The organism is Algoriphagus yeomjeoni (assembly GCF_049821175.1).
Taxonomy (GTDB): domain Bacteria; phylum Bacteroidota; class Bacteroidia; order Cytophagales; family Cyclobacteriaceae; genus Algoriphagus; species Algoriphagus yeomjeoni_A.
Window position 1 is genome coordinate 3,127,844 of sequence record NZ_CP187512.1, and the last position, 230,686, is coordinate 3,358,529.

175 protein-coding genes and 1 tRNA gene (2 of these 176 cut by a window edge) are annotated in these 230,686 nt (G+C 41.5%); 84 read left to right on the top strand and 92 right to left on the bottom strand.

The window, feature by feature from the left end; all coding sequences use genetic code 11:
• A protein-coding gene (locus ACPUEN_RS12625) for an outer membrane beta-barrel protein (protein WP_425636274.1) crosses the window boundary here: on the bottom strand, nucleotides 1-430 show its 5' portion. 377 nt of this gene lie to the left of the window's left edge; the window shows 430 of its 807 coding nt (coding positions 1-430); the start codon lies at nucleotides 428-430; the stop codon falls past the left edge of the window.
• Nucleotides 379-1,101: a bifunctional demethylmenaquinone methyltransferase/2-methoxy-6-polyprenyl-1,4-benzoquinol methylase UbiE gene (ubiE, locus tag ACPUEN_RS12630; RefSeq protein ID WP_425640196.1), complete on the bottom strand. Its 723-nt coding sequence runs from the start codon at nucleotides 1,099-1,101 to the stop codon at nucleotides 379-381. Before ubiE ends, ACPUEN_RS12625 begins: the two co-directional genes overlap by 52 nt.
• Before the next feature lie 123 nt (nucleotides 1,102-1,224).
• Here ubiE and yihA point away from each other — a divergent pair, with 123 nt between their 5' ends.
• The 5 genes from yihA (at nucleotide 1,225) to ACPUEN_RS12655 (ending at nucleotide 4,628) form a co-directional block, all read left to right on the top strand.
• Nucleotides 1,225-1,827, top strand: coding sequence for a ribosome biogenesis GTP-binding protein YihA/YsxC (yihA, locus tag ACPUEN_RS12635; RefSeq protein WP_111612466.1), 603 nt, complete (start codon nucleotides 1,225-1,227; stop codon nucleotides 1,825-1,827).
• Nucleotides 1,828-1,876: 49 nt separating this feature from the next.
• Nucleotides 1,877-2,368 carry a DUF5606 domain-containing protein gene (locus ACPUEN_RS12640; RefSeq protein WP_425636275.1) on the top strand — a complete coding sequence of 164 codons (492 nt, stop codon included), beginning with the start codon at nucleotides 1,877-1,879 and terminating at the stop codon, nucleotides 2,366-2,368.
• A 42-nt stretch (nucleotides 2,369-2,410) separates the two neighbouring features.
• A complete protein-coding gene (locus tag ACPUEN_RS12645; protein WP_425636276.1) occupies nucleotides 2,411-2,719 on the top strand; it encodes a hypothetical protein in 309 nt (102 codons plus the stop codon).
• 213 nt (nucleotides 2,720-2,932) lie between these two features.
• Nucleotides 2,933-3,406, top strand: a complete 474-nt coding sequence (locus ACPUEN_RS12650; protein ID WP_425636277.1) for a hypothetical protein — start codon at nucleotides 2,933-2,935, stop codon at nucleotides 3,404-3,406.
• Nucleotides 3,407-3,506: 100 nt separating this feature from the next.
• Complete coding sequence (locus ACPUEN_RS12655; RefSeq protein ID WP_425636278.1) at nucleotides 3,507-4,628, top strand: sugar phosphate isomerase/epimerase family protein; 1,122 nt, start codon at nucleotides 3,507-3,509, stop codon at nucleotides 4,626-4,628.
• 41 nt (nucleotides 4,629-4,669) lie between these two features.
• On the opposite strand, the gene rnhA is transcribed toward ACPUEN_RS12655, so the two are convergent.
• The 5 genes from rnhA to aroQ all read right to left on the bottom strand — a co-directional run bounded on the left by rnhA (nucleotide 4,670) and on the right by aroQ (nucleotide 8,091).
• Nucleotides 4,670-5,125 (bottom strand): ribonuclease HI, encoded by a 456-nt coding sequence (gene rnhA, locus ACPUEN_RS12660; protein WP_425636279.1) that lies wholly within the window; start codon nucleotides 5,123-5,125, stop codon nucleotides 4,670-4,672.
• A gap of 36 nt (nucleotides 5,126-5,161) precedes the next feature.
• Nucleotides 5,162-5,752, bottom strand: coding sequence for a MarC family protein (locus ACPUEN_RS12665; protein WP_425636280.1), 591 nt, complete (start codon nucleotides 5,750-5,752; stop codon nucleotides 5,162-5,164).
• Nucleotides 5,753-5,886: 134 nt separating this feature from the next.
• A complete protein-coding gene (locus ACPUEN_RS12670) occupies nucleotides 5,887-6,459 on the bottom strand; it encodes a transposase (protein ID WP_425636281.1) in 573 nt (190 codons plus the stop codon).
• A 151-nt stretch (nucleotides 6,460-6,610) separates the two neighbouring features.
• A complete protein-coding gene (locus tag ACPUEN_RS12675) occupies nucleotides 6,611-7,666 on the bottom strand; it encodes an aminotransferase class V-fold PLP-dependent enzyme (protein ID WP_425636282.1) in 1,056 nt (351 codons plus the stop codon).
• Nucleotides 7,667-7,677: 11 nt separating this feature from the next.
• Entirely contained in the window at nucleotides 7,678-8,091 is a 414-nt protein-coding gene (gene aroQ, locus ACPUEN_RS12680; protein WP_425636283.1) for a type II 3-dehydroquinate dehydratase, read from the bottom strand.
• A 141-nt stretch (nucleotides 8,092-8,232) separates the two neighbouring features.
• Here aroQ and xerD point away from each other — a divergent pair, with 141 nt between their 5' ends.
• The 3 genes from xerD to ACPUEN_RS12695 all read left to right on the top strand — a co-directional run bounded on the left by xerD (nucleotide 8,233) and on the right by ACPUEN_RS12695 (nucleotide 10,138).
• Complete coding sequence (gene xerD / locus ACPUEN_RS12685) at nucleotides 8,233-9,138, top strand: site-specific tyrosine recombinase XerD (protein WP_425636284.1); 906 nt, start codon at nucleotides 8,233-8,235, stop codon at nucleotides 9,136-9,138.
• 102 nt (nucleotides 9,139-9,240) lie between these two features.
• Nucleotides 9,241-9,477, top strand: coding sequence for a hypothetical protein (locus ACPUEN_RS12690; RefSeq protein WP_425636285.1), 237 nt, complete (start codon nucleotides 9,241-9,243; stop codon nucleotides 9,475-9,477).
• Entirely contained in the window at nucleotides 9,467-10,138 is a 672-nt protein-coding gene (locus tag ACPUEN_RS12695; RefSeq protein WP_425636286.1) for a hypothetical protein, read from the top strand. Before ACPUEN_RS12690 ends, ACPUEN_RS12695 begins: the two co-directional genes overlap by 11 nt.
• Before the next feature lie 59 nt (nucleotides 10,139-10,197).
• Here the strand turns inward: ACPUEN_RS12695 and ACPUEN_RS12700 are convergent, their stop codons facing one another.
• Entirely contained in the window at nucleotides 10,198-11,766 is a 1,569-nt protein-coding gene (locus ACPUEN_RS12700; protein ID WP_425636287.1) for a phage tail sheath family protein, read from the bottom strand.
• A gap of 287 nt (nucleotides 11,767-12,053) precedes the next feature.
• Between ACPUEN_RS12700 and ACPUEN_RS12705 the strand changes: the two genes are divergently transcribed.
• Nucleotides 12,054-12,935: a glycoside hydrolase family 16 protein gene (locus tag ACPUEN_RS12705; protein ID WP_425636288.1), complete on the top strand. Its 882-nt coding sequence runs from the start codon at nucleotides 12,054-12,056 to the stop codon at nucleotides 12,933-12,935.
• Between the two features lie 132 nt (nucleotides 12,936-13,067).
• On the top strand, nucleotides 13,068-14,339 hold the full coding sequence (locus tag ACPUEN_RS12710) for an alpha/beta fold hydrolase (RefSeq protein ID WP_425636289.1): 1,272 nt from the start codon (nucleotides 13,068-13,070) through the stop codon (nucleotides 14,337-14,339).
• Between the two features lie 23 nt (nucleotides 14,340-14,362).
• Here ACPUEN_RS12710 and ACPUEN_RS12715 read toward each other — a convergent pair whose 3' ends face one another.
• Together ACPUEN_RS12715 and ACPUEN_RS12720 are read right to left on the bottom strand one after the other, a co-directional pair.
• Nucleotides 14,363-15,001 (bottom strand): hypothetical protein, encoded by a 639-nt coding sequence (locus tag ACPUEN_RS12715; RefSeq protein WP_425636290.1) that lies wholly within the window; start codon nucleotides 14,999-15,001, stop codon nucleotides 14,363-14,365.
• A gap of 21 nt (nucleotides 15,002-15,022) precedes the next feature.
• Complete coding sequence (locus ACPUEN_RS12720) at nucleotides 15,023-17,368, bottom strand: TonB-dependent receptor (RefSeq protein ID WP_425636291.1); 2,346 nt, start codon at nucleotides 17,366-17,368, stop codon at nucleotides 15,023-15,025.
• Nucleotides 17,369-17,647: 279 nt separating this feature from the next.
• Between ACPUEN_RS12720 and ACPUEN_RS12725 the strand changes: the two genes are divergently transcribed.
• Entirely contained in the window at nucleotides 17,648-19,207 is a 1,560-nt protein-coding gene (locus ACPUEN_RS12725; protein WP_425636292.1) for an SDR family NAD(P)-dependent oxidoreductase, read from the top strand.
• Between the two features lie 393 nt (nucleotides 19,208-19,600).
• On the opposite strand, the gene ACPUEN_RS12730 is transcribed toward ACPUEN_RS12725, so the two are convergent.
• Nucleotides 19,601-20,422 carry a purine-nucleoside phosphorylase gene (locus ACPUEN_RS12730; protein ID WP_425636293.1) on the bottom strand — a complete coding sequence of 274 codons (822 nt, stop codon included), beginning with the start codon at nucleotides 20,420-20,422 and terminating at the stop codon, nucleotides 19,601-19,603.
• Nucleotides 20,423-20,516: 94 nt separating this feature from the next.
• Here ACPUEN_RS12730 and ACPUEN_RS12735 point away from each other — a divergent pair, with 94 nt between their 5' ends.
• On the top strand, nucleotides 20,517-21,041 hold the full coding sequence (locus tag ACPUEN_RS12735) for an NADPH-dependent FMN reductase (RefSeq protein WP_425636294.1): 525 nt from the start codon (nucleotides 20,517-20,519) through the stop codon (nucleotides 21,039-21,041).
• Nucleotides 21,042-21,044: 3 nt separating this feature from the next.
• On the opposite strand, the gene ftsZ is transcribed toward ACPUEN_RS12735, so the two are convergent.
• The 14 genes from ftsZ to ACPUEN_RS12805 form a co-directional block, all read right to left on the bottom strand.
• On the bottom strand, nucleotides 21,045-22,736 hold the full coding sequence (ftsZ, locus tag ACPUEN_RS12740; RefSeq protein WP_425636295.1) for a cell division protein FtsZ: 1,692 nt from the start codon (nucleotides 22,734-22,736) through the stop codon (nucleotides 21,045-21,047).
• A 95-nt stretch (nucleotides 22,737-22,831) separates the two neighbouring features.
• Nucleotides 22,832-24,142, bottom strand: coding sequence for a cell division protein FtsA (ftsA, locus tag ACPUEN_RS12745; protein WP_425636296.1), 1,311 nt, complete (start codon nucleotides 24,140-24,142; stop codon nucleotides 22,832-22,834).
• Between the two features lie 10 nt (nucleotides 24,143-24,152).
• Nucleotides 24,153-24,911 (bottom strand): cell division protein FtsQ/DivIB, encoded by a 759-nt coding sequence (locus tag ACPUEN_RS12750; RefSeq protein WP_425636297.1) that lies wholly within the window; start codon nucleotides 24,909-24,911, stop codon nucleotides 24,153-24,155.
• Nucleotides 24,908-26,320 (bottom strand): UDP-N-acetylmuramate--L-alanine ligase, encoded by a 1,413-nt coding sequence (gene murC / locus ACPUEN_RS12755; RefSeq protein ID WP_425636298.1) that lies wholly within the window; start codon nucleotides 26,318-26,320, stop codon nucleotides 24,908-24,910. The genes ACPUEN_RS12750 and murC overlap by 4 nt, the downstream gene beginning before the upstream one ends.
• Nucleotides 26,317-27,399, bottom strand: a complete 1,083-nt coding sequence (murG, locus tag ACPUEN_RS12760; RefSeq protein ID WP_425636299.1) for an undecaprenyldiphospho-muramoylpentapeptide beta-N-acetylglucosaminyltransferase — start codon at nucleotides 27,397-27,399, stop codon at nucleotides 26,317-26,319. The genes murC and murG overlap by 4 nt, the downstream gene beginning before the upstream one ends.
• Before the next feature lie 29 nt (nucleotides 27,400-27,428).
• Nucleotides 27,429-28,595 carry an FtsW/RodA/SpoVE family cell cycle protein gene (locus ACPUEN_RS12765; RefSeq protein WP_425636300.1) on the bottom strand — a complete coding sequence of 389 codons (1,167 nt, stop codon included), beginning with the start codon at nucleotides 28,593-28,595 and terminating at the stop codon, nucleotides 27,429-27,431.
• Complete coding sequence (gene murD / locus ACPUEN_RS12770; RefSeq protein ID WP_425636301.1) at nucleotides 28,592-29,944, bottom strand: UDP-N-acetylmuramoyl-L-alanine--D-glutamate ligase; 1,353 nt, start codon at nucleotides 29,942-29,944, stop codon at nucleotides 28,592-28,594. Before murD ends, ACPUEN_RS12765 begins: the two co-directional genes overlap by 4 nt.
• A 5-nt stretch (nucleotides 29,945-29,949) precedes the next feature.
• Entirely contained in the window at nucleotides 29,950-31,161 is a 1,212-nt protein-coding gene (gene mraY, locus ACPUEN_RS12775) for a phospho-N-acetylmuramoyl-pentapeptide-transferase (protein ID WP_425636302.1), read from the bottom strand.
• Between the two features lies 1 nt (nucleotide 31,162).
• Complete coding sequence (locus ACPUEN_RS12780) at nucleotides 31,163-32,626, bottom strand: UDP-N-acetylmuramoyl-L-alanyl-D-glutamate--2,6-diaminopimelate ligase (RefSeq protein ID WP_425636303.1); 1,464 nt, start codon at nucleotides 32,624-32,626, stop codon at nucleotides 31,163-31,165.
• Nucleotides 32,627-34,735 carry a penicillin-binding protein gene (locus ACPUEN_RS12785; protein WP_425636304.1) on the bottom strand — a complete coding sequence of 703 codons (2,109 nt, stop codon included), beginning with the start codon at nucleotides 34,733-34,735 and terminating at the stop codon, nucleotides 32,627-32,629.
• Nucleotides 34,735-35,115: an FtsL-like putative cell division protein gene (locus ACPUEN_RS12790; protein WP_111612440.1), complete on the bottom strand. Its 381-nt coding sequence runs from the start codon at nucleotides 35,113-35,115 to the stop codon at nucleotides 34,735-34,737. Before ACPUEN_RS12790 ends, ACPUEN_RS12785 begins: the two co-directional genes overlap by 1 nt.
• Complete coding sequence (gene rsmH / locus ACPUEN_RS12795) at nucleotides 35,112-36,023, bottom strand: 16S rRNA (cytosine(1402)-N(4))-methyltransferase RsmH (RefSeq protein WP_425636305.1); 912 nt, start codon at nucleotides 36,021-36,023, stop codon at nucleotides 35,112-35,114. The genes ACPUEN_RS12790 and rsmH overlap by 4 nt, the downstream gene beginning before the upstream one ends.
• 4 nt (nucleotides 36,024-36,027) lie before the next feature.
• Nucleotides 36,028-36,462: a division/cell wall cluster transcriptional repressor MraZ gene (gene mraZ, locus ACPUEN_RS12800; protein WP_111612438.1), complete on the bottom strand. Its 435-nt coding sequence runs from the start codon at nucleotides 36,460-36,462 to the stop codon at nucleotides 36,028-36,030.
• A 534-nt stretch (nucleotides 36,463-36,996) separates the two neighbouring features.
• Nucleotides 36,997-37,188 carry a CsbD family protein gene (locus tag ACPUEN_RS12805; RefSeq protein WP_111612437.1) on the bottom strand — a complete coding sequence of 64 codons (192 nt, stop codon included), beginning with the start codon at nucleotides 37,186-37,188 and terminating at the stop codon, nucleotides 36,997-36,999.
• Nucleotides 37,189-37,556: 368 nt separating this feature from the next.
• On the opposite strand from ACPUEN_RS12805, the gene ACPUEN_RS12810 reads away from it, so the two are divergent.
• On the top strand, nucleotides 37,557-38,582 hold the full coding sequence (locus ACPUEN_RS12810) for a ligase-associated DNA damage response exonuclease (protein ID WP_425636306.1): 1,026 nt from the start codon (nucleotides 37,557-37,559) through the stop codon (nucleotides 38,580-38,582).
• Nucleotides 38,579-40,177 (top strand): ATP-dependent DNA ligase, encoded by a 1,599-nt coding sequence (locus ACPUEN_RS12815; protein ID WP_425636307.1) that lies wholly within the window; start codon nucleotides 38,579-38,581, stop codon nucleotides 40,175-40,177. The genes ACPUEN_RS12810 and ACPUEN_RS12815 overlap by 4 nt, the downstream gene beginning before the upstream one ends.
• 97 nt (nucleotides 40,178-40,274) lie before the next feature.
• On the opposite strand, the gene ACPUEN_RS12820 is transcribed toward ACPUEN_RS12815, so the two are convergent.
• Together ACPUEN_RS12820 and ACPUEN_RS12825 are read right to left on the bottom strand one after the other, a co-directional pair.
• A complete protein-coding gene (locus tag ACPUEN_RS12820) occupies nucleotides 40,275-42,404 on the bottom strand; it encodes a M56 family metallopeptidase (RefSeq protein ID WP_425636308.1) in 2,130 nt (709 codons plus the stop codon).
• Nucleotides 42,404-42,775 carry a BlaI/MecI/CopY family transcriptional regulator gene (locus ACPUEN_RS12825; RefSeq protein WP_425636309.1) on the bottom strand — a complete coding sequence of 124 codons (372 nt, stop codon included), beginning with the start codon at nucleotides 42,773-42,775 and terminating at the stop codon, nucleotides 42,404-42,406. The genes ACPUEN_RS12820 and ACPUEN_RS12825 overlap by 1 nt, the downstream gene beginning before the upstream one ends.
• Before the next feature lie 354 nt (nucleotides 42,776-43,129).
• Here ACPUEN_RS12825 and ACPUEN_RS12830 point away from each other — a divergent pair, with 354 nt between their 5' ends.
• The 3 genes from ACPUEN_RS12830 to ACPUEN_RS12840 are packed head-to-tail and all read left to right on the top strand — an operon-like array spanning nucleotide 43,130 to nucleotide 46,048.
• On the top strand, nucleotides 43,130-44,242 hold the full coding sequence (locus ACPUEN_RS12830) for an alkene reductase (RefSeq protein WP_425636310.1): 1,113 nt from the start codon (nucleotides 43,130-43,132) through the stop codon (nucleotides 44,240-44,242).
• A 45-nt stretch (nucleotides 44,243-44,287) separates the two neighbouring features.
• A complete protein-coding gene (locus ACPUEN_RS12835) occupies nucleotides 44,288-45,052 on the top strand; it encodes an NRDE family protein (RefSeq protein WP_425636311.1) in 765 nt (254 codons plus the stop codon).
• 6 nt (nucleotides 45,053-45,058) lie between these two features.
• A complete protein-coding gene (locus ACPUEN_RS12840) occupies nucleotides 45,059-46,048 on the top strand; it encodes a YpdA family putative bacillithiol disulfide reductase (RefSeq protein ID WP_425636312.1) in 990 nt (329 codons plus the stop codon).
• A 137-nt stretch (nucleotides 46,049-46,185) separates the two neighbouring features.
• Here the strand turns inward: ACPUEN_RS12840 and ACPUEN_RS12845 are convergent, their stop codons facing one another.
• The 4 genes from ACPUEN_RS12845 to ACPUEN_RS12860 all read right to left on the bottom strand — a co-directional run bounded on the left by ACPUEN_RS12845 (nucleotide 46,186) and on the right by ACPUEN_RS12860 (nucleotide 51,112).
• Complete coding sequence (locus ACPUEN_RS12845; RefSeq protein ID WP_425636313.1) at nucleotides 46,186-48,117, bottom strand: OmpA family protein; 1,932 nt, start codon at nucleotides 48,115-48,117, stop codon at nucleotides 46,186-46,188.
• A gap of 156 nt (nucleotides 48,118-48,273) precedes the next feature.
• Nucleotides 48,274-48,762 carry a hypothetical protein gene (locus ACPUEN_RS12850; RefSeq protein WP_425636314.1) on the bottom strand — a complete coding sequence of 163 codons (489 nt, stop codon included), beginning with the start codon at nucleotides 48,760-48,762 and terminating at the stop codon, nucleotides 48,274-48,276.
• A 78-nt stretch (nucleotides 48,763-48,840) separates the two neighbouring features.
• Nucleotides 48,841-49,632 carry a (Fe-S)-binding protein gene (locus tag ACPUEN_RS12855; RefSeq protein WP_425636315.1) on the bottom strand — a complete coding sequence of 264 codons (792 nt, stop codon included), beginning with the start codon at nucleotides 49,630-49,632 and terminating at the stop codon, nucleotides 48,841-48,843.
• A gap of 145 nt (nucleotides 49,633-49,777) precedes the next feature.
• The gene (locus tag ACPUEN_RS12860; protein WP_425636316.1) at nucleotides 49,778-51,112 is read right to left on the bottom strand and encodes a 4Fe-4S dicluster domain-containing protein; all 1,335 of its coding nucleotides are present in this window, start codon (nucleotides 51,110-51,112) and stop codon (nucleotides 49,778-49,780) included.
• 102 nt (nucleotides 51,113-51,214) lie between these two features.
• On the opposite strand from ACPUEN_RS12860, the gene ACPUEN_RS12865 reads away from it, so the two are divergent.
• From ACPUEN_RS12865 to ACPUEN_RS12890, 6 genes are all read left to right on the top strand, one after another.
• Nucleotides 51,215-51,287 (top strand) — tRNA-Phe (locus ACPUEN_RS12865).
• A gap of 372 nt (nucleotides 51,288-51,659) precedes the next feature.
• Nucleotides 51,660-52,151, top strand: coding sequence for an RNA polymerase sigma factor (locus ACPUEN_RS12870; protein WP_425636317.1), 492 nt, complete (start codon nucleotides 51,660-51,662; stop codon nucleotides 52,149-52,151).
• On the top strand, nucleotides 52,148-52,579 hold the full coding sequence (locus ACPUEN_RS12875; protein ID WP_425636318.1) for a hypothetical protein: 432 nt from the start codon (nucleotides 52,148-52,150) through the stop codon (nucleotides 52,577-52,579). Before ACPUEN_RS12870 ends, ACPUEN_RS12875 begins: the two co-directional genes overlap by 4 nt.
• A 3-nt stretch (nucleotides 52,580-52,582) precedes the next feature.
• Nucleotides 52,583-53,137, top strand: coding sequence for a DUF4252 domain-containing protein (locus ACPUEN_RS12880; RefSeq protein ID WP_425636319.1), 555 nt, complete (start codon nucleotides 52,583-52,585; stop codon nucleotides 53,135-53,137).
• A 136-nt stretch (nucleotides 53,138-53,273) separates the two neighbouring features.
• Nucleotides 53,274-53,762 (top strand): DUF4252 domain-containing protein, encoded by a 489-nt coding sequence (locus ACPUEN_RS12885; protein ID WP_425636320.1) that lies wholly within the window; start codon nucleotides 53,274-53,276, stop codon nucleotides 53,760-53,762.
• Between the two features lie 586 nt (nucleotides 53,763-54,348).
• On the top strand, nucleotides 54,349-54,915 hold the full coding sequence (locus ACPUEN_RS12890; RefSeq protein ID WP_425636321.1) for a hypothetical protein: 567 nt from the start codon (nucleotides 54,349-54,351) through the stop codon (nucleotides 54,913-54,915).
• Between the two features lie 385 nt (nucleotides 54,916-55,300).
• On the opposite strand, the gene ACPUEN_RS12895 is transcribed toward ACPUEN_RS12890, so the two are convergent.
• Both ACPUEN_RS12895 and ACPUEN_RS12900 read right to left on the bottom strand, forming a co-directional pair.
• Nucleotides 55,301-57,043: a M14 family metallopeptidase gene (locus ACPUEN_RS12895; RefSeq protein WP_425636322.1), complete on the bottom strand. Its 1,743-nt coding sequence runs from the start codon at nucleotides 57,041-57,043 to the stop codon at nucleotides 55,301-55,303.
• Nucleotides 57,044-57,046: 3 nt separating this feature from the next.
• Nucleotides 57,047-58,654 carry a M14 family metallopeptidase gene (locus ACPUEN_RS12900; RefSeq protein WP_425636323.1) on the bottom strand — a complete coding sequence of 536 codons (1,608 nt, stop codon included), beginning with the start codon at nucleotides 58,652-58,654 and terminating at the stop codon, nucleotides 57,047-57,049.
• A 120-nt stretch (nucleotides 58,655-58,774) separates the two neighbouring features.
• On the opposite strand from ACPUEN_RS12900, the gene ACPUEN_RS12905 reads away from it, so the two are divergent.
• The 7 genes from ACPUEN_RS12905 to ACPUEN_RS12935 all read left to right on the top strand — a co-directional run bounded on the left by ACPUEN_RS12905 (nucleotide 58,775) and on the right by ACPUEN_RS12935 (nucleotide 66,356).
• Nucleotides 58,775-59,695: a universal stress protein gene (locus tag ACPUEN_RS12905; RefSeq protein WP_425636324.1), complete on the top strand. Its 921-nt coding sequence runs from the start codon at nucleotides 58,775-58,777 to the stop codon at nucleotides 59,693-59,695.
• 6 nt (nucleotides 59,696-59,701) lie between these two features.
• Nucleotides 59,702-60,937, top strand: coding sequence for a cation:proton antiporter (locus ACPUEN_RS12910; protein ID WP_111612419.1), 1,236 nt, complete (start codon nucleotides 59,702-59,704; stop codon nucleotides 60,935-60,937).
• A 100-nt stretch (nucleotides 60,938-61,037) separates the two neighbouring features.
• A complete protein-coding gene (gene hemH, locus ACPUEN_RS12915) occupies nucleotides 61,038-62,066 on the top strand; it encodes a ferrochelatase (protein WP_425636325.1) in 1,029 nt (342 codons plus the stop codon).
• Between the two features lie 353 nt (nucleotides 62,067-62,419).
• The gene (locus ACPUEN_RS12920; RefSeq protein ID WP_425636326.1) at nucleotides 62,420-63,583 is read left to right on the top strand and encodes an AIR synthase related protein; all 1,164 of its coding nucleotides are present in this window, start codon (nucleotides 62,420-62,422) and stop codon (nucleotides 63,581-63,583) included.
• Nucleotides 63,584-63,589: 6 nt separating this feature from the next.
• Nucleotides 63,590-64,939, top strand: a complete 1,350-nt coding sequence (locus tag ACPUEN_RS12925; protein WP_425636327.1) for a neutral/alkaline non-lysosomal ceramidase N-terminal domain-containing protein — start codon at nucleotides 63,590-63,592, stop codon at nucleotides 64,937-64,939.
• 83 nt (nucleotides 64,940-65,022) lie between these two features.
• Nucleotides 65,023-65,409 carry a DUF983 domain-containing protein gene (locus ACPUEN_RS12930; protein WP_425636328.1) on the top strand — a complete coding sequence of 129 codons (387 nt, stop codon included), beginning with the start codon at nucleotides 65,023-65,025 and terminating at the stop codon, nucleotides 65,407-65,409.
• A 59-nt stretch (nucleotides 65,410-65,468) separates the two neighbouring features.
• The gene (locus tag ACPUEN_RS12935) at nucleotides 65,469-66,356 is read left to right on the top strand and encodes an AraC family transcriptional regulator (protein WP_425636329.1); all 888 of its coding nucleotides are present in this window, start codon (nucleotides 65,469-65,471) and stop codon (nucleotides 66,354-66,356) included.
• On the opposite strand, the gene ACPUEN_RS12940 is transcribed toward ACPUEN_RS12935, so the two are convergent.
• Entirely contained in the window at nucleotides 66,339-66,947 is a 609-nt protein-coding gene (locus tag ACPUEN_RS12940) for a class I SAM-dependent methyltransferase (RefSeq protein ID WP_425636330.1), read from the bottom strand. The genes ACPUEN_RS12935 and ACPUEN_RS12940 overlap by 18 nt on opposite strands.
• Before the next feature lie 39 nt (nucleotides 66,948-66,986).
• Between ACPUEN_RS12940 and ACPUEN_RS12945 the strand changes: the two genes are divergently transcribed.
• The gene (locus ACPUEN_RS12945; RefSeq protein WP_425636331.1) at nucleotides 66,987-68,345 is read left to right on the top strand and encodes an acyl-CoA dehydrogenase family protein; all 1,359 of its coding nucleotides are present in this window, start codon (nucleotides 66,987-66,989) and stop codon (nucleotides 68,343-68,345) included.
• On the opposite strand, the gene ACPUEN_RS12950 is transcribed toward ACPUEN_RS12945, so the two are convergent.
• Nucleotides 68,342-69,181, bottom strand: a complete 840-nt coding sequence (locus tag ACPUEN_RS12950; protein ID WP_425636332.1) for a hypothetical protein — start codon at nucleotides 69,179-69,181, stop codon at nucleotides 68,342-68,344. The two genes, ACPUEN_RS12945 and ACPUEN_RS12950, sit on opposite strands and share 4 nt — an antisense overlap.
• Nucleotides 69,182-69,298: 117 nt before the next feature.
• On the opposite strand from ACPUEN_RS12950, the gene ACPUEN_RS12955 reads away from it, so the two are divergent.
• The 4 genes from ACPUEN_RS12955 (at nucleotide 69,299) to ACPUEN_RS12970 (ending at nucleotide 72,959) form a co-directional block, all read left to right on the top strand.
• The gene (locus ACPUEN_RS12955) at nucleotides 69,299-69,937 is read left to right on the top strand and encodes a GDSL-type esterase/lipase family protein (RefSeq protein WP_091695819.1); all 639 of its coding nucleotides are present in this window, start codon (nucleotides 69,299-69,301) and stop codon (nucleotides 69,935-69,937) included.
• Nucleotides 69,938-70,104: 167 nt separating this feature from the next.
• A complete protein-coding gene (locus tag ACPUEN_RS12960) occupies nucleotides 70,105-70,305 on the top strand; it encodes a hypothetical protein (protein WP_425636333.1) in 201 nt (66 codons plus the stop codon).
• Nucleotides 70,302-70,799: a hypothetical protein gene (locus ACPUEN_RS12965; RefSeq protein WP_425636334.1), complete on the top strand. Its 498-nt coding sequence runs from the start codon at nucleotides 70,302-70,304 to the stop codon at nucleotides 70,797-70,799. Before ACPUEN_RS12960 ends, ACPUEN_RS12965 begins: the two co-directional genes overlap by 4 nt.
• 795 nt (nucleotides 70,800-71,594) lie before the next feature.
• Nucleotides 71,595-72,959: an ATP-binding protein gene (locus ACPUEN_RS12970; RefSeq protein WP_425636335.1), complete on the top strand. Its 1,365-nt coding sequence runs from the start codon at nucleotides 71,595-71,597 to the stop codon at nucleotides 72,957-72,959.
• Between the two features lie 8 nt (nucleotides 72,960-72,967).
• On the opposite strand, the gene ACPUEN_RS12975 is transcribed toward ACPUEN_RS12970, so the two are convergent.
• The 9 genes from ACPUEN_RS12975 to ACPUEN_RS13015 all read right to left on the bottom strand — a co-directional run bounded on the left by ACPUEN_RS12975 (nucleotide 72,968) and on the right by ACPUEN_RS13015 (nucleotide 80,773).
• Nucleotides 72,968-74,533 carry a sulfatase family protein gene (locus tag ACPUEN_RS12975; protein WP_425636336.1) on the bottom strand — a complete coding sequence of 522 codons (1,566 nt, stop codon included), beginning with the start codon at nucleotides 74,531-74,533 and terminating at the stop codon, nucleotides 72,968-72,970.
• Between the two features lie 557 nt (nucleotides 74,534-75,090).
• On the bottom strand, nucleotides 75,091-75,966 hold the full coding sequence (gene atpG, locus ACPUEN_RS12980) for an ATP synthase F1 subunit gamma (RefSeq protein WP_425636337.1): 876 nt from the start codon (nucleotides 75,964-75,966) through the stop codon (nucleotides 75,091-75,093).
• Nucleotides 75,967-76,031: 65 nt separating this feature from the next.
• Entirely contained in the window at nucleotides 76,032-77,609 is a 1,578-nt protein-coding gene (gene atpA, locus ACPUEN_RS12985; RefSeq protein WP_425636338.1) for a F0F1 ATP synthase subunit alpha, read from the bottom strand.
• 23 nt (nucleotides 77,610-77,632) lie between these two features.
• Nucleotides 77,633-78,193 (bottom strand): ATP synthase F1 subunit delta, encoded by a 561-nt coding sequence (gene atpH, locus ACPUEN_RS12990; protein WP_425636339.1) that lies wholly within the window; start codon nucleotides 78,191-78,193, stop codon nucleotides 77,633-77,635.
• 9 nt (nucleotides 78,194-78,202) lie between these two features.
• Nucleotides 78,203-78,697, bottom strand: a complete 495-nt coding sequence (gene atpF / locus ACPUEN_RS12995; RefSeq protein WP_425636340.1) for a F0F1 ATP synthase subunit B — start codon at nucleotides 78,695-78,697, stop codon at nucleotides 78,203-78,205.
• A 77-nt stretch (nucleotides 78,698-78,774) separates the two neighbouring features.
• The gene (gene atpE, locus ACPUEN_RS13000) at nucleotides 78,775-79,032 is read right to left on the bottom strand and encodes an ATP synthase F0 subunit C (protein ID WP_111318661.1); all 258 of its coding nucleotides are present in this window, start codon (nucleotides 79,030-79,032) and stop codon (nucleotides 78,775-78,777) included.
• Nucleotides 79,033-79,069: 37 nt separating this feature from the next.
• Nucleotides 79,070-80,095 (bottom strand): F0F1 ATP synthase subunit A, encoded by a 1,026-nt coding sequence (gene atpB, locus ACPUEN_RS13005; protein ID WP_425636341.1) that lies wholly within the window; start codon nucleotides 80,093-80,095, stop codon nucleotides 79,070-79,072.
• Nucleotides 80,096-80,114: 19 nt separating this feature from the next.
• Nucleotides 80,115-80,480, bottom strand: a complete 366-nt coding sequence (locus tag ACPUEN_RS13010; RefSeq protein ID WP_425636342.1) for a hypothetical protein — start codon at nucleotides 80,478-80,480, stop codon at nucleotides 80,115-80,117.
• A gap of 62 nt (nucleotides 80,481-80,542) precedes the next feature.
• On the bottom strand, nucleotides 80,543-80,773 hold the full coding sequence (locus tag ACPUEN_RS13015; RefSeq protein WP_425636343.1) for an AtpZ/AtpI family protein: 231 nt from the start codon (nucleotides 80,771-80,773) through the stop codon (nucleotides 80,543-80,545).
• 144 nt (nucleotides 80,774-80,917) lie between these two features.
• Here ACPUEN_RS13015 and ACPUEN_RS13020 point away from each other — a divergent pair, with 144 nt between their 5' ends.
• The 3 genes from ACPUEN_RS13020 to uvrC all read left to right on the top strand — a co-directional run bounded on the left by ACPUEN_RS13020 (nucleotide 80,918) and on the right by uvrC (nucleotide 87,719).
• Entirely contained in the window at nucleotides 80,918-83,539 is a 2,622-nt protein-coding gene (locus ACPUEN_RS13020; RefSeq protein WP_425636344.1) for a tetratricopeptide repeat protein, read from the top strand.
• Between the two features lie 3 nt (nucleotides 83,540-83,542).
• Nucleotides 83,543-85,849, top strand: coding sequence for a penicillin-binding protein 1A (locus ACPUEN_RS13025; protein WP_425636345.1), 2,307 nt, complete (start codon nucleotides 83,543-83,545; stop codon nucleotides 85,847-85,849).
• Between the two features lie 64 nt (nucleotides 85,850-85,913).
• The gene (uvrC, locus tag ACPUEN_RS13030; protein WP_425636346.1) at nucleotides 85,914-87,719 is read left to right on the top strand and encodes an excinuclease ABC subunit UvrC; all 1,806 of its coding nucleotides are present in this window, start codon (nucleotides 85,914-85,916) and stop codon (nucleotides 87,717-87,719) included.
• Between the two features lie 15 nt (nucleotides 87,720-87,734).
• Here uvrC and gldN read toward each other — a convergent pair whose 3' ends face one another.
• The 8 genes from gldN to ACPUEN_RS13070 all read right to left on the bottom strand — a co-directional run bounded on the left by gldN (nucleotide 87,735) and on the right by ACPUEN_RS13070 (nucleotide 97,037).
• Nucleotides 87,735-88,553, bottom strand: coding sequence for a gliding motility protein GldN (gene gldN / locus ACPUEN_RS13035; RefSeq protein ID WP_425636347.1), 819 nt, complete (start codon nucleotides 88,551-88,553; stop codon nucleotides 87,735-87,737).
• Nucleotides 88,554-88,585: 32 nt separating this feature from the next.
• A complete protein-coding gene (gene gldM / locus ACPUEN_RS13040) occupies nucleotides 88,586-90,199 on the bottom strand; it encodes a gliding motility protein GldM (protein WP_425636348.1) in 1,614 nt (537 codons plus the stop codon).
• A gap of 40 nt (nucleotides 90,200-90,239) precedes the next feature.
• A complete protein-coding gene (gene gldL, locus ACPUEN_RS13045) occupies nucleotides 90,240-91,043 on the bottom strand; it encodes a gliding motility protein GldL (RefSeq protein WP_425636349.1) in 804 nt (267 codons plus the stop codon).
• Between the two features lie 55 nt (nucleotides 91,044-91,098).
• The gene (gene gldK / locus ACPUEN_RS13050; protein WP_425636350.1) at nucleotides 91,099-92,193 is read right to left on the bottom strand and encodes a gliding motility lipoprotein GldK; all 1,095 of its coding nucleotides are present in this window, start codon (nucleotides 92,191-92,193) and stop codon (nucleotides 91,099-91,101) included.
• Nucleotides 92,194-92,361: 168 nt separating this feature from the next.
• A complete protein-coding gene (locus tag ACPUEN_RS13055) occupies nucleotides 92,362-93,342 on the bottom strand; it encodes a PorP/SprF family type IX secretion system membrane protein (RefSeq protein ID WP_425636351.1) in 981 nt (326 codons plus the stop codon).
• A gap of 76 nt (nucleotides 93,343-93,418) precedes the next feature.
• A complete protein-coding gene (locus tag ACPUEN_RS13060) occupies nucleotides 93,419-94,192 on the bottom strand; it encodes a uroporphyrinogen-III synthase (RefSeq protein WP_111612390.1) in 774 nt (257 codons plus the stop codon).
• Between the two features lie 32 nt (nucleotides 94,193-94,224).
• A complete protein-coding gene (locus ACPUEN_RS13065; protein ID WP_425636352.1) occupies nucleotides 94,225-95,346 on the bottom strand; it encodes a DUF4271 domain-containing protein in 1,122 nt (373 codons plus the stop codon).
• A 2-nt stretch (nucleotides 95,347-95,348) separates the two neighbouring features.
• Nucleotides 95,349-97,037, bottom strand: coding sequence for a BamA/TamA family outer membrane protein (locus ACPUEN_RS13070; protein ID WP_425636353.1), 1,689 nt, complete (start codon nucleotides 97,035-97,037; stop codon nucleotides 95,349-95,351).
• On the opposite strand from ACPUEN_RS13070, the gene hemW reads away from it, so the two are divergent.
• From hemW to ACPUEN_RS13105, 7 genes are all read left to right on the top strand, one after another.
• Nucleotides 97,015-98,220 carry a radical SAM family heme chaperone HemW gene (gene hemW, locus ACPUEN_RS13075; protein WP_425636354.1) on the top strand — a complete coding sequence of 402 codons (1,206 nt, stop codon included), beginning with the start codon at nucleotides 97,015-97,017 and terminating at the stop codon, nucleotides 98,218-98,220. The genes ACPUEN_RS13070 and hemW overlap by 23 nt on opposite strands.
• A gap of 13 nt (nucleotides 98,221-98,233) precedes the next feature.
• A complete protein-coding gene (locus ACPUEN_RS13080) occupies nucleotides 98,234-98,545 on the top strand; it encodes a DUF721 domain-containing protein (protein ID WP_425636355.1) in 312 nt (103 codons plus the stop codon).
• Nucleotides 98,542-100,749, top strand: a complete 2,208-nt coding sequence (locus ACPUEN_RS13085) for a GAF domain-containing SpoIIE family protein phosphatase (RefSeq protein ID WP_425636356.1) — start codon at nucleotides 98,542-98,544, stop codon at nucleotides 100,747-100,749. Before ACPUEN_RS13080 ends, ACPUEN_RS13085 begins: the two co-directional genes overlap by 4 nt.
• A 3-nt stretch (nucleotides 100,750-100,752) precedes the next feature.
• On the top strand, nucleotides 100,753-101,085 hold the full coding sequence (locus ACPUEN_RS13090) for an STAS domain-containing protein (protein WP_425636357.1): 333 nt from the start codon (nucleotides 100,753-100,755) through the stop codon (nucleotides 101,083-101,085).
• A 13-nt stretch (nucleotides 101,086-101,098) separates the two neighbouring features.
• Nucleotides 101,099-101,500, top strand: a complete 402-nt coding sequence (locus ACPUEN_RS13095; protein ID WP_425636358.1) for an ATP-binding protein — start codon at nucleotides 101,099-101,101, stop codon at nucleotides 101,498-101,500.
• Between the two features lie 87 nt (nucleotides 101,501-101,587).
• Nucleotides 101,588-103,588 carry a peptidylprolyl isomerase gene (locus ACPUEN_RS13100; RefSeq protein WP_425636359.1) on the top strand — a complete coding sequence of 667 codons (2,001 nt, stop codon included), beginning with the start codon at nucleotides 101,588-101,590 and terminating at the stop codon, nucleotides 103,586-103,588.
• 52 nt (nucleotides 103,589-103,640) lie between these two features.
• Nucleotides 103,641-105,008 carry a peptidylprolyl isomerase gene (locus ACPUEN_RS13105; RefSeq protein ID WP_425636360.1) on the top strand — a complete coding sequence of 456 codons (1,368 nt, stop codon included), beginning with the start codon at nucleotides 103,641-103,643 and terminating at the stop codon, nucleotides 105,006-105,008.
• Nucleotides 105,009-105,059: 51 nt separating this feature from the next.
• Here ACPUEN_RS13105 and ACPUEN_RS13110 read toward each other — a convergent pair whose 3' ends face one another.
• A complete protein-coding gene (locus ACPUEN_RS13110; RefSeq protein WP_425636361.1) occupies nucleotides 105,060-105,383 on the bottom strand; it encodes a hypothetical protein in 324 nt (107 codons plus the stop codon).
• 91 nt (nucleotides 105,384-105,474) lie between these two features.
• Entirely contained in the window at nucleotides 105,475-107,265 is a 1,791-nt protein-coding gene (locus ACPUEN_RS13115; RefSeq protein ID WP_425636362.1) for an ABC transporter ATP-binding protein, read from the bottom strand.
• A 145-nt stretch (nucleotides 107,266-107,410) separates the two neighbouring features.
• Here ACPUEN_RS13115 and ACPUEN_RS13120 point away from each other — a divergent pair, with 145 nt between their 5' ends.
• The 10 genes from ACPUEN_RS13120 (at nucleotide 107,411) to ACPUEN_RS13165 (ending at nucleotide 114,808) form a co-directional block, all read left to right on the top strand.
• Entirely contained in the window at nucleotides 107,411-108,511 is a 1,101-nt protein-coding gene (locus ACPUEN_RS13120; RefSeq protein ID WP_425636363.1) for a Glu/Leu/Phe/Val dehydrogenase dimerization domain-containing protein, read from the top strand.
• A 115-nt stretch (nucleotides 108,512-108,626) separates the two neighbouring features.
• Nucleotides 108,627-109,811 carry a transcription antitermination factor NusB gene (gene nusB, locus ACPUEN_RS13125; protein WP_111612378.1) on the top strand — a complete coding sequence of 395 codons (1,185 nt, stop codon included), beginning with the start codon at nucleotides 108,627-108,629 and terminating at the stop codon, nucleotides 109,809-109,811.
• 7 nt (nucleotides 109,812-109,818) lie between these two features.
• Nucleotides 109,819-110,121 (top strand): YtxH domain-containing protein, encoded by a 303-nt coding sequence (locus ACPUEN_RS13130; RefSeq protein WP_111612377.1) that lies wholly within the window; start codon nucleotides 109,819-109,821, stop codon nucleotides 110,119-110,121.
• 94 nt (nucleotides 110,122-110,215) lie between these two features.
• Nucleotides 110,216-110,758: a DUF1573 domain-containing protein gene (locus ACPUEN_RS13135; protein WP_425636364.1), complete on the top strand. Its 543-nt coding sequence runs from the start codon at nucleotides 110,216-110,218 to the stop codon at nucleotides 110,756-110,758.
• Nucleotides 110,759-110,760: 2 nt separating this feature from the next.
• Complete coding sequence (yajC, locus tag ACPUEN_RS13140) at nucleotides 110,761-111,078, top strand: preprotein translocase subunit YajC (protein WP_425636365.1); 318 nt, start codon at nucleotides 110,761-110,763, stop codon at nucleotides 111,076-111,078.
• A gap of 8 nt (nucleotides 111,079-111,086) precedes the next feature.
• Complete coding sequence (locus tag ACPUEN_RS13145; RefSeq protein ID WP_425636366.1) at nucleotides 111,087-112,049, top strand: YbbR-like domain-containing protein; 963 nt, start codon at nucleotides 111,087-111,089, stop codon at nucleotides 112,047-112,049.
• Nucleotides 112,042-112,647 carry a dephospho-CoA kinase gene (gene coaE, locus ACPUEN_RS13150; protein ID WP_425636367.1) on the top strand — a complete coding sequence of 202 codons (606 nt, stop codon included), beginning with the start codon at nucleotides 112,042-112,044 and terminating at the stop codon, nucleotides 112,645-112,647. Before ACPUEN_RS13145 ends, coaE begins: the two co-directional genes overlap by 8 nt.
• Before the next feature lie 75 nt (nucleotides 112,648-112,722).
• The gene (locus ACPUEN_RS13155; RefSeq protein WP_425636368.1) at nucleotides 112,723-113,604 is read left to right on the top strand and encodes a bestrophin family protein; all 882 of its coding nucleotides are present in this window, start codon (nucleotides 112,723-112,725) and stop codon (nucleotides 113,602-113,604) included.
• A gap of 48 nt (nucleotides 113,605-113,652) precedes the next feature.
• Nucleotides 113,653-114,447: a HipA family kinase gene (locus tag ACPUEN_RS13160; protein WP_425636369.1), complete on the top strand. Its 795-nt coding sequence runs from the start codon at nucleotides 113,653-113,655 to the stop codon at nucleotides 114,445-114,447.
• The gene (locus ACPUEN_RS13165) at nucleotides 114,425-114,808 is read left to right on the top strand and encodes a DUF3037 domain-containing protein (RefSeq protein WP_425636370.1); all 384 of its coding nucleotides are present in this window, start codon (nucleotides 114,425-114,427) and stop codon (nucleotides 114,806-114,808) included. Before ACPUEN_RS13160 ends, ACPUEN_RS13165 begins: the two co-directional genes overlap by 23 nt.
• A 70-nt stretch (nucleotides 114,809-114,878) precedes the next feature.
• Here the strand turns inward: ACPUEN_RS13165 and serS are convergent, their stop codons facing one another.
• Nucleotides 114,879-116,153, bottom strand: a complete 1,275-nt coding sequence (serS, locus tag ACPUEN_RS13170) for a serine--tRNA ligase (RefSeq protein WP_425636371.1) — start codon at nucleotides 116,151-116,153, stop codon at nucleotides 114,879-114,881.
• 39 nt (nucleotides 116,154-116,192) lie between these two features.
• Nucleotides 116,193-116,960 (bottom strand): hypothetical protein, encoded by a 768-nt coding sequence (locus ACPUEN_RS13175; protein WP_425636372.1) that lies wholly within the window; start codon nucleotides 116,958-116,960, stop codon nucleotides 116,193-116,195.
• Nucleotides 116,961-117,034: 74 nt separating this feature from the next.
• Between ACPUEN_RS13175 and ACPUEN_RS13180 the strand changes: the two genes are divergently transcribed.
• From ACPUEN_RS13180 to trxA, 10 genes are all read left to right on the top strand, one after another.
• The gene (locus ACPUEN_RS13180) at nucleotides 117,035-118,012 is read left to right on the top strand and encodes an isopenicillin N synthase family dioxygenase (RefSeq protein WP_425636373.1); all 978 of its coding nucleotides are present in this window, start codon (nucleotides 117,035-117,037) and stop codon (nucleotides 118,010-118,012) included.
• A 3-nt stretch (nucleotides 118,013-118,015) separates the two neighbouring features.
• Nucleotides 118,016-119,215 (top strand): chromate efflux transporter, encoded by a 1,200-nt coding sequence (gene chrA, locus ACPUEN_RS13185; RefSeq protein ID WP_425636374.1) that lies wholly within the window; start codon nucleotides 118,016-118,018, stop codon nucleotides 119,213-119,215.
• Nucleotides 119,216-119,307: 92 nt separating this feature from the next.
• A complete protein-coding gene (locus ACPUEN_RS13190) occupies nucleotides 119,308-119,973 on the top strand; it encodes a CBS domain-containing protein (RefSeq protein WP_425636375.1) in 666 nt (221 codons plus the stop codon).
• A 3-nt stretch (nucleotides 119,974-119,976) separates the two neighbouring features.
• Nucleotides 119,977-120,852 (top strand): NAD kinase, encoded by an 876-nt coding sequence (locus ACPUEN_RS13195; RefSeq protein ID WP_111613424.1) that lies wholly within the window; start codon nucleotides 119,977-119,979, stop codon nucleotides 120,850-120,852.
• A 104-nt stretch (nucleotides 120,853-120,956) separates the two neighbouring features.
• On the top strand, nucleotides 120,957-121,706 hold the full coding sequence (locus ACPUEN_RS13200; protein WP_425636376.1) for a DUF6089 family protein: 750 nt from the start codon (nucleotides 120,957-120,959) through the stop codon (nucleotides 121,704-121,706).
• 35 nt (nucleotides 121,707-121,741) lie between these two features.
• Entirely contained in the window at nucleotides 121,742-122,527 is a 786-nt protein-coding gene (locus tag ACPUEN_RS13205) for an isoprenyl transferase (protein ID WP_111613422.1), read from the top strand.
• A 7-nt stretch (nucleotides 122,528-122,534) separates the two neighbouring features.
• Entirely contained in the window at nucleotides 122,535-125,231 is a 2,697-nt protein-coding gene (locus ACPUEN_RS13210; RefSeq protein WP_425636377.1) for a BamA/OMP85 family outer membrane protein, read from the top strand.
• 92 nt (nucleotides 125,232-125,323) lie between these two features.
• Complete coding sequence (locus tag ACPUEN_RS13215; RefSeq protein ID WP_425636378.1) at nucleotides 125,324-125,854, top strand: OmpH family outer membrane protein; 531 nt, start codon at nucleotides 125,324-125,326, stop codon at nucleotides 125,852-125,854.
• 14 nt (nucleotides 125,855-125,868) lie between these two features.
• Nucleotides 125,869-126,414, top strand: a complete 546-nt coding sequence (locus tag ACPUEN_RS13220; RefSeq protein ID WP_111613419.1) for an OmpH family outer membrane protein — start codon at nucleotides 125,869-125,871, stop codon at nucleotides 126,412-126,414.
• Nucleotides 126,415-126,480: 66 nt separating this feature from the next.
• Nucleotides 126,481-126,786, top strand: a complete 306-nt coding sequence (trxA, locus tag ACPUEN_RS13225) for a thioredoxin (RefSeq protein WP_425636379.1) — start codon at nucleotides 126,481-126,483, stop codon at nucleotides 126,784-126,786.
• A gap of 141 nt (nucleotides 126,787-126,927) precedes the next feature.
• On the opposite strand, the gene ACPUEN_RS13230 is transcribed toward trxA, so the two are convergent.
• The 7 genes from ACPUEN_RS13230 to accD all read right to left on the bottom strand — a co-directional run bounded on the left by ACPUEN_RS13230 (nucleotide 126,928) and on the right by accD (nucleotide 133,852).
• Nucleotides 126,928-128,256 carry a pseudouridine synthase gene (locus tag ACPUEN_RS13230; protein WP_425636380.1) on the bottom strand — a complete coding sequence of 443 codons (1,329 nt, stop codon included), beginning with the start codon at nucleotides 128,254-128,256 and terminating at the stop codon, nucleotides 126,928-126,930.
• A gap of 156 nt (nucleotides 128,257-128,412) precedes the next feature.
• Nucleotides 128,413-129,225, bottom strand: coding sequence for an N-acetylmuramic acid 6-phosphate etherase (murQ, locus tag ACPUEN_RS13235; RefSeq protein ID WP_425636381.1), 813 nt, complete (start codon nucleotides 129,223-129,225; stop codon nucleotides 128,413-128,415).
• 45 nt (nucleotides 129,226-129,270) lie between these two features.
• A complete protein-coding gene (locus ACPUEN_RS13240; RefSeq protein ID WP_425636382.1) occupies nucleotides 129,271-130,113 on the bottom strand; it encodes an N-acetylglucosamine kinase in 843 nt (280 codons plus the stop codon).
• Nucleotides 130,114-130,341, bottom strand: a complete 228-nt coding sequence (locus ACPUEN_RS13245; protein ID WP_425636383.1) for a cytochrome b5 domain-containing protein — start codon at nucleotides 130,339-130,341, stop codon at nucleotides 130,114-130,116.
• On the bottom strand, nucleotides 130,341-131,492 hold the full coding sequence (locus ACPUEN_RS13250; RefSeq protein WP_425636384.1) for a formimidoylglutamase: 1,152 nt from the start codon (nucleotides 131,490-131,492) through the stop codon (nucleotides 130,341-130,343). The genes ACPUEN_RS13245 and ACPUEN_RS13250 overlap by 1 nt, the downstream gene beginning before the upstream one ends.
• A gap of 83 nt (nucleotides 131,493-131,575) precedes the next feature.
• Nucleotides 131,576-132,877, bottom strand: coding sequence for an NADH:ubiquinone reductase (Na(+)-transporting) subunit F (gene nqrF / locus ACPUEN_RS13255; RefSeq protein WP_111613412.1), 1,302 nt, complete (start codon nucleotides 132,875-132,877; stop codon nucleotides 131,576-131,578).
• Nucleotides 132,878-133,009: 132 nt separating this feature from the next.
• Nucleotides 133,010-133,852 (bottom strand): acetyl-CoA carboxylase, carboxyltransferase subunit beta, encoded by an 843-nt coding sequence (accD, locus tag ACPUEN_RS13260; protein ID WP_111613411.1) that lies wholly within the window; start codon nucleotides 133,850-133,852, stop codon nucleotides 133,010-133,012.
• A 224-nt stretch (nucleotides 133,853-134,076) separates the two neighbouring features.
• Between accD and ACPUEN_RS13265 the strand changes: the two genes are divergently transcribed.
• Nucleotides 134,077-135,711 carry a carbon starvation CstA family protein gene (locus ACPUEN_RS13265; RefSeq protein ID WP_425636385.1) on the top strand — a complete coding sequence of 545 codons (1,635 nt, stop codon included), beginning with the start codon at nucleotides 134,077-134,079 and terminating at the stop codon, nucleotides 135,709-135,711.
• A gap of 10 nt (nucleotides 135,712-135,721) precedes the next feature.
• Here ACPUEN_RS13265 and ACPUEN_RS13270 read toward each other — a convergent pair whose 3' ends face one another.
• From ACPUEN_RS13270 to rimP, 5 genes are all read right to left on the bottom strand, one after another.
• The gene (locus ACPUEN_RS13270; protein ID WP_425636386.1) at nucleotides 135,722-136,828 is read right to left on the bottom strand and encodes a hypothetical protein; all 1,107 of its coding nucleotides are present in this window, start codon (nucleotides 136,826-136,828) and stop codon (nucleotides 135,722-135,724) included.
• A gap of 144 nt (nucleotides 136,829-136,972) precedes the next feature.
• A complete protein-coding gene (locus ACPUEN_RS13275; RefSeq protein ID WP_425636387.1) occupies nucleotides 136,973-137,518 on the bottom strand; it encodes a hypothetical protein in 546 nt (181 codons plus the stop codon).
• A gap of 387 nt (nucleotides 137,519-137,905) precedes the next feature.
• Nucleotides 137,906-140,788, bottom strand: a complete 2,883-nt coding sequence (gene infB / locus ACPUEN_RS13280) for a translation initiation factor IF-2 (RefSeq protein WP_425636388.1) — start codon at nucleotides 140,786-140,788, stop codon at nucleotides 137,906-137,908.
• Nucleotides 140,789-140,850: 62 nt separating this feature from the next.
• Nucleotides 140,851-142,095: a transcription termination factor NusA gene (nusA, locus tag ACPUEN_RS13285; RefSeq protein ID WP_425636389.1), complete on the bottom strand. Its 1,245-nt coding sequence runs from the start codon at nucleotides 142,093-142,095 to the stop codon at nucleotides 140,851-140,853.
• Between the two features lie 5 nt (nucleotides 142,096-142,100).
• Nucleotides 142,101-142,577 (bottom strand): ribosome maturation factor RimP, encoded by a 477-nt coding sequence (rimP, locus tag ACPUEN_RS13290; protein ID WP_111613404.1) that lies wholly within the window; start codon nucleotides 142,575-142,577, stop codon nucleotides 142,101-142,103.
• Nucleotides 142,578-142,895: 318 nt separating this feature from the next.
• Between rimP and ACPUEN_RS13295 the strand changes: the two genes are divergently transcribed.
• Genes ACPUEN_RS13295 through rodA form a run of 5 tightly spaced genes read left to right on the top strand, consistent with a single transcriptional unit; the run spans nucleotide 142,896 to nucleotide 148,355 of the window.
• On the top strand, nucleotides 142,896-143,924 hold the full coding sequence (locus tag ACPUEN_RS13295) for a rod shape-determining protein (RefSeq protein WP_057939075.1): 1,029 nt from the start codon (nucleotides 142,896-142,898) through the stop codon (nucleotides 143,922-143,924).
• A 7-nt stretch (nucleotides 143,925-143,931) separates the two neighbouring features.
• Nucleotides 143,932-144,768, top strand: coding sequence for a rod shape-determining protein MreC (gene mreC / locus ACPUEN_RS13300; protein WP_425636390.1), 837 nt, complete (start codon nucleotides 143,932-143,934; stop codon nucleotides 144,766-144,768).
• A complete protein-coding gene (locus tag ACPUEN_RS13305) occupies nucleotides 144,758-145,279 on the top strand; it encodes a rod shape-determining protein MreD (RefSeq protein WP_425636391.1) in 522 nt (173 codons plus the stop codon). The genes mreC and ACPUEN_RS13305 overlap by 11 nt, the downstream gene beginning before the upstream one ends.
• Nucleotides 145,279-147,081, top strand: a complete 1,803-nt coding sequence (mrdA, locus tag ACPUEN_RS13310) for a penicillin-binding protein 2 (RefSeq protein ID WP_425636392.1) — start codon at nucleotides 145,279-145,281, stop codon at nucleotides 147,079-147,081. Before ACPUEN_RS13305 ends, mrdA begins: the two co-directional genes overlap by 1 nt.
• Nucleotides 147,081-148,355: a rod shape-determining protein RodA gene (gene rodA, locus ACPUEN_RS13315; RefSeq protein WP_425636393.1), complete on the top strand. Its 1,275-nt coding sequence runs from the start codon at nucleotides 147,081-147,083 to the stop codon at nucleotides 148,353-148,355. Before mrdA ends, rodA begins: the two co-directional genes overlap by 1 nt.
• Here the strand turns inward: rodA and ACPUEN_RS13320 are convergent.
• The 3 genes from ACPUEN_RS13320 to ACPUEN_RS13330 all read right to left on the bottom strand — a co-directional run bounded on the left by ACPUEN_RS13320 (nucleotide 148,352) and on the right by ACPUEN_RS13330 (nucleotide 150,778).
• The gene (locus ACPUEN_RS13320) at nucleotides 148,352-148,927 is read right to left on the bottom strand and encodes an HD domain-containing protein (protein WP_425636394.1); all 576 of its coding nucleotides are present in this window, start codon (nucleotides 148,925-148,927) and stop codon (nucleotides 148,352-148,354) included. The two genes, rodA and ACPUEN_RS13320, sit on opposite strands and share 4 nt — an antisense overlap.
• A gap of 20 nt (nucleotides 148,928-148,947) precedes the next feature.
• Nucleotides 148,948-149,508, bottom strand: coding sequence for a Pycsar system effector family protein (locus ACPUEN_RS13325; RefSeq protein WP_425636395.1), 561 nt, complete (start codon nucleotides 149,506-149,508; stop codon nucleotides 148,948-148,950).
• Between the two features lie 151 nt (nucleotides 149,509-149,659).
• On the bottom strand, nucleotides 149,660-150,778 hold the full coding sequence (locus ACPUEN_RS13330; protein WP_425636396.1) for a hypothetical protein: 1,119 nt from the start codon (nucleotides 150,776-150,778) through the stop codon (nucleotides 149,660-149,662).
• A 33-nt stretch (nucleotides 150,779-150,811) separates the two neighbouring features.
• Between ACPUEN_RS13330 and ACPUEN_RS13335 the strand changes: the two genes are divergently transcribed.
• The 6 genes from ACPUEN_RS13335 (at nucleotide 150,812) to ACPUEN_RS13360 (ending at nucleotide 165,566) form a co-directional block, all read left to right on the top strand.
• Entirely contained in the window at nucleotides 150,812-151,138 is a 327-nt protein-coding gene (locus tag ACPUEN_RS13335; protein ID WP_425636397.1) for a 2Fe-2S iron-sulfur cluster-binding protein, read from the top strand.
• An 8-nt stretch (nucleotides 151,139-151,146) separates the two neighbouring features.
• Complete coding sequence (locus ACPUEN_RS13340; protein WP_111613395.1) at nucleotides 151,147-151,731, top strand: thymidine kinase; 585 nt, start codon at nucleotides 151,147-151,149, stop codon at nucleotides 151,729-151,731.
• A gap of 154 nt (nucleotides 151,732-151,885) precedes the next feature.
• Nucleotides 151,886-152,575, top strand: a complete 690-nt coding sequence (recO, locus tag ACPUEN_RS13345) for a DNA repair protein RecO (protein WP_425636398.1) — start codon at nucleotides 151,886-151,888, stop codon at nucleotides 152,573-152,575.
• A gap of 395 nt (nucleotides 152,576-152,970) precedes the next feature.
• The gene (rho, locus tag ACPUEN_RS13350; protein WP_425640198.1) at nucleotides 152,971-154,764 is read left to right on the top strand and encodes a transcription termination factor Rho; all 1,794 of its coding nucleotides are present in this window, start codon (nucleotides 152,971-152,973) and stop codon (nucleotides 154,762-154,764) included.
• Nucleotides 154,765-155,273: 509 nt separating this feature from the next.
• Nucleotides 155,274-156,902 carry a hypothetical protein gene (locus ACPUEN_RS13355; protein WP_425636399.1) on the top strand — a complete coding sequence of 543 codons (1,629 nt, stop codon included), beginning with the start codon at nucleotides 155,274-155,276 and terminating at the stop codon, nucleotides 156,900-156,902.
• Nucleotides 156,903-157,145: 243 nt separating this feature from the next.
• Entirely contained in the window at nucleotides 157,146-165,566 is an 8,421-nt protein-coding gene (locus tag ACPUEN_RS13360) for a beta strand repeat-containing protein (protein ID WP_425636400.1), read from the top strand.
• Nucleotides 165,567-165,827: 261 nt separating this feature from the next.
• Here the strand turns inward: ACPUEN_RS13360 and ACPUEN_RS13365 are convergent, their stop codons facing one another.
• Both ACPUEN_RS13365 and ACPUEN_RS13370 read right to left on the bottom strand, forming a co-directional pair.
• Nucleotides 165,828-170,207, bottom strand: coding sequence for a hypothetical protein (locus ACPUEN_RS13365; RefSeq protein WP_425636401.1), 4,380 nt, complete (start codon nucleotides 170,205-170,207; stop codon nucleotides 165,828-165,830).
• Between the two features lie 1,081 nt (nucleotides 170,208-171,288).
• Nucleotides 171,289-172,323, bottom strand: coding sequence for an RluA family pseudouridine synthase (locus tag ACPUEN_RS13370; protein WP_425636402.1), 1,035 nt, complete (start codon nucleotides 172,321-172,323; stop codon nucleotides 171,289-171,291).
• Between the two features lie 58 nt (nucleotides 172,324-172,381).
• On the opposite strand from ACPUEN_RS13370, the gene ACPUEN_RS13375 reads away from it, so the two are divergent.
• Nucleotides 172,382-173,305 carry a 1-aminocyclopropane-1-carboxylate deaminase/D-cysteine desulfhydrase gene (locus ACPUEN_RS13375; RefSeq protein WP_425636403.1) on the top strand — a complete coding sequence of 308 codons (924 nt, stop codon included), beginning with the start codon at nucleotides 172,382-172,384 and terminating at the stop codon, nucleotides 173,303-173,305.
• Here the strand turns inward: ACPUEN_RS13375 and ACPUEN_RS13380 are convergent.
• The 3 genes from ACPUEN_RS13380 to ACPUEN_RS13390 form a co-directional block, all read right to left on the bottom strand.
• On the bottom strand, nucleotides 173,289-173,924 hold the full coding sequence (locus tag ACPUEN_RS13380) for a helix-turn-helix domain-containing protein (RefSeq protein ID WP_425636404.1): 636 nt from the start codon (nucleotides 173,922-173,924) through the stop codon (nucleotides 173,289-173,291). The genes ACPUEN_RS13375 and ACPUEN_RS13380 overlap by 17 nt on opposite strands.
• 27 nt (nucleotides 173,925-173,951) lie before the next feature.
• Nucleotides 173,952-175,994 (bottom strand): excinuclease ABC subunit UvrB, encoded by a 2,043-nt coding sequence (gene uvrB / locus ACPUEN_RS13385; RefSeq protein ID WP_425636405.1) that lies wholly within the window; start codon nucleotides 175,992-175,994, stop codon nucleotides 173,952-173,954.
• Nucleotides 175,995-176,156: 162 nt separating this feature from the next.
• Nucleotides 176,157-177,344, bottom strand: coding sequence for a DUF4105 domain-containing protein (locus ACPUEN_RS13390; RefSeq protein WP_425636406.1), 1,188 nt, complete (start codon nucleotides 177,342-177,344; stop codon nucleotides 176,157-176,159).
• 41 nt (nucleotides 177,345-177,385) lie between these two features.
• Here ACPUEN_RS13390 and ACPUEN_RS13395 point away from each other — a divergent pair, with 41 nt between their 5' ends.
• The 3 genes from ACPUEN_RS13395 to ACPUEN_RS13405 all read left to right on the top strand — a co-directional run bounded on the left by ACPUEN_RS13395 (nucleotide 177,386) and on the right by ACPUEN_RS13405 (nucleotide 181,673).
• On the top strand, nucleotides 177,386-179,698 hold the full coding sequence (locus tag ACPUEN_RS13395; protein WP_425636407.1) for a T9SS type A sorting domain-containing protein: 2,313 nt from the start codon (nucleotides 177,386-177,388) through the stop codon (nucleotides 179,696-179,698).
• 167 nt (nucleotides 179,699-179,865) lie between these two features.
• On the top strand, nucleotides 179,866-181,179 hold the full coding sequence (locus ACPUEN_RS13400) for a gluconate:H+ symporter (protein WP_425636408.1): 1,314 nt from the start codon (nucleotides 179,866-179,868) through the stop codon (nucleotides 181,177-181,179).
• 20 nt (nucleotides 181,180-181,199) lie between these two features.
• Complete coding sequence (locus ACPUEN_RS13405) at nucleotides 181,200-181,673, top strand: RidA family protein (RefSeq protein WP_425636409.1); 474 nt, start codon at nucleotides 181,200-181,202, stop codon at nucleotides 181,671-181,673.
• Here ACPUEN_RS13405 and ACPUEN_RS13410 read toward each other — a convergent pair.
• The 6 genes from ACPUEN_RS13410 to ACPUEN_RS13435 form a co-directional block, all read right to left on the bottom strand.
• Nucleotides 181,670-183,064, bottom strand: coding sequence for a transglycosylase SLT domain-containing protein (locus ACPUEN_RS13410; protein ID WP_425636410.1), 1,395 nt, complete (start codon nucleotides 183,062-183,064; stop codon nucleotides 181,670-181,672). The genes ACPUEN_RS13405 and ACPUEN_RS13410 overlap by 4 nt on opposite strands.
• Nucleotides 183,065-183,198: 134 nt before the next feature.
• Nucleotides 183,199-184,545 carry a TolC family protein gene (locus tag ACPUEN_RS13415; RefSeq protein WP_425636411.1) on the bottom strand — a complete coding sequence of 449 codons (1,347 nt, stop codon included), beginning with the start codon at nucleotides 184,543-184,545 and terminating at the stop codon, nucleotides 183,199-183,201.
• Nucleotides 184,545-187,607: an efflux RND transporter permease subunit gene (locus ACPUEN_RS13420; protein WP_425636412.1), complete on the bottom strand. Its 3,063-nt coding sequence runs from the start codon at nucleotides 187,605-187,607 to the stop codon at nucleotides 184,545-184,547. The genes ACPUEN_RS13415 and ACPUEN_RS13420 overlap by 1 nt, the downstream gene beginning before the upstream one ends.
• A 1-nt stretch (nucleotide 187,608) precedes the next feature.
• Complete coding sequence (locus tag ACPUEN_RS13425) at nucleotides 187,609-188,691, bottom strand: efflux RND transporter periplasmic adaptor subunit (RefSeq protein ID WP_425636413.1); 1,083 nt, start codon at nucleotides 188,689-188,691, stop codon at nucleotides 187,609-187,611.
• Nucleotides 188,692-188,708: 17 nt separating this feature from the next.
• Nucleotides 188,709-189,494: an alpha/beta fold hydrolase gene (locus ACPUEN_RS13430; protein ID WP_425636414.1), complete on the bottom strand. Its 786-nt coding sequence runs from the start codon at nucleotides 189,492-189,494 to the stop codon at nucleotides 188,709-188,711.
• 489 nt (nucleotides 189,495-189,983) lie between these two features.
• Nucleotides 189,984-193,325 (bottom strand): carboxypeptidase regulatory-like domain-containing protein, encoded by a 3,342-nt coding sequence (locus ACPUEN_RS13435; protein WP_425636415.1) that lies wholly within the window; start codon nucleotides 193,323-193,325, stop codon nucleotides 189,984-189,986.
• A 345-nt stretch (nucleotides 193,326-193,670) separates the two neighbouring features.
• On the opposite strand from ACPUEN_RS13435, the gene ACPUEN_RS13440 reads away from it, so the two are divergent.
• The gene (locus tag ACPUEN_RS13440) at nucleotides 193,671-194,366 is read left to right on the top strand and encodes a lysoplasmalogenase (protein WP_425636416.1); all 696 of its coding nucleotides are present in this window, start codon (nucleotides 193,671-193,673) and stop codon (nucleotides 194,364-194,366) included.
• 238 nt (nucleotides 194,367-194,604) lie between these two features.
• On the opposite strand, the gene ACPUEN_RS13445 is transcribed toward ACPUEN_RS13440, so the two are convergent.
• The 3 genes from ACPUEN_RS13445 to aspS form a co-directional block, all read right to left on the bottom strand.
• Nucleotides 194,605-196,128 carry an amidase gene (locus tag ACPUEN_RS13445; protein WP_425636417.1) on the bottom strand — a complete coding sequence of 508 codons (1,524 nt, stop codon included), beginning with the start codon at nucleotides 196,126-196,128 and terminating at the stop codon, nucleotides 194,605-194,607.
• A gap of 264 nt (nucleotides 196,129-196,392) precedes the next feature.
• Nucleotides 196,393-197,202 carry a DUF4349 domain-containing protein gene (locus tag ACPUEN_RS13450; protein WP_425636418.1) on the bottom strand — a complete coding sequence of 270 codons (810 nt, stop codon included), beginning with the start codon at nucleotides 197,200-197,202 and terminating at the stop codon, nucleotides 196,393-196,395.
• Nucleotides 197,203-197,610: 408 nt separating this feature from the next.
• Nucleotides 197,611-199,365 (bottom strand): aspartate--tRNA ligase, encoded by a 1,755-nt coding sequence (gene aspS, locus ACPUEN_RS13455; protein ID WP_425636419.1) that lies wholly within the window; start codon nucleotides 199,363-199,365, stop codon nucleotides 197,611-197,613.
• 477 nt (nucleotides 199,366-199,842) lie between these two features.
• Between aspS and ACPUEN_RS13460 the strand changes: the two genes are divergently transcribed.
• Together ACPUEN_RS13460 and rluF are read left to right on the top strand one after the other, a co-directional pair.
• Entirely contained in the window at nucleotides 199,843-201,150 is a 1,308-nt protein-coding gene (locus tag ACPUEN_RS13460) for a peptidoglycan DD-metalloendopeptidase family protein (RefSeq protein WP_425636420.1), read from the top strand.
• Nucleotides 201,151-201,362: 212 nt separating this feature from the next.
• Nucleotides 201,363-202,094, top strand: a complete 732-nt coding sequence (rluF, locus tag ACPUEN_RS13465) for a 23S rRNA pseudouridine(2604) synthase RluF (RefSeq protein ID WP_425636421.1) — start codon at nucleotides 201,363-201,365, stop codon at nucleotides 202,092-202,094.
• A 283-nt stretch (nucleotides 202,095-202,377) separates the two neighbouring features.
• Here the strand turns inward: rluF and ACPUEN_RS13470 are convergent, their stop codons facing one another.
• From ACPUEN_RS13470 to ACPUEN_RS13500, 7 genes are all read right to left on the bottom strand, one after another.
• Complete coding sequence (locus tag ACPUEN_RS13470) at nucleotides 202,378-203,229, bottom strand: glycoside hydrolase family 16 protein (protein ID WP_425636422.1); 852 nt, start codon at nucleotides 203,227-203,229, stop codon at nucleotides 202,378-202,380.
• A 265-nt stretch (nucleotides 203,230-203,494) separates the two neighbouring features.
• Entirely contained in the window at nucleotides 203,495-205,900 is a 2,406-nt protein-coding gene (locus ACPUEN_RS13475) for an OmpA family protein (protein WP_425636423.1), read from the bottom strand.
• Between the two features lie 2 nt (nucleotides 205,901-205,902).
• Nucleotides 205,903-206,877: a PorP/SprF family type IX secretion system membrane protein gene (locus tag ACPUEN_RS13480; RefSeq protein WP_425636424.1), complete on the bottom strand. Its 975-nt coding sequence runs from the start codon at nucleotides 206,875-206,877 to the stop codon at nucleotides 205,903-205,905.
• A 36-nt stretch (nucleotides 206,878-206,913) separates the two neighbouring features.
• Entirely contained in the window at nucleotides 206,914-213,897 is a 6,984-nt protein-coding gene (locus ACPUEN_RS13485) for a DUF7507 domain-containing protein (RefSeq protein ID WP_425636426.1), read from the bottom strand.
• A 504-nt stretch (nucleotides 213,898-214,401) separates the two neighbouring features.
• Nucleotides 214,402-216,807 (bottom strand): OmpA family protein, encoded by a 2,406-nt coding sequence (locus tag ACPUEN_RS13490; RefSeq protein WP_425636423.1) that lies wholly within the window; start codon nucleotides 216,805-216,807, stop codon nucleotides 214,402-214,404.
• Between the two features lie 2 nt (nucleotides 216,808-216,809).
• On the bottom strand, nucleotides 216,810-217,784 hold the full coding sequence (locus ACPUEN_RS13495) for a PorP/SprF family type IX secretion system membrane protein (RefSeq protein ID WP_425636424.1): 975 nt from the start codon (nucleotides 217,782-217,784) through the stop codon (nucleotides 216,810-216,812).
• A 36-nt stretch (nucleotides 217,785-217,820) separates the two neighbouring features.
• Nucleotides 217,821-230,686, bottom strand: the 3' portion of a protein-coding gene (locus ACPUEN_RS13500; RefSeq protein WP_425636428.1) for a DUF7507 domain-containing protein. 2,575 nt of this gene lie beyond the right edge of the window; the window shows 12,866 of its 15,441 coding nt (coding positions 2,576-15,441); its start codon lies beyond the right edge, outside the window; it ends in the stop codon at nucleotides 217,821-217,823.

The window sequence follows — 230,686 nt, forward strand, 5'->3', positions numbered from 1 at the left end:
TGATTATCACATCGCCTCCTATTAATTCTGTATCGATTTGGTCTGTAAAATAGGTAACCTCAGTCTTATACTCATAAAATCCCACCTTGGGCGTAAAAATCAGTGACACCTGATCATGAAATCTCAGAATCCCGATAAACCCTAAGGAAAACCCGGCAGAAAATAATGGCTGAATACTTCTAACATTGTCAAACTCATTCGCAGAGGTAGAATTAAGAAAAGCATCCGTATATTTTATGCGAAGCGTGCTATTGTGGCCGGCCAAAAAGAAGCCGTAGGAAAGCGGTTTGTTGTCTGAGGCTGATGCTGAGGTCAAGCCAAACATACCTTGCCCAAACGTCGGAATCGCCGCAAAGAAAAACACTACACCTACTAGGACTATTTTGTTCCTACGTAGATTGAGCTTATTCCAAATGTGAGTGGTTTGCATAGGTTACTTGTGAATCCGACATTATTCATAATTCTCAGAAAATCCATTCCGTCTGGAAAGGCCTGTACTGACTCAGGAAGATAAGTATAAGCAGAATTGTCTTTCGATACAATTTTGCCAATCTGTGGAAGAATAGCTTTGGAGTAAAAAGCATATGCCTGCTTCATTGGAGCTTTGGTAGGCTTGCTAAACTCCAATATCACCACTTTGCCTCCAGGCTTGAGCACACGATACATATCTGCCAACCCCTTCTCCAGATTCTCAAAGTTCCTAACTCCAAAAGAAACGATGACCGCATCAAACTTATTATCTTCAAAAAGTAGTCCTTCAGAATCTCCGAGCTGAAGCTCGATTTTATCCTCAAGACCTTTTTTCTTCATTTTCTTTCGGCCTTCTTCCAGCATGCCTTCGGAAATATCCACTCCGATGATCTTATCTGGGTTCAATGCAAGTGCTTCAATCGCAAAATCTCCGGTGCCAGTAGCAATATCTAAGATCAATTTGGGCTGATCATCTTTCAGATATTTAATTGCTTTTTTTCTCCAAGTAATATCAATTCCCATGCTGAGCACGTGATTGAGCAAATCATATTTGCCGGAAATGTTATTGAACATCTCAGCTACCTGATCTTTTTTGGAATCTTGCTTGTCTTTATAAGGTACTACGGCCATCTGAATTCTATCTTTGAAAGGACAATAATAGGCAAGAAACACGAGGAAAGGAAAATTGTTCCGCTTCGCTTTCATCCTGCCCTTTTCGGATAATGTCGTACTTTTGCAAACAAACACCAGCAGATGATCCAGAAAGCCACCTTTGTAATCAGTAATTCGAACCCAGGAAATTGTCCTAAGCCAGACCGAGCTGAGATTGCTTTTATTGGTAGATCTAACGTTGGAAAAAGCTCTTTGATCAATATGCTGGTCAATCAAAAGGGATTGGCTAAGACCTCTCAAAAACCTGGTAAAACTCAGTTGATCAACCACTTCATGATTAATGACAAGTGGTACCTTGTCGATCTCCCGGGTTACGGCTTCGCCAAAGTAAACCTGAAAGTAAAGCAAGGCTGGGAAAGCATGATAACTACTTATCTCACAAAACGAGAAAATCTTTGCGGTGTATTTGTATTGATCGATAGCCGGCTACCACCACAGCAGATAGATTTGGAGTTTTTGCTTTGGTGCGGGACACAGGAAGTCCCTACAGCTTTGGTTTTCACTAAAGCGGACAAACAGTCCAAATCAAAAACCGACCAGAACATTCAGAAGTTTTTGAAGAAAACCAGAGAGATGTTCGGAGAGAATCCAGACTACTTTGTCACCAGTGCAGAAGCTAGTACCGGAAAAGAAGAACTGACTAAGTTTATGGAAGAACTAGTAACAGAATATAATGCTAGATGAATCATTTAATTGATAATCCTATATTTGCAGCCTCGAAAAAATAAACCAAATGAATTTTAAAGATCTTGCCACCGTAGCCGGTAAACCCGGTTTGTTCAAAGTTTTGAAGCCTTCTCGCACAGGAGTAATCTTGGAAAGCATGGATGCGAAGAAAACTAAACTCGTTGCCGGCATGTCCCAGCGTGTGTCTATTCTTAGCGATATTTCTATCTACACCTTGACTGAAGAGGGCGCAGAGCCATTAGAGTCCGTGATGCAAAAAATTGAAGCTGAATTCCAGGGTGATCTTGGTTTGGATGCCAATCCTGATGAGGCTGAGCTAAGAGCATTCATGAAGCATATCCTTCCAGAGGTCGATGAAGCTAGAGTTTACACTTCAGACATCAAAAAGTTGATCACTTGGTATAAATTAATCCGTGAGCAGGCACCTGAGGTCCTTCAAAAATCTGAAGAAAAAAAGCCAGAGGAGGTAAAGCCTGCTAAGGAAAAAGAACCAAAAACTGCAAAAGAAACTAAGTCTGGTAAAAAATCAGAAAAATAAAACTAAAGCCCCGGTTCAACTCGGGGCTTTTTTGATACTATCATGAGTGAATCCCTTTCTGAAGAAACTTTTCTACTCCTGCGAAGAGATTTTGACCTACCTGAAAAAGCAGAGGGATTTGACGAAGACCAAGCTATCTCCGTACTTTCCAAAGTCATTGCTTTTATGTTGGATCGGGAATTTGAGCGCTTGCTACAGATTTGCTACCGCATCGACCTGGGAGAGGAAAAGCTGAAAAAAATCCTTCACGAATCTGAACCAGACCAAGTTGCCGTAGACTTAGCAAAAGCTCTTTGGAGTAGGCAAAAGCAAAAAGTGGAAATCAGAAAACGATATACAGCAAATGAATAACCACTTCAATTCTAATTAAACAGAGGTTTCAGTCTATTTTTCCTATTTTAGATTTTCTAAACCATAATATTTTTCCCTATGAAATCGAGCCTGAGTGACGGTAGGCAGACATGACACAAGCGACACACAATGGGATGATTAGTCATTCTGCGAGATTCCATAGCCTGCCCCGACTATTCTGGGCGGCCACTTAAAAAATCAAACTATAAACACATGAAAACTTTTCAAAAACTCTCCTTTCTGCTTTCCATTCTCTGTATCGTTTCCTTCAGCTCCTGTCATCAAGATTTGGACAAAGATCCAGTTAAGTCAGATGCGGAAATTATAGGTTCTGGAATTGCCTGGAAGCTGAGTACTGCCAAAGTTGGTATCTTCAACGTAATCTCTGAAATAGATGACTGTCTTCAAGACAACGTAGTGACTTTTAATTACAGCCCAAGCGTTAAGCTCGGAGTGTTGGATTCAGGGCCTACTAAGTGTAGTTCAACTGAGTCGCAGACTGTTAATTTTATATGGGATTATAACGAATCCACCAAAATCCTGCTTGTCGATACTGATATCATTGAAGTGCCTGGTGCCGAAGGAAATATGATAGTAGAAAGCGTATCGAATAATGAGCTCGTGATTTCACAAAACGTTTCTGTTTCAGGAATTACTCAAAAATTAGTGGTAACCTTTGTTCACTAATAACTTAAAATTCAAGTCAAACTGAATCTATGGAAATTGCCTAGCCCTGTATTAAGGCTTCGGCTATTTCCTTTTTTTATATCATCTAAATACTCCCAAAATGGCGAACCCAATCTGGATCATGACTTCTGCTTTCGACCAACTCAACTTGGATCAAACAGTAGAAAAAGCATTGGAAATTGGCGTACAAGGACTTGACCTTTGCGTTTTCAGGAAGGATGGGACACGTGATGATTTCGTCGCAACACATCTGGATTATGAAAATTTTGGTCCAGACAAAGCAAAGAAACTCATAGCCAAATTCAATGGTAAACAGCTTCGCCTTTCCATTGGAGCTTTTGATAATCTAATCGGTGGAGATCCTGTCGAGCGGATCAAGAATCAAAATCACCTCCTAAAATTGATTCGAATGGCTCACCTACTAGGAGGCGATGAGAATGATGTAAAGGTCGGAACATTCGTTGGCTACAATCATGAATTGGGAAATCAGGAAGGCGGATTTGAGAAAAACCTACTGGAATATCAAAGAATCTTTGGGCCGATTATCCGCTACGCGAATAGCCTTGGAGTGACTGTTCTCTATGAAAACTGCCCAATGGAAGGATGGAGAAGTTCTGGTCATTTTGGAACGTTTAATAACCTGACGGGAGTTTTGGCAGCTAGAAAAATCATGTATGATCTAATCCCAGAAGCCAATCACGGAGAAATCTACGATCCCTCGCATGATGTTTGGCAACGCACTGATCCAGTGGAAGTAATCAAAAACACAGACATGAATCGACTGAAAAGAATTCATGTTAAATCCACTCGAAACAATCCCGATCCTTTTTGGGGAAATATGTATCCCATGCAAGAAGTAAAGTCAGAATGGGCAAAAAAAGCCGGCATTCCTTCCAGCACCAACCCTTGGGACAGACATCACTACGAAGCTACGTTACCTGGTTTTGGGCTTGGAGACTCCATGGATTGGCGAGCCTTTATGACTATTCTCAAAGAGCGCAATTTCGCCGGGCCTTTTGAAATTGAAAATGAAGCAGTTCTCTCTAAGCAAACGGGCAATATGGGAGCAATCGTCCAAGGCTGTAAAGCTGCTGTGCAAAACCTTGCTCCTTTGCTTTATGAATTAGGAGAAAATGGCTGGCAATATCCTGAATCACAGTACAAACCACTTTCGGAAGTCAATCGTGAGGATATTCCGTTGATGACGATGGAGAGATTGTGAAGTCTGAAGTCTGAAAAAAGTACTATCAGACTTCCGATCTTTTATTTCTGGCTTTCCTCGTATCCCGTATCTGCCTTCAGATCAAATCCCTCTGCGGCCTGCACCGCCAGCACATCACATCGTTCATTTTCAATGTTTCCGGCATGACCTTTTACCCAGATGAATTTGGGTTTGTATTTCAAATGAAGAGGAATATATCGTAACCAGAGATCTGGATTCTTTTTGTCTTTGAAGCCTTTTTTCTGCCAGCCCCAAATCCAGCCTTTCTCTACAGAATCAACTACATACTTGCTATCAGAATAAATCTGAACAGGAAATTCTGTTGTATTGATAGCTTGTAATGCGCGGATTACAGCCAGCAATTCCATGCGATTGTTGGTAGTAAGACGGAAGCCTTCGGAAAGTTCTTTTCGGTGTTTGCCGAATTTCAGAACGGCACCATAGCCTCCCGGACCGGGATTGCCTTTGGCAGCGCCATCAGTGTAAATGGTAATCATGAAACAAAGTAAATAAAAATCTAACCGAGAATTGGGTTAAATGCCCGATTCCACTCCTATAGGAAAGGCATTAGTTTTGAAAATCTTGACAGCGATGGAAAGAAGAATAATCCCAAAAATCCTTCTCAGGACGTCCAGACCAGTCTTTCCGATTTTTCGCTCCAGCCAACCAGTGCTTTTCAACACGATATAAACCAAGATCAGATTCAGAAGAATCCCGATTCCAATATTGATTTGAGCAAACTCAGCTTTCAGTGTCAGAATAGTAGTCAAGGTGCCTGCTCCTGCTATCAAAGGAAAAGCAATCGGAACAATAGAAGCACTATCGGTAGCATCTGGATCAGATTTGAATAGCTCAATGCCCAAGATCATCTCTGCGCCAATCGCAAAAATGATCAGCGCACCTGCAATGGCAAAATCCTCCACTCCAATGCCAAACAGACTCAATATAGCTTTGCCTGCTAAAAGAAACAGAATCATCAAAATACCAGCAGCCAGAGTAGCTTTCTCGGATTGGATGTGACCGACTTTCTGTCTCAGATTTACTATAATCGGGATAGAACCAAGGATATCAATCACAGAAAAAAGGATCAAGGAAACCGATAAAATTTCTTTCAAATCAAACATTCCGCGAAAGTAGGGAATTTAACCTTTGAGGTCTATAAGACCTCGAAGGTTTTTGGATTAAAATAAAGAGAAGAAAAAAGGCGTCTAACCATTGAGGTCTTACAGACCTCGATGGTTTTGTTAGAACAAAAATCCTATCCTTCTAAAGAATATTCATCAAGTAAATATTCATCCATCAAACTATCATGGATTTTTAAAAACTCGTGAATACCACCAAACCATACCAAACCCAATTCTTTAGATACTTTGGAAGTTTTGTTTGTGCAATAAGATTCAAATGAAGAATACTTCCACTCATTTACCTTTTTCACTAAACCATGCTTAATGGGGTTTAAGTGAATGTAAAGGATGATGCGACTTAGGTAATTTTCATTATCAATTACTTTACGTTTGAATTTTCTCTGAAAAAGCCCTCCATTCCTATCAATTGATTTATTGAAAGCTTTTGCATAACCATTAAGAAAATTGGAAAATGCCTTTACTATTGCCAAATCTTGCTGGTTTTCTCGAATCCTAACCAAGAAATGAAAATGATTTGGAATAAGGCAATAAGCAATCGTCTCAAAAAAGTCATCACAATAAAGAGAATACCTGCTCAAGAAAAACTTATAATTCTCATCCCTCAGAAACAATTCTTGATTACCAATCGACCTGGAGTAGAGGTGATAGATTTTACCAGATTCAAAAGTCTCAGATGAGTTTTTCATAGCTGATTAAAAAGTAATCTAAAATAAAAAATTCTTTGGGTTTTATTAGTCTCTACGATTACATAAAAACAAAACCTCCAAAGTCATTAAAAGACTTCGGAGGTTTGTAAACCTAAGACCTTCGGGGTTTTATAAACCCCAAAGGTCAAAATCAATACCTTCCCAAAAACCCAATCAACTTATCCATTTCGGCATTGGTGATTGCAGGGAAATTAGCGATTCGGAAGCTGGTTGGTTTATGAGGCCCATAGCCTGAACCCAACTGCATACCTTCTTTTTCAGCGTCTTTTTTCACAGAAGCTATCAAATCTTCAGGTCCCGTCACTGCCAAAACTGTGGTACTTCTTGTCTCAGCATTATCCACCAGCATTCTAAGCGACTTTGATTGAGCAACAGCATTTTCGAGTTTTTGCATACGCTCACGAAGATTCGCATCGATGTGTTGGATTTCTTCCAAATCTTTCAAAACTCTGTTTAACAGATAAATTCCCAGAACATTCGGAGTATAATGCGTCTGATATCCGGCAGCATTTTCCAACATAAAACTTAAACTGTTGTAAAGCCCTTTTTCTCCCTTGTCCTCACACTTTTCTATGGCTTTTGGAGACAAAATCAAAATCCCCAGACCTGCAGGAAGTCCGAAGCATTTCTGCACAGAACCATACCAGATATCTGCTAAGCTAAAATCAAATTCAATCCCAGCCATAGAAGAAGTAGTATCCACCGCGATCGTTTTCTCAGGATATTTATCCTTGATTGCCTCAATCACGGACATCGGAACCTGCGTAGCATTGGCAGTTTCATTTTGCGTGAGCGCGATCACATCAAAGTCCTCGCTGATTTCTAGACTCGCCACATCGAGTGCTTGATTTGCTTCGATTTTCAGGCCGTCAGTAGCAGGATTGATATGCTTGGCAAAGCCTATCCACTTTTTGCCAAAGGAACCTGAGTAAATATGAAAACTCGCCTGCTGCACAATGGACTGAGTGATAATTTCCCAGTTTTCGGTAGCGCTGGAAGTGAAAAGCAACTTGTAATCATCCGGCATGTGCAGCTTTTCACGCATCAATTGCTCAGTTTCCTGATACAAATGCATAAACGCATTGCTGCGGTGATTGGCACTTAGGATACCTGCAGTGTAGGCATCTTGCAAATAAGTGGGAAGGGCATCGTAAACTTTAGATGGCCCGGGTGCAAAAGTGAGCATAGAATAATAGGTTATTGAAAATAGAGAATTCCTAAAGCGTATCCTTTCAGGCCAAGTCCAGAGATCATGCCGACGCAGGATTTGGAAATAATGCTTTTGTGGCGGAATTCCTCTCGCTTGTAAATATTGGAAATATGAATCTCAAGAGTAGGTGTGGTCACTCCAGCAATCGCATCTGAAATAGCCACAGAAGTATGTGTATAGCCTCCTGCATTGAGCAGAATCGCATCATAGGTAAAGCCTACCTCATGTATTTTATTGATCAATTCGCCCTCCACATTACTTTGAAAATAATGCAGTTCGATATCCTGAAAAGCTTTTTTCAACCCCTCAAAATATTCTTCAAAAGAGGTGCTTCCATAGACTTCCGGCTCCCTTTTTCCAAGTAGATTGAGATTTGGGCCGTTAATGATCATTATCTTCAAAACAATATTCGGTTTGATGGTTTCTGAGTCAAAGTTAAAAGGATTTTCAGTTTTAAAGTGGTAAAGTTGGAAGGTTTGAATGTGGCAAGGTAAGACACACTAAACTTTCTAACTTTAACACCTTACAACCTTACAACCTTAATGCATAAAGACTGGAAAAACCACATCAAGCAATTCCGGCATTTCCTTAAGCTAGAGCGATCCCTAAGTGGGAATTCAATCGAAGCATACACTCGCGATGTTGAGAAGCTAGCAGCTTATTCGGACGCGAATTTCCCTGAAAAAAGCCCTTTGAACTTGGAATTGGAGCATTTAAGAAAGTTTGTAAATGACTTAGCTAAACTGGAAATATCGGATTACACGCATGCCAGGATCATTTCGGGAATCAAAGCCTTCTACAAATACCTAATGTATGAGGACAGAATTACTGAAGACCCGGCTCAACTTCTCGAAGCCCCAAAACTTGGCCGAAAACTGCCGGACACCCTGAGCTATCAGGAAATCGTGCAACTCTTGGAAGCTATTCCTCTTGGCGAACCTGAGGGTCATCGCAATCGGGCCATGCTGGAAATGTTATATAGCTCAGGGCTTCGGGTTTCTGAATTAATTGAATTGAAAAAAGGGCAGGTATTCGAAGATGTTGGATTTCTAAGAGTTACTGGAAAAGGCAATAAAGAGCGACTAGTTCCTATCGGAAAAGATGCGTTGAAATACCTGAATATCTATAAAGATGAGGTTCGGGTGCATCAAGTCATTGCAAAGGGTCATGAGGAATATGTATTTCTAAACCGCAGAGGCAAGAAGCTTACACGAGTCATGATTTTTCTGATTATCAAAAAGACTGCGGAGCAAGCTGGAATCGAAAAGAACATTTCTCCGCATACTTTCCGTCATTCCTTTGCCACGCACCTGATCGAAGGCGGTGCTGATCTTCGGGCGGTGCAGGAAATGCTAGGTCATGAAAGCATCACCACTACGGAAATCTACACGCACTTAGATCGGGATTATCTGCGGCAGGTGCTGACGGATTTTCACCCAAGGAAATAAATGTTGGTTGTTGGTTGTTGGTTGTTGGTTGTTTGAAAATTAATAATTTCGTAGAAGCCTTTTTATCCTTAATTAACCGAAGTAATTACTGAAAACACTACCATGACCTATCTCATCAACAAACTTTTCCCACGCATAAACAACCTCACCAAGCGTCAGAAACTCATGTTTCGCCTTTTGCTTCTCAGTGTGAGTATGATACTTTTTGGAGCTTATTTTAAAATTAACGGTAAACCAAATACTGATTTAATTCTAGGCTCAGCAATGGTTATTCATGTTATTTCAATCATTGGATTGGTGAGTAAATGGGCAAAGTATCGTACCGTAAGTGAGTTTTAAAGTATTGAATAAGTACATGATGAAAAATGGTTGCCTTCTACTTATTACCCTTCTCGTTTTTTCTGCCTGCTCATCTACTAAAATCTATCCTAGAATCAAGTGTCATGTTCATCTAAACCAAAATGATGGAATATTACTCCTTCCGCTCAACTGGCAAGAGAGCTTTAGAAAGCTTTCTCCTGGAGATCACAGGTATCTGGAAGAATTGATTGTCGAAATATTTCAAGAGGAGGGTTTTACCAAGGTGGCCATCTATGATCAAATGGAATATGAACTGCTAAAGGCAGGCATCAAAGACATTAATGACCCTGATCAACTTGCTCAACTTAATCTAGAGCTGGGGATATCCTATCTCATAGGGCTAAGTTTGGGAGAATTAGCATGGACAGGCAACTGGGAAAAAATCGATCCCTCCGACTTTAATTCTCCAAGCTATTGGGATGCAGATACGGAAGTCAAAAGCAGTCTTCGGATCGCAATGAAGGAAACTGCAACAGGAAATATTATTTCTGAAAAATCCGTTGAAACCAATATGGGAGGATTTCCAATTCCAATCGGTGACGGAGAAACGATAGATTTGAATTCCGCTTCACTTTTTAAAGCTGTTAGAATTTCAACCCGAAAAGGGATCAAAAATCTTATAAAGGATTGTAGACCTTAACCTGATATGGGCTGAAAGCTGCAGACTTTTAGGCACAAATAATCAACTAGTCTGTTGACTTAGCTCGAAGTAGCCATTTGCTGCTGGAAAGTAAGCACGATAAATTCTGCAGGATGAGTTATAGCGACTCTAATACTAACATTCATATATCCATCCAAAATATCCTGCGCAGTCATCGTTGTCCCGAGTCCACATTCCACAGAAAATGCATCGTCAGGACGTGACCCAGCCAAGCCTCCTTCTTTCCATACATTAGTCAAAAAGTTATTAATCATAGACTTCACTGCGGTCCAAGTATTTGCATCATTAGGCTGAAAAACATAAGCTTCTAGAGCAGATTTGCAGGACTGCTGAAGAAATATAAGGGTTCTCCGAACAGCAATATATCGGTAATCCTGACTATTTCCGTCAAGCGTTCTCGCTCCCCAAACCAGTACGCCTTCGCCTATGAAAGAACGAATTACATTTATTGATTTCCCGCTGACTGGATCTACGTTAAGCGGTCCCTGCTGATCATTATTCAGAAGAATAGGCAGGTCTTTAACTTGGTTGATTCCGATATTTGCAGGAGAATTCCATACTCCTTTGACATTATCATTCATAGTGATCAACCCAGCCATCGCAGCACTTGGAGGTAAAGTATTAGCTAAATCCAGTACTTTGGCGAAAAGCGAAGCATAAAATGCACTCGATTTAAGCAGGGCATTATTGAGCTGATTGACACTGATCGATTGATTATGGATATCATTGATCATTTCGAAAACACTTGTGACTGAGGCATCGCTGTTTTTAGGATTGATTAGCTCAGACAATTGATCCAAATCCCCTCCAAAGAGATTCGTGTAATTCAAATCCTCCGGCTGAAGAACTGTGGTTCCCAAAAACGGAAAATAAGCTGCGCCAAAGCAAAGCCCAATGCTTCCTGTGCTATTTCTAAAATTCTCGACTAATTGAAGGTAATTCTGCTGGGTAGGATTATTCCCTCCTTGCACATCAAGCAAACTCATGGTAGATCCAAGCTCTTCACATTGAAGAAGCATAGCTTGCATTAGTGTGGCATAATTTTCATTTGAAAGTAAAGTCGCATCAGGAAAAACATACAGTGTGGGCTCAGGCTCCTTTTTCAACAGGGAAAGTCCTTGTAGAAATGCTTTCAAAGAAACATTCTGATTTATCAAGGGATCATTTGAGCCAAGAGGTCTGCCCGATACTTTACCATATGTTCCTACAGATACGATGTAAGCTTCACCTCCACCATTTTCAAAAAACAGTTTCACACATAAAAATAGATAATAAATGGTGCTAGGATCGGGTAGTATTAGATAGTCGCCCTTAGCTAAACTGAAAGAATTGACAGCTACTTGACTTTTGGGTTTGTTAACCACAAAATAGTTTGGACTATACTGCTGTGGCAAGTCTCTTTCTTTTTTGGGGATGCAGAAAATAGCCAAAAATTCATTCCATGAGGAAATTTTAATAGGAACATTCAAGTAAGACTTACCCTGATATTCTGCCTGTGGCGTATAACCTACAAAAGCAGGAACAGCTGTAGGTACAGCCACTACTGAATTGGGAAAGGCATTCTTCTCTTCTATATAAACTCCTGGTTTCTTATACTTTGCAGCCATGATTTGAATAAGTTGAAAATGGAAAATGTGAAAAAGAAAAAGATGGGCTAAACTTGATTCCAGAGCAGAATTTTCACGATTAACTATGAGTACAGTAATTTTGGAAGAAAGCCTCTTCAATTCTAAAATAAGGTTTATTTCAAACTATACCTTAGAATAAGCCGAAGACTTTCCTACAAGTTTGCTTGAAATATCCTTCAGAGAGGAGTTTGTAACCGCATGTAAAAACCATCCATATTGTAGACTACCAAAAAATCTCAAATTATAAATTCTCTATCTTCATTCTTATGAAGCAAGTGATCATATTACTATTCTTGATATTGGTGAGTTTAATTCCAAAAGATTCTCAGAAAATCCAGAAATCATTTTTCGAGGACTTTTCTTCCTCAAAGTCAAAAATTTTCCGCTACGGTTCTACAGGAATGCCAGCCGATTTCAAATACAAAATGGGAATCTCATCTCCCTCCGAGCCTAAAACTGAAATCCTTTCTTTTAAACTGAACCCAGACGAAAAAGCAGGCCCAGGCAAGGGTCCGGAGATCATTTCCAAGCATTTCACACATTTTGGAACTTACTCTGCTAGGCTAAAAGTGCCAGATGTAAGCCATAAGCAACCGAATGTGGGAGCAGTTGTCGGATATTTCACCTATCATGAAGATGAGAAAGAAGGACTGAGTGAAATTGACTTTGAATGGCTGATAGCTGACCCAAGAATTATCTACGTTGGGACTTGGACTGGGGAGCAAGGCAAGTTGCAGCGCATAGGCAGAATCATCAATCTAGCTGAAGGGAAAATCCTCGAAACAATCTCAAAAGTGAATTACGATGGGACTCCAACTCTCTTAACTGGCTTGCAGAATATCCCGGAGAGTATTCCCGCGATCAAAAATTACGATGCTTCTAAACAGTTCTATACCTATGGTTTTGACTGGGAAAGTGAAAAAATGCGCTGGTGGATGCTTCATCCTGAGACGGCTGACACCCTAATATTATGGGATTATCAAGGGTCTCCACTAGGAATTCCCCAACATGCGTCCAAGTATAGAATGAACTTCTGGCATACGATAGACTGGGCAGTGGAAGGCAATCCAAATTCTCTTGAGAAGCCTGAATTCCCCTTTGAACTGGAAGTGGACTGGATGGCCTACAAAAAAAATAAGCTACTCTAAGGAACTTTTGAACAGATCCGGCAGAAAAGAATATTCAAAACAACTTGTTAAATTTTGCAAATAGCTGTACCTCAGCATTTCATAAACAGACCTTTTTTAGTTAACTTTTAGTTCAAACTAATCAGCTATCCTATGAAGAAGGCGCTTTTATTCGGAATATTATCATTTCTTTTAATTTCCCCTGAGCTTTTTGCCCAATCAAAAACAGAACTAATTACCGTAGATGGAAATCAAATGCGGGCTAAAACTTCAGGTTTAGCGAAGCGAAAAGCGTACCAGCCCATTGTAATTCTGGAAGCAGGAAGTGGGGAAAGTTTAGAAGTGTGGAATTCAGTATTTGAGCAAATCGCTGAGTTCTCCCCTGTGCTATCTTATGACCGACTTGGGCTTGGGAAGTCAAGCGATTCTAGCGGAAAGCCTTCAGTAGATGCACGCGTCGAAGAACTGGAAGCACTTTTGGCAGAAATGAAAATCCAACCTCCTTATATTTTAGCGGGAAATAACTGGGGAAATCTTCTGACACGTGAATTTGCAGAAGATCATCCAAGTGAAGTAGAGGGAATGATTTATGTTGATCCTGTTTTGGATACAGAAAACTCAGAGCAACTCAGTGCATACTTGAGCGAAAAAGGTTTGGATGGGGATCAATTGATTTCCGAATATATGGATTATCAAAAATTGAGAATGACTGGAAGATCAACAGGAAATAAGCAGGAAGCAGAACTGTTTTTGACGATGCTCAAGGACAATAAGTTAATCTGGTCTTCACAAGCGGTACCGGAAGTCAACTCATTGGTGATTCTAGGAAGTAGATTTAACGCATTTCCAATGATGGGTTCACTTTCAGCAAATTCTGGTGAATTTTTCAACTTATTGATTGAGTCCAAAAAGAAATTTCTAGACGAGTACACACCTATTCACCCCGAATATTCTGTGCTTCTCTCTTCAGGGTCATTGAATTCACTTCTTCTCCAAGAGCCTACGCAAATAGCACAATCAGTTCGCCAGGTAATTTACGCTGATCCAAATAAGAAAATCGCGAATGCTGCACAGAAGCTCAGCCCAGAGGAGTTTGATACATTTATCACAGATCTCTACTCCTATCTGCCCGGCTCGTTACTCACTGAAGAGAATATCAACATGATGGGTTATAGTCTCATGCGCTTTGATAAATACAAGCAAGCGGTTTCACTTTTCCGAAAAAACCTTGAAAATCATCCAAATTCAGCCAATGTCTATGATTCTTTAGGTGAAGGTCTAATGGCTTTAGGAAGAGTAGAAGAAGCTGTTCCTCTTTTCCAAAAAGCAGTAGAAATGGGTGCTGAGCCTCAACATCGGGACTATGAGCTTTTCAAAAAGAATTTGATCAAAGGAGAAGAGATGCTGGCAGGGATGGATAACTGATTTTTCTTAAGAAAATGACAATTCTAAATCGACACAAAAACTAAGGACATTCCATAATCACCTTTTTCACCGCTAGCAAAAATCATTTTAGAGTTTGACAATTCCACAAGTTGCAAACTGAAAAAGTTGTTTTTAATGACTCCATTAACTACGGAAGCCTTGCTGATCGAAATGAAGATGAGACCTTCCTGCTCATAAAATTCATAGGAAGCCGTGGTGATTTCATCCTCCGGATCGACGTCGCTACAGCTGATTTCCCCCGGAACAACCTGTATTTCATTCGTTCCTTTCTGGAAAACAAAAATATCATCAATAAAACAGGCGTTTTTTGCACTTAGCACTTTCTGCTTGTAATTATCATAAAAAGCTTCAATTCTCCAATCCTTCAGATCAGTACCATGCAACTTGTATAAATCTTCAGTTGTGTATTTTTCTTGAAAAAGAGGCTCTTCATCAGGACTACAAGCAAATAGAATGAGAAATATAAAACTGGCTAAAAATAAAGAATGAGAAATTTTCATTTGAATGTAGATACGTGTAAGAGTTGGGAAAAAATGCTTCTCAAATCCTAAACCAATTTTAAAAATACCCGATTTATAACCACAATTAATTTTAGCTAGACATGTAATCGCCTGATTCTTTGAAACAAAAAAACGAAGCACTTTTTGCCTCGTTTCATAATTTTAAAACTCAACTCTATAACTCAATATCGGAATCAGCGGAGCCTGATAGGAAGTTTTGATCTTGTTTTCCATAGGTTCGAAGTATTCTCCATACACATTCTTCCGATTTGTAGCATTTTGAATATCAAGTGCCCAGGTACGGGTGGATTTTGGCTTGTTTTTCTTAAGACTAAAGCGAAGATCGGCTCGGAAATAATTCGGGCTTTTTTCCGAATAAAGCTGATCTTCAATATAAACGCCTTCACCTTTTTCGATAGAAGCTGCCAAATCAATCGGTGTATCACGTAATCCACCACTATAAATAGTTCGAAGATTTATCCCAAAAACCCGGTTCTTCTTTAGGACATATTCCTTTCCAGCTGTGAGGGTCACATTGAAATTGCCATTATACGCCGTATTTCTCCAGACATTCTCGTTGGTTATATACTGCGAATTGTACAGGGAGGTGGAAAGAAGAAAGTACAAATCATTATGCGTAAACTGCTCCAAGGTCACTTCAACCCCATAGTTTTTCCCAAAACCCTCATTGACCAACGGATCCGTGGCAAAAGTCCATTGCTGATTGATGATAGAATAGCTCTCATCTTCGCCATTTTTGATAGGAATATTAAACAAATGCTGGTAATACGTTTCCACTTTCATCCGTAAATAGGGAGTGAGCGATCGATCATAACCCAGCACAAAATGATGTGATTTGCTAAGATCTAGATCTTCATTTGGAAGCGTAATTTGCCCATCAACTTCCTGCTCGGCGAAGTAAGTCCCGAGCGGCTGCACCTGGGAATGTAAGCCGTAACCCACGCTCAAACGCTGCTTTTCGTCCAGCGCATAGGACGCACTGAATCTAGGTTCGATAGACTTAGAATCATTCAGCAAAAGTTGCAAATAATGTAAGCCAACATTAATTGTTAAGCGTTCACTCGCTCGGTAGTTCAGCTGGGAAAAAGCCTGGATGCTCTGTGTATTTCCTTTGGAATTGATGTTCGTCTCCAAGCGTTGTGACTCCTCCTCAAAACTATCTTCGCGAAGATTATAGTACAGCTGGTTCACATAAAAACCAGATCTCAAATTCGCCTTTGCCGAAAATTTAGTATTCAAAACAGAACTGAGTGTGATTTTCGAGTTACTGTAGTTTTCGTAGAAGCGATCCTCAAACTGCAAATTATCATCCAATCTATTCTCTGAGGTTCCCAAGGAATTCCCCGACGCCAGAACGGTAGTTTGCAGGAAATTTGCCTCATTCAAAATAAAAGAATGCTTGATCCCAACTGCACCAGAATTGGAGAAAAATGTCCCGCCGTAGCGATCGCCTTCAGACTCCCACTCCAATGAATCTGTCAAAGCATCACCATTCTGATCACTTAGTCCACCGAACCCAAATAAGGTAATCGTGCTTTTTGGCCCTGTTGGCAAATAGACGTTGAAAGACAAATCCTGGAAATTTGTCACAAAATCGCCCAGAGGAAGTCCGATTTTCGAGAGCATGGACAGCGTGGAATACCGATAGTTTATCAGATAAGAACCTTTGTAGTTTTTGGCAATAGGACCTTCCGTAGCTACATCCAATCCAAGAAATCCTGCCTGAAGTGTAAACTCCTGATTTTCATTATTCCCCTTTCGCAAGCTCAGGTCAAATACGCCAGAAAGTGCATTACCATATTCCGCAGGAAAAGCTCCTGTCAGAAAATCTGAGTTTGCCAAAAGTTGTGAACTCAAGATGGAGACACCGCCGCCTGAAGTGCCAGGATTCACAAAGTGATTTGGATTAGGAATCTCGATTCCTTCCATCCTCCAAAGCAAGCCATTGGGACTATTGCCACGGATAGAAATATTATTATTGCCATCATCCGTACTTGTAACGCCCGAAAAAGATAAAGCCATTCGCCCTGGGTCATTTACCGCAGCGGCAAACTTCCTAGCTTCCTCCACAGAGAATGTGCGTCCACTCACCTGAATCATATCATTGATCGTTCGTTCTTTATCTATAGCGGTGACAACAAATTCGTCGATTTGAGTGATATCTTCTACCAAAGGAATAGTGAGAACCACTTCCTTTCCTGAGTTCAGTTGCACATTAGGAAAGATGATTTCCCTGAAGCCCATAAAACTAATTTTAAGCGAATAGGCACCTAATGGGAGATTTGTGATCTTAAAATCTCCAGCTAAATCTGTGGTGGTGCCGACCACAGGATCTGACCCAATAATCATCACTGTGGCACCAGGCATTGGAGCTTTTGTGATTTGATCGATCACTGTACCACGAATAGTTTGTGTGAGTTGCTGCGCTTGAAGGGGATTGATTGCCATGAAAAATAGTATCCCCAAAATCTTTGTAAACGAATTCATAATAATTGGTTTAGTTTGATTCTATGACAAGGGGTTGGGGATTTACCCTTAGTGGCAAAAAAAAATCTCGCGGCGGCGCAGCGGTGCGGCGATTTAACTATTCAGTGAATCCCATTTTTTTTTGAAATCCTCCCGCAACGGCGCGAAGGAGCAATTGTTTTGGGGTCAAATTCTTACTGTCCCGTTTCCTTTTATCCTGACCCACTTATCCTTTGAGCATCTTTGTACGTCATTCCCATTTTTAAAATCTTTACTTTTGCGCCCTCGTTATTAACAACCATGGAAAAGGAATCAGAATCTGTAACACCAGTGAAAATCACCGCTGAACAAATTGCTCAAGCTATCGCAGTGCTCGAAGGGTTGAATGCGGATACTGACCAGATTTTTGATATTCCTAAAGAAAGTAGGCTTGCGCTATTGATGGCTGCAGGGCAATTTTCAAGACCAAGCAAAGAAGAACTTGCCGAGCGTAAAAAAGGCGCTAAGAAGATCCACAGAAAGAAAGTTACCGATAAAGACAAATCTGCCCGAAAAACAACTGGCATCCGTTCTGCTCGGGAAGCTTCTGTTTTCATCGCACCAACTATGCTGGAATTGACTGGAAAAGAAGCTGATGAAGCCATTATTCTCGAATCACCTCGCGAATGCTATGTCTGTAAGGAATCCTTCGATAGACTGCATCATTTCTACGATACCATGTGTACAGGTTGTGGGGATTTCAATTACGCCAAGCGATTCCAGACTGCGGATCTGAAAGGACAAGTGGCTTTAGTGACGGGTTCTCGCCTGAAAATTGGCTACCATATTACGCTGATGATGTTAAGATCGGGAGCGACTGTGATTGCCACTACTCGATTCCCGGTGGATTCAGCTTTGCGATTTGCCAAGGAACCTGATTTTAATGAATGGGGAAATCGACTTCATATTCATGGCTTGGACTTGAGACATATCCCAAGTGTGGAGATTTTTTGCAATTACATAGAGCAGAAATATGATCGCCTGGATGTATTGATCAACAATGCTGCTCAGACAGTTCGCCGACCATCTGGCTTTTATCAGCATTTGATGGAAAATGAGACCTTGGAATGGAATGACCTCTCTTCAGCTTCGCAAAAATTACTTGCCGATCATCATGCCTGCTTGCAGGAGATTCGTATTCTTAGTCAGGAATTCGCCGATGGAGAAAACAAAAACTTACCTGTCTCCTGGCATGGAAAGCAATTAGGAATAGGATTGACTTCCTCTGCCCAGCTGACTCAAATTCCTTACAGCATCGATGATTCCTTGAGTTCTGAGGAGATTTTCCCTATTGGAAAACTTGATGCTGATCTTCAGCAAGTGGATTTGAGAAAAACGAATAGCTGGAGATTGAAGCTGGGAGAAATCCACACCAACGAAATGCTTGAAGTTCAGCTAGTAAATTCTGTTGCTCCGTTTGTGCTATGCAATCGTCTTGTAAACATCATGAAGAAGGATAAAACGGGTAAAAAACACATTATCAATGTGTCGGCGATGGAAGGCAAATTCCATCAATTCCACAAGGAAGCCCGACATCCACATACCAACATGGCGAAGGCTGCATTGAACATGATGACATTAACTTCGGCAGCTGAGCTACCTAAATTTGGAATATACACCAATGCAGTCGATACAGGCTGGGTGACGGATGAGGATCCAGCTGAGTTGGCGAAACGTAAGCAGGATTTACATGACTTCCAGCCTCCTCTTGACATTGTTGACGGAGCAGCCCGAGTAATGGATCCGCTATTTGATGGGATCAATACAGGAAAACATTGGAATGGAAAATTCCTGAAGGATTATAAACCGACTAGCTGGTAGGGTATTCTCACGGCGGCGCAACGTCGCGGCGTTTAAAGGCTAGGTGTCTCACTGAGCAAAGTCGAAGTGTCTCCCGCCAAGGCGCAGAGGCGCAGTTTTCTTTATCCTGGTTAGAAACTCATTTAAAACAGGGCTGAAAGCCCTAAATAACCTAGACCAGCCTGCTAGGGCTGGGTGCTCTGGGAAACGTGCCAATCTCAAAAGCTCTGAAAGAGCGAAATAAAACCCCTTTGGCGCTTTGATATTTTGAATTGAAATACTGATCATGCCGTTGGCATTTAAGATTTCTCTTTATTCACCAAGCATTTCATACTGGGCTTGTATTGGTCATACCGTTGGTATGCAGAAGGAGAACTAAAAAGCCCAGATTCTGGAGAAGAAGCACAACTAACTTCAATCCATCTTCCTAACCACTTCCTTAATAATCTCTGCCATTACAGGCTCGGCTATTGCGGCAGCAGCAAGAACTTCGGCAATAGTAACTTTGGCTATTTTCCCTTCAACTCCCAAATCCGTAATCGCAGAAATACCAAATACCTCAATTCCCGCCTGTCTAGCTACGATCACTTCAGGAACTGTACTCATGCCAACTGCATCCGCTCCTATTCCACGTAGGTATTTGTATTCTGCTGGAGTTTCAAGATTTGGACCCTGAACGCCGACATATACTCCTGTATGAACCCGGAAATTATTTTCTTTAGCAAAACCTAAAGCAATTGCAGTTAAATCAGTAGAATAGGCATCACTCATATCCGGAAATCTAGGACCAAATTCTTCGTAATGCTTTCCTCGAAGCGGGCTCTCGGGAAACATATCTATCTGATCCCGAATCAGCATGACATCTCCAACTTCCTGTTCTGGATTCAATCCTCCACTTGCGTTTGAGACAAGCAATGTTTTTACACCGAGCTTTTTCATCACGCGAATAGGAAAAGTAACTTCCTGCATGGAATAGCCTTCGTAGTAATGAAAACGTCCTTTCATTGCCATCACTTTTTTCCCTGAAAGCTCTCCAAAAATTAATTTACCTGAGTGACTTTCTACAGTAGCTAACGGGAAATTGGGGATATCTGCGTAATTAATTTCCTTTTCCACTGTGATCTGCTCACCCAAATGTCCAAGTCCGGTACCAAGAATAATTCCTATTGATACCTGGCCAGAATATTTGGATTGGATGAAAGAAGTTGCTTCAGAGATTTGATTTAGGTAGTTCATACGATGTAATTTGCCAGCCCTAAATATATAAATTACCTCCTAGCTTCAAACTTTTATAGTGCTAAGAGTGTATTGCATTTAGAAAAAACAAAACATGATCAAAATAATCGTAGGAACCAACCGTAAGAATTCTGTTTCAAAAACTATTGCAGAGCTTTATCAAAGCATTCTTAAGGAGAAAGGAGAGCAATCAGAAATCCTTGAATTGGAGGATTTACCCAGTGATTTTATAGATAATGCACTTTATGAAAATAACGGGAAACATGAGTTGTATAACGAGTTCCACGATCAATTAGTGGATGGGAAAAAGTTCGTTTTTATCGTCCCTGAGTACAATGGTTCTTTCCCGGGAATCTTGAAAACCTTTATAGATGGGATGACCTACCCTAATACCTTCAGGAATAAAAAGTGTGCTTTGGTGGGTATTTCATCTGGAATAGGCGGCGGTGGCATCGCTATGAGCCACCTTACCGACATCTTCCATTATCTGGGAATGCATGTCCTTGCTCTCAAGCCGAAACTGGCTAAAATAGAGCAAAATATGTCAGATAACCTGCTCACCAACAGGTTGTACATGGACTTGCTGCAAACCCAGGCAGACATGCTGCTTGAATTTTAGGACTTAGTCCACATTATCGTGCAGGAATCTATTATTTCCTAGAATCTCATTGTCATCGCTCAAGTTGTACTTACTGATGCTTGGCTCAGAGCTATGCTGAGGTTCGTTCAATACTACATTTTTACGCTGATAAGCAGGAACTTCCATTTTCTCCTTCAATTCTTCTGGAGTTGGGTTGAAAGCACGGTTACCTTTTAGCTTTTCAAAACGCTCGTGCGCTCTTTGAATCGCCTTTTGCTTCATTTGCTCATAGTAATCATTTGCAAAAGCTGGAGTAGCTGGCTCTTCTTTCTTAGGCTCTTCAGCAGTATTTTTCTCCTCCTCTTCTTCGAAAAGGTCATGTACGATTTTCTCTTGAGCCGGCTTTGGAGCCTCAGCTTTCACTTCCTCCTTTTTCATAAAAGAAAATAAGCTTTCTTTCTTTGGAGCTGGCTTAGGCGCTTCAACTGGCTCTTCTCTCTTTGGAGTTTCAGCAACTGGCTTCACTTCCGGAGCTGGAGTTGGTGCAGGAGCAGGAGCAGGAGTTTTTGGCATAGAGAACACAAAAGTAGATCCGTTAGCAACTGGCTCTTCTTTCACTTTCTCGGATTTACCAGAATCCAAATTGATTACTGTTTTCTCTTCTTCTACTTCCTGCACTGGACTTGGAGTTGGAACTGGAGAAGGCGCAGCAATTGCTTTTGCTGTTTCCTCTCTTTTAGTGCCAGCTAATCTGTCCATTTGGAAACCTGTAGCAATGACAGTTACACGGATAGCTTTGCCCAATTCCGGATCAATACCTTGACCAAAGATCACTTCAGCATTGTCGCCAGCTTTCTCCTGGATGTATTCAGTGATTTCGCTCAATTCGTCCATTGACAATTCCTCATCTTCTCCAGACATGATAGAAAGCAAGATTTTCTCAGCTCCTTTGATGTCCACGTTGTTCAACAATGGAGAAGAAATGGCAGCACCGGCTGCACGGATTGCACGTCCTTCACCTTCCTCGGTTGAAGATCCCATCACCGCAGCCCCAGCGTCTTTCATTACTGTCTTCACATCTTCAAAATCCACGTTGACATCCTGATGAACAGTGATGATCTCAGCGATAGATCTTGCAGCAGTAGATAAGATATCATCTGCTTTGCTGAAAGCAGTTCTGATGGCAAGATTGCCATAGATCTCTCTCAATTTGTCATTCAAAATAACCAAAACCGTATCGCAATTCTCACGAAGTGCTTCAATACCAGCCTGAGCCACATTCATTTTCTTTTTTCCTTCAAACATGAAGGGGGCAGTCACAATACCCACAGTAAGGATATTGAGCTCTTTCGCGATTCTAGCTACCACAGGAGCTGCACCAGTACCGGTACCTCCACCCATTCCTGCTGTGATGAATACCATTTTGGTATTGTCAGCCAATAGTTCACGGATCTCATCCTCTGATTCTATCGCTGCATTTTTACCTTGCTCAGGATTTGCACCAGCACCTAGACCTTCGGTCAAATTGGCGCCAAGTTGCAATCTCAAAGGTACCGGGCTAGACTTAAGTGCTTGAGCATCGGTATTGACTACCACAAACTCAACGTCCTTAATCCCTAGACCAAACATGTGGTTTACGGCATTGGAACCGCCTCCTCCTACGCCAATTACTTTTATAATTGACTTCGGGTTTTTGTGTAAATCAAATCTGTAATCTTTCATGTTATCTGACATATTTATATTTATTGGTGAATTTTCTATGGTTGTATTAGTGGAGTTTTAAAAAGGGAAATTGGCAGCAGAGCCATCAATCTCCCCAATCATAAGCCCTAGTAATTAATATCGTCTCCGATGTCATCGCTTAGAATTCCTTTCAGTCTTCCGGCGATTTTATCGAATATGTCTTTTGGATTGATCTCCATACTTTTCGTTCTTTTCACTGATTTCCCATTGGCAGTGCGGTTGGTATATCCCTGATCTCTATCGTCGAGTGCTTTATATCCTGCCAGTACCAAGCCTACCGAGGTTGCATACATTGGACTTTTCACTTCTTCGATCACTGACTTGCCCAAGTGTTCATTTGGATAGCCAATTCTAGTATCCAGTCCAGTCATGTATTCAAACAGCTGGCTGATAAATTGTAATTGTGACCCACCGCCCGTCAGGACAATTCCTCCTGCCAGTTTCTTGTAGTGGCCACTTTGCATGATTTCATTTTGGACGATCTCGATGATCTCTTCCATTCTTGCTTGAATGATTGAAGCCAGGTTTCTAATGGAAATCTCTTTTGGAGCTCTATTTCTTAAGCCTGGAATCGATACGATCTCATTAGGATTTGCTTCTTCTGTGATGGCTTTTCCAAATTTGGTTTTTAGCAATTCAGCTTGGTTCTGCATCACCATGCAGCCTTCTTTGATGTCTTTGGTGATGATATTTCCTCCCAAAGGAATCACAGCTGTATGACGGATAATGTTCTCGTAGAAAATAGCGATGTCTGTGGTACCGCCTCCTATATCCACCAGGCAAACGCCCGCTTCTTTCTCATCATCACTCAAAACAGAAAGTGAACTTGCCAACGGCTCCAGAATCAGTTGCTTGGAAACTAAATCTGCTCGGCGTACACATCTGTTGATATTGTTGATAGCGGTGGTCTGGGCTGTAATGATATGGAAATCAGCCTCTAGACGAGTACCCGACATCCCAACTGGATCTTTGATACCACCTTCGTAATCCACAGTGTAATCCTGTGGCATTACGTGAATAATTGTGTTTCCCGGAGGAATAAGGATGTTTTCCATCTCACTGGAAAGTCTCCTTACGTCTTCGATAGTGATCTCATCATCCGTCGGCTGACGCATAATGCTTCCACTCTGAATCTTACTTTGTATATGCTGGCCAGCAATTCCCACAATGACATCAGCGATGTCCACATTGGCCATTTCCGAGGCTTCTTCCACCGCCTTTTCTATTGCATGGACAGTTTTGTCTATGTTGGTCACTACGCCTCGATCAACTCCGTCAGAAACGGCTTTGCCCATACCAAGCACCTCGAGTTTACCATACTCATTTTTGCGGCCTACGATGACACAGATCTTGGTTGTCCCAATATCCAGTCCTACTATTAATTCTTTGTTTTCCATATCCAAGCTATTATTCACAGACGATTTGATCCTTAAACTTCACGCTTACACGGTTGTAAGCACTCCACCCCTTGCGAGGCAATATTTCCTTATAAAAGACCGATATCCGGTCAAACTTATTTACTATGTCATGTGCATCTCCGAACTCGATGATTTGTCTCCCTACCTGCTGATAAAGGCGGATATCATCTCTGGAATTCAATTCCACTTCGGTGATTTGAGCATTCCAAAACTCATCTTCCGTGATGAATGTGATCAAGTCCATCAACTCAGGCATATCCGTATTGATTTCGCCTTTATCCATCAATCTCTCTGCATATTCTCCTTCCAAAATCAGCACTCGACTAGTGTATGAAGTCGAAGTAGGAATGACTTTTCCTTCCGTTGTGATATATCCATCTGCGCCTAAAGGCTGCGCAATTCTTGCAATCGGCTGATGCTGGCTGATCTTCAAATTCAAAATCCCCTTCTGACCCAGCATCGCCTCAGCCGACTTCACAAATGGATGACCCAGTAGTCTAGCTTCGATTGCCTTCATCGGAACCTCTTCCAGCATCAACCCAGCTTTCAAGTCTGGAAAGGCTTCACTGAGGATCTTAGCGATCTCAGCATCTTCCACGAAATAAACTCCACTTACTCCTTCAATGTCAATCTCAGTACCTTGGAAGGTTTTATACAGGGTTTGCTTTTCCACAAAACCAATAAACCCCACCAGCACCAATGTGAGCACTACAAAAGCAAGCACTTTCTTTATATTGGCCCTCTTCATAATGCGTATCGGTTAAGTCCTTCTTTCATCCATGATGCTATTACTGGCACCAGACGATCGATATCACCAGCTCCCAGTGTCACCAAAACTTCCGGAGAAGTCTGATCCAAATGGTTTATCAAATTCTCTTTGGAAACCAATTCTTTATGTCCCGTATTAATGCCTTCAAGAAGCATAGCAGAGGTAATTCCCTCAATTGGAAGCTCCCTTGCTGGATAGATATCCAACAAAATCACCGAGTCTGCCAAGGATAGACTTTCGGAGAAGCCTTCGGCAAAATCTCTCGTGCGGGAAAACAAGTGAGGTTGGAAAATCACTGTCAGCTTTTTAGCTGGAAACATCGCACGAACAGAACTCAAGCATGCTCGGATCTCCTCAGGATGATGCGCATAATCATCGATGAAGACCTGATTTCCTTCATTTACATGAATCTCAAATCTTCTCTTTACTCCTTTGAATGAGCTAATTCCTTTCCTGATTTGCTCCTCAGATATCTGATGATCCAAGGCAATTGCAATAGCAGCCAAGGCATTTTCCACGTTATGAAATCCTGGGATGAACAACTCTAAACCCTTGATTTCATTTTTGCCATCCACATAATCAAATACAAATGACCCTGGTCTTGCCTGAATATTTTCTGCGCTGATCCCAGATGATCTTAATCCGTATTCCCGAGTTGAGACTTTTGGAAGTTTACCTTCTCCCAGTCTTTGCGCGGCATGCTGCTGTATGTATAGCCTGCCTTTTTTATCTACCAGATTGACGAACTCAAGGAATCCATCGAGGATATGCTGCTCGTCTCCGTAGATGTCTAAGTGGTCAGGATCAGCGCTAGTAAGCACAATCTCATTTGGATGAAGTCTTAGAAATGAGCGGTCAAACTCATCTGCTTCCACTACCACTAATGTGGGGTCTTTAGACTTTTTGCCTCCCAAAATCAAGTTGCTCTGGTAGTTTTGAGTGATTCCGCCAAGGAAAGCCACCACAGATTTCTTTGCAGATTTCAGCATGTGAGCGATCATGGAAGAAGTGGTTGTCTTGCCATGTGTCCCAGCTACTGCGATGGTGTAGTACTTATTCGTTACTATACCTAGCACCTCAGATCTTTTCTTAATTTGGAAGCCATGATCTCTGAAGAAATTCAACTGAGCACTTTCCTTCGGCATAGCCGGAGTCCAAATGATCAGTGCTTTTTCAGGATTCCCTGTAACTGAACTTGGGATAGTTTCTTGTTTGTCATCGAAAGAAATTTGCATCCCTTCAGTGATCAACTCATCGGTCAGCGGCGAAGGTGTACGGTCATAGCCAGACACGGCATATCCTTCATGGCGAAACCAGCGAGCCAAGGCGCTCATGCCAATGCCACCAATACCGAGCAAATGGACGCTATTTATTCCTTCGAAACTCATGCGATCAATAGTTCTACTTCCTCCACTATGGCGTTGGCCGCATTCGGCTTAGCCAGATTCTTTATATTTTTCCCTAATGACTCAGACAGTTGAGTGTCCTTCATTAGCTCCATTATTTTTTGTTCCAAAGCGCCTACGGCTTCTGAATCTCTCAAAAGCAATGCGGCATCGTGGCTTACATAAGCCATGGCATTTTTGGTCTGATGATCCTCAGCCACATTTGGAGACGGGATGAAAATCACCGGCTTGCCCACGAGAGAAAGCTCAGAAACTGACAATGCGCCAGCTCTCGACACAATCACATCAGCCGCCGCATAAGCCAAATCCATCTCGCGTATAAATTCATTCAGGTGAATATTCTTCAATCCTGACTCAGCCAGCTTGGATTTCATTTCCTGGAAATAAAACTTACCGCTCTGCCATAGCACCTGATAGCCCTCAGCCTCCAGCTTTTGCATATCGGCGAGTACCGCATTATTCAGTGTTCTAGCTCCAAGTGAGCCTCCCAAAACAAGAATTGTTTTCTTATCAGTATCAAGTCCGAAATGGACAATTGCTTTCTCTCTTTTTCCAGATAAATCCAGGATATCCTTGCGAACTGGATTACCTGTGTAGGCAATTCTGTCAGCTGGGAAAAAGCGATCCATTTCAGGATAAGCCACACAGATCTTCTTAGCTCGCTTGGCCAAAATTTTATTAGTCAAACCGGCATAAGAATTTTGTTCTTGAACCAGCGTTGGTATTCCTTTCTTTTGCGCAGCATAAAGTACCGGACCACTTGCATAGCCTCCGACTCCTACTACCGCATCTGGATTGAAATCCTTAATGATTTTCGAAGCTTGGGTCAGGCTTTTCAATAATTTGAAAGGAAACTTAAGGTTTTCCAGAGACAAACTTCTTTGCAATCCAGCCACCGGAAGACCTTTTATTTTGTATCCAGCTTCTGGTACTTTTTGCATTTCCATTTTGCCCAAAGCACCCACAAATAAGATCTCGCTGGCAGGATGTTTTTCCTTCCAGGCATGGGCAATAGCGATAGCCGGATAGATATGTCCTCCGGTACCTCCACCACTGATCAAAATGCGATATGTGCGCTGTGCGTTAATAATTATGCGGTTTTAAGTCGTGTTTTATTCCCAAAAGCAGAGCTAGTCTGCGATTCATCCTGATGATCTCCACGGCTTACCGAAAGGATAATTCCCAGCGATATTCCAGTGAAAACCAAAGAGGTCCCCCCCATACTTAGTAGTGGCAGTGGCAAGCCTGTTATCGGACCCAAGCCAACGGCCACAGCCATATTCACTAAGGCTTGGATCACCAATGCGAAACTCAGTCCCGCAGATAGCAATCCACCAAATGCTTTATTTGAATTTGCCACGATACGCATGCCCCGGTAAAGCAAGGCGAGGTATAGGAATAGCACGGAGAATCCTCCGATCAGACCATATTCCTCGATGATGATGGCATAGATAAAATCCGAGTAAGGATGCGGAAGCGAGTTTCTCTGCTCAGAATTTCCTGGGCCTTTTCCTCCTATTCCTCCAGTTGCGATTGCGATGTAAGATTGCTCAGCCTGGAATGGGATTTCATCCTTGTTCATAAAGTCTTCAACCCGGGATACAAGAGTTGCTCCTCTTTGTCCTATGAATCCAGCAGCTGTCAATCCTAATGCGCCAACCATTAACACCATTGCTAAATATTTCACAGGAACTCGCCCTATGAACATGATGAGCAAGCACGTAATCAATAGAAGAATTGCCGTTGAGAAATTTGCCATAGCGATCAATCCACTGATCAATCCTATCGCAATAATGATAGGCACGAAAGTGCTCTTAAAGTCCTTGATATTATTTTGACGTCTTGCAAGCATACCCGCAATCGAAGCTATCAAGGCCAATTTTGCTAAATCTGAAGGCTGAAATGCTTGGTTAATTACCGGAATGGTAATCCAGCGATTTGCCTCATTGATATTGGAACCAAACAAATAAGTCACCAGCAAAAGTGGGATAGATATAATCACTCCCAATCGAGCGTAAACTGCATACTTTCTGTAAGGAATTTTGTGGGCAAACCACATCACCACCAGCGACACGAAAATCAACATGGAATGTCTGATCAGGTAGATCTCTGTATTTCCTCCCGCATATTTATACGCCAAAGAGCCCGTAGCGGAATACACTACCAGAATACTGAAAAGCGACAATAGAATGACAATGCCCCAAATGATCGGGTCGCCTTTGAAATTCCTATCTATCCATGCTTTAAACTCACTCATGAGATGGCTTTGGTTTTAAGGTTTTCTACAGCTGCGCGGAATTGATTTCCGCGGTCTTCATAATTTTTGAATAGGTCAAAACTTGCGCATGCAGGCGATAGCAATACAATATCTCCAGGCTTGCCTAGTTCTTGGCCCCAACTCACTGCTTCCCGGATATCCTGAGTTTCCCGGATATCAGCTATATCTCCTGCAAAAGCTGTTTTTAGTTTATCATTGTCCTTGCCCAAGCAAATCAGCGACTTCACTTTTTCATTTACCAAAGGCTTGAGTACTGAGTATTCGTTACCCTTATCCACCCCACCAGCGATCCAAATCAAAGGATTCTCATAGCTTGCCAAGGCGTAAGCAGTAGCTTCCACATTAGTCCCTTTGCTGTCATTGATGAATTTCACGCCGTCGACTTCTCTGACTTCCTCCATTCGGTGTGGCGCGTTTTTGAAGGTTTGATAACCTGCGATCATCTGAGATTCGGTTACCCCGGCACAAAGTGCTGCAGTTCCGGCGCAAAGTGCATTTAGCACATTATGCTTTCCTTTGATGGAAAGAGAATCCATCGGAATTTGAGCTGATTTCCCTGCTATTTTCATCTCAAGCGTGAGTCTGGATAAATAGCCTCCACTTTGCTGCGCTTGCTCGAGTGAAATCCAGTTTTGGGTTGCAGGAATTGTTTTGGTCTTCAATCCTTCCAAAGTCAAATAGTCTTCTGCGAAGAAAATGGCTTGATCAGCTGAAGTCATATTTTTGAAGATCCCAAACTTGGAATCCATGTATTTATCAATCTGATAATCGTAGCGATCCAAGTGATCAGGCGTGATATTGGTCAGAATCGCAATGCTAGGCTTGAAAGTCTGGAAACCGTCGATTTGAAAGCTACTGCACTCGATCACCCAATAGTCATGATCTCCTTCAAGTAGTTGGCCAGCCCAGCTTTTGCCTACATTTCCAGCTAGTCCCACATCTAAACCCGCTTCTTTCATCAGATGGTAAGTAAGCAAAGTCGTGGTAGTCTTTCCATTGGTTCCAGTAATCGCAATCACCTTTCCTTTGGAATAACCGAAGGCAAATTCCAATTCGTCGATAATTGGAATCCCAATGATCAATGCCCTAGCTACTATTTCTGTTTTTGGAGAAATCCCAGGACTCTTAATGATCAAGTCGGCACTCAACACTTTGACTTCGGAATGTTTGCCTTCTTCATATGGAATCTCCAATCGCTCCATTTCTTCCTTTCTAGCGGGAGAAATCTGCCCAGCATCCGATACAAAAACGACATAGCCATTCTGCTTGGCAAGCATTGCTGCTCCCACTCCGCTTTCTCCTGCACCCAGAACGACTATTCTGTTCATATTTATTATCTAAGTTTTAGTGTTGCCAAAGTGATCACTGCCAAAAGAATCCCCACAATCCAGAATCGGGTTACGATCTTGGCTTCAGGGATATTTTTCTTTTGGTAATGATGATGAAGTGGAGACATCAGGAAAATCCTTCTGCCTTCCCCGTATTTTTTCTTGGTGTATTTGAAGTAGCCCACTTGGAGCATCACACTGACATTTTCGATTACAAAGACTCCGCACATTACTGGAATAAGTAATTCTTTGCGAAGCGTCAAAGCCAAAACCGCAATCACTCCTCCAAGCATCAAGCTGCCTGTATCGCCCATAAAAACCTGGGCCGGATAGGCGTTATACCAAAGAAATCCCACACAGGCACCAATGAATGCCGCAGCAAAAATCACGAGCTCACCCGAGTTGGGGATATACATGATATTGAGGTAAGAAGAGAAAATAGCATTACCGCTGATGTACGCGAAAATCGCAATCGTCAACCCGATAATGGCGGAGGTTCCCGCCGCAAGCCCATCAATTCCATCGGTGATATTTGCACCATTTGAAACAGCCGTGATAATGAACGTCACCACGAAAATGTATAGAATTGGAGTCATCGCTTCGCCCATAAAGCCAAGCAAAGTCTCGTAATTCAGCTCGTTATTTTTGGTAAATGGAATGGTAGTTTTAGCCACTTTCACATCTCTGTAAACCGAGGTTTCTACCACACCTTCTTCTATAGAAACAGAATTTGGGAATTCACGGATAACTACACTTTCGTTGAAATAAAGCGTGGAACCTACGATAATGCCGATACCGATCTGACCGATGATTTTAAATCTTCCTGCAAGTCCTTCCTTGTTTTTCTTGAAAACTTTGATGTAATCATCCACAAAACCAATCCCTCCAAGCCAAACTGTGGTGATCAGCAAAAGGATGATGTAGATATTATTAAGATCTGCAAAGAGTAAAGTCGGGATCAAAATGGCCGCCATGATCATCAAACCACCCATAGTTGGAGTACCTTTCTTCTCCTGCTGCCCTTCCAAGCCTAAATCTCTTACCGTCTCACCGATCTGCTTATTTCTGATCCAAGCGATAATTTTGTGACCAAAGGAGATGGTTATGATTAAAGAAAAAAGCGATGCCATTCCAGCACGGAATGAGATATAACGAAACACCCCTGTCCCTGGGATATCAAGTACTTTGTCCAAATAATCAAAAAGTGGATATAACATCTCAGCTCTGGTTCAATTGTTGTAAAAACTCTGTTACTACTTCAGTATCATCAAAGTGATGCTTCACTCCTTTGACCTCCTGATAATCCTCATGGCCTTTGCCAGCGATAAGGATTATATCTCCTTTTTGCGAAAGCATACAAGCAGTCTTAATTGCCTCTCTGCGATCCACAATGGATAATGTCTTCCTGATTTCAGACGGACCTACGCCAGCCTGCATATCTTTCAGTATTGCTTCCGGCTCCTCAAATCGAGGGTTGTCAGAAGTAAGAATTGCTTTATCGCTTTCCTGAACAGCTATTTTTGCCATCACAGGACGCTTGGTTTTGTCCCGATTCCCGCCACAGCCAACCACTGTGATCAATTGCTCTCCACCAGTTCTTGCGCCGTTTATGGTTTTCAAGACATTGTCTAAAGCATCAGGCGTATGCGCATAATCCACGATTGCTGTGATGCCCGCAATAGAAATTCTATCGAATCGACCTTTTGCTCCGCGGATGCCAGAGAGCTCACGAAGTACTTCATCTTCCTCTTCACCCAAAAGAACTGTGACGCCCAAAACACCCAAAAGATTGTAAGCATTGAATGCACCTATCATTCGGAACCAGATCAATTTCCCATTGATATCCAGCTCAAGGCCTTCAAGTGTATTCGATATGATTTTTGCTTTGAATTCTGCAGGAGACTTTAGTGCGAAATACTGATGTGATGCTTTGCAATTCTGAAGCATCACTGCTCCACGCTTGTCATCTCCGTTTACTAGTGCAAAAGCGTCTTTAGGAAGCTCATCAAACAGCTTCTTCTTTGCTTTTATGTACTCGTCAAACGTGCCATGGTAATCCAAATGGTCATGGCTGATATTTGTAAAAACAGCCCCTGCAAGCTTTAATCCTGCTATTCTCTCTTGCACAATCGCGTGAGAACTCGCTTCCATAAAGCAATTCGTACAGCCTTCCTCCACCATTTTGCGAAGCAAAGCCTGCACACTTACCGCGTCGGGTGTAGTGTGAGTTGCATGAATTACAGTTTCATTAATCTTATTTTCTACAGTGGAAAGCAAGCCAGTGCTGTAGCCCATCCGCATGAAAAGCTGATGCAAAAGCGTAGCTGTGGTGGTCTTGCCATTCGTGCCTGTAATGGCGACTACTTTGATACTTTCCGAAGGATTATCAAAGTAATTGCTAGCCATAATGCCTAATGCTCTGGCAGAATTCACTACTTGCACATAGGTTACGCCATCTAATATTTTCTCAGGCAATTGTTCACAAACGATGCTCTGAGCTCCAAGTCCAATAGCTTTCTCAATGAATTCATGGCCATCTACCTGCGTACCTTTGATCGCTACGAAAGCACTTCCCTCAGTCACCTGACGGCTGTCAAAGACAATATCTTTCACCCCCAACTCCATATCTCCAGTGGTAGAGGTAAGTGATACTTTATATAATATGTCTTTCAGTACTTTCATTTATCCTAATACCAGATTAATTGTTGCATTTGGAGTCAAGGCAGATCCAGGCGAAATCGACTGCCCTTTCACTCTGCCTTTTCCTGTATAGTTGACTTTCATTCCTTTGTTTTCCAGAATGAAAAGTGCGTCACGCAGCGGAAGTCCCGACACATCTGGGACAAGTGACTTGTCTGTGTCATTGGCATTCATTTCCACGCTCGCTTCACGAGAAACTGTCTTCACCCACTCTTCTGGATTGGCTGCCGAGGCTTTCAATCCTAATTCTTGGAATATCTCTTGAAGTTCTTCCGCTTTCCCAGCCTGCACATAAGGCAATTGCGTACCCTCAGCTTCAGCTCTAAATATCTCTTGTTGATTTTCCGGGTTTAGCTCAATATCAAGCGCATAAATTTTGTCTGCTATTTCTTTGAAAACCGGTGCAGAAACGTCTCCTCCATAGGCTGCAAAGCCTTTTGGACTGTCAATGACCACGACCATGGAATACTTAGGATTATCGGCAGGGAAATAACCAGCGAAACTGGTGTAATAAACTCTCGTGTATTGCCCATTGACCAACTTCTGGGCAGTACCGGTTTTGCCAGCGATTCGGTAATCAGTGTTGGCGATATTTTTTGCTGTGCCTCGTACCACCACACCTTCCAAAAGTTCTTGGAGAAGTTTGATGTTTTTCTCAGAAGCAATCTGCTTTCGAACCACCTCAGGCTCATACTGTTGCTCAATCCTGTTTCCTTTGGAAATAGATTTCACGATGTACGGCTTCATCATTTTTCCACCATTCGCCACTGCATTGTACAAGGCAAGGGTATGAAGTGGGTTTAGCTTAACTTCATATCCAATAGAAATCCATGGAAGCGAAGTTCCATACCAATCTTTTTCACCAGGTTTTTTGAAAAAAGGCTTGCCTTCGCCGATCAGCTGAAAACCAAAAGGCTCTCTCAATCCAACCTTATCGATGTAAGCCATGAATTTGGAAGGGCTGGAGCCAAAATGCTCGTCCACCAATTTTGAGATCCCAACATTAGAAGATTTCTCAAATGCCTCACGAATGGTCAAGGTTCCATAACCACCATTCTTTGCATCACGCATGGTTTGGTTATAGAATTTGTGGGCACCGTTTCCAGTTTCTACCGTTTCGTCCAGCGTGATCTTGTTCTCTTCCAAAAGCGCAAGCATGGAAAGCAGTTTGAAAGTTGAGCCAGGCTCTGTGTTTCCCTGATCTCCAATTGCAAAATTGTAGTTTTCACCGTAGCCATTGCCACTCGTGTTTCTTTGCAAATTGGTGATCGCCTTGATTTGACCGGTTTTCACTTCCATCACAATCACAGAACCAAATTCCGCATCACGATCAGTCAGTTGACGTCTCAAAGCTGTTTCGGCCACGTCCTGAATGTTCACATCCAAGGTCGTAGTCACGTCGTAGCCATTCTCAGGCTTCACATCTTCTGCATCGAAGACCGGCTTCCAGCTTCCCCCAGCTAGGCGTTGAAAAAGTGCTTTCCCATCCTGCCCTTGAAGGTAATTATTGAAACTGTACTCGATTCCTGCGCCATATTGGTCTTCATTCAAAAAGCCAACTGTACGGCTGGCAAGGGAATTAAACGGTCTATATCTTTTTTCTACTTTCTCGAAAATAACTCCACCCCCTAATCTTCCTTCTCTGAAAATTGGCCAATTGGACATTTCCTGCATTCCTTGATATCCGATTTGCTTTCTATTCAGCACCAAATACCGTTTGTTGTCCAGCCTGGCGTCATTAATCATTCTCTTATAAGAGTCAGCCGACTTATCCTTATAGTATCCGGAAAGCTTTCTAGCAAGCGAATCAATTCCAGCTTTGTAGCGATCAGACTTTGCGATAGTTGGATCTAGTGCAACTCTATAAAAAGGCAAACTGGTAGCTAGTAAGCTTCCATCAGCTGCGTAGATGTTGCCACGAGTAGCTGGCACTTCCCGATATTGGAAGTTGATTGTTTCGGCTTTTTCACGCCATACGTCTCCATCCGCCATTTGAAGCTTGGCGATTTTATACGGGATTAGCGCAGAGATCAGCGCTATGAGGATGAACACCACCCGTACTCGGATCAATATGGATCGTTTAAAATTCACTATTCTACCTCGATTTTAATCGGTGGTTGATTGAGTTCTACTATTCCTTGCTCAGCTACGCGCTTCGCTACTTCTGACTGCATGCTGCTAAGCATGTATTCTGCTTCCAGCGTAGTCACATCTGCTCTTAGATCTTCTACTTCCTGCTGTGCCTTTTCGATTTTGCGCACCATATTTTCAGCGCGGTGATTGCTCCAGATGTAGACCAAAGCCAATAAAGCCACAAATCCAACCGGCGGAACCAATTGGACAGGCACTCCTTCACCCAAGATTCCAGTAACATCGAGCTTCTCTTCCATCCATGTGAAAATGGATTTGCGAGGACCACCTTTTGGCTTGTTGCCCGATTTCAATTTTTTCCTGAATGTGTTATTGCTCATATCTCCGTCTTCTTAGCAATTCTGAGTTTCGCACTTCTTGCTCTTGGGTTCGATGCTATTTCTTCTGCATCAGCTACTACAGCACCTCTGCTGATTGGCTCGAGAGGTCGTATTAGATTTCCGTAAAAATCCTTCTCCACCTCACCTTGGAATTTCCCTTTGATCATCAGGTTTTTCACCAAGCGATCTTCCAAACTATGATAGCTCATCACCACCAATCGCCCTTCTGGCTTGAGAATATCTACTGCTTCAAGTAGCATTTCCTCCAAAGCCCCCATCTCATCGTTCACTTCTATTCGCAAAGCCTGGAAGACTTGCGCGTAGTATTTAAAGTCTTTGCCTTTTGGGGCGTATCTTTTCAGAAAAGAAGTAAAACCCTCTGTCGTCTCAAATTGCTGGGAGGTTCGTTCGGAGACTATAGCTTGCGCCAACGTCTTCGCATTTTTCACCTCACCATACATCCCAAGAATCTTGTGAAGCCGACCCTCATCGTAAGTATTCAGAACTTCTTTTGCAGAAACCTCTGCCGACTGATTCATGCGCATATCCAAGCTTCCACTGAATCGGGTAGAGAATCCTCGGCTCGGCTCATCGATCTGATGCGATGAAATCCCCAAATCCGCCAATACCCCATCAACCTTCTTCACTCCATGAAGCCGTAGGTATTTTTTCAAATCCCTGAAATTGGCAGCGATGAAGGTGAAGTTGTCTGATGCAGGAATATTTGCTTCAGCATCCACATCCTGATCAAAGCCATACAAATGACCTTTGTCCAAATGCTTCAAAATCTCACGGGAATGTCCACCTCCGCCAAACGTCACGTCTACATAAACCCCATTGGGATCAATAGACAATCCTTCAGTGCATTGGGCTAGCATCACTGGTATATGATAAATAGACTCCGTCATGAGATTAAGAGAGATGCTTTTCCATCAGGCTAGACAAGTCCGCCGGATCCTTGATTATATTATTCAGGTAGTTTTCAGTATTCCAGATCTCTATACGAGTTCCGTTTCCTACTACCATGATGTCTTTCTCTAGCCCTGCGTAGATTTGAAAATGCTTTGGCACCAGCAATCTGCCAGCGCTATCCAATTCCACGTCAGTTACTGAATTGAAAAAAGACCTTTGCAACAATCGCTGTTCAGCGTTATTGATGTTCAGAGACTTGATTTGATTCTCCAGTTTTTTGTATTCCACTATGGTATAAAGTGCCAGGCACCTATCTTCAGCCATGCGAAGCATAAGCGCACTCCCATTAGCCTCCGGTATTGCCGCCTTTATCTTGGCCGGCAAAACCAAACGCCCTTTGGGGTCTAGCTTGCAATCGTATTGACTGTTGAACATAATTTCCTGTACTCTTTAGAATGATGAGTTTGTGGTAAAGACAAAAGTAATAAAATGACTTTCACTTTCTACCACTTTCCTCCACAATTTCCCACTTTGACTTAAAAGTAGGCAAATCTTTATTCCATCCCAATATTTATATGAAAAATTCACTGTTTTTTTTCATTGTATCCTATTGATTAGAAAGAGGTTAGATCTTCCCCAAAATGGGGCAAAATAGAGCGTTTTAGCCATTTTATCTGGCTAGAAAAAAATATCTATTCTATTATAGGAGTGACAACAAATGAAAAGTGGGGGGATTTCCCAGGATTTATTAAAAATCAAGAGTAAAGTGGGGAATAAACCCACAATGCAAAAATTCGAGCATTAATTTTAATAAAAACCACAACTACAGATTTCAATTTCAAAAATCTTTAGAATTAAAAAATCTTTCCAAATGTCATGGACTATTGATCCGAAAATACATTTGGCAATGCACAAAAAAAACACCCTCGCGATGAGAGTGCTTTTATTAATTGATCTGATTTTTTGAAATTAGATACTATCTATAAAGGATTTTACTTCCTCTTTGGATTTACCCGTTTTCTGCTGGATTTTTCCTAAAAGCTCGTCTGCTCTCCCTTCGTCATGCATCAAGTCATCCTCGGTCAATTCACCGTATTCCTGCTTCAACTTACCTTTAATCTCGTTCCAATTTCCTTTTATTTTATCTTCAAATGAACTCATGATATTTTTCGTTTAGGTTAAAAATTAATTTCTTATCCTACTAAATCCACAACTTGTGCCAAAGCAATAGTTATTCCCTAAAACAGCCTCTAAACACTCCTAAAGGCATTTTATGAAAGATTCACCGGAGATTACTTACAGTTTTTTCGTCAATTTGGGGAATCACATTCGGGAATTGAGGATATTTTTAATTGATTAAAGAGATTTTAAAAAGTTGAGGTTAAATGGAATTTCTTTAAATCTTAACAGTCATATACTTTTTCCCGTCAAATTTGTTAGGAAGGTTGTCCCTCATAGCTAACCCAATTGATTGAATCCCGCGATTCGTCGTTTGATTATTCTTTAGCTAGCTATATTAATCTCAGAAAATGAAGCAGTCAGATCTTTTAATTTTTAATTCCAAGGGTATTTACTGCCCAAAAGCTCAGATTTATATTGATCCCTGGAGGCCAGTAAATAAGGCTATCATCACGCATGGACATTCGGATCATGCGAGGTCTGGCCACAAGAAATACCTCACACACCATAGTAACATCCCCATCATTCGCCATAGACTTGGAGATATACATGTCCAAGGAATTAGCTGGAATGAGCCTTTTCAAGTCAATGGAGTCACATTTAGTCTTCATCCAGCAGGGCACATCATAGGGTCATCACAGGTACGAGTAGAATACAAAGGTGAAGTCTGGGTTTTTACTGGAGACTACAAAACCGAAGATGACGGAGTCTGCACGCCCTACGAGCCTATTAAGTGCAATACCTTGATTACTGAATGCACCTTTGGACTTCCTGCTTTCAAATGGAAACCTCAAGCAACAGTATTTGAAGAGATCAATGCCTGGTGGAGAAGCAACAAAGAAGAAGGTAAAACTTCTGTATTGTTTGGCTATACTCTTGGAAAAGCTCAGCGGATTCTCAAGCATTTGGATCCATCCATAGGGAAAATCTACACCCATGGCGCCGTAGAAAATATGACGGAAGTTCTCCGCCCACAATTACAAATGCCAGAAACACATCTAATCACCAAAGAAACTGAAGGGAAGGAAATCAGAGGCAATATGGTAGTAGCTCCTCCAAGTGCGCATGGCTCGCCTTGGGTGCGGAAAATGGTGCCATTCGAAACAGGAACCTGTAGTGGCTGGATGGCTTTTCGCGGAGCAAGGTCACGAAGAGCTACAGATAAAGGCTTTGTGCTATCAGACCATTGTGATTGGCAGGGTTTATTGCAAAGCATCAAAGAAAGCGGAGCAACTCGTGTGATTTGCACACACGGTTATACCGATATTTTCAGCAAGTACCTTCGGGAAATTGGATACGATGCCAGCACAGAAAACACCGATTATGAGGGAGAACGAGAGGAAATTCCTGCAACTGAAGCCATCCAATCAGCATGAAACAATTCGCTCAACTGATCGAAAAGCTGGACTCAACCAACAAGACAAACCAGAAAGTCGCTGCTTTGGCTGCATACTTTGGTGAAGCCAATGAGAAAGACAAGCTGTGGACGGTGGCAATTCTATCCCACCGAAGACCACCACGTCCTGTAAATACTACCTTACTTCGAGTTTATGCAGCAGAACTCGCTGAGATTCCACTTTGGCTTTTCGAAGAAAGCTATCATATCGTGGGAGACTTGGCTGAGTCTATAGCCTTAGTCGTACCAAGTGATTTCCACACAAGTGAAAAATCACTGAGCACTATTCTGGATGAACTCGTTTTATTGAAGCCCAAAACTAATCTCGAAAAGAAAGAATATGTGCAGCACATGTGGCTGCAGTTTGACTACTATTCACGATTTGTATTCACGAAATTACTCACAGGTTCCTTTCGTATCGGGATCAGCCAAAAGCTTATGACGAAGGCACTTTCTCAAGTCACTTCTGTCCCTCAAGATGAGCTTGCCTACCGTTTGATGGGAGACTGGAGTCCCGCCACAACTACTTTTGAAGAATTGGTTTATGGCAGAAATGAACAAGCCTATGTTTCCAAACCCTATCCATTTTACCTGGCTTATGCCTTAGAAAATGACTTGAACGAACTTGGCGATGTGGCCGATTGGGTAGCGGAGCACAAATGGGACGGCATTCGCGGCCAGGTGATTTCCAGAAAAGGTGAGATTTTCGTTTGGTCCAGAGGTGAGGAATTAGTTACAGATAAGTATCCTGAAATCGCAGAATTGGTGAATTTCTTACCAAAAGGCACAGTCATCGATGGGGAAATTTTAGCATTCATCGACGGTCAAATCGGGCTATTTAATGACCTTCAAACTCGAATAGGAAGAAAAAGTGTTAGCAAGAGTATTCTACAAAAAGTCCCCGTAATTTTTAAAGTATATGACCTACTAGAGTATAATGGCGAGGATATTAGAGCATTGAGCTATCTGGAACGAAGGGCTATCTTGGAAACTTTGGTCATGAAAACAAACCATCCAGCTTTGCATATTTCAGATCAAATGGAATTCACTTCTTGGGAGGAAGTAGCTGCCGAGCGAAAGCTGTCAAGGGACAAAAGAAGTGAAGGCTTGATGTTGAAGAAGAAATCTGCATCCTATCAAGTCGGCCGGAAAAAAGGAGATTGGTGGAAGTGGAAAACTGATCCGCTCACGATTGATGCCGTGCTTACTTATGCGATGCGTGGCCATGGAAGGAGAACAAACTTATTTACCGATTATACTTTTGGCCTTTGGCAACCCAATGAAACTGGAGAAATGGAGCTGGTAACTTTTGCCAAAGCATATTCAGGCCTGACAGATAAAGAGTTTGCAGAAGTAGATAAAATCATCAAAAAGACCACTTTGGAGCGATTTGGCCCAGTCCGCAGCGTTACCCCAACGCTTGTTTTTGAACTCGCATTTGAGGGAATTGCTTTTTCAAACCGTCATAAAAGTGGCGTTGCCGTTCGCTTTCCCAGAATCCATCGCTGGAGACAGGATAAATCAATCGAAGAGGCAAATACCCTTGACGATCTTAAGGCATTGATTCCAAAGTAAAGAATACAAGAAAAAAGACCTGTCCAACGGGCAAGTCTTTTTCAAAGCATCAACACACAATTACCTTTTCAGGTATATCTTAAGAAGAACGTCAGTTCTATTTGTTATCGTCTTTTTTCTTTAATTGTTCTTCTAATTTTTTCTGGTAAGCCTCAATTTTGGCTGCGTTCTCTTTCTGCCAGATTTCCATCTTTCGCTGAAACTCTTCCATTTTTGGCTGCATCTCTTTCTCCCAAGCCTTCATTTTCTCCTCATACTCCTTCATTTTTGGCTCATTAGCTTTTTGCCATGCTTCCATTTTAGCTTCGAACTCTTTCATCTTCGGCTCATTAGCTTTCTGCCATGCCTCCATCTTCTTCTCGAATTCCTCCATTTTTGGCTTCATAGCTTTTTGCCACTCAGCCATTTTTGCCTGGTATTCTTCCATTCTCGGCTCATTGGCTCTCTGCCACTCTTCCATTTTTTCTTGAAAGGCTTCCATTTTAGGTTGCATAGTTGCTTGCCAGTTCTCCATTTTCCTGGCATACTCCTCTGCCTTCTTCTCCATATCCTTAGCCCACTTCTCTTTTTCCGCTTTGGTCATATTAATCGTGTCCTTAGGAGAAAAAGAATTTCCAAAAAAAGCGAAATCCATAGGAGGTGAAACTACGAAATCCATCATAGGCATATCAGACATCACAAATTCCATAGCTGGCATTGCTGCCATTTCAAAATCTACCATTGGCGCCATTTCAAAATCCATTGGAGGCATAGGTGCCATAGCAAAATCCATCATTGGGGCCATCGTCTCAGCAGGGAAGGGAGGCATTGGGGCTAAATCCAATGCTGGCATATCTTCTAAAACCATCGTCTTACCATTTTGCTTATACACGTAAGAGCCGTTCTTACCTTTCTTTATAACTATTGTATCACCTTTAGTAATAATGGTGTCTCCTTTAATCATAACATGCTCCGGCTTGGCGTATTGATATTCTACGACTTGATTTTTAGAGTTTACATAAGTTGGCTTTCCATCAGTGATAACAACCTTTTTAACTTCATTATCAACAATAGTGTCTACCGAGACATTCAGATTGGTATTGATGTTTGAATTGACATTGACATTGATATTTTTCTCAACCTCAGCAATTGCTTGCATTTCTGCATTCACATCAACTGTAACAGGATTCATTTTCTCAACAGAGACGGAAACGTCCTGTTGTGCGGTAGCCATCAGGCCAGCGCTTAATAAGAGTGTTAGTAGCATAGGGATAGAAATAATAGGGTTTTGTGGATAGGTCTGAGCGGGATGGCCCAGAATTCTTTTGATTCTTTGAAGGGTTGGATTCCTTCTTTTTCCGGCTGCCAAGGCAAGCTCAGGAGGATTTTGCTTCGCAAAGTTCAGCACCTCAGCAAGACTATGTGCAAGCTCCTTGGGAACTACACCTACCTGAACTGCTAAGTCATCAGCAGCATTTTCCCTCAGCTCTTTGACGGTCTGATTCATCCACCAGTAACAAGGGTGATAAAAGAAAAGCACTTCTAGAGCTGATTGAAATAGGTTTACCAAATAATCATTCCGCTTCACATGTGCCAATTCATGGGCGATGATCGCTTCCAACTGCACAGGTGTGAGTTGCAAAATAAGTCCTGCAGGTATAAGTATGATAGGTTTGAGAAAGCCAAATGTAATTGGCGAAACTCCATAGCAAGTCAATCGAAGCTCAACGTTCTTGGATATATTCATCTTGCCCATCAGGCGATAAAGCATTTTCTCCAACTGGAAATCTTCAAGGTCTGAGGAAGATTTTCTAAGCATTCGGACTTCAGAAAGACTATTGAAAAGACGGAAAAGGAAGAGCAAAGCTCCCAAAAACCAAAAATTGACTAACAAGGGTAATTGAAGCTCAATCCATCCCACTGCCAGGTAGATAAATTCTTCCATTCCAATGCTAGAAGAAGCTTCAACAGTCTGCGCAGGGATAAATGATCTATTGATTCTCTCGAAAAGTGGTGTAGGTGCAAAACTTGCAACTTCGTAAATGAAGGTTCCAAATGCTGCAACTACTGAAAGACACAAAGCCGCCAAACCTAAATTATACTTGAAGTCGGCGCTTTTCTTGCTAAACACTTTCAACATTAACCAAAGTCCAGCTGCTAAAATGACAAGCTGCCAAAGTGAATGCACGAGCGTCCAGCCGATGGCATACAATATACTTTCCGATACCCAGTCGTTTAAAAGATCCATTATTTCTTATTTTCTAGTTGGTCTAAAAATGCTCTTATTTCATCTAATTCCTCTTTGGAAGGGTTTTCTTCACCCAATGCCTGGAGTACCAATTTTTGCGCTGAGCCACCAAAAGCAGTAGTCACCAAGTTTTTAAGGAGGGACTTCTGGGTCTCCTTTTGGTTGGTAATTGGGCGATAAACATGAGTTCGTTGCTCTTCATTGCGATTGACCATTCCTTTGGCATGCATATTCTGCATAGTCTTCAGCGTGGTCGTGTACCCAGTATCCTTTATCTCTGCCAATCTCTCATGAACTTGGCGGACGCTAGCTTCTTTCATTTCCCACAAAAGGGAAAGTATTTCTAATTCTGATTCGGTTGGCTTACTCATGGGAGTTTATACGATAACTTTCGTAGCAAAGATATACGAAGAGAATCGTAAGTTCAAAATATCTACGATAATTATCGTATTAAAAAGTGTTAAAAGCTTGTTTACCAGAATTTTACTATGAATAAATAAACTTAGAAAATTTTTTAAGACAAATAAATAGTCTGATTGTTGCCTAGCTTCATTACAAAAAAAGTGTCCGTTTTTATTCATTGGAAAGGTTTTGAAGGCATAATAGAAAGAATTACGATTTATTCCTTGAGACAAATATTCATGATTTAGGATTTTCATTGAACTTTACCGTCTCGACATTAGTTGTATAGACACTGAATTTTTGAAATTAAACCAACGACCGAAATGAATAACGATCAAGCATTATTAAAACCCATTTCACTCGCAGGTGGACTAGAGTTAAAAAATAGAGTATGGATGGCTCCGATGACTAGAAGTCGTGCAGCTAATCCATCGAATAAACCTTTTGATATTCACGAGAAATATTACGCACAACGAGCATCTGCTGGTCTTATAATTACGGAAGGCTCCCAAGTTTCCAAAAAGGCAGTAGGCTACATTAATACTCCTGGAATTTATTCAGCTGCTCAAGTAGAAGGGTGGAAAGGAGTCACTAAAGCAGTGCATGATAAGGATGGGAAAATTTTCATACAATTATGGCATGTAGGAAGAATCTCGCATCCAGATTTTCATGGTGGGGATTTGCCATTGGCACCTTCCGCTATCAATCCGCATCAAAAATCTTATACCCCGGAAGGTTTTAAAGATACTGTCACTCCGAAAGAAATGACTCGTGCAGAAATTAAGCAAACGATTCAGGACTTTAAAAATGCAGGTAAAAACGCAATGGAGGCCGGTTTTGATGGAATTGAGATTCACAGTTCAAATGGCTATCTGCTTCATCAATTTTTTAATGCAACCAGCAATACCCGAAGGGATGAATATGGCGGATCAATCGAGAACAGAGCAAAAATCCTTTTTGAAATTATTGATGCGCTAAAAGAGGTGATGCCAGAGCAAAAAATCGGATTGAGATTAAACCCATCACTTAATGGGGTTTTTGGAATGGAAGCTGATGAGGAAACTATCCCAACTTTTGAATACATCGTTGAAAAACTGAATTCCTACGATCTTGCCTATTTACACTTATCTGAGCCATTTTCGGATGTTTCAGACATTCCATATTTAGTAAGTGAAATAGCCAAGCATTTCAGACCGTTATTTAAAGGAACTTTGGTCATTAATGCTGGTTTTGACCAAGAGAAAGGAAACAAAGTGATTGAAGAAGGATATGCTGACGCCGTGGCTTTTGGCACGTTATATATTTCCAATCCTGATCTAGTAGAGCGCTTCGCTGAGCATGCAGAACTAGCTAGTCCTGATAAAGACAGGTATTACACACCTGGAGAAAAAGGGTACACTGATTACCCCAACATTGAAGAATTAAAAGTTGGATAATCACCCTAGGGCCGGAAATTCCGGCCCTTTTCTTTATTTTTAGCCATGTGTCTTGTAGCTTTTTCCTGGAAAAATAATCCCAAGTTCCCTTTAATCATCAGTGCCAATCGAGATGAGTTTTTCGATCGGCCTAGCGAAAAAATTCATCTTTGGAAATCTGGTTTTTGTGCCGGAAAAGACCTGAGAAGTGGCGGTACTTGGATGGGTTTTCACCCAAATGGCAGATGGTCTTTACTGACCAACTATCGGGATTTCAGTAACCCTAGGAAGCCTAAAATAAGCAGAGGCAAGCTAGTCCAAGATTGGCTGGAAACTAATATTACGCCTGAAGAGTATTTGAAAGGCATTCAAGAGAACCAAAACCTTTATGACGGCTTCAATTTGCTGGTGAGCGATGGACACAAGCTTTTTTACTTGAGTAATTATGCACCTGAAGTTCTGGAATTGAAGCCTGGGATTTACGGACTTAGCAATGGTTTATTAAATGATCCTTGGCCAAAAGTTGAATTGGCTAAAACTCAACTTAAGCAACTAACCCAAACTGCCTTTTCCACCGCTGACCTTTTATCCATTTTGAAGTCAACTGAAACCTATCCGAAAGAAAATTTACCTGATACAGGAGTGCCGTTGGAAATGGAAACTTCTCTTTCTGCACAATTAATCAGAATGTCAGGAAATTATGGAACGGTTTCGGCGTCTGCCGTGGTTCAACATACGTCTGGGCTGGTGCAGCTCAAACAACGAAGCTACCAATGGAATCCCGAGCTATATGATGACACGGATTTCAAATTTCAACTCGATCAAACCTAAGACCTAATGGCAGAAAAAATATATGATTTGCTCATCGTCGGTGGCGGACCTATTGGTCTTGCTTGCGGCGTGGAAGCAGGAAAAGCAGGATTGGATTATGTGATTATTGAAAAAGGCGCATTGACTAATTCTATTTATAATTACCCAATCAACATGACTTTTTTCTCCACTTCTGACCGATTGGAAATGGCTAATATTCCCTTTATGTCAATTGGAAATAAGCCGACTAGAACAGAAGCGTTAGAATATTATCGCAGAATATTTTCCCACTTTGATCTAAATATCAAGCTCTATGAGCCCGTTGAGACTTTGGAGAAAAAAGAGGAGCTCTTCCATATCAAAACGTCCAAGGACGAATATCTGGCAAAGAATATAGCAATGGCTACTGGCTTTTACGACTTGCCAAATCTGATGAACATCCCGGGCGAAGATTTGCCCAAAGTAAAGCATTACTACAAAGAGCCTTGGCCATTCATCAACCAAAAAATTGTAGTAGTAGGGGGAGCAAATTCCGCAGTAGATGCGGCACTCGAGACTTGGAGAAAAGGCGCTGAGGTAAGTATGGTTTTGCTGGAAGATGAGGTGGATCAGGCAGTGAAGTATTGGGTTCGACCAGACATCGTAAACCGCATCAAAGAAGGATCCATCAAAGCTTTTACCAAATCGACACTCAAAGAAATCCGTGAGCATGAAGTTGTCATTACTACTCCTGAAGGTGAGGTGACGATAGAAAATGACTTTGTCTTAGCAATGACTGGTTACAAGCCGAATTTCGGATTATTGAATCAATTGGGTGTAAAATTAAGTGAAGATGAAAAATGCCAACCTGAGTACAATGGGCAGACGCACGAATCAAATGTGCCGGGTGTTTATCTTGCTGGAGTGGTTTGTGGAGGTCTCAATACCAGAGAGTTCTTTATTGAAAACAGTGTGGTACACGCAGGGATGATTGTGAAAGATATTGTGGGGAAGTCAAAAGTGAGAGGTATCAAGTAAAAAGTATTAGACTATGCTGCTTGGCTAAGCACCTAATTAAAACAAAAGAGCCTGATCGAATCGCTTCGATCAGGCTCTTTTTATTTTTTAGCCAGCGTTCGTGTCACAGGACCGGTTTTAAAACTGCTTTGAATCTATTATTCTTTAATTTCAATCACCTTAAACTCAGTTCTTCTATTCGTCTGATGCTCTTCTTCTGTACTCGCATTCTCGATAATCAACTGACTTTCTCCATAGCCTCTCGCAACTAACCTGTCTGCAGAAATACCTTGAGAGACGATGTAATCTACAGCAGATTGAGCTCTACGTTGAGACAAATCCTGATTATAAGCATCACTCGATCTATCATCGGTATGTGAGCTTAATTCGATTGTGATTGAAGGATTGTCTTTAAGTATTTGTACCAATTTATCCAACTCCGCAGCAGCATCAGGCCTGATCTCTGCTTTATCCAGATCATAATAAATATTTTCCAAAACGATGGAACGATCAAGTACCAGCTGATCCAATACAATTGTAGTATCCAAGGTAATGTTAGTCACATCCTGTACAAGCGTAGAAATATCAGGAGTCTTTCCAGTAGTGGTATAAGGAATTGACTTAGAGAAATATCCACTCTTGGAAGCGATAATCGTAAAGTCAGAATCTGGTGTCAAGGTAAATCTCACTCGACCGCTAGTATTAGAAAAATCTCCCCCAGCTTGCTTATTCAAGCTATCGTAAAGAACCACTCTAGCTTGCTCCAAAACAGCATCATCCTCTCCTGCTACACGCTGCTTAGTATATACATTCAGCAATACATTGATGATTTTTGGCTTAGGAGTTTTATCCTCAAAGAAGTAAATATCATCGTCTCCAATTCCGCCTTCACGGTTGGATGAAATGAAACCAGCTTTTGGATAATCTGTGAAGAAAAGTGAGAAATCATCATTGTTACTGTTGAAGTTTTCTCCAAGGTTTTTAACCACCTGTGTTCCAGAAGCATCTTTCTCGGCTACGAAAAGATCAAGTTTCCCATAGCCCGGATGTCCATCCGAGGAAAAGAAGAATTTGCCATCTCCCATTGGTCTAGGAAAAAGCTCATTGCCAGGCGTATTAATAGTAGGCCCTAAGTTCTTTGGGTTGCCGAAGTCACCGTTTGCCAACTTCGTTGCTTTGTACAAATCAATTCCTCCATATCCTCCTGGTCTGTTCGAAGCAAAATACAATTCCTCTCCATCTTCTGAGAAAGCTGGTGTGGAATTCCACCAAAACTCATCCTCATTTACTGGCATCCAAATCGGCTGGGTAAAGCCTCCACCTCGGAAGTATGAAACAAAAAGCGCAGTTTCAGGGAGATCCTTATCCGAAGTAGAATTACCGCGGGCATAAATAATGGTGTTTCCATCCGGACTGATCGCAATGGCAGCCTGATTCAACCCCTCTTCATTTTTGAATTCGGGAAGCGCCTGAGCGCCGCTCACATCTACCCTGAGTCCGTCAGCTCTAGCTCTGAATAATTTGGTATAGGGAGATCCATCAGCAGGGTAAAGTCCACTGGCCTGTCGTCCGGAAGTAAAGTATATAAAATCTTCAGAAATGACAGGTGCATAATCTGGCCCTGCCGTATTTAAGTCTTTATAATTCAACAGCTCATGATACGGCCAGTAATCTTCGATTCCCTCAGATAATTTAATTGCTTCTAGTTGGCGTTGGGTCTCCGCTAAAAAAGTCTCATCCTGAGTATAGCCCTTTGCTTTCTCGAAAGCTTCTTTGGCTTCCTCGTCCTTACCTTGAGCTTTCAAACTTAGGCCCAAGCGGTAATAGCTTTCAAAAGTAGGGTCCTCTTCTACCAGCTTTTCATAATAAGGCGCAGCATCTTCAACCCGATTAGAAAGTCTGTAACTCTCAGCTATGACCTGATTTGCCTCTTTGTTGTCAGGGTCGTCTGCCAGTATTTGGGAAAAAGAGTTGATAGCGTACTGATATTGCCCAGAGAGAAACTGCTCATTCCCTTTTTCCTGAAGGCTCTTGCAAGAACTCACTCCTATGAGGAGTAAAAGACAAATCCACAAAAAATGGTTTTTCATCTGTTTATATTTTGATTTTCATAGGCCATACAGCCTGTCTTAAACTCGTTTCTGGAGAACCTCACATGATAAATAAATTTCCAAGTATATGATCCTTGAGTCATGCTCGATTTCATCTGAAAGGGAGATTGATGATCTATTCTGAATATTACTAAATTAATTTGGAAAGTATCGGTTCAGCCAACTATTCCCTGCCAAAATCCACACACTCTCTAGGTCTTTTTTGCTTTTCACCTGCGGGTTGATCACGAGGGTTTGCGAATCAATCTCACCAGAGGTGACTTTTGACTTGATCCCTAGAGCAGAAGTTACGTTGATTTCACCTGAGTTGGATTTAAATGTCACTTTGCCTTGATCTGTGATATTATTTTCAATCTCACTCTCCAACTCTCGCAATGTTCTGACTGAACTATCGATCGAGCAACCACTTGCTCCCAACCCAGACTCATCCACTGCCAGCACCAAAATCTGATTATCCAAAATCTGAAACGAGGTAGGCATTCTATTGCCATGCGTATTCCACCCGTCGCAGAACTTGGATAATCTAGCTTTGATTAACTCTTTTTCCTGAGCAGAAAACTGACGTGCTGCCTGGTAAATCCAAACCCGTGAATCTTCTGATATATCTTTAAAATCAACGTACATATGTGCTAGTAACTTTATGGCAAAGAAAAACCCTTTCTACCTAACGGCAAAAAGGGTCAAATTGATTCATTGAAAATATCAAATCCCCATGTCTTTGGCAATCATCTCTGCCAAGTCATAGACTTTCACTTCCGATTCTTTCTCCTTGTTCTTCACGCCATCTGTCATCATCGTCAGGCAGAATGGACAACCAACTGCAATTGTACTGGCTCCAGTGGCCAAAGCTTCCTCTGTCCGCTCCACGTTAATGTCTTTTTTGCCTGGCTCTGGCTCCTTGAACATCTGAGCTCCTCCAGCTCCACAGCAAAGACCTTTGGTCTTGCAGCGCTTCATTTCCACCAGTTCCACATCAAGCGCCTTGATTACATCTCTAGGAGCTTCATAGACATTATTTGCTCTACCTAAATAGCAGGAATCGTGGAAGGTAATTTTCTTTCCTTTGAACTCTCCTCCACCTTGCAGCGCTACTTTTCCTTCATTGATGAGTTGCTGAAGAAATTGGGAGTGGTGAATCACTTCATAATTCCCACCCAAAGCTGGGTATTCGTTTTTGATGGTGTTGAAGCAATGCGGACAAGCAGTTACTACCTTTTTAATATTGTAACCATTCATCACCTGAATATTCGCTACTGCCTGCATCTGGAAAAGAAACTCATTTCCGGCACGTCTTGCTGGATCTCCAGTGCAAGCCTCCTCTGGGCCGAGCACGGCAAAGCTCACTCCTACTTTATTTAAGATTTTCACGAAAGCCTGTGTTACGGCTTTGTATCTATCATCAAATGAACCGGCACAACCCACCCAGAATAAGACTTCTGGATTTTCTCCTTTGCCGGCCATCTCGGCCATAGTTGGTACTTTATATGTTGACATAAGTTGGATTTACGATTTATGATATTGGATTTACGAGGGCATTTTCATGGTTGACTTTTGTTCTGAAACCTCGATCTTATTTCAATTTCTCTACTTATTCAGTCCACTTTCCTAGTGAATTCTGAGACTGAATACTGGTAACTGATCACTTTATTTCTTCCTCTTTCACTTTCTCCGCCCAATTGAATCTATCCTGAGGGCTGAATTTCCAAGGAGCAAAGCTGGTTTCCATGTTTTGGAACATCGCATTCCACTGCTGTGGCGCTCCGGACTCTTCCATGGCAACATAGCGGCGCATATCCAAGATGATTGCTAGAGGATCGATATTCACCGGACAAGCTTCCACGCAGGCATTGCAACTGGTACATGCATTCAATTCTTCTTTGGTGATGTAGTCTCCCAAAAGCGACTTTCCGTCTTCCAAGCCTTTTCCTCCAGCATCTATGCTTTTCCCAACTTCCTCTGCACGATCACGCACGTCCATCATAATTTTACGAGGAGAAAGCTTCTTTCCGGTCAAGTTTGCTGGACATTCTGAAGTACATCTTCCGCATTCTGTGCAAGAATAAGCGTTCATCACATTGATCCAGCTCAGGTCATTGATGTCTTTGGCTCCAAATCTTCCTATTTCAGCAGGTGGATCAGCTGGAGCATCAGTCGGAATTCCAAGCATCATATTCACCTCATTAGTGACAGAAGGCATATTTTCCATTTCTCCCTTAGGTTTCAAGTTGGAATACCAAGTATTTGGGAAGGCTAGGAAAATATGGAGATGCTTCGAATACGTCACATAAATGGCAAAAGCTAAAATCCCAAAGATGTGAAACCACCAGGCGGCTCTTTCTACTAAAATCAGAGATTCCGTACTCATACCAGCGAAGATCGGATGCAAAATACCACTAAAGAAAAGGTTACCGACCACTAGGTAATGTTCGGCTCCTCGATCTGCCAAAATCTGATCGGTAGCATTCATCGTCAAAATTGCCAACATCAGCACAATCTCAATTACTAGAATCAAATTGCCGTCTAATGCCGGCCATCCTTTCATTTCTGGCTTAGTGAATCGCGGAACTTTGATGACATTCCTACGAATCAAAAAGATCACACAGGAAAGCAAAACAGTGAAGGCGAGAAATTCAAACAGGTTCATCGCAGCTGTATATACACCTCCAAGGAAAGGCGCAAATAACCGGTGAGTGCCCAAAACTCCATCTAGGACGAACTCCAGCACTTCTAGGTTGATTACCACAAAGCCTACATAAAGGAATAAATGTAGGAAAGCAGGGATAAATCTCTTGAACATTTTCTGCTGACCAAATGCTACCAGCAGCATAGTTTTCCATCTTTTGTCCGGCTGATCATTTCTAGTTTCGGATTTGCCCAAAAAGATGTTTCGGCGCAGGAATTTGACACGTTTGATCAAAAAGAAGCTCGCAGCTCCCAGAATGATCAAAAATATTAATTGCGGTAAAAAGCTCATAGTTACTTTATTAGCGTATTTCTTGGGTTTAAATCTATATTTTTTTCTAAAATGGCTTGCTTGAAAAACTGAAATATCTACCTTTGCATCACTTTACAACAAGGTGATATAGCTCAGTTGGTAGAGCATCGGACTGAAAATCCGTGAGTCGGTGGTTCGAGTCCACTTATCACCACAAGCCATGAAGCAATTCATGGCTTTTTTTATGCTGTTACTTTTTACCGAACAGGACATAACTCGATATTTACGAGAAAAATTCGATTCATCCATTTCCTTATTAATCCCTGTTTCAATTACCCAATCCATCATTTATTCGACTTGATGATTCCAATTTAGGGAATCATTTTTTCTAAAATAGGAAAGCAAATTAATAAATAGTCTGCATGCATACTATTTCCAACTCTTATTTAGAAGAAATTTAGTCTAGCTTCAGTTTGTATATTATGGAACATCTTGATCTATTCAATGTTGAGGCCAGCAGAAAAAAACTTTCATTTTTTTTTGCCTCAATTGTAACATTTGTCTTTGCCATGCATAACAGTAATGAATGAAGTCATTTTTTGAAGCACATATCTGGCCGCAAAGAGGCAGGCTCTACCGGCTGGGATATCTCTGGGTGAGGGATAGGTCCCTCACTGAGGATATGCTTCAGAATGTCTTTGAGAAATCTTTCGAACGGGAAGAGGAACTTCGTAGTCACCCGAATCTGATTGGATGGCTGGTAACAAGCTTGAAAAATGAAGCATTAATGCATTTCAGGCAATCCAAAAAATTGGACTCTCTGGAAGGACTTGAAGAACTCAAAATGGAAGAGACTGTATCGGAAGACACAAAAGATTCCATTCGCCAGGTGATGAATCTTGTAAAAGGTTTGCCTTTGCGACAGCAGGAAATTTTCCACCTAAGAGAAGTAGAAGGGCTGAGTTACGAGGAAATCACCGAGCACTTAGATATAAGCCTGGAACAAGTGAAAGTGAATCTTCACCGAGCCAGAAAAAGCATTCGAGAGCGGATGCTCAACCAAAAATCAACCAAATGAAGAATCAGCGAATAGACGAATTACTCGAAAAGTATTGGGAAGCTGAGACTACCCTTGCCGAAGAGCAGGAATTAAAGGAATTACTTCAAGCTGCAGAAGGATATACAGAAGAGAAAATTTTATTCTCCGGAATTAGTGAGCTCTCTTCGGAAGAACCAACGCTGAAAATGCCTACCAAGACAGTTCCAATCAAATCCAGAACCTGGATGAACTGGGCAGCATCAGTAGCAATTCTAGTGGGTTCTGTCTGGGGATGGACTGTTTATGAACAGAAGCAAGCTGAAGAAGAAGCATACATGGAAGTCATGCAGGCCTTTGCACTGATCCAAAACAACCTCTCCAAGGGTCAAGAAGAAATGGGTGTGATGAATGAAATGAAATACCTAAATACAACAAACCAATTATTTGGCAATCCTATATCAAAATAAGCCATGAAGAAATTTATACTAATTCCGCTTTTGCTCTTCGCCTTTATAATAAAGGTGCAGGCACAGGACGATGCCATACAGCGGTTTTTCTCCAAATACATGGATGACGATCGTTTTTCAAGAGTCTATATCAGCCCTAAGATGATGCAGATGGCTGGAGGTTTTCTGAAAAGCAACGCTGGCACCGATAAGGACTCTGAAGATTTGGGTGTCTTGATTCAAAAAGTAAAAGGTATCCGAATTCTTTCCTCGGACGAGGTAGATGGAATGACTTTTTACAAAGAGGCGATGGGAACCCTTACTAAAAATAAGTACGAAGACCTGATGATCGTAGAAGACAAGGGCAGTAGCCTGAAATTTATGGTGCGCGAAGAAGGTGGCTTGGTAAAGGAACTCATGATGATCTCAGGGGAAGCAGGAGACTTCACCTTACTGTCGATGCTGGGAAGCTTCACCTACGAAGACTTAAACTTGCTTGCTGAGAAGACGGATATTCCAGGTATGGATCTCTATGGGAAAGGAAGTAAGGGACCAAAGGGGCCTAAAGGAGTTAAATAAGTATCAAGTATCAAGTATCAAGTATCAAGTATCAAGTATCAAGTATCAAGTATCAAGTAAGGCGAAACTGAAAGACAGTGAGAAGGTTTCACAATTCGAAAATAATTAACTACAAACCACACTTTATAATAAACACATGAAAAAGCTATTCTTAACCCTAGCATTAATTGGATCAGCGATGGCCGCACAGGCGCAGAGCAAAAGTGTCAAAGCACTTTATGAAAAATACAAAAGCGAAGAGGACTTCTTCCACATGGAACTTGGAGGTAACTTCATGAACTTTGCCGAAGGCTTCAAAATCGATATTGATAAGAACGATATGGCCACTGTGGCCAAGTCAATCGAAAAGCTAAACTTTTTCACTTTGCCCGATCATGTGGATGATAGTAGGGTTGAATATAAAGCCTTGCAAAAAGGCTTGGAAAGGGAGCGCTATGATTTACTTATGGAGGCCTCTGAAGGAAAAAAAGGAGGAGTGATGGTGTATTCCAAAGGAGGAAATACCATTTCTGACTTAGTTGTTCTTGTCGGTGGTGATGATGGCGACTTGATAGTAGTAGAATTGAAGGGTAAATTTGACCAGGAATTGGTCGCGAAAGCCACAAATTATAAGGGAATTAACTAAATCCGGGAAAAAATCAGGACAAGTCACATTTCAATTTATGTAAGAATTACCAAAATGGGTTTAGATTTTCAATTCTAAACCCATTTTTTTTGTCAATTACCAACAACCCGGGTCAAATTAGGGCAAGGATATTAGCCAAAAACTGTTGATTTTTATCAAATCGGTTTCCTATCTACCCATTTGAAAAAGCCTTTTAAAAAAAATTTTAAATTTTTTTTCACAAAATTTCCATTGGAAATCCATAGATAATCTCTTGAACCGTAATTACAATATTTTGCTTTAATCAATTTTGCCAACTAATATTTTTCAAAATAGGTAAAACTCAAAACACAGGGAGTTCCGCTATCGATTGCGGGAGCATTTTATTAAATCGGCAATAATTGCAATGATCTGTTACCATATCATTAACAATGATCTTTTTTTATTAAGGTATTTGCAATTGATGTTTTCAGTCGTACCTTTGAATCGTAATAACAAACCAATCGGTAACCGAATTGAATTACAGCCCAAATTTCCCCACCTGAGACGGAGTAGCCGTCAGGCGGTTAATTTGAAAAATTAGAACCTATTCAAACCAATTATTAAAATGAAAAAATTATTCACATTGCTTTTCGTAGCGGGGATCGCTGCAGGAGCGTTTGCCAAATCAGAAGGTACATCTGTCCTAATTAGACAAACTGAAACTACTAAAGTGGCAGTATCCTTCAATGAAGCACCACAAGGAACTGTGATTGTTAAAATCACAGATTCTGAAGATCGTTTGATCTTGAGAGACAGAATTACTAAAAGCGAAGCATTTGCTAAGAAATATGATCTTAAAGCGCTTCCTCAAGGAAACTACTCTGTAGAAGTAATGGACGAGTCAGGCGTATTGAGAACTGCTTCTTTCAACAATTACTTAGTAGAAGCTCCAACTGTCTTCTCTCGAGTATCTCCAATGGGAGACAATCAGTACAGATTGCTTGTAAGCAACCTAGACGCTAAAGATATCGAAGTGATGATCTATGATGGAGACAAATTGATACACACTGAGAAAATCGACAATCCTCAGGGACTTCACAAAATCTACACTATTGATAACGGAAGCGGAGCAGGTATCAACTTCAAAGTGAAAACTGCATCAGGATTCGAAGGGTACGTAACAAGCCTATAAGTTAAACCAACTTCATATAAACTAACCCCGCTTGAGCAACCGAGCGGGGTTTTGTTGTTTAAGGGGAATTAACCACAGTGGTCACGGAGGTTTTCGCAGAGACCACAGCTTATTTCTATCCTGCTTCTCCACAACAAGGACATTTTATATCTATTGAATAAATGTTAGCTAAAGCCGTACCTAAAGGCACTGCAGATTGTTCAATAAACACCACATTCTACCCATAGGTTGTTCCTTCGGGAACTTGCATCCAACTACCATAAACTTGTGACCTCTGTGTTAATCTCAGTTTTCATTGCGGTTAAAAAAAAATGCGAAGCATCACTGCTCCGCATTTTATACTATTCATCGATTGTAATCTGACTGACAACTGATCACTGAGACTCTATTTATCCTTCTTCCAACTAGCCTTTCCACCTTTGGCAGAATCCACAGTTATTGAATAATTAGAGCCTGAAGACACAATCCACTTCACTTTCACTCCAGTCATTCCAGGCACATTATCTACCAAAATCTTCTCAGGATTGTTCTTTTGCTCTGTGAGCTTATTGAAATCCTCATCTTCCACTACAAAACCAGCAAGCACTTTGGCTCCAGTAATGGTCACATAGTCAGGTCGCTCGATATTATATTTGAGATCCTGACTCGCGTGAGTTGGCATGAGGCGCTCGTTGAAGATGGTAGCGGTAATTGATTTCAAACCTCCACCCAAATCTTCTTCCTTCACATCCATCACAGAGAGTTTTGGTGTGTGATAGCCATGGTAAATAGTGAAAGCAATATTCCTATGCGCATCCTGCTCGAGTAAGAACCCTGGGTGAGCACGACCGAAGTTTTTCTTAAATCCGCCGATTTCCACTGTTCCAAATTGTGGATGCTCAAATTCGTTCCACATCACAAAGGCATCTCCCATTGTCAGGAACTCATCTACTTCGAACATTTCATTTTGTCCACCGCCTTGTTTGTGGAAATATAAGTAAGGAACCATCAGCTCATTGGAAAAGGTAAAAACTCCTCTCACTCCATAAAACCAATCCAATTCCCCACCAAATACTGAATACAAATCTTTATATACCGTCAGGTATCTATATCCAGGAATCATTTCCTCACCTTTTTGCCCCAGCGCATCATAGATTCGGATATCATTTCGGTTATAGGTACTTACATCCTCTTCAGCACCTGGACCTCTTAGGATCATTCCGCCAGAATTGTGAAAACTTTGAGCTCCAGCGATATTCGGATGCTTCATGACAAACTCCATGATGGAACGGTTCTCAGGAAGTGTAAATGGATACTTCAACGCTCCCCGCTGTATGTAATCAGGCTGCCAATTCCATCCCCAATCTCTGTTTGGATCATAATATCCTACACCATCGTCATTCACACGACCATCTCCGTCCCCATCAGTACCTTCCTGACCCAGCATTTCGTATTCACCTACTTTATCCGCACCTACCATAATCAGCTTACGCGGATCCTGCGGATCTTTGATGTATCGGCCGGTTGGGGATTTTCTGATCATCATTGTGATGTGTCCATCACCATCTAGATCATCCATTCCATCTTCGCCAGCTACTCCATCGCCGTCATTATCCAAGATCATCATCCCAGATCTTGGTGAATTGGCAGTGTTTGGCTCCAAAAAGAAGTCATTTCTTGCATCAGGATTGATCGTTGGGGTGATATAAAACACCTTATCCTTCAAGAGCTGCTGGATAAATTCATTATCCGCAAACATCTCCGTCAGGTACCAGGCACCATAAAGAGAGAATTCTCCACCCTGAATTTCATTGGAGTGAATATTCCCATCGATCCACATTCCGGGCTTATCTGTGTCTTTTCCGGTGGAAAAATCCGTAATCGTAAGCGTCCACATGTCCCTACCCTCATAGGATTTACCAATGGATTCGAGCTTGGCGATATTTGGATGCGCTGCCGCAATTTTTTTCATATTATCCACCAATCCTTCATAGGTATAATACCTGTTAAAAGCGATATCTACTTTAGGATTGTGCGGAGTACCGACTGCGCGGAAAAACTTCTCCTGCGCATCTGCTTTATAACTTCCCAGGCTAAGTGCTCCCAAAGCCAAAGCGAAGATCAATTTTGTTGTTTTTATCTTTTTCATGGCTTAGAGTTTTACAGTTGTGGAAGTGAATCCGGCATGAGAAGCGCCGGCTTTTACAGTCACATTTCCCGAACCACGAATGATCCAACTGAAGCTTGCTTTCTCATAAGCTCCCAAAGAATCCATCAATTCGATTTTATTACCTGAGACAATTTTCTCCGCATCGGCATCTATGTCAATTCTGACTTTGCGCAGCCAACGGGAATTTTCTCCCATTTCAGAATGTGTCGGGATAGCTGAATTGTTAAATAGATCCATGGTCACTCTAGTCAATCCGTTGCCCAATGATTCAGATTTCACATTATGAATCTCAAGCTTAGGTTGCATCTCAGCAAGCTTCAGGATAAAATCTGTGTGCTGAACGGCGATTTCCTCTACTTTATCAAAGGAAGGGGTAGTCATCATAAAAGGTTTGATACCACCTACTTCCACTTTTTTACCCGGAAAATCCGGATGTTGAATTTCCGCCCAAGGAACAAACACGTCTTGCATGCCCAGCGAATCTGCCCAAGCTAAATAATTAGCTTCTGCATTTGACTTGCCTTTACCGGTCGAATCTTTGTATTCAGGAACCCAATAACCCGGAGTACCGAAGCTCAATCTACCAAAGTGGAAATATGCCCACTGAAAGAAATCCCCATCAGTACCTTGATTATCCTGCTGGTAAGCTTTCTGCTTTACCGTCTTTTTATAGACATCAGAAATCATTGCGTTTAATGCCTGATCTTCTTCCAAAATAGAAGTGACAATTCTCTTTTTAGCATTTCCTGCATTGTACTTCAGCGGTGAAGAGAGATTATTTGCCGGAGAAAAAGTAACAAAGGCGAAAATATTCCACTGCTCAAACAAGTAATCAAGCATAGCTCGGGATTCTTTTTGGGTCACTGGCATATCACCAGCCAATGGCTCAAAAACAGGGAATTTATAAGTCAAAGACTTATTGAAAGCAATTCCCTCTTTCAGGTCTTCGGCAAATTCACCGTCCTTATCTTCATCTTTTGATTCCTTATAAAGAGCGTATTTTCCTGATTCACCTTTTGATTTATCTGCTTTTACAAGCACTCGATCATCCTCTGGAGAAATTAAATAATCCCCCGTTGGATCTTCTACACGCATCATCGTGATCAGACCATCACCATTCAAATCAGAATAACCACTTCCGCCTGGAATCCCATCCCGATCATGGTCAATAGCAACTGCATTTCCTCTTCGCTCATATTTTAGCGATGCGTGATACTGCTCGTAAGCATCCGGAGACATGTTTGGAAAAATGTAAAAAGTGGTGGCTTCAAGTGCCTCTGCATGATCTGAGACTAGCTTTTCAGCAAATTGAACGGCGAGCTCTACGCTTAGCACTTCATATCCTTCCACTCCACCTACTACTGCGATGGCAGGTTTTTCATCCAGTTTGCCAGTACCTATTTTGAGCACCCAGATATCCTTGCCTCCTTCAGTTTTGGTGAGTGAGGTGAGTTCAGCGGAGGCATTGGAGGCCACACGCTGCAAACGCTGATTAAGCTGACTAAGCGTAGGATAATCCGACTGCGCAAATGCAGCTCCTGATAATCCCATTCCCCCAACCAGCAACCAGCTGAGTAGTGTTTTTTTCATAAATCGTTTGGGTTTTAATTCTCTGATTTCTGCAATCTCGAAAAAGATTGACCCTAAATTTTACTAAAAATTCGGGACAAAAAGCCTCTTCCTTTTTCGGAGTGCATAAATAACAGGTGAATGGATCGGGATCAGGATAAATGGAGTTGTGATAAAAGTATTGTACAGATGCGGAAAATTCGCTTATTTAAGGTCAATAGCTTTTTCAAAATGTATCATAAAGTAGCCCTTGCCATAGCTTTTTCCCCAAGGATGGAAGCTTTGATTTCAGAAACCAAACGACTTGTTCAGCTTTTCGGCTCCGAACTGATTCTAATTCATATTGGTAAGAAAACAGATGAACTAGAAGCCAAACTTGGAGAGATCATGGTAAAAAACGGCTTGAATGATGCCAAAACCAAGCTGATCTGGAAAGAGGGAAAGCCGGTAAAAATGATCATCGAAGCGTGCAAGGAAGAAAATGCTGACCTATTGGTAGCTGGAGCATTGAAGCGTGAGGGATTTTTGACCTATTACATGGGTTCTGTAGGCAGAAAAATCATCCGAAAATCCCCATGTTCAGTTTTGACTTTGATCGAACCGAAAGTTCAATCCACGGTTTTTGAAAAAGTAGTACTCAACGGAACTCAGTTGGAAATCACAGCTAATGTGATCGAGTGCGGAATAATTTTCTCCAAAGCTGTGAAGGCAGATCAAGTTCACATTTTGAATGAAATAAAAATGTATGGCCTGCAAATGGGCACCGCCAGTGAAGACTCTGAAGAGGAAGCCTCCAATACCAGACGGCAATTGGTGCAGAATGAAGTGGAATATGTAGAAGGGATTTTAAAGAAAATTGATCAAGGGAATTTGAAGATAAACATTAAAGTGACTGGCGGAAGATGGGCGGTTGAGTTGGCTAGATTTTGTGAAAAGATCGAAGCAGACTTATTGGTAGTGGGTGATGATCAAAAACTGAATTTTTTCGACAGGATTTTTCCACATGATTTGGAAGACTTGTTGAGCACTTTGCCTTGTAATTTATTAATCGTAAAAAATTAAACCTCCATGGAAACTTTAGACCATAAGGAGGTAATTAATTTACTCCTCCAACTCGCATCTATACTTATTCTGGCAAGAGTATTTGCAGAACTAGCCAGAAAATTCAAGCAACCTGCTGTAGTGGGTGAAATATTTGCAGGGATCATTTTGGGCCCCACCATCCTTGGAAATTTCTTTCCCGGAGCACAAGAATATCTCTTCGGAACACATGAGATGACTAATATAGCCTTTGATGGTTTTGTGCAAATCTCAGTCGTACTGCTGCTCTTCATTGCAGGATTGGAGGTGGAGTTACATATCGTATGGAGCCAGGGAAAAAAGGCACTTTACATAGCTGTGGCCTCGATGATCTTGCCGATAATCGCTGGTTTTGTCGTGGCCTACGCATTCCCTGAGTTTCTGGGAGTGAATATCAATGACAGAGTTGTAGCCTCCACTTTCTTCGGTTTGGCGATTTCCATCACAGGATTGGCCATTGTAGCCAGGATTCTTATGGATCTCAACCTCTTCAAAACATCCTCAGGCCTTCTCATTATTGCAGGAGCAATGATTGTTGATGTGCTTGGTTGGCTGATTTTCTCTGTGATTTTATCATTATCAGAATCAGGAAGCGATGGGCTGGGAGTCTGGCCTACAATTGGGCTAACCTTGCTATTTACGTTAGTTATGCTGACTATTGGAAAAGGATTGATCAATAGAGTTTTGCCTTGGATCAATAAGAAACTGGCCTGGCCAGGAGGACTCCTTTCTCTTTCGTTGGCACTTTGCTTCTTGGCTGCTTCCTTCACTGAATTCATCGGAATCCACGCAATTTTTGGAGCATTTATCATCGGAGTGGCACTGGGAGATTCGGAGTATTTGACCGAAAAAGCGAAGGAAATTTTACACCAGTTTATCAATAATATTTTCGCTCCTATCTTCTTTGTTTCCATTGGACTCAAGGTAAACTTCATCACTGGATTTGATCCGGGAATTGTAGGAGTGGTGATTATTGTAGGTCTTTTGACAAAATATTATGGGGCTTACTTCGGTGGAAGACTTGCTGGCGTTTCCCGCAAAGAATCAATCGTAGCCGGATTTGGTATGAGTACCCGAGGAAGTATGGATATCGTACTGGGACTGATTGCCTTAGAGAATGGATTGGTCACTGAACCTCTCTTTATTGGCTTGGTTATTTTAGCGATTATTGCCAGTATGAGCGCTGGGCCATTGATCGGCTGGGCGAGAAACCTGAAAGTTTAACAGCTTTTTTCAATAACTGATTCTCAGGATCAATTGGCGAAATCTAACAATCGGACGTATTTTTGGGTTCTGAATCGCAAATCCTCACAATAGAGCACTCATGAATAAATCCGGAAAAATCGGCGTTCTGCTGGTGAACCTAGGAACTCCAGACAGTACCGCTACCGGCGACGTAAGAAAATACCTCCGCGAATTTCTAATGGATGGACGAGTGATCGACATCCCAGTTGTCTTTAGATGGATGCTGATCAATTTGATCATTGCTCCCTTTCGGGCACCCAAATCTGCGCATGAATACCGCAAACTTTGGACGGATCGTGGTTCTCCCTTGCTTTTCCACACTGAAGATCTTAGAGACAAACTGATCGAAAAACTCGACTCCAAGCAATACAAAGTGGCTATTGCGATGCGCTATCAGACACCTTCCATAGAAGCAGGACTGGAGGAATTGAGAAAATCGCACGTCACCAAAATCATTGTACTTCCGCTTTTCCCTCAGTATGCTTCTGCTTCCACTGGTTCGGTTCAGGACAAAGTGATGGAAATTGCCAGAAGTTGGCAGATCATTCCGGATATATCTTTTATCAGTAATTTCATAGAGCAGCCACTATTTCTTGAGGCTTGGGCCGAGCGAGGAAAAGCAATGCTAGAAGGAAAAGAATACGATAAAATCCTCTTCTCTTACCATGGGCTTCCAGAGCGGCATATACTCAAAGGTTCTGTAGATGGCTACTGTCAGCTGGGTGCTTGCTGTAATAAGTATGGAGCAAAAAATCATTATTGCTACCGTGCACAATGCTTCAAAACAACTAGGTTGATCTGCGAGAAACTTGGAATCCCAGAGGAAAAAGCTGTGAATTGCTTTCAATCCAGGTTAGGGAAAGATCCTTGGGTAAAACCTTACACAGATGATGTTATTGAAGAGTTGAATAAACAAGGTGTCAAGAAAGTATTGGCTTTTTCACCGGCTTTCGTGGCTGACTGTCTTGAAACTACGGTAGAAGTAGCAGAAGAATACAGAGACAAATTCCTCGAAGGTGGTGGTGAAGAATGGGATTTGGTACCAAGTTTGAACTCGGAAAACACCTGGGTGGAATGCGTGAAGGAAATGGTGCTAGAGCATTCTTAAGTAAGGATTTTAACCACGGAGCACTGAGTTTTGCGCGGAGAAGGCTGATCTGGTTTATCTAAATCAATTTTAAAAAAACAGGGCTGAAAGCCCAAGATATCCCAGCCCAGCATAAAGGGCTGGGTTATTTTTTTGCCAGTCCATACAGCTCTGAAAGAGCGGAATCCATTTTAATCCATATTACTTCAATTGCAAAGCTGTCTGAAGACTGCAATAATTTTAGATCCAAATCTGAGGTTTAATCCTAAACTGTGGACTCTGCGTAATCCTCCGTACCCTCTGTGGTTAAATCACCCATTCAACTTTACCCCTCTTATTCATCCATTTTGCGGAGAACCTATTAACTTTGCCCCATGAACGAGCGATACATGCAGCGCGGAGTTTCCGCCTCAAAAGAAGATGTCCACAAGGCAATATCCAATCTTGACAAAGGACTTTTCCCTCAGGCCTTTTGCAAAATCGTAGAAGACACCCTCGGCAACGATCCTGAGTATTGCAATATCATGCATGCGGACGGCGCAGGAACTAAATCTTCCTTGGCCTATTCCTATTGGAAAGAAACTGGCGATGTGAGTGTTTGGAAAGGTATCGCGCAGGATGCGATCATCATGAACACCGATGATTTACTTTGCGTGGGTGCCATCAACAACATCCTCGTTTCCTCTACGATTGGCAGAAATAAAAATCTAATTCCTGGAGAAGTGATCTCAGCGATCATTGAAGGCACGGAAGAAGTGCTTCAGATGCTTAGGGACAATGGAGTCAATGCTGTACTCACTGGTGGAGAAACTGCCGATGTGGGAGACTTAGTCCGCACAATAATCGTGGACAGTACAGTCACTTGCAGAATGCGTCGCGATGAAGTGATCTCCAACGACAAAATCCAAGGAGGTGATGTGATCGTAGGTTTGGCTTCTTTTGGTCAGGCAAAATATGAAACAGCATACAACGGCGGCATGGGAAGCAACGGACTTACTTCTGCGCGTCACGATGTGTTTAATAAAGTATTGAAAACAAAATACCCTGAGAGCTTTGACCCTGCTGTACCGGAAGATCTGGTTTATTCAGGAAAATATAACTTAACTGATCCGGCTCCAGGAGCTCCTGTGAATATCGGTAAGTTGGTACTTTCTCCTACAAGAACTTACGCACCTATCATGGTGGATGTGCTAAACTACATGCGACCAAGAATTCATGGCTTGGTGCATTGCAGCGGTGGAGCACAGACAAAAGTCCTTCACTTTGTGGACGACGTACATGTGATCAAGGACAATCTTTTTGAAACTCCTCCCCTTTTCCAAATCATTCAGGAAGAAAGTGGTACGGACTGGAAAGAAATGTACAAGGTATTCAACATGGGACACAGAATGGAAGTTTACCTAGACGAACGCTATGCTGAGGAGATCATTGACATCGCAGAATCTTACGGTGTAGAGGCACAGATCATCGGTAGAGTTGAGCCACATCAAGGTAAAAAAGTAACGATTAATAGCCCTCATGGCACTTTTGAATATTAATTGTCAATGAGCACTAAGAGCATTTTACTTAAAACAACAAAAGTCCTAACCTGGACTTTTGTTGTTTTATTAGTAATCGGACTAATCACTTTGACCAAAGTAGACCGATCTCCTATTCAGGATCAGGATTTTTATAAAGAGACTTTGGAGCGATTGGATCAAAGTGCTTTTTCAAATACCCAAGGCGACACTTGGATTACTGGCTGGTCTAGTGTCAACATGACCCCGTCCGAGCCCGCAGATTTGGTGGGCTATGCGCCTAGAGGAAAATATGAGTTCGTGCAAGACAGCAGTTATGTGAAAGCATTGGCTCTTTCCAATGGGAAAACCCGAATTGCTTGGCTCAATTATGAATTGCTGATCGTGCACCCTACGCTTGCAGAGCAAATACATACAGCTATCAAGGACGCTAATTTACCCGTGGATCAGGTGATTTTCACGGCAACACATACGCATTCAGGAATGGGAGGATATATGCCTGGTCCGATGGGAGAAATAGCTTTTGGAGGTTACGATCAAGATATAGTAGACCTGATGGTTTCGCGTAGTCTTTCGGCTTTGCAAAATGCGATAGCTACTCAAGACACTGTTTCAATTACCTATCGCAAGTCTGATGCAGGCGATCTGGTTGCCAATAGATTTGTGAAAGAGGGACCGAAAGACCCTTTTGTGCGCCAGCTTATTTTCACCAAAAAGTCAGGCAAAAAAGCTACTTTCCTCACCTATTCAGCACATGCTACGGCGATGAGCACGAAGTTTATGGGGTTATCCGGAGATTATCCATTTTACCTCACAAAGAACCTAGAAGCAGACGGTTTTGACTTTGCTCTGTATGCTGCGGGGACAGTAGGAAGTCATAGGCCACTTCGCCCAGGAAACACACCGGAAATGGTTGAGCGCTATGCTCACCAGTTGGATTCTACGCTAAATCTAAGAATGACCCATTTCGGTACGCTCAAAAATAATCGTATCCGAACCGGCTATCTACCGATTTCTTTGCGAGAGCCACATCTTAGGATCACAGACAATCTTCGCCTTCGCCCTTGGCTTTTCAATTACCTATTGGGCGAGACAAATGCGCATCTAAATATTTCTCAGATCGGCTCAACTTTGATGATCGCATCAAGCGGAGAACTCTCTGGCGTATTCTATGAAAAGTGGGAGAAGCTGGCTAAAAGCAAAGGATTGAATCTGATCATCACGACATTCAATGGTGGCTACATTGGATACATCACACCTGATGAACTCTATGATGAAAACTTCCACGAGGTGCGGGAAATGAATTGGTACGGACCTGGAAATGGGAAATATTTTGACGACTTGATCGAAAAAGTCATAGAAAAGTCAAATCCCTAATCAGCTTAATTGTCCTATTAGAAGTGTTATTTATCCAGTTTGTTTAAGGGATGATGATTTAATTTTGCCAAAACTAAAAAGCAATGAGATTCTCCACACTGAAAAGTATCTACCAATGCAAATGTCCTCGTTGTCATCAGGGAGACATGTTTTTACGTGGTAAATTATTGAGCCCAACCAAGTTCTCCGTGATGAATAAAACTTGCTCGCACTGCAAGCAATCATTCGAGCCAGAGCCAGGCTATTACTTCGGAGCAATGTTCGTAAGCTATGCGATAAACACTGCGCTATTTATTACAGCTTGGCTGACTTTGACGATTTTGAAACCAGATTATTCGCTTTCGCTTCTGCTTTCATTGCTGGGACTTGCCGCCATCGTTTTTCTACCCTTCATTTACCGAATTAGTAGATCTATCTGGATATCGATTTTTATCCAATACCAAGGAGACGAGTTTCCGAGCTCTTCCTGATTTCTTACTTCAGACGAACTGGGTATATTTGAGAACTGCTGCAAAAGAAGTTTTCCAGAATGCCGAAAAGTCCTCTGCCCATATTTCATATTCCCGATTTCGGTCCAGATGCAATTGATTCATCTCATTTCTATTACGCTGGGCTGAAGAGCCATTTGGCCACACATCAGTTTATTCAAAAGCCGCATAAGCATGATTTCTACATTATTGTGGTTTTTACGCGCGGAGCAGGAAGGCACACTATAGATTTCAAAACCTATGCTGTAGAGCCCGGATCTGTGTTTTTTCTAAGTCCAGGACAGGTTCATTCTTGGGAACTGACTCCAGACACAGACGGTCATATTGTTTTCTTCAGCGGAGAGTTTTACACCTCCACTTTCCCGAGAAAAAGACTAAATACCTACTCTGTTTTCAACTCAATTGTGGATTTTCCAGCATTGAAAATCGGCTCTGAAGAAGCAAAAGAGATTTTATACATAGTTGAAAAAATTAATCAGGAGACGAAAAAGCCAACTTTGCACACCAAGGAGCTTTTGAAAAATTACATTGATACCCTCCTAATCTTTTTCTATCGCTACAAGGGGAGCAAAACAGCTTTTTCTCAGAAAGAGAAACTTGTTCATGACCAATTTCAGGAATTGGAATTGCTGATTGAAGATCATTTCAAAAAGCATCGAGAAGCGAGTTTCTATGCCGATAAGATGAACTTAAGTCTAAAACAGCTGAATAGCTTGTGTAAAAACACGGTATCCAAAACCAGTTCCCAACTCATTATGGATCGAGTGATCTTGGAAGCTCAAAGACTTCTGACTCACTCGGATCTCAGTATTTCTCAAATTGCTTACGAGTTAGAATTTGATGACGCTTCCTATTTCAGCCGGCTCTTCAAAAAGAAAACGAATATGACGCCTGAGCAATTCAGGAAACAATTAGGCCCCGGCAGGTAATATCCAAATTTGAGCTTTCACCCAACCTTTTAAAAATTCCTTGTCTATCGTTTTCTCCCAGTCATTAGACTGCAAAAGTTGCTCATAATCGGGAAGATTTGCCCGCTTGTGCTTCGTCACCAGCCGAAAAAAACTAATCATGGCTTGATGTATAAATCGATGACGGTTATTTTTTGGGGCAAAAAAATCAGCCAGGTAAATCTTCCCTTCCGGTTTAAGGCTTTTCCTAATTTCTCCCAAAAGGCTTTCAATTTCTTTGTCCAGCATGGTATCCAACACAAAGTGAAGCCAGACTTCATCAAAAACTTTCCCTTCCTTAGCCTGAAAAAAGTCCAAATGGAAGGAAAGGTCACTTTTTCCAAGATTTACTTTTGCCCGATTGAGCATGGATTGGGAGATTTCCCAGTATTCTCCTGACAAATTCTCTTGTAAAACCTGATAATCAAGTCCATCTCCACCGCCTATAATTAAGATTTTCTTGCCGGTAAGATTTGATACAAAACACCTTTTAGCCAGCATCAATTGCTCCCCAAAAATGAGTTTGGTCAGGGGATTGTAAAAAGGAGTAAGGAAACTGTAATTGTCTTTCACTAGTTTAAAGGAATGAACTAATTCCCAAAATAGATACCTATGAAAAATCTTTTTAAAAATATCAGTGGTTTGCGCAAACTTTTGTCAAGTGTAGACTTAGATCAAATCTCCAAACTTTCGCAGAAAGTAGATATCGCCAAGATGGTCGGTTTGGTATCGCAAATGAGCGAGGAAGACCTGTCCAAAATGATGGGAATGATGAAAGGAGGCAGCCGTCCGAAGACTATCCCGCCGATCAATGGGGATTTCTATGAGCTTGGTAAAACTCTGGCTCCGCATGAGCGGGAAATCCAACTCAAGGTGAGGGAGTTTATGGAGCGGGAGATCAAACCCATTGCAAATGACTACTGGAACCTTGGTGAATTCCCAATGCAGATTATCCCAAAAATGGCAGAACTCGATATTGCAGGATTAACTTATCAAGGCTATGGCTGCCCGGGACATTCCGCTTTGTTAGAGGGATTTATAGCCATGGAAATGGCAAGAATAGACACCTCGATTTCTACATTTTTTGGCGTGCAAAGTGGCTTGGCCATGGGCTCAATCTATTTATGTGGATCAGAAGAGCAAAAGCAAGAATGGCTTCCTTCCATGCAAAACTTGGAGAAAATCGGTGCATTTGGCTTGACGGAACCCGAAGTAGGATCCGGCGTAGCGGGTGGCCTGACCACTACTTGTAAAAGAGAAGGCGATGCCTGGGTGCTGAATGGGCAGAAAAAATGGATTGGGAATGCTACGTTCTCAGATATGACCGTAATCTGGGCGAGAGATTTGGACGATCAGCAAGTGAAAGGATTTATCGTGAGAAAAGACAATCCAGGATTTAAGGCAGAAAAACTGGAAGACAAAATGGCGCTGAGAATAGTGCAGAATGCACTTATCACGCTGACGAATTGTGAGGTGCCGGAATCAGACAGATTACAGGAAGCAAATTCCTTTCGGGACACTTCAAAAGTACTTCGCATGACCCGAGCAGGTGTCGCATGGCAAGCTGTAGGCTGTTCAAGAGGAGCCTATGAGTTGGCCTTGGCTTACACCAATGAGCGCAAGCAATTCGGCAGACCTATCGCTTCTTTCCAACTCGTACAGGATCTTTTGGTGACCATGCTAGGTGATCTGACAGCTATGCAGACCATGGTATTCAGACTCTCTGAAATGCAGGATGATGATATTTTGAAGGATGAGCATGCATCTTTAGCTAAAGTATTCTGTACGCTTCGTATGCGCTCCATCGTGGATCATTCCCGTGAGCTTTTCGGAGGAAATGGCATTTTGCTGCGCCATGACATTGCAAGATTTGTAGCAGATGCAGAAGCTGTTTATAGCTATGAAGGCACCAAGGAAATCAATTCCCTGATCGTAGGTCGGGCAATTACCGGGCATAGTGCTTTTGTCTAAAGCAAGATCAAAATAGCAGGAATCAGGAAGGCGATTTCCATTCGCATCCGGATTTGTTCAGGGCTTGAGCCAGATTTGAAAAAACTCAAGTAGTGAACAAGCAACATCACCAATACTAAACCCGGGAAGATCCTATAAAGAGAATTCACCAGTAGCAAACCAATCAATGCAACTAGCATTAACCCAATTGCCAGCTGGTGAATTCTCGGGTTAAGCTTCTCCTGAGGGATAAGTGTGGCGATGGAAGAAAAGCCAGATTCCGAGTCGCTCTCCTTATCCAAACTAGAAAGCATAATCAAATTTAGGTAAGCTAATCCCATGTATAATAGCGTGAGCCCAAATGCCGTCCAGGTATAATCGATGGCTGGAGCTTCATACCAAGGAAGCCAGGAAATCCCGATTACATAGAATATAGCGGAACTGAGTTCCTTCAGACGCGCTTGCTTTGCTGCCAATTTTCTTACGGCAAGCATGATCGCTAAAATCACAACCCCAAGTCCAGCGCCGAAAAACAATTCCTGAGAAAACCCAAAGAATTTTATCGCCCAATACAGACCAATACATCCAACTATACCTAGCATGAGCAGTAAAGGCTTTTGGTAAATCAGATGGAAATGATGTCTGTCTTCTGCATGCTCGACTGCCAATTTTCGTGCATCCATCAAATGATCCGCGGTATAAATACACCAAACAGCCATACCCAGCAGCGCATATTCCTGCCAGTTCAATTCTACCCTTAGTGCTCGCTCAAAAAAAAGCATTCCAGCCATTGAGCCAAGAACCACATCCAAAGAAAGCCAGGTAAGCCGCTGATAGATTTTAAAAAGAAACTGCACGGATTAAAGATAAGGCGAATGGGCAAAAGTCCATAGTTGGTGGGCAAATGCTCAGAGATAATTGGTATTTTACCAGCCAATTCTCAAATCGATAAACCTGAAATCAAATTCTTAATAATGAAAAAACTCAATTTACTTTTAGTCGCTCTTCTGGCTTTTGCCAGTGTTTCTTTGGCACAATCTCCTATCAAAATCGCCTGTGTAGGAAATAGCATTACCCAAGGTCCAGGAAGAGACAATCCAGATAGTTGGCCGTTACAGATGCAAGCTATTCTTGGCGATGCCTATGAAGTTGGGAACTTCGGAGTAAGTGGAAGAACCCTACTCAGAAAAGGAGATTATCCTTTTTGGAATGAGCCACAGTTTCAGCAGGTGAAAGACTTCAAAGCCGACATTCTGATCATCATGCTGGGAACAAATGATTCCAAGCCTCAGAACTGGAAATATGCTTCGGAATTCAGACAGGACTATTTGGATATGATCGCCGAGTTCAAGAAAACTATGCCTGCCGATGGCAAAGTCTATGTAATCATGCCGGTACCTGTAACCCGTGAAAACTTCGGAATCACCCCTGTAGTCATGAACAACGAGCAGCGCATGATGATCATGGATATCGCTATAGACTCAGGTTCTGAGTTAATCGATCTTTATACACCATTTATGGGTCACGAAGATTTACTACCTGATGGAGTGCATCCAAATACGGAAGGGTTAGGGATCATGGCGAAGGTGGTGGCAAGGGCGATACGGTTGTAGGATTTCTCGTCATTGGTAGGCACGAAGCAATCTCTTTGAAAGCCACAAAACCTTCAGGTTTTAGCGATCTGGAGGGTTTTGTTTTTAAGGAAAATTCCTTTCAATCGATGAAAACTGCTTTCCGTTTTCAAGGTATATCTTTAGGAATAGTTTTTTAAAGGAAAAATATGGCATTAAGCTGGAATGAAATCAAGAATAGAGCCTTAAGTTTTACTAAAGAATGGGAAGGAGAAACTCGTGGACGAGCAGGTAAAACCGTGGATCTGTGCTTTAGACCTCAAGCAATCACCTCCGAAATGTGTCAGATAGAATTTCTATCTGAGCTGTATGAAGGATATTTGGTACGACTAATGATAAAGAAGAAGTGAAGGTTTTTGATTCAATAGAAGAAAACCCCTTAAAAGCTATTTGGGATTTTCTTAGTGTAATTGGAGGTGTATTTGGCTTAATCAGCTTTTTTGATGACTTTATTGCTTGGAAAAACCAAATCTCACAAATTATTGATGTCTATCAATCCATTGTTCAATTCCCTTTCAAGATCTTTAAAATTCATTTAAATCAAATGATTATAGATTATGCTTTCATTGGCGCATTATGCGGATCTTCATTTGTCAAGGCTATAAACTATGGAGAAAAAAGAGAAATTTTAAATACACGTGCCAACCCTAAAGGATCAAGAATTTTTTATTTCGCTATATATTTTTTGACTTGGCCTCTTGCATTATTTATAGCTATAAAACAGGTGCTTTTTGGCTTTAAAGATGAAGGAGAAATTGTTTTAAAAAGGAAGTTTTTTCAATGGCTATTTACAATCGTTATTTTATTTGTCCTGGTGATTATTGCAAATATTTCCCTTTCCTAAATGCTCTTTCCTGAGTCTAGAGTTTTAGCCTAAGCAAAGTCCTCAATAGCAATCGGGAGCAACTCCGCTTTTCTTTTTTTTGAATTTGTCCCAATAATGAGTTTAACCCCTTCAGGGTTATATGGTCTATCATTGTTCCGCATATCCACGGGTTGCACCCGCGGTTATTGAAAAGTTGGACCACTTCGTGGTCACGGGTCGTATGTGTTGACTTCTCCTCTAAAAACGATGGAGATTGTAAGATCAAATGATTTGCTGAAAATCGATTTAAAAGCATGACCCATAACGGGGTCAAACCATTAATAGCCATGGGTGCAACCCATGGTTTATTGGATACCCAACCAAACCACGACCCCGAAGGCGGTCGAACTCATTCCTGAATTTCTTAAATACTCTTTGTGATTTCCTGATAAAAGTGAAGCAACAACTTTATTGAAAATCCCACTAAGCATAGATCGCATCTAAGCTCAATTATCTTAAAGAATTTGAAATTCCAACTTTTAAACCTCTTTGCGCCTTTGCGCCGTTGCGGGAGTATTCCCACTTCTGGCTTAATCTATCACTCCTCCACAAACCCAATCTGCTTCCACTCCCCTTCGATTTTATCATTTTGCTTAGCAGTGCTTCTACCATATTTAATGTGTTTGAATAGTTAGGTTTTTAATGAAGCTATTTTATTCAATTTTTCACTTTGGATGAAATTACTTACTCTTTGTGACAAAAAAATCATAAAATATGGTTCGCTTTGTGACATATATCCATTAATTTAACCTACTCTTTGTTACAATTGGAAAAATGATACTAAGGAATTCACTCAGCAAATTACTGAAATGGAAGGAGTTGGAAAGTAGAAAACCACTGATCATCCGTGGAGCAAGGCAAGTTGGTAAAACTACCCTGGTAAGAGAATTTTCCAAGGATTTCTCTACTTATATAGAATTAAACTTGGAAAGAGACAGCGAGCGAAGACTCTTCGAACTGGAAGGAACGGAGAAAATCCTGAATGCAATTTTCCTGTCTAAAAACACAAGTCCCAAAACTGGACAAACTCTCTTGTTTATAGATGAAATACAAGAAAGTCCCCGCGCAATTACTCAATTACGCTATTTTTTAGAAGACAGTCCAGACCTATTCGTTATTGCAGCAGGATCTCTCCTTGAGTTCGCACTATCTAAAATCCCAAGCTTTCCAGTCGGAAGAGTTGATTATTTATACTTACACCCACTCAATTTTGAAGAGTTTCTTCTAGCAATGGGACAGCTTAGGGCTTTGGAGTCATTGCGCGACGTACCCGTTCCAGAATATGCCCATCAAATTCTTAAAGAGCATTTTCATCAATATGCATTGATCGGTGGCATGCCAGCTCTAGTAAGTGATTTTGCACAAAATAAGAATGTGGAGGCCTTATCATCAAACTATCGCAAGCTTTGGCAAGCTTATAAAGATGATGTAGAGAAATATGCGAAAAATGAAACCGAGAAAAGAATCATTAGGCACGTGATCGATACGGCACCTTTTGAACTAGATCGCATTAAGTTTGAGGGTTTTGGAAACTCGAATTACAAAAGTAGAGAAGTAGGAGAAGCCTTGCGTGCATTGGATTTAGCTAGAATTATTCAATTGATTTATCCAACTACCAGTGTCAAGCCTCCTATTGTGATTGATTTCAAAAAGCGCCCAAGACTACAATTTCTTGACACTGGTCTATGGAATCAAGCAATGGGGCTTCAAGCTCAACTCATTCAAGTAGGAGATCTGGATGAGGTTCATAAAGGTAGAATTGTCCAACATTTAGTAGCTCAAGAAATTAACTCCACTGTAGAAGATTACTATTCCACTTCTAACTTTTGGGTTCGACAGGAAAAAGACAGCAACTCTGAAGTTGACTTAATTTTTCCTTTTGAAAAATATCTCATCCCAGTAGAAGTAAAGTCGGGAAGCAAAGGTACACTTCGCTCTCTTCACCAATATATGGATCGATGTGAACATCCATACGCCGTCAGAGTATATGCTGGAGAATTTAAAATAGAACCCGCTCGAACGATTGCTGGCACTGATTTCTATTTAATGAATTTACCTTATTACTTAGGCACCCAATTAGAAAAATATGTTCGGAGATTTGTTAATAAATATAGTTCTAGTGAATTAGGACCTAAATAATTTTGCCCCTACTCCACAAACCCAATCTGTTTCCACTCTCCTTCGAATTTATCATTTTGCTGGGGAGCGCCGGGGGTGCTTCTACCCTCTTTGATGTACTTCGAAAGAAGCGCTTTTAGCGAGGCTACTTTCTCAGGATTCTCAGCTTGCAGATTGTTGGTTTCTCCCGGGTCGGAAGCCAAATTATACAGCTGCACATCAGGAAGTCCTTCCTCGGCTGGAGTATTCGGTTTGGGTGCGCTCCATCCCCCAGATCCTTTGGCCATGATGAGTTTCCAATCTCCTTGACGGATCGCAAAAGAACCATTTATCGAATGATGGACCGTCGCTTCGCGGAATTGTTCTACTTGCTTATCAGCATCAAATAGGCCCAGAAGACTGAAGCTATCTTCTCCTTCATTATCTTTCAATTCATACCCCGTAATCTCTGCGCTGGTCGCCATTACATCTGTCAGACAAATGGTATGGTCTCTGGTAGTGCCTGCTTGGATCTTTGCTGGCCACTTGGCGATAAATGGAACCCGATGTCCACCTTCATATGCATCTGCCTTGTGACCTCGGTAAATATAGCTGGAGAAATGCCCCGCAGCCTGCATCACATCTAATCCAGCTGCCGGCGAACCGCCATTATCACTCGTAAAAATAATCAGTGTATTCTCTTCAATTCCGGCATTTTTGATCGCTGCATTCAACTGACCTACATAATCATCGATCATCATCATAAAGTCCCCAAATGGAGCAACTCCACTTTTTCCCTGCCATTCAGCTGGAGGTAGAATCGGAGTATGCGGTGATGGAAGTGCTAGGTAAAGGAAAAATGGCTTCTCCTCCTTTGCCTGCTCCTGAATGTAGGCAATGGATCGCTCAAAGAAGTTTGGAGTGACTTTTTCATGGTTAAAATCAGGAGAGGTTGGGCCTTCGCGCCACCAGGAATATTTGCCTGTATTCACGGTAACGGTATCAGGAATCGCGGTCACTTTGCCATTCTCCACATACACATAAGGCGCCATATCCAGTGAACCTGCATGGCCATAGGCATAGTCAAAGCCCAAATCATTTGGAGTGTGTTTGACAGGTTTGGCAAAATCAATATTTTCAAAATCATTTGGCCCCCAACCATCAGCAGTCAGGGAATCACCATCAACTGTAGCCCAATTCCAACCCAAATGCCATTTGCCAATAAAAGCGGTATGATATCCTTGCCTTTTCAGCATTGAAGCAATCGTAGTTCTATTATCAGGAATCAAAGCAGTAGAATTCCCGGTAAGAACACCACTTTTCAGCGTACTTCGCCAATTATACCTCCCCGTCATAAAACCATAGCGTGTAGGAGTGCACACTGCAGATGGCGTGTGAGCATCTGTAAACCTCATACCTTCAGACGCCAGTTGGTCTATGTGAGGAGTCTTGATTTTGCTTTCCGGGTTAAATGCCTTGATGTCACCATAACCTAGATCATCTGCAAGAATAACAATGATATTTGGTTGCTTGGGCTGTTCTTTAGCTACCTCTGAGCAAGAGAAACTGCTAAATAATAGGCAAAATATGGCCAAAGACTGGATGGTGTATTTCATTGGAGTTTAGGAATATAATTCGATCAGACAATTTAGGGCATACGACCCAAGTATAAAAGGAAAATCTGTTGAGTAGTTAGAACTATGCAGACAGGGAAAAATAATATGGTTTAATTATAGTATTTGGGCTAAAAAAAAACACTAATCAACAACTTCTTAAGGTTTCGACTTCGCTAAATCTGACAAAGATTAAAAGATACTGGTGTAAGAAGGTTCGACATCACTAAGCCCGATAAGCTGGGTAACTTCAAAGTGGTGTGAGGACTGGTAGATGAGATGAATCCTGCTTCTGGAGAAGCAGAATAACCTGGAATATTGTTTTCATAATCAGCGCTAAGATATTTTAGGCTTGTAATCCAAATCATATGAAGAAACAGGAAAAAACAAACCAAATAGACACATAGAAAACATAGTCTAAATGGAAGATCCCGAGTTGAACCTATGACTGCTATGTTTCTTATGTGGCAAAACCTTGGTGCTATCTTCGTGGCCTTCGTGGCTAAAAAAAAACCACAACCCTCGCGAGTTGTGGTTTCGGAAAGTAGGTCTATCGTTTATTACTTACCTCCAAGTGCATTTGCACCGGAGACAATTTCAAGTATTTCGTTGGTAATGGCAGCCTGACGCGTTCTGTTGTACATCAATCGAAGTTCTTTCAACAATTCACCAGCGTTTTCAGTCGCCTTATCCATTGCTGTCATTCTAGCGCCATGCTCAGAAGCATTGCTTTCCAATACAGCTTTGTAGAATTGGATCTTCAAAGAAGTAGGAACCAATTCTTCGATGATGTATTTTCTAGAAGGCTCCATGATGTAATCTACCTCAGGCGCTTTTTCTTCTTGGGTAGAATCTTCCTTTGCCATAGGCAAAAACTGCTCAACAACCACTTCCTGGGTAGCTACGTTTTTGAATTCATTGAATACCAAAACTACCTGGTCGTATTCGCCAGCGATAAATGCATTCATTGCGAATTCCGCTGCATTTCTCACATTGTCAAACGTAAGATCCTGAAAAAGCTGAGAGTACTCAGACACCATCGCGAACTCACGCTTTTTGAATGCTTCAAAAGACTTTTTACCAATTGGAAGAATAGTGATATTCTTACCAGCAAATTGTCTTGTAATAGCAAGATTTACAGCCTTGATGATGTTTGAATTGAAAGCACCACACAATCCTTTATCTGAAGTCACAGGAATGATCAATACATTTCTAACTTCTCTTTTTTCAGCAAATACAATATCTGCAGCTCCATCAGAAGTAGCGGATACGTTGTTCAGGATTTGAGTCAACTTCTGAGAGTAAGGACGCATCTGTACGATTTTATCCTGTGCTCTTCTAAGTTTTGCGGCGGAAACCATTTTCATGGCCTTAGTAATCTGCTGTGTAGAGACTACTGAGGTTATCCTTTCCTTTACTTCCTTAAGATTAGCCATCTTGGTTGCTTTGTGCTTGGGGTATAAATAGCCGGAAGACTCACGCCTTCCGGAATTTTAATCAATTATTTCGCGAATTTAGGAGCTAACTCTGCAGCTGCCTTAGAAAGAACTTTTCCAGCTTCGTCTACATTTCCTTTCAAGATGAAGTCTAGCGCCTCAGGATAAGAAGTATCCAAAAGGGTATAAAATTCTTTCTCAAAGGCTCTAGCTTTTTCAACTGGAACTGTATCCATCAAGCCTTTTGTAGAAGCATAAATAATAGCTACCTGATGCGCTACAGATACAGGAGAGTACTGAGCTTGCTTCAAGATCTCCTGGTTTCTTCTACCTCTTTCGATCGTACGCTTAGTAGTCGCATCTAGATCAGAACCAAACTTAGAGAATGCTTCCAACTCACGGAAAGCTGCCTGATCCAATTTCAAGGTACCGGCAATTTTTTTCATTGACTTGATCTGGGCGTTACCACCTACTCGTGATACCGAGATACCTACGTTAATTGCAGGACGGATACCGGAGTTGAAAAGGTTAGTCTCCAAGAAGATCTGACCATCTGTAATCGAGATTACGTTAGTCGGGATATAGGCAGAAACGTCACCAGCTTGAGTTTCGATAATAGGAAGTGCAGTCAAAGACCCGCCACCTTTTACCAAATGCTTGATTGAATCCGGCAAATCGTTCATTTCCTGAGCGATCTTATCAGACTTGTTGATTTTCGCAGCTCTTTCAAGCAATCTTGAGTGAAGATAGAATACGTCCCCAGGATAAGCTTCACGTCCCGGAGGTCTTCTCAATAGAAGAGAAACTTCACGGTAAGCTACTGCTTGCTTAGAAAGATCATCATAAACTACCAAAGCTGGACGACCTGTATCTCTGAAGAACTCACCAATCGATGCACCTGTAAATGGAGCAAAGAATTGCATAGGAGCTGGTTCGGATGCAGGAGCTGCAACAACTACTGTATATGGAAGAGCGCCACCTTTTTCAAGTGCTGCTACTACACCAGCAACTGTAGATGCTTTCTGACCGATTGCAACGTAGATACAGAAAACTGGCTCGCCTTTATCGTAAAATTCTTTTTGGTTCAAGATAGCATCGATAACTACCGCAGTCTTACCTGTCTGACGGTCACCAATTACCAATTCTCTTTGACCTCTACCGATTGGAATCATCGCATCGATAGATTTGATACCTGTTTGAAGAGGCTCTGTAACTGGCTGACGGTAGATTACACCTGGAGCTTTACGTTCCAATGGCATCTCGTACAACTCACCAGCAATAGGACCTTTACCGTCGATAGGGTTACCTAGGGTATCCACTACTCGGCCAAGCATTCCTTCACCTACTTGAATTGAAGCAATTCTTTTGGTTCTCTTTACTGTATCCCCTTCTTTCACTCCTTTGGAGTCACCGAAAAGTACAGCGCCGACATTGTCTTCTTCCAAGTTCAGTACCATTGCTTTCAGACCGTTGTCGAATTCTAGCAATTCACCAGACTGAGCCTTAGAAAGTCCATAGATACGAGCTACACCATCCCCCACTTGAAGGACTGTACCCACTTCTTCGAGTTCAGCTTCGGTTCTTGCACCAGAGAGTTGCTCTCTTAAAATTGCCGAAACTTCATCAGGTCTTACTTCTGCCATGATATATAGATTAATGCTTTTTGTTAGATTTTACTTTCGTAATGATTTGTGATAAACTGAGTCTTCAACTGTCTCAATTTGCTACTCAATGATTCGTCAAGCTGACGGTCATTTACTTTCAAAATATACCCACCGATTAAGTCTGGATTTACTTTCTCCACCAATTGTACCGTCTTCTTACCAGAAATTTCTTTTACTACTTCAGAAAACTCCTTGCGTAGTTTATCATCAATAGGAAAAGTAGTAGTCAACTCAGCTACCTGAATAGACATATGAAGATTGTACTGGTTTTCAAATTCTTTTGCGACGTCTAGAAGAATCTCCTCTCTATTCTTACGAGAGACAATCTCAAAGAAGGTCATGGTAAGAGGATCAGATCCCTTAGCAAAAAGTGCTTTAAGCACATTCAATTTCTTATCCGAATTGACGACAGGGTTCTTAAGAACCAATCCCAATTCACGATTGCTAGCTTCCAACGCAGTAAGACGAAGGAAATCAGAATGTACCTCCTCTAATCTTCCTTTTTCCAAAGAAAGTTCCATGATTGACTTGGCATAGCGGGATGCTACTCTCTGGTTTGACATGGAGGTGGATTAGTTAAGCTTAAGTTCTTTGATGAATCCTTCTACCAAATCTTTTTGAGATTTGCTGTCGGATAGATTTGCTCTCAATAGCTTCTCAGTAACTGCAAGAGATAGCGTAGCAACCTGAGTTTTGACATCTGCCAAAGCAGCTTTCTTCTCAGTCTCAATAACAGCTTTTGCATTTTCGATCATCAAAGCACCAGCCTTCACAGCGTCAGCTTTTGCATCATCGATCATTTTCACAGAAGCGTCCTGAGCTTTCTTCAAAATAGTATCTCTTTCAAGTCTGGCATCAGCAAGAAGTTTTTCATTCTCAGCTTTCAAATTTGCCATTTCATTTCTAGCAGTTTCTGCAGCTTTCAAAGCATTGTTGATGCTACCTTCTCTTTCGTCCAAAGCAGCTAGCATAGGCTTCCATGCAAACTTGATCAGGATGAAAAGTAGGCCTAGAAAGCCAAATAATTGCCAGAAAATAAGACCGGTACCTGGTGTGATTAAATCCATGGAGTTTGTATTATCTCAGATTGTTCAATAGAATAAAGAAAAGGGAAAGGCCTAGCGCCAATCCCTCTTCAAGTAAATTATGCGATCTCCGCGATGTTTAGCGCGATCAACAAACAGATTACCGCTGCGAACAGGGAAACCACCTCGATCAAGGCTGCAATAATCAACATTGCACCCTGGATTTTACCAGCAGCTTCTGGCTGACGAGCAATAGCTTCCATTGCCTGTCCACCAATACGACCGATACCAAGGCCTGCGCCAATCGCAACAATACCTGCACCGATACCAGCTCCCATTAGAGCGTAACCAGCAGTCAACAAGATAATAGTTAACATAAACTTAGATTTATAAATTGAACAAAGAAATTACTTATTAATGATCTGCATGAGCATGCTCAGCTACTGCCGAACCAATGTACATCGCTGAGAACAGCGTGAATACATAAGCCTGAATAGTAGCAACCAATAACTCAATTAGATTTATAAAGGTAACCATCAGCGTACTTGCCACACCGATAGTATACGATTCAAAGATAAAGGCCAAAGCTATGAAGCCAAGGATTACAATGTGTCCTGCTGTGATCGCAACAAAAAGTCGAACCATCAAAGCGAAAGGCTTGGTAAACAAACCGATAATCTCTACAGGAACGATAATCAATAACATCAAAGGAGGGACACCTGGAGTCATAAAGACGTGCTTCCAATAATCCTTATTTCCATTCACATTGGTGATGATGAAAGTCAATGTCGCCAACACCAAGGTGACAGCAATATTTCCAGTCATGTTGGCTGCACCTGGGATAAGCCCAAGTAAGTTACCAAACCAAACAAATAGGAAAAGGGTAATCAAATAAGGAACAAAACGCTTGTATTGTGGCCCAATTGATTCTTTTGCAATATCGTCTCTTACGAAAATAACAATTGGCTCAATGATAGCAGCAGCACCTTTAGGAGCAACAGCGCCATTTTTCTTATAGAAAGAAGCTGCAGAAAGCGCTAGCCAACCTACGAAGATCAATACGATAAACAGCATGACCACGTTCTTAGTAATAGAGAATTCAATAAAGCTGCCGTGATCTACTCTTCCCAAATGATCATGCTCATCTATATAGTAACCTTCGTGAGCGTATTCTTCTCCAAAAGAATGAGTTTCATGATTTTGGAAATCAGAAGACTTAAAGAACTCCAACCCTCTATCACCAGAATATACAATAACTGGAAGTGGAAGAGTGACGTGAGTATGACCAAAAGTCACCAAATGCCACTCATGAGAGTCCTTCACGTGATGCATGATGAAGCTAGTCTTGTCTTCTTCTTGCTCTGCGGCAAAAGTGTTGCTATTAAAACCTAGCAAAAATGCTGAAATTAAAAGACTTAGGGCCAGTATTTTACGCTTCATTAACTCTTTTTTTTGAGGGCTACTTTGAAATCGGGCGCAAGTTAGACAGAAAGGCGTAGATATCAAAAACTAAGTAGAACAAAAAAACTACGAAGAAATCCGCTATAAACAGAATAATATTCTCCATTCCTGGCCAAACAGCAAATCCAATAAATACAATTGTGGCTATAAATCTCAGAATCATAGCTAAAACCATGATATTGAAGAAATTTTCGGCAAATGATTTCAGCAGAAACGCATTCAATAAGCTGATCAAAAAAGACAGAATCACCATAAAAGAATAAATGTTCCAGATTTTTTCGTGTACAATATCTGGCAATAAAACACTAAATAAACCGATCAACCCCGCTACTGCTGTTGAGAAAAGGAGGAATTGAAGATGCATATTTTTAGGCAAGCGCATAGTAATTGACTGTTAGCCTGCAAAATTACCTCATTTTTTTAAACTCACTTATTATCCTGCTTCATGGACATCCAGAGTTGATAAAAAGCCAGGATGATAGAAAGGAAACAGAACAAGAGTAGCCAAACGGGAAACTTCATTTCACTTCGCTGCTGAAGCCACCACCCAAACCAGGTACCCGCACCTATTATTCCAAATAACTGGAAAGATAGACCAATGTATTTCACATAAACTGGAGTACCGTTTGACTTGGAATCTTTGTCTTCTGGGCTCATAATTGCGTTAATTGAGACTATTTTTGTTAAAAATTGCTAGTTATATCTTAGTGAGTCAGGTGAACACAAATAATAGACCACAGTATTCGTTCACTAAGTAAATCAAAAAACCTATTTTGCTACTTGAATTGGGCAAAACAACTCATGAAGATATTTTCCAGGCTTGTAGTAGTCATTTTATTTTTTTGCGTAGCGTGCTCTTCAGAGCGCAACACCTTTACAAACAGGACATTTCATAATGTCACTGCGCATTTTAATGCGTACTACTTAGCAGATGTAAGATTAAAGGAGGTAGAAGCCGAAGTTTACCAAAACTACAAAGAGGACTATACTCAGGTACTACCGGTATTTATTCCGCTGGATTCTGCAACAATTCAATCTAATGAAGAGAAACTCCAATCCTCCCGCGAATTAGCCTCAAAAGCCATAGAATGGCATAAAATCAGCAATTGGGTAGATGATAGCTACTACATTCTCGGAAAGCTAGATTATTACCAATCACACTTTGACGATGCACAAAACACGTTTAAATATATTAATGTAAATTCAAAAAGTGATGACCTGCGTCATAAGACCTTAATTACCTTGCTTCGTCTTTATGTAGATCAAGGGGAATTTGAAAACGCCAATTTCACGATAGATTACCTCTCCAAGGAATCTGGGATTTCTGATGAAAACAGGTACGAGTTATACAGAACATTAGCCTATTACTACGAAAGGCGAGGGGATAAAAGTGGGGTCATTGGCGCATTAGATAAGGCAATTGAGTATTCTCGAAATAATAAAGAAGAATCCCGAATCAACTTCATTCTGGCTCAGCGTTATCAGCGGGAAGGCTTTGATGCCTTAGCTCACGAATATTATGAAAAATCACTCGCTGGAAACCCTCCTTATGAGCGAAGCTTTTATGCCCAATTGTATGCACAACAAGTTGCGGAACTGAATGCCTCAAAGGATCTCAGAAAGGTACGTAAGTACTATGACGACCTCTATGAAGATCCAAAAAACAAGGATCTAAAAGATGTAGTGATTTATGAAAAAGCACTATTTGAGGCAAAGCAAGGTGACACTCAACTTACTCTTGATTTACTTCACCAAGCAGCTAAAGAGCCTGGAAGTAATCCCAGAGTAAAAGGCTATATATACCAGAAGCTGGCGGAAATAAATTTATCTGAATTTAAGGATTACAGAGCCACCAAGTACTACCTGGATTCTGCACTCACCTACATTAATGAGAATGATCCGGTAGCGATTCAAATTACAAGTCAAAAAGAGTCTCTTGACCAATATGTCTTTCACTTTGAAAGAATCCAAAACAATGACAGTTTGTTAAGTTTAGCAGACTTAACACCTGAAGAGCAAAAACTAGTCGCTGAAAACTTTATCAAATCAGAAGAAGAACGACTGATGCGGGAAGCTGAGGAACTTCAGAAGCCCAGAAGCACAAGTGTTTTCGACAATCTCTTAGCATTTAGTGACAGAGGTTCTGGTTCATCGTTTTACTTTGACAATAGCGTCGCTATGCAACAAGGAGCTATTGATTTTAGAAGAACCTGGGGCAATCGCCCATTGCAGGATAATTGGAGGAGAAGTGCTATGAGTTTCCAAAGTTCAGCCCCTACAATTACTGAGCTCACTGAAGGGGACTCTATTTCCACGGAAAAAGAAAGTCTTATAAGCCAATTGCCAAGTTTAGATAATCTATTGGCAGAAATCCCAAATACACCCGAACAGATTACAACGCTAAATCTTGAATTAGAGGAATCTTACTTCGAATTAGGAAAGCTTTTATATTTTGAGCTAAAAGAAACCGAACAGAGTGTTGACAATCTTGAAACTTTGGTTCGAGTATATCCTGCCTCTTCTAGAAAACCTGAGGCATATTATTTATTGTATTTGGCACAAAAAGATTTGGGAGGAAATTCCCAACAATATGTCAGCCGACTGAACAGGGAATTTCCCGAATCTCAATACACTTACTCTGTTAATAATCCAGATGCTGCATCGGGTAATTTGGCCTATGTTGAGTCCTCCAAAAGATATGAAAAGGCTTATAACGCCTATTATGATGGGCAGTATCAGTCTAGTAAAGCTATCATAAAATCAACATTAGAAGATTATCCACTAACTCGAAATACGGAACGACTCCTTCTGTTAGATATCATGGTCTCTGGCAAAACTGAAAGTAGAGCTAAGTACCGAGAGCGCTTAGAAAATTATATAGAAAATACGCAGGACGAAAATTTGGTGGAATTGGCAAGGAATATGCTAAAACCTATGCTGTCTCAGGAAGAAATAGCAGAACTTAATCCAAAAGAAATAGTAGAAGGTGATTCCACGCAAGTTGAGAATAAGGCATCGGAAGAGGAAGAAGAAAATGAAGGAGCATCTTCCTCACCCTACAAATACAATGAGGCGGCAACGCATATCTTTGCACTTGTGATGGACCCCAGTCTTTCTGAAACTGCAAAAAGTCTTTTACCCGATATCGAGAGTTTTCATTCATCGAATTTCTCCAAGGAAAGATTGAGGACAGGGGACTTTAATTTCAACAGGGAGAATACGATTTTAATTATTAGCCCTTTTTCAAATGCCGAAAAAGCAAAAGAGTATTACAGCAAGTTTCTAAAAGAATTCCAATCAGAAGGACTTCCAGATGAAGTAAAGTCAAATTCATTTGTGATATCGATCGAGAACTTTCAATTACTGAGTAAAAGCAAAAATTTAGAAGAATACAGGACTTTCTTTAAGTCCACTTATAAGTAAACTATGAGTAACAAAACAAAACCCCAAACATCCTCTTGGGTATCCAAGACCATAAAATATCTATGGATCGCCTTTATTGCAGGATTTTTTGGTTTCATCCTGTTTGTCTGGATGGTCAGTATCAACTTTCTGGGATTATTCGGATCTCTTCCAGACTTTAAAGCGTTGGAAAATCCTGATTCTGAAATTGCATCAGAATTATATTCTACAGATGGAGTTCTTCTAGGGCAATATTTCCGTGAAAACAGAAGCCCTGTCAAATACGAAGAACTAGCTCCAAACCTAGTTAATGCATTGATATCGACTGAGGATGTGCGTTTTGAAAACCATTCAGGGATTGATATGCAGGCGATGGCTCGTGTTTTTGTCAAATCAATTCTCCTTGGCCAAAACGCCGGAGGTGGATCAACACTAAGTCAGCAAACCGCAAAAAATCTTTTCAAGACTAGGACGGATGCTTCTCAAGGCTTGCTGAGCTCTATTCCAGGCTTAGGAATGCTCATTATCAAAACGAAAGAGTGGATTGTAGCAACCCAATTAGAAAAAGCCTATACTAAAAACGAGATACTTACACTCTATCTCAATACTTCTGATTTTGGATCTAACGCGTTCGGAATAAAAACTGCTGCTAAGACATTTTTCAATAAAACACCTTCAGACCTTGCTGTCCAAGAATCAGCCGTATTAGTCGGCTTATTCAAAGCCCCTTCCTATTACAGCCCTGTTTACAACCCAGAGAATTCACTTCGCAGACGGAATACAGTTCTATCTCAAATGCGTAAAAATGATGCATTAACAGATAGTGAATATGATTCTTTGTCAAAATTACCAATAGAACTTAACTACAGTGTAGCAAATCAAAATAAAGGATTAGCCACTTATTTCAGAGAAATCGTTAAGGCAGATTTGATCAAATGGACGAAGGAAAACCTGAAATCTGATGGAACTGCCTATGACCTTTACGGTGATGGCCTTAGGATTTATGCAACTATCGATAGCCGTATGCAGCAATACGCAGAAGATGCAGTTGCTGATCACATGGCAACTTTGCAAGCCAAATTCTATAAAGAAATGGGGAATAGGGATCCATGGATCGATGAAAATCATCGTGTCATACCAAATTTCATCGAAGATGCAGTAAGAAGGACCGAGGCTTACCGATTACTTAAGGTACGATACGGTAACGATACAGATTCTATTAATCTAAAGTTGAATGAGAAGAAGAAAATGAAAGTTTTCTCTTGGGAAAAAGGGGAAATAGATACTCTTATGAGCTCCATGGACTCCATGAGGTATTATAAGAAGTTTCTTCAAACTGGCTTTATGAGCATGGATGCACATACCGGGCAAATCAAAGCTTGGGTAGGTGGTTTGGACCACAAGTATTTCAAGTATGATCACGTACTCCGAGCAAAGAGACAGCCCGGCTCTACGTTCAAACCCTTTGTTTACGCGGCGGCCATTGAAAACGGCTACAGCCCGTGCTATAGCGTTATTGATCAGCCAGTCGAAGTCTATATTCCAGGTCAGCCGGCATGGAGTCCCTCAAACGCAGACGGAAAATTCAGTTACGAAAAAATGACTATCAGACATGCTATGGCTGAATCTGTGAATTCGATCACTGCCTATATGATGAAGAAGCTAAGCCCGAAAATTGTTGTTGAGACTGCAAGAAGGTTAGGTGTTACAAGTGATCTAGAGGAAGTACCAGCTTTGGCTCTAGGAGTAAATGATGTCTCTATTTTTGAAATGGTGGGAGCCTTTGGGACTTTTGTCAATCAGGGTGAGCATACGACACCATTCTACATCGACAGAATTGAAGATAAAAATGGAAATGTAATTCAACAATTCACAGCCAAAAAGAGACCGGCAATGAGTGAGGAACATGCTTACTTAATGACGTATATGCTCCGAGGAGGATTTGAAGAAAGCGGGGGTACAAGTCAGGGGGTCGATTGGGAATTAAGACAGGACAATGAACTAGGGGGTAAGACTGGAACAACACAAAACGCTTCCGATGGCTGGTATATGGGGATTAGTAAAGACCTAGTTAGTGGTGCATGGGTAGGTGGAGATGATAGAGCCATTCACTTTAGAAGTTGGTATGAAGGACAAGGTGGTAGAACTGCAAGACCTATCTGGCAGAATTTTATGAAAAAAGTGTATGCTGATAAAAGTCTAGGTTATACTAAAGGACCATTCCCAAGACCTGAACGTCCATTGAGCATAGAGATAGATTGTGATGTCTATGAAAAAGAAAGTCAACGGTTTGCTGATTTTGATTATGATGCCAAAAAGAATGACTTTTAAAAAAATATAGAACCTCTTTCAAAAACAGCCTTAAACCCAAGGCTGTTTTTTTTAATTTTATACCATGCAATCATCCTCCTTTTCACCTACTGATCACTTAACACTCCCAGATAATCCAGGGGTTTACAAGTATTTTAATGAGGAGAATGAATTGATCTATGTAGGTAAAGCCAAAAGCTTAAAAAAGCGAGTTAGTAGCTATTTCAATAAAAATGCTGGCGTTAATCTGAAAACCAGAAAGATGGTCAAGGAGATACGAAGAATTGAAATCACTTTAGTTGATAGTGAATTTGACGCGCTCCTTTTGGAGAATAATTTGATAAAAAAGTCTCAACCAAAGTATAACATTCTACTTCGAGACGATAAGACCTACCCATACTTACTTTTAACAAAAGAGAATTTCCCACAAATCTTCCCCACCAGGAAAATGATTCCTAGACGGGGTACATATTATGGACCTTTTGCAAGTGTCAAAGCAATGAATAATGTGTTGGATTTGATCCGAGAGCTATTCACGATTCGAACTTGCAAGCTCGATTTATCACCTTATAAAATCGCTGAAGGGAAATATAAAGTATGCCTGGAATACCATATAGGGAATTGTCAGGGTCCTTGTGTAGGGTTACAAAATGAAACAGATTACAATAAAGATCTAGAGCAAGCAAAGCATATCCTGAAAGGAAACCTTGGAGTGGCTAAAACCTATTTCAAGCAGGAAATGCAGCAGCATGCAGAAAATCTTGAATTTGAAAAAGCTCATAAACTCAAGGAAAAACTGGATTTGCTTGAAAAATATCAAGCTAAATCATTGATTGCAAGTCCTTCCATTAACAATCTGGATGTGTGTACCATCGTATCCGATGAGAAGAACGCCTATGTGAATTTCATGCGTGTGAAGAATGGTTCGCTTATTACTTCGAAGAATGTGGAGCTTAAAAAGAGACTGGATGAATCAGATGAACAGTTGCTTTTAACTGCATTGATTAGACTTCAGGATCAATTTCAAAGTGATGCTGAAGAAGTCCTGCTAAACATAGAATTGACAGAACAAATTGAAGGACTGAATGTATTCCATCCGAAGATTGGAGATAAGAAGAAGCTTATCGAGCTATCATTGAAAAATGCACTTTACTACAAAAAGGAAAAAGCACTGCTGATAGGCTTGAATCAAGATAAAAAGGATCGTGTGATCCGACAACTACAACAAGACCTAAGTCTGCCCGAAATTCCAGATCATATCGAATGTTTCGACAATTCCAACATTCAAGGAACAAACCCTGTAGCAAGTATGGTCTGCTTTTTAAATGGTAAACCTGCGGTCAAAGAGTATAGACATTACCACATTAAAACTGTCGTTGGGCCAGATGACTTTGCTAGCATGAAAGAGGTCGTTGGGCGTCGGTATAAGCGCTTATTAGACGAAGGCAAGCCAATGCCTAAGTTGGTTGTAATAGACGGTGGTAAAGGTCAGTTATCATCCGCGGTAGAAGCTCTGAAGGAATTAGGAGTTTATGGTCAGATGCCAATCATTGGTATAGCTAAAAGGCTGGAAGAAATATACTTCCCAGGTGATTCTTACCCAGTACATATTGATAAGAAATCAGAGAGCTTAAGACTATTACAAAGAATCCGAGATGAAGCTCATCGATTTGCCATAACATTTCACAGGAATATCAGAAGCAAAAATGCTTTTGGTACACAATTAACAGCAATCCCAGGAATAGGAAAAAGCACAGCAGACAATTTATTAAGCCACTTTAAATCAGTTAAAAAGATAAGTGAAGCAAGCGAAAAAGAAATAGCTGCGATAATAGGGACTAGTCGGGCAAAGGCATTGATAGCATGGAAAGAAAAAAATAAAGGGGCTTAAAAAGCCCCTTTTATATTACCACTCCCATAGGGAGTTTTCATATTCTAGCAATTTATATTCAAATTCAAGTGCATCTACGTAAGCCTGCATATCTGGATTAGGATGATCTACAGCCACAAGGTCAGCTATCAGAGCCTCTTCAGAGTTTGTAAATCTCCTTACTACAGATCTAAATAACCTTGTTTCAAAAGCTTGGTCATAGGTTAGACTCCTAGCCATATTCTGAAAATTAAGCCATCTAGCTTCAGGATGATCTTTGAAGTAGTTATAGAAATCTTTATATCGAATGAAACCAATAGTCTTCTGACCAGCATTAGAGTTCGTCTCAGACGGCATCACCAATTCAAGATATTTGATATCAAATACCATATCTGAATGATGCTTATCAAAAACAAAATCTTCTCTGAAATCAAGATAATAAAGTTGCTTTGAGAAAATACTATCTCCAGTCGCATTCAACCAGAAGTTCTCCTGAAATTCAGCGATAGACAATGGCTGAGTAAATTCCTCATCGCCGAAAACTTCTAAAGCATTTTCCTCTACAATAGCATCATAAATTTGATTAATAATGCCATTATCTTTAGTATCTCCTGATCCATAAAGAGGCATATTGTATTTCTCTCGCAGGTCGATTCTTCTCCAGACACCAATTTGATACATTTTATCATCTTCTCTAATTCTCTTTGCAGAAAAGATCGTATCCATATCAAACTGACGATCACCATATCCAGATGGACTTACGCTAGTAGCAGGGATTTGCGCCTGACTAACTAGAGGCGAAAACCCTATTGCGATGAGTAGGGAAAGGATTAATTTTGTCAGAAACTTTTTCATAATCATTCGTTTATGTTAATCCAATACTCGAATTACTTAACTCGAATAGTGATAACTTGTCTTAATTCTGAAGGAATTTTATTTCCTCTGAAATTTGTTCTGGTGACTTGTCGAATTTCGAATACCACAACATCTCCAGCTCTAGCACTTTCTAATAACGAACGCATCGCTAAACTATTACCATTAGAGATAGGAGTAGTTTGTCTCGGTACTTCGTTTCTCAATAATCTCATTTCACCACCAGTCACTTCAAAAGCAGCATCTTTGGACATTGTTCTTGCAAAAGTTGGTTCTGCTTTGGCTAGCATCTTGAGCCCCATTAGAGAACTGATTGCTTGTGCTTGACTCAGATCAATTTCAGTGCCGTTAGAAGCAGCAGGAACCAAATTAGGCAAAGGAACTGGCTTGATATCATAATCAACTGTACCAATCTTATTTCCTCCGCTACTAACTCCAATATTTACCTTTCCAGATGCGCCTGGAATTACAGTCAATTGGCCAGGCTTATTACCCTTGATAGATTGACCGTTGCTTACTGCAAATTCTGGTGAATATGTATTTCCAAGAGCAGGCACTTCAATCAAAAGCTCATTAGCGCAATCAGCATATAGCTGCTGAACAACTTCAGATGAAACCTTAATTACTGGCTGGGCTACGAAGTATTCATATTCTACCGGCAGAACTTTGTCTTCCCCACCTACATTAGTGATGATTTCGCCGTTGATAACTCTTCTTGCCAATCCTCTGTCATCATATTCCGAAGCTGGAGTTACGTTAAATTCAATTTTACCAAATCCCGAAGCATCTACAGGCACAGAGCGACCATCTATCGTCATAGTAGGCGCTGCTGAAGTAGAACTAGAAGCTATAAACATATCAGCTTCGAATTTAGTACCCGCTGCTACCACATTTGACAGCGCGGCAATTCGAGCTTCAGTAACATCTGCCTTGAAAAAGAATGAACCTATAGAATTCTGTATTGCCTTCAATGACTCACTTTCTATGTTCAAAATTTCATTTTGAAACTGAGATATAAGGGCAATAACAGCTCCAACTGGTGATTTCACGAACGTCAGCGCAACGAAATCCTTATTCTTTACTTCTCTATCATTGGCAAAAAGCTCAATATCTTTAGCATCTTTCGCGATTGGCTCAAATTGCGGATCTGGAAAACCAATCTTTGTCAAAATTGCAGAAATCTGTTCCGGATAAGCATTCAACTTTTCCTTCATCTCAGCTCCTCTGCCATTATTTGCAAACAAATTCCCCGTGATTTCTGTATTTTTGAGATTTGCATTGACAAAATTCCCTTCGTCATTCTTGGCATTAGACTGAATAATCAAGTCTTGCTTTAATCCTTCTAAGTAGTCATAAATTTCCTTAGTAGCATCTCGTACTTCTTGAGAGGCTGCTACTTTTGGCACATCTACTTCTTTATTGCCTTGTTGCTCTACTGTATAAGCTATTGACTCTACTGTAGAAACGTTTTTACCGATGAAATTTCTGGAAGTTCGTTCCATTCCATCATTAATTAATATAAATTTTTGGAGGATTTGGTTGCTTACCTGTAAGGCCAAAAGGGCCGTTAATACTAGGTACATCATACCAATCATCCGCTGTCTAGGTGTCTCTTTAGCTCCTGCCATTTTTAAGTTTTAATGGATTTTAAAATGAATTGAAGAGAAATTAACCTTTCATAGCGGATAGCATTCCACCATAGATCTTATTCAATGAACTAACGTTCTGATTCAATTTTGATAATTCTGTTTTGAAAGCTTGAGTTTCTTTACCTGCTTCAGTAAGACCTTCCATTGCAGCAGTCATGTTAGCATAGAATTTATTCAGAGTCTTAACATGGCTATTAGCATCTTGAAGTTCCATCTCGTAGACAGAATTAAGCGCAGAAAGATTTTTTGTTACAGTGACAACTTGGGTATGATAAGCCTTAGCATCTTGCGAAGCTGCGGACATTTCAGTCAGGGCAGCAGCAGTTTTGCTGTACGACGCATTCATGTCCACCAAAGTTTTAGCTGCAGACTTTACATTAGTAGCATACTCATTCGTTGCAACCGCTGCGTCTGATAAATTACCCATTTTCTCAGCTGAAGTAGCTAAATTTTGCATTCCTTTACCAAGGCTTTCAATCAATTCAGGACCCACTTTAGCTTTAGAAAGCATTTCATCTAACTTTTGAGAAACTTGATCTCCACCTGCAACTACTCTTTGGGCTCTTGGCGCTGCTGGTGCATCGCCTGCTAATTCAGGATATACTTTAGACCAATCCACTTCTTCAGATTTAGGTTCGAAAGCAGAAAGGAAGAAAATTAATGCCTCAGTACTAAGTCCTACACCAATCATAAGATTTGCAAATTGCCAATCTAAGATTTTGAACATTGCACCAAGAATAACTACAGCAGCACCAATACCGTAAACCTTCGGCATTATGCTGGAATAAAATTTTGCTGAAAACGAGTTGCTGTTGCTAGCCATGTGTTATAATGTAATTAAGGTTTTAAGGTATTTTATGTGTGGGGATAAATTTCTCTTATCTTCTTCTTCTTGTTGAACTTTTCACATCCATCGATCCAGAACGGCCAATGAATGTCATTTTAGTTCTAAAACCAATGTGAGCTTGAGCCACATCTTCGTATTCATATGTCCTTGTACTTGTTTCAAGGTAGTGGGCGATGTCCTTCCAGGATCCTCCTCTTACAACTTTCCTAGGCTCATTTGGATCTTCATATAGTGGATTCAAATCCCAGGTAATTGAACTAGAAGTTGTAGCATAAGCATCAAGTACCCATTCGGCCACATTTCCAGACATGTTATACAATCCAAAACCATTTGGTGCAAATACATCAACTGGTGCTGTATAAGGGAAACCGTCATCTATGTAGTTACCACGTCCAGGCTTGAAATTAGCCATTAAGCAACCTCTCTTATTCTTCAAGTAAGGCCCACCCCAAGGGTATTTAGCTACTTCCTTTCCTCCTTTAGCAGCGTATTCCCACTCTGCCTCAGACGGAAGTTCAAATGCAGGCCCATCAAAATCAACCTCGTCATTTGCTCTCATATGGTAAGTTCTCCATTCGCAGTATTTTTTAGCTTGATCCCAAGTAACACCTACCACTGGATAGTTATCAAATGCTGGATGATCGAAATAAAATTCCATCAATGGATCTCCATAATGATATGCAAAACTTGTAGACCAAACTGTAGTGTCCGGCTTAAGCTCATCATAATTTAATTGAGGAGGATCTTTTAAAGTTGTTGGAGTACCTGTTTCATATGTTCCGCTTTTGACGGCCTCTAAAAACTGACGATACTTGTTATTGGACACTTCATATTTGTCCATAAAAAATTCTGAGATGGTTATTTGCTTGTTCAATGCAGATTGCGAGAATGCAATATCTTCATCGGCTTGCCCCATCCAGAATGTCCCAGCTTTTACTGGAACCATATCATAAGGAAGATTTTGTTGCCAGTTTGTACGCTTAGGAACACCTGTTACTTCTCCTCTTCTATTCATCTTTTCACTAGCTGATCCTTTCTTACTAAAAAGACCACAACTAGGTAAAAGTGTCACTAGTGCCAACCCTAAAGTAAGAGGCAATAAGCGAACATTCATTTTTTTATACATAAATGACGTTTTTTCGTTCATCAAATAATTACGATGTGTAAAGTATTTTCAAGATTCGAAATTTAGCTGAATTTGGCACAATAATGCAAATAACCTGCCAAAATATGAGGTTTTGATATTAGTTTGTTTTCTCAACTCAACCATCGTTCCTATTGAATTTCAGCTAATTTAAAATCTAAACCTTGGTGTTCTTTGTATCACTCTTTGTACTTCCCTACTTACATTGGATAAAGCATATCGAAGCATAAGTTCATGACTTGTGGGAGATTTAGCTTCAACTCCACTAAACACCAAATCAAAGGCATATCCCAATTTCAAAGAATTATCTTTTAATAGGGTATAGCCTAAAATTAATGAAACTGACTCTTCTCCTCTAAACCCTATCCCCCCACTTATTTTATTCTGATGAGTAGCAATAACGCTAGCCTCATAAGAAAAATTATTAAATGATACTGATTTTAATAGAAAACTTGGCTCAATAACTAATTGACCGACCGGTCTAAACCTATATCCCAAGAGCAAATACGAATGATTTTTCAATTGATTTGCATAGGAACCATCTCCAAAATCAAAATTAGGCTCATTTATATGTCTACTACTGAGACCTATGTAATAATTTCGAGCATCTAGCAATAAGCCTGCCCCAAAATTAAAGTTCAATTGACTTTCTTTTCCAGCTACCGGTAGATTCGGTTCAGGATTAACAACAATTAGTTCTCCATAATCTAATGCACTGGAGAACATTCCAAAATACGCTCCTACACTTAAAGTTGATCTGTTGAGCTTTTTATGATAAGCCCCTTGTAAATTGACCTCTAAGTTACTAGTAGCTCCAATTCGATCATTGACAATGGTAAGACCATATCCAATATTTTTTCCTTCTATCCTTCCTTGACCACTCACCAACTGAGTCACAGGAGCTCCACCTTGACCTGTGCTGGTTGTGTAATTCAACCATTGAGAGCGATGCAGTGCTGAAAACCTCAAACCTCCATCTTTACCAGCGAATGCGGGATTATAATACATCCCGTTGTACATGTACTGAGTAAATTGAGGGTCTTGCTGGGCCATCAGCGAAGAAACCTCAAAAAAGAAGAACATGAGAAATGTGTATCTCAAAAAATATAAACTATGGCCTCTTTTAAACATTTTGTAGTGGTTTCGTCTAATATATTAGCTAGTGTAAGAATTTAAACTGAAAAACCACAGACTTAGGTTTTATGTTTTACAAATTATTTGCCTTTTTAATATAAAGCTCCAATGCACCAGTCATACTTGGAGCATTTGGCATAGGTGCCTCAATATCCAAAAACAAATCCAAATCTCTTACAGCTTGAGCTGTGGTAGGTCCAAAAGCAGCTATACGAGTGGCTCCCTGTTCGAAATCCGGGAAGTTAATTTTCAATGATTTAATACCTGATGGGCTAAAAAAGGCTAATATATCATACTTGACGTCAGCCAAATCTGACAAATCTGCTTCTAACGTATGATAAATGATAGCTTCTGTAAAGGCTATCCCATTTTTTTGCATGTATTCAGGAATATCGTCTTTGCGGATATCAGAGCAAGGGAAAAGATACTTTTCAGATTTATGTTTTTTAAAGTAATCAAATAAATCCTGTGCTGTCTTTTGACCTACGAATAATTTACGTTTTCGGATTACAATATACTTCTGAAGGTAATGTGCAGTTTGATCTGAAATACAGAAATACTTCATATCTGCCGGCATTTCGATTTTGAAATCTTTGCAGATCGCAAAGAAATGATCTATAGCATTACGGCTAGTGAAAATCACCGCAGTATGCTTCAAAATATCAATCTTCTGCTTGCGAAATTCCTTTGGAACTACAGGCTCAACCTTAATGAATTGACGGAAATCAATCTTCAAATTATACTTTTCTGCCAATTGTACATAGGGAGAATTCGCTCCCGCAGGGGCTGGTTGAGATACTAGGATACTTTTTACTGGTCTAAACCTGTCTTTGGTAACTGTGCTCATGCTTCTTTTATTCCTTTTGGTGATTATCGCAATTAATAACCCAAATCAAGCACCAATTTGGCCAAGATTAAAAAGGGCACTAATTCTGCGATGCAAAGGTAAGTAAATAAATGATATTTCTTAAAGCCGAGTCTATTCACCATAATTAGGAATAATCCTAAAATCCCGGAAATATAAATCCAGAAAAACCCTACAAATGATGCTTCTAAAGCAATCCTAATTGCTGAAAAATCATTAAGTAAAAAAAACGCGCATATAAAAATCAATACTATAGTCGCTATCACTACTAGGCGGAGCAAATAAAAAAAATGAGGGAACTCTAATTTACCTAAATCGAATAAATATGATAATATCCTGATAGCTGTAAACTTTAGTATAGTCAGCACTAAAAGCAAAAATGAACCTAACAACCATAAAACTGTAAGGGAAGTGAAATTCAATTCCATCCTCACTTCTAGCCATTCTTGACGAAAGATCACCATAGAGGTCACCATTGCTAGCGACAAAAGTGTATTAACAATAAATACGTATAACAAAATATCTCCTGAAAAAAACTTCTGTAAACTCCCACTTTCAGAGAAATCTTCTGCATTAAGCAGGGAAATAGGCTTGATCATCATAGCAAAAATGAAGGGGTATGCCAGTTTATACAAGGTGATCAATAGTAAGCAAGATATCATCGCAACGATAAAAAAATCACGAATACCTTGTCGATTAAAATCTCTTTTATTGGAGAAGAACCCTTCGCTAGTCGAAATTACGCCTAACGGCTCAGACTTCAAGATCTTCATCACACTTGCCTGTTCTGAAGAAATTCCATTCTTAAAAACTGTTAGACTTACTTTTGACTCAGAAAACACTCTTTTGAGCTCCGTCACCTGCTCATTAAACATCGTATCTCTTTCTGTAAAAAACCATAGTTTCTCACCAATAAAAACCACAGAATGATCTGGGAATTCAAATGAATAGTAGGCAAGCGGAAATGTTTCCAGGTCCAACTCTAAAATCAACCTATCATTTGAACTGAACCAAGTCTCTCGCTCCCCTTCTTGCCACATTGGATTGTAATCTTCCAAAACCTGAGCAAATGCTACTTCTCCTACTGTCAAAAGAAGTGTAAAAATAAATATTGACTTACTGATCAATTTTTTCATACTCAAAATCTGGCTAGATAGCCAAAATGTATCCTAGAATAGGAGAATTGTAAAGGTTGAAGGTTTGATTTCCCGACACCATAAATAAATCGAAAGATACCAGAACCAGTATCAAGATTGATCCCTGCTCCAAACGATATCGGTTTATCAATGGAAATTGCAAAGTACGGGTTTTCCAGAATGCCAAAGTCAGCAAAAACCATGAGAAATGAGTTTTCTCCAAAAAAAAGTCTTTGTTCCATATTCAGGTACCCGTAAAACTTTGCAAAAAAGTAATTCTCATTAAACCCACGGATGCTTTTCAAACCTCCCAAACGGAAAAGGTCGTTCAGAAGAAGGTTTTGATTTTGGGTAAAACCTCCACTTCCCTTTAACCATATTCCCCAAGTTGGTCTAACATACAAATGTTTTTCAATTTCCAGTTTGCCCAAGTATTGTGGGCTCTTCAAGTCAAGATTGTCATAAACCTCAGCCGGAAATCCTGTATTCTCTATAATCCTTTTGTTGCCTAGGGCAAATTCGCCAGTAATCAAAAAACCTCGTCTTGTGAAAACTGGAGAATCCCTTCTATCCCAAGACCAACCAATCCCATATTGGTTCCAGCGATAATCTGCTACCTCAGGTAATTCAGTCAATTCATCAAAAGCCTCAGTATTCAGCACATCGCTGGATTTCCTCCTAGTAAAAAATCGGAGATAACTCTCTTGGCTAATATGGTATCCAAAGTCCAAACTCAAGAATCTATTTAGAAAGGTAGAATCTTGCTTGAGCAAGCTGAATCCTACACTCACGTCAATTGGAGCATTAAATAAGAAAGACTCCTTGGCCGATATTTCCAGCGATTGAGTGGCTATATTCAGACGCTTCCAATGGAGAGCCACATCTCTTCCTTTACCACCCAGATGATATAATTCTAAATCCAACTGTCCCGTGATGAGCATCTTGCCTGGTTCATTCTGATTTGGAAGTAACCCGATTACTCCATCCAAAACATTGGTATTCCTATCTCTCAAAGTGAACGTGGGCTGTGCCTTTTGTATTTGAAAATCGACCTGTGGAGCTTGTGTCTGAACAAAATAAGGCGATCGAGTCAATGCCAGCGTTGCGGCGTCGAGTTGCTTTTGCGAAAAAGGAGTACCTGGTCGGATCCCAGTAGTATTTTGCAAATAATTTTCCTGGGTTTTTGTTTCGCCGGCTACTTTCAGGCTATCCCAAAGAATCAACGGACCTGAGTCAAAGTAAAAAACTGCTGAAAGCAAGTTTCCCCGACGCTGAATGCTATCAAGTTTAATTTGTGCAAATGGGAAACCCCTATTCTCAGCATTAGAAATAGCTTCTCTCATCCATCTGGTAGCGGAACTATATTCGGATGTGATAGGATCAATATTTTCAGAGAATTCCTTTGGAACATTGCCGAGAGAAATTGATTCCCAGCTATACTTTTCTCCAAGAACTATTTTCAACAGTAAGGAGTCTTTTGAAACTTCTTCCTTTTCCAAAAGAAGAGAAAGATAACCGAGGTTTTGAAATGATTGCTGCAATGAATCAAGATACTTATTCCCCTCTAGCTTATTGGAATATGAAGTCCAGTCCGCAGATTCCTGGACTGGCTCAGTAGTCCATTTGATCCAATATGCACCTTGGGCTTCGCATAGCTGTCCTCCGGCAATGAAAAAAAGAAAGAATGCCAAAAGGGAGGTTTTCAAAGGGATCTTAGGGAATGATTATATTCGCAAAATAATAGAATTCACTTTGGCTGGCATATACATCCATATTCCTTTTTGCAGGCAGGCGTGCCATTATTGCGATTTTCACTTCAGTACAAATCTTGATAGAGTCGAGCAGATGGCTGATATGCTTTGCCGGGAAATTAAAATGAGAGCTAATTACCTGCAGGGCATGAAGCTTGAAACAGTCTATTTTGGCGGAGGAACTCCTTCACTTTTACCTCCACTTCTGATTGAAAAAATACTAAATCAAATTTCCCTTTCTTTCAACTCTGACTGGAAGGAGGTTACGCTTGAGGCAAACCCGGATGATCTGAGTGAGAATAACTTAAACTCATGGAAAGGTCTAGGTATAGACCGATTGAGTCTAGGAATACAGAGTTTTGATGAGGAAGTATTGAAATTCTATAATCGAGCACATACTGCTAAAGAGTCTAAATCTGCCATAGAAAAAGCTAGAAAAGTAGGTTTCGAAAAATTCAGCCTGGACTTAATCTATGGTTTTCCCCAAGAAAACCATTCCCTTTGGAAACGCGATTTATCAGAGGCTATCAGTCAGAATCCTGGGCACATTTCCAGTTATGCACTTACCGTAGAACCTAAAACTGCACTTGGCAACTGGGTGAAAAAAGGTGATTTCAAACCAGCTGATGAAGATTTCGTCGCTGAGCAATTTGAAATCCTACAAGAACAAACTGAAAAAGCCGGGTATATACAATATGAGGTGTCTAACTTTGGAAAGCCTGATCAATTCGCTCTGCATAATACCAATTACTGGAAAGGTGTTCCCTACTTAGGAGTTGGGCCGAGTGCTCATTCTTTTGATGGACAAAATAGGGGTGCAAATCCCTCCAATAATTCCCTTTATTTGAAAAGTTTGGAAGGTCAGACTTTGCCTTTCATTATAGACAATCTTTCCGAAGACGAGAGACTAAACGAATACATGCTTACTGGATTGCGAACCTTGTGGGGAATAGATTTCGAAGAGATAAACCGGGTTTTTGGAAGAGATCTTCTGACTACGAAAAAAGTAATATTGTCTCAGATGGATTCTGAAGGCTGGCTCATTTGGAAGGATAAAAACCTATCTTTGAGCAAAAGCGGAAAGCTACTTGCAGACAGCATCGCAGCAGCACTTTTTGTTTAAGGTTAATGGAATTATGAGTAGAGACGGATATTATAGTAGAAAAAAAGAGGTTGCTCCACTTGAGTCAGCTTTCAACGATTTGCTGAAAGCATACCGTTTAGAAGGTAAATTCAAAGAAAAGTCTCTGGTTCATGATTGGCCAGAAATAGTAGGAAAGACTATTGCAGATCGAACTTCATCGGTTTTTATCCGAGACAAAAAACTCTTTGTGAAAATAAACTCAGGTCCGATCAAAAAGGAATTGCTAATGAATAAAAGCAAAGTAATTACGCTAATAGAAGAGAAGTACGGAACTGGAGTGATCGAAGACTTAGTCTGTATGTGAATTTATTTGATTCAGGATCTGAGCCCCTTCAATTTACACTTTTTAACAACTACCCGCATTCAGTAAGCTCTCTACCTTCATTTATTTCCAATCCGAATGAGTATTATTGTGGCAGCGCATTCATGATCAAACTACCGCAAATCCATATCGGAAAGCTAAGCCTGCTGCTCGCCATCCTCGTATGGCTGGGTTTGCTATTTGTGAATTTGGTCAGATTGGTAGGGATACTCAATGAGATGGATTCCGGAATTGCCATCGAATTTACGTGGATCTTGCAAATCCTATATTTTATTACTGTATACAGTTTTTATAAATATTCGATCAATAAAAGTACCCAAAGCGACTTTCTCAATCTCATCTGGCGAGGTGCGTCGACTGGAATATTCGCTGTTTCTGTCTATTTAATCATAGGTTTTTTTTACACGTCTCTGGGCGAAAGTAAACTCGCTGGAGATCCATTTCTCAAAACTTTCTTTTATCATGTCCGCTTTGGACTGATGACTATTTTTCTGATCTCTACCTCATTATTATGGCAGCATCTTATTCTTTACCAAAAAACTAAGCGAGTTGTAAAACAATGGCAGGCTTATGAAATTGCACTGCTTATAGCAATGTTCTTAGTGTTTTTTGATAGAGAGGCTTATGAATACAGCTTCTATTTTGGCATGGTCCTACTTGGGATCTTAGCAGTGATACTCTCTACTAATTTGAAATGGATTCCATATCTGACTTTCAAAGAGAAATGGAAATCACTTCTGTTCCTTGCCATTATAATTTTATCCATTAGCTACATACTTTGGTACACTATTACAGTGGATATGGAGTACGATTATTACCCAGCAAACCTCATGGGTAACTTATTCCTGATATCGCTTTTTTGGTTTATCCTGGTTTATGCCGTTCTCAGCTTTTTAGTAACATTATTTAACCTTCCAACCTCCTCAGTATTTGAGCAAAAGCTGACTGAAGCGATCAATTTCCAACGACTGAGCCAGTCTATACAGCCAGAAGAAAATGAGGAGCAAGTACTGGATATTCTTATGGACTCCTGTATGAGTGCTGCCTATGCCGATGCGGCATGGTTGGCAATGAAAAGTGATGAATTCCCAGAAGGTTATTTCCAGGAGAGATTTATAGATCGGAAGACAAGAGAAGAAATATCTGCATTGATCGAATCTCAGAAGACTATTCAAGATTGGGAGTCTGAAAAGCGACCAGATAATTTAAGCCCTATTAATCTTAGGATTGTTCACTCAAAATATGAATCTATCCTCCTAGTTCCTCTGGTAATCAATAAATCTGTTATTGGTAAAATCGTGCTGTGTAAGGAAGTGCGGGACGGCTTCAACAAGGAAATGTTGAACATCATTAGCACTTTTGGAAGGCAGGCTTGTATTGCAGTGGAAAATCATCGTTTGCTCAATCAAGCCATCCTAAATGAACGATACCAAGAAGAATTGAAAATTGCTCAGCGTGTTCAAAAATCCCTACTTCCTACCCAATTAGATCATAACGAGTACTTTGACATTTGCGCTTTTTCCAATGCAGCGGATGAGGTAGGTGGTGATTATTACGACACTTACAAGCTTGATGAAAATCGGTATGTATTGATTATTGGTGACGTATCAGGAAAGGGAACTTCAGCTGCTTTTCATATGTCTCAGATGAAGGGTATTTTCCAAAGTCTGATTCAGCTGAATCTTAGTCCCTCAGAATTTATGATCAAAGCGAATTCAGCACTAAGCAAATGTCTGGAGCGTAACCACTTTATCACTGCATCCATATTTATCATTAACACTGCAAAACAAACCATATGTCATTCTCGGGCAGGCCATGTTCCTACTTTAATACATAAGAAAAAATTAAACAAATCAGAGTATTTGGAGATTGATGGGTTAGGTTTGGGAATTTTAAGAAACAAGCAATATGAAAATCACGTTGTGGAAAGAACATTCACTTATCGGCCTGGAGACGTATTAGTCTTATTCACAGACGGGATAGTGGAAGCAAAAAACAACAAATCCAATCAATTCGGTTATGAGCGTGTTAGGACCTTATTGGAAGTTTACAACGAACTAAATCCACAAGAAATTCAGACTAAAATTATTGATTCACTACATGATTTTGTAGGTAGAGATAGATTGATTGACGATGATTATTCGATAATGGTAGTAAAATTTACCGAACATAATAAAGCAAGCTAAAAGATGCTATCAATAGAAACACAGGAAGAGAACGGCCATACTATATTGCTACTCAAAGGCGAAGTAGATGCTAGCAACTCAGTAATACTTGATGAAGCAATCACTAAAGTGGTTGCCGATGGTAGTAATTCTATTTTAGTCGATGGCGAAGGGCTAGAGTATATTTCTTCGGCAGGATTAGGCGTTTTTATGTCCTATTTAGAAGATTTTCAGGAAAAAAAGATTGATCTGAAAATCTATTCTCTTTCTGAACGAGTATATGAGGTTTTTAAAATATTGGGCTTAGATCAGTTGATGCGTATTTACCCAAACAAAAAAACTGCTTTAGAAAGCTGAAATGAAACATCAGATGAAAATATCCTGTCAAACAGCAGCACTTTCCGAACTGCGCGTCTTTTTAAAAAAGACTCTGGGAGAGTTACACCTGTCTGAAGTAGACCAGCTCCAACTTATCTTGGCAGTGGAAGAGGTATGTGCTAATCTGATCATTCATTCACACAAGTGTAATGCCCTAGACTTTATTCAGTTAGACATTAAACAAAATCCCGGAAAATTAATTTTTGAAATTACCGATGAAGGTAAAGCGTTCAATATGCTCGATTATGAGGTACCGGACCTAAATAAAGTTAAAGGAGATAAGCGAAAAGGAGGTTTAGGCATAATTTTGGTCAAGAAGATAATGGATGAAATTGAGTTTGATTCTACCAGAGGCACTAATACCTGTCGGCTGATCAAATGGTTCCAGTCCTAATTCATGTTAAAACCTTAGTATTCGGGACTTTTGACTTTAAATCCTAATAAATTTGTAAAATTGCATTCCAATTCTGGCATTCACCACATGACAAACCGAACCATTTCGGCATTTATTATCACATTCCTTGTAGCATTTGGATCCACCGCATCTGCGATGGCGTTTGTGCAATCGCCAAATCAGGGTGACCCCTTATTGACTTTGGGTGGTAAGCCTGTTGCTAAGGATGAGCTGATTTATTTATTATCTAAAGGAAATAAGTCTGAACCTGGTACTCCAGGGATGTCCAGAGACGAATACGAAGAAAACCTTGACCTATTTATTAATTACAAATTAAAAGTAAGAGAGGCCGAAGCGCGGGGACTTGATCAGACGGAGGAATTCACAAGAGAATTTGATTCGTTTAGAGAAAATCTAAAGGCTCCTTTCCTGATTAGGAACTCATTGGAAGAGGGAGAACTACGGAAAGCTTATTCAAGAATGCAGGAGATTATCCGTGCGAGTCACATTTTGCTTCAATTTCCGCCAAACGCAAAAAAGGAGGACAGTTTAATTGTTCTGCGGATGGCATTGAAAATTGAAGACGAAATAAAAAACGGAGGTAGTATTAATGAGTTGGCAGTAAAATATTCTGATGATCCTTCGGCTCAAGTAAACGAAGGTGACCTAGGTTATTTTACAGCACTTCAGATGGTTCAACCATTTGAAGACGCAGCATTTTCACTGCAACCTGGACAGGTTTCCGATCCCGTTTTAACCAATTTTGGCTACCACATTATCAATGTGAAGGACCGCCAACCGAATCCAGGACAAGTAAGGGTATCGCATATACTCGTAAGAATCGATGAAAATGCTGAAAATGGCGAAGACCTCGCTAAAAGAAAAGTAGCAGACATCTACACTGAAATTCAGAAGGAAAATACTATCTGGGAAGATATAGTGAAAAATTATTCCGAAGACCCTTCAAGTAGTCAAAAAGGAGGTATTCTTCCTTGGTTTAGCGTTGGGTCAATGATTCCGGAATTTGAAATGGCTGCTTTTTCGCTGACAGAATTAGGTGAAGTTTCCCCGCCTATCCGCACCAAATATGGGTATCATATTCTGAGGCTGGAAGACAAAAAACCAGTTGAAAGTTTTGAATCAATGGAAGAGAGTATTCGCTCTAGAATATTAAGAGATTCTCGTTCTACGATGATTCAGTCCCAGGTGATGGCGATTCAGAAATCCCGCTACAACTTTGATGAAAACGAACAGAATGTTGCCAAATTAAGAACTGAATTAAGCTCAACTTCTAAGAATGATGTTGCGCAAGTTGTGGCCGCTAAAGATTTAGCTAGTGACCAAATCTTTTCCCTACAGGGCAAAAGTTACGTCGCTCAGGATCTTGTCGATTATATAAATGAGCAAGAAATCAGAATTCAAACTAATGACGGGGTTTTTGATGCTTGGTATGAAAGATTTGCAGCTTCCGTATTAAATGAAGCTGAAGAAGCTGACTTGGAAGCAAACAATAAGGAGTACCAAATGCTCTTGAAAGAATACAGAGATGGTATCTTGTTGTTCTCACTCATGAATGAGGATGTTTGGCAAAAAGGTCTAATGGATTCAGTTGCACAAAAGGCCTATTTTCAAAATAACATTGAGAATTACCAGTGGGAAGAAAGAGTAAACGCATACATCGTCAAAGTTCTTGACATGACTCAACTGGATGCTGCTAGACAATTGCTTCAAGGAAAATCACTTTCTAATGAACTCATTTCAACTTTTGAGTCAAGCTATGAAAGCATCAATCCCTTAGCGTATCAAACTGAAGCTGGCACCATCGAATACGCTGAACATCCTGTCCTATCCAAAGCAGATATGGATTCAAACTACCAGGAAATAGAAGCTAATGGACATTTACACATTGTAATCTTAGGAGAAAAAACAAGCGCAGGACCTAAGGAATTCGAGGAAACTCGAGGATTGGTAATTCGAGATTATCAAGAATACTTGGATAAAAGTCTAGTTGAGTCTTTACGAAAGAAGTATCCCATCAAGATAAATCCAAAAGCTAAGGAAGAAACATTCATAGCTTTAAATCAATAATATTTTACATAAGAAACCCGTCAAATTAGAACTAAAAGACGGAACAACTCCCATGAAATTATTAAACCGACTAACCTTTACTTTAATAGCCAGCATGCTGATTACCGCATCATTTGCTCAAGAAACCACGCCTACTACAGGCCAGGTACTTGACAAAATTGTGGCTAAAGTGGATAATTATATATTATTGGAATCAGACGTTCAGAAAGCATATTTGGAAGCTATTTCTCAAAATCGACAGGGTCAAGAAGCTCCAAGCAGATGTCAGATATTTGAATCTCTGATGATCAATAAACTGATGGTAGCCAAAGCAGAAGTGGATTCTGTAATCGTCACCGACGCAGAGGTTATGCTTCAAACTGAACAGCGATTCAACATGGTGCTCCAGCAGTTTGGAGGAGATGAAAATACACTTGTAGAAGCCTACGGTAAAACCTCAGACCAACTCAAAGCTGAGATTGAAGATGTGATCAGAGAACAATTAATTGTGCAACGGATGAGAAGTCAGATCACCGAAGGATTAACTGTTTCTCCAAATGACGTTAGAGAGTTTTTTAATAGCATTCCTACCGATTCTCTTCCACTATTCACATCTGAGGCTACTGTCGGGCAAATAGTCGTCAAACCCGAAGTAAATCCCCAAACCAAACAGGCCCTTTATGATCAAATGGTCCAATTCAAGAAAGATATTGGTGAAGGCAAAGCTGACTTTGGCGATTTAGCGAGAAGATATTCTGAAGATCCTGGCTCAGCTTCCAATGGAGGAAATTTGGGTTTTTCTTCTAGAGGACAAATGGTTCCGGAATACGAAGGAGCTGCATTATCCCTAAGACAAGGTGAAATTTCTGATCCGGTAGAAACTGCGTATGGTTTTCATATCATCCAGCTATTGGAGAAGAAGGACAACACCTATAACACGAGACACATTCTAATGTCACCAAAAGCTACGATGGCAGATATAGAAAAGTCTGAGAGATTCCTTGATAGTCTTAAAACAGAGATTGAAGCAGGAAGAATGGAATTTGCAAAAGCTGCTAAAGACTTTTCTGATGACAGAAGCACATCAGATAATGGCGGTTTCTTCACCGATCCATCCAATAGTTCCAATCGTCTTTCTTTAAGAACGCTTGAAGACCCAAGTCTATATTTTATGATAGATTCAATGGAGGTAGGTGATATTACTCCACCGATGCAGTTTGACGACCCAAGAGAAGGTAAAAAAGTTCGTATTATCTATTACAAAGCAAAGTATCCTGCACATAGAGCAAATATGAACGATGACTACGAAAAACTAAAAGCAGCAGCGCTCCGCAAAAAAGAAGATGATTTGCTCAGCAAATGGTTTGTTACAGCCAAGGAAGATATTTTCATAGATCTTGACCCAGCTTACGATCGATGCAATGCACTAGCTGCAAAATGACGAAAAAGGCCCGAGAATTTGCTCTCGGGCCTTTTTTGATATCTTGAGATCTTAACTTTTCTTCTTACCAAAGAGAGCCTTGAAAGCTAATCCTAATTGCTTTAGGCCTTCCTTCAAAAATCCTTTAGATTCTTCCAATTTAGGCTTGAAATCGTCAGAACGCTCTTTAAATTCTCGTTCTAAAATCTCTTTCCCTTTTTTAAATTCAGCTTCAAGAGACGTTTTATTCTCTTTCAAATCCTTAATTTTCTTGTCTATTTCTTCCTTTGCATCTGAACCAGCATCAGCTCCTTTTTTTACTAATTCTTCAATTTTATCGCCAATCTCCTTGAGGACTTTTTCTAGATCTTGGGTGGTTGATTTCTTCTCCGTCATAACTAAAAATTTTAAGATGAACTGATACTCTTCAAGTTAATTACTTTTTTCAAAATGCCACTTTTCTGAGTTATAATATAGATAGAAATCATTAATTATCAACGGATTCTCCTGCCTGAGTCTGTTTTTCGTAAAGCTCAGCATAGACTCCCTTTTGGGCCATCAACGTCTTATGATTCCCTTGTTCGATTACTCTGCCATCATCCAAAACGATAATCTGATCTGCCAGCTTAGCTGATGACACGCGATGGGAAATAATAATCGATGTGCGGTTTTGCATGATATTTTTTAGAGCTGTCAATATCACATTCTCAGTCTTAGTATCCACAGCAGATAGGCAATCATCCAGAATGAGGATCTTTGGCTCCTTGGCAATAGCTCTAGCAATAGAAACTCGCTGTTTCTGCCCACCTGAAAGGGTAATTCCTCGTTCGCCTAGCATAGTCTCAAAGCCTTTCGGAAATTCAATGATATTCTGATAGACATCCGCATCCTTCGCTGCTTGCTCTATAATCCTTGGGTCTGATTCCTCGATTCCAAAAGCAATGTTATTTCCTATGCTATCTGAAAACAAAAATACATCCTGAGGAACATAACCAATTTGCCTCCTTAAATCTGAAACAGAAAGCGAATCAATTGGCTTTCCATCCACTTTGATCACACCTGAGTTAGGATCATACATTCGCATTAACAAGTTAGCTATAGTAGATTTCCCTGAGCCTGTTGTGCCAATAATCCCAAGCGTTTGTCCTTCTTTGATTTTAAAGCTTACATTTTTTAGTGCTTGGATCCCAGAATCCGGATAGATGAAAGAAACATTATCCATTTCTACTGTCCCTGTAATTGTTGCCTTAATGTCGTTAGTAGTAAGAATATCATTCTTTTCATCAAGAAACTCATTGATACGGGTTTGGGATGCAGCTGCACGCTGAACAATACTTGTCACCCAGCCTAGCGAGGTAACTGGCCATGTCAGCATGTTTACATATAAAATAAATTCTGCAATAACCCCGTAACCTATCTCTCCGCTGATTACCTGCAAACCACCTACATAAACAGTGATAATTGTAGAAACACCAACAAGAGCCATAATGATCGGGAAGAATAGCGCATTAACACGGGTCAGCCGAATAGACTTCACCTTATAATCTTCACTTGCTGTCGCAAAATCATTCACACTATCACTTTCTCTGACAAAAGCTTTTAGTACCCGAATACCTGAAAAAGCCTCTTGCACAAACGTACTTAATCCACTTAAACTTCGCTGAATCTTTTCAGAACGCTCATTGATCATGTTATTCACATAATATATGCTTAGAGAAAGTACTGGAAGTGGCAACAATGCGTAGAGTGTCAACATTGGATTGACCGTAATCATATAAGAGATCACCAATGGAAACAAGATCAGAAGGTTCAACCCATACATGATAGCTGGACCGAGATACATTCGTACACGGCTCACATCTTCAGTGATTCTAGCCATCAAATCTCCGGTGCTATTTTTTCTATAGAAGCTAAGAGGTAGTTTTTGGTAGTGATCGTAGATTTCATTTTTCATGTCATACTCTACCTTTCGAGACATGATGATGAGCGTCTGACGAATAAAAAATAAGAAGATCCCTCTCAGTAAAGCCATTACTAAGATTAATATTCCAAACACAAACACGAATTTTAGAAAAATATCTTGAGCCTGATTACCCATACCACCCTGCTCTAAAGGCTGATAAATTGAAAAACTTTCAACAACATAATCTATTGCAAGTCTTACTAATTGTGCAGGGATAATTACGAAAATGTTAGAAATCACCGTAAAAACTATCCCCAAAAGGATTAAGCCCTTGTATTTGTACAAATACTTATTGAGTCGCCAAAGTGGTTTCACCAAATAAAAATTTTAAAATGAAAGAAATAGATTAGGAAGACTGGGTATATTAATCCTTTGAAGGCCAATAAAAGTATTTAATTTTGTATCGGTCAATTTCGCAAGGAGTACCCAAATATAACACATTCTAAAAAGCTAAGTTCACATGTTAGAGATTAAAGCTACCGAAACAGTACGTGAAGGTTCAATCTTTGGCCAAATCACTACGATGGATCACGAACAACTTGTGATCTGCCACGATGAAGCTACCGGCCTAAAGGCATTGATAGGAATTCACAACACCACGCTGGGCCCTGCTTTGGGCGGAACCCGTATGTGGCCTTATGCTTCTGAAGAGGAAGCGATTACAGATGTCCTTCGTTTATCCAGAGGAATGACATTCAAAAATGCGCTGGCTGGATTGAATCTTGGCGGTGGTAAAGCTGTGATTTTGGGTGATCCAAAATTGAAAAATGAAGCTTTCCTAAGACGCTTCGGGAGATTTGTTCAAAGCTTAGGTGGCAGATACGTAACTGCAGAAGACGTAAACATGAACACTTCGGATATGGAGTTCATCGGCCTGGAAACTCGCCATGTCACTGGTCTTCCTGAGATCAAAGGCGGTGGTGGAGATCCTTCTCCAGTTACGGCTTATGGTGTTTACATGGGCATGAAAGCAGCAGCGAAAAAAGCCTTTGGATCTGAATCCTTGGCAGGAAAAAGAATTGGTGTCCAAGGTGTAGGGCAAGTAGGCAAGTATTTGATTGACTATTTAGTAAAAGAAGGAGCCAACGTGCTGGTAACGGATATTTTTGAAGACAAGCTACAGGCAGTTGCCAAAAAAACAGGCGCTCAAGTAGTTGATCCAAATGTGATCTATGATTTGGAAATGGATATTTATTCGCCTTGTGCCCTAGGAGCCACTGTCAATGATGAGACGATTGACCGCTTGAAATGTGCCGTAATTGCAGGTGGTGCAAACAATCAATTAAAAGACGAAGCCAAGCATGGCAAAATTTTAGTGAAAAAAGGAATTGTATACGCACCTGACTTTCTAATCAACGCTGGTGGTGTCATCAATGTAGGCGCTGAGTACTTCGGCGGATACAACAGAGATACTGTTTACAAGCAAACTGAAAAAATATTCGATACTTGTTTGAGTATTTTAGATAAATCAGAAAAAGAAAACATACCAGCTCAACAAGCAGCTATCGAGACAGCTAAAGCTAGAATTGAAGCTATCGGAAGAGTAAAGCTTTCTTTCTAAGATCACATACATCCTCATCAAAACCACCGGAAATGGCTTTCGGTGGTTTTTTTGTCTCATCTACCTACATGATAGCCACCTCAAATTACCTATATTTGCAACTCATTTCGAAGACATGCTAAACAGAAGAATACTCAGAGTAAAGGCTTTTCAAAACCTATATGCATACGAACAGTGCAAAGGTTCTAACCTAAACCTGTCAAAAGATTTCATCCGCGCCTCATTCATGCCGGATCTGAACAGTATGGAAGTGCAAGATAAAACTGCACTCAACAAAGAAGCTGAGGAGGCTATCAAGCTTTTTGAGCAGAATCTCACGTCAAAAGACCTACTAAAATCAAGCGAGGCGAATAGAAAAGTAAAACAGGTTGTTTTAGATGCTTTGAAAAAGTATCATGAGGCAAACGAAAAAGATCACCAGTTTTTGTTAAAAAACATGGTGGTATCTGCCGAACGAATTCCACAGCTATATTTGCTTGCGATTGAGCTTTTACAGGCGTTTGCAAAGCACGTAGAAAAAGAAATTGAAAAGAAGAAAAAATTCGCTTCCAACAATCCAGTTGGATTTGGGAACGAACTGAATTTCCCAAACAACACAGTTCTTGCGTCCCTTCGTGAATCTGATTCATACAGAGCAGCGATTGCGAGAAACAATGTTAACCTGAATGATATAGAACTGGAAATCAGAGAATGGTTTAGAGACTATATAAAGCCTTCTGAATTTTACCAGGAATACCTTCAATTGGAAAGTCCAACTGTAACCCAAGATTTTGAGCTGGCTGATGATCTATTGAAGAAAGTTCTGTTCAAAAATGAAGTGATCTTGAATTTCTTTTCTGAAAAAGATTTAAACTGGACAGAAGATAAATCGGTAGTTAGAAGCTTAGCTTCCAAGGTATTGAAAAATGCGGCTAATCTAAACGAGGAAAATGAAAGCCAAATGCCTGAGATCGCTATGAACTGGGACGAGGATAAGGAGTTTTTTCAAAATATCTTTAACTTCACCATTGAAAATGATGTAAACAGTAAGGCCCTTATTACTCAAAAAACCAAAAACTGGGATATTGATAGACTTGCATTTACTGATAAAGTGATTATCTCGATGGCAATAGCGGAAATGAAAAACTTCCCGAGTATTCCTGTCAAAGTAAGTATAAACGAGTATATCGACATCTCAAAAACATACAGCACACCAAAAAGCAAGCAATTTGTGAATGGATTGCTAGATGTAATGGCAAAAGAGTTAACCGAAAGCGGAGAAATCCGTAAGAGCGGAAGAGGACTTTTAGACAATAAATAACTTAACTATGAGCAAGAGCAGTAATTCACTCATCGCATTCCTAATAGGCGCAGGCGTAGGCGCAGCAGTTGGAGTACTTTTTGCACCAGATGCAGGGACAAATACCCGTGATCGACTTTCTTTTAAACTTTCAAAATACAAGAAGGAACTAGAAGAATTAATCGATGATTTGGTAGACGGAAAGGAAATGCACCTTAACGAAGCAAAAACCGAAGGAAAAAGAGTAATAACAGAAGCGAAAAACAAAGCTGAGAACCTTCTCAGTGATGTGAACAAATTAATAGATCAAATCAACCAAGGAAACAATTAACAGATATGAAATCGAGCGTAAATTATCACTCCCACTGAGGAATGAAAATCGATCAGCGAGATTCCATATAACCACTAAAAAAATATAAATAGATATGAAAATCAACGTAATTAATATGGCGGTGTTTTCCGTCATCCTTGCTTTGGGAACTTCTTGTAACCAAAAAAGTGATCAGGACGAGAAAATCGCTGCTCTTGAACAAAAAATTGCCCAATTAGAAACTAATAGCCCTGTAGCAACACCTGTTAATGCGCAAGCAACACAGGTTGCGGATCCATCTACTTTAGGTGCTTTTGCATTTCCAGAGGAGGAGTACGACTTTGGTGCTATCAATGAGGGCCAAGTAGTAGAGCACATTTTCAAATTTACAAATAATGGACAGGCTCCATTAGTAATCTCCAACATTACTGCTTCTTGCGGATGCACTAGTCCTGATTGGTCTAAAGCACCTGTAAAGCCAGGAGATGAAGGATTTGTGAAAGTTGTATTCAACTCATCCGCCAAATCAGGTGCACAAGCCCCTACAGTAAGTATTCAAGCAAACACTAACCCAGCTGTTACCAGATTAAGATTGAAAGGTACAGTTACTCCAAAAATTGCAGGCGCAGCTACTCCAGTAGGCCCAGTTAAACGATAATTATGATTTCTACAGTACTAGCCCAAGCTGCCGCAGGTAGCAGCGGAATTTTAGGACAAGTTTTCCTTTTCGGTTCTATTATTCTGATCATGTATTTCTTTATGATCAGACCTCAGCAAAAAAAGCAAAAGGAAAGTAAAAAATTCATTGAAGAAATCAAAAAGGGCGACGAGGTAGTAACAATCGGCGGACTACATGGTAAAGTAAGCTCAGTTGAAGGCGATGCTGTAATGCTTGAGCTCGACAGAGGCCTGAAAGTCAAAGTGGAAAAATCTGCTATATCATTAGATTTCTCGAAAAAGACAGAGACAAAAAAATAAATTGAATTTTGCCGGAAACTAAAAAATCCAATAAAAGGATTTCTCCAAAAAAACTCTCTAATCTGAAAGTGGTAGTCCTCTGCATCGCAGCAGCTACCACTTTTTGGATTTTAAACGCCCTCAATAAGGACGATTATAATACTGTTGTCGATTTTCCTATTGAGCTAGTTTATGACCAAGATCAGTATGTGGCTGTCGCTGGTCTTCCAACTACTTTGGAAATAGAAATCTCAGGAAATGGATGGGATTTACTCAGGAAATACTTCAATTTCAATAGTGACTCTTACCCTGTTGAGCTTACAAATCCAGCATCAAAAAATTACATCCTTACTGCTGACCTAAAAAGATCCCTGGGTGAATTCCTTTCCCCAACACAGCTTAATTCTGTTCTTAAAGATTCTTTGAAATTCAAAATTGACAAAATTAAAACTGTCAAGGTCACCCCTGTCCTGGATTCTACAAGCTTCTCCTTGGGTAAGAATTTTAGAGTCATCGGGCCTGTTACTTTTAGTCCAAGCATTATAACAGTCAAAGGTCCTAGCTCAGTAGTGGATAGTGTGAAAACCTTTCCAATTACTTTAGAGGAAAAGCGTATTAACAAATCAGTTGATAAAGAAATCATACTAACGCTACCTGAAAATCTCGGTAATCATGTGACACTTGAGGTAGATAAAGTCCAAGTTAAATTTGATGTTGTTGAATTTTTAGAAGGAAATAAACGCCTTAAAATCAAAAAAATAAACTTTCCGAAATCAGTCACTCTACAGAATGAAGATGTGGTAATTATGATTTCTTATTTGGTAGATGAGCGAAAGTCAGCCGAATTAAAGGACCTTGAATTCGAAGCAATTTTGGATTATTACAAAAGGAACAAAACGGACAGCACGATCAGCGTTCAGGTAAAACCAATGCCTGAATACCTAGAACAAGTTGTAGCTCAACCTGCAATCTTAAAGCTCAAATATGAGTAATACCTCGCCCATCTTAGTGGGTATAACTGGCGGAATTGGCTCAGGAAAATCAACCGTAGCCAAGATTTTTTCTATACTTGGAATTCCCGTTTATTCAGCTGATGAGCGGGCAAAGTGGCTAATGGGAAATGACGAAGAACTAAAGAATCAAATTAAAAATGCCTTTGGAGCGGAATCTTACCTTTCTGACGGCAGCTTAAACAGGAGTTTCCTAGCAAATGAAGTCTTTTCAGATCCAGAAAAAGTCAAAACAATCAATTCCCTAGTTCATCCAGCGGTTGGAACGGATTTTTTGACTTGGGCATCACAGCAAAATTCCCCTTATGTGTTAAAAGAAGCTGCTTTAATCTTCGAAACTGGAGGTAAAAAAGCGCTTGATTATGTGATTAATGTAAGCTCACCACTGAAAATCAGAATCGCAAGAACGCTAATGAGAGATCCCCATCGCTCCGAAGAGCAGGTAAATCAGATCATCAATCAGCAACTTCCCGACGAGCAAAAAAATGAATTAGCTGATTTTATAATTAAGAATACCGATAACAAACTTTTGATTCCTCAAGTATTAAAAATTCACCAGCATTTAATCGCAGCTAAGTAAAAAATCACCTTCTGTGATACTAGCTGTTAAGTCCTTATTTCTCTTCATCCACCCCAAAACCCTTTTCACAATAGTATGAAAGGATACAACCCCAAAGAATGGTTTCAGGTGATCTTTATAATTCAGAAATCTGACACTTTAGTCAAGTTAGGTCCATTTATGGTCATCATTTTCCTATACTCATTAGGAATTGCTTGGTTAGAAATGGACTTTCTGAAGATTGGAGAAGATAGTTGGGTACAAAACATACCAATCATGCATAGCTTATTAAGCTTTGTGATTTCCATGTTACTGGTTTTTCGGACAAATACAGCTTATGACAGATGGTGGGAAGGCAGGAAGCTATGGGGACAACTGGTAAACAACAGCAGAAATCTAGCACTTAAACTCGCTGGAATGCTAGACAATTCTGATGAAGAATCCAGAAAATTTTTCAGAAGGACAATCCCCATTTATGCTTTTGCACTAAAGGAACATTTGCAATCCAAAGTGACACTTTACATGCTGGATGACAAGGAAGATGAGGAGATAAAACCAGAGATTGACCCAGAAAAACATGTGCCTAATCAGGTTGCCAAATTGATGTTTGCTAAGGTGAATGATCTTTACAAAGTAAAGAAAATCACCGGTGATCAATTGATTGTATTGAATCAAGAATTAATGTCTTTCACTGATATCTGTGGAGCATGCGAACGAATCAAGAATACACCAATCCCCTACTCTTACAGCTCTTTTATCAAGAAATTCATCCTCGCTTATGTCATCACATTGCCATTGGGCTATGTATTTTCTTTGGGATACTATGCAGCTCCCATAGTCACATTCATATTTTATGTGCTGGCGAGTTTGGAACTGGTGGCCGAAGAGATTGAAGAGCCTTTTGGAACAGATGCTAATGACTTACCCATGGGCAAATTATCTGCAAACATCCAAAAGCATGTAGAAGAATTGATTTAGAACTGATTCTTTAACTTTGGATTTTCAAGCTTTACCGAAAAGCATCAAATGGATACTAAACTAAACCTTCGCAAGGTAAACGTGACCCGTTATATTCTACCTCTTCGGGAAGGAGGATCTCTGCCTGCACTTGCCGATGCAGATGACGGTTTCAAATATGTATTGAAATTCCGTGGAGCTGGCCAGCGGGAGAAAGCACTTATCGCTGAACTATTAGGTGGAGAAATTGCGAGAGCTTTAGGAATGAAAGTTCCTGAATTGGTCTTCGCCAATTTAGATCCGGCTTTTGGTAGATCTGAAGGAGACGAAGAAATCCAGGATCTGCTCAAAGGAAGTCAAGGGCTGAACTTAGCCTTGCATTTTCTATCCAGTGCGATCAATTACGATCCAGTAGCAATGAATACTGATTCCTATTTAGCATCCCAAATAGTATGGCTGGATATGCTGATCACTAACGTGGATCGGACTTTTAGAAATACAAATATGCTACTTTGGAATCGTGAGCTGTGGCTGATCGACCACGGCGCTTCGTTTCTGTTTCAACATGCGTGGGTCAATTGGAAAAAAAATGCTGAAGGCACTTTTCCAATTATAAAAAATCATGTGTTGCTGCCTGTAGCTTCTGAACTAGATGCTGTGAATGAAGCCTTCAAAAAGCTTTTGACACCAGAGAAAATCAGCACAATTGTTAATACTATTCCAGAAGAATGGCTACTTGCTGGTGGCGATTCTGAAGATCCCAATGAAGTGAGAAAGGTTTACCAAGACTTTCTGAATCTCCGTCTTTCCTATTCTGATCAATTCATAAAAGAAGCTAACGATGCAAGAGCAACACTTATATGAATACGCCATCATTCGCGTAGTACCGCGAGTGGAAAGAGAGGAATTCATCAATGTTGGTGTAGTGATCTGTCATTGGAAAAGAAATTTTCTAGGCTGCAAGATTCATTTAAACACTCAAAAATTATTGATGCTAGACCCGCAGGCTGATGTGGAAATGATAGCACTTAACTTGGCTTCTTTTGAAAAAATATGCCAAGGATCTACAACTGGTGGTAATATCGCATCCATGGATCTAGCCTCCAGATTCAGATGGTTAACTGCTGTGAGAAGCTCCATCATCCAAACTTCAAGACCTCATTCTGGTACCGCCGAGGACTTGGAAAAAACTTTGGAATGCCTTTTTGAAGAAAATGTAGGTTGAAATAGACCTTAGACATAAGACTAAAAAAGCGAGAAGATTAAATCCTCTCGCTTTTTATATGTCTTTCTTCTTAAGAAATCTTATCAAATCCCAAATAAGGATGTAACACTTTCGGCATGTTGATGCCATCTTCGGTCTGATTATTTTCCAAGATGGAAGCTACAATTCTTGGCAAAGCCAAAGCAGATCCATTTAAAGAGTGTGCTAACTGTGTTTTCTTATCCGCTCCTTTGAATCTCAGCTTCAGACGATTAGACTGATAAGTCTCAAAGTTGGAAACAGAACTTACCTCCAACCAACGCTCCTGCGCCGCAGAATATACTTCCATATCATAGGTAAGCGCAGAAGTGAAACCCATATCACCTCCACAAAGTCTCAAAACGCGGTAAGGCAATTCCAGCTTTTGCAAAAGACTTTGCACATAACTGCTCATGCTTTCCAATGTCTCATAGGATTTATCAGGATGTGTGATCTGCACGATCTCCACTTTGTCAAACTGATGAAGTCTATTCAAACCTCTCACATGAGCGCCCCAACTTCCTGCTTCTCTGCGGAAACATGGAGAATGCCCAACATTTTTGATTGGCAATTCGCTTTCAGAAAGAATCACATCACGGTAAATATTCGTGATAGGAACTTCACCCGTTGGAATCAAATACAAGTTATCCGCATCAGCGTAATACATCTGCCCTTCTTTATCCGGTAGTTGACCTGTGCCATAGCCTGAGTCTTCATTTACCAAAATTGGCGGTTGAATCTCGTAATATCCTTGAGCCAACGCCTCATCCAAAAAGAAATTGATCAGCGCTCGTTGAAGTCTTGCTCCTTTGCCTTTGTAGACAGGAAAACCCGCTCCAGTTATCTTGTTGCCGAGATCAAAATCAATGATATCGTACTTTTTGATCAAGTCCCAGTGAGGAAGCTTACCTTCATAAAGTGTAGGAATTGCTCCATTCTCCAATACAACTTCATTGTCCTCTGCTGATTTCCCTGCAGGAACAGAAGTATGTGGTACATTAGGAATGGTATAAAGTAAAGCGATCAAATCAGCTTCAGCTTTTGAATTTTGATCTTCAAGATCTTTGATCTGAATCTTCAGCTCAGCAGTTCTCTCTTTTATTTTAACTGCTTCTTCAGCTTTTCCCTCACGCATCAATGTCCCAATTTCTTTAGAAATCGCATTGGATTCGCTTTGTATCTGATCGCGCTCTGATTGGGTGGACTTTCTCAATTCATCCAGCTCAACTGCCTGATTCAGTACAGCTTCTGCATTTGGGAAATTTCTCTTTTGAAGACCGGCTAGAACACCGGCATAGTTTTCTCGAATTTGATTAACTAAAAGCATCTTAAAATCTTTGAAATTGAAGCTTCAAAGATAAGCATGTTAGCGAACAATGATGTCTTTACTCACACTTGAAAATGGCCCATCAAGCTCTTTTCCATTTGATCGAAGTAATTGCACTTTCACCTGATAAGTACCTGAAGGGAGATTTTCTACTCTTACAGGAGCCATGTGATCAATCTCATAGCTTAGGTCATTTAGCTGAATAGCGACCTTCAGTCCGTCAAGTTTCATATCTCCTCCAATGACCAGAAAATCAATAACTACTTCACTACCAGCCTGGTAAACCTGATCTGATCTAGGGTAATTCAATGCCAAATACGGCTCAGCTGAATATGGAAAAGGTCTAGAGTCTCCAACTTGAAAATCTCTGTCCACGTAATTCCCGAAATTCTTCAATGCAAGCCCTTCTTCATCCACCAAGTATGCGACCACACGGTAACTTCCTTCTGTAAGATCTCTTTGAAAAATAGGAGAATAAAACCCAACGGGATCGCCTCCATTTAAAATATTGAACAACTTAAATTCCTTAGTTTCATTTAAATCAAAAGGGAAGTTTTTGACATTAAATTCGAAAGGCACTTTTCCAGGCTTAAAAATCTGATTTCCTAAAGGTGTGTATAATTCAAGAATGGCATCTGGATAGGCCGCTTGGTCTTCGTATTGAAAGAATTTTACCTGAGGAGTAGTAACCTCGTCAGCACCTTGGCTTGTCGGCAGTTCTACTACTTCCTCATTAACTCTCTCTTTCTCGGAAGAACAAGCTGAGAAAAGACAAATGAATGAGAGTAAAGTCAGGATTTTATTCATACAGCGTGTAAATTGAGATTAAAGATATTTAATTTTGAAGATAAATTAGACGTTGAACTATAATACATAAGCATATGGACATCCTATTTGATGAGATCCCAAGTTTAGATTTAGCTGATTTTACGACTGGCACGCCAGCTCAAAAAGCGGCATTTGTACAAAAGCTCGGTGAAGCTTACCAAAACATTGGCTTTGTAGCTATTAAGAACCATGGCTTATCCCAAGATCTACAAGATAGACTTTACGGATCTATCAAAGACTTCTTCAAACTTCCTGACGACATTAAAGCCAAGTATGAGAAACCGGAAATCGGATTTCAACGAGGCTATACAGGTAAAGGAAAAGAGCACGCTAAAGGCAGAAATACCGGAGACTTAAAGGAATTTTACCATGTAGGGCAAGAACTCAGCCGAATTCCCGACACGGATCCTATCAAAGCTGAATATCCTCCAAACATATGGCCTAGCGAGCTTCCTAAGTTTCAAAATGATGCAAATGAAGCCTATCGCACGCTTGAAAGTGCTGGAAAATCCATGCTTCAGGCAATTGCACTTTCATTGGACTTAGACGAAAATTACTTTGAAGACAAAGTAGCTTACGGAAATTCAATTCTGAGGCAAATCCATTATTTCCCTATTGAAAACCCTGATGAGGTACCAGCTGATGCTGTACGGGCAGCCGAACATGGTGACATCAACTTGATCACTTTATTAATGGGAGCAAGCGCGGATGGACTTCAGGTGAAGCGTATGGATGGCAAGTGGATTCCAATCACAGCACTGCCTGACCAACTCGTGGTAAACGTCGGTGATATGCTGGAAAGACTGACAAATAAAAAACTGAAGTCTACAATTCATCGAGTAGTCAATCCACCACGTGAAAAAATGAATACAAGCAGGTATTCCATACCATTCTTTATGCACCCGCGATCAGAAATGGATCTTACTTGCTTGGAAAGCTGCGTAAATGCCGAACGTCCAAAACAGTTTGATGACGCTACTGCCGGAGAATTCTTAGAAGAAAGACTGCGCGAACTTGGACTGAGAAAATAAGGGATGTCGGTAAAGAAAGTTCGATACTATTTATTTTTGAAAGATATTATCACGCTTTCTCTTACTGCCTTTGGTGGACCTCAGGCTTTTCTTGCGATGCTACTTGAGCGTATGGTCAAGCGAAGAGCCTACATTCTGGAAGATGAGCTTTGGGAGCTAAATGCATTGTGCAATATGCTGCCTGGCCCATCTTCCACTCAGCTGGTTTGTGCGATTGCCTACCGTGTTGGCGGTCCCAATCTAGCCTATCTAGCTCTTCTGGTTTGGATTTTACCGGCCACCCTACTCATGATTTTTGCAGCGATGCTCATTTATTTTCTCCAGGAAAACACCCCCGGGGCATTGAATTTTGCTCGGTTTATTCAACCTATGGCAATTGGGTTTATCATTTTTGCTGCGCAAAAAATAATTGGTAAAACAATAAAGACAACTGAAGCAATGGTGCTGGTACTCATTTCAGCCTTCGTTTCATTCTTCTATAGTTCTCCCTACATTTTCCCTGTTCTGTTAATTATTGGAGGTCTAAGCACTTCTATAAAGTATAAGCAACAACCCAAGTTGGAGAAAGACGCTCCACTGAAAATTGAATGGGCTAATTTCTACCTGTGGGCTGGAGTTTTGATTGTGGCAGCCGGACTGGGTGCTATTACAAAATATCAACCTCTTATACTTTTCGAGAATTTCTATAGAAATGGAAGTTTGATCTTTGGAGGAGGCCAAGTGCTTGTACCTTATTTATACACAGAATTTGTTGATTTCAAGCACTTCCTTAGTTCCGAGGAATTCCTTACAGGGTATGCAATTTCCCAGGGCATACCAGGACCGACGTTCAGTATTTCATCTTATGTCGGTGCTTTATCAATGAAGGAATTTGGGACTCCTGGCTTTTTTATGGGGGGATTTATTGCGGCCGCTGGAATTTTCCTACCGGGAATTTTCCTTATATTCTTCGTTATCAGATTTTGGGACCAGTTGAAAAAATACCGTCCAGTAAGAGCAGCACTAGAGGGAATAAACGCTGTTTCATGTGGAATGCTGATCGCAGCAGCCTACTTACTTTTTGAGCCTCTGGAGGCAAATGGACTGAATATTATTTTTATTCTTGCCACATATGTTTTGCTTCAATTCACTAAAATCTCATCACCAGTTATCATTGCTGGAGGGGTTTTATTAGGGATTATTTACAATAATTTTCTTTTGTAGCACTGGAGAAAAGACTGGTTATTTCCTCAAAAAGGAACAAGAATAGGTGTTCGGTCGTTTTATAATCTAAATTCATTGCCTATCTTTCTTCTATGCACGCCTACGAATACATCAACAATCTGATCCCACCATTGAAGCTTTCTGACAAAACAGGAATGGCATTAGCATGGATGGAAGAAATCAGAACTGACGTACTTCCTATTATAGATAAAGGGAATTTTTTGGGCCTGATAAAAGAAGAAACCATTTTTGAAGTAAACAATCCAGAAACCTTAATCGCTGACATTCAGCCTTCCAACCCGCATTGCTGGGTTTATTCTGATAAACATATTTATGACGTACTGCGTGTCAGTTCAGAGCAAAACTCAAATATTGTAGCCGTTTTAGACAGAGAGTCAAATTACCTCGGCATTATCACTATGGAAGATTCTATTTCTGCATTCGCAGATAGTCTTTCCATTAAATCACAAGGAAGTGTAGTAATTCTGTCTCTTGCAATGACTGATTATAGTTTAGCTGAGATTTCTCGAATTATCGAATCTGAAAACACGAAAATCCTGAGTTCTTTTATCACGACTGATCCTTTAGATGACAGCAAAATTAAGCTCACGTTGAAACTTGATCAAACAGAGCTGAGACATATTAAGGCCACGCTTGAACGATTTGGATATAAAATTATCGATCATTATCAGGAAGAATCTGGCGTAAGCAGCGAAGAAGACAGAATCGGAAACTTGTTAAGATTTTTAGATATTTAGGACATGAAAGTCGCCCTTCATGGCTTAGCTCTGAAAGCAGAATTATTTTCAGACGTTCAGTCACTTTTCAACGAACTCACAAAGCATCAATTTGAAATATTCGCCACAGAGCAATTTGACCGGCAACTTCGCATGCATGGCAATAAAGCCTTGAATTATTGGGTACTTGAAAGCCGGGAGGATATTGCCGCTATGGATTTTATGATTTCAATAGGTGGAGACGGCACTTTGCTTGATGCTGTTACCCAAGTTGGAGATCTTGAAGTCCCCATTTTAGGATTGAATACTGGCAGACTTGGCTTTTTGGCAACCGTGGCAACAGAGAAAATCTCTGATGCCATAGCAGATTTGGCTGCAGATAATTTCCAGCTGGAAACTAGAACCTTGATCTCACTTGAAAGTCATCGGAAGTTATTCAATGGCTTAAATTTTGGCTTAAATGAATTTACCATTCATAAGCGGGACACCTCATCCATGATTACAGTTCATACGTATATTGATGGGAAGTATTTGAACAGTTATTGGGCGGATGGTCTGATAGTGTCTACTCCTACAGGATCTACAGGCTATTCCCTGAGCTGCGGAGGGCCATTAATTTCACCTGAAGCAAAAAACCTAGTCATTACTCCAGTGAGTCCTCATAATCTAAATGTACGCCCCATCATTGTTTCTGATGAAAGTGAGATCAGTTTTGAAATAGAGGGAAGGGCCGAAAAATTCTTAATATCTTTGGACTCACGATCAACGTCAATCTCCTCGGAAGTGAAGCTTAGTGTGAAGAAGGAAAAGTTTTCAGCAAAATTGGTAAAGTTGCCTCATTATCATTTCTTTGACACATTAAGACAAAAGCTCAATTGGGGTTTTGACATGAGAAATTGAATCATTGTCTTTAAGACTTAGCCAATTTGAGCTTAACAATTATTAACCCGCTAAATACTGAGATGCGTTTTTTAAACGTTAGGTACTTCATATCTTGCAGCGTCTTGAAAAAGGTCAATTTTCAGATTATCAGTTACTTAGTTTTGTTTCTGCTATTTTCTTTTGGTTTTTCCCAAAAATCTATAGCTCAGAAATACGATATAGGTGGTGGAATTGGAGTAGCCGCATATAGTGGTGATATCATTCGGAAAATAGACCCAGGTCAATTAGGACTTCAAGGCACGTTGTTTGGCAAGAGAAATTTTGACAATGTGTGGTCATTGAGAGTTGCAGCGAGCGCGGCATTTCTTAATGCTGCAGATAGTATCAAACCTATTGATCGATTGGCAGAGGTCAGAGATGGAAGGTTTAGAGCTGGAGTATTGGAAGCTTCTGCAGTTTTGGAATTTAATTTCCTCGACTACTTAAGGACCAATTCAGAATTCCGCTTTTCTCCCTACGCCTTCTTTGGTATCGGATATGCCTACGCTTTCGCAAAAGGCAACACATACGCCTTTAATGTCTCATCAAAATATAATGTCGGAACTGTGGTTATCCCTTTTGGAGGGGGAATCAAATACCAATTAAATGACCGATGGACATTAGCAGCTGAATTAGGCTTTCGGCCAACTTTAACAGATTACTTAGACAAAATAGATAGTACAGAGCCAGTAATTCCAAGGTTTCCGGATCCCAATAATCCTGATGGCCCATACGGAATCAATTTTGGCAATGCCTATGATAAGGATTGGTACTACTTCTTAGGCGTAACAATTAGCTATACTATCACGACTACCAAATGCTACGCATATTAATAAATCGCGCCCTAGGGCTAATATTTGGAAAAGAAATGGCATTTTTGTACCTCCAAAAAAGTAAGGAACCGGAGACGGCTGGAATGAAGGAAGTATCTGAAAATAACAACATCCCAAAGCATATTGCAATTATCATGGACGGCAATGGACGCTGGGCCACGAAAAAGGGCGCTATGCGGATATTTGGGCATAAAAATGCCACTAAGGCAGTTCGGGAAGCTATAGAAGGAGCAGATAGTTTGGGGGTTAAATACCTGACTTTATTCTCATTTTCTACAGAGAATTGGTCTAGACCAAAAGCTGAAGTCGATGGACTGATGGAGCTGTTGGTGAAGACCATGTCCGATGAGATCCCGATGCTGATGAATGGCAACTTCAAATTAGAAAGTATTGGAGATGTAGATAGTTTACCACCATCAGCACATAAAACGCTGATGAGAGTGAAGGAAATCACCTCAAAAAATACGGGTCTCAAAGTGATCTTAGCGTTAAGCTATAGTGGTCATTGGGAGCTCACTCATGCAGCTAAACACATTGCTCAAAAAGTCTCAGAAGGAAAATTGAATGTCGAGGACATTACTCAAAAAGTAATGGCTGAGCATTTGGAAACAACCGCCTATCCTGATCCAGAATTAATGATCAGAACTAGCGGGGAATACCGAATAAGTAATTTTCTACTTTGGCAATTGGCCTATACGGAGTTATACTTCACTCCTGTACTATGGCCGGATTTTAGAAGAGAGCATCTATTTGCTGCAGTCTCCGATTTCCAATCACGGGAAAGGAGATTTGGCAAAACGGGTGAGCAAGTTAAATCTTAAGTAATTCATGAAAAAAAGTTTACTGATTCTGTTTTGTCTGGTTTGGGCAAGTTCAGCAATGGCGCAAATACGTTTGGGCCAAAGTCGCTATGCCACAAGCAAGCCAATCGATATTTTGGAGCTGAATTACGCTAAGCCTCAAACCTATAGAATCGCAGAAATAAAAGCTGTGGGTCTTACCACTTTGGACGAGATCGCCATTCTTTCCTTATCCGGACTGAAAGTGGACGATGAAATCGAGGTGCCTGGAGACGCAATTTCAAATGCTCTTAAAAAGCTCTGGGGTCAAGGGATCATTGGAGATGTTAAAATCTTGGTGACCAAAATAGAAGGTGATGATATTTCATTACTCCTTGATTTGACTGAGCGCCCAAGATTCTCAAGAGTGGAGTTCACGGGTATGAATAAAACTCAGGAAAGTGAACTACGTGACAAAGTAAATATACGAGGTCGAGTAGTTAGAGACGATGTGCTGAATAACGCTAAAAGAAATATTGAAAAATATTATCTGGATAAAGGTTTCATGAATGCGGATGTTAAAATCAAGCAAGAGCGCGACACTACGCTACCCAATTCAGTAAAGTTAATATTTGATGTTGAGCAAAATTCTAAAGTTAGAATCAATGCAATTGAATTCTATGGTAATGAGGAGCTGAATGACACTAAACTCAAAAAGAAGCTTAAAAAAACCAAGGAACACGCACGAGTTAGTGTCTTCAAAGACGGATATTCCCGATTAACAAATGCATCAGCAGAAGATATTAAGAATACAATTCTTTACACAGATTCTGTCTCTCAAGACAATGTAAAAGAATACATCAACAAAAACTTCAAACTTAACTTCTTTAACGGCTCAAAGTACATCCCTAAGGAATACAGAAACGATAAAGATAATGTCATTAATTTCTATCAAAGTAGAGGATATCGAGATGCTAAAATCGTAGCAGATTCCATTTACAACTTTGGGGAAGATAAAATCAACATTGACATCGCATTAGAAGAAGGTAAAAAATACTACTACAGAAATATCACATTCAACGGCAACTTCATTCACCCAGACCCAGTCCTTTTAGCTAAGCTTGGTATTCAAAAAGGTGATGTTTACGATAAGGAAAAGCTTGATAAAAGACTGAATTACGACCCAACTAAGGGTGATGATGTGAGTTCACTCTACCAAAATGACGGTTATCTATTCTTCTCCATAGACCCAGTTGAAGTGAATGTATTTGAAGACTCTATTGATTTGGAAATGAGAATCTTTGAGGGACCTCAAGTAACTGTAAATTCTGTAAACATCAGTGGAAATGAGCGTACATCTGATCACGTAGTTATGCGTGAAATTAGAATTCTCCCTGGTCAAAAATTCAATAGAGAGCTTTTAGTACGTACGATTCGTGAACTTTCTACCCTAGGTTATTTTGACCCAGAGAAAATCAATCCGGATCTAAGGCCTAATTTCGAAGCAGCGACTGTTGATATCACCTTTGAACTAGAAGAAAGACCGAATGACCAGATTGAGCTTTCAGGTGGATGGGGTGGCTTCTACGGTTTCGTAGGTACAGTAGGGCTTTCATTTAACAACTTCTCGATTAGAAACATAAAAGATTTCTCCAAATGGGACCCACTTCCAGTAGGAGACGGTCAAAAGCTATCACTAAGAGTGCAAGCAAACGGTCGTTCTTTCCAGAATTACTCAGTTTCTCTGACTGAACCTTGGTTCGGGGGTAAAAAACCGAATGCATTAAGTTTCTCATTCAACCATTCTGTTCAGCGCCAAGTTGATTTCTTCAATCAGGCAAGCTTCGGCGACGAATTAGGTTTCTTTAAAATCACGGGGGTCACATTGGGACTTGCTAAGCGAGTAACATGGCCCGATGATAACTTTAGTATAAGTAATTCCTTGCAGTTCCAAGTTTATGAATTTGATCAGTTCGGTACATCATTCGGCTTGAGCTATCCTACTGGTACGTCTAACAGTATTACCTGGAATACTACCATAGCAAGGTATAACTTAGATAATCCAACTTATCCTAGATTCGGATCTAATATTATCCTATCGACTGCTTTCACCCCTCCGTATTCTTCTTTAAACAAGAATGTAGATGAAGAATCTACAGACCAGGAAAAATATAAATGGTTGGAATATCACAAATGGATGTTTGATGCTTCTGTCTATACGCCACTATTTGGTTCAAACAAGTTAGTAGCAAGTGCAAGAGCTCACATGGGCTTTCTCGGATCATACAGCCAAAAGATTGGAGTTATTCCACTGGAAAGATTCGTTATGGGCGGAAATGGTATGTCAATGAACAACTTTGCATTGGGACAAGAAATCATCGGTTTACGTGGCTATGAAGATCAATCAATCACTCCAGGTAGAGATAGTAGAGGTACAGCTAATCCAGAACCTTACGGAGGAATTGTATATAATAAATATGTGATGGAAGTTAGATACTTGATTTCACCTAACCCATCAGCTACCATTTTCGTTCTTGGATTTGCTGAGGCAGGAAATAACTGGGGTTCATATAAGGACTTCAATCCATACGATCTGAAGAAATCGGCAGGTATAGGTGCAAGAATCTTTATGCCAGCGTTTGGTCTATTAGGAATTGACTGGGGGTACGGCTTCGATGCAATTCCAGGAACTACTGAAAGAAGTGGCTCGCAATTCCACTTTACAATTGGTCAGCAGATTAGATAAGTATGGATTTAGGGAGGGGAATAGTTAATTTATGCAAAAATTGACGCTCTTTGGATTTGATAAAATTAGGTCATTGTAAATTTCCCAAACTCATGAATAAACCACTGAAAATTGTATTTTTGCTGCTTCTAATGCTTCAAGCAGCTCCTTTAATAGCACAAAAGCTAGGATACATTGACACAGAATATATTCTAAACAAGCATCCAGATTACAAAGTAATCCAGCAGGAGCTGGAAAACATCAGTGCTGAATGGAAAAAAGAGGCACAAAATTTGGATAAAGAGATCAAAGAACTTTCTGTACAGCTTAAAGCTGAGGAAGTTTTACTAACAGAAGAAATGTACCAGCAACGGCTGGTAGACATAAAGTTGAAACAAAAAGAATCCCAAGAATTCAATAGCAGAATTTTCGGTATTGATGGTCAGTACTTCCAAAAGCAAGCGGAATTAATGCAACCACTTCAATCCAAAATTTATGATGCTATAGAGCGGGTTTCTAGAAGAAACAATCTGGGAATGTTATACGATAAAGCGGCTGCACCATCGGCCATTATCTGGACAGATCCTAGACATGATTATTCGGAATTCGTTTTAGAAGAATTGGGAATAGAAGACAACAAATAAATAGAAACACAGAAATGATGAAAGTAAAAGTTATCCTTTCCGCAGTAGCATTGCTTTGCGTAGGATTCGCAGCTCAGGCTCAAGAAGTAAAGATTGGTTATACCAACGTTGAATTTATTATGGATTTGATGCCAGAAATGGAGCAGATTGCTGCTGATATCAAAGATTATGAAACACAGCTGCAAACCACTATGCAGTTAAAAGGTGAAGATTTCCAGCGCCAAGTCGCTGCTTATCAGCAAGCAGCTCAATCAATGACTGAAGAAGCGAGAGCTGCTAAGGAAAAAGAATTAACAGATTTACAAGGCACTTTGCAAAAAATGGAATCTGATTCTCAAATCAGCTACCAGAGAAAATTGGGTGAGCTTCTTTCCCCTGTTCAGACTAAGGTAGTCAATGCAATCAATGCTGTTGCAGCTGAAAATAACTACACGCATATTTTCGCTGAATCAGCTGGTCAAGCTCCTATCCTACTTTACACTAAAGAAGAAGATAAATTCACAGAGCTAGTTTTGACTAAATTAGGTCTTGAAATGCCAGCAGCTCCAGCAGCAAATTAATTAACCAATAGTAAATTAGAAGCCGCTAACTCGTTCTCGAATTAGCGGCTTCTTCGTTTTCAAGCTATGCCAAAAAAGAACCCGAAAGATATAATCAGCAAAAGTCAAGACGCTGTTTTGGTAGATTTCTATGCAGACTGGTGTGGACCCTGTCAGACGATGGATCCAATCATTGACGAGGTCTTAACTGAACTTGAAGGAAAAATCAAGTTGCTAAAAATCAACATTGATAAAAGCCCTCAGCTAGCTCAGCAGTTCGCTGTGCGATCTATTCCTAATTACATTCTCTTCAAAAAAGGGAAAATCCTTTGGAGAAAGGGTGGCTTGATTACAAAAAGGGATTTGCTTCAGGGATTAAAAGGGTTTGTATGAAATAAACTGATGCTAGCTTCATGAAAAATAGAACGGCCTTTGTATCTAAGAATCGCAATTGCTATAGCGTTAACAATCACCTTGAGGATTAAAAAGACAGTACAAAATGAAAAAAGCTCCCAAATTGGGAGCTTTTAATGCTTATATGAAGAACTTCAATCGAATCACTTCCTGCTCAGAAAGGAATCGATAATGTCCACGTTTCAAATCTTTTTTATCCAATCCTGCATAGACCACGCGATCAAGAGCAGTGACCTCGTACCCCAAATGAGCAAAGATTCTTCGCACAATTCTGTTTCTACCAATGTGAATCTCCAATCCAAGAATAGTTCTATCTAAAGAAAGCACCTGCATATCATCGACATCTGCCTTGCCATCTTCCAGTGTCAACCCTTCAATGATGGCTTCTTCGTCTTTCTTAGTAAGTGGTTTATCCAAAGTCACCTGATAAATCTTCTTGATTTCATTAGAAGGGTGTGAAAGCTTAGCCGCCAATTCACCATCATTCGTAAATAGCAAAAGCCCAGTCGTATTCCTATCCAATCGTCCGACAGGGAAAATACGCTCTTCGCAAGCATTCCCCACAAGGTTCATAACAGTCTTACGATCCATAGGATCATCAGTCGTAGTGATGAAATCCTTTGGCTTATTCAGCAAAACGTAAGTAGGCTTCTCAGGATTGATCTTTCTACCTTGGTAAACCACCCGGTCAGTTTTCTTAACTTTACGACCTAGTTCAGTACAGACCTCACCATTTAGCGTCACCAAACCATTACTGATTAGATTATCAGCTTCTCGCCTACTGCATATTCCAGAATTAGCGATGTACTTATTGAGACGAATAAGGTTTTCCTCATTCTCTAATTTTTTCTTTTTCTGTGGAAGTGAGTCAAAATTATAATCAGGTCTCTCCACGTTAGTATCTTGGTCTACAAAACGCTTCTTCCCGAAACCTTTGCTGTCCTTCTTATCGGACTTGTAGGTCGGTCTGCCTGCTGCAAAGACTGGCTTCTGATCCTTTCCACGACCCTTATATATAAGTCCTTCTGGCTTTTCAGAAGATTGCGGCTTACCTCCTTTAGAATCTCTATTGTATGGCTTTGGCCCTTCGGATTCTTCTTTTTTGGCGAAAAATTGCTTCTTGCCAGCACCAAAATCTTTCTTTTCAGTAAATTCAGAACCTTGATCTTTCTTAGGTCCAAAATTAGATTTAGAACCGAATTTCTTTTCTCCTAGCGTTTTGAACCCTGATTTTTTGTTTGTCCTTGGCTTTTTGCTGAAATCAGAAAAGTCGTCTTCGCTTTTGCTGAAAGGTTTTTTGCCTGTACCTGATTTGGAGAAACCTGAATCTATGGATTTATTGAAGCCCTCTGATTTCCCTTTGTAACCTCCTCTTTTTCCTGAATTTGAAGAGTTGGAATCTTTTTTTCCTTCGCCGAAAAACGGCTTTTTTGAATTGTTATCTTTCATAGATGTGCAGCATCACTGCTGGATAAAATTGTGAAGATTAAGCGATTGACTTTCAACCCCTTAATCGGGGGTGCAAAGATACAGCCTCTTTTGGGAAATCTAATCATCACATTCAAAAATATTCCTAACTCATAAACCTGGAAGGTTCTCAGAAATCTAACTCAGATTTTTATAAAAATACTCGGTCGCTTTTCTAACCGACCCCTCACTAAGCAATAGTTTGTAAGCTGTTTCCTCTTCTAACCCAGTCGCCTCCATGATCATTTTGGTGCCTCGCTGTACCAGTTTAGCATTGGAAAGCTGCATGTCCACCATTTTATTTCCTTTTACTTTTCCCAGCTTGATCATCACAGTCGTGGAGATCATATTAAGAATCAGTTTTTGTGCTGTACCAGATTTCATTCGTGTACTTCCCGTGATAAATTCTGGACCAACAACTGCTTCTATCGGATGCTCTACTTCTCTTGAGAGCGGCGAATTAGGGTTACAAGTAATGCTACCTGTTAATAAGCCTTTTTCCCGCGCGGTTTTCACTCCTCCAATTACGTAGGGCGTCGTGCCTGACGCAGCGATTCCTATAACCGTATCATTTTGATTAAATCCATATTCTAGAATATCATTCCAAGCTTGGTCTGGATTATCCTCAGCATTTTCCACAGCTTTCCGGATTGCTTTATCTCCTCCAGCAATTATTCCCAGCACCATATCAAAAGGAACTCCATAGGTGGGCGGACACTCAGATGCATCGAGAACACCAAGCCTACCACTTGTCCCTGCACCTATATAGATCAATCTTCCACCTTTCTCCATCCTAGGTACAATCTGCTGAATCAATCCATTGATATTCAGAATAACTTTCTCAACTGCAAGGGCTACTTTTTTATCTTCCCGGTTAATATTTTGGAGAATGGAAGTGACATCCATCTGCTCCAGGTTATCATAAAGAGAAGTACTTTCGGTTACTTTCATTGTTCTAAATTTTTACTGAGCGTATTTCCAACACTGGATTCCATTTCACAAAGCTTCTTGATGGTAAAGTGTCAAGCCTGCTATCGGACTTTCAATTATTAAATTTACATTTATCTGGACATCTGCGGCAGCTTTACGAAGGATATCACTATTATAATATGCGATAGAACCTACAAAATTTACAGGCTTTTCCCTGTAATCCTTATACTTCATCACATGCTGTTTGAAGAAATCCTGAAAGGAATTATAATAGAGCATGTAGCAATAAGGGTTGGATTTATGCTCCGAGATAAATCTGCAAAAACTCGCCATATACCGATTTGGAAAAGGCTTTTGATAAACATGCTCTTGTATTACAGTATTGGTCAAATGAAAATTATCTATAAGCTCTTTTTTGATCTCTTTAGGCATCTCATCGTTGATGAAATCCTTCAGAAGTTTCCTACCAACATATCCTCCACCTCCTTCATCCCCGAAAATATAACCTGGAGCCGGACGAGAATCTACGATTTGAACACCATCGTAATCACAACTATTTGAACCAGTACCCAAGATACATGCTATACCAGATTGATGGCCGCAGGTGGATCTGGCGGCGGCTGCAAGGTCATGATCGATAATTATTTTAGCTTTTGGAAAAACTGTCTTTAATGCAGATGAAACTTCATTTTTCCGATCTGGGCTTGAGCAACCGGCACCGTAGAAAAATATTTCTTCTATTTCGCTCTCCAGATTGACCAAGAAATCACTTTGCATTTGAATAGCCATTTCTTCTGAAGTCTGGTAATAAGGATTAAACCCTATTCCACGATGCTGACTGATCTTGCGATCAGAATGAATTACTCTCCAGTCCGTTTTGCTGGAACCACTATCTGCGATTAAAATCATTTATGCTAGTTGCCCAATGGCTTGAAATTTCTCAAATACTTTTTCGGTATGGGGTGCATCCGGCAATTCCTCAGTCAAATCCTGTCCGGCCCAATGCTCGTAATGCATGCCCTTTTTCCAAAGTCTGGAACTACTCACATCGTATATTATGCCTTGATAAGCTACCCAAATTTCAGGTTTATCCTGCCCATTTCGAAGTGCAAGCTGCTGCTTGGTATAAATCTCCATCAAAGTAACTTGATTTGAGCATTGATCCAACGCTCAGGAATTTCACCCTTTTGAGCCATCTGATAGTCAGCATAGCTACAAGGAACTGTGCTAACTCGATCAAATTTCTCAGTTTCATTATGTGGAATCTCCATCCACCATTTGCCACTTCGCTTACTTTTATAGAAAACCAGCGTATTTGGCTTCGTATCCAGCGAAACGGTGTACTTGCTATAATCACTGCTTTTAAAAGAAAGGCTATCTTTCCGGGAATAGAATCCTTCCAAGAAGTACCAAATCATCACAGAAACGACTTTAGCAGTCTTATTTGCAGCATCGTCATAATAAGGCTCGTAGCCATAAATTCCGATTGAACTCAGCTTTTCATTTGTTCCTGCAAACCAGCAAATCTGACACGCCTCCTCAGCTGTCAGCCCAAATGGTTCAGCATTCACCGCTCCTGGAGCATCTGCAGATTGAATAGCACATAAGTCAAAGCTTAACAAATCCGCATTTCGAATCAAAGGCTCAACTTCTTTGAACTCACTTCGCAATTCTCCTAATCGCACGTGCTCGAAATACAACTTTTCCACCACATTGATAAGTGATGGATCTACCAAGAAACTCTGATAGGCCAAATGGGCTGAAGAAAAGAGAAAATTAGGCTGATGAAGTATGATTTCCTGCGTATGCTGATCCGCTAGTGGTCCCTCTTCTTCCATATCCAATTTGGCATCCACTGTTAACAAGCTGACCAACTTTTTCATTTTCTGGTAAGACAAATACTGCCCGTAATCCAAGTCGTGCGAACCTCCAAAGTAAATTGGGAGAATCTGATGTTTCATCAGGTAGTCTCCTACTTCTTGTATTCGTTGGTATGTATCGCTTAGCTTTTCTCCAGAAATCAAATCACCCAAATCAGCTACTCTATATGCCCCAAAGCCTTTTTTCAACTCATAAAGTTTCTCGCGAATCTCACTACTTCCTCTATCCGCACTTTCCACTTTGCCCAAACCACGATTTTCTTTGATTCCGACAAGGGCTATTTGAACTCCCTTGAGATCGGGAAATTCCTCACCGAAAAAATGGATTTGCTTAAAAAATGAATTGTTTTGATACTTTTTCTGCCAAAGGTATTCGGCTACTGGGTCAAAATAAGATTGGATATTCATAAGGGGTGATAGTCTAAGGTAAAAATAATCAAAAATGGTTCTTAAATAAAAAATCCCGCCGAAGCGGGATCTTTTGTTTTTGATTAACCTCCGAAGTCATCAAATCGGATATTTTCCTGAGGAATTCCCAGATCATCCAGCAACTTCAATACTGCTGAGTTCATCAAAGGAGGGCCACATAGGTAATATTCTACCTCATCTGGCTCAGGGTGATTTTTCAGATAGTTATCATATAATACTTGGTGAATGAAACCAACGTAACCGTCACCTTCATCTTCAGGGGTTTTCTTGATTTTCCAATTATCTTCTGGAAGTGGCTCAGAGAGTCCAATGTTAAATTGGAAGTTAGGGAAGTCCTTCTCTATATCTCTAAATTGAGGTACATAGAACAATTCTTTCTTTGATCTACCACCATACCAATAAGACACTTTTCTGCTAGTCTTCTCTGTATGGAAAAGGTGAAAAATCTGCGCTCTCAATGGAGCCATACCTGCACCACCACCTATGTAAACCATCTCACGCTGTGTAGGATTGATGTGGAATTCTCCGTAAGGTCCAGAAATAGTTACTTTATCACCAGGAACTCTTGAGAATACATAAGAAGAACAAACTCCAGGATTAACATCCATCCATTTGTTATTCGCTCTATCCCACGGCGGAGTTGCGATACGGATGGTGAGCATCACGATGTTACCTTCTGCTGGGTGATTAGCCATAGAGTAAGCTCTGAAAAGCTCCTCGTCATTCTTCATGGTCAAGTCCCAAAGGCCGAACTTATCCCAATCGCTTTGGTAAACATCATCTGGGTGGCCAAGATCAGGATGCGGGGCGATATCCATTCCTTTGAAGTTCACTGTGATGATAGGAACGTCAATCTGAATGTATCCACCTGCTTCAAAATCAAGGGTTTCACCTTCAGGAAGTTTCACCTTGAATTCTTTGATAAATGTAGAAACGTTGTAGTTAGAGATAACCTCACACTCCCACTTCTTAATACCAAAGATCTCTTCCGGAACCCTGATCTTCATGTCATTTTTTACTTTCACCTGACATGCAAGACGGACGTTACTTTGCTGCTCTGCTCTGCTCAAGTGACCTACTTCTGTAGGAAGAACTTCTCCTCCTCCTTCTTCGACCACGCATTTACACATAGCGCAAGTTCCGCCACCACCGCAAGCGGATGGAAGGAAGATTTTTTGGCCTCCCAAAGTAGAAAGCAGGGTAGTTCCCGCTGCAGTTACAATTGGAGAACTAGTGTCACCATTGATTACAATGTTGACGTCTCCTGAATTGACCAGTTTTGACTGAGCAAAAAGGAGAATAAATACCAGTAGCAGTATAATTACTGTAAAAGCTACGATGGATGTGATAATTACTGAACCCATGAAATTTTGGTTTAATTTTTCTTATGGATTGGCCCAATACGGGAGCACAAATATATTTATTAATCACTAAAAGAGACCAAATCGATGTTCAAATTTGGCTCGAATAATCAAATCCTTTTAGAAGTAACTCTTTTAGTTATTTAAAAGGTTTAGCAGGGTTGTCAATCGACCTTTCAATTGACGACGGTCTACGATGAAATCAAGAAATCCATGCTCCAATACAAACTCAGAACTTTGGAAACCTTTAGGTAAATCCTTACCAATTGTCTCACGGATTACTCTAGGACCAGCAAAACCTATCAATGCTTCAGGCTCGGCGATATTAAAATCACCCAACATTGCATAAGAAGCTGTAACCCCACCAGTAGTCGGATCTGTAAGCATAGATATGTAAGGAATACCTGCTTGATGTAACAACGCAAGCTTGGCAGATGTTTTAGCCATTTGCATCAAAGAAAATCCAGCCTCCATCATTCGTGCACCTCCAGACTTGGAAATCATCAAGAATGGGATCTTATTTTTCAGAGAATGATCAATAGCTCTGGCTATTTTTTCACCTACTACCGAACCCATGGATCCACCGATGAAATTGAAGTCCATACAGGAAATCACGATGTCCAATCCGTTCATTTTACCCACTGCAGATCTCACAGCGTCATTCAACTCTGTTTTCTTGATCGTAGCTTCTATACGTGAAACATAGGGTTTCGTATCGGTAAATTTCAAAGGATCGCCAGATGTCATGTTGGCATCGAGTTCCTTGAATTTATTATTGTCAAAAAGAATTTCGAAATATTCCTTCGAACCAATTTTTACATGAAAATCATCATCTGGGCATACGTAAGCGTTATTCTTAAGCTCTCTCGTATGAATGATATTTCCGTTTGGGGTCTTAAACCAAAGGCCATCAGGTGCATCTTTCTTCTCAGCTGTAGATGTTTTGATGCCTTTGTCAGTTCTTTTAAACCAAGCCATATTGAGTTTTTAGGTTGTTTTTGACGAGTCAAAGGTTACAAATTTAGTCGTTAAATCCCGTAAATAAAACCTCCTTGAAAATTGCTTAGGATTTCCGCTTTCTAAAGGAAAACGAAGCATTATGAAAAATCGCTTTTTCAATGATTAATATTTACCTTATTTTGAAATCAAACAACTAGAATAGGTTTTTCCTCGAATCCCCTTTTAATTCCAAATATCTACTCATGAACCTAGCCGTTCTTCTTCTTATTTCCGCTAGTATTTTATTCTTGGCTTATAAAGTTTACGGCAGGTTTGTATACCGTAAATTTGGATTGAATGACACAAATCCAGCGCCTTCACACACTCATAGAGATGGAGTGGACTATGAACCAAGCAAGCCTATCGTTGTTTTGGGACATCATTTTGCTTCGATTGCTGGAGCTGGACCAATCGTGGGGCCAATCATCGCAGTGACTTTTGGATGGATCCCTGCAGTGATCTGGATTTTGGTTGGTGGGATATTTTTTGGTGCTGTGCATGATCTTGGAAGTATGGCTACTTCTTTGAAAACCGAAGGAAAATCAATCGGTGTGATCATCCGAAATCAAATTGGTATGAAGGGAAAGCAGCTATTTGTAATCTTTAGCTTTTCTACTCTGATCTTAGTAATTGGTGTTTTTGCAGATATCATTGCAAAAACTTTCGTCACCAATCCGGGTGTTGCTTCAGCATCCATTCTTTTTATTTTACTGGCAATCATTTTTGGGATAGTCAATAAAATGATTGGACAAAAGAAGACAGCATTTATTATCATCTCTGTAGTTGGTGTAATTCTAATGTACTTCTTTGTGTATTTGGGAATGAAACTTCCTTTTGTGCTAGACTATAAAATCTGGATTTTGGCACTTTTGGCGTATGCATTTCTAGCTTCAGTGACTCCAGTCAGCATGCTCCTTCAGCCACGTGATTACCTGAATAGCTTTTTGCTTTATGGCTTGATTGTCGCAGCGGTTCTAGGAGTTTTCATAGCCAATCCTGAAATACAAATGAGCCATGAAATCCATGTGTCAGATGAAAATCTAGGTTATATTTTTCCAGTGCTCTTTGTAACTATAGCCTGTGGTGCAATCAGTGGATTCCACTCTCTAGTAGCTTCTGGTACAACTTCCAAGCAACTGAATAAAGAGTCTGATGCCAAATTAGTAGGTTTTGGGGGAATGTTGATAGAGTCATTTCTGGCAATAATTTCAGTCGGCGCAGTAGTGATTTTGTCGAGGTCCGAATATGCGGCCAGACTTACGGGAGAAGGGCCGGTAGCACTTTTCTCAACTGGTTTGGGAGGCATGATTGCCTCGCTAGGAATTTCGGAAGAGTTTGCTGTTGGGTTTGTAGCGTTGACTGTTTCAGCTTTTGCTCTCACCACATTGGACACTTGTACTCGATTGGCTCGATTTACCTTGCAGGAATACTTCGAAGACGTGCCTCAGGCTGCAGGTCAGTTTTTGGCTAAAAATCGATACGTCTCTACAGGAATCGTAGTTATCTTCTCCATTCTCTTATTGCTTTCTGGAGAATTCACTACGCTCTGGCCAATCTTCGGTTCAGCAAATCAATTATTGGCCGCACTAGCTCTTTTGACTATCGCAGTTTGGTTAATTAAGAAAAATATCAATGCGCTATTCGTGACCATCCCCATGTTTTTCATGTTTACCGTCACCTTATCTTCATTGGGGCTTTTCGCATGGAAAAACTTCAAAGAAGAAGTATATGTCCTTTCCATTATAGCAGCACTGCTATTCGTATTAGCGATTTCTTTAATGATTTTGGCTACAAAAAGCCTAAAAAAAGAAGTCAAAGAACCCGCAAAGGCTCTTTGACTATCTGAAATTATAGTGAGTTAAAAACCTCTTTAACTTTCTTAGGAATTCTCACAGCCACAGTGAAATTGATTAGATAATCTGCGAATGCGGCGTCTCCATGGACTTCATTATCTGGAGTGGAATTCTCCATATCCGTCACACTTTGAGTTCTATTTCTGAACAAAGCTATTGGCACATTCAGCGTCCCAGTTACATTTCCAAACATGTAGCTAACGCCAGGCTCCACAGAAATAATGTAACCAGGTCTTCTGAATCCTTCACTGCCCCCAAAAGCATCGTGGACAGGAATCCCTTCAATTCTACCACCAACAGAAGCACCCAAACCATGGATTTTTTCAAAAGAGTGAAAAACACCAGTTCTCAAGGCAAATTGATCAGGAACGCTCATGATTGCTTCATTTGGACGGCTTCTATTGGTAGGAGTTCCATTGGTTTCTTTAGGGTTAAACATATAAAATCCATCGTAGTACCAGAAGTTGGTACTACCGATATTCCATAGTCCTTGAAAATCCACGATCAAACCAGTACCGCCATCACCTAATTGTATGGATTGGTCGACAGTCATTTCAGTAGGTACCCCTTCAGCTCCTTTATAGAAGGTACTTGTTGCAGCATAATCTCCGGTCGGAAATTTGATTCCCAGCCCAATTGCTGTATTTCCTTTCTTGGCTTTTTCACCAGAAAGTAACCAGTATCCAGCACCGATTCTCATATCGCCAAAGCCTTTGGAATAGGTCGTATGTCTCTCAGTTCTGTTATGTTCGTAAAGCGAACTTCTTTCATTGTATTGAAAAGGCAGAGAAATGAGACCATAAAGTCGCTCAGAAAAGGCATAACTGATATTTATATCGAGCCCATGTTGATGATTGATCACTTCGGTTCCATCTTCGATCCGATTTGGTTCTTCGTGGGTACCTCTGAAGTGACGGAACGATTTGAAGTAGCGATAATTAGCACTAACATTCCATTCTCCTCTATTCAAGATGTTGCCTTGCCCGACAGCATTTCCTAGGCCTGAAAACTGGCGAATGGCGACACAGCCTTGGGCGAATGATTCAGAAGGCACAAAGTAAAGAGAAACTAATATGATAAAGAGTATAGCGTATTTTTTCATGATAAAGTAGATAATTTCTTGACAAAATTTAGGTTTGATTAAATGCATTATGAATGCTAAATCTTCTATTTTTGGAAATAGCAGATAGCATCAAACGTCCTCGAAAATCTTCGAGAAAGGTCATAAAGCAGAGTAAAAAAAGAATTAACCTATACGAGGAGGTGGGGTAATTAGCTGGAAAAATGGATTTGAATGAGAATAAAAAATAAATCCAGCGAAAACGACACTTGGGGTGATGAAGGGGTTTTGTATTAGATGATTAACTGGTTGCAAATAATCTTTCACCAAAAGCTTAGTGACAGTCTTACCATTTTGATCTTGTGGAATTTCATCATCCGTTAGGAAAGAAATCCACTTTTTCACAGTATTATCGAGCACCCCTCGAGCGGTATCTGGCACGATTACCACTTGCAATGTATCATTTTGATATCGTTGCTTTATCGCCCGATAAAATTGCCCATCTTTCTCAAAAGAGGTATTTGTTGGGTGAAACTCTTCTTGATTAGCCAAATAGGGTGCAGAAAGTGGGATTTCCACCAGAGTTTCCTCAACTTCTATGGAGTTATCACTATAAATAATTGCCTCCCACTTACTCTCCAAATGTGAATCATAGGAGAAATAGAATGCGTAGTAACCAAAGTGGTACATCGCAAAGCATAGTAAAAGAAATATGGAAAGGAAATTTTTCAACTCTGGGTTTATTACAAGATGAAAAGTAAAACTATTCAATTTGCAAAACCAAAGTTGAGCTAAAAAAATTGAGGGCAAATTTCCTCATATAACAATAATTCAAATTTATTGACTAAAATAAAGCCCTACCCAAAATAATATTTCGAAGAAATCAGAATCACTAAAAGCAATAAAGAAGACAGCCCATAAATTTTTAGGACTTTTAGCCGATTCATTCTGTCCAAAAACCAAAGCACAAGGACAGGACGAACTAACCCAACCATTAAGCTTATCAAACAAAAAGAAAACAAAATCCATAAAAGGATCAAGACAGCTTCAATCATTTGGTAAAACTAAAAAAGGAACAGCTATGCTGTTCCTTTTTGCTCTAATATATCTAAGCGAAGCTTATTTCTTACGCTTGATTTCTTTCATTTCGTAGCCTTCGATGGTGTCATCAATCTCGATATTATTGAAGCCTTTGATAGAAATACCACATTCGTAACCAGCTTTCACTTCAGCCACATCGTCTTTGAATCGCTTCAATTGATCGATCTCCCCTTCGTGAATCACGATACCGTCTCTGATGACACGGATCTTGTTCTTTCTGGTGATGAAACCATCTGTAACATACGAACCTGCAACAGTACCAACTTTAGTGATTTTGAATACCTCACGAACTTGGATATTACCAGTGATAACTTCTTCAAATTCTGGCTCAAGCATACCCTCGATAGCATCCTTGATCTGATTAATCGCATCGTAGATGATCGAGTAATGTCTGATTTCAATCTCTTCCTGCTCTGCCAATTTCTTGGCATTGGAAGAAGGTCTTACTTGGAATCCAAGAATAATCGCATCAGAAGCAGAAGCCAACAATACGTCGGACTCAGAAATCTGACCGACACCTTTGTGGATGATACTCACTTTCACTTCATCTTTAGAAAGTTTCAATAGTGAATCGGAAAGTGCTTCTACTGATCCATCCACGTCACCTTTGATGATGATATTCAATTCTTTAAATGAACCGATAGCCAAACGACGACCGATTTCATCCAAAGTGATATGTTTCTTAGTTCTTAAGCTTTGCTCTCTCTGGATTTGCTCTCTTGAGTTTGCGATATCTCTAGCTTCACGTTCAGTGTCGTAAACTTTGATGATATCACCTGCTTGAGGAGCTCCACCAAGACCCAATACCTGGACAGGAGTAGATGGTCCGGCTTCTTTCAGCTTTTTACCTTTGTGATCAAACATCGCTTTCACACGTCCGTGATGCTGACCGGCAAGAATGATATCTCCAATTCTCAAGGTGCCAGCCTGAACCATGATTGTGGATACATAACCACGTCCTTTATCCAGAGATGCTTCAATTACAGTTCCTGCAGCATTCTTGTCCGGATTCGCTGTAAGTTCCAATACTTCAGATTCTAGAAGAACTTTCTCCAACAAATCATCCACACCTTCACCAGTCTTAGCAGAAATATCCTGAGACTGATATTTACCACCCCACTCCTCAATTAGGAGATTCATATTTGCAAGCTCTTCTTTGATCTTGGCAGGGTTGGCATTTGGTCTATCAATCTTGTTGATAGCGAAAATCATCGGGACACCAGCTACTTGCGCGTGATTGATCGCTTCCTTAGTCTGAGGCATGATGCTATCATCTGCCGCAATTACGATTATCGCAACATCTGTTATTTTGGCACCACGTGCTCTCATCGCTGTAAATGCTTCGTGACCTGGCGTATCTAGGAATGCAATTTTATGACCTGTTTTAGTCATTACGTCATAAGCACCGATGTGCTGAGTGATTCCTCCAGCCTCATCTGCAGTTACTTTTGACATACGGATGTAATCGAGCAAGGAAGTCTTACCGTGATCGACGTGTCCCATGATGGTCACGATCGGTGCTCTTTCCACCAATTCTTCAGGAGAATCTTCTTCTTCTACCTCGATTTCGTCTTCTATAGACTTGGTGAATTCTACTTCGTAACCAAATTCGTCAGCAATAATAGTAATCGCCTCAGCATCCAAACGTTGGTTGATCGAAACGAACATACCAAGTGACATACAAGCGGAAATAATCTGATTAACAGTTAAGTCCATCAATGCTGCCAAATCGTTTGCTGAGATAAACTCAGTTACTTTTAAGATTTTTGTTTCTTCAGTTTCAAAATCTACATCGCGTTCTCTCTCGGCTTTTTTGTCTCTACGACTCTTGCCTTTTCCTCCTCCAGAGCTCTTGCCTTGAAGACGAGCTAAAGTCTGTTTGATTTGATCCTGAATTTCCTTTTGTGTCGGCTCAGCTTTTTGAGCTCTCACCGGAGCCCCACCTCTTTGGTTGCCAGCAGGACGGTTGCCTCCGCCTTGATTTGGACGGCCACCTGGACCTCCTCCTGGACGATTGCCTTGCCCCGGTCCTCCTGGTTTGTCAATACGCTTACGTGGACGTTTTTTATCTCTTCCTCTTTCATCAGAAGAAGCTACTGGACCTCCTTTTTTCTTAGGTCGATCTGCAGGCAGTTCTATTTTCCCTAAAACAGTAAGGCCTTTAAGTGAGTCAGCTTTCGCAGAAATCACTTGATCCTTTGCCACTGGCGGCACTGGCGTAGCAGGTTGCTGTGGAGCAGGTTTTGGCTGTTCTTTTTTTACTTGTGGTGCTTGAGGTGCAGTTGGTTTTTTGACCTCCTGAGCCGGTTTTGGCTGCGGCTTATTTTGCTGCGGAGCTTGTTGCGGCTTCCTAGAATCTCCATGCTTTTGACCGTGCTTATTTTGGCCATGCTGCTGTTTATGCCTATGAACAGAACTTGTGTTTTTGCTTAGATCGATTTTACCCAAGACTTTAATGCCCTCTAATTTTGGGGCTTCGGTAGAAACTTTCTCCGTATCGGCTGGCGGAGTAGGTGCGGAAGAAGGCGCAGGCTTTGGCTCATCGGCTGCTTTTGGAGCAGGCGCCGGAGTTGGAGCGGCTGGTTTTGGCGCTTCCTGAGCTTTTGGTTCAGGAGCTGGCGCAGGCGCAGCTGCCGGCTTTGGCTCCTCTTTTGGAGTTTCGGGCTCTATAGAAATAGGCTCATGGCGCTTCCCTATCGAGAGGTGCGAAGCCTCCTCCTTATCTAGGGCAGAAGATTTGAACTCCTTATTCAACATCTCAACTTGACTCATGTTGATTTTTGAATTCGGATTATTCTCCACCTCATAGCCCTTTTTAGCCAAAGACTCAACTATGGTTGCCGTTCCCACGTTGAGTTTTCTGGCTATTTGGCCTAAACGCATCATTTTTTCTTCTGACATAAGCAAAAACTTCTTTCGAAATCTTAAATAATTAGGGTATTACACGGGGATTATTTCCCGCTCTATTGATCAAATTCTTGTCCGAGTATCCTGAATATCTCATCAACAGTCTCATCTTCTAGCTCTGTTCTACGAGTCAGGTCCTCTTTAGTCAAGCTCAATACGCTTTTGGCAGTATCCAAACCTGTCTTCTTTAATTCGTCGATAATCCAGCCGTCGATTTCATCAACAAACTCCATTAAATCGACATCTTCTTCTTCGTATTCGTTCAATTCACGGAATACATCGATCTCATAACCAACCAATCTACTGGCAAGCTTGATATTGTAACCTCCTTTACCGATAGCCAGGGAAACCTGGTCAGGCTTAAGGAATACGGATAATCTTTTTGTCTCTTCGTTCGCAGTGATAGAAGATACCTTAGCTGGACTCAATGCACGAGTGACATACAAATCCAGGTTTTCTGTGTAATTGATTACATCTATATTTTCATTCTGCAATTCTCTTACCACAGCATGAATTCTAGATCCTTTCATTCCCACACAAGCACCTACTGGGTCGATACGATCATCGTAAGATTCCACAGCAACTTTTGCTCTTTCTCCTGGCTCTCTTACTATCTTAATAATAGTAATCAATCCATCGTAGACCTCAGGAACTTCATTCTCGAACAAACGCTCCAAGAATACAGGTGATGTTCTAGATAGAATAATCTTTGGATTTCCATTAGACATATCCACTCTGTGAACGATTGCCTTCACGGTATCACCTTTTCTAAAGCGGTCTTTAGAAATCTGCTCAGCTTTAGGAAGAATAAGTTCGTTGCCTTCACCATCCATCAATAGAATTTCTCTTCCGAGAATCTGATAAACTTCAGCGCTTACGATCTCACCTACCAATTCCTCATATTTATTATAAAGTAAATCTTTTTCAAGATCCTTTATTCGCTGGATCAATGTCTGACGGGCCATCTGCACAGCACGTCTTCCAAAAGCTTCCAGTTCAATTTTCTCGTATACTTCTTCTCCTATTTCAAAATCAGGCTCTATTTTACGAGCCTCAGTAAAACTGATTTTGTCTAAATCCCATATATCCTCAGAATTGTCGTCGACAATTTCACGAATACGGAATATCTCAAGATCACCTTGATCAGCGTTAATGGTCACATCGAAGTTCTCATCAGTTTCAAACTTCTTGCGAATCATAGCTCTGAACACATCTTCCAAGATACGGATCATGGTAGGTCGATCCACATTTTTAGATCTCGCAAATTCAGCGAAGGATTCTATTAAGACTTTGGCATCCATTTGATTTATTTAAAAGATACTTGTACAATTGATTTCTTCATCTCTTCGAAAGGAAGAGAAATTTCCTCTTCAGTGGCTTTCTTGCCTTTTTCCTTTTTCTTTTTCACTAGTAATTTCACACCAGCTTCTGAAACTTCTAATAGTTTACCTTGAATTTCCTCTCCAGAAGTCAAAGAAATCTTTAGCTCCCTGTTGATATTTTTCTCAAATTGTCTTCTACTACTCAAAGGAAAATCTAATCCAGGTGAAGAAACCTCCAGAATATATGCTTCAGGCATCATTTCTTTTGCCTCAAGTTCTTCCGAAACCGCCCTGCTTAACTTTGCGCAAGCCTGGATAGTAACACCTTCATCAGCATCCAAAAGAATATTGAGAAGCGTTTTGCCTGATTTCTCAGACAATTTCACTTCAACAACGAAATGATTTTCATCTGGAAGATGCTTCTCTACAATCTCTTCGATAGCTTGTTTCAATTCAGTCATAGTATGCATAATGAAAAAGGGGACCATATGGTGTCCCCTCCAGAAACTTTCGAATACGACGCAAAGGTAAAATAATTTTACTCTAAAAACAATGAGGTCTCTTAAATCAAGATTTAGAGTTGCATAGGTTTTCTTTCAGAAAAAAAATCGAACAAACTAAAGCTACCTTAGACTCATTTAATATTGTTACTAAAAAATATCCTGATTCTATCAAATTTGTCCCATTAAGATAATAATTTTGTCGACCCCCGTTTAATATGAATACTTCGCGTAGTATATTAAACTCTTAACTCCAGTAAATACAATCAATACCTAAAAATGGGATTATTTGACTTTTTCTCTAGTGATATTGCAATTGACCTCGGTACCGCAAATACCCTGATCATTCATAAAGATAAAATTGTAGTAGACGAACCTTCAATCATTGCAATTGACAAAACTACCAACCGTGTTTTGGCGGTAGGCCGTGAAGCAATGAACATGCATGAGAAAACGCATGAAAATATTAAAACTATCCGCCCGTTAAAGGATGGTGTGATCGCTGATTTCTATGCTGCAGAGCAAATGATCAGAGGTTTGATCAAAATGATTCCCGGTCAGAAAAAAGGCTTATTCCCTCAGTCCCATCGAATGGTTATCTGCATCCCTTCCGGAATCACTGAGGTAGAAAAACGAGCTGTACGTGACTCTGCTGAGCATGCAGGAGCGAAGGAAGTTTATATGATTTTCGAGCCAATCGCCGCGGCAATCGGTATAGGAATTGATATCGAGAAACCTATGGGCTCCATGATCGTGGATATCGGAGGAGGTACCACGGAGATTGCACTTATAGCTCTTTCCGGTATTGTAGCAGATCAATCTATCCGAGTAGCTGGAGATACATTTACTAAAGATATTCTGGACTACATGCGCCGTCAGCACAACTTGCTGATTGGAGAGCGTTCTGCAGAAAAAGTAAAAATTGCAATCGGTTCGGCGTTGACAGAGCTCGATGATCCACCGGAAGATTACGAAATCAGAGGGCGTGACTTGATGACGGGTATTCCTAAGGTGATCAAAGTTTCCTATTCAGAGATAGCATTCTCCTTGGACAAATCAGTTTCGAAAATTGAAGAAGCAGTATTGAAAGCATTAGAGATTTCTCCACCAGAACTTTCAGCAGATATATACGATAACGGGATACACCTCACTGGTGGTGGAGCACTTCTTAAAGGTCTGGACAAAAGGCTACATCAGAAAACGAAGCTACCGATTCACATCGCAGAAGATCCATTGAGAGCTGTAGTGAGAGGAACAGGCACCGCCTTGAAAAACGTACAAAATTTCCGAACAGTATTGATGACTTAAACTCAGAATGCTACGCATCCTTCAATTCCTTTATAGCCTAAGGTCTTTTCTATTATTTGTTTTGCTTGAAGTATTGGCGATCAGTCTAATAGTCTCCAATAATTCACCTCAGGGTGCAGCTTTCTTCAATAGTTCCAATGCCGTAACCGGATCAATTCTCAAGACCCGCTCAGACGTGGTGGATTTCTTTTCCCTTGCGGAAGACAATGAAGCACTCTTAAGTCAAAACGCTTTATTACTTGAACAACTTAAAACTATCAATGCTATCCCTGACAGCGTAACACTTGAGTTGGATTCTGCATTTGAGGCACAATACACCTTTAGAGGAGCACGAATAATCAGCAATTCCTTACGCTTTTCACAAAATCATATTACCCTTAACAAAGGCTCCAAAGATGGAGTGAAGCCTGGAATGGGTGTATTTAACGAGCAAGGAGTAGTTGGAAGGGTGCAATCAGTATCTGATAATTTTTCAGTAGCCTTTTCGCTGTTAAATACGGAAATGAGAATTTCTTCAAAACTCAAAAGCAATGGTTCATTTGGGTCAATAAACTGGGATGGTAAGGACTCAAAAAAAACAAAATTACTCTATGTCCCTCGCCACGTAAAGGCTAGTCCCGGTGACACCATCGTAACTAATGGATTCAGTGCAGTTTTTCCGGAAGGAATTATGGTTGGCACCATAGAAAGTGTAGATCAAAGCTCCGACCCTAACTCTTTGGATATTGTGGTAAATCTTAGTGTAGACTTCAGTAAAGTGCACTATGTCTATTTAGTAGAAAATAGTCGATTGGCCGAAATAGATTCTCTGCAAAAGCAATCAGAAATAGAAAATGAGTTTTAGAAACCTAATCACCTTTGTCTTCTTGGTGATTTGCCTGTGCACAGTACAGATTTTGCTATTGAAAAACGTAGCTCTTTTCGGTGTGGCATTCTGCTTCATTTACTTACTGGCTATATTGAGTTTTCCAATTAACATTCGAAGCTTTTCGTTAATCTTAATCAGCTTTGGAATAGGGCTATTAATTGACGTATTCTACGATACCCTCGGACTGAATGCGGCCGCAGCCACTCTCTTGGCCTTTCTTCGTCCCTATTGGCTAAAAGCGATCAGCCCAAATGGTGGCTATGATGACGGCAACAACCCAACTTTAAGGGAGATGGGAATTGGTTGGTATATAAGCTACTCTTTACCTTTAGTTTTCGCATTTTCACTTATGTTTTTCACTGCAGATCAGTGGGGAACAGGGGGATTATTTGGCGTGCTAAACAAAAGCCTTTTCTCCTCGATTTTTACAGTCATTTTGGCTATAATTGTACAACTACTGTTCTTCAAACGCAGGAGAGGAATCTGATGAACGACCAAAGGCCCGTAGTAATTATCATCTTTGTTTTCTTGGTAGGCGCAGTCCTTTTGACCAAGCTATTTATGATACAGGTGATGGACGACAGCTTCATGAAAAGAGCTGAGCGGAATGCTATTCAACGAATAGTAGATCACCCCTATCGTGGATTAGTTTACGATCGAAATGGAAAGTTGCTAGTTTACAATAATCCGATTTTTGATTTGATGATTGTTCCAAAGGAATTTGAAGTGGGCGATACTACTCGTTTCCTAGAACTTTTTAAGATCTCCAAAGAGGAACTGATTGAGTCTTATCAAACAGCGCGCAACTATTCCTCAGTCAAGCCATCCACCTTTATCAAGCAAATATCAACCAATGAATTTGCTAGAATTCAAGACTTCTTAATTGATTATCCAGGTCTATTCATAATGACTAGATCTGTTCGTTCCTACCCAAATCCTATTGCATCGCATGCGCTAGGCTATATCGGTGAGATTAGCGGCAGGCAACTGGAACGAGACAGTTCTGGCTATTACGTGCAAGGTGACTACGTAGGCCTCAGCGGAATGGAGAGATTCTATGAGGACGAACTCCGTGGTGAAAAGGGAGTGAAGTACAAAATGGTCAATGTGAGAGGAATTGATAAAGGTCCATTCAAGGATGGTGAGTTTGATACGGCGTCGGTTGCTGGTCATAACATCAACTCTTCCATCGATATGGAGTTGCAGAAGTATGGTGAGATGCTGATGATGGGAAAAACAGGTTCGGTGGTAGCGATTGAACCAAAAACCGGCGAGATACTCTCCATGATTTCCGCACCGTTTTATGACCCAAATAGTCTTACCGGTTCCGACTTTGGCAAAAGCTACACAGCACTGAATAAACTAGAAACAAAGCCACTTTTTAATCGCCCAATTATGGCGACTTACCCTCCGGGTTCAATTTTCAAAATTGTCCAGAGTTTAATCGGCTTACAGGAAGGCGTTCTTACTCCAGAAACTACATTTGCTTGCAATAAGTCTCTGGTTGCTTGTCATAATCACCCTTCACCAGTCAATCTTTTCGGCGCAATTCGAAATTCCTGTAACCCGTATTATCATCAAGCTTTCCGTCAAATCATCAATCGGGAAGTTTCAAGTAACACATTTAAGGATACAGAAATTGGTCTAGACGCTTGGCGTGAAAACGTGTTGAAATTCGGTCTTGGTGGCCAATTGGGCGTGGACATGCCAAATGAAAAAATTGGTGACGTCCCATCAAGTAGATACTACGATAGAGTTTATGGCGAAGGGCGCTGGAAATATTCCACAATTTATTCTCTATCGATAGGCCAAGGTGAGTTGCTAGTCACACCGCTTCAAATGGCAAATTTGGCAGCTATTTTTGCAAATAAAGGATTTTACTACACTCCGCATTTGATTCGCGCAATTGACGGTGACAATACCAAAATCCCAAAAGAATATCAAACAAAACACATGGTAGGCGTTGATGCATATCATTTTGATATGGTTCAGGATGCTATGGTCCAAGCGCTATATGGTACTGCCACGCGTGCGATTATGAAGGATATCCAGATTGCAGGCAAGACGGGGACCGCCCAAAACCCTCATGGAGAAGACCACTCCGTATTCATTGCTTTTGCGCCAAAAGAGAATCCTCAAATCGCAATAGCTGTATATGTGGAAAATGCTGGCTGGGGAGGTCGAGCTGCTGCAAGTACAGCCTCTCTTATGATTGAGAAATATCTCAAGGACAGTATCTCCAGACCGGATCTTGAGAACTATGTAATCGCCGGAAATTTCATCTATTAATGCGCGAGACAGATATTAACATAAATCGGGTGGACTGGATCACCGTTATGATCTATTTCGTATTGGTGATGATAGGCTGGTTCAATATCTATGCAGCTGTCTATGACGGGCAAGTGGACAAAAGCATCTTCGATACTTCGATAAATTCCGGCATTCAACTCGTTTGGATCGGCACCGCTATAGCCATCATCATCGTCATCATGGCGGCAGATTATCGATTGTTCGAAAATCTGGCTATTCCCATATACTTGGTTATGCTTGTTCTGCTACTACTAACTCCTTTCATCGGAAAAGAAGTAAATGGGCAAATTCTAACTATTGGCTTTGGCTCCTTTCGAATTCAGCCAGGGGAGTTTGCCAAATTTGCGACAGCCCTTGCGCTGGCCAAATTCATGGAAAGACCCACCTTTGATCTCTCCAAAACCAAATATCAGCTACAGGCATTTGGTGTACTTTTATTGCCGATAATATTGATCATTCTTCAGCCAGATACGGGGACAGCCATGGTCTATTTTTCCATGCTAATCATGTTCTATAGAGAAGGGCTACCGCAAAAATACTACATACTTGGAATCGGTATCATTGCAATAGCGCTATTGGCACTGGGTATAGAAAACAATCTCTATTTAGCTGGCGCGATAGTAGTGATCGTTGTGATTCTCATCATGATGGGGAAAAAGACCCCACAGCAAATTATAGGATTTAGTGTTATTGGACTGGTATTAATTGCATTTACTTATAGTCTTGATTTGGTAGTTTCTAAACTGCCAGAACATCAACAGAACAGAATAATGGTCCTTTTTAACCCCGATCTAGATCCGCTAGGCGTTGGGTGGAATGTAACTCAATCTAAAATCGCCATCGGTTCTGGAGGACTTACCGGTAAAGGCTATTTGCAGGGCACCCAAACCAAGTTTGACTTTGTCCCGGAGCAACATACGGATTTCATCTTTTGCACCTTGGGAGAAGAGTTTGGTTGGCTGGGGAGCTTGGTTGTGATCGCGCTATTTGTCACCTTGCTCACCCGGCTGATTTTCATGGCTGAACGTCAAAAAAACAGATTCAATCGAATATATGGCTATTGTGTCATCTCGATTCTGATGTTCCACTTCATGATCAACATTGCCATGACCATTGGACTATTTCCAGTAGTGGGTATTCCATTACCATTTTTTAGTTACGGAGGATCTTCGCTATGGTCATTTACCATTTTGCTATTTATTTTCATCAAAATGGATAGTGCCAGAGCACTACAGCTAGGAAGGATGGGTTAAGAGTCCAATAGCTTTTTCAGCCAAGCTTGCTTCTTCGGTTCTCTATTCTTGATGGCAAACGGTGTATGAAAATGGTGAGCTTTCAAAAAATTAATCTGTAGATCCTTCCATTGTTTAGCGGTAGAGATCACATTCATATTCTTTAATTCCTCAAATAATTTCTGGCTAATTTCCGGGTAATCATTTCTGCCTAAATAATCTAAGTCAGCATCACAGATAATTCGTTGCAAATGGTTTTGAGGGTTCTGAGGGATTTTTGTTGCCATGACCAACCCTTTGATCACGTCAATATCACGTTGGTCCACTCCTAAATCACTTAAAATATTCTCTGCCATCCCTGCCCCCACTTGCTCATGGTTTGCTGCACCTTTGAGAAATCCCATATCATGAACAATTGCTCCAACTTTCAATAAATACCTTTCTTTGTAGGGAATTTTTTCCCGCTTGATGTATTGATTGCAAACATTTAGCACATCTAGCGTATGTTCAAGCGCATGATAAGTCAATGTCTTGGGCAAATTTGCTTCAAGATCTGATAAAACTAGGTTTCGAAGAGTACGATATCCTTTCATGGCAAGAACAGGGCTTTAGGCTAAAGGGCAGTCTTTAAAGCGTAATACAAAATAAAAACAAACACTAGGCCAATATTAAATGATAAGTATCGTACAGAAAGGTTCACATTTCTAAACTTAGTAGCGGTGATTTTAGCATTGATATAAACCTGCTCTCCCAACTGATCAAACAGCGGGCGCCTCTGGGTGCTTACCTTTTCCAATTCTTTCACGTAGTCTTTGATAGGACCATATGAAGAAATAATATTCCCAAAAAAGAAAACACTCTTGTCATAATTGGCCTCAATTTGCGGCATGAAGCATCTAAAACTATAATAAATAGAAATGACGCTGAACACAAACCAAGTTCCCATGAAGCCATAAGTCAAATAGTCTGAAGAGGCTAGTTCAATTAAATGCTCATAAAACTGAAAAAAAACGTTCATCAACAATCCATAAAAGGACAGGACCAAGCCCGCTTTGATCTCCGAAGCTTTGATTAAATCACGCAAATACATGATTAAATACCAATAATTATCCACGGCATCTATGCCTGGATCAAATGGAGGAAGGTCTTTTAAGTCTTGGAGTTTCTTACGCATTGATTGAAAAAAGCTTACTCAATATTATCAATAGGTAAAAACAAGATAATCTGTGAATTAAGCAATTCCTATAAATTAAGGGGATTTCATTTTATAAAACTAAAAAAGAGCTGAAAACCAGCTCTTTGCACTTATATAGTTCAATTTTATATCAAACTTCAAACTTTCTATACACCAGCAAAAGAAACTCCTGTACTGGTTCAGTTTCAGATTGCCATCCTAATTCTTCCACATAGCGGGAATTAACGAGCGTAATCGCTTCATCAAATGTTTCACATTTATCTATGGATTTTAACGCATGTTTGAGTAGATCTGCATTTCCGTCAAATAGCTCCTTCGTAAACATGAACCGCTGATTGATTGCTAGACTTTCAGCTAGTTCACCCATTATCCCTTTCATACCTTTATAAGAGAGTGTCTCAAATTTAGCTTTCAGGTTATATGAATCTAGGGTGCCAGCAGAACCATTTGTATAGCGCATTTGGACAGTCGCAACTTGCTCTGCCTCAATTTCTTTCTCAGGTTCTGGAGCTACAGGCTTTCTAATTGGAGCCTCATTTTCTACCTCATCGAAAAATGAACTTGTTGATTCCTGCAACTTATTTACTTCAGGTGTTGGGTTAGAAGGAAGTTTTGTTTCCACATATTCCCGAACTAAATAAGCATCTAAATCAAATGGCTTGACATCTCCAAATGTTGCCAGGAGCAAGTTCACAGATTCTAACGACTCTTTAATTGCTTGATAATTTGCTGCCACGGCACGTAGATAAGCGCTTTCATCATGACCAAAACCAGCCTTATCTATTAAAAAAGAAACAACCTGAGCATGCCATTTGTAATACTTTTTATTCTCTTTCAGAAATTCATTGATATGCCCAGAAGGAGCTTTGGATATTTCATTTTGATAAAATGAAACCGGATCTGTTGCAAGCTGGATTGCCTGACTCACCGCAGTTTCTAATAACGGCTGAAGCTGCTCTTTCTCTACCTTGATTCTTCGCGAAAGCACGTTCATAAACTCAGTAAGTGCTTCATGCACCGTAATATCACGGTAATCGAAATAAGGATTACTCTTGAGCTTTTCGAGCTCTCCCTGCCACAGCTCGAATAACCTTTTAATAATAAAGAAATTCACCTGAGCACTATTGGTGAGCTGAACTATATCCTGTCCAGTCATGTATTGCTTGGAAGAGAAAAACTGACCACAAACAATTGCGGCATAGTCTTCGGCATATTTTTCTAAATAATTGCTGTTAATTTGAGTAGTCATTGTAGAGTGGTGTTTACAAAAGTCAACGAACAAATGCCCCAAATAGTCATAGAAAATCTATTTAATCTGAAGATTAATTCTGTTAGCGTTCCCCGTAAAGTTATCGAAATTATTCATGAAAATGGAATTGACTGGATGCACGCCTGCGGGAAAAAAGGCCGATGTACCACCTGCAAAATCATTCTGAAATCAGGTGAAGAAAACCTCTCACCTCCTACCAAACCGGAACTTGATTTCCTGCAGCAAGGAAGATTGAGAACGGGAGAAAGACTAGCATGCCAGACGGAACTCCTATCAGGAGAAATTGTCGTCCGTGTCGGTAACATCAATAAATTCCCACATATAAAATATAGCGAATAGAATTAGGCATGTTTATAGAACCTTCAATTGGTAGGATGAAGTCCTCAGGAAATAAAGGTCAGATCGAGGTGATTTGTGGGTCCATGTTTTCTGGAAAAACGGAAGAATTGATTCGCCGGCTGAACCGTGCACGAATCGCAAAGCAAAAAGTGGAGATTTTCAAGCCCTCAATCGACAAGCGCTACGATGAACATGATGTCGTTTCTCATAATGAGAATTCGATTCGTTCTACTCCGGTCAACTTTGCTGATGACATATTATTATTAAGCGGCGATTGTGATGTTGTGGGAATTGATGAGGTTCAGTTTTTTGATGAACAGATAGTAAGAGTTGCCCAAAAACTAGCTCTTCAGGGTAAGCGGGTGATATTGGCTGGACTTGATATGGATTTCGAAGGAAATCCCTTTGATCCTATGCCAAGGCTGATGGCAATCGCAGAATATGTAACAAAAGTAAATGCAATCTGTATGAAGTGTGGCGACTTGGCAGCATTTTCCTTCAGGCTTTCCGATGCCAAAGAGAAAGTGGTTTTGGGTGAAAAGGAAAGCTATGAAGCGCGATGCAGAAAGTGCTTTTATGAGGATAAGAAATAGTAAGGTGTTGGGTGACCGATGTTTTTTTGATTGATAGAAAACAATTGAAAGCAGTGTTTACTTAATGACATCGCTTTAGCCATATTCAACTAATAACTACAATCGGCGTAGATCTGCGTACTTTTCTGCGCTAATCTGCGGGAAAAATGAAGCAATGCTCAAAAAGACCCAAGGGATAGTTCTCAGTGCCATACGATACAAGGAGACAAGTATAATTGTAAAGATCTTTACTCGCGAACTAGGTCTGAAATCTTACTTGGTGAATGGAGTAAGGACTCAAGGTAACAAATCAAAAATAGCTTTATACCAACCGTTGACATTACTTGAACTTGTCGTATATGATAAAGACAACGGTGGACTCCAGCGAATTTCTGAAGCTCAACTCTACCGAGCACATCAGCTCATTCCTTTTGATTTTACCAGAACTGGAATAGCACTTTTCATTACCGAAGTAACAAGCAAGTCGATCTACGAGAATTACCAGAATGAACTACTCTTCGATTTTCTTCTAGAATGTATTATTGAATTGGATAATAAGCATGCCCAACTTGGCCAATTCCCATTGGTATTTTTAATTAAAAAAGCCAGTTTTCTCGGCTTTGCTCCAGAGGAAGCTCTTGGTTTTTTGTCAGAAAGTCGCTCCCAGCCTTTTTCTCCTACCGAACTGTCGCAAGCAGAAAATTACCTGAATGCTCTCATGAAAGATTCTTTTTCCAATCAATTCAAAATAAGTAAATCCCTACGCCAAAAGCTTTTGGATCACCTACTAGATTTTTATAGTCAGCACCTGGATAATCCAGGAAACTGGAAATCATTGGCGATTTTGAGACAAATTAATGAATGAGTATGGCTCGCGGCGGCACGGCGACGCAGGGAAAATCATGAACATTCAAGGTTTTTTAGATCCCCGAATGTTTTTGGGTTCCTTAAAAAAATCTCCATTCTCCAATTCTCCAATTCTCCAATTCTCCGATTCTCCAATTCATATTCCCTGTGAATTTCTGCTTATCCCTCTGTGAATCTCTGTGGCTCAAAAAATTCCATGCTTCCCAAATCACACAATTCCAAAACAATAATTTGTATTATCCAAACTCATACCTTAATATTGTGACATCACCGTGAATGAGCAAGTCAGCCCACTTTGACTTGAGTATTTCCTGCAGATCTTTTTTGCTCAGAAAATCATCCACGATCTCAAATACCGCATTTACTACATTTTATTTATTTCATCCCCTCTTTATGTACAACATAGAAGAACTCAGAGTCAGGTTATTATCTGAACTGAAGGAAATCGCTGAGGAGCTAGGTGTCAAAAACCGTAAAACTCTAAAGAAAGACGAACTCGTCTATGCTATCCTCGATCAGCAAGCCATCACCCCAGAGCAATCCTTGCCTAAAAAGAAACCTTCTGCTGCTGAAACCCCAGAAGCAGCAAAAGCGCCAGCATCACCCGCAGAGACTCCAAAGCCTGCAGCTGCCGCAAAGCCAGTGGAAGAATCGGAATACAAGCCTAAGTTCAAAAGACAAAATGTAACGGCAATTCCTAAAACAGAAGAAACTCCGGCTGAAGAGCCTAAAAAAACACCTGAACCTAGAGCCAAAGAGCCAAGACCAGACTGGAAAGCTAAAAAAGAAGGACAACAAGAGCGTCCAGAAAGAAAACCACAGCCACAAGCTGAGTCAAGCAATGATGAGCCAAAGACGTTCAGACCGAGAAGAAAAGCTGTTGATGAAGTAGAATCTACCTCTGAAAGCAAAGAAGAGAAAACTTCAAGTAAGCCTGTTCACACTAGGCCAGAACAAGAAGTAGAACTTCCTAAAAGAAGAAATTTCAAGTCTCCAGATGAAGTAATGGCACCTGCTGCCGAAACAACACCTCATTCAAACAGAAGACGCCCAGGAGTAAATCCACGTGATTTTGACGGCGTAATCGAAAATGAAGGTGTGCTGGAAATGATGCAAGAAGGATATGGCTTTCTTCGTTCGCTGGACTACAACTACCTGGCATCCCCAGATGATATCTATGTATCTCCTAGCCAGGTGAAACTTTTCGGTTTGAAAACCGGAGACCATATTAAAGGATCTATTCGACCTCCAAAAGAAGGAGAAAAATATTTTGCTCTCTTGAAGATTGCCACAGTAAACGGCAAAACCACAGACGAAATTAGAGATCGAGTTCCTTTCGAATACCTTACTCCTCTTTTCCCAGAGGAAAGATTAAATCTATCTACCACAGGAGATAAGTTCTCCACTAGAGTAGTAGATCTTTTTGCTCCTATAGGTAAAGGTCAAAGAGGCATGATCGTAGCTCAGCCAAAAACCGGTAAAACGGTCTTGCTGCAGCAAATCGCAAATGCTATTACCAGAAATCACCCTGAAGTGCACTTGATGATCTTGCTGATCGATGAGCGTCCTGAAGAAGTGACTGATATGGCTCGTTCGGTAAATGCAGAGGTAATTTCCTCCACATTTGACGAAACTGCTGACAGACATGTGAAGGTGTCAAATATCGTGTTGGAAAAAGCTAAGCGAATGGTGGAAGTTGGCCATGATGTGGTAATCCTGCTGGATTCCATTACGAGACTTGCACGAGCTCACAATACCGTGGTACCTAGCTCAGGAAAGATACTTTCCGGTGGTGTGGATGCCAATGCTCTTCATAAGCCAAAGCGTTTCTTTGGTGCAGCTCGTAACGTAGAAAATGGTGGTTCATTAACTATCATCGCTACAGCTCTTGTTGAAACAGGCTCCAAAATGGATGAGGTGATTTTTGAAGAATTCAAAGGAACCGGCAACATGGAACTTGCATTGGATCGTAAGCTTTCTAATAGACGAATATATCCTGCCATCGACGTGCTTAACTCAGGTACCCGTCGTGAGGACCTACTCATGGACAAAGAAGAAATGCAGCGTGTATGGATCCTTCGTAAGTTAATGAGCGACATGAACTCTCAAGAATCTATGGAATTCCTACTTCAACGAATGAAAGGAACTAGAGACAATGCTGAGTTTTTGATCAGCATGAACGGGTAAATCATTACTACCCACATTAAATAGCCAGACTCTTAGGGGTCTGGCTATTTTTTTTTGTAAAAAAACCATATCATTTTTTCAAGACCCAAATTCAATTTATTGATGCGTAGTGAGCTAGGCATTACTGTAACATCATAACTATTTAAAGGAATATTATTCTATAAGAGATATAAAACTGTATCTGTCTAACAAGAAAATGTATCTGTGAAAAACACTGAAAATCCGAGTTAGCTAGGTCAAGCCCTAATCATTTATTACGCATTGAATAATACCTATAATGAATTAAACTGAGCCAATAACGCCAAACAATAACTAATTAATTAGAAATTAAATATATTTTTTATGGTCTCTTTTATTTATGAAATTTTGTTTCATTTTTGTTCTGTAATTATTGAATACCCAATATAATTAACTGTAAAAAATAATTTTACAAAACATAATTCTAAATACTATATACAAAACACAATTTTAAGTAGATGAAATAAGGTCTTACCCCTATCTAAAACAATATGAAAAAATATCATTTAATCGGCTTGGTTACTGTCATAGCGTTTTATTCCTGTAATGACAGTTTGTCCCCTATTGACGAAGTTCCAACTATCGCAAAACACGTCACGATAGACACTGACAGCCAATCTCTTACGACCCGTGTAAAAAGAGATAATACTGGAGTGATGGCATTAATTGACCCAGACCTTCCTACTGGAAGACTGCTAGAAGTCGCATCTAATCTGCCTCTAATTATGGTATCTCAGGTAGAAGCACCTGTCTATGATGGAAAAACACTTAAAGCAACGCACGTAGATATTGATGGTGACTATGCCTATGTCTCTTACAATACAGAAGGAGACACCTATCTGGGAGCAGTTGATATCTTTGACATCACCAATGTGTATAGCCCGGTTATCACAGAGCAGGCTATTTTCACGGATTCGGATATCAGCTCTTTAGAATACAAAAACGGTAAACTTTATCTTGCTGCTGCAGTAAATATTGATGTAAACTCAGATGTGACTTCACCAGCGAATTTGATCACAGTATCAGTGGCTGGCGGGAAATTTATTTCAGACTTTGTATACACTTCTCTGCCTAGCTATGTCGCCACAGATGTTGCAAATACCAATTCAAATACAGCTGTCACTAGTGGAAATGATGGGGTAATCGGCCTTTTTGACGCATCCCAAAAATCTAAGTCCAGTACTCAAATGGGAGACCTAAGAGCGGTGGCTTTCGGAAGTGATAAACTAGCAGTACTCAGCGGTACTTCAGGTGTGCATATTTTGGATCCAAACAACTTATCTGAAGTAATTAATATTCCTTTGCCAGCTGATGTGGCTGGTGCCAAAAGAACTTTGGACATAGACAATGGAAATTTATATGTGGCCGAAGGAGCTAACGGAGCCGGTATATACAAAATGACTGACGGAGGCCTGATCCAAAAACTGCCTATTCCAAACAATCCTGATGATGTAGCTACAAGTGAAATTGTTACAAATGCTGTTTCGGTAGATAAAAACTTACTGTTTATGGCAAATGGTGCTGCAGGAATTTCTGTATCAGACGTAGCTGATTTAGGAGGTATCAAAAGTTTGGGGGTTTTAGAACTGGAAGGATCCTCAAACTTCTTACGAAATGAAGAAGAGTTTGTATTCATTGCTTCTGGCCATGGTGGCCTTCAGATTTTGAAAATCAATAAGAGTGAGGGGTCTAATGATCCGAGCTGCGCAGGATTGCCCAACTATAACGGTACTGCCTACTTGAACATCAATATGTTTGAGTCAGCTTCCTATTCGGGCTCCAGCGTATTAAAGGCTGTAAATATTGGAGGTTCATTGTTATTCTGCGGATCCTTGGCAATCGAGCAAAATCTCAACATCAATAGTGATGCAATAATGACTGTAAACGGCACCTTCGTTTTTGGTCAATACAAAAAGAACACAAGTTTAAATTTGGCTAGCTTTGCTACACTTAAACTTCAAGGTAACACCGTAATTTATGGTGATTTAAAATTACAAAGTGGATCTACGCTTGAATTCATAGGAGAAGACAGTTCCATTACGGTATATGGTACCGTAACCGTAAACAGTGGAGCTCAAATAATAGGAAAGTTTAAAGACACAGAAGGGAAATTCAAATAACAATATCTACATAAAATCAATTATTGAACCGACTCAGAAATGAGTTGGTTTTTTTTTGCCTCAGTCCTAATCCATTCCTAGCCGGCAAACAGTATATAGTTATATATTTCAAATGAATATCCAACTTGAGAAGTCAATTATTTTCAACTGGTTAAACCCTAACCCATTGGTTTTAAATTAAATCCTATTAAATTTGAAATGCATTTTACTAGTAATGAAATAGTTTTTACAAATTAAATTTAAATGCTTCTGAAGCACTTTTTACCTAACTTCCTTTCCAAGTTCATCTTTCTATCAGGATTGGTGTGGATTGCAGTATCTTCTAATTTTTCAGGAGCACAAACAGTGACTTATAATTCAGGCTCAGGAAACTTCACAGTTCCAGCTGGAGTAACTAATATTAGTGTATCCGTTTGGGGAGCTGGTGGAGGTGGAGGTTTTAATAACGCAACGAGACCGAATGGATCACCATTAGGAGCTATTGGAGGAGGAGGAGGAGCTTTTATTTTAGCAAATCCCTACCCAGTAACCCCAGGAGCAACTATCCCATACACTATCGGTACTGGAGGTATAGGTCAAACCGCAGGTTCACCTGTTCCTCATACAGCAGGAACCGGAATGCCTTCAAGTTTTGGTTCTGGCACTAGTCTTACTTATTTAATCGCAAATGGTGGAGCTGGAGGAAGAGGCACGTTAGGAGGAGGCGGAGGTTCTCCAGTGACTGGTGGTCCTTATGTCTACAGTAATGGTGGCAATTCTGAAACTCCAGGTAATGGAAATAATAGCCCGGGCTCAGGAGGTGGAGCGGCAGGAAGTTCATCAGGAGTAGGTGCAGATGGAAATGCTGGGGGAGGTGAAGGAATTGGTATTAACGGCGCAGGTTCAGGTGGCCCCGGTGGCGCAGCAGGAGCTTCTGGAGGTAACGGTATTCAACCTGGTGGAGGTGGAGGGGGTGAAGGAGGCGATGGAGCTTCTGGAGGAAACGGTGGAGCTGGACGGATTATAATTTCTTATATAGCACTTACTTCCGCCACCAATACTGATGCTCAAACAGTTTGTTCTGGAAATTCATTAACACCAATAACTTACAGTGTGCCTATTGGATCTACAGTTGCTATACCAGCACTTCCTGCTTCGGGCGTCTCACATACATACAATAGTGGAACCGGGATTGTTACAATTTCCGGAACCCCAACGGCTTCTATATCATCATATACAATAAATGTTACCACTAATTATGGTGTCACATTAACTAGGACAGGCACAATTACACTTAATCAAACACCAACATTAAGCAGTACATTAACCCCAGCTGCGATTTGTAGTAATTCTACATTTACCTATACTCCAACAAGTGCAACCAGTGGTGCTACATACACTTGGACTAGAGCTGCTGTCACTGGAATCAGCAATGCAGCAGTTACCACTGCTCAGTCAAGTAGTCCGAATGAGACCTTAGTAAACACTACGGCCAATCCTGTCAATGTGGTGTATGCTTACACCATTACCGCAAACGGATGTAGTAATACTCAAAATGTAATTGTAACCGTTAACCCAGCTACAACTTTAAGCAGTACATTAACCCCGGCCGCAATTTGTAGCAATTCTGCATTTACCTACACGCCTACTAGTTCTACAGGTAGTGCCACATTTACCTGGACACGAGCGGCTGTTTCTGGAATCAGTAATGCGGCTGTTTCTACTGCCCAAGCTTCTAATCCAAACGAGACCTTAATAAACACTACTACAAATCCTGTCAATGTGGTTTATGCCTATACCATCACCGCAAATGGATGTAGCAATACTCAAAATGTAACCGTAACCGTAAATCCGACACCAACATTAAGCAGTACATTAACCCCGGCCGCGATTTGTACGAATACGGCATTTACCTATACTCCAACAAGTGCAACCGTTGGCGCTACATTTACCTGGACTAGAGCTGCTGTCACTGGAATCAGTAATGCGGCAGTTACCACTGCCCAAGCTTCTAATCCGAATGAGACCTTAATAAACACAACTGCCAATCCGGTGAATGTGGTTTATGCTTATACAATCACCGCTAATGGATGTAGCAATACTCAGAATGTAACAGTTTTGGTAAGACCAACTCCATCATTATTCAGTACGTTAACCCCGGCTGCGATTTGTAGTAATTCTACATTTACCTATACTCCAACAAGTGCAACCAGTGGTGCTACATACACTTGGACTAGAGCTGCTGTCACTGGCATCAGCAATGCGGCTGTTACTTCTGCCCAAGCTTCTAATCCGAATGAAACCTTAATAAATACTACTGCAAATCCTGTGAATGTGGTGTATGCTTATACCATCACTGCAAATGGATGTAGCAATACTCAAAATGTAACCGTAGCAGTAAAACCAACTCCAACGTTAAGCAGTACATTAACCCCGGCCGCGATTTGTAGTAATTCTGCATTCACCTATACACCAACTAGCGCTACCGTTGGCGCTACATTTACCTGGACTAGGGCGGCTGTTTCTGGAATCAGTAATGCGGCTGTTACCACTGCCCAAACTTCTAATCCGAACGAGACCTTAATAAACACTACGGCAAATCCTGTCAATGTGGTGTATGCTTATACCATAACCGCTAACGGATGTAGCAATACCCAAAATGTAGCTGTAGTCGTAAACCCAAGCCCAACACTAAGCAGTACATTAACCCCAGCCGCGATTTGTACGAATACGGCATTTACTTATACTCCCACAAGCGCTGCCGTTGGCGCTACATTTACCTGGACAAGGGCGGCTGTTTCTGGAATCAGTAACGCGGCTGTTACCACTGCCCAAGTTTCTAATCCGAATGAGACTTTAATAAACACCACTGCAAATCCTGTCAATGTGGTGTATACTTATACCATAACCGCTAACGGATGCAGCAATACCCAAAATGTAACTGTAGTCGTAAATCCAAGCCCAACACTAAGCAGTATATTAACCCCGGCTGCGATTTGTAGTAATTCTACATTTACCTATACTCCAACAAGTGCAACCAGTGGTGCTACATACACTTGGACTAGATCTGCTGTCACTGGCATCAGCAATGCAGCAGTTACTACTGCTCAGTCAGCTAATCCGAACGAGACTTTAATAAACACCACTGCAAATCCTGTTAATGTGGTATATGCATATACCATCACCGCAAACGGATGTAGTAATACTCAAAATGTAACCGTAGCAGTAAAACCAACTCCAACGTTAAGCAGTACATTAACCCCGGCCGCAATTTGTAGCAATTCTGCATTTACCTACACACCTACGAGTTCAACCGTTGGGGCTACATTTACCTGGACAAGAGCTGCGGTTGCAGGAATCAGCAATGCAGCAGTTACTACTGCACAGGCATCTAATCCGAATGAGACCCTAATAAATACTACTGCCAATCCTGTCAATGTGGTGTATGCTTACACCACTACCGCAAATGGTTGTAGTAATACCCAAAATGTAACCATTACCGTAAATCCAACGCCGACCTTAAGCAGTTCCTTATCTCTGGCAACTTGTAATAATGCTGCATTTACCTACACGCCAACTAGTGCTACTACTGGAGTCACATTTACCTGGACCAGAGCAGCTGTTTCTGGAATCAGTAATGCGGCTGTTACCACTGCCCAAACTTCTAATCCGAACGAGACCTTAATAAACACTACGGCAAATCCTGTCAATGTGGTGTATGCTTATACCATTACTGCAAATGGATGTACCAATACACAAAATGTAACGGTAACCGTAGATCCAACTACAGTCATAACAACACAGCCTGATAATTCTGACCGAGTTGAATGCTTTGGAGACGGATTCAACCCTTTATCTGTTACCGCAGAAGGTGCTAATTTATCCTACCAGTGGTATAGCAATCCGACTCAAAGTAATTCCGGTGGTACAGCTGTACCAGGGGCTACTAACTCAACTTTTACACCTTCCTCTACTGTAGAAGGAATCGAATATTATTATGTGATTGTGACCGGAAATTGTGGCATTGTCATATCTGATCCTTCTGGTCAATTTAGAGTTAACCCTCCGATCACGGTGATTGATGACAATCCAAATACAACTCCACAGACTCAGTGTCTTGGTGGTAGTTATGTTGGAGCTGAACTTACAGTTTTGGCAAGTGGCGAAGGAACAGTTACTTATCAATGGTATAAAAATACATCCGCTTCAAATTCTGGTGGAACAGAAATAAGCGGAGCGACTTCAGCAAATTATCTTCCTCTTGCTGACGAAGAAGGTACCCATTATTATTACGCAGTTGCATCAAGCAATTGTGGTACTGTCCCGTCAGATATTTCAGGAGCCTATGTAACAACTGCCTTGACTGAAATTGATTCCGAGTCGCTGGCTGGACAAATTATCTGCGAAAATGATTCATTTACACCAATTTCAATTGTCGCCGATGGTACCGCACCAATAACATATCAGTGGTATAGAAACGATCAAAACTCATTATCTATCGGCAATATAGCTCCTGTAGGCACCAATTCAGACACTTATACGCCAACTGCTGATTTAGGCACTTATTATTATTTCGTTGAAGTTTCCAGTGCATGTGGAACAAATGTCACTTCAAGTGTTTCAGGAGCCTTTATAGTCAATCCAATACCAGATGTATCAAATACAATTTTATCTCAAACCATTTGTTCAGGAGGAAGTACTACTGAAGTAATATTAACATCAGGGGTAGCGGGTGCTACCTTTACATGGACTGCTAGTGCAACGGCAGGTGTATCTGGATTCTCAGCCAGCGGATCCGGACCAATTCCAATTGAAACTATTTCTACTACTGGAACTACTCAAGGAACAGTTACTTATGTAATTACTCCTTCGGCTAATGGATGCCCAGGCCCAACTAAAAACTATACCGTTTTGGTGAATCCACAGCCTACTGTCACAAACTCAACATTAACGCAGACCATTTGCTCAGGTGGAAGTACTACTGCAGTTACGCCTACCTCAGGAGTCGCTGGAACTACCTTTACTTGGACTGCTAGTGCCACTCCAGGTGTTTCTGGTTTTACAACAAGTGGAAACGGACCGATTCCCGTTCAGACAATTTCAACAACAGGAACAACACGAGGTACAGTTACTTATGTCATTACGCCGACTGCCAATGGATGCCCTGGTCCAACTACAAATTATACTGTATCGGTGGATCCAAGACCTACAGTTACTAATACCCCATTAACACAAACCATTTGTTCGGGCGCAAGTACAACTCTTGTTACCCTTACTTCAGGCGTTGCGGGAGCCACCTTTGCTTGGACTGCTAGTGCCACTCCAGGTGTTTCTGGTTTTACAACAAGCGGTAACGGGCCGATTCCTGTTCAGACAATTTCAACGACAGGAACAACACGCGGCACAGTTACTTATGTCATTACGCCGACTGCCAATGGATGTCCTGGCCCAACAACTAACTATACTGTATTGGTGGATCCAAGACCAATAGTCACTAACACTACCTTAACTCAAACCATTTGTTCTGGAGCAAGTACAACACTTGTCACCCCTACTTCAAACGTTGCAGGAACTACATTTGCTTGGACTGCTACTGCCACAGCAGGCGTTTCTGGTTTTACAACAAGCGGTAACGGGCCAATTCCAGTTCAGACTATCTCAACAACAGGAACAACGCAGGGGACTGTTACTTATGTGATTACTCCAACCGCGAACAGCTGCCCTGGCACACCAACCAACTACACTGTATTGGTGAATCCTAGACCAACTGTAACTAATACACCGTTAACTCAAACCATTTGTTCAGGGGCCAGTACAACTCTCGTTACCCCAACTTCAGGTGTTTCTGGAACTACCTTTGCTTGGACGGCTAGTGCCACAGCAGGTGTTTCTGGTTTTACAGCAAGCGGAAATGGGCCAATTCCCGTTCAAACAATTTCAACAACAGGAACAACTCAGGGGACTGTTACCTATGCAATTACTCCGACTGCCAATGGATGTACTGGTCCGACTACTAACTACACCGTCTTAGTTAATCCTCTGGCTACTGTTGGCCCGCCTTCTATAGCTTTCCCAAGTGTATGTATTAGTAGTCCTGCGCTAACTCCATTTACTCAAACCACCTCAGGTGTTACAGGTATTGATCAATCGGGTGTCGCAGGGGTTAACGGTTTACCTCCTGGGATTAAGGCAGACTTTTCAGGAAATACGATCACTTTCTCAGGAACTGCTACAACCACAGGCCTTTACACTTACAATATCCCAGTAACTACTGGAACTTGTGTAACTGGTCTTGCAGTAACCGGTACTATTGACGTAACTCCAGAATATGATATTACAGCGGTATCGTCGGTTTCCGCGACTTCAATTGGTGGCGCTGCAACAGTAACATTCTATGCAGATCCTACTAAAATGCTGAATGGAACCTATAAAATAACCTATCAGATTAAACAGGCATCTGGAGCTTTTACCACAGTTGGACCAGTAGATGCGACAGTGGTAAATGGTAAAGGAACATTCACCACTACTCCAATTAATAGTAATGTAGACACGTATACCGTACAGATTTTAACCATCAAAAAATCTACAGACGTTTGTACTGTCACATTGCCAAATCCTCCAACTACTTACTTTGGGGTTTGTTCAGCAGTATTTGGTGGAAATAGTACCTTTTTCGTACCCGCTGGTGTCTATAGCATCACCATAGAAGTTTACGGTGGTGGTGGTGGAGGAAATAGTTTTGGAGGTGGTGGAGGAGGGTATTCCATTAGACAAAATATTCCAGTTGTACCAGGAGAGCCACTCGGTGTTTTTGTAGCGGGAATTACTCCACAAAATACGAATGGAGGTTCTTCTTATGTTACAAGGGACTCCAGCTTACCAAATCCGACGACAAACAGCTTAGTTTATGCAACTGGAGGAACAAGAGGAGAAACAAATAATTCTCCTGGAGGAATTTTCGATCCAAGATACTCTGGAAGCAATGGAAGTATTTCTACAGGAAATAACGGAGGAAATGGTGGAGGGCCTCTTGGCGGACTAGGAGGCGTAAATCGTCAAAATGGCCGCTCACCAGGTGGAGGAGGTAGTAGAGCACAAGGTCAAGATGGGACAGGTGGTGGAGGACTCGTAATTATCTCTTATTCTTGTCCAGATGCTGATATTACAGATTGTATAAAGGTGATAGATGATGGCTCAAAATCAGGAACAACAGTGCTTGAGTTTACCTGTAATTATACTTGGATAGCCCCTGAAGGACTAACTGAATTTACTACCTATGTTGGAAGCGGCGGCGGCGGCGGCGGATCTGGTGAAGGTTCCGGTGGTGGTGGATCTGGCTCAATTATTCGCCAAACATTCACAGTCACCAATCCATATGGCTTACCAGCTGGAACTGATTATGGGATTACTGTTGGTCAAGGAGGTGCGGGTGCATCGGGAATCAATGCCAATGGATCCCCAGGTCAAGCATCCACATTTACAGGTTCTATAAATGGAAGTCCAGTTAACATATCAGTTCCTGGAGGTGGAGGCGGTGGCTCTCAATCAACAAATGCAGGGGGAAGTGGCGCGTCTGGAGGTGGAGGCGGAGCAAGTCCGAATCCATCCCAAACATTTGGAGTTGGGGGAAGCGTACAACTTATTACTTATACAGGAACAAATGTGACTGTATACCAAGGAAATGTGGGAGGAAGCGGAGACTATAGTGCACCGCAAAACTCAGTTGCTGGTGGCGGTGGCGGTGGTCTTATTCCTTGGGGTAATGGTAATGATGGCCAAAATGGAAAAGCTGCAGGAAATGGTCAAGGTGAAGGCGGTAGAGGTGGAGATGGTAGGGTAATATCTTTAGGCGACTCTACAAGGAACTTTGGCGCTGGAGGTGGGGGTATCGGGAGATATTTTAATGGAACAGATAAAATTGGCCTAGGAGGATCCGCAGGAGGAATACGAATTGGAGGAAGTGGAAATCTAAGTGGAGTTAATCCAATAGGTGGTGCTGGAACAAATAAAACTGGTTCAGGAGGAGGCGCAGGATACTTTGGAGGAGGAAGAGGAGGAAATGGAGTAGTATATATTACTTTCTTTAATTTCCGTATCCTCGAAGTCGAATACCTCTACTTCAATGCTGTATTTAACCCAGAAAATCGTAGTGGAGAACTTACTTGGGCTACAGCTCAGGAATGGGAAAATGACCGTTTTGAAATAGAACGAGCTACAAATGGAGATTTGACTTCTTGGACTAAAATTGGAGAAGTAAAAGGACAAGGATATAAAGAAACCCCTACTGAATACAACTTCGAGGATACGGAACTTCCAGCAGCGGGTGGCAATATTTTCTACCGATTGAAGCAAATCGATGCCGATGGCTCGTTTAGCTATAGCGTCACTCGTTCGATTCAGGTAAAAGGACTCAAAGGCCAGTCCACTTGGATAGTCTATCCTAACCCAAGCAGCCCAGGGAATTACGTGACCCTAGATCTGTTGGATAGAAGCAGCTACAGAGACGAGCAAATTTTGGTTAGAATCGCTAATGTAACGGGTGCTTTTGATTCCTATTCTGTGCGAACAATACAAGATGTTAGTACAACGGTTAACAACTACTTAGAAAAAGCAGCTCCAGGAATTCATATCGTACAGCTAATTTGGGGTGAGCATAGTGAGCAACTCAAAATAATCAGGAGGTAAAACTATTCGCAAATAAATCAGAAAAGCCCATATGGAAAAATTTCCATATGGGCTTTTTGGTTTTGAGGGAAACTAAGATAGTTAGTTCAAGTCAATTCAAATTTTGCAAGCATCTTGACTTGTAGGTTGATTTTGAAGTTTCTAGATCCCGTTCCTGGTTTGATATTTATGCTTCATACCTAGATATTTCAAACATAGATTAGGATATTAATTCCAAGCGAGGAACATTAACGGAAAACTGAAACTGATTGCTGCGACTAGTTAAAACTCCTCTTCTTCCCTTCTCCTCGGTTTTTTTGGCTGACCAAGACCTATAGCGCCTTTCAAACCACTAAAGGTTGCGCGCCACCAACCTCCAAAAATAAACTTAGACTTATCCCGTTCAAAGTACACTCGGGAAGCTACTCGGCGATTAAAAAATTTTCGAGGGTTACTGCTTTTGGTAAAAACATTTGCTAAGAAAGTCATTATTCCAAGCTTACCCGTTCCGCGTTCCAAGGTTAGTGAATCCAAAAACTCAAGTTTTAGATCCTCATATCTAAAGTTCATTTCACCTCTGGCGACATCATCATCCATTCTGAAATTCCACTTCCCGCCAGTCACTTGACCATCTAGCACTTTTATAAATACGTTATTTGCAAGCATAGTATTTAATAGTGAAAGATCAAATTCACCCATTTCTACGTCAACATCCATAGGATAAGGCGCATCAAAAAACATAGTTGCATTTAGCTTAACATCTCCATCTCCCATTAATTTGCTCGTGACCGAAAGCATACTGGATTTCAGTGAAAATTCCTCGCTACTCTTTCGCATCGCAAAAGGTGCTATAGAAGCATTAACCTCCTCAAACTGAATAGAGCCTGGGAGCATAGCTTTTGGGGCAAACTCCTGATAGCGTATCAGTCCATTATTCACAAGCACAGAATCAAGCGCTAAATCAAATGGAGCATTTTGCATTAATTCTTGAGGCATAGGTTTACTCACACCTTCTTTGAGCGGTATTCTCTTATCTCTAAAAACATCCAGCTCTAGACCATTTATTCTTAACGCATGGGCTTTGAGATTTTTATTAATGAAATAAGTATCAAAATCTATGTCTTCCAGCCTGATCTCTTGGACAAAAGCGTCTATCGCATTATCCTGATATCCTTTTCTTCGCAAAAAATCATATCGCCCAAAAGCAGGCTGGAAATAAACACTATCTATAACGATAGTATTATCCAAGTACCTAATTTTTCCAATGCTCAATTTATTCATACTATCATTTGTATAAACTTGATAGTTCGATAGGGAAAGGCTCAAGTCCTTTTCCAGCAGAAACTGAGGACTCAGCTCAGCATTATTATTCATCAGGTCAAAGTTCAACTCCTTTAGGCCAAAATTAACTTTATGGAATGCCATCTTTGGGATCTGTCCAGTCTCTTTGTTGTGAATAATAATATCTCCATTATTGACTAATATATCCTGAAGCAATACTGACTCAATTAGTCCAGCGCTTTTAGAGCTAGGGCTATCAGATGATTTTCTTGACTTAGGGGCTTTGCGTTCAGTATCTAAGTACAGATCGATCTTAGGATTTAATAATCTAAGCTGAGCCAGATCAAAAATCCCTGTTGATTGAATATCTCTGATGGTATTATTCCTCACCCCCAACTCATCTATCTTGGCAGATAAAATCGGTGAACCTGGGTTACCGTAAGTATTGCGCGGAATAATTTCAAAATTTGAAAAAACCGTCTCATCAGCTGTATTATCAACATAGAGATTAGAAAACCGAATGGTATGAATACTATCCGGTAAGGCGTAAGAAAAATCATTCAGATTGAGGCTGATCTCGTCAAACAAGCCTGCAATATCTTCCCTCGCATTTGCAGCAGAATCAAGGATCAAGCCTTTGATGCCTATATCAAAATCGGTTTGTATGGATTCAAAATCATTTTCCCCTACTCTATAATTCAGACTCAATTTAGAATTCGTTGCCTCTATTGCTCCGATAGAAACCAGTTCAATAGATTTTGGAAGCGTTTTTTCACCTACAGAACCAGCAACTTTTCCAGTATCTTCGTTCTGATAATCCCGGTTAATCTCCAGATTTATCATACTCCCATCGACAGCAAGTTTCTCTAGTTGCAACTCATTTTCGAATAAAAAAGACTCAATATCAACCCCTTCAAAAGAAACACTGGGAAGATTTAAGGACAACGCTATCTTACTATTTATAGAGCTACTTGGACTTAGGGTCAGGTTTTCAATCTCTATGGTTTTGGAGCGAGAATTAAATCGAAGCCCGTCGGTATCCACCTCATAATTTCCTCCAGCTACGCTGAAGTCATATTTCCTTAATTTCAAATCAATCTCATCTGAAAAAAAAGTTCTACCTGGGCTTTTCGCCATACCTTTTTCAAGGTAAAACCCTTTTAGGCTCAATGAAAGGCTATCTTCGCTCAAGGCTAAGTTTTTCTTTCCTGCAAAATTTTTATATTGAACTTGGCCATCACTAAAACTGATGGAGTCAATCTGTATTACAGAAAAATAAGAGGTCAATAATTCCTCTATTTCATCAGAAGATTCTACAAGAGTAGATGTGTTGTTTGCCTCCACTTTGTTCTTTCTGAATTTTGTGAAACTAGCCACTGGTGAGGGAATGAAAATTTGATTGATTATCAACTTCTCATCCATATAGGCAGACATCAAATCTATTCCCTCCACCCGAAATTCTGGGACTGAAATATCCAGAATAACAGACTTGCCATAAGTATCTAGTATAGCCTGTGCTGAATCTGGGTTTTCTGGCCTTAGGGTAAAATTATTTACCACTACACGTGAATTCTTACTATCTATCAAAACTCTATCTGCCAAAAACTCATGGAGATTATCCCGCAATTTTAACCTGTACTTATCCAGACTTAACACCATTTCGTCAGCTAGGAATTGGTTTCTGACATCGCTGTCAAGATCCAGATTGGGTTGTAAAAAGACGTTCTCGAGCAATAAGCTGAATTTCTCAAAACCTATATCATCACTTCGGACGCCCTTTTCATTTTTAAACTGAACTTCCCCATCCCTCAGATCCATTGTTCCGATGGCAAGCTCATTCATGTATCCTTTTAGAAGCTCTTTTACTGGTACACTTTCAGAGTTCTGTTTACCTTGCCTAAGTTCAGTGATTTCCACCTTTGGAGACTGAATAAGCATTTCCTCGATATTAAAAACACCCTCGTTATACAAACCCTTCAAGTTGGCTTTCGTGAGTGCAAGTTTAGGAAGCGAAATACGCATGATATGGTTAGCAAGGCCACTTTTCAAAGCATCTTCCCTAGGCTCTATTCGAATATTTTCTACGACAATCTCATCCTTAAACGAAGAAACACTCACCCTGTCCCCATAGATCACATGCACATCATCTGACAGGTACAAGTCAGCATTTCCTATGTCCATAGCAGCATCCTCCCCATAGAAAAATTGATTAGATTTTCTGGATTCATCAGCTCCCAAATAAAAATTAATCATCTTGAAATCAAGCTTTTGAATATCAATCCGATTTTTCAATGTGTCTGACAGACTATAGGTAGTGAACTTTCCATTGTTCACGGATAATTCCTGAACCTCGAAGGATTTTAGAATTCCCTGAATCAACTCATTTAAATCTCCACCTGCAGTACTATCCTTTTCACTGATGACATTTTGCTCAACTTTAAAATGAGGATCATTTAAGACAATTTCATCGATTATGACATTTGAGGACATAAAAGCCTCATTCAAATCAACATTCCCTACCCTTAACTCACTTAAATAAACGTCATAATAGGATTTACTTTGAATGCTCCTATCCGGACTAAGCTGAAAGCCATTTATTAGAATCCTATTATCAAGAGAGCTGATGTACACATTTTCAGACTGAATAAAATGCACACCGTCCGGAAGGGGAAAGTTTACATTGTCCAAGTCAAATTCAAAACCTCTGGCATTAAAGGGAGTCGTCCACTCCTCCTCGGTTGCCCAGTTAATATCTCTTACGACTAGCCTGGTATTCTCTGCTTTTAATGAATTTTGACTAAGAAAATTTAAAAAGAATAAATCCGCATGATCAATTTCAAGTTCGCTGATGTAAACGCCCGTGAAATTGATCTTATTAATTATCTTCTTCAACTCATCTTCAAGTACTTTTACAGGAGATCCTTTTTTCTGATCATTTCGAACCTCTTCCTCGCTGTCGGATTGACTTTTGGGAGGCAAGTCCATACTAATGTTAGGGTTGTCAAACTCCACTTTACCAACATACAAAATGCCTTCAGAAAAGCTAAACCATAGTTTTTTAAGAGCTAATTCATCTAAAGTCAAATCAAATAAAGCTTGATTCTGTCCTGGCTTACGCTCTCCTATAGGTTTCATTACTATGCCATCCATGAAGATCCCACGCCGTAACAACGAAAACCTAACTCGGTTAAAATCAACCAAATAAACACCTTTAGCAATTTCATTGATTTCACGCCTAGCCCAGTTGGAAAGCACTAGGTTGGATCCGAAATACACGATGAACTCCAGAAAAAGTACAGCCAAAAAAGTAAACATAACCCACCTCAATATTTTCTTTCGAAAAGGGTGCTTCGAATGCTTGCCTGTTTGCTCTTCTGTCATTCAGTTGGTTTTTTGTCTAAATTAGACATTTAAGACAAATTTAAACGAAAAAAGCAGCACGTGGGTGCTGCTTTATATGCTGTAGGAGAAGGATTCGAACCTTCACGGAGAAGTTAGGCAATAGTCCGGTTGAATTACGCTTTTTCCATTCCCGATAGCTATCGGGATCTCCACCCCCGAGACAGGAGGGCTTGTCTGCCAGTTTCAACATCCTACAATGATGAATGTTACGCTTAACTGGCCTTTTGCCAATCGATTTGATTTTTATTAATCAAAATTTTATAGGTCTGAAAGCAATATTTGTATAGCCACTGATTAGTAATCAAACACGCCATCTTTTATTTCGCTAGGGCAAAATTAGAAATATGATTGGTTTATTACAATTATGATAACATATAATTTATTTTTTTATAGAAACAGTATATTATAAGGCATTCTATTACATTATCAATAAACAAATAGGAGATATAAGCCCAGCAATTAATGATTTAATAATGAAGGTATAAAGCTACATCAGCCAAATCTTATTGGGATTTTTATAATTATCACAAAATCATAGTCAGTAGAAACAAGACATAAAAAAAACCATGAAACAAAATTTCATGGTTTTAGTCAATTAACAATAAACCCAAAATAACCTGCTGTAGGAGAAGGATTCGAACCTCCACGGAGTAGTTAGGCAAATTTACGAGCTCGCTAAATGCTTTATCCTATGACCTCCACCCCCGAGACAGGAGGGCTTGTCTGCCAATTTCAACATCCTACAGTGTAGTGTAATTTCAATGTATTCTGAGTGCTTTGAGAGTAAACCGTTTGTTTTTCCCTCTTTGTATGATTCAAATATAGAAGGTCGGTTTATTTATTGCAAATAATTCAAAAATAAAACTGAATATTTACAGTATTTTTAATAAAATCACTTGTAAAATGCTATATCATCAAAAATAGGTAAATAATCACAGCTCAAATTGACTATTTCTCAACGAAACCTATCAATATTGCCAATATAGCTCATAAACAAGGTTTTTATTGCCGAATTCATAGCATTATAGATTAAATATTGATTATTCTTTAACGGAACACCCTATTCAAAGTTCACGTAATTTTCCCACTTAGCTAAAGCTGACTGAAAATCATCAGGCAAGGGAGCTTCGAAATAGAGTTTTTCGTTAGTCACAGGATGTATGAATCCCAGTGACTTTGCATGTAGCGCTTGGCGCGGTAGCAGCTCGAAAGCATTTTGCACAAAAGTTTTATACTTAGAAAATTGGGTTCCCTTGCGGATTTTATCTCCTCCATACATGGCATCATTGAAAAGCGGATGTCCCAAGAATTTCATATGTGCACGGATCTGATGGGTACGTCCTGTCTCCAAGTTACACTGGATCAGTGACACATACCTCAATCGCTGTAGAACTTTCCAGTGGGTCACGGCATACTTGCCCTGACTTCCATCTGGATACACATCCATGACCTTGCGGTTTTTGGCACTTCGCCCTACATGACCAGTGATGGTGCCCGAGTCTTCTTCCGGCTCTCCCCAAACCAAGGCCAAATACGTCCGCTCAATTGTATGGTGAAAAAACTGTTTGGCAAGATGCGTCATCACCTCTTCAGCTTTCGCTATCACAAGTAATCCAGAAGTATCCTTATCTATTCGGTGCACCAGACCAGGTCGACCTTCATTGCCTTTCATTTCTGGCAGATTTTGAAAATGATGCACCAGTCCATTGACCAGAGTTCCTGACCAGTTACCATGGGCAGGATGTACGACCATCCCCGCAGGCTTGTTCACCACGAGCAAGTACTGGTCTTCATACACAAAATCCAACGGGATATCCTCTGGCACAACTTCCGTGTCGCGAGGAGGCTTGCCCATCAGCACGCGAATATCATCCAGCGGTTTTACCTTGTAACTTCCCTTGATAGATTCACCATTTACCTGAATAGCCCCAGCGTCTATGGCTTGCTGTATCTTATTTCGGGTAGCAAAAGCGATCTTGCCTGTCAAAAATTTATCGATCCTGATTGGAGTCTGGCCTTTGTCGATTACGAACTTAAAATGTTCGTAAAGCTCTAATTCCTCCTCATCAAAATCTTCCTCTGGGTGCATGCTCATGCTGCAAAAATAGGATTATCAGGCTTAACTTTGACACCTTAGCAAAAAAGCAGCGCAAATGCTCCTCCCCAATCCAATTCCTACACAATTCATTTCACATTCCTTTTTGGAGGAAAAGGGAATAGAATTGGCAATCAAGCGCTTGGATTTAGTCCATCCAGAAGTTTCTGGCAACAAATTTTTTAAACTCAGATACAATTTGGAAAAAGCCAAATCACAAGGCAAATCAAGTATTTTGACCTTTGGAGGGGCTTTTTCCAATCATATTTATGCCACTTCTGAGGCAGCAAAAGCTGAAGGCCTTGAATCAATTGGAATCATCCGAGGGGAAAAAACTGAGCCATTGAATGCCACTCTGGCTCATGCAGAACAGCTCGGCATGCAGCTTCATTTTATTGATAGAAAAAGCTACAGAGAAAAATCCACCGCAGATTTTCTTAATAGTTTAACAGAGGAATTTGGAGATTTTTATTTGATTCCGGAAGGGGGAACCAATGAACTTGCCATCAAAGGCACCCAGGAAATCTTTGACTTGGAAGATCAGCAATTCTCATATATCTGCTCTTCCATAGGTACCGGAGGCACTTTCGCTGGACTTTATACCTCCCTTGCTTCACACCAAAAACTACTTGGATTCTCTTCCCTCAAAGGGGAATTCATTCATCAGGAAATCTCTGAACTCCTAGAGAAACACCAGCTGAGCAGCAATGGCTCATACGGGATTTTTACCAATTACCACTTTGGGGGCTACGCCAAACACAAGCAAGAACTCATCGATTTCATCTGGTGGTTTTATGAAAACTTTGGGATAGTGCTAGACCCTATTTATACCGGGAAAATGGCTTTTGGAGTCTGGGATTTGATCAAAAAAGATTATTTCTTCAAAGGCTCAAAAATCCTGATGATTCACTCAGGCGGACTGCAGGGAAATATGGGTTTTACCGAACGAACCGGGTTCAAGCTACCTACTCTTTCAGGGTGAAAAAATCCTCCGACTCCTGGGGATGAATCAGTAAAACATTGGCTAGGGTTAGTCGAACCAAGGTTTTTGAAGCTAAAAATTTTGGGAGCTTAGCAAGCTTGGCAAATTCCTTCAAGGTGATTTTGTCCGTTTCACCCAATGCTTTCATCAGAATTTCTTCCTTATTTCCATAGGTAAAAACCATATCACGTGGATTTTTACCTCTCCTCAAAATCTCCCAAACTTCCCTACTCGCCTGCACCGAGCGATCTGCTACGCGTATGAAGGCTTGCTTCCGGTCTTTCTCTTTCAAATAATGAGGACGATTTGGACTGACTGAGATCTTAAAAACTGCCACACCTTTTTTCTCATTCAGCTTCAAGGAAAACAGTTCATAGTCTAAGGGTGGAAAGATCAACTCCTTAATCGCCCTTTCCATCACAAAAATCTCTTCTTCAATGTAACGCTGCCCACTAACCGTCCCATCATCATCCACACCGATTAGCAAGTCTCCACCAGAAGTATTTGCAAAGGCAATTAGCTCCCGAACAATTTTTTCAGGATAAGTAGCTTTCTTTTTAAATTCTATCCTCTGCCCCTCGCCTTTGGCGGCAAGCAACTTCACCTCTTGAAGCGTCATTTTTACTAATTTTTAGCTCTCCCAAGCCTATTTACTTACTCCACGATTCAATTGTTCCAATCTTGATTTCTGCGATTGCCACTCGTCCCGAAGTCGGGCAGCTTCCATGAAATTCAATTCCTTGGCCGCTTTCTCCATTAATTTCTGAGTCTGTGCGATCAGTTTCTCCAACTTGTCTTTGCTTAAATATTGTACCACTGGATCAGCTGCCATACTTTCTTCACTCGGCATTGGTTCGGCGTAGAACTTGGCATTTTTCTTCGAGTCTGCAACTTTGGTTTGTCCCATGATCTTATCATGAGATTTCAAAATAGTTGTTGGGGTAATGCCATTTGCTGTATTGTACTCAATTTGTAAAGCACGTCTTCGTTTGGTTTCATCAATCGCTGACTGCATGGAGTCGGTGATTTTATCTGCATACATAATCACACGGCCTTCTGAGTTTCGCGCAGCTCGACCTATAGTCTGTACCAAACTACGCTCATTTCTAAGGAATCCTTCCTTATCGGCATCTAAGATCGCCACCAAAGAAACCTCCGGTAAATCCAGCCCTTCTCTAAGCAGATTCACCCCGACAAGCACGTCGAAAATCCCTAATCTCAGCTCCCGCAAAATCTCCACCCGATCAAGTGTTTTTACTTCAGAGTGAATGTAACGTGACTTTACCCCGGCTCTTTCGAGGAATTTCTGAAGCTCTTCAGCCATTCGTTTGGTTAGCGTAGTTACCAAAGTTCTTGCACCGGTCTTAATCGTTTGATCGATCTCCTCCAGCAAATCATCGATTTGATTTTGACTTGGCCTCACTTCGATGGTAGGATCCAAAAGCCCGGTAGGTCGTATGATTTGCTCTACTACTACCCCTTCGGTCAAGGACAATTCATAATCTGCCGGAGTCGCAGAGACGTAAACCACCTGATTAGTCAAATCCTGAAATTCCTCAAACTTCAACGGACGATTATCCAAAGCAGAAGGAAGCCTAAAACCAAAATCTACCAAATTGATTTTTCTGGATCTATCCCCTCCCCACATAGCCCGTACTTGCGGCAAAGTCACATGGCTTTCATCCACTACCATAAGAAAATCATCCGGGAAATAATCCAACAAACAGAACGGTCTAGCGCCTGGAGCTCTGCGGTCAAAATACCTGGAATAATTTTCCACTCCTGAGCAATAGCCCAACTCACGCATCATTTCCAAATCAAACTCTGTTCGTTCCTGAAGTCTCTTAGCCTCCATGAATTTGCCCTCTTTTTCAAAGAAATTTACCTGATCCACCATATCATATTGGATCTCGTGAATGGCAGTCTGCAAGGTGTCTTTTCCTGTCACAAATAAGTTTGCAGGGAAAATCGAGATAATTTTCTCGTCATTAAGTTTCTTACCAGTAGCAGGATCAAATCGCTGAATCGCCTCAATCTCATCCCCCCAGAAGAAAATTCTATATCCCCAGTCAGCATATGCCACAAAGATATCTACCGTATCTCCCTTCACCCGGAAAGTCCCATGAGTTAAGTCATGCTGGGTTCTGCTATATAAAATATCCACCAGCTTAAATAACAACTGATTTCTAGGAATTCGGTCTCCTTCCTGAAGTTTGATAACATTTTTCCCGAACTCATCCGGATTTCCTATACCATAGATGCACGACACAGAAGCCACCACGATTACATCTCTACGGCCTGTAAGTAATGCCGATGATGCACTCAGACGTAGCTTCTCTATCTCCTCGTTTATTGAAAGATCCTTTTCTATATAGGTCCCTGAAGTCGGAATAAACGCTTCAGGCTGGTAATAATCGTAATAGGAAATAAAATACTCTACAGCATTTTCAGGGAAAAACTGCTTGAACTCCCCGTAAAGCTGAGCAGCAAGTGTCTTGTTATGACTAAGCACCAGTGTTGGTTTCTGGGTTTGCTGGATTAGGTTAGCAACGGTAAAAGTTTTCCCAGAACCAGTTACACCTAATAATACCTGGGCCTGATCGCCATTATTCACTCCTGCCGTTAGCTGTTCTATGGCCTTTGGCTGATCGCCGGTAGGTTTATAATCTGAGGTAAGTTTGAATTCCATAAGCTTTGTCCGAAAATACCCAACACCAATCCCCTATGCAATAGTTTAGAAAGGAAAGAATTTATGGAGTAAAGTACCAGGAATCATCTGGTTACGACTTCGCTAAACTGACATACTGTGTCACCTTAAGCACTGAAAGACGAGGGTCTCTAAATCGAGAGGTCATACCACTCGTTTAAACTTCCCGATGTTATAATACAAATAATTCGTTCTCAGAATCAGTACCAACAACAACGGAATCAGGCTTGGGTGGAAAGACTGCCAACCCAAAATCCAAAATACCACTGCTGCATCTGCCATAATCAAAGCAAAAAGCAGGTACTTCAGCACCCAGGGTTTGATCGTTTTCTTAAATAAAGTAAAAGCTAAAATCAGATGTCCTGGAAATGCCCAGAGAATATTCCAGTTATACTTGGTAGACTGAATTTCCGATCCTATCCACAGCAAGGATATGACTATTCCAATGATTCCCAATATCCCAAAGAATGCGATATCAAAGCCTACGAAGAGCTTTTTCTTCTTGAATCCAAAAAATGTGATTCCCGTAAATATGATCGCCACTACCCAGAAAATCCAGTAGGGATTGATCGCTCCGAATGAACCTTCGGTTTTTTCAAAATTCAAGATAGTCCTGTTTTTCTCCACCAATGGCCGGGTAGGTCCATCGCCTTGGATCATCGCTCTCGAAAATGCTCCTTCCACATACTTAGGCAGAAACTGCTCTTCAAGCGGGGTAGCATCCCTATCCAAGCGGGAACCCAGTGCCAAATCAATTCCCAAATCTGACCAGGTCATGTAGTACACCATTTCGTCTATCAATTCCCGAAATGTCTTATCCACCGGCTCCCGCACTTCATCATCCCAGATCAGCTGATCTCCCAGGACCGTACTGACCGCATCACGCACACGGGTAGCACAGTTGTCAAAGAAAAAATCATAGCGATAAGCCCGATTCTCAGGCAAGTAATTCGTCTCGAGAAACCTAATCAGCTCCAACTTCTGCTGCTCGTTCAAACTTAGAACCTGCTCTCTTACGCTGCGCTTGAAGTAATCATATTCTGCAATAAAGCGATCAAAAGTAGAAACCGAGAGGTAGTAATCCAGTCTGCCTCCGGCAAAATTCAATACGAAATTAGGTGCCCCAAAGTCAAACGTGCCATAGTTATACACTACATCCCTGCCCGTAGACAGCTCGATTACCCGAATCCCGCTATGCCCAAAAGAACTGTAGATCTCCTCTCCCGGATCGCAAGTCAGTAGAGAAATCTGGTATTGCTGGGCTTGAACAGGAGCTAAAGCACTGACAGTCAATAAAAAAATTAAACTAACTATTGTTTTTTTAAAATTCATTTCACTAAATTGATAGACGCTTTTTCAGAATACTTTTTAAAATGAAAACACGGGGCAAAACGTTGGCCTGTAAGGCACTTTTTCAAAGCCGAATATACTTGATATTCTCGGCAGTAGCATTTCATTGTCTTTACAATAATGTCACACTGTGCCAAGAAATTGGGGCCTATCGCACAGTAACTTCCGGAAATTTTGGGAATATTTCTATATGGCAAGTGTATGATGGAACAGTGTGGCTTGCGGCTTCGGTTAAGCCTAATCAGACAAATGATATTTATATTGATCAAACTCATAAAGTCACGTTAACCGCTAATGAGGAGGTCAAAAATTTATATATAAACGCACAGACAGGAGCAGGAGAAAAATTAAACCTCAATAGTAATAATATTAACGTATATGGTTCGCTTCAAGCATTTACTGGAGCTGCACCTGGAACTCCAGCAGGAACTTGGAACAGCCAAAACTGGATAGGAAACTCTATTTCAAGCACACTTACATTCAAAGGAAATTCAAGAATAATTATTCCTAAAAATGCTTGGAGTGGCTTTACCACCCAAAGCCGTTATACCGTGATATTTGATCCAGGAGCCGGGAATACTTTAACTATTCAGGAGCCATTTAAGGCTGTTCAATTCATAGTACGATCTGGAACTTTAAGACAGACATTAGACACTTCTGTAGCACCAAATTTTTGCTCGTCAATTACATTTAATACAGAAACAAGCTATTATCCATCAGGCTCCTTTGGAGACTTTATCATTGAAGCAAATGGAAAATTTATTTCCGAATGCAATGAAAATATAATTGCCCGGTCAATATCAGGTTTGGTGAGTGCAGCTCTTTTCGACCTTCAATCTGGAGGAGAATTGATTTTGGAAGGTACCTCACCTCAAATCGAAGCCGCTACTTTTCAATTGAACGGGAAAGTGACTTTTAGAAAAAATACTGGTACTCAAAATTTTTTATCGAAGTCGTACGCAAGTTCCTCACAACCATTAAACTTTCATCATTTAGAAATTCAAGGCACAACAAACGTTACTTTGCCTTCTTCCTTATCACTAAGTGGAGATATGACTCAAGTCGGTTCTGGAGCATTTAATCTCACAAATACAACACTCCTTTTTAATGGGCCTGAAGTTCAAAACATTTCTGGATTTACTATGAATGTTAGAGATTTGAATGTCGATAAACCTGCAGGTAAAGTCATTCTAGATCAAAACCTTTTAGTTTTACGAAATCTCACCATGCTCAGTGGCCAGTTGGATTTCCAAAACAACTCGCTCACCATTAATAGCTCGAATGCTGGAGTATTGGACTATCAAGGTGGCTCTTGGGAAAACTTGTCTTCTTTCACCTACTCAAATTCCCCTACAACTTTAACTGCTTCAAATGGAACGTTCCCATTTGGAGATCGGTATCATGGTGGTATCCGGAAAGTGCAATTACTTGGTACAAATGCAGGAGGAAATCTTACTGTGGATTACACTGAATACCGAGGAGCAGATTTCAACCCGGGTTTTAATGATCTAGACGGAACACCAATTCTTTATCGGCTCTTTAGTTATTTCCAATTTTCAGGACTTAATGCATCTTCTAATCCACTTGAGTTGCGGGTTTCTGCAATGAATTTAATTGTAGATCAGCCAGAAGATCTTCGCTTGGTATGTACAGGGTATGCCGCTCCAGGAACCCATGTCGAAAGCAGCGATGCAATTAATCTCTGGGCCATCAGAAACTTAACTTTTGATGATTTATCAGGTAAAAACTTCACTGTAGGAAGCTTTAGAACTTTAAGTATTCTTCCAGTCACCTGGCTTTCCCTTACTGCCAATAACTATGTATCCTCAAAAGAGATAAGCTGGATAGTAGCAAGTGAAACTGACAATGAAAAGTTTGAGATCTATAGTTCCGACACTCCTTTGAAGGTGTGGAAAAAAATAGGAGAAGTCTTGAGTCATGGTAATTCTGACTTTCCTGCTTATTATTCCTTTATAGATACAGTATCTTCAAAATCAACCTCAACCTATTATCAAATCAGGGTTTTAGACCTTTCAGGCCAATCGTCTTGGAGTAAAGTTGTACGGTTAGAAAACACCCCGGCCATTTCCCCTAATCAAATCTCAATTTTCCCAAATCCTCATTCCATTGGAAAAATCAGAGTAAATCTTCCTGAAACCTTCCTTTCTCAAGAGACAAAAGTTATCGTTTACACAAGTCAAGGCCGTTTGCTCTCCTCTTTCAGTTACAATGAATTCGAATTTTCCGAACATCTGGAAGTATTGAAACCCGGTCTATACCTGATTACTTTTTCAAATGCAGTGACAACTTTTCAAACTAGATGGATCAAGAGATAGTCCAATTTAGATTGCAGATGGACACCTACTACAAGCGTTGTCCTAACACTCTGAGATTGATTACTACGACTGCAAACTGCTGACCCTATTTTCACCAACTATCTCCACCTGTAAAACCCAAATCCACCAATGTTTTTTATCTTGTAAGCTAAACCCAACCTATTCCTATGACCATTCTTCTCGTGTTGCTCAGTATTGCAATTCTTGTGCTGCTGATCGTATGGGCAAAGCTCAATCCTTTTTTAGCATTTCTGATAGCTTCCATTGCTGCTGGTTTTCTGCTTGGCCTTCCCGCAGATCAGATTGCCGGATCTGTACAGCGTGGTATGGGTGGCCTCTTAGGCGACTTGGTCATAGTCATCGTGATGGGTGCTATGCTGGGTAAGCTGGTCGCAGAATCAGGTGCAGCTCAGCGTATTGCTGGTTTTCTGATGAAGATCTTCGGACAAAAGCACATCACTTGGGCCATGTCTATCACGGGTTTGGTCGTAGGAATCCCATTGTTCTACAATGTTGGCTTTGTGCTCCTAGTCCCTCTGGCTTTTACGGTAGCCTATCAATACAAAATCTCCGCGGTGTACGTGGGTATTCCACTTTTGGCAGCACTGTCTGTTACCCATGGTTTTTTACCTCCACATCCATCACCAGCGGCCCTCGTTGCACAGTTTGATGCCAACATGGGCTTGACCCTATTCTATGGTTTTGCGATAGCCATTCCAACCATTGCGCTGGCAGGTCCTATTTTCGCAAGAACGCTCAAAAATATGGAAGCTAAACCGCTAAAGACTTTTCAGGCAGAAACAAAGCCTGAGTCTGAGCTTCCTTCCACATCAAACAGTTTTTTTACAGCTTTGCTTCCTGTAGTTCTTTTGGTAGGAACCACGGCATTGAATCTAAACATTTCCTCAGACAGCAGCTTGGCTCCTGTGATTGCTTTTGTGGCAGATCCAGGAATCGTCATGTTAATTTCAGTGCTGATTGCTACGTTTACGCTCGGTCTGAGACGTAATTTCACCATGAAACAAATCATGGATCTCTATACGGTAGCCACCAAAGACATCGCTATGATTCTGTTGATCGTGGCTGGTGCAGGGGCTTTGAAACAAATATTCACAGATACCGGAGTGAGTATGGTGATCGCTGAAGGACTGCAAAGCTGGGATATTCATCCATTGATTTTGGCTTGGATCATTACTGCTATCATTAGAGTTTGTGTAGGCTCAGCGACTGTGGCTGGGCTGACAACAGCTGGGATAATTGCTCCGCTGGTAACAACCATGAATGTGGACCCTAATCTCTTGGTACTTTCCATTGGTGCAGGCAGTTTGATGTTCTCGCATTTCAACGATGCTGGGTTTTGGATGTACAAAGAGTTTTTCAATGTAAGCATCAAAGACACCATCAAATCCTGGTCGGTGATGGAAACGATTGTAGCAGTCTCAGGCTTAATTGGAGTTCTTATCCTTGACATTTTCATATAAAAATCAAATATTATATTCTTATGGAAACTCCAGAAAGCAACTTCAATAAACTTGGTTTTACGCTACCTCCAGCCCCAAAACCATTGGGTGTTTACAAACCATGCCTGATAGATGGCAAATACCTCTATCTCTCAGGTCACGGAACTGTTCAAGAAGATGGCAGTTTGATCATTGGACGAATAGGGCAAGATTTGGATATTGAAGCTGGGAAACTCGCTGCCAGGCAAGTTGGTCTGGCGATACTGTCCACCATCAAAGCCAACTTAGGCTCTCTCAATAGAGTGAAGCGGGTGATAAAAGTTCTAGGAATGGTAAACTGTGAATCCTCTTTTGAGCGACACCCTTACGTAATCAATGGCTGCAGCGAGCTATTCATGCAGGTTTGGGGGGAGGAAAATGGCGTAGGGGTAAGGTCTGCTGTAGGAATGGGTTCCCTACCAGGAAATATTCCAGTGGAAGTAGAAGCCATGTTTGAGCTACACGAAGGCGCTTAAGGCTGCACTAGCGCTTTATACGACTCAAACACGCTCATCACATCCTTAACATAATTTACTGCCAGATGCCCTTTGGCAAAGCCACTCTTGACAATAGGATCACGGTAATAATCGGGATCACTTTTTAACTCCAAAAACTCAGAGACTGAAGACCAAGACTGAGTGTTTTTCCCATACTTCAACGTCAATCTCCAAGCATCTTCCACATGGCCATGGCCAATATTATAAGACGCTAACACGAATTTCAAACGCTCCGAGGTATCAGGTACTCTTTCTATCCAAAACTTATCCAGGTATCTCAAGTAGCGAACTCCACCCATAAGCGACTGCGCTGGATCATTTGGGTTATCCACTCCGAATCTTTCTAAAGTCACTGGCATCAGCTGCAGCAAGCCTCTAGCACCAGCATAGGATGTCGCAACAGTATCGAATCTAGACTCTTTGTAAACCAAAGAAGCCAGCAATCGCCAATCCCAACCTAACTGCTCAGCACCATCTTTGATAATCTCATCGTAAACAGAAATCTGATTACCTGCTAAAGAAGAGAATGGACTGTTGCTCCTGAAATAACTATTCTTAGAATTCAGGAAGTATTTGGCATATAAATCTGGAAGAAATCTTTTTTGCTTATCCTCCAACCAATTATTCAGGGAAGTAAGAAGTTTTGGAGCGTTTTCCCTCACTACCCAAGATACATCTCCTTCCTTTTGCACTTTCCATGAAATATCCAAATCTCCATAATAAGTGGCATTGGCTTGAGCAATATTTTGATCCGCTATAGTCCATTTGATTTCACCTTCAGCCACCTTATCGATTAGCGTTTCTTCGTGATCTGGAGTGGGAATTATGGTATAATTTAATTGAAGCGAATCCTTCAAATTGCACAATTGGGTTTTGTAAACGGCTCCTTCACGAACATAAATAGTATCGGAATCAAGTTGATCCCAGGAAGTGATTTTACCGGAATTCTCGTTGCCCACCAACACAGTGTTCATTTTACCGAGTGGAAGTGAAAAGGAAGTCTTTTCAGATCGTTCCATGCTTTTTTCGAGGTTCATAGCGATTATATCCACTTTCCCCTCCTGCAAATAATCGAAGGCACGATCAATATCAGAAACCAAAACTAGGTGTAACTGAACATTCAAACGCTTGGCGAGGTCACGAAGAAGCTCATATTCATAGCCCATCCTACGGCCTCGGTAGATATAATAACCCGTTGAATTATTATCCACTGCTGCACGGATAAAACCTCTATTTTGAATCCCGGGAAGGTCAAGTACATAGGCATCTTCCTTGGAAATAGACCCAAAATGCTTCTCAATAAAAGTGCATTGCACACCGAAGAGGAGAAGTATTACTATAGAGGAAAATAGAATTATTGCTTTTTTCATTCAATAGAGTCGTAAGACTCTGGATGTTACACGCATGCCCATTTGGCAAATGCTATGCCAATTGAAAAAGTAAGCATTCGTTAAAAAAAGCAAATAATAAAACGAAGACTCATCTCAAAGCCTTCATTTCGGAATTAATCCTCTGAAGGAAGGTTCAACTCCTCAAAACTATTGTCAAAGAAAATCTTACCTGAAAGACGTCTCAACTCGATTTCCTGCTCTTTAATGTTGAAAATAGAGGTGATCAATCGGTTCTCAGCTGTTAGCAAATTCACCTGTGCATCCCGGAATTCCAAGTAGGAAGCAATCCCGAGTCTGAACCTTTCCAGCGCAATTTCGGAGCTTTCCTTGGCGACAGCATAGTTCTTCTGCTCCACCTCTAGCAAGTTTCGATTGGTGGTGTAGGTATTGAAAGCACGATGGATATCAGATCGAAGTTGAATCTCGTACTGATCCACAGCAAAACCTTGTATTTTCTGCTGAACCTTTGCATTCTGGATCCTACGGTTCAAGGTGAAGCCATTAAATACATTTAAAGCGACATTTCCTCCGTAGTTGAATCCTGATCGTTGGTTTTGAATTAGAATACCTGCGTCAGAATTGGAAGTATTGGTAGCATAGGATGCATTTAGGTTGATGACAGGCAGTCGGCTTGCCCGTAATTCTTTCAGTTGGAGAAAGGCAACATTTTCCTGACGCTGGGTAATGAGGTAGGTTTTATTTTCAAGGAATGCATTTTCTACCAGATTCTGCAAAAGCAAAGGCTCTCCTACCGTGATGGTATCATTAACCAGAAACTGTTCTTCCGGATTCAGCGCCATCAATTCATTTAGATTTACCCGTGCATTCTGAATCACCTGCTCCTGGCCAAGTACTAAGCTCAAATCGGAATTGTAATCAACTTCTGCCGTCAGAAAATCACGCTTGCCTGCTCCTCCGAGAGAATATTGAGCCTCTGCAATATTCAGTCTAGCCTGACTGAGTTCCAGCGTTCGCTTTAGAACTTCATAACGTTGCAATTCCAACACTAAGCGGTAGTAAGCTGATGAAATATTTGCCACGGTGTTTTCCACCGCGATCTTGGCATCCAATTCAGAGATTTCTGTCAGAACTCCCAGTCTTTTCATCACAATGAAGCTCTCCGGACGAAACCCATAAATACCTACAACGCTAAAGTTCTTGGATCTGGATTGCGCATTGTCGATAGTCCTCGGATTGGGATCGGTAGCAAAAACCTGCTCCACATCTTCATTACTGAAAGACCGGGTATACGTAGCATCCACGATTGGCATGAGATAATCACCCGAGCCGATGCGCTGATTTCCTTCCTGAATTTCCACCGTTTCCACGGCAATTTTAATATTCAAGTTTTTTTCAAGACCAATAGTAATAGCCTTCTCAAGATCCAGAGACTCATTACTTTGGGCAAAAAGGCTTGTTCCAATAATGCTCATTAAGAGCAATAGGCTAAGATTCTTCATTAAATTCTGGCTAATCTTCCTTCTTTGGAAGTGAGATAAGTATAAATAGCTGGGATCACAAAAAGGGTCAATATAGTCGCAAAGGCTAATCCGCCAATGACAGCTGCCCCCATAGGAACACGACTTTCAGCACCGGCTCCTAATCCAAGTGCGATCGGTAAAATCCCCAAAATCGTAGATAAACTAGTCATCAAAATAGGTCTGAATCTGGCAACAGCCGCTCCAAAAATCGCTTCATGAACAGACATCCCAGAAGCCTTTCTCTGATTAGCAAATTCTACAATCAGGATACCATTTTTGGTCACCAGACCTATCAACATAATAATACCAATCTGACTGAAAATATTCAGCGTAAACCCAAATGACCATAAGGTCAGCAGAGCCCCGAAGATTGCCAGCGGGACTGTAAACATGATGGTAAGTGGATCCAAGAAACTCTCAAATTGTGCTGAAAGCACCAAATAGATCAAAATCAACGCAAATAAGAATGCGAATAACAAACTGTTGGAGCTTTCTCTAAATTCCTTGGAAGGACCTGAAACGTCTGTAGTAAATGAGTCATCCAAGACTTCTCCTGCAATTCGATCCATCTCATCCAATCCATCTCCGATGGTATAACCTTCGGCTAAGTTGGCAGAAACGGTACCAGCTACAAATCGATTGAATCTGTACAATTGCGGTGGTGTACTTTTCTCAGTTACTGTAACTAGGTTGTCCAGCTGAACCAGTGAACCATTCTCGGCACGCACATACAGCATTCTTAGATTTACAGGTTCATTTCTATCTTCTAGCCTCATTTCTCCTACTACCTGATATTGCTTACCATTTTTGATGAAATAGGCGAATCTCTGTCCTGAATAGGATAACTGTAATGTTCTTGCAATTTCTTGAATAGATACTCCAATATTTCTTGATTTTTCCCTATCAATCTCAATTTCAAGTTCAGGCTTGGTAAACTTCAGGTTGATATCAGAGAAAATAAATACTGGGCTTTTGCCTACCTCTTCCATGAAAGTAGGAATAACTTCTTTCAATTTATCCAATGTAGGCGCCTGCAAAACGTACTGTACCGGAAGACCTCCACGACTATTGCCGATGGATTGTGCCTGAGATGCGAAGGCTCTTACTCCGGTATATTGTTTAAGCTTTTGGTTAATTTCATTGAAATATTCCTCTTGAGTTTTTTCTCTGTTTTCAGCATCTGTTAAAATAAATCGCATGAAACCAGAGTTCGTGCTTGATGAACCAAAACCTGGTGAGGTAACTGATACCATCCCTCTGACCTCATCTTTTGGGTAATCTGCGCCAAAATCAGCCACCATTTGATCGATTACACGATCCATATACCCGAAAGTGGCTCCTTCCGGGCCTGACATTCTGATTACGATTTCACCTCTATCCTCTGTGGGAGCAAGTTCTGTAGGAATCTCATTGAAAAGCCAATAAATTCCAAATCCCATAAAACCTACCAATAAAAATGACACCCATCGGAATTGCATAAACCATGCGAGCGCTCCGTCATACTTGTCATTTATCCAAACAAAACCCGGCTCAGTAAAATTATAGAATGCATTATGCTTCTCTCTTTTCTTGAGAAGTTTTGAGCTCAACATTGGAGTCATCGTCAGCGCGACAAATGATGAGATGATCACTGCTCCGGCAACTACTACACCGAATTCTCTGAAAAGTCGACCAGTCGTTCCTGTAAGGAAAATTACCGGGAGGAATACTGCGGCCAGCGCAACTGTGGTAGCAATAACTGCAAAGAATATTTCTTCTGAACCTTTTTCAGCTGCTTCCTGCGGGTTTTCCCCCTTCTCAATTCGAGAGTATATATTTTCCAATACGACAATAGCATCATCGACTACTAATCCAATCGAGAGGACTATTCCCAGAAGTGTAAGTACGTTGATAGAAAAATCCATCAAATACATGACAAAGAATACTCCAATGAGTGATATAGGAATTGTCAATACTGGAATGAATGTAGTACGCCAGTCTCTCAAGAATAGAAAGATAATGGCAACGACAAGTACAAATGCTGTAATAATTGTTTCTTTTACTTCGGATATGGAGCTTCGGATAAAGTTTGTCTTATCAAACCCAATCTCCAACCCTACATCAGACGGCAGATCCTTCTCGATAAATTCCAATCTCCTATAGAACTCATCAGCAATTTCTATACTGTTGGACCCAGGAAGTGGGACCAAAACTATTCCCACCATAGGTACTCCGTCCCGCTTCAAAATACTACGTTCATTGAGGGCGGCCAACTCAGCTTTACCCACATCCTGAAAACGTACAATGTTATTTTGATCTTCTTTTATGATCAGGTCATTGAATTCCTGGGGGCTGCTCAATCTACTTTTTGTTCGAACAGATAGCTCAATAGTCTCCCCTTCTATTTTCCCAGAGGGCAATTCGACGTTTTCACTTTGCACTTTGGAAAGTACATCCAATGGAGTCACTCCGTAAGAAGCCATCTTGAGAGGATCCATTCTTAGACGGATCGCGTATTCTTTTTCCCCCCATATCTGAATCCGGCTCACACCTGGAATGGTCTGAAGCCTTTCTTTGAAAATATTCTCCGCAATATCTGAGAGATCCAAGAGGCTCCTTTCATCACTTTTTACGTTCAAGAAAACAATAGGCTCGGAATCTGCATCAGCTTTGGAAACTACAGGAGGCTCCGCATCGGGAGGAAGATTTCGCTGGGCACCTGAAACTTTATCACGCACGTCATTTGCAGCTGCTTCCAAATCTGCTCCAACGTCAAATTCTACTGTGATGCTACTTCCACCATCATTACTAGTCGATGTCAGTGATTTAATTCCCTGAATACCGTTGATGGCTTCCTCTAAAGGCTCAGTGATTTGAGCTTCAATGACATCTGCATTAGCTCCTACGTAGGTAGTCCGTACGTTTATGACTGGGGGGTCAACACTTGGAAATTCTCTGATTCCCAAAAGTGTAATACCAATAGCACCAAAAAGCATGATGACCAGAGACATCACAATGGCCAATACAGGCCTGTTGATACTTACATTTGATAAGCTCGACATGTTAGTTGATTTGTGTGAATTCAACAGGCGTTCCCGTCCTTGCTTGCAATACACCTGTGGTGAGTACCAGATCTCCTACTTCCAAACCACTCGTGATCTGAACTTGCGTATCTGTACGAGTACCAATCTCCACCGTACGTTCCACGGCTTTGTTATCGGCACCAACTACGAAAACTTTATAGCCTTGCAATTCAGGCACTACTGACTCAGATGGCACCATAAGGGCATCTTCAGTTTCTCCTAATACAAAACGAATCCTTACAAACATTCCAGGTAAATATTTCCGGTCTTTATTTGGACTTTCTGCTCTTAATTTCAATGTACGAGTAGCAGCATCTATCTGTGGCTCAAAAGCGTAGACTTTCCCAATCATTTCCTCAGGTGAAGATTCGTTCGAAAAGTAAATTGGAGATCCAACAGTGACCTGATTGGCATAGCGCTCGGGAATAGAAAACTCAATTTTGATTGGATCTATATTTACGAAGTTTGCGATTACATCATTAGTACCGATTACCGAACCTTCACTCACTTGTCTCAAGCCCAAAATCCCATTAAAGGGGGCTCTGATGATCGTTTTTGAAAGCTGTGCCTCCACCAATTTCAAATCAGAAAGGGTCGTGTTATATTCATTGAGCACGATATCGTACTCTTCCTGACTAATAGCTTCGCGTGCTAAAAGTTGTTTTTGTCTATTCTCTTGAGTTTCAAAAAGCTTCTGAGTAAACTGAAGACGCTGGAATTGAGCTTGGAGTTCATCGTCGTTCAGGTAAAGTAAGGGAGTTCCTTTACTCACATATTGACCTTCCTTGAAGGAAATTTTAGTGACTAACCCAGTGATCTCAGTACGTAGATCTACTGACTCATTTGGCATAATAGTACCAGTAATGGAAAGTTGATTTCTTAAGGTCTCACGCTGAAGCTTTACTACTTTTACTTGCAGATTAGATGGTGTACCAGGACCCGCACCCACCGACGCGACACCTGTATCATTGCTTTTGCGAGTGTCCATTCTTGGGTAGAAATATGCAACAGCTGCAATCACGATAACTGCAATGATCAATATGGCTTTAGTTTGCTTCTTCATTGAGAAAAATAATGTGCTTAATTGTGTTGATTTTGAATAAATGCCAGCGAAAGTTTATTGAATTCCTCAGGTCTTTCCACGTTCACTACGTGTCCGCATTTTTTCAAAATATTCAGTACTGAGCTTTTATGAGTTTTGATAATCTTTTTAACTGGTTCCAAAAACATAACATCCTGATCTCCCATCACATAGAGAGTCGGGATACCAAGGTCAGATTCCTTAAAATATTTCAAGAGTGGATTAATATCCTTAGTCAATTGAAACCAGCGAATAAATTCCTTCTGACAAAGTTTTTGAGCTTCACGGACAAACAAATTTCTAGATTCTACATGCTGCTTCCGAGGTAAGATTATAAACGCAAATAATCTATAAAGCCACATATAAGGGATCACACGCTTAAATGCGTTGCCTAATGAAACCAATATCCTTGATTGCGCGGTGAGCCGGGTTATAGCTCCTGCCAAGACAAGTGATTTCACTCTCCACTGCTCTAGCTCTGCCAATTGCCGAACAATTATCGTCCCCAAAGACACCCCCATGAAATGAGCCGGAGGAGTTTTCAAATGATCCAGAACCTCAATTACATCATTAGTGACTCCCGTAAAGGTATATTCCTCATTATAAATCTGCTGTGGAAGGTCGGCTGACTTGCCATGCCCACGAAGATCAATAAGTAAAAGGTTATACTTCTCCCTGAAATCTTTTAGCTGCTTAAACCAAACCGCAGACGATCCTCCAGCACCATGTATAAACACGACCCATTCCTTACTCACTGAATGAGAAAATATTTTATAATACAACATGGTAGCTTAACTTTTAGGACCTGCTTAAGGTTGTCAGAATACAAAAATAACTTAGTAAATACAGGAAAAAGTAACAAAACATACTGAAGGCAAATCTTTGCCACCAATGGAGGAAAATGAGGATACTTAATTTAAAAATACCCAAGATCAAACAAGATATCGGGTATTTGGGATTGGGTAAAATAGGATTTAGCCTAAAGCTGCCAACCCACCTTAGTTTGAATAAAATAATCCAGTGTGGCTGATCCAGCGACTGGCTGATTATCATAGTTTATTGTTATCCCCAATTCTCAAAGCTCAACCTCTGAAACCATGGCCAATTTAAAAGCATAATTGTAATCGTGCTGAATGCACTTAACCTACTTACCCACTGGTTCTTCTTTCATAACATTACTTTTTGCGTAACGCTATTTTAAGACAGGACACAAGTATAAAAGAAAAAAGCACCCCATTTCTGAGGTGCTTTCACAATTATAAGACTTCTTATTCTTAGAAGATATATCTCAAACCTATCTGCATACTCCAGGTAGTAGAGAAGTTACTTACATTCTGATAAGGAGAAGTTGGCAACTGACCAGAAACTTGGTTCATGACATAGTTAGGATTTGCACTAACAGCACCAGAGCGAGAAAGAAGATTCTGAGCTCCGTTAGTTCTCTGCTGAATTCCCCAGTCTTTGTTCAATAAGTTACCGAAGTTCACTACGTCCAAACTTACTTGAAGTGTGTTTCTTTTCTCACCGATATTTGTGAAGATATCTTGAAGCACTCTCACATCAAATCTACTTAACCAAGGCTGAACGATCGCATTTCTAGGAACATACCCACCTCTGTACTGCTCAAGATCATTTTCAGCTACATACTGATCGAAGGCAGCTCTTTGCTGTTGAGCAGTGTAAACTACATTGCCATTAGATACAATATCCACAAAGTTGAAATCAGCAGTACTTGCTGGAATGTATAGCAGGTCCGCATTGATACCATCACCATTTAGATCATTCCCATAAGTGTAAGATAGTCTACCTTGATTTTCACCTGTGTAATACACACCAATAGTAGTTGCTAGGAAGTTTGCGTATTCCACTCTATAGCTCATGTTTGCAACTACTCTATTTGGTAGCGCAAAATCTGAGATATTCAAACGCTGATCGTTTGGAGAGTTGATGTTTGGAGATGCTCCCCAAGCAGAACTTGCACTAGATCCAGAATTAGAACTAACCTCTTTTGCAGCAGAGTAAGTATAAAATAAACTTCCTGAGAAGCCATTGTATTCAGGAACTGACAAACCGATAGTTGCACTTACAGCATGACCTTTTATATCGGTGTTAGTCAAGATAGTTGCATTATTAGCACCCAATGCTGAATTATAAGCTACGCTGGTACCAGGCAATACAACCTCTCTGTTGTCACCAGCACTATTCATAGTATTTGTAGAAATAGTTCTGTTTGCTCCGAATTGGAACACGCCATTTATATCTTTAGTGTAAAGGAGATCAGCAGTCAACATAAATGGAGAATCACCTAACTGGTAATCAGCTCCTAAACTAGATCTCCATACCATTGGCATTCTGAAATCGGTATCAACCAAAGCAAAAGAGTTTGGCGCTCCTTGAGTTGGATTCTTGATGAATACGTTTTCAGCACCTTGAGGAGGGTTTTCTACATAATAGTATTTCTCAGGCTGGAAATTTACATTCCCAATCCAACCAGCAACATCATTATAGCTACCAGGTTCAACTGTGTTTTGAAGAACACCTGCTCCAGTTGGCATATTTGTTAACCATACGAATGGCACTCTACCAGAGAAAATACCAGTACCACCTCTTACGATCAGGCTTCTATCACCCATTACGTCATAGTTGAATCCGAACCTTGGAGACAACATCACACGTGATTTAGGCCAGCTACCAGAATCGTAATTTTTTGGTTGATATTCTGTATCTAATAAAGTAAGATCGTTGATCGCCTCATTTGGAGTAAGGTCATTCAAATAAATTGGTAATTCAGCTCTTAAACCTAGCGTTAAAGTCAATTGATCATTAACAGCGAATTTGTCTTGAGCATATAAAGAGGCCAAACCAAAGTTAACTCTAGCATAAGTCTCTTGTCCTTCATACGGGTAAGTCAAACCGAACATGATTGGAGCTACCTCATTTGGAGTACCTGTAGTCAAGAAGTCTTCAACAGAAGCATATCTATAATAGGAAGTACCCATTCTTACGAATGAGTTACCAAATTTTTGTATCTCAAAAGCAGCACCTGCAGTCACTGTGTGGCGACCTTCTGTATAAGTTAAATTGTTGATGAATGAGAAGTTATCATTGATCACATCGTTGTTATAAGAGAATAACTCAGTACCAAAAGACATGTAGTTAGCGTTTCCATCACCTCTTCCACCACCATCCCAAATATCCACCATAGGGAATTCAGCGCCTGGAGTAGTTCTGGTATCTTGGATCTTGGAGTAAGTAGCCAAAAACTGGTTAGAGATCTTAGGGCTAAAATAAGAGTTCAATTCAGCAGTAACCGATCTTACAGAGTTTTCGAAACCATAAGCGGCGTTTTCAAAAGCCATAGAGTTTTGACTAACTCTTTGTGCTGAACCTGGAGTCCTTGGTCTTGGACCAGAAGATCCGTTAGTTATTTGAGGAGAAGTGCCCACTACTTGGTTGTATCTTACAGCAAGCTTATGTTTATCACTGATATTCCAGTCAATTCTAGCCAAAAACTTAGTGCTTGCTTGCTTTGCTTCATTCGCAAATCCTTGGTATCTACCTGGATCATATCCCCACTGATTGATCAAATGACTTTGCACAGCTTCAAGATCAGTTACTGTAGTTCTTGCAATGTTATTATCAGGATCAGCAACACCATTTGTAGATGCTTTCCAAAGGTTAGCTCCAGAAGCGTTAGCTCCAGTGTTCACTTCTCTTTCAGCATTTACGAAGAAGAACAATTTGTTTTGGATGATAGGTCCGCCAAGTCTAAAACCAAAATTATTGGTAGCAGCTTCTGTTGCCTCTAGTTCAGTCTCACCAATTTTCTTGCCTTGCAAGTCCTGATTTTTATTGAAATAGTAAGCAGAACCAGTAAATGTATTTGTACCACTACGAGTTACCGCATTGATACCAGCTCCTGTAAAACCAGATTGCGTTACATCAAACGGTGCAATGTTTACAGAGATTTGCTCGATTGCATCCAAAGAAATCGGCTGAGAACTTCCACCAGGAAGTGGGTTGCTGCTCAGACCAAAGCCGTTATTAAAATTAGCCCCATCTACTTGAAGGTTGTTATATCTAGAGTCACGACCAGCGAAAGAAGTACCATTTGCTTGTGGTGTCAATCGGGTAAATTCTGTGACAGATCTGTTGATCTGAGGAAGATCAGTCAACTGCTTAGTAGAGATACTAGTGGAAGTACCTGTTTTGTTGGAATCAAATTCTGACGATTTAGACGCGGAAACGATTACCTCGCCAAGTTCTGTACTATCATCGTTTAGCGTTACCGAAAGTGCAAAAGGCTCTCCTAGTCTAAGCACCACGTTGTTATAAGATGCAGCTTGGAATCCAATAAAGCTAACCTGAATGGTGTAAGGCCCACCAATTCTCATATTAGGAATGGTAAAGCGGCCGTCTAAGTTTGTGACAGCACCATAACGCGTACCTGAAGGCACGTGTGTTGCAACAACATTTGCGCCGGGAAGTGTTTCTCCCTGTGCGTCAACTACTAGCCCTACAACAGAACTGGTAGTCACTTGTGCTTGGGATACACCGATAGTGGCAATGACCACCAATACGAGTGAAACCAAACTTTTAAGTAAATTTTTCCTCATAATTTGTACGATTTTATATAAACTGGTTTGAAATTATTCCCTACAAAGGTAAATTCACCCGCGCTGAACTGCGGGTACATACCGTTAAGTTTTTCGATACAAATTTCACTAATTTTAACTATTTCTTAACATAGAGAGGTGAATAAAATTCTGCTAAAAGTCTAAAAAGATTTGTTTCGCATTCTTTCTACCCAGAAAAGTAGGCTTATTTTAGAATAAAATTTCAGAAAACCCCCGATTTACTGAAAACTGGAAAATGAGCTGTTATCGATAATATATTTTGAATAAGTTGATAACTCAAATAAAAATTACGTCTATTAAAAATTACTCAAAATTATCCTTCACTTGAAAAAGAAAAATGTCCTTTGGCTTTACCTGTTTTTATTCGCGACTTTAGTCGATTTAGCCTTTATTATTGAGCAAAAAATAGAGCTGAGATTTTTTTCCAAACCTCTGATTATTTTGGGGTTAATTGGGTATTTCTACCAAATTACCAAACCAATTTCCTCTACTTTACTATCCAAATCTATTTTAGGAGCTTTGATTTTCTCCCTACTTGGAGATATCCTACTATTATGGGATCACCTATTCATCTATGGAATCGGAGCTTTTCTGCTTGCCCATGTCTGTTATATCATTGGATTCAAGGTCGCTCAAAAAGCTCCGGAATCTCTTCTTAATGTGAATTTTGTAAAAACCTTCTTTGTCAATCTCCCAATTTATTTTTTGGCAGCCTTCACATTCTACATGATCAATCCGAATCTTGGCGCATTGAAGATTCCTGTGATTGTCTACATTATTACGATTGTGAGCATGGTGACTACAGCCAGAGAGCGATATGGCAAGTGCAATCCAGCCTCCTTTTGGCAGGTTTTCATTGGAGCTAGTCTTTTCTTTATTTCCGATGGTTTGATCGCTTTGGATAAATTCTATCTTCCAATTCAGGATGCTGGCATTCTGATTATGGGCACATATGCTATCGCCCAGTTGATGATAGTCATGGGCATAAGATCGCATATAATCCAGCCAACTTTAAGCTAACTTAGGACAATGAGACAATTAAAAGAATTAAGAATAATACTCAGCTATTTCGAATTTCCACAGGCTATTTAATGGCAAAATTGAAATTATTGACCTTGGCAGACCAAACTGGAAAGAAAACCGGCTTGAAGTCGTTATGATCGACAAGAAATTAATAATTAAACTTTTATGATTCTGATCCATTAGAAATAAATCAGCAATCGAAACTCCAATTGCACCTAATGGCTAGTAGTTATTCTTAAAGTTTCGGAGCCACTCTATGTTTAGTGCCTTGCTCGTAGCTGTAGGTCAGTCGTATCAATGTTGGCTCAGCATACATTCTGCCAAGAAACTGAAGGCCAGCAGGAAGATTTCCTGAGCTAAAGCCCATCGGCACAGTGAAGGCAGGCTGACCTGTAGCAGGAGAAATAATCTGGGAATTGTCACCTCGATATTCTTCTTGGAATTGATCAATCTTCGCAGGAAGGTTATTCCAGGATGGGTAGACCAATGCATCTAGTTTTAAGGAATCCATAGTCTTCTCAATCGCTTCGCGAAAAGCAACTCTGCGCTCATCCTCATAGGCATTTCCACATGGGATTTCTGGGTTTCCTCTGCGAAAAGAATCTCCTCGGAAGGAACTTATCCGCTGTCGTGCAAAATCCGATTTGGTTCCTACCCGAATCACATCCTCCAAATTCCTCATTGTATCCCTTTTGACATAGGTTTGAAGAAAATCTTCCAAATCTTCTCGAAAAGCATGACACCATTGATCTTGCCTCAACTCATCGAAATTTGGAACCGCGACTGAGTCAACAATCACGGCTCCCAAACTTTCCATGTCTTTTAAAGCCTGATTAAAAAGTGTTGAGATCTCAGGATCTGGATCCTGCTCACTTAGCGTTCTAAATACGCCAATTCGTGCTCCTTTCAAACCATCTTTATCGAGATATTGGATGTAATCAGTCTCAGCATTTCCTTCGGAATAGGAAGTCAAAGGATCTTTCGGATCAATTCCCACCATCGCCTGAAGCGTTCTGGTAGCATCTTCAACTGTCTTACACATAGGTCCAACGACGTCATTTCGAAGATAAAGTGGGACAATCCCTTCCCTACTCACCAGTCCAAGTGTACTTCTGAATCCAACCAAGGAATTATGTGAGGAAGGTCCTCGAATGGAATTACCAGTATCTGTTCCAAGTCCGATAGTTCCAAGGTTTGCAGCCACTGAAGCACCTGTTCCTCCGCTTGATCCTGCAGGCACGTAGTTTAAATTATATGGATTTCGGGTAGTTCCAGCTGTAGAGCTTTCGGAATGCATGGGAGAAAATGCCCATTCTGCCATATTTGATTTCGCAATGATAATTGCACCCGCATCCTCTAGTTTCTGTATGATAAATGCATCTGTCTCTGGATAGAAATCTGCCAAAGCCAGTGAACCTGCAGTTGTCGGCATACCAACTGTATTGATATTATCCTTCACGATCATGGGAATGCCATGAAGCGGACGGAGAATTCCGGTATTGTGATATTCAGCATCCAAGGCTTTTGCAATTCCCAGTGCTTTTGGGTTTACAATTGTCAATGCATTGATTTTAGGATTTATGGAATCTATGCGAGCCAGGTAGGCTTGGACTAGCGTTTCGGAGGTCATTACACCCGAAGCATATAGCTCGTGGATTCTCTCAATCGAAAGCTCTTCAAGATCAAGCTGAAATTCTCTTTTCTCTGGAAGGCAGCCTGCAAAAAGAAGGAGAACTAGGAAGGTGCGTATCCATTTCATCTGTTTATAATTGTTTTTTAGCAGTCATATGGAATGCCCTGAATAAACATTTCCCTGAGTGAGAAGCCATTCTCATGGGCATTTCATCTGTTTATAATTTGATTTTTATAGGCCACATAGCCTGTCCCGATTTTTCTTCGGGGGAATCTCGCAGCGATTATAATCATGCCAGTGTGTGACATTTTAGTCATGCTCGATTTCATCGGGGAAGTTAAAATAGTTTTACATAAAGTCTAGCACTCATTCTTCAAATTTGACTTGAGGTTATTTTACTGGAGGGGGAGTTTTCTTTTTTCTCAGTAGAAAAAATAGAAGTGCTGCCATAGCTAGAAAAAATGGCCAAAGATTAACTAGGAATATCACAAACCATTGGAGATTTTTCCAGCCATTTTTGACTCCTTCCCTTAGCTTAGAAATGAACCCAAAGGCTTTTTCTGATTCCTGATAGAAAGTGACATGCAGCGTGCTTAGGCTTACCCGATTTTGAAGGTAGTTTATTCGGCCTTGAAGTGATTCTATATCTCCTCTCACAGTGGCTAACTCTCTTTCTAGTCCGAGAACTTCCTCCAGATTTTTCGCTTGTTGCAATAATTCAGTGTACCGCTTTTCCAACTCTTTTTTGGCGTTAAGCCTAGCCTCTACATCAATGTATTGTTCCGTCACATCTTCATTGCTACTTGTAGCGTTATCAATTTTCAACGCATGTAGATTTATCTTTTCATTCAATAAATCAAAGTTTTCCGAAGGTACTCTGATCGTCATACTTTTCTCGGTACGTTCTCCGTAGGCATTTTTAGATTCCATGGAAATAAAACCATTAAGTTCCTTCACCTCTTTTCTCAAAAACGTCTCAGTCTCCAAGATATCTCCACACTTAAAGTTAATGCTGCCTTCGCGAATAACTTTTCGCTCTGTGAACTCGGTAGGAGGCTGGCTTGATGCCATTTGGTCTGAGCCTTCAAGTTCTGAATAATTGGATACTTCAGCTAGGTAATCTGTAGATACTCCAGAATTACCACAGGCTGCAATCACGAAGAGCAGTAAAAGATGAATTTGATAAATGACTAGTTTCATAGCGGAAATGATTGTTATACTCTAACGAAAAGTATTTAAAAATAAGCTAGCCAAAGCGCATTACTTATAATAAATAGTTTTGATAACTAAAGAAATTAGAAATACTCAGCGAACGCATCGTGCAGCTAAATTTCCTTCGATTCGTTAAAAATCAGCTATTTCCATTTGCTGATAATCTACCAGGAATTCTATCCTATCGAAACTTATAGTAAATGGAAGTTAGGAATTGAGTGGAGACATCTTGACAGCTAGAAAATTAATCGAGCTTAAACAACCTAAAAACCAATCAAAAAAAGCTGCCTCATCTCTGAAACAGCTTTTTTTGCCTAGGTCGGTGTCCTTACCTACCGAAATGAATTTATGTTAAGGTCTGTGGGGACACCGCCCACGGAATATAATATTTTGCCTTTACGATTTTACCGCCAATTGTATGGACAATTCCTTCAATTGCTCGTCAGCGATACTGCTAGGAGAATCGATCATCACATCTCTTCCGGAATTGTTTTTAGGGAAGGCGATGTAATCTCTGATCGAGTCGGAACCACCGAAAATCGCACACAATCTATCGAAACCAAAGGCAATTCCTCCATGTGGTGGCGCTCCATATTCAAAGGCTTCCATGAGGAATCCGAATTGTTTTTGCGCTTCTTCTTCAGAGAAACCTAAGTGCTTGAACATCAATTGCTGAGTAGCTCTATCGTGAATACGTATGGAACCACCGCCTATTTCGACGCCATTAATTACCAAATCGTAAGCATTTGCTCTTACAGCTCCTGGATCGGTATCCAGCAAAGCAATGTCTTCTTTCTTCGGAGAAGTGAAGGGGTGGTGCATAGCATGGAATCTGGCAGTTTCCTCATCCCATTCCAACAATGGAAAATCCATGACCCAAAGTGGTTTGAAAACTGTGCGATCACGAAGTCCAAGATCCTCTCCCATTTTCAGACGAAGCTCAGAAAGTTGCTTGCGCACTTTATCCGCATCTCCGCTTAGGATCAACATCAGATCACCCTGAGTTGCTCCAAATGCATCTGCCCAATCCTGAAGATCATCGGCAGAATAGAACTTATCCACGGTAGATTTGATGGTCCCGTCTGCATTGTATTTGGCGTAAACCATGCCTTTAGCTCCGATCTGAGGGCGCTTCACCCAGTCAGTCAGCGCATCCAATTGCTTACGGGTATACTCAGCAGCACCTTTGGCACAGATCCCAACTACCAATTCTGCTTGGTCAAAAATGCTGAATCCTTTGCCTTGAGCCAATTCATTCAGCTCAACAAACTTCATATCAAAACGTACATCCGGCTTATCATTACCATAAAATTTCATGGCATCGGCGTAAGTCATTCGCTTCACTTCTTCCAGCTCAACGCCCTTTACATTTTTAAAAAGATGCTTGGTCAAGCCTTCAAACGTATTTAGGATATCTTCCTGATCTACGAAAGCCATTTCACAATCAATCTGAGTAAACTCAGGCTGACGATCTGCTCTCAAATCTTCATCACGGAAACACTTCACAATCTGGAAATATCGATCAAAACCTGACACCATCAACAATTGCTTGAAAGTCTGTGGTGACTGCGGTAATGCGTAAAATTCACCTGGATTGGTACGGCTAGGAACCACAAAGTCACGTGCTCCTTCTGGAGTTGACTTAATCAAAACAGGCGTTTCCACCTCTATAAAGTCCTGCGCATCCATGTATTTGCGAGTCTCCTGCATCATTTTGTGACGCAGTTGAAGTTTCTCGCGAACTACATTTCTACGAAGATCCAGATATCTATATTTCATTCGGAGCTCATCGCCTCCGTCTGTCTCATCTTCAATGATAAACGGAGGAACTTTCGCGGCATTCAACACTTCAAGTGAAGTCACTTTGATTTCGATAGAACCCGTTGGAATCTTATCGTTTTTGGAAGTTCGCTCAATTACTTTTCCGGTTGCTTGAACGACAAACTCACGCCCAAGCTCTGCCGCTTTCTCCAACAATGCTTTTTCACTGGAATCCTCTTCAAAAATCAATTGGGTCAAACCATAACGATCGCGAAGATCGACCCAGATAAGTCCTCCTTTATTTCTCACCCGCTGAACCCAGCCGGCAAGCGTTACTTCTTGATTTACATGATCCAGGCGTAGTTCGCCACAAGTATGCGTTCTCAGCATGTTATTTTAGTTTTTTTTGGGAGGTCAAAGATAAAGAAATGACCGTGAGAACACACGAATCATTGAAGGATTAGCAGTTATTTCAGTGATTTCCTTCCATTTTTCCCGAAAAACCCCTCTATTCTTTATGAAAAGTGAAATAAGAAGGAAGCCTTGTGATTTATGTAGCTATCTACAATTTGATCAGTAATCATTATAAAATACTCGCACCTCAACTTCGCTAGGTGGCCTGATGGCTAGTTCTTGAGCAGGAAGGGGAAAGTGCGGCGTGGCCTAGCGAAGTCTAGGAAGTTTGGTAGCCCTTTTAAACTTTAATAAATGCCCAAAACATATTTATAAAAAATAACAGCATTTTTTCATCGTTGGTATGATAGTTGAAACGGTGCGAGCGAAAGGTTTATACCCCAAGTCTTGGATAAAAAGCCCTTTTTTGCCTTATTGAGATAAATTTCACCTCCCCCAAATAGAAATAGATTAATGAAAAAGACCTGGATAGGAATTGCTGCACTCGTTATCACCATTGGTGCAGCATCTTCACTCCAATTTTTCGACCTGCCTTTTCAGAAAGAAAAGGAAGCTGAGATCGTAGAACCGCCGCTTATTGATTCTCTTGAAAATCAGGTGTTTCTCTACGGAATCAACGTAACTGGGTTGAATATTGTAGAAGGCACAGTGAGTAAAAATCAGACTTTAGGGTCAATCCTAGCACCTTTCAACGTCCCCTACCAGATTATCGATCAAATCGCGAAGAAGTCAAAGGAGATTTTTGACGTGAGAGGAATAGCAGCAAACAGGAAATTCACGGTAGTCACTCCTGCTGATTCAGCTCAGGCAGCATTTTTTATCTACGAGCCAAATCCAGCAGAATATGTAGTCTTCAATTTGGACTCGATTGACATTTATAAAGCTGAAAAGCCTGCAGAATTCAGAACCAAAGAAGCTGGCGGAATTATCAATTCCAATCTCTCGGCTGATATGACCGGTCTCGGAATCACCTATGATATTATCGATCAGTTTGCTGATTTGTATGGTTGGTCTATTGATTTTGGAGCCTTGCAAAAAGGCGACAAGTTCAAGGTTTCCTACCAAGAAAAAGTGATTGACGGAGTTGTTGTGGGAGTTTCGGATATTCAAACGGCATTTTTTGAGCACAAAGGAACTCCATATTATGCAATTCCTTTTGAGCAAAATGGCGAAATCGCCTTCTTCGACCAAAATGGTGACAGCTTCAAAAAAGCATTCCTGAGAGATCCTTTGAAATACTCAAGAATCAGTTCTAGGTATAGTTTAAAAAGATTTCACCCAGTTCAAAAACGTTACAAAGCACATTTAGGGACAGATTACGCAGCTCCTACTGGTACAGAAATCAGATCAGTAGGTGAGGGGACAATTACCGATGCACGCTACTCCTCTGCAAATGGCAATTATGTAAAAATCAAGCACAACGGCACCTATACTACGCAATACCTGCACATGTCTAAAATCGCAAAAGGCATAAAACCAGGAACACGCATCAAGCAAGGTCAGGTAATTGGTTATGTGGGGAGCACCGGCTTGGCTACTGGACCACATCTTTGCTTTAGATTTTGGAAAAATGGCAAGCAGGAAGATTGGTTGAGAGAGAAGATTCCACCTTCTGAGCCTATTTCATCAGCAAACAAACTTGCTTTTGAATCTACCAAAGCAGAATATATGGAAAGACTGGCAACGATTATTATTCCAGGTGAGCCTGAAATTTTGGTAGCGGAGACTCCGAAGCCAGTTATCCCAGTTAAAAGCGAGTAGGTTTCAAATACATCATTTCAAAAGCGCAGGTCTTCGGATTTGCGCTTTTTTTGTTTTGTAACACAAAGTGCACAAATGTTTCGCAGAGGACCCAACTCATTTGGATTTGAGTGATTCAAATAATCCAGTCGCGCTCTATGCGTTACCCTCCAGGCCCTCAGTGGTAAATATCTATTATGTAACTTGCAACTCAAATTCATTTTCGATTTCCAGTGGGAGAAGAACAATACATACGAATCAATAAATACCTAAGTGAAGTTGGCTTTTGCTCCAGACGAGCCGCAGACAAATTGTTGGAAGAAGGCCGGATCACCATCAACGGAAAAGTACCTGAACTTGGTACTAAAGTAGGCCCAAGCGATGTGGTGGCAGTTGACGGAGAGTCAGTAGGAAAGCCAAAACAAGTGCATACCTATATCGCTTTTAATAAGCCGGTGGGAATTGTCAGCACGACTGATACGAAAGGGGAAAAAAATAATATTATAGATTATATTGGTCACTCACAGCGGATTTTCCCAATTGGAAGATTGGATAAAGACAGTGAAGGATTAATTTTTTTGACAAGTGAAGGTGATATTGTTAACAAGATTCTTCGTTCCAAAAACAACCACGAAAAAGAATACATCGTCACCGTTGATCGACCTGTGAATGATGAGTTCATCAAACTGATGGGAGCTGGAGTTCCTATTTTGGATACGGTAACTGATCCTTGCAAAGTAGAACGCATCAGCAAATTCAAGTTTCGAATCATCCTGAAGCAAGGCTTGAACAGGCAGATCCGTAGAATGTGCGAGCATTTTGGATTTAAAGTGGTTCAATTGAAACGAATCAGAATCATGAATGTGCACTTGGATATTCCAGTGGGAAAATGGCGAGACTTGACAGAAAAGGAGATGGCTGAAATCAACGAAATGGTTTCGGATAGTTCGAAGACTTTTGATTAAGGTTTTTATTCCACAGTGACCGCGGAGAGTTTCGCAAAGGACACAAAAGAAAACTACACTCCTTCATTATCCCTAAGTCTTGTACAAAACATTTCTTGCCTTAAGGCACAAACTATGGGTAAAAAGAAATTGACACCAAACTTGCCGTGCCTTTAGGTACGGCATTCTATTGAATTATAGCGCTGTATCTAGTGGGACAGCTGTCTGTTGTGATACTTCCCCACAAGCAGCATTATCCACCAAAAAAACTACTTCTGGAGAGATAGCTTAGCTAAAAACAAAACTACTTCTGATAAACCCGGACATAATCCACTACATATTCTCCTGGGAATTTAGAAAAAGTAGGATCACCACCATTATTGCCTCCAATGGCAAGGTTTAACAGGATATAATGAGGCTGGTGAAAGGGGTTAAAACCATCTGGGTTGACAGTTCTGGTAAGATCAACTTCATTGAGTAATTCATCATCTAAAAAGAGTTTTATGGAATCTTCGGTCCATTCCATTCTCCAGAAATGGAATTTACTTGGCCACTCAGGGTCATTTTGAAGAAAGTTTCTCAATGGGATTTTCGCGTCATCCCATTTGGCATTGTATTGTCCTTCATCGGCCCAGGCTGCATTGGCTAGGATAGTAGCTTCGCCTTTTACCCGGTAAAATTCCATCACATCTATCTCACCATTCGACGGCCAGGGCTTCGAAATTCCCAAAGTCCAAATCGCAGGCCACATACCTAAAGCTGTGTCTATCTTTGCCCTAACTTCCATGATGCCGTATTGGAATTCGTACTTCCCACGGGTATTGATACTGGAGGAGGTGTATTCTGCAAACTCTCGATTTTTTCGCCAATCGGTACTCTCAGCATCAAATTTCGTGTTTTTTACTTGTTCTCTGCGTCCTGTAATTACCAGCCTCCCATCTTCTACGATGGCATTTGGCTGCTGATACCATTGAAGTTCATTGTTTCTTACAAAGCCATTTTCAAATGACCATTTGTCTGCATTCACTTGACCATTAACATAAAATTCATCTTGCCAAACTAGTTTGTAGTCAGTTCCTCTCGTGTCGAATTGTGCCATCACCTTTTCTCCAATGACGAACGCGATAAAAAACAAGAAAAGTGCTTTATTGATCATTTCAAATGGTTTATTACCTAGTTTTTCCTAAGATAATTGAAAACACTTTTTAAAAGCCACCTATTAAAGATTTTAATAGAAGAATGTATATCTGTATTTATTGGTAATATTCTAAAAACATAGAGTGAACCATTACTTACAAAATGTAATTAATTAGATTTTCAAAAATTATAAAATAACCCTAATTCTTAGAAAAATTTAAACAAAAAAGAGTCCCACAAATGCGGGACTCTTTTTACATTTTACTATTCACATCAATAACGTATTACAGCGTATCAACTTTCTTTTTCCTGCCTGTATAGGTAAAGGATGTCTTGCCTACCCGAAGTTCGGTGCGTCTGTTCAACTGGTGCATCGCCTCAGTACAGGTAATTTCAGTACAGTCATTTATTGGCTTGGTTTCCCCAAACCAGGTTTCTTCCATTCTGTTGTCCTCAATACCTCTTTCTGTAAGGTATTTCTTCACTGCTTCTGCTCTGCGCTCAGATAGGGGTTTGTTGTATTCGTCCGAACCCCGTTGATCTGTATGCCCTTCTATGTACAGCATCAGGTTTGGCATACGCTTCAACATTATTGCTGTACGCTCAAGCTCTTTCTTGTGTACCGATCTCAACATCGACTTGTCAAAGTCAAAGTAGATGGTAGGAATTGCAGCAAGCTCTTTCTGGATATCTTCAAATAAAGACTCCGGATCACAGAAATTAAGATCTTTAAAGCTCTCAGGAATTTCATATTGCTTACTTGGATCTGGGAAGGCTTCCAAGATGAGTTCTGACCTTCTGTTCATCTGATGATTTGCTTCACTACATGGCTTACCATTTCCACAATCATTCACCAATTCCTGCTCTCCAAACCATTCCAGTCTGATTCTATCGGCAGATATGTTATGCTGTGCCATGTACTCGGTCACTGCTTTTGCTCTGTTGTTGGAAAGAATAATGTTGTACTCGTCACTTGCTCTTGAGTCTGTGTGCGAAGCGACTAGTAGATCCAGGAATGGATATTTGTTCATCATTTCTCCAAGCTTATCCAAGGCCGGTTTTGCATCATCCCTGATCTTGAACTTATCCAGGTCATAATACACGATATCCACATAAACCGGCAACTGGTAAGGAATAGCGATCAATGTATACTCTCTTTTTACCGTGTCGCCTTCAAAACCCTTCGTAGTAATACTCTCGTCAGTCACACTGAAGTATCCAGGCTTCGAAATCACGATACCAAAGTCACTGTCCGGCTCAAGTTCCGCAAGAAGCTCACCTGTATCACCACGAGTAGTCTGTACGTTTCCATTTTGGGTTTTATCCCTTAATGTAGCCATGTAGCTGGAACTGATTACCAGTCCCTCACAATCAATCACTCTTGCCAAGAATTGCTTATATACATCCTGAACTGTGTAAATATCATCCAGTCCCTGGCCTCCCTTTCTATTGGAAGATAGGTATACTTCTTCTTTGCCATCTTCATCTAAAACTACACGATAGGCAAAGTCATCAGCTAAGGAGTTAATCGGCATGCCCATATTCTGTACATTGCTAAATTGGGTAGCTGTATAATCAGACTGGAATACATCCATACCTCCCACCCCAGGATGTCCCGTGGAGCTAAAGTAGAATTTATCACCCTTCCTGAAGGCATGTGATTCATTGCCGGAAGTATTGATGGTAGCGCCCAGGTTGACCGGAGCTCCAAAAGTCATGTCCGCATCATACGTGGCATAATACAGGTCTGTCCCACCCATTCCACCAGGCATATCCGAAGTGAAATACAAGCGCTTGGCTTCCTCATCCACATAGGGGTTCATTACTGCATAGCGTAAGGAGTCATTGAACGGTACCGCGGAGAATCCTTCCATTGTACCGTCTTCATTTAACTTGCTGTAGTAAATCTCCGGCTGAACAACGATGTCATCACGCTTGCGTACTTTCTTGATGTCTCTGGTTACCGAATAGAACAGCATTCCCTGCCCTTTGTCGTAACTTGGATCTGAAAAGTTGTATGTACCTGGCACATTTGAAACTAACTCAGTTACATTGCCTTCCGAATCTTGCTTATAGACCGAAAAATATTCCCGGTCTGTGAAATCACTTTTCTCATCACTGAAATATTTATTCTTGGCGTCAAACCTCAAACTTGGCATCTCACTGGGATAGCTCCCTCCCCGGTCTGACACAAAATATTTGTTTCCATTGGTGTCTACCGCCAAGTCAAAATCTGAACCGGCGGAGTTCAGCCCTTCAGCTGGCTCCAGCTTAACTTTTCGCTTACTCTTCAAAGTCAATAATTTAGCTACATCCAAACTGTCAGCTGATACTCCTTTTGCTTCAATGATACTTACTGCCTCATCAAAATTATCTGTCAGCTGAGCCGCTCTAAGAAACTGGGTATAATCCGAATTAGTCGCTTCATCATAGCCAACCGTGGTTTTCCACCACTCGTACGACTTATCATAATCACGAATCACATCTTCTGCCCCGGCTACTTTTTTGGCCGTAGCATACGTTGGCTTATTCGCATAAGCCTGCTCATACACTTCCAAAGCATGCGTATAGTTCATCAGCTCCATCTGCTTGTCTGCATAACGGATCTTGCTCTTCTGCGCCTCTGTAACTCCTACTGATCCAAAGATCATGGCTGCGGTAATACTGAGTATTGTAACTGTCTTTTTCATAATCAGAACCATCTTTGGTTTTTCATTACTGCGGTTTTTGGAGTGATGTAGTAACCTACAGATAGCTCATGGGAGTTGTTTCTGTAGTTGCTCAGCACATTCAGGTTGTGGTCATAGGCGTAGCCTAATCTTAAACGCTTGGTCGCGTAGATCTCAACAATCGCCGCAACTGCATTTCGATTATTCAGATTCTCCTGCAAATTGTCATTCCAGATCTTCATGTTACTCCGGTAGGATCCACCCACCCAAATCCGCTCTGCAAATAAAAACATCGCGTTCAGATCGTAGTTGGTAGGAGCTCCCTTCACTTCCTTGATCAGGAAGCTCGGCTTGAATTTTACCGTCTCCCCAAAATCAAAGATGGCTCCGGCGGTAAGGTAAAAATGAAAGTCATGGTAGGCCAGAGCCACATCCTCATTTTCCAGTGCTTTCCTCCCTATCATGTTGTACACACTAAATCCGGCATAGAAGTTATTCGTGTTGAAAAACAAACCTGTATTCAGGTTCGGGGTGGTCAGGTTGATCCTCCCGTCCGGAATTTCACTATCAGGCCAGTCATTCGGATCCAGCTCGCTGCCGTCTATCGAGTACTGCGAAAAGCCTGCACTCACTCCCAATCCCAGGTAACTGTTCGTCCCGGTCTGTATTCTGTAGGCATACGTCAACAAGCCCCCGGTGGTCCTGGTAGGACCCACCTTGTCGTTCAGAAACGATACCCCGAATCCCATCGTCCCTTCGTTCGCGGATAAATCCGCTGTCACCGTGAAGGTCTCAGGGGCTCCCGGGAAGTTAACCCACTGGCTGCGGTAGGTAGACTGTATATAGCCCTCCTGCTTGTAGCCTGCATACCCCGGATTAATGTGCAACCCGTTAAAGATATACTGGCTGAACTGCGGAAGCTGCTGCCCAAAAGTCCCTCCGGTGGCCAGTATGGCCACCAGAAAGGTCATTCCAATGATTTTAAAAGTAGTTTTCATATGCTGTCTATTTTCTTCCTGTCCGTAGACCAATGATTAGTCTTTAATTACCTGTATCCAACCTTTGAACTCATGCCTCTGCCCCGATGAATCAACTCCTGTCAATACATAGAAGTAAGTACCTGCTGTCTGACCCGGAGCATTCCAGTCATTCCTGTAATTCTCCTGCTCCAGAACATGGTCACCGTATCTGTTAAAGATTGTGATCTCAGTGCTTACAAATATATTAATCCCTTCGATTTCAAACGTATCGTTGTCGCCGTCTCCATTTGGAGTGATCACATTCGGTATATGGAATGGCTTGATCACATTCACATCGTCATCCTGATTATTGGTTTCATCCGTGTCATCTTCATCAGATCCGACTATTACTGTATTGGTGATCGTGCCCGGAGTTACTGCTTTCACCCTCACTCGTATAGTGATCGTAGCCCCGGCTTCCATTGCCGGAATTGTCCATGTGATGGCGCTTCCCGATACGTTACCGTTTACTGTGGCATTTGTGGTATTACTTGTAACAGTATTGCTGATGTAGCTCACCCCATTAGGTAGGTTATCAGTCACCACCACATTCGTCGCAGGAGTATCCCCGTTACTGATGACGATCTCGTACTCAAACTCATCCCCTTCAAAGATCTCTGCCTCAAAAGACGTCTTGGTCACACTCAGATCCACCTCATCGTTTTGCAGTCTGAACACTACTAAAGCATCATCGCTGTTAGATGGGTTGGCAACCTCACGAAGCGTATACTTCAAGGTGTATTCTCTAGCCTCATTCACCCCTGGAATCAGACTTAGCTCACCATTCTCATCGATCAGTAAACCTATCACTCCGTCCAGCTCGGTGAATTCGAAGTCAACATCCGCATCATCTGGCCTTACTCCATTCAATAAATCATTATCAAGGATGTTACCCAGTCTACCGCCATAGCTTAGGAAGTAAGTCCCGAAGTCATCGTCGTTGGCTATGATTGGCCTGATATCCGCTCCTACTGTTACAGAATCTTCTTCCTCTAGCTCATCTCCAGTTGGTGTCTGAGCTTTAACTGTCGCCACGTTCAATACTGATCCACCGTCCAGGTCTTCCTGAGTCACAGTGTAGGCTGTCTCAAAGCTAACCGATTCTCCGGCCTCAAGAACGTCAACTGTTTCTTCCAATCCTGTAAGTGGATCATTTACTGTTATGGATGTCAAGGTTGCATCTCCGGTATTAGTCACCGTAATCGTATAGGTGACAACTTCTCCTACTGAACTGATCGTCGATTTATCTGCCGTCTTCTCAATTGCTATCGTACAGCTGTTGATAGTCAAGGTCACCGGAGTTCTGCTTGAGCTTTCACAACCCGCAACAGGGTTCAGCGAAGCTGCATAGTACGTGATACTTCCTTCTTCAGCCAAGATTGGATTCTCTACCCTTTCTCCTCCTGTTGGTGCGTTGTACCACACCACTTCAAATCCTTCGTCCGCTGTTGCTGTAGCAGTAAGTATTACCTCTTCCAATGAACATACTGACTGGTCTCCTCCGCTTTGCGGTGCCACAGGTGTAACCGGTTGTGGATCTACCGTTACAGGAGTACCTGAACTCACACATCCTGCCCCAGACTGAACAGTTACTGTATAGTTCCCTGATGCTACACCATTAAAGATGTTAGAAGCCTGGTAAGTCTGTCCGTTGATTGAATAAGTCACCCCATCAACCGGAGTCACGGTAATCGTTCCCGTTGCTACGTCGCAAGTAGGCTGAGTTACACTCGCTACAGGTGCAGATGGAGTCTCAGGCTGTGGATTCACCGTTACCGGAATACCTGAACTAACACATCCTGCCCCAGACTGAACAGTTACTGTATAGTTGCCTGGTGCTACACCACTAAAGATGTTAGAAGCCTGGTAAGTCTGGCCGTTGATTGAATAAGTCACCCCATCAACCGGAGTCACGGTAATCGTTCCCGTTGGTACATCGCAAGTAGGCTGAGTTACACTCGCTACAGGTTCAGATGGAGTCTCAGGCTGTGGGTTCACCGTTACCGGAGTACCTGAACTCACACATCCTGCCCCAGACTGAACAGTTACTGTATAGTTGCCTGGTGCTACACCACTAAAGATATTAGAAGCCTGGTAAGTTTGCCCGTTGATTGAATAAGTCACTCCATCAACCGGAGTCACGATAATCGTTCCTGTTGCTACATCGCAAGTAGGCTGAGTTACACTCGCTACAGGTGCAGATGGAGTCTCAGGCTGTGGATTCACCGTTACCGGAGTACCTGAACTAACGCATCCTGCCCCAGACTGAACAGTTACTGTATAGTTGCCTGGTGCTACACCACTAAAGATGTTAAAAGCCTGGTAAGTCTGGCCGTTGATTGAATATGTCATTCCATCAACCGGAGTCACCGTGATTGTTCCCGTTGCTACATCACAAGTAGGCTGGCTCACGCTTGCGACCGGGGCAGCTGGAGTAGCCGGCTGTGGATTAATTGTAACAATAGTGCCTTCGCTGATACACTCTCCATCGCCAAACCGTGCAAATACAAGATACTGACCAGAAATTAGATTGGTAAATAAACCAGTTTGATTATAATTTACTCCATCAATTGAGTATTCCACCCCTTCTACAATTTGAATTTGGAAAGATCCTGTTGAAATGTCGCAAGTTGGCTGAGTTATTCCAGAAACAACAGGAGCACTAGGTGTCTGTGGTTGTGGGTCCAAAGTAACCTGTAACCCATTACTAACGCACTCGCCATTTACAAATTTGGCAGTGATAGTATATGTTGCGGGACCAAGATTTCCAAAGAATCCAGTTTCAGTATAATTCACTCCGTCGATAGAATACTCTAGTCCCTCGGCAGTAACTACTTGAATTGAACCAGTTGGAGTCTCGCAATCAGACTGAATTACTTCTGCTAAAACTGGTGCCGATGGGGTTTCTGGCTGTTCATTTACTGTCACCGGACTACCTGGGCTTACGCAGCCTTCTGTAGACTGAACAGTAACTGTATAGTTACCTGATACTACACCAATAAAGATGTTAGAAGCCTGGTAAGTCTCTCCGTTGATTGAATATGTCACTCCATTAACCGGAGTCACGGTAATCGTACCCGTAGCTACATCGCAAGTAGGCTGGGTCACATTCGCTACAGGTGCTAAAACTTGGATAACTTCCACTACAGCAATATCACTTGTAACTTCTCCACACTCGCCAGTTACCACAATATAGTAATAAGTCGTGCCTGATTCGGCAGTCGATGGTAGATAGCTCGACCCTATCGCTCCCTCAATCGCTGTTCCTGTCGTATTGTTATTTTCAGTATTACTGTACCACTGGTAAGTCAACTCTCCAGTGCCAGAACCTGTTACGGTCAACGCATCCGCTACAGAATCAATGCAATAAGTGTCCCCTACCGGCTGTGTCGTGATCGCTGTCGCTGGTGTAACCTCTACGGCTACTACATTCGAAGTGGCTGAACCGCAGGTTTCGCTGGTCGCTACTGCATAATAGTAAGTTGTGCCTACCGCCTCAGTGGATGGAGTATATGTTGGTCCGTCTCCTACGAAAGTCCCGCCTGTATTGCTGTTCTCCTCATTGCTGAACCACTGGTAGGTTATCGTTCCTGTTCCCGATCCGGCAACTGTTAGAGCATCCGCTTCAGAATCAATGCAATAAGTGTCGCCTACCGGCTGTGTCGTGATCGCTGTCGCTGGTGTAACCTCTACGGCTACTACATTCGAAGTGGCTGAACCGCAGGTTTCGCTGGTCGCTACTGCATAATAGTAAGTTGTGCCTACCGCCTCAGTGGATGGAGTATATGTTGGTCCGTCTCCTACGAAAGTCCCGCCTGTATTGCTGTTCTCCTCATTGCTGAACCACTGGTAGGTTATCGTTCCTGTTCCCGATCCGGCAACTGTTAGAGCATCCGCTTCAGAATCAATGCAATAAGTATCCCCTACCGGCTGTGTCGTGATCGCTGTCGCTGGTGTAACCTCTACGGCTACTACATTCGAAGTGGCTGAACCGCAGGTTTCGCTGGTCGCTACTGCATAATAGTAAGTTGTGCCTACCGCCTCAGTGGATGGAGTATATGTTGGTCCGTCTCCTACGAAAGTCCCGCCTGTATTGCTGTTCTCCTCATTGCTGAACCACTGGTAGGTTATCGTTCCTGTTCCCGATCCGGCAACTGTTAGAGCATCCGCTTCAGAATCAATGCAATAAGTGTCGCCTACCGGCTGTGTCGTGATCGCTGTCGCTGGTGTAACCTCTACGGCTACTACATTCGAAGTGGCTGAACCGCAGGTTTCGCTGGTCGCTACTGCATAATAGTAAGTTGTGCCTACCGCCTCAGTGGATGGAGTATATGTTGGTCCGTCTCCTACGAAAGTCCCGCCTGTATTGCTGTTCTCCTCATTGCTGAACCACTGGTAGGTTATCGTTCCTGTTCCCGATCCGGCAACTGTTAGAGCATCCGCTTCAGAATCAATGCAATAAGTGTCGCCTACCGGCTGTGTCGTGATCGCTGTCGCTGGTGTAACCTCTACGGCTACTACATTCGAAGTGGCTGAACCGCAGGTTTCGCTGGTCGCTACTGCATAATAGTAAGTTGTGCCTACCGCCTCAGTGGATGGAGTATATGTTGGTCCGTCTCCTACGAAAGTCCCGCCTGTATTGCTGTTCTCCTCATTGCTGAACCACTGGTAGGTTATCGTTCCTGTTCCCGATCCGGCAACTGTTAGAGCATCCGCTTCAGAATCAATGCAATAAGTGTCGCCTACCGGCTGTGTCGTGATCGCTGTCGCTGGTGTAACCTCTACGGCTACTACATTCGAAGTGGCTGAACCGCAGGTTTCGCTGGTCGCTACTGCATAATAGTAAGTTGTGCCTACCGCCTCAGTGGATGGAGTATATGTTGGTCCGTCTCCTACGAAAGTCCCGCCTGTATTGCTGTTCTCCTCATTGCTGAACCACTGGTAGGTTATCGTTCCTGTTCCCGATCCGGCAACTGTTAGAGCATCCGCTTCAGAATCAATGCAATAAGTGTCGCCTACCGGCTGTGTCGTGATCGCTGTCGCTGGTGTAACCTCTACGGCTACTACATTCGAAGTGGCTGAACCGCAGGTTTCGCTGGTCGCTACTGCATAATAGTAAGTTGTGCCTACCGCCTCAGTGGATGGAGTATATGTTGGTCCGTCTCCTACGAAAGTCCCGCCTGTATTGCTGTTCTCCTCATTGCTGAACCACTGGTAGGTTATCGTTCCTGTTCCCGATCCGGCAACTGTTAGAGCATCCGCTTCAGAATCAATGCAATAAGTGTCGCCTACCGGCTGTGTCGTGATCGCTGTCGCTGGTGTAACCTCTACGGCTACTACATTCGAAGTGGCTGAACCGCAGGTTTCGCTGGTCGCTACTGCATAATAGTAAGTTGTGCCTACCGCCTCAGTGGATGGAGTATATGTTGGTCCGTCTCCTACGAAAGTCCCGCCTGTATTGCTGTTCTCCTCATTGCTGAACCACTGGTAGGTTATCGTTCCTGTTCCCGATCCGGCAACTGTTAGAGCATCCGCTTCAGAATCAATGCAATAAGTATCCCCTACCGGCTGTGTCGTGATCGCTGTCGCTGGTGTAACCTCTACGGCTACTACATTCGAAGTGGCTGAACCGCAGGTTTCGCTGGTCGCTACTGCATAATAGTAAGTTGTGCCTACCGCCTCAGTGGATGGAGTATATGTTGGTCCGTCTCCTACGAAAGTCCCGCCTGTATTGCTGTTCTCCTCATTGCTGAACCACTGGTAGGTTATCGTTCCTGTTCCCGATCCGGCAACTGTTAGAGCAGTCGCTTCAGAATCAATGCAATAAGTATCGCCTTCTGGCTGTATCGTGATCGCCGTCGCTGGAGTAATAGTCACCACAACTGGCTTGATCAGTTCGCAATTAGTGATCGGATTAGTTCCTTTAATGTAATATGTTCCTCCAACAACAACCGCATCTGGGTTATTTAATGGCTGAGTGGCTTGGTCATCTAACCAATAAGTATACGTTAAACCAGCTGATGATCCATTGGTCACAAACGCAGCTGTCAAATCCACAGTTCCTGGCAAACAAACAGCTGGGGGAGAATTGATTGTTAAAGCTATTGGGTCAAAAACTGTGACTGCAAATGTCTCCTCGTCCGAAATTCCAGAGTTAGATGAGGTTAGAGTAACATCATAAGTCCCCGCAGCAGCATAAGTATGAGTTGGGTTAATTTGGGTAGAAGTGTTTCCATCTCCGAAGTCCCAAAGATAAGTTGAAACAACCTCTGGATCACCTCCAGTACTCAGGTTGGTAAAGGCTACATTTCTATTGTCACAAAAAGTTTCAAATTCAAAATTTGCTACAATTGGAGTTTCAACAACAAATCCTTCTCCCTGAAAATCACATTGAGAATTTCCTGCTGAAGAAGGACAGGATTTATCATTTGGTTTAGCATTACCTGTAACCCAAGTTTGGTAAACGTTTTTAATTTCAACTTTATCTCCGTAGTTCCAAGTAAAGTCAGCAACCTTAATTTGTAATCCATTTGTGATGTTTATAGTATTACCATTACCATCCTCAACAACAATACATAAACCTTGTTGACCTTGGGACACATCATTTATTAGAAGATCATATTGAACGTGGAAATTATAACCCTGTCCACTCACTGCAAAGGTGACAAAAATATCCCCATCAATCGGAGTACCTAAAGGCGTACCATCAAGTTCAATAGGATCAAATGGTAGGCCCGTTAATGGATCCCTAAAGTCTACTGCTATAATTCGCAGGTTATTTTGTGGACATGATGGAGGATTATTTAGATCGATGTTAAACGGAGTAGCCGGATTAACTACAGCAGTTTGCCCAATAAGCTCTGAACTATTAAAAAATCCAAGCAAAAAGATTAATGGAAAAATTAACATAATCCGGAAATCAAATTTCCTTGCCACCCTTGCGAAAAATCCACTTGCTTGTGGGTGAGCGTTTAATTGACAATTGGATAAAGTGTCCATATCGTTAGTATTTAAAATTTCTCGAGTACTTAAAAATTAACCTCAGACCTTAAAAAGGCCATTATTAAGTTGTATAATACCTTATTTCAAAATAAAATTTTGCAATAAAGAAAAATCCAATATTTGAATTAATGTCTATTGAACCAGTTCTTGAACAGGATACACTATATGCAAATTCACATAAAATACCCAAGCCTTCTATTATGCTGTTAAAGTACACTTTTTTGTATTTCATATCCAAGTGTTTCTTCAAAAAAATTTACATGTAATGCAATTTTGTAGATATGAAATCTATTTTTTAGGATTTAAAAAAGCTCTTTTACTTTCTGATTTCACAAAATAAACAATCCCTTAAAAAGCAACCTGGGTAAATTTAGGTACCGGATAAAGCCTAGGGAGTACTCGGGTTGTCAAGTTTCGACAACCGATAAATTCTAATTAACAAAAAAGAGTCCCACAAATGCGGGACTCTTTTTACATTTTACTATTCACATCAATAACGTATTACAACGTATCAACTTTCTTTTTCCTGCCTGTATAGGTAAAGGATGTCTTGCCTACCCGAAGTTCGGTGCGTCTGTTCAACTGGTGCATCGCCTCAGTACAGGTAATTTCAGTACAGTCATTTATTGGCTTGGTTTCCCCAAACCAGGTTTCTTCCATTCTGTTGTCCTCAATACCTCTTTCTGTAAGGTATTTCTTCACTGCTTCTGCTCTGCGCTCAGATAGGGGTTTGTTGTATTCGTCCGAACCCCGTTGATCTGTATGCCCTTCTATGTACAGCATCAGGTTTGGCATACGCTTCAACATTATTGCTGTACGCTCAAGCTCTTTCTTGTGTACCGATCTCAACATCGACTTGTCAAAGTCAAAGTAGATGGTAGGAATTGCAGCAAGCTCTTTCTGGATATCTTCAAATAAAGACTCCGGATCACAGAAATTAAGATCTTTAAAGCTCTCAGGAATTTCATATTGCTTACTTGGATCTGGGAAGGCTTCCAAGATGAGTTCTGACCTTCTGTTCATCTGATGATTTGCTTCACTACATGGCTTACCATTTCCACAATCATTCACCAATTCCTGCTCTCCAAACCATTCCAGTCTGATTCTATCGGCAGATATGTTATGCTGTGCCATGTACTCGGTCACTGCTTTTGCTCTGTTGTTGGAAAGAATAATGTTGTACTCGTCACTTGCTCTTGAGTCTGTGTGCGAAGCGACTAGTAGATCCAGGAATGGATATTTGTTCATCATTTCTCCAAGCTTATCCAAGGCCGGTTTTGCATCATCCCTGATCTTGAACTTATCCAGGTCATAATACACGATATCCACATAAACCGGCAACTGGTAAGGAATAGCGATCAATGTATACTCTCTTTTTACCGTGTCGCCTTCAAAACCCTTCGTAGTAATACTCTCGTCAGTCACACTGAAGTATCCAGGCTTCGAAATCACGATACCAAAGTCACTGTCCGGCTCAAGTTCCGCAAGAAGCTCACCTGTATCACCACGAGTAGTCTGTACGTTTCCATTTTGGGTTTTATCCCTTAATGTAGCCATGTAGCTGGAACTGATTACCAGTCCCTCACAATCAATCACTCTTGCCAAGAATTGCTTATATACATCCTGAACTGTGTAAATATCATCCAGTCCCTGGCCTCCCTTTCTATTGGAAGATAGGTATACTTCTTCTTTGCCATCTTCATCTAAAACTACACGATAGGCAAAGTCATCAGCTAAGGAGTTAATCGGCATGCCCATATTCTGTACATTGCTAAATTGGGTAGCTGTATAATCAGACTGGAATACATCCATACCTCCCACCCCAGGATGTCCCGTGGAGCTAAAGTAGAATTTATCACCCTTCCTGAAGGCATGTGATTCATTGCCGGAAGTATTGATGGTAGCGCCCAGGTTGACCGGAGCTCCAAAAGTCATGTCCGCATCATACGTGGCATAATACAGGTCTGTCCCACCCATTCCACCAGGCATATCCGAAGTGAAATACAAGCGCTTGGCTTCCTCATCCACATAGGGGTTCATTACTGCATAGCGTAAGGAGTCATTGAACGGTACCGCGGAGAATCCTTCCATTGTACCGTCTTCATTTAACTTGCTGTAGTAAATCTCCGGCTGAACAACGATGTCATCACGCTTGCGTACTTTCTTGATGTCTCTGGTTACCGAATAGAACAGCATTCCCTGCCCTTTGTCGTAACTTGGATCTGAAAAGTTGTATGTACCTGGCACATTTGAAACTAACTCAGTTACATTGCCTTCCGAATCTTGCTTATAGACCGAAAAATATTCCCGGTCTGTGAAATCACTTTTCTCATCACTGAAATATTTATTCTTGGCGTCAAACCTCAAACTTGGCATCTCACTGGGATAGCTCCCTCCCCGGTCTGACACAAAATATTTGTTTCCATTGGTGTCTACCGCCAAGTCAAAATCTGAACCGGCGGAGTTCAGCCCTTCAGCTGGCTCCAGCTTAACTTTTCGCTTACTCTTCAAAGTCAATAATTTAGCTACATCCAAACTGTCAGCTGATACTCCTTTTGCTTCAATGATACTTACTGCCTCATCAAAATTATCTGTCAGCTGAGCCGCTCTAAGAAACTGGGTATAATCCGAATTAGTCGCTTCATCATAGCCAACCGTGGTTTTCCACCACTCGTACGACTTATCATAATCACGAATCACATCTTCTGCCCCGGCTACTTTTTTGGCCGTAGCATACGTTGGCTTATTCGCATAAGCCTGCTCATACACTTCCAAAGCATGCGTATAGTTCATCAGCTCCATCTGCTTGTCTGCATAACGGATCTTGCTCTTCTGCGCCTCTGTAACTCCTACTGATCCAAAGATCATGGCTGCGGTAATACTGAGTATTGTAACTGTCTTTTTCATAATCAGAACCATCTTTGGTTTTTCATTACTGCGGTTTTTGGAGTGATGTAGTAACCTACAGATAGCTCATGGGAGTTGTTTCTGTAGTTGCTCAGCACATTCAGGTTGTGGTCATAGGCGTAGCCTAATCTTAAACGCTTGGTCGCGTAGATCTCAACAATCGCCGCAACTGCATTTCGATTATTCAGATTCTCCTGCAAATTGTCATTCCAGATCTTCATGTTACTCCGGTAGGATCCACCCACCCAAATCCGCTCTGCAAATAAAAACATCGCGTTCAGATCGTAGTTGGTAGGAGCTCCCTTCACTTCCTTGATCAGGAAGCTCGGCTTGAATTTTACCGTCTCCCCAAAATCAAAGATGGCTCCGGCGGTAAGGTAAAAATGAAAGTCATGGTAGGCCAGAGCCACATCCTCATTTTCCAGTGCTTTCCTCCCTATCATGTTGTACACACTAAATCCGGCATAGAAGTTATTCGTGTTGAAAAACAAACCTGTATTCAGGTTCGGGGTGGTCAGGTTGATCCTCCCGTCCGGAATTTCACTATCAGGCCAGTCATTCGGATCCAGCTCGCTGCCGTCTATCGAGTACTGCGAAAAGCCTGCACTCACTCCCAATCCCAGGTAACTGTTCGTCCCGGTCTGTATTCTGTAGGCATACGTCAACAAGCCCCCGGTGGTCCTGGTAGGACCCACCTTGTCGTTCAGAAACGATACCCCGAATCCCATCGTCCCTTCGTTCGCGGATAAATCCGCTGTCACCGTGAAGGTCTCAGGGGCTCCCGGGAAGTTAACCCACTGGCTGCGGTAGGTAGACTGTATATAGCCCTCCTGCTTGTAGCCTGCATACCCCGGATTAATGTGCAACCCGTTAAAGATATACTGGCTGAACTGCGGAAGCTGCTGCCCAAAAGTCCCTCCGGTGGCCAGTATGGCCACCAGAAAGGTCATTCCAATGATTTTAAAAGTAGTTTTCATATGCTGTCTATTTTCTTCCTGTCCGTAGACCAATGATTAGTCTTTAATTACCTGTATCCAACCTTTGAACTCATGCCTCTGCCCCGATGAATCAACTCCTGTCAATACATAGAAGTAAGTACCTGCTGTCTGACCCGGAGCATTCCAGTCATTCCTGTAATTCTCCTGCTCCAGAACATGGTCACCGTATCTGTTAAAGATTGTGATCTCAGTGCTTACAAATATATTAATCCCTTCGATTTCAAACGTATCGTTGTCGCCGTCTCCATTTGGAGTGATCACATTCGGTATATGGAATGGCTTGATCACATTCACATCGTCATCCTGATTATTGGTTTCATCCGTGTCATCTTCATCAGATCCGACTATTACTGTATTGGTGATCGTGCCCGGAGTTACTGCTTTCACCCTCACTCGTATAGTGATCGTAGCCCCGGCTTCCATTGCCGGAATTGTCCATGTGATGGCGCTTCCCGATACGTTACCGTTTACTGTGGCATTTGTGGTATTACTTGTAACAGTATTGCTGATGTAGCTCACCCCATTAGGTAGGTTATCAGTCACCACCACATTCGTCGCAGGAGTATCCCCGTTACTGATGACGATCTCGTACTCAAACTCATCCCCTTCAAAGATCTCTGCCTCAAAAGACGTCTTGGTCACACTCAGATCCACCTCATCGTTTTGCAGTCTGAACACTACTAAAGCATCATCGCTGTTAGATGGGTTGGCAACCTCACGAAGCGTATACTTCAAGGTGTATTCTCTAGCCTCATTCACCCCTGGAATCAGACTTAGCTCACCATTCTCATCGATCAGTAAACCTATCACTCCGTCCAGCTCGGTGAATTCGAAGTCAACATCCGCATCATCTGGCCTTACTCCATTCAATAAATCATTATCAAGGATGTTACCTAGTCTGCCACCATAGCTTAGGAAGTAAGTCCCGAAGTCATCGTCGTTGGCTATGATCTGGTTATTCGATACCCCAACTGAAACGCTATCCTCATCTTCGATGGTCTCCTCATTTGGCGTTGTTCCTTTTACAATCGCTACATTCAAGATCGATTCCTTCTGAAGATCCGCATCAGTTACCGTATAGGTTGTTTGTTCTTCTACTCCTTCTCCTGGCAGCAATGTGCCGATGTTCTTATCAAATCCAGTCATTGGATCTGTGATAGTAACGTCAGTTAAGGTCACATTTCCAGTATTAGTTATAGTTAAGGTATAGGTGATCACTTGACCAATTTCCTTAACCTCAGTCTGATCTGCTGTCTTCACAATCTGGATAGCCGGAATCTGAGTCACTGGTGTTTCAACCTGATCTTCATCACTTGGATCTTCATCACCCGGTGCATCACCTGTGGTAAGCGCAGTATTCAATATTGAACCTGCATCCACATCCCCCTGGGTCACTACATAGTCTGTGTTCACAGCTGAGGATGCTCCCGGAGCCAATGTTCCAACATTTTGGTCAAGCCCTGTCAACGGATCCGTAACCATTACATTGGTCAAGGTTACGTTGCCTGTGTTCGTTACTGTCAAGGTATACGTGATCACATCACCCGCTGCATCCACTTCAGCTCCGTTATCTGTCTTCACAATCTGGATAGAAGATGTCTGAATCGCATCAACCGTAGCATCATCACTGTCGCTCAACTCGGTTTCCCCGAAGGTAGCCGCCGCTGTCGCCGTGTTGGTGAAGCTGCCCGCATCCAGATCAGACTGGGTAACGGTATAGCTTGCAGTTACCACCGCACTCGCTCCAGGAGCAAGGGTCGCAATCGGACTGCCGCCGGTAATGGTAGCCTGTGGATCTGTTACCACAATGTTCTCTAAAGTCACATTGCCGGTATTCGTCACCACAATCTCATATGTTAGGATATCGCCTACTGCGTCGTAGCTGTCCTGATCTGCTGTCTTTTCAATGCTCAACGATGGAGTCTGAATCGCATCAACCGTAGCATCGTCACTCTCACTCAACTCGATTTCCCCGAAGGTAGCCGCCGCTGTCGCCGTGTTGGTGAAGCTGCCTGCATCCAGATCAGACTGGGTAACGGTATAGCTTGCAGTTACCGCCGCACTCGCTTCAGGAGCAAGGGTCGCAATCGGACTGCCTCCGGTAATGGTAGCCTGTGGATCTGTTACCACAATGTTCTCTAAAGTCACATTGCCGGTATTCGTCACCACAATCTCATATGTTAGGATATCGCCTACTGCGTCGTAGCTGTCCTGATCTGCTGTCTTTTCAATGCTCAACGATGGAGTTTGAATCGCATCAACCGTAGCATCGTCACTCTCACTCAACTCGGTTTCCCCGAAGGTAGCCGCCGCTGTCGCCGTGTTGGTGAAGCTGCCCGCATCCAGATCAGACTGGGTAACGGTATAGCTTGCAGTTACCGCCGCACTCGCTCCAGGAGCAAGGGTTGCAATCGGACTGCCGCCGGTGATCGTTGCCTGAGGATCTGTTACCACAATGTTCTCTAAAGTCACATTGCCGGTATTCGTCACCACAATCTCATATGTTAGGATATCGCCTACTGCGTCGTAGCTGTCCTGATCTGCTGTCTTTTCAATGCTCAACGATGGAGTCTGAATCGCATCAACCGTAGCATCGTCACTCTCACTCAACTCGGTTTCCCCGAAGGTAGCCGCCGCTGTCGCTGTGTTGGTGAAGCTGCCCGCATCCAGATCAGACTGGGTAACGGTATAGCTTGCAGTTACCGCCGCACTCGCTCCAGGAGCAAGGGTCGCAATCGGACTGCCTCCGGTAATGGTAGCCTGTGGATCTGTTACCACAATGTTCTCTAAAGTCACATTGCCGGTATTCGTCACCACAATCTCATATGTTAGGATATCGCCTACTGCGTCGTAGCTCGACTGGTCAGCGGTCTTCTCTATGCTCAACAATGGAGTCTGAATCGCATCAACCGTAGCATCGTCACTGTCGCTCAACTCGGTTTCCCCGAAGGTAGCCGCCGCTGTCGCTGTGTTGGTGAAGCTGCCCGCATCCAGATCAGACTGGGTAACGGTATAGCTTGCAGTTACCATCGCACTCGCTCCAGGAGCAAGGGTCGCAATCGGACTGCCGCCGGTAATGGTAGCCTGTGGATCTGTTACCACAATGTCACTCAAGGTCACATTGCCGGTATTCGTCACCACAATCTCATAAGTCAGGATATCGCCTGCCGCGTCGTAGCTGTCCTGATCTGCTGTCTTTTCAATGCTCAACAATGGAGTCTGAATCGCATCAACCGTAGCATCGTCACTGTCGCTCAACTCGGTTTCCCCGAAGGTAGCCGCCGCTGTCGCTGTGTTGGTGAAGCTGCCCGCATCCAGATCAGACTGGGTAACGGTATAGCTTGCAGTTACCACCGCACTCGCTCCAGGAGCAAGGGTCGCAATCGGACTGCCGCCGGTAATGGTAGCCTGTGGATCTGTTACCACAATGTTCTCTAAAGTCACATTGCCAATATTCGTCACCACAATCTCATAAGTCAAGATATCGCCTACTGCGTCGTAGCTGTCCTGATCTGCTGTCTTTTCAATGCTCAACGATGGAGTTTGAATCGCATCAACCGTAGCATCGTCACTCTCACTCAACTCGGTTTCCCCGAAGGTAGCCGCCGCTGTCGCCGTGTTGGTGAAGCTGCCCGCATCCAGATCAGACTGGGTAACGGTATAGCTTGCAGTTACCGCCGCACTCGCTCCAGGAGCAAGGGTTGCAATCGGACTGCCGCCGGTGATCGTTGCCTGAGGATCTGTTACCACAATGTTCTCTAAAGTCACATTGCCGGTATTCGTCACCACAATCTCATATGTTAGGATATCGCCTACTGCGTCGTAGCTGTCCTGATCTGCTGTCTTTTCAATGCTCAACGATGGAGTTTGAGTGAAGCAACCAGTAGCAGAATCAGCGTCTCTTGCAATCACGATATATTCTGCGCTAGGATTTTCAGATCCTGGCTGAGATTGTTCGTCATTGTATTCTCTTGCCTCAGCGAAGGCTGTATTCTCATAACACTCGCCCTCGATCATTTCCTGAGTAATAATAACATTCACAGTGAACGTTTCAACTCCTTCTGGAGCCAATTCAGCGATGGTCCAATTATCACCTGTAGTTTCATCCTCAACATAGATATCATACAAGGTAATATTACCTGTGTTTTCTACTTTGATTTCGAAGCTCAGGATACCATTAAGCTCATCATCATTAGAGACAAGTGTTTTGGTGACATCAAGAGATGGGTTTTGAGTCAACATAACTTCTTCACTTGCCTCAATCAGATCTGTCTGATCCGATTCTGCAGTCGCCGTGTTGTCGATGTCGCCATCTCCACCACCGTTCGTGTTCAGATCTTCCTGCGTGATCGCATAGCTCGCTTCTACTGTCTCACTCGCTCCTGGAGCAAGGTCCCCAATATTTACATCCGTTCCAGTCAATGGATCCACAACCATTACATTGGTCAAGGTCACGTTGCCTGTGTTGGTCACTACGATCTCGTAGTCTATAATCTCTTCTGCTGCGTTCAGCACTCCGTCACCTGCTTCGTCTACCATTACAGCAGTCTTGGTGATGGTCATCGTCGCACGCTGAGTCAACATAACTTCTTCACTTGCCTCAATCAGATCTGTCTGATCCGATTCTGCAGTCGCCGTGTTGTCGATGTCGCCATCTCCACCACCGTTCGTGTTCAGATCTTCCTGCGTGATCGCATAGCTCGCTTCTACTGTCTCACTCGCTCCTGGAGCAAGGTCCCCAATATTTACATCCGTTCCAGTCAATGGATCCACAACCATTACATTGGTCAAGGTCACGTTGCCTGTGTTGGTCACTACGATCTCGTAGTCTATAATCTCTTCTGCTGCGTTCAGCACTCCGTCACCTGCTTCGTCTACCATTACAGCAGTCTTGGTGATGGTCATCGTCGCACGCTGAGTCAACATAACTTCTTCACTTGCCTCAATCAGATCTGTCTGATCCGATTCTGCAGTCGCCGTGTTGTCGATGTCGCCATCTCCACCACCGTTCGTGTTCAGATCTTCCTGCGTGATCGCATAGCTCGCTTCTACTGTCTCACTCGCTCCTGGAGCAAGGTCCCCAATATTTACATCCGTTCCAGTCAATGGATCCACAACCATTACATTGGTCAAGGTCACGTTGCCTGTGTTGGTCACTACGATCTCGTAGTCTATAATCTCTTCTGCTGCGTTCAGCACTCCGTCACCTGCTTCGTCTACCATTACAGCAGTCTTGGTGATGGTCATCGTCGCACGCTGAGTCAACATAACTTCTTCACTTGCCTCAATCAGATCTGTCTGATCCGATTCTGCAGTCGCCGTGTTGTCGATGTCGCCATCTCCACCACCGTTCGTGTTCAGATCTTCCTGCGTGATCGCATAGCTCGCTTCTACTGTCTCACTCGCTCCTGGAGCAAGGTCCCCAATATTTACATCCGTTCCAGTCAATGGATCCACAACCATTACATTGGTCAAGGTCACGTTGCCTGTGTTGGTCACTACGATCTCGTAGTCTATAATCTCTTCTGCTGCGTTCAGCACTCCGTCACCTGCTTCGTCTACCATTACAGCAGTCTTGGTGATGGTCATCGTCGCACGCTGAGTCAACATAACTTCTTCACTTGCCTCAATCAGATCTGTCTGATCCGATTCTGCAGTCGCCGTGTTGTCGATGTCGCCATCTCCACCACCGTTCGTGTTCAGATCTTCCTGCGTGATCGCATAGCTCGCTTCTACTGTCTCACTCGCTCCTGGAGCAAGGTCCCCAATATTTACATCCGTTCCAGTCAATGGATCCACAACCATTACATTGGTCAAGGTCACGTTGCCTGTGTTGGTCACTACGATCTCGTAGTCTATAATCTCTTCTGCTGCGTTCAGCACTCCGTCACCTGCTTCGTCTACCATTACAGCAGTCTTGGTGATGGTCATCGTCGCACGCTGAGTCAACATAACTTCTTCACTTGCCTCAATCAGATCTGTCTGATCCGATTCTGCAGTCGCCGTGTTGTCGATGTCGCCATCTCCACCACCGTTCGTGTTCAGATCTTCCTGCGTGATCGCATAGCTCGCTTCTACTGTCTCACTCGCTCCTGGAGCAAGGTCCCCAATATTTACATCCGTTCCAGTCAATGGATCCACAACCATTACATTGGTCAAGGTCACGTTGCCTGTGTTGGTCACTACGATCTCGTAGTCTATAATCTCTTCTGCTGCGTTCAGCACTCCGTCACCTGCTTCGTCTACCATTACAGCAGTCTTGGTGATGGTCATCGTCGCACGCTGAGTCAACATAACTTCTTCACTTGCCTCAATCAGATCTGTCTGATCCGATTCTGCAGTCGCCGTGTTGTCGATGTCGCCATCTCCACCACCGTTCGTGTTCAGATCTTCCTGCGTGATCGCATAGCTCGCTTCTACTGTCTCACTCGCTCCTGGAGCAAGGTCCCCAATATTTACATCCGTTCCAGTCAATGGATCCACAACCATTACATTGGTCAAGGTCACGTTGCCTGTGTTGGTCACTACGATCTCGTAGTCTATAATCTCTTCTGCTGCGTTCAGCACTCCGTCACCTGCTTCGTCTACCATTACAGCAGTCTTGGTGATGGTCATCGTCGCACGCTGAGTCAACATAACTTCTTCACTTGCCTCAATCAGATCTGTCTGATCCGATTCTGCAGTCGCCGTGTTGTCGATGTCGCCATCTCCACCACCGTTCGTGTTCAGATCTTCCTGCGTGATCGCATAGCTCGCTTCTACTGTCTCACTCGCTCCTGGAGCAAGGTCCCCAATATTTACATCCGTTCCAGTCAATGGATCCACAACCATTACATTGGTCAAGGTCACGTTGCCTGTGTTGGTCACTACGATCTCGTAGTCTATAATCTCTTCTGCTGCGTTCAGCACTCCGTCACCTGCTTCGTCTACCATTACAGCAGTCTTGGTGATGGTCATCGTCGCACGCTGAGTCAACATAACTTCTTCACTTGCCTCAATCAGATCTGTCTGATCCGATTCTGCAGTCGCCGTGTTGTCGATGTCGCCATCTCCACCACCGTTCGTGTTCAGATCTTCCTGCGTGATCGCATAGCTCGCTTCTACTGTCTCACTCGCTCCTGGAGCAAGGTCCCCAATATTTACATCCGTTCCAGTCAATGGATCCACAACCATTACATTGGTCAAGGTCACGTTGCCTGTGTTGGTCACTACGATCTCGTAGTCTATAATCTCTTCTGCTGCGTTCAGCACTCCGTCACCTGCTTCGTCTACCATTACAGCAGTCTTGGTGATGGTCATCGTCGCACGCTGAGTCAACATAACTTCTTCACTTGCCTCAATCAGATCTGTCTGATCCGATTCTGCAGTCGCCGTGTTGTCGATGTCGCCATCTCCACCACCGTTCGTGTTCAGATCTTCCTGCGTGATCGCATAGCTCGCTTCTACTGTCTCACTCGCTCCTGGAGCAAGGTCCCCAATATTTACATCCGTTCCAGTCAATGGATCCACAACCATTACATTGGTCAAGGTCACGTTGCCTGTGTTGGTCACTACGATCTCGTAGTCTATAATCTCTTCTGCTGCGTTCAGCACTCCGTCACCTGCTTCGTCTACCATTACAGCAGTCTTGGTGATGGTCATCGTCGCACGCTGAGTCAACATAACTTCTTCACTTGCCTCAATCAGATCTGTCTGATCCGATTCTGCAGTCGCCGTGTTGTCGATGTCGCCATCTCCACCACCGTTCGTGTTCAGATCTTCCTGCGTGATCGCATAGCTCGCTTCTACTGTCTCACTCGCTCCTGGAGCAAGGTCCCCAATATTTACATCCGTTCCAGTCAATGGATCCACAACCATTACATTGGTCAAGGTCACGTTGCCTGTGTTGGTCACTACGATCTCGTAGTCTATAATCTCTTCTGCTGCGTTCAGCACTCCGTCACCTGCTTCGTCTACCATTACAGCAGTCTTGGTGATGGTCATCGTCGCACGCTGAGTCAACATAACTTCTTCACTTGCCTCAATCAGATCTGTCTGATCCGATTCTGCAGTCGCCGTGTTGTCGATGTCGCCATCTCCACCACCGTTCGTGTTCAGATCTTCCTGCGTGATCGCATAGCTCGCTTCTACTGTCTCACTCGCTCCTGGAGCAAGGTCCCCAATATTTACATCCGTTCCAGTCAATGGATCCACAACCATTACATTGGTCAAGGTCACGTTGCCTGTGTTGGTCACTACGATCTCGTAGTCTATAATCTCTTCTGCTGCGTTCAGCACTCCGTCACCTGCTTCGTCTACCATTACAGCAGTCTTGGTGATGGTCATCGTCGCACGCTGAGTCAACATAACTTCTTCACTTGCCTCAATCAGATCTGTCTGATCCGATTCTGCAGTCGCCGTGTTGTCGATGTCGCCATCTCCACCACCGTTCGTGTTCAGATCTTCCTGCGTGATCGCATAGCTCGCTTCTACTGTCTCACTCGCTCCTGGAGCAAGGTCCCCAATATTTACATCCGTTCCAGTCAATGGATCCACAACCATTACATTGGTCAAGGTCACGTTGCCTGTGTTGGTCACTACGATCTCGTAGTCTATAATCTCTTCTGCTGCGTTCAGCACTCCGTCACCTGCTTCGTCTACCATTACAGCAGTCTTGGTGATGGTCATCGTCGCACGCTGAGTCAACATAACTTCTTCACTTGCCTCAATCAGATCTGTCTGATCCGATTCTGCAGTCGCCGTGTTGTCGATGTCGCCATCTCCACCACCGTTCGTGTTCAGATCTTCCTGCGTGATCGCATAGCTCGCTTCTACTGTCTCACTCGCTCCTGGAGCAAGGTCCCCAATATTTACATCCGTTCCAGTCAATGGATCCACAACCATTACATTGGTCAAGGTCACGTTGCCTGTGTTGGTCACTACGATCTCGTAGTCTATAATCTCTTCTGCTGCGTTCAGCACTCCGTCACCTGCTTCGTCTACCATTACAGCAGTCTTGGTGATGGTCATCGTCGCACGCTGAGTCAACATAACTTCTTCACTTGCCTCAATCAGATCTGTCTGATCCGATTCTGCAGTCGCCGTGTTGTCGATGTCGCCATCTCCACCACCGTTCGTGTTCAGATCTTCCTGCGTGATCGCATAGCTCGCTTCTACTGTCTCACTCGCTCCTGGAGCAAGGTCCCCAATATTTACATCCGTTCCAGTCAATGGATCCACAACCATTACATTGGTCAAGGTCACGTTGCCTGTGTTGGTCACTACGATCTCGTAGTCTATAATCTCTTCTGCTGCGTTCAGCACTCCGTCACCTGCTTCGTCTACCATTACAGCAGTCTTGGTGATGGTCATCGTCGCACGCTGAGTCAACATAACTTCTTCACTTGCCTCAATCAGATCTGTCTGATCCGATTCTGCAGTCGCCGTGTTGTCGATGTCGCCATCTCCACCACCGTTCGTGTTCAGATCTTCCTGCGTGATCGCATAGCTCGCTTCTACTGTCTCACTCGCTCCTGGAGCAAGGTCCCCAATATTTACATCCGTTCCAGTCAATGGATCCACAACCATTACATTGGTCAAGGTCACGTTGCCTGTGTTGGTCACTACGATCTCGTAGTCTATAATCTCTTCTGCTGCGTTCAGCACTCCGTCACCTGCTTCGTCTACCATTACAGCAGTCTTGGTGATGGTCATCGTCGCACGCTGAGTCAACATAACTTCTTCACTTGCCTCAATCAGATCTGTCTGATCCGATTCTGCAGTCGCCGTGTTGTCGATGTCGCCATCTCCACCACCGTTCGTGTTCAGATCTTCCTGCGTGATCGCATAGCTCGCTTCTACTGTCTCACTCGCTCCTGGAGCAAGGTCCCCAATATTTACATCCGTTCCAGTCAATGGATCCACAACCATTACATTGGTCAAGGTCACGTTGCCTGTGTTGGTCACTACGATCTCGTAGTCTATAATCTCTTCTGCTGCGTTCAGCACTCCGTCACCTGCTTCGTCTACCATTACAGCAGTCTTGGTGATGGTCATCGTCGCACGCTGAGTCAACATAACTTCTTCACTTGCCTCAATCAGATCTGTCTGATCCGATTCTGCAGTCGCCGTGTTGTCGATGTCGCCATCTCCACCACCGTTCGTGTTCAGATCTTCCTGCGTGATCGCATAGCTCGCTTCTACTGTCTCACTCGCTCCTGGAGCAAGGTCCCCAATATTTACATCCGTTCCAGTCAATGGATCCACAACCATTACATTGGTCAAGGTCACGTTGCCTGTGTTGGTCACTACGATCTCGTAGTCTATAATCTCTTCTGCTGCGTTCAGCACTCCGTCACCTGCTTCGTCTACCATTACAGCAGTCTTGGTGATGGTCATCGTCGCACGCTGAGTCAACATAACTTCTTCACTTGCCTCAATCAGATCTGTCTGATCCGATTCTGCAGTCGCCGTGTTGTCGATGTCGCCATCTCCACCACCGTTCGTGTTCAGATCTTCCTGCGTGATCGCATAGCTCGCTTCTACTGTCTCACTCGCTCCTGGAGCAAGGTCCCCAATATTTACATCCGTTCCAGTCAATGGATCCACAACCATTACATTGGTCAAGGTCACGTTGCCTGTGTTGGTCACTACGATCTCGTAGTCTATAATCTCTTCTGCTGCGTTCAGCACTCCGTCACCTGCTTCGTCTACCATTACAGCAGTCTTGGTGATGGTCATCGTCGCACGCTGAGTCAACATAACTTCTTCACTTGCCTCAATCAGATCTGTCTGATCCGATTCTGCAGTCGCCGTGTTGTCGATGTCGCCATCTCCACCACCGTTCGTGTTCAGATCTTCCTGCGTGATCGCATAGCTCGCTTCTACTGTCTCACTCGCTCCTGGAGCAAGGTCCCCAATATTTACATCCGTTCCAGTCAATGGATCCACAACCATTACATTGGTCAAGGTCACGTTGCCTGTGTTGGTCACTACGATCTCGTAGTCTATAATCTCTTCTGCTGCGTTCAGCACTCCGTCACCTGCTTCGTCTACCATTACAGCAGTCTTGGTGATGGTCATCGTCGCACGCTGAGTCAACATAACTTCTTCACTTGCCTCAATCAGATCTGTCTGATCCGATTCTGCAGTCGCCGTGTTGTCGATGTCGCCATCTCCACCACCGTTCGTGTTCAGATCTTCCTGCGTGATCGCATAGCTCGCTTCTACTGTCTCACTCGCTCCTGGAGCAAGGTCCCCAATATTTACATCCGTTCCAGTCAATGGATCCACAACCATTACATTGGTCAAGGTCACGTTGCCTGTGTTGGTCACTACGATCTCGTAGTCTATAATCTCTTCTGCTGCGTTCAGCACTCCGTCACCTGCTTCGTCTACCATTACAGCAGTCTTGGTGATGGTCATCGTCGCACGCTGAGTCAACATAACTTCTTCACTTGCCTCAATCAGATCTGTCTGATCCGATTCTGCAGTCGCCGTGTTGTCGATGTCGCCATCTCCACCACCGTTCGTGTTCAGATCTTCCTGCGTGATCGCATAGCTCGCTTCTACTGTCTCACTCGCTCCTGGAGCAAGGTCCCCAATATTTACATCCGTTCCAGTCAATGGATCCACAACCATTACATTGGTCAAGGTCACGTTGCCTGTGTTGGTCACTACGATCTCGTAGTCTATAATCTCTTCTGCTGCGTTCAGCACTCCGTCACCTGCTTCGTCTACCATTACAGCAGTCTTGGTGATGGTCATCGTCGCACGCTGAGTCAACATAACTTCTTCACTTGCCTCAATCAGATCTGTCTGATCCGATTCTGCAGTCGCCGTGTTGTCGATGTCGCCATCTCCACCACCGTTCGTGTTCAGATCTTCCTGCGTGATCGCATAGCTCGCTTCTACTGTCTCACTCGCTCCTGGAGCAAGGTCCCCAATATTTACATCCGTTCCAGTCAATGGATCCACAACCATTACATTGGTCAAGGTCACGTTGCCTGTGTTGGTCACTACGATCTCGTAGTCTATAATCTCTTCTGCTGCGTTCAGCACTCCGTCACCTGCTTCGTCTACCATTACAGCAGTCTTGGTGATGGTCATCGTCGCACGCTGAGTCAACATAACTTCTTCACTTGCCTCAATCAGATCTGTCTGATCCGATTCTGCAGTCGCCGTGTTGTCGATGTCGCCATCTCCACCACCGTTCGTGTTCAGATCTTCCTGCGTGATCGCATAGCTCGCTTCTACTGTCTCACTCGCTCCTGGAGCAAGGTCCCCAATATTTACATCCGTTCCAGTCAATGGATCCACAACCATTACATTGGTCAAGGTCACGTTGCCTGTGTTGGTCACTACGATCTCGTAGTCTATAATCTCTTCTGCTGCGTTCAGCACTCCGTCACCTGCTTCGTCTACCATTACAGCAGTCTTGGTGATGGTCATCGTCGCACGCTGAGTCAACATAACTTCTTCACTTGCCTCAATCAGATCTGTCTGATCCGATTCTGCAGTCGCCGTGTTGTCGATGTCGCCATCTCCACCACCGTTCGTGTTCAGATCTTCCTGCGTGATCGCATAGCTCGCTTCTACTGTCTCACTCGCTCCTGGAGCAAGGTCCCCAATATTTACATCCGTTCCAGTCAATGGATCCACAACCATTACATTGGTCAAGGTCACGTTGCCTGTGTTGGTCACTACGATCTCGTAGTCTATAATCTCTTCTGCTGCGTTCAGCACTCCGTCACCTGCTTCGTCTACCATTACAGCAGTCTTGGTGATGGTCATCGTCGCACGCTGAGTCAACATAACTTCTTCACTTGCCTCAATCAGATCTGTCTGATCCGATTCTGCAGTCGCCGTGTTGTCGATGTCGCCATCTCCACCACCGTTCGTGT

What these genes read in the sequence shown, in the direction of transcription:
- recO (WP_425636398.1), top strand. Translation starts at nt 151,886, where the DNA reads ATGCTCAAAAAGACCCAAGGGATAGTTCTCAGTGCCATACGATACAAG.
- ACPUEN_RS12780 (WP_425636303.1), bottom strand. Translation starts at nt 32,626, where the DNA reads ATGAAAGTACTGAAAGACATATTATATAAAGTATCACTTACCTCTACC.
- gldN (WP_425636347.1), bottom strand. Translation starts at nt 88,553, where the DNA reads ATGAAAAAGTTTCTGACAAAATTAATCCTTTCCCTACTCATCGCAATA.
- accD (WP_111613411.1), bottom strand. Translation starts at nt 133,852, where the DNA reads ATGGCTTGGTTTAAAAGAACTGACAAAGGCATCAAAACATCTACAGCT.
- ACPUEN_RS13355 (WP_425636399.1), top strand. Translation starts at nt 155,274, where the DNA reads ATGAAAAAATATCATTTAATCGGCTTGGTTACTGTCATAGCGTTTTAT.
- atpB (WP_425636341.1), bottom strand. Translation starts at nt 80,095, where the DNA reads ATGAAGCGTAAAATACTGGCCCTAAGTCTTTTAATTTCAGCATTTTTG.
- ubiE (WP_425640196.1), bottom strand. Translation starts at nt 1,101, where the DNA reads ATGGCCGTAGTACCTTATAAAGACAAGCAAGATTCCAAAAAAGATCAG.
- ACPUEN_RS12750 (WP_425636297.1), bottom strand. Translation starts at nt 24,911, where the DNA reads ATGAAGAGGGCCAATATAAAGAAAGTGCTTGCTTTTGTAGTGCTCACA.
- ACPUEN_RS12825 (WP_425636309.1), bottom strand. Translation starts at nt 42,775, where the DNA reads ATGAGTAAGCCAACCGAATCAGAATTAGAAATACTTTCCCTTTTGTGG.
- ACPUEN_RS13240 (WP_425636382.1), bottom strand. Translation starts at nt 130,113, where the DNA reads ATGATTTTAATCGCAGATAGTGGTTCCAGCAAAACGGACTGGAGAGTA.
- ACPUEN_RS13090 (WP_425636357.1), top strand. Translation starts at nt 100,753, where the DNA reads ATGCTATCAATAGAAACACAGGAAGAGAACGGCCATACTATATTGCTA.
- ACPUEN_RS12920 (WP_425636326.1), top strand. Translation starts at nt 62,420, where the DNA reads ATGAACGAGCGATACATGCAGCGCGGAGTTTCCGCCTCAAAAGAAGAT.
- ACPUEN_RS12640 (WP_425636275.1), top strand. Translation starts at nt 1,877, where the DNA reads ATGAATTTTAAAGATCTTGCCACCGTAGCCGGTAAACCCGGTTTGTTC.
- ACPUEN_RS12790 (WP_111612440.1), bottom strand. Translation starts at nt 35,115, where the DNA reads ATGAGCAATAACACATTCAGGAAAAAATTGAAATCGGGCAACAAGCCA.
- chrA (WP_425636374.1), top strand. Translation starts at nt 118,016, where the DNA reads ATGTCGGTAAAGAAAGTTCGATACTATTTATTTTTGAAAGATATTATC.
- ACPUEN_RS13250 (WP_425636384.1), bottom strand. Translation starts at nt 131,492, where the DNA reads ATGAATATCCAATCTTATTTTGACCCAGTAGCCGAATACCTTTGGCAG.
- ACPUEN_RS13295 (WP_057939075.1), top strand. Translation starts at nt 142,896, where the DNA reads ATGGGATTATTTGACTTTTTCTCTAGTGATATTGCAATTGACCTCGGT.
- ACPUEN_RS13420 (WP_425636412.1), bottom strand. Translation starts at nt 187,607, where the DNA reads ATGTCGAGCTTATCAAATGTAAGTATCAACAGGCCTGTATTGGCCATT.
- ACPUEN_RS13390 (WP_425636406.1), bottom strand. Translation starts at nt 177,344, where the DNA reads ATGAATTTTAAAAAAACAATAGTTAGTTTAATTTTTTTATTGACTGTC.
- nqrF (WP_111613412.1), bottom strand. Translation starts at nt 132,877, where the DNA reads ATGGGTTCAGTAATTATCACATCCATCGTAGCTTTTACAGTAATTATA.
- ACPUEN_RS13025 (WP_425636345.1), top strand. Translation starts at nt 83,543, where the DNA reads ATGAGTAACAAAACAAAACCCCAAACATCCTCTTGGGTATCCAAGACC.
- ACPUEN_RS12765 (WP_425636300.1), bottom strand. Translation starts at nt 28,595, where the DNA reads ATGAGTGAGTTTAAAGCATGGATAGATAGGAATTTCAAAGGCGACCCG.
- ACPUEN_RS12935 (WP_425636329.1), top strand. Translation starts at nt 65,469, where the DNA reads ATGCCGAAAAGTCCTCTGCCCATATTTCATATTCCCGATTTCGGTCCA.
- ACPUEN_RS13095 (WP_425636358.1), top strand. Translation starts at nt 101,099, where the DNA reads ATGAAAATATCCTGTCAAACAGCAGCACTTTCCGAACTGCGCGTCTTT.
- ACPUEN_RS12730 (WP_425636293.1), bottom strand. Translation starts at nt 20,422, where the DNA reads ATGAACTACCTAAATCAAATCTCTGAAGCAACTTCTTTCATCCAATCC.
- gldM (WP_425636348.1), bottom strand. Translation starts at nt 90,199, where the DNA reads ATGGCAGGAGCTAAAGAGACACCTAGACAGCGGATGATTGGTATGATG.
- ACPUEN_RS13365 (WP_425636401.1), bottom strand. Translation starts at nt 170,207, where the DNA reads ATGACAGAAGAGCAAACAGGCAAGCATTCGAAGCACCCTTTTCGAAAG.
- ACPUEN_RS13180 (WP_425636373.1), top strand. Translation starts at nt 117,035, where the DNA reads ATGGACATCCTATTTGATGAGATCCCAAGTTTAGATTTAGCTGATTTT.
- ACPUEN_RS13105 (WP_425636360.1), top strand. Translation starts at nt 103,641, where the DNA reads ATGAAATTATTAAACCGACTAACCTTTACTTTAATAGCCAGCATGCTG.
- ACPUEN_RS13165 (WP_425636370.1), top strand. Translation starts at nt 114,425, where the DNA reads ATGCAAGAGCAACACTTATATGAATACGCCATCATTCGCGTAGTACCG.
- atpH (WP_425636339.1), bottom strand. Translation starts at nt 78,193, where the DNA reads ATGTCAAACCAGAGAGTAGCATCCCGCTATGCCAAGTCAATCATGGAA.
- ACPUEN_RS13015 (WP_425636343.1), bottom strand. Translation starts at nt 80,773, where the DNA reads ATGAGCCCAGAAGACAAAGATTCCAAGTCAAACGGTACTCCAGTTTAT.
- ACPUEN_RS13425 (WP_425636413.1), bottom strand. Translation starts at nt 188,691, where the DNA reads ATGAAGAAGCAAACTAAAGCCATATTGATCATTGCAGTTATCGTGATT.
- yajC (WP_425636365.1), top strand. Translation starts at nt 110,761, where the DNA reads ATGATTTCTACAGTACTAGCCCAAGCTGCCGCAGGTAGCAGCGGAATT.
- ACPUEN_RS13415 (WP_425636411.1), bottom strand. Translation starts at nt 184,545, where the DNA reads ATGAAGAATCTTAGCCTATTGCTCTTAATGAGCATTATTGGAACAAGC.
- ACPUEN_RS13335 (WP_425636397.1), top strand. Translation starts at nt 150,812, where the DNA reads ATGCCCCAAATAGTCATAGAAAATCTATTTAATCTGAAGATTAATTCT.
- ACPUEN_RS12870 (WP_425636317.1), top strand. Translation starts at nt 51,660, where the DNA reads ATGAAGTCATTTTTTGAAGCACATATCTGGCCGCAAAGAGGCAGGCTC.
- gldL (WP_425636349.1), bottom strand. Translation starts at nt 91,043, where the DNA reads ATGGCTAGCAACAGCAACTCGTTTTCAGCAAAATTTTATTCCAGCATA.
- ftsA (WP_425636296.1), bottom strand. Translation starts at nt 24,142, where the DNA reads ATGGAAAACAAAGAATTAATAGTAGGACTGGATATTGGGACAACCAAG.
- ACPUEN_RS12820 (WP_425636308.1), bottom strand. Translation starts at nt 42,404, where the DNA reads ATGGATCTTTTAAACGACTGGGTATCGGAAAGTATATTGTATGCCATC.
- ACPUEN_RS12925 (WP_425636327.1), top strand. Translation starts at nt 63,590, where the DNA reads ATGAGCACTAAGAGCATTTTACTTAAAACAACAAAAGTCCTAACCTGG.
- murQ (WP_425636381.1), bottom strand. Translation starts at nt 129,225, where the DNA reads ATGAAAGTAACCGAAAGTACTTCTCTTTATGATAACCTGGAGCAGATG.
- ACPUEN_RS12815 (WP_425636307.1), top strand. Translation starts at nt 38,579, where the DNA reads ATGAAACAATTCGCTCAACTGATCGAAAAGCTGGACTCAACCAACAAG.
- ACPUEN_RS12665 (WP_425636280.1), bottom strand. Translation starts at nt 5,752, where the DNA reads ATGTTTGATTTGAAAGAAATTTTATCGGTTTCCTTGATCCTTTTTTCT.
- ACPUEN_RS13485 (WP_425636426.1), bottom strand. Translation starts at nt 213,897, where the DNA reads ATGGACACTTTATCCAATTGTCAATTAAACGCTCACCCACAAGCAAGT.
- ACPUEN_RS12955 (WP_091695819.1), top strand. Translation starts at nt 69,299, where the DNA reads ATGAAAAAACTCAATTTACTTTTAGTCGCTCTTCTGGCTTTTGCCAGT.
- ACPUEN_RS13110 (WP_425636361.1), bottom strand. Translation starts at nt 105,383, where the DNA reads ATGACGGAGAAGAAATCAACCACCCAAGATCTAGAAAAAGTCCTCAAG.
- ACPUEN_RS13320 (WP_425636394.1), bottom strand. Translation starts at nt 148,927, where the DNA reads ATGAAAGGATATCGTACTCTTCGAAACCTAGTTTTATCAGATCTTGAA.
- ACPUEN_RS13060 (WP_111612390.1), bottom strand. Translation starts at nt 94,192, where the DNA reads ATGAGCACAGTTACCAAAGACAGGTTTAGACCAGTAAAAAGTATCCTA.
- ACPUEN_RS12710 (WP_425636289.1), top strand. Translation starts at nt 13,068, where the DNA reads ATGAAGAAGGCGCTTTTATTCGGAATATTATCATTTCTTTTAATTTCC.
- ACPUEN_RS12975 (WP_425636336.1), bottom strand. Translation starts at nt 74,533, where the DNA reads ATGAAATACACCATCCAGTCTTTGGCCATATTTTGCCTATTATTTAGC.
- murC (WP_425636298.1), bottom strand. Translation starts at nt 26,320, where the DNA reads ATGAGTTTCGAAGGAATAAATAGCGTCCATTTGCTCGGTATTGGTGGC.
- ACPUEN_RS12855 (WP_425636315.1), bottom strand. Translation starts at nt 49,632, where the DNA reads ATGTCAACATATAAAGTACCAACTATGGCCGAGATGGCCGGCAAAGGA.
- ACPUEN_RS13495 (WP_425636424.1), bottom strand. Translation starts at nt 217,784, where the DNA reads ATGAAAACTACTTTTAAAATCATTGGAATGACCTTTCTGGTGGCCATA.
- ACPUEN_RS13265 (WP_425636385.1), top strand. Translation starts at nt 134,077, where the DNA reads ATGAACCTAGCCGTTCTTCTTCTTATTTCCGCTAGTATTTTATTCTTG.
- ACPUEN_RS12810 (WP_425636306.1), top strand. Translation starts at nt 37,557, where the DNA reads ATGAAGCAGTCAGATCTTTTAATTTTTAATTCCAAGGGTATTTACTGC.
- infB (WP_425636388.1), bottom strand. Translation starts at nt 140,788, where the DNA reads ATGTCAGAAGAAAAAATGATGCGTTTAGGCCAAATAGCCAGAAAACTC.
- uvrB (WP_425636405.1), bottom strand. Translation starts at nt 175,994, where the DNA reads ATGGAATTCAAACTTACCTCAGATTATAAACCTACCGGCGATCAGCCA.
- ACPUEN_RS13375 (WP_425636403.1), top strand. Translation starts at nt 172,382, where the DNA reads ATGCTCCTCCCCAATCCAATTCCTACACAATTCATTTCACATTCCTTT.
- atpA (WP_425636338.1), bottom strand. Translation starts at nt 77,609, where the DNA reads ATGGCAGAAGTAAGACCTGATGAAGTTTCGGCAATTTTAAGAGAGCAA.
- ACPUEN_RS13460 (WP_425636420.1), top strand. Translation starts at nt 199,843, where the DNA reads ATGAAAAAGACCTGGATAGGAATTGCTGCACTCGTTATCACCATTGGT.
- mraZ (WP_111612438.1), bottom strand. Translation starts at nt 36,462, where the DNA reads ATGTTCAACAGTCAATACGATTGCAAGCTAGACCCCAAAGGGCGTTTG.
- ACPUEN_RS13210 (WP_425636377.1), top strand. Translation starts at nt 122,535, where the DNA reads ATGAAAAAAAGTTTACTGATTCTGTTTTGTCTGGTTTGGGCAAGTTCA.
- hemW (WP_425636354.1), top strand. Translation starts at nt 97,015, where the DNA reads ATGAAAAAAAGAAAGAATGCCAAAAGGGAGGTTTTCAAAGGGATCTTA.
- ACPUEN_RS13305 (WP_425636391.1), top strand. Translation starts at nt 144,758, where the DNA reads ATGAGTTTTAGAAACCTAATCACCTTTGTCTTCTTGGTGATTTGCCTG.
- ACPUEN_RS13220 (WP_111613419.1), top strand. Translation starts at nt 125,869, where the DNA reads ATGATGAAAGTAAAAGTTATCCTTTCCGCAGTAGCATTGCTTTGCGTA.
- ACPUEN_RS13405 (WP_425636409.1), top strand. Translation starts at nt 181,200, where the DNA reads ATGGAAACTCCAGAAAGCAACTTCAATAAACTTGGTTTTACGCTACCT.
- ACPUEN_RS12840 (WP_425636312.1), top strand. Translation starts at nt 45,059, where the DNA reads ATGGCAGAAAAAATATATGATTTGCTCATCGTCGGTGGCGGACCTATT.
- murD (WP_425636301.1), bottom strand. Translation starts at nt 29,944, where the DNA reads ATGAACAGAATAGTCGTTCTGGGTGCAGGAGAAAGCGGAGTGGGAGCA.
- ACPUEN_RS13270 (WP_425636386.1), bottom strand. Translation starts at nt 136,828, where the DNA reads ATGAAAAAATACGCTATACTCTTTATCATATTAGTTTCTCTTTACTTT.
- ACPUEN_RS13190 (WP_425636375.1), top strand. Translation starts at nt 119,308, where the DNA reads ATGCACGCCTACGAATACATCAACAATCTGATCCCACCATTGAAGCTT.
- ACPUEN_RS12885 (WP_425636320.1), top strand. Translation starts at nt 53,274, where the DNA reads ATGAAAAAGCTATTCTTAACCCTAGCATTAATTGGATCAGCGATGGCC.
- yihA (WP_111612466.1), top strand. Translation starts at nt 1,225, where the DNA reads ATGATCCAGAAAGCCACCTTTGTAATCAGTAATTCGAACCCAGGAAAT.
- ACPUEN_RS12720 (WP_425636291.1), bottom strand. Translation starts at nt 17,368, where the DNA reads ATGAATTCGTTTACAAAGATTTTGGGGATACTATTTTTCATGGCAATC.
- xerD (WP_425636284.1), top strand. Translation starts at nt 8,233, where the DNA reads ATGCATAAAGACTGGAAAAACCACATCAAGCAATTCCGGCATTTCCTT.
- gldK (WP_425636350.1), bottom strand. Translation starts at nt 92,193, where the DNA reads ATGTATAAAAAAATGAATGTTCGCTTATTGCCTCTTACTTTAGGGTTG.
- ACPUEN_RS12700 (WP_425636287.1), bottom strand. Translation starts at nt 11,766, where the DNA reads ATGGCTGCAAAGTATAAGAAACCAGGAGTTTATATAGAAGAGAAGAAT.
- ACPUEN_RS13445 (WP_425636417.1), bottom strand. Translation starts at nt 196,128, where the DNA reads ATGAAATGGATACGCACCTTCCTAGTTCTCCTTCTTTTTGCAGGCTGC.
- ACPUEN_RS12645 (WP_425636276.1), top strand. Translation starts at nt 2,411, where the DNA reads ATGAGTGAATCCCTTTCTGAAGAAACTTTTCTACTCCTGCGAAGAGAT.
- ACPUEN_RS12905 (WP_425636324.1), top strand. Translation starts at nt 58,775, where the DNA reads ATGGATCGGGATCAGGATAAATGGAGTTGTGATAAAAGTATTGTACAG.
- ACPUEN_RS13080 (WP_425636355.1), top strand. Translation starts at nt 98,234, where the DNA reads ATGAGTAGAGACGGATATTATAGTAGAAAAAAAGAGGTTGCTCCACTT.
- ACPUEN_RS12895 (WP_425636322.1), bottom strand. Translation starts at nt 57,043, where the DNA reads ATGAAAAAGATAAAAACAACAAAATTGATCTTCGCTTTGGCTTTGGGA.
- ACPUEN_RS13410 (WP_425636410.1), bottom strand. Translation starts at nt 183,064, where the DNA reads ATGAAAAAAGCAATAATTCTATTTTCCTCTATAGTAATACTTCTCCTC.
- ACPUEN_RS12805 (WP_111612437.1), bottom strand. Translation starts at nt 37,188, where the DNA reads ATGAGTTCATTTGAAGATAAAATAAAAGGAAATTGGAACGAGATTAAA.
- ACPUEN_RS13490 (WP_425636423.1), bottom strand. Translation starts at nt 216,807, where the DNA reads ATGAAAAAGACAGTTACAATACTCAGTATTACCGCAGCCATGATCTTT.
- ACPUEN_RS13135 (WP_425636364.1), top strand. Translation starts at nt 110,216, where the DNA reads ATGAAAATCAACGTAATTAATATGGCGGTGTTTTCCGTCATCCTTGCT.
- ACPUEN_RS13470 (WP_425636422.1), bottom strand. Translation starts at nt 203,229, where the DNA reads ATGATCAATAAAGCACTTTTCTTGTTTTTTATCGCGTTCGTCATTGGA.
- ACPUEN_RS12880 (WP_425636319.1), top strand. Translation starts at nt 52,583, where the DNA reads ATGAAGAAATTTATACTAATTCCGCTTTTGCTCTTCGCCTTTATAATA.
- ACPUEN_RS13330 (WP_425636396.1), bottom strand. Translation starts at nt 150,778, where the DNA reads ATGACTACTCAAATTAACAGCAATTATTTAGAAAAATATGCCGAAGAC.
- ACPUEN_RS13215 (WP_425636378.1), top strand. Translation starts at nt 125,324, where the DNA reads ATGAATAAACCACTGAAAATTGTATTTTTGCTGCTTCTAATGCTTCAA.
- rho (WP_425640198.1), top strand. Translation starts at nt 152,971, where the DNA reads ATGTACAACATAGAAGAACTCAGAGTCAGGTTATTATCTGAACTGAAG.
- ACPUEN_RS13395 (WP_425636407.1), top strand. Translation starts at nt 177,386, where the DNA reads ATGAAAACACGGGGCAAAACGTTGGCCTGTAAGGCACTTTTTCAAAGC.
- ACPUEN_RS13010 (WP_425636342.1), bottom strand. Translation starts at nt 80,480, where the DNA reads ATGCATCTTCAATTCCTCCTTTTCTCAACAGCAGTAGCGGGGTTGATC.
- ACPUEN_RS13430 (WP_425636414.1), bottom strand. Translation starts at nt 189,494, where the DNA reads ATGTTGTATTATAAAATATTTTCTCATTCAGTGAGTAAGGAATGGGTC.
- ACPUEN_RS13065 (WP_425636352.1), bottom strand. Translation starts at nt 95,346, where the DNA reads ATGAAAAAATTGATCAGTAAGTCAATATTTATTTTTACACTTCTTTTG.
- uvrC (WP_425636346.1), top strand. Translation starts at nt 85,914, where the DNA reads ATGCAATCATCCTCCTTTTCACCTACTGATCACTTAACACTCCCAGAT.
- ACPUEN_RS13380 (WP_425636404.1), bottom strand. Translation starts at nt 173,924, where the DNA reads ATGACGCTTCAAGAGGTGAAGTTGCTTGCCGCCAAAGGCGAGGGGCAG.
- mrdA (WP_425636392.1), top strand. Translation starts at nt 145,279, where the DNA reads ATGAACGACCAAAGGCCCGTAGTAATTATCATCTTTGTTTTCTTGGTA.
- ACPUEN_RS12655 (WP_425636278.1), top strand. Translation starts at nt 3,507, where the DNA reads ATGGCGAACCCAATCTGGATCATGACTTCTGCTTTCGACCAACTCAAC.
- rimP (WP_111613404.1), bottom strand. Translation starts at nt 142,577, where the DNA reads ATGACTGAATTGAAACAAGCTATCGAAGAGATTGTAGAGAAGCATCTT.
- ACPUEN_RS13160 (WP_425636369.1), top strand. Translation starts at nt 113,653, where the DNA reads ATGGATACTAAACTAAACCTTCGCAAGGTAAACGTGACCCGTTATATT.
- mraY (WP_425636302.1), bottom strand. Translation starts at nt 31,161, where the DNA reads ATGTTATATCCACTTTTTGATTATTTGGACAAAGTACTTGATATCCCA.
- ACPUEN_RS12650 (WP_425636277.1), top strand. Translation starts at nt 2,933, where the DNA reads ATGAAAACTTTTCAAAAACTCTCCTTTCTGCTTTCCATTCTCTGTATC.
- atpF (WP_425636340.1), bottom strand. Translation starts at nt 78,697, where the DNA reads ATGGATTTAATCACACCAGGTACCGGTCTTATTTTCTGGCAATTATTT.
- ACPUEN_RS12830 (WP_425636310.1), top strand. Translation starts at nt 43,130, where the DNA reads ATGAATAACGATCAAGCATTATTAAAACCCATTTCACTCGCAGGTGGA.
- ACPUEN_RS13400 (WP_425636408.1), top strand. Translation starts at nt 179,866, where the DNA reads ATGACCATTCTTCTCGTGTTGCTCAGTATTGCAATTCTTGTGCTGCTG.
- mreC (WP_425636390.1), top strand. Translation starts at nt 143,932, where the DNA reads ATGCTACGCATCCTTCAATTCCTTTATAGCCTAAGGTCTTTTCTATTA.
- rsmH (WP_425636305.1), bottom strand. Translation starts at nt 36,023, where the DNA reads ATGACGGAGTCTATTTATCATATACCAGTGATGCTAGCCCAATGCACT.
- ACPUEN_RS13245 (WP_425636383.1), bottom strand. Translation starts at nt 130,341, where the DNA reads ATGGAGATTTATACCAAGCAGCAGCTTGCACTTCGAAATGGGCAGGAT.
- ACPUEN_RS13155 (WP_425636368.1), top strand. Translation starts at nt 112,723, where the DNA reads ATGAAAGGATACAACCCCAAAGAATGGTTTCAGGTGATCTTTATAATT.
- ACPUEN_RS12890 (WP_425636321.1), top strand. Translation starts at nt 54,349, where the DNA reads ATGAAAAAATTATTCACATTGCTTTTCGTAGCGGGGATCGCTGCAGGA.
- rodA (WP_425636393.1), top strand. Translation starts at nt 147,081, where the DNA reads ATGCGCGAGACAGATATTAACATAAATCGGGTGGACTGGATCACCGTT.
- rnhA (WP_425636279.1), bottom strand. Translation starts at nt 5,125, where the DNA reads ATGATTACCATTTACACTGATGGCGCTGCCAAAGGCAATCCCGGTCCG.
- ACPUEN_RS13100 (WP_425636359.1), top strand. Translation starts at nt 101,588, where the DNA reads ATGACAAACCGAACCATTTCGGCATTTATTATCACATTCCTTGTAGCA.
- ACPUEN_RS13360 (WP_425636400.1), top strand. Translation starts at nt 157,146, where the DNA reads ATGCTTCTGAAGCACTTTTTACCTAACTTCCTTTCCAAGTTCATCTTT.
- ACPUEN_RS13020 (WP_425636344.1), top strand. Translation starts at nt 80,918, where the DNA reads ATGAAGATATTTTCCAGGCTTGTAGTAGTCATTTTATTTTTTTGCGTA.
- ACPUEN_RS13130 (WP_111612377.1), top strand. Translation starts at nt 109,819, where the DNA reads ATGAGCAAGAGCAGTAATTCACTCATCGCATTCCTAATAGGCGCAGGC.
- ACPUEN_RS12735 (WP_425636294.1), top strand. Translation starts at nt 20,517, where the DNA reads ATGATCAAAATAATCGTAGGAACCAACCGTAAGAATTCTGTTTCAAAA.
- ACPUEN_RS13195 (WP_111613424.1), top strand. Translation starts at nt 119,977, where the DNA reads ATGAAAGTCGCCCTTCATGGCTTAGCTCTGAAAGCAGAATTATTTTCA.
- ACPUEN_RS13325 (WP_425636395.1), bottom strand. Translation starts at nt 149,508, where the DNA reads ATGCGTAAGAAACTCCAAGACTTAAAAGACCTTCCTCCATTTGATCCA.
- ftsZ (WP_425636295.1), bottom strand. Translation starts at nt 22,736, where the DNA reads ATGTCAGATAACATGAAAGATTACAGATTTGATTTACACAAAAACCCG.
- ACPUEN_RS12945 (WP_425636331.1), top strand. Translation starts at nt 66,987, where the DNA reads ATGAAAAATCTTTTTAAAAATATCAGTGGTTTGCGCAAACTTTTGTCA.
- ACPUEN_RS13055 (WP_425636351.1), bottom strand. Translation starts at nt 93,342, where the DNA reads ATGTTTAAAAGAGGCCATAGTTTATATTTTTTGAGATACACATTTCTC.
- serS (WP_425636371.1), bottom strand. Translation starts at nt 116,153, where the DNA reads ATGCTTTTAGTTAATCAAATTCGAGAAAACTATGCCGGTGTTCTAGCC.
- ACPUEN_RS12670 (WP_425636281.1), bottom strand. Translation starts at nt 6,459, where the DNA reads ATGAAAAACTCATCTGAGACTTTTGAATCTGGTAAAATCTATCACCTC.
- ACPUEN_RS13435 (WP_425636415.1), bottom strand. Translation starts at nt 193,325, where the DNA reads ATGAGGAAAAATTTACTTAAAAGTTTGGTTTCACTCGTATTGGTGGTC.
- ACPUEN_RS12850 (WP_425636314.1), bottom strand. Translation starts at nt 48,762, where the DNA reads ATGTACGTTGATTTTAAAGATATATCAGAAGATTCACGGGTTTGGATT.
- ACPUEN_RS12725 (WP_425636292.1), top strand. Translation starts at nt 17,648, where the DNA reads ATGGAAAAGGAATCAGAATCTGTAACACCAGTGAAAATCACCGCTGAA.
- atpG (WP_425636337.1), bottom strand. Translation starts at nt 75,966, where the DNA reads ATGGCTAATCTTAAGGAAGTAAAGGAAAGGATAACCTCAGTAGTCTCT.
- ACPUEN_RS13475 (WP_425636423.1), bottom strand. Translation starts at nt 205,900, where the DNA reads ATGAAAAAGACAGTTACAATACTCAGTATTACCGCAGCCATGATCTTT.
- ACPUEN_RS12900 (WP_425636323.1), bottom strand. Translation starts at nt 58,654, where the DNA reads ATGAAAAAAACACTACTCAGCTGGTTGCTGGTTGGGGGAATGGGATTA.
- ACPUEN_RS12875 (WP_425636318.1), top strand. Translation starts at nt 52,148, where the DNA reads ATGAAGAATCAGCGAATAGACGAATTACTCGAAAAGTATTGGGAAGCT.
- ACPUEN_RS12835 (WP_425636311.1), top strand. Translation starts at nt 44,288, where the DNA reads ATGTGTCTTGTAGCTTTTTCCTGGAAAAATAATCCCAAGTTCCCTTTA.
- ACPUEN_RS13120 (WP_425636363.1), top strand. Translation starts at nt 107,411, where the DNA reads ATGTTAGAGATTAAAGCTACCGAAACAGTACGTGAAGGTTCAATCTTT.
- hemH (WP_425636325.1), top strand. Translation starts at nt 61,038, where the DNA reads ATGAATAAATCCGGAAAAATCGGCGTTCTGCTGGTGAACCTAGGAACT.
- nusA (WP_425636389.1), bottom strand. Translation starts at nt 142,095, where the DNA reads ATGGATGCCAAAGTCTTAATAGAATCCTTCGCTGAATTTGCGAGATCT.
- coaE (WP_425636367.1), top strand. Translation starts at nt 112,042, where the DNA reads ATGAGTAATACCTCGCCCATCTTAGTGGGTATAACTGGCGGAATTGGC.
- ACPUEN_RS12860 (WP_425636316.1), bottom strand. Translation starts at nt 51,112, where the DNA reads ATGAGCTTTTTACCGCAATTAATATTTTTGATCATTCTGGGAGCTGCG.
- atpE (WP_111318661.1), bottom strand. Translation starts at nt 79,032, where the DNA reads ATGTTAACTATTATCTTGTTGACTGCTGGTTACGCTCTAATGGGAGCT.
- ACPUEN_RS12930 (WP_425636328.1), top strand. Translation starts at nt 65,023, where the DNA reads ATGAGATTCTCCACACTGAAAAGTATCTACCAATGCAAATGTCCTCGT.
- ACPUEN_RS13450 (WP_425636418.1), bottom strand. Translation starts at nt 197,202, where the DNA reads ATGAAACTAGTCATTTATCAAATTCATCTTTTACTGCTCTTCGTGATT.
- ACPUEN_RS12845 (WP_425636313.1), bottom strand. Translation starts at nt 48,117, where the DNA reads ATGAAAAACCATTTTTTGTGGATTTGTCTTTTACTCCTCATAGGAGTG.
- ACPUEN_RS13230 (WP_425636380.1), bottom strand. Translation starts at nt 128,256, where the DNA reads ATGAAAGATAACAATTCAAAAAAGCCGTTTTTCGGCGAAGGAAAAAAA.
- ACPUEN_RS13175 (WP_425636372.1), bottom strand. Translation starts at nt 116,960, where the DNA reads ATGAATAAAATCCTGACTTTACTCTCATTCATTTGTCTTTTCTCAGCT.
- ACPUEN_RS13480 (WP_425636424.1), bottom strand. Translation starts at nt 206,877, where the DNA reads ATGAAAACTACTTTTAAAATCATTGGAATGACCTTTCTGGTGGCCATA.
- trxA (WP_425636379.1), top strand. Translation starts at nt 126,481, where the DNA reads ATGCCAAAAAAGAACCCGAAAGATATAATCAGCAAAAGTCAAGACGCT.
- ACPUEN_RS12705 (WP_425636288.1), top strand. Translation starts at nt 12,054, where the DNA reads ATGAAGCAAGTGATCATATTACTATTCTTGATATTGGTGAGTTTAATT.
- ACPUEN_RS12960 (WP_425636333.1), top strand. Translation starts at nt 70,105, where the DNA reads ATGGCATTAAGCTGGAATGAAATCAAGAATAGAGCCTTAAGTTTTACT.
- ACPUEN_RS13370 (WP_425636402.1), bottom strand. Translation starts at nt 172,323, where the DNA reads ATGAGCATGCACCCAGAGGAAGATTTTGATGAGGAGGAATTAGAGCTT.
- ACPUEN_RS12690 (WP_425636285.1), top strand. Translation starts at nt 9,241, where the DNA reads ATGACCTATCTCATCAACAAACTTTTCCCACGCATAAACAACCTCACC.
- ACPUEN_RS12970 (WP_425636335.1), top strand. Translation starts at nt 71,595, where the DNA reads ATGATACTAAGGAATTCACTCAGCAAATTACTGAAATGGAAGGAGTTG.
- aspS (WP_425636419.1), bottom strand. Translation starts at nt 199,365, where the DNA reads ATGCTGAGAACGCATACTTGTGGCGAACTACGCCTGGATCATGTAAAT.
- ACPUEN_RS13340 (WP_111613395.1), top strand. Translation starts at nt 151,147, where the DNA reads ATGTTTATAGAACCTTCAATTGGTAGGATGAAGTCCTCAGGAAATAAA.
- ACPUEN_RS12910 (WP_111612419.1), top strand. Translation starts at nt 59,702, where the DNA reads ATGGAAACTTTAGACCATAAGGAGGTAATTAATTTACTCCTCCAACTC.
- nusB (WP_111612378.1), top strand. Translation starts at nt 108,627, where the DNA reads ATGCTAAACAGAAGAATACTCAGAGTAAAGGCTTTTCAAAACCTATAT.
- ACPUEN_RS12675 (WP_425636282.1), bottom strand. Translation starts at nt 7,666, where the DNA reads ATGCTCACTTTTGCACCCGGGCCATCTAAAGTTTACGATGCCCTTCCC.
- ACPUEN_RS13205 (WP_111613422.1), top strand. Translation starts at nt 121,742, where the DNA reads ATGGCATTTTTGTACCTCCAAAAAAGTAAGGAACCGGAGACGGCTGGA.